Source organism: Paraburkholderia aromaticivorans (assembly GCF_002278075.1).
Taxonomy (GTDB): domain Bacteria; phylum Pseudomonadota; class Gammaproteobacteria; order Burkholderiales; family Burkholderiaceae; genus Paraburkholderia; species Paraburkholderia aromaticivorans.
Genome location: NZ_CP022990.1, coordinates 1,260,511 through 1,491,196 on the forward strand (window position 1 = coordinate 1,260,511; position 230,686 = coordinate 1,491,196).

At 64.1% G+C, this 230,686-nt stretch carries 192 protein-coding genes and 5 pseudogenes (2 of these 197 running past the window's edge); 81 read left to right on the forward strand and 116 right to left on the reverse strand.

Annotated features, from left to right (window positions below):
* A protein-coding gene (gene pdeM, locus CJU94_RS25385; protein ID WP_095421402.1) for a ligase-associated DNA damage response endonuclease PdeM crosses the window boundary here: on the forward strand, positions 1-523 show its 3' portion. The gene continues 140 nt to the left of window position 1, outside the view; the window shows 523 of its 663 coding nt (coding positions 141-663); the start codon falls outside the window, past its left edge; the stop codon is at positions 521-523.
* Positions 524-892: 369 nt separating this feature from the next.
* On the opposite strand, the gene CJU94_RS25390 is transcribed toward pdeM, so the two are convergent.
* From CJU94_RS25390 to CJU94_RS40980, 3 genes are all read right to left on the reverse strand, one after another.
* A complete protein-coding gene (locus tag CJU94_RS25390; protein WP_425272189.1) occupies positions 893-2,161 on the reverse strand; it encodes an IS256 family transposase in 1,269 nt (422 codons plus the stop codon).
* Positions 2,100-2,408 (reverse strand): hypothetical protein, encoded by a 309-nt coding sequence (locus CJU94_RS42300; protein WP_157763807.1) that lies wholly within the window; start codon positions 2,406-2,408, stop codon positions 2,100-2,102. Before CJU94_RS42300 ends, CJU94_RS25390 begins: the two co-directional genes overlap by 62 nt.
* Positions 2,409-3,465: 1,057 nt before the next feature.
* Positions 3,466-3,795, reverse strand: coding sequence for a hypothetical protein (locus CJU94_RS40980; RefSeq protein WP_157763808.1), 330 nt, complete (start codon positions 3,793-3,795; stop codon positions 3,466-3,468).
* A 229-nt stretch (positions 3,796-4,024) separates the two neighbouring features.
* On the opposite strand from CJU94_RS40980, the gene CJU94_RS25405 reads away from it, so the two are divergent.
* From CJU94_RS25405 to CJU94_RS25415, 3 genes are all read left to right on the forward strand, one after another.
* Positions 4,025-5,413, forward strand: a complete 1,389-nt coding sequence (locus tag CJU94_RS25405) for an FAD-binding oxidoreductase (RefSeq protein WP_095421405.1) — start codon at positions 4,025-4,027, stop codon at positions 5,411-5,413.
* A 207-nt stretch (positions 5,414-5,620) separates the two neighbouring features.
* On the forward strand, positions 5,621-6,211 hold the full coding sequence (locus CJU94_RS25410) for a BPSL1445 family SYLF domain-containing lipoprotein (protein WP_095421406.1): 591 nt from the start codon (positions 5,621-5,623) through the stop codon (positions 6,209-6,211).
* Between the two features lie 250 nt (positions 6,212-6,461).
* Complete coding sequence (locus tag CJU94_RS25415) at positions 6,462-7,949, forward strand: SulP family inorganic anion transporter (RefSeq protein WP_095421407.1); 1,488 nt, start codon at positions 6,462-6,464, stop codon at positions 7,947-7,949.
* Positions 7,950-7,983: 34 nt separating this feature from the next.
* Here CJU94_RS25415 and CJU94_RS25420 read toward each other — a convergent pair whose 3' ends face one another.
* Together CJU94_RS25420 and CJU94_RS25425 are read right to left on the reverse strand one after the other, a co-directional pair.
* The gene (locus CJU94_RS25420) at positions 7,984-9,543 is read right to left on the reverse strand and encodes a methyl-accepting chemotaxis protein (protein ID WP_095421408.1); all 1,560 of its coding nucleotides are present in this window, start codon (positions 9,541-9,543) and stop codon (positions 7,984-7,986) included.
* Between the two features lie 248 nt (positions 9,544-9,791).
* Entirely contained in the window at positions 9,792-10,331 is a 540-nt protein-coding gene (locus CJU94_RS25425) for a YbaK/EbsC family protein (RefSeq protein WP_095421409.1), read from the reverse strand.
* 227 nt (positions 10,332-10,558) lie between these two features.
* On the opposite strand from CJU94_RS25425, the gene CJU94_RS25430 reads away from it, so the two are divergent.
* Both CJU94_RS25430 and CJU94_RS25435 read left to right on the forward strand, forming a co-directional pair.
* Complete coding sequence (locus tag CJU94_RS25430; protein ID WP_095421410.1) at positions 10,559-11,887, forward strand: YihY/virulence factor BrkB family protein; 1,329 nt, start codon at positions 10,559-10,561, stop codon at positions 11,885-11,887.
* Between the two features lie 416 nt (positions 11,888-12,303).
* Positions 12,304-13,485, forward strand: a complete 1,182-nt coding sequence (locus CJU94_RS25435) for a porin (RefSeq protein WP_095421411.1) — start codon at positions 12,304-12,306, stop codon at positions 13,483-13,485.
* Positions 13,486-13,752: 267 nt separating this feature from the next.
* Here the strand turns inward: CJU94_RS25435 and CJU94_RS25440 are convergent, their stop codons facing one another.
* The 7 genes from CJU94_RS25440 to pdxR (CJU94_RS25470) form a co-directional block, all read right to left on the reverse strand.
* Positions 13,753-14,625, reverse strand: a complete 873-nt coding sequence (locus CJU94_RS25440) for a proteasome-type protease (protein WP_095421412.1) — start codon at positions 14,623-14,625, stop codon at positions 13,753-13,755.
* A 167-nt stretch (positions 14,626-14,792) separates the two neighbouring features.
* Positions 14,793-15,593, reverse strand: a complete 801-nt coding sequence (locus tag CJU94_RS25445; protein WP_095421413.1) for a transglutaminase family protein — start codon at positions 15,591-15,593, stop codon at positions 14,793-14,795.
* An 11-nt stretch (positions 15,594-15,604) separates the two neighbouring features.
* Positions 15,605-16,555 (reverse strand): alpha-E domain-containing protein, encoded by a 951-nt coding sequence (locus CJU94_RS25450; RefSeq protein WP_095421414.1) that lies wholly within the window; start codon positions 16,553-16,555, stop codon positions 15,605-15,607.
* A gap of 166 nt (positions 16,556-16,721) precedes the next feature.
* Positions 16,722-18,131: a circularly permuted type 2 ATP-grasp protein gene (locus CJU94_RS25455; protein WP_095422788.1), complete on the reverse strand. Its 1,410-nt coding sequence runs from the start codon at positions 18,129-18,131 to the stop codon at positions 16,722-16,724.
* A gap of 402 nt (positions 18,132-18,533) precedes the next feature.
* Complete coding sequence (locus CJU94_RS25460) at positions 18,534-18,986, reverse strand: HU family DNA-binding protein (RefSeq protein ID WP_007177969.1); 453 nt, start codon at positions 18,984-18,986, stop codon at positions 18,534-18,536.
* Between the two features lie 429 nt (positions 18,987-19,415).
* Positions 19,416-19,598 carry a hypothetical protein gene (locus CJU94_RS25465; RefSeq protein WP_095421415.1) on the reverse strand — a complete coding sequence of 61 codons (183 nt, stop codon included), beginning with the start codon at positions 19,596-19,598 and terminating at the stop codon, positions 19,416-19,418.
* A 50-nt stretch (positions 19,599-19,648) separates the two neighbouring features.
* Positions 19,649-21,121, reverse strand: a complete 1,473-nt coding sequence (gene pdxR / locus CJU94_RS25470; RefSeq protein ID WP_095421416.1) for a MocR-like pyridoxine biosynthesis transcription factor PdxR — start codon at positions 21,119-21,121, stop codon at positions 19,649-19,651.
* Between the two features lie 113 nt (positions 21,122-21,234).
* On the opposite strand from pdxR (CJU94_RS25470), the gene CJU94_RS25475 reads away from it, so the two are divergent.
* Positions 21,235-21,672, forward strand: a complete 438-nt coding sequence (locus CJU94_RS25475; RefSeq protein WP_095421417.1) for a carboxymuconolactone decarboxylase family protein — start codon at positions 21,235-21,237, stop codon at positions 21,670-21,672.
* Between the two features lie 112 nt (positions 21,673-21,784).
* Here the strand turns inward: CJU94_RS25475 and CJU94_RS25480 are convergent, their stop codons facing one another.
* Positions 21,785-23,326 carry a peptide MFS transporter gene (locus CJU94_RS25480; RefSeq protein ID WP_095422789.1) on the reverse strand — a complete coding sequence of 514 codons (1,542 nt, stop codon included), beginning with the start codon at positions 23,324-23,326 and terminating at the stop codon, positions 21,785-21,787.
* Positions 23,327-23,730: 404 nt separating this feature from the next.
* Between CJU94_RS25480 and CJU94_RS25485 the strand changes: the two genes are divergently transcribed.
* The 7 genes from CJU94_RS25485 to CJU94_RS25515 all read left to right on the forward strand — a co-directional run bounded on the left by CJU94_RS25485 (position 23,731) and on the right by CJU94_RS25515 (position 31,754).
* Positions 23,731-24,303: a cupin domain-containing protein gene (locus CJU94_RS25485; RefSeq protein WP_095421418.1), complete on the forward strand. Its 573-nt coding sequence runs from the start codon at positions 23,731-23,733 to the stop codon at positions 24,301-24,303.
* A gap of 182 nt (positions 24,304-24,485) precedes the next feature.
* The gene (locus CJU94_RS25490; RefSeq protein WP_095421419.1) at positions 24,486-26,102 is read left to right on the forward strand and encodes a peptide ABC transporter substrate-binding protein; all 1,617 of its coding nucleotides are present in this window, start codon (positions 24,486-24,488) and stop codon (positions 26,100-26,102) included.
* A gap of 17 nt (positions 26,103-26,119) precedes the next feature.
* On the forward strand, positions 26,120-27,058 hold the full coding sequence (locus tag CJU94_RS25495) for an ABC transporter permease subunit (RefSeq protein ID WP_095421420.1): 939 nt from the start codon (positions 26,120-26,122) through the stop codon (positions 27,056-27,058).
* A gap of 3 nt (positions 27,059-27,061) precedes the next feature.
* The gene (locus tag CJU94_RS25500; RefSeq protein ID WP_244221076.1) at positions 27,062-27,976 is read left to right on the forward strand and encodes an ABC transporter permease; all 915 of its coding nucleotides are present in this window, start codon (positions 27,062-27,064) and stop codon (positions 27,974-27,976) included.
* A 1-nt stretch (position 27,977) separates the two neighbouring features.
* Positions 27,978-28,976, forward strand: a complete 999-nt coding sequence (locus CJU94_RS25505; protein WP_095421421.1) for an ABC transporter ATP-binding protein — start codon at positions 27,978-27,980, stop codon at positions 28,974-28,976.
* Positions 28,973-30,019, forward strand: a complete 1,047-nt coding sequence (locus tag CJU94_RS25510; protein ID WP_095421422.1) for an ABC transporter ATP-binding protein — start codon at positions 28,973-28,975, stop codon at positions 30,017-30,019. The genes CJU94_RS25505 and CJU94_RS25510 overlap by 4 nt, the downstream gene beginning before the upstream one ends.
* Positions 30,020-30,173: 154 nt before the next feature.
* The gene (locus CJU94_RS25515; RefSeq protein ID WP_095421423.1) at positions 30,174-31,754 is read left to right on the forward strand and encodes an OprD family outer membrane porin; all 1,581 of its coding nucleotides are present in this window, start codon (positions 30,174-30,176) and stop codon (positions 31,752-31,754) included.
* Between the two features lie 102 nt (positions 31,755-31,856).
* Here the strand turns inward: CJU94_RS25515 and CJU94_RS25520 are convergent, their stop codons facing one another.
* Positions 31,857-32,735: an IclR family transcriptional regulator gene (locus tag CJU94_RS25520; RefSeq protein ID WP_095422791.1), complete on the reverse strand. Its 879-nt coding sequence runs from the start codon at positions 32,733-32,735 to the stop codon at positions 31,857-31,859.
* A 299-nt stretch (positions 32,736-33,034) separates the two neighbouring features.
* Here CJU94_RS25520 and CJU94_RS25525 point away from each other — a divergent pair, with 299 nt between their 5' ends.
* Genes CJU94_RS25525 through CJU94_RS25555 form a run of 7 tightly spaced genes read left to right on the forward strand, consistent with a single transcriptional unit; the run spans position 33,035 to position 39,907 of the window.
* Positions 33,035-34,126 carry an ABC transporter ATP-binding protein gene (locus tag CJU94_RS25525; RefSeq protein WP_095421424.1) on the forward strand — a complete coding sequence of 364 codons (1,092 nt, stop codon included), beginning with the start codon at positions 33,035-33,037 and terminating at the stop codon, positions 34,124-34,126.
* Positions 34,119-35,033: an ABC transporter permease gene (locus CJU94_RS25530; protein WP_095421425.1), complete on the forward strand. Its 915-nt coding sequence runs from the start codon at positions 34,119-34,121 to the stop codon at positions 35,031-35,033. Before CJU94_RS25525 ends, CJU94_RS25530 begins: the two co-directional genes overlap by 8 nt.
* 52 nt (positions 35,034-35,085) lie before the next feature.
* The gene (locus CJU94_RS25535; protein WP_091807057.1) at positions 35,086-35,880 is read left to right on the forward strand and encodes an ABC transporter permease; all 795 of its coding nucleotides are present in this window, start codon (positions 35,086-35,088) and stop codon (positions 35,878-35,880) included.
* Positions 35,880-36,278 carry a (2Fe-2S)-binding protein gene (locus CJU94_RS25540; RefSeq protein WP_425272227.1) on the forward strand — a complete coding sequence of 133 codons (399 nt, stop codon included), beginning with the start codon at positions 35,880-35,882 and terminating at the stop codon, positions 36,276-36,278. Before CJU94_RS25535 ends, CJU94_RS25540 begins: the two co-directional genes overlap by 1 nt.
* Complete coding sequence (locus tag CJU94_RS25545) at positions 36,275-37,708, forward strand: FAD/NAD(P)-dependent oxidoreductase (RefSeq protein ID WP_095421427.1); 1,434 nt, start codon at positions 36,275-36,277, stop codon at positions 37,706-37,708. The genes CJU94_RS25540 and CJU94_RS25545 overlap by 4 nt, the downstream gene beginning before the upstream one ends.
* Entirely contained in the window at positions 37,701-38,828 is a 1,128-nt protein-coding gene (locus CJU94_RS25550) for an NAD(P)/FAD-dependent oxidoreductase (protein WP_095421428.1), read from the forward strand. The genes CJU94_RS25545 and CJU94_RS25550 overlap by 8 nt, the downstream gene beginning before the upstream one ends.
* Before the next feature lie 32 nt (positions 38,829-38,860).
* Entirely contained in the window at positions 38,861-39,907 is a 1,047-nt protein-coding gene (locus CJU94_RS25555) for an ABC transporter substrate-binding protein (RefSeq protein WP_095421429.1), read from the forward strand.
* A gap of 95 nt (positions 39,908-40,002) precedes the next feature.
* Here CJU94_RS25555 and CJU94_RS25560 read toward each other — a convergent pair whose 3' ends face one another.
* From CJU94_RS25560 to CJU94_RS25650, 19 genes and pseudogenes are all read right to left on the reverse strand, one after another.
* The gene (locus tag CJU94_RS25560) at positions 40,003-40,302 is read right to left on the reverse strand and encodes a hypothetical protein (RefSeq protein ID WP_095421430.1); all 300 of its coding nucleotides are present in this window, start codon (positions 40,300-40,302) and stop codon (positions 40,003-40,005) included.
* A gap of 63 nt (positions 40,303-40,365) precedes the next feature.
* Positions 40,366-41,301 (reverse strand): 2-dehydropantoate 2-reductase, encoded by a 936-nt coding sequence (gene panE / locus CJU94_RS25565; RefSeq protein ID WP_095421431.1) that lies wholly within the window; start codon positions 41,299-41,301, stop codon positions 40,366-40,368.
* Positions 41,302-41,524: 223 nt separating this feature from the next.
* A complete protein-coding gene (locus CJU94_RS25570) occupies positions 41,525-42,490 on the reverse strand; it encodes a nucleoside hydrolase (RefSeq protein WP_095421432.1) in 966 nt (321 codons plus the stop codon).
* Positions 42,487-42,876 carry a cytidine deaminase gene (locus CJU94_RS25575; RefSeq protein ID WP_095421433.1) on the reverse strand — a complete coding sequence of 130 codons (390 nt, stop codon included), beginning with the start codon at positions 42,874-42,876 and terminating at the stop codon, positions 42,487-42,489. The genes CJU94_RS25570 and CJU94_RS25575 overlap by 4 nt, the downstream gene beginning before the upstream one ends.
* A 15-nt stretch (positions 42,877-42,891) precedes the next feature.
* A complete protein-coding gene (locus CJU94_RS25580; RefSeq protein ID WP_095421434.1) occupies positions 42,892-44,169 on the reverse strand; it encodes a NupC/NupG family nucleoside CNT transporter in 1,278 nt (425 codons plus the stop codon).
* Between the two features lie 193 nt (positions 44,170-44,362).
* Positions 44,363-45,550 (reverse strand): thiolase family protein, encoded by a 1,188-nt coding sequence (locus CJU94_RS25585; protein ID WP_095421435.1) that lies wholly within the window; start codon positions 45,548-45,550, stop codon positions 44,363-44,365.
* A gap of 46 nt (positions 45,551-45,596) precedes the next feature.
* Complete coding sequence (locus tag CJU94_RS25590) at positions 45,597-47,030, reverse strand: efflux transporter outer membrane subunit (protein WP_095421436.1); 1,434 nt, start codon at positions 47,028-47,030, stop codon at positions 45,597-45,599.
* 10 nt (positions 47,031-47,040) lie between these two features.
* Positions 47,041-48,612 (reverse strand): DHA2 family efflux MFS transporter permease subunit, encoded by a 1,572-nt coding sequence (locus CJU94_RS25595; RefSeq protein WP_095421437.1) that lies wholly within the window; start codon positions 48,610-48,612, stop codon positions 47,041-47,043.
* Positions 48,613-48,619: 7 nt separating this feature from the next.
* Positions 48,620-49,747, reverse strand: coding sequence for an HlyD family secretion protein (locus CJU94_RS25600; protein WP_208645408.1), 1,128 nt, complete (start codon positions 49,745-49,747; stop codon positions 48,620-48,622).
* Between the two features lie 92 nt (positions 49,748-49,839).
* A complete protein-coding gene (locus CJU94_RS25605; RefSeq protein ID WP_095421439.1) occupies positions 49,840-50,256 on the reverse strand; it encodes a MarR family winged helix-turn-helix transcriptional regulator in 417 nt (138 codons plus the stop codon).
* A gap of 81 nt (positions 50,257-50,337) precedes the next feature.
* Positions 50,338-50,760 (reverse strand): MarR family winged helix-turn-helix transcriptional regulator, encoded by a 423-nt coding sequence (locus CJU94_RS25610; RefSeq protein WP_095421440.1) that lies wholly within the window; start codon positions 50,758-50,760, stop codon positions 50,338-50,340.
* A gap of 186 nt (positions 50,761-50,946) precedes the next feature.
* Entirely contained in the window at positions 50,947-52,251 is a 1,305-nt protein-coding gene (locus tag CJU94_RS25615) for a TolC family outer membrane protein (RefSeq protein WP_095421441.1), read from the reverse strand.
* Positions 52,244-54,360 (reverse strand): annotated as a pseudogene (locus CJU94_RS25620) (peptidase domain-containing ABC transporter). Before CJU94_RS25620 ends, CJU94_RS25615 begins: the two are co-directional and overlap by 8 nt.
* Before the next feature lie 12 nt (positions 54,361-54,372).
* The gene (locus CJU94_RS25625; protein ID WP_095421442.1) at positions 54,373-55,578 is read right to left on the reverse strand and encodes a putative HlyD family type I secretion protein; all 1,206 of its coding nucleotides are present in this window, start codon (positions 55,576-55,578) and stop codon (positions 54,373-54,375) included.
* A 61-nt stretch (positions 55,579-55,639) separates the two neighbouring features.
* Complete coding sequence (locus tag CJU94_RS25630) at positions 55,640-56,593, reverse strand: lysophospholipid acyltransferase family protein (RefSeq protein ID WP_167397573.1); 954 nt, start codon at positions 56,591-56,593, stop codon at positions 55,640-55,642.
* 490 nt (positions 56,594-57,083) lie between these two features.
* Entirely contained in the window at positions 57,084-59,156 is a 2,073-nt protein-coding gene (locus tag CJU94_RS25635) for a fimbria/pilus outer membrane usher protein (protein ID WP_157763809.1), read from the reverse strand.
* Positions 59,157-59,747: 591 nt separating this feature from the next.
* Positions 59,748-60,638, reverse strand: a complete 891-nt coding sequence (locus CJU94_RS25640) for a transglutaminase family protein (RefSeq protein ID WP_095421444.1) — start codon at positions 60,636-60,638, stop codon at positions 59,748-59,750.
* Positions 60,635-63,295, reverse strand: coding sequence for a circularly permuted type 2 ATP-grasp protein (locus CJU94_RS25645; RefSeq protein ID WP_095421445.1), 2,661 nt, complete (start codon positions 63,293-63,295; stop codon positions 60,635-60,637). The genes CJU94_RS25640 and CJU94_RS25645 overlap by 4 nt, the downstream gene beginning before the upstream one ends.
* 29 nt (positions 63,296-63,324) lie before the next feature.
* Positions 63,325-66,813 carry a transglutaminase family protein gene (locus CJU94_RS25650; RefSeq protein ID WP_095421446.1) on the reverse strand — a complete coding sequence of 1,163 codons (3,489 nt, stop codon included), beginning with the start codon at positions 66,811-66,813 and terminating at the stop codon, positions 63,325-63,327.
* Positions 66,814-67,135: 322 nt separating this feature from the next.
* Here CJU94_RS25650 and CJU94_RS25655 point away from each other — a divergent pair.
* Positions 67,136-68,224, forward strand: a pseudogene (locus CJU94_RS25655) (zinc-binding metallopeptidase family protein); the annotation flags it as partial.
* A gap of 530 nt (positions 68,225-68,754) precedes the next feature.
* Positions 68,755-70,614 carry an adhesin gene (locus CJU94_RS25660; protein WP_095421448.1) on the forward strand — a complete coding sequence of 620 codons (1,860 nt, stop codon included), beginning with the start codon at positions 68,755-68,757 and terminating at the stop codon, positions 70,612-70,614.
* Between the two features lie 135 nt (positions 70,615-70,749).
* On the opposite strand, the gene CJU94_RS25665 is transcribed toward CJU94_RS25660, so the two are convergent.
* The 3 genes from CJU94_RS25665 to CJU94_RS25675 form a co-directional block, all read right to left on the reverse strand.
* Entirely contained in the window at positions 70,750-72,021 is a 1,272-nt protein-coding gene (locus CJU94_RS25665; protein ID WP_095421449.1) for a DUF3443 domain-containing protein, read from the reverse strand.
* 11 nt (positions 72,022-72,032) lie between these two features.
* Positions 72,033-72,482, reverse strand: a complete 450-nt coding sequence (locus CJU94_RS25670) for a DUF2844 domain-containing protein (protein WP_095421450.1) — start codon at positions 72,480-72,482, stop codon at positions 72,033-72,035.
* A gap of 569 nt (positions 72,483-73,051) precedes the next feature.
* A complete protein-coding gene (locus CJU94_RS25675; protein WP_095421451.1) occupies positions 73,052-73,474 on the reverse strand; it encodes a phasin family protein in 423 nt (140 codons plus the stop codon).
* Positions 73,475-74,395: 921 nt separating this feature from the next.
* Between CJU94_RS25675 and CJU94_RS25680 the strand changes: the two genes are divergently transcribed.
* Positions 74,396-75,163: a DUF4410 domain-containing protein gene (locus CJU94_RS25680; protein ID WP_095421452.1), complete on the forward strand. Its 768-nt coding sequence runs from the start codon at positions 74,396-74,398 to the stop codon at positions 75,161-75,163.
* 90 nt (positions 75,164-75,253) lie between these two features.
* Here CJU94_RS25680 and CJU94_RS25685 read toward each other — a convergent pair whose 3' ends face one another.
* The 4 genes from CJU94_RS25685 to CJU94_RS25700 form a co-directional block, all read right to left on the reverse strand.
* A complete protein-coding gene (locus CJU94_RS25685; protein WP_095421453.1) occupies positions 75,254-75,931 on the reverse strand; it encodes a dihydrofolate reductase family protein in 678 nt (225 codons plus the stop codon).
* Positions 75,932-76,156: 225 nt separating this feature from the next.
* A complete protein-coding gene (locus CJU94_RS25690; protein ID WP_095421454.1) occupies positions 76,157-76,780 on the reverse strand; it encodes an RNA polymerase sigma factor in 624 nt (207 codons plus the stop codon).
* A 29-nt stretch (positions 76,781-76,809) separates the two neighbouring features.
* Positions 76,810-77,823 carry a MerR family transcriptional regulator gene (locus CJU94_RS25695; protein ID WP_095421455.1) on the reverse strand — a complete coding sequence of 338 codons (1,014 nt, stop codon included), beginning with the start codon at positions 77,821-77,823 and terminating at the stop codon, positions 76,810-76,812.
* Between the two features lie 516 nt (positions 77,824-78,339).
* Entirely contained in the window at positions 78,340-79,437 is a 1,098-nt protein-coding gene (locus CJU94_RS25700; protein WP_095421456.1) for an NADH:flavin oxidoreductase/NADH oxidase, read from the reverse strand.
* A gap of 87 nt (positions 79,438-79,524) precedes the next feature.
* Between CJU94_RS25700 and CJU94_RS25705 the strand changes: the two genes are divergently transcribed.
* On the forward strand, positions 79,525-79,854 hold the full coding sequence (locus CJU94_RS25705; protein ID WP_095421457.1) for an ArsR/SmtB family transcription factor: 330 nt from the start codon (positions 79,525-79,527) through the stop codon (positions 79,852-79,854).
* Positions 79,855-79,974: 120 nt separating this feature from the next.
* On the opposite strand, the gene CJU94_RS25710 is transcribed toward CJU94_RS25705, so the two are convergent.
* Together CJU94_RS25710 and CJU94_RS25715 are read right to left on the reverse strand one after the other, a co-directional pair.
* The gene (locus CJU94_RS25710; protein ID WP_208645409.1) at positions 79,975-80,406 is read right to left on the reverse strand and encodes a response regulator; all 432 of its coding nucleotides are present in this window, start codon (positions 80,404-80,406) and stop codon (positions 79,975-79,977) included.
* 80 nt (positions 80,407-80,486) lie between these two features.
* Positions 80,487-81,743 (reverse strand): MFS transporter, encoded by a 1,257-nt coding sequence (locus CJU94_RS25715; protein ID WP_095421458.1) that lies wholly within the window; start codon positions 81,741-81,743, stop codon positions 80,487-80,489.
* 373 nt (positions 81,744-82,116) lie between these two features.
* On the opposite strand from CJU94_RS25715, the gene CJU94_RS25720 reads away from it, so the two are divergent.
* The 4 genes from CJU94_RS25720 to CJU94_RS25735 all read left to right on the forward strand — a co-directional run bounded on the left by CJU94_RS25720 (position 82,117) and on the right by CJU94_RS25735 (position 86,527).
* On the forward strand, positions 82,117-83,664 hold the full coding sequence (locus CJU94_RS25720; protein WP_095421459.1) for a sensor histidine kinase: 1,548 nt from the start codon (positions 82,117-82,119) through the stop codon (positions 83,662-83,664).
* Positions 83,649-85,016: a sigma-54-dependent transcriptional regulator gene (locus tag CJU94_RS25725; RefSeq protein WP_095421460.1), complete on the forward strand. Its 1,368-nt coding sequence runs from the start codon at positions 83,649-83,651 to the stop codon at positions 85,014-85,016. Before CJU94_RS25720 ends, CJU94_RS25725 begins: the two co-directional genes overlap by 16 nt.
* 158 nt (positions 85,017-85,174) lie before the next feature.
* Complete coding sequence (locus CJU94_RS25730) at positions 85,175-85,903, forward strand: hypothetical protein (RefSeq protein WP_095421461.1); 729 nt, start codon at positions 85,175-85,177, stop codon at positions 85,901-85,903.
* Positions 85,904-85,936: 33 nt separating this feature from the next.
* Positions 85,937-86,527 carry a hypothetical protein gene (locus tag CJU94_RS25735; protein ID WP_095421462.1) on the forward strand — a complete coding sequence of 197 codons (591 nt, stop codon included), beginning with the start codon at positions 85,937-85,939 and terminating at the stop codon, positions 86,525-86,527.
* Positions 86,528-86,635: 108 nt separating this feature from the next.
* Here CJU94_RS25735 and CJU94_RS25740 read toward each other — a convergent pair whose 3' ends face one another.
* Positions 86,636-86,944, reverse strand: a complete 309-nt coding sequence (locus tag CJU94_RS25740) for a DUF4148 domain-containing protein (RefSeq protein WP_095421463.1) — start codon at positions 86,942-86,944, stop codon at positions 86,636-86,638.
* A 286-nt stretch (positions 86,945-87,230) separates the two neighbouring features.
* On the reverse strand, positions 87,231-87,440 hold the full coding sequence (locus CJU94_RS25745; protein ID WP_244221077.1) for a hypothetical protein: 210 nt from the start codon (positions 87,438-87,440) through the stop codon (positions 87,231-87,233).
* A gap of 246 nt (positions 87,441-87,686) precedes the next feature.
* On the opposite strand from CJU94_RS25745, the gene CJU94_RS25750 reads away from it, so the two are divergent.
* Positions 87,687-87,959 (forward strand): DUF4148 domain-containing protein, encoded by a 273-nt coding sequence (locus CJU94_RS25750; RefSeq protein ID WP_095421465.1) that lies wholly within the window; start codon positions 87,687-87,689, stop codon positions 87,957-87,959.
* A 68-nt stretch (positions 87,960-88,027) separates the two neighbouring features.
* Here the strand turns inward: CJU94_RS25750 and CJU94_RS25755 are convergent, their stop codons facing one another.
* From CJU94_RS25755 to CJU94_RS25775, 5 genes are all read right to left on the reverse strand, one after another.
* Positions 88,028-89,473 (reverse strand): heavy metal sensor histidine kinase, encoded by a 1,446-nt coding sequence (locus CJU94_RS25755; RefSeq protein ID WP_095421466.1) that lies wholly within the window; start codon positions 89,471-89,473, stop codon positions 88,028-88,030.
* Positions 89,470-90,150 carry a heavy metal response regulator transcription factor IrlR gene (gene irlR, locus CJU94_RS25760; protein WP_095421467.1) on the reverse strand — a complete coding sequence of 227 codons (681 nt, stop codon included), beginning with the start codon at positions 90,148-90,150 and terminating at the stop codon, positions 89,470-89,472. Before irlR ends, CJU94_RS25755 begins: the two co-directional genes overlap by 4 nt.
* A gap of 5 nt (positions 90,151-90,155) precedes the next feature.
* Positions 90,156-93,389: an efflux RND transporter permease subunit gene (locus CJU94_RS25765; protein WP_095421468.1), complete on the reverse strand. Its 3,234-nt coding sequence runs from the start codon at positions 93,387-93,389 to the stop codon at positions 90,156-90,158.
* 78 nt (positions 93,390-93,467) lie between these two features.
* Positions 93,468-94,943, reverse strand: a complete 1,476-nt coding sequence (locus CJU94_RS25770) for an efflux RND transporter periplasmic adaptor subunit (RefSeq protein ID WP_095421469.1) — start codon at positions 94,941-94,943, stop codon at positions 93,468-93,470.
* Between the two features lie 10 nt (positions 94,944-94,953).
* A complete protein-coding gene (locus CJU94_RS25775; RefSeq protein ID WP_095422794.1) occupies positions 94,954-96,321 on the reverse strand; it encodes a TolC family protein in 1,368 nt (455 codons plus the stop codon).
* A gap of 163 nt (positions 96,322-96,484) precedes the next feature.
* Here CJU94_RS25775 and CJU94_RS25780 point away from each other — a divergent pair, with 163 nt between their 5' ends.
* The gene (locus tag CJU94_RS25780) at positions 96,485-97,402 is read left to right on the forward strand and encodes an NAD(P)-dependent oxidoreductase (RefSeq protein ID WP_095421470.1); all 918 of its coding nucleotides are present in this window, start codon (positions 96,485-96,487) and stop codon (positions 97,400-97,402) included.
* A 156-nt stretch (positions 97,403-97,558) separates the two neighbouring features.
* Here CJU94_RS25780 and CJU94_RS25785 read toward each other — a convergent pair whose 3' ends face one another.
* The 3 genes from CJU94_RS25785 to sauS form a co-directional block, all read right to left on the reverse strand.
* Positions 97,559-98,941 (reverse strand): MFS transporter, encoded by a 1,383-nt coding sequence (locus CJU94_RS25785; RefSeq protein ID WP_095421471.1) that lies wholly within the window; start codon positions 98,939-98,941, stop codon positions 97,559-97,561.
* Between the two features lie 122 nt (positions 98,942-99,063).
* Complete coding sequence (locus CJU94_RS25790) at positions 99,064-100,725, reverse strand: AMP-binding protein (protein WP_095421472.1); 1,662 nt, start codon at positions 100,723-100,725, stop codon at positions 99,064-99,066.
* The gene (gene sauS / locus CJU94_RS25795; RefSeq protein ID WP_095421473.1) at positions 100,722-102,167 is read right to left on the reverse strand and encodes an acylating sulfoacetaldehyde dehydrogenase; all 1,446 of its coding nucleotides are present in this window, start codon (positions 102,165-102,167) and stop codon (positions 100,722-100,724) included. Before sauS ends, CJU94_RS25790 begins: the two co-directional genes overlap by 4 nt.
* Before the next feature lie 204 nt (positions 102,168-102,371).
* On the opposite strand from sauS, the gene CJU94_RS25800 reads away from it, so the two are divergent.
* Positions 102,372-103,136 (forward strand): IclR family transcriptional regulator, encoded by a 765-nt coding sequence (locus CJU94_RS25800; protein ID WP_095421474.1) that lies wholly within the window; start codon positions 102,372-102,374, stop codon positions 103,134-103,136.
* Between the two features lie 106 nt (positions 103,137-103,242).
* Here CJU94_RS25800 and CJU94_RS25805 read toward each other — a convergent pair whose 3' ends face one another.
* Positions 103,243-104,553, reverse strand: coding sequence for an MFS transporter (locus CJU94_RS25805; RefSeq protein WP_095421475.1), 1,311 nt, complete (start codon positions 104,551-104,553; stop codon positions 103,243-103,245).
* A gap of 171 nt (positions 104,554-104,724) precedes the next feature.
* The gene (locus CJU94_RS25810) at positions 104,725-106,380 is read right to left on the reverse strand and encodes a GMC family oxidoreductase (protein WP_095421476.1); all 1,656 of its coding nucleotides are present in this window, start codon (positions 106,378-106,380) and stop codon (positions 104,725-104,727) included.
* 205 nt (positions 106,381-106,585) lie between these two features.
* On the opposite strand from CJU94_RS25810, the gene CJU94_RS25815 reads away from it, so the two are divergent.
* Both CJU94_RS25815 and CJU94_RS25820 read left to right on the forward strand, forming a co-directional pair.
* Positions 106,586-107,422, forward strand: a complete 837-nt coding sequence (locus CJU94_RS25815; RefSeq protein ID WP_095421477.1) for an IclR family transcriptional regulator — start codon at positions 106,586-106,588, stop codon at positions 107,420-107,422.
* Positions 107,423-107,552: 130 nt separating this feature from the next.
* The gene (locus CJU94_RS25820; RefSeq protein ID WP_095422795.1) at positions 107,553-108,305 is read left to right on the forward strand and encodes an IclR family transcriptional regulator; all 753 of its coding nucleotides are present in this window, start codon (positions 107,553-107,555) and stop codon (positions 108,303-108,305) included.
* A 40-nt stretch (positions 108,306-108,345) separates the two neighbouring features.
* On the opposite strand, the gene pdxR (CJU94_RS25825) is transcribed toward CJU94_RS25820, so the two are convergent.
* Positions 108,346-109,872: a MocR-like pyridoxine biosynthesis transcription factor PdxR gene (gene pdxR / locus CJU94_RS25825; protein ID WP_095421478.1), complete on the reverse strand. Its 1,527-nt coding sequence runs from the start codon at positions 109,870-109,872 to the stop codon at positions 108,346-108,348.
* A gap of 309 nt (positions 109,873-110,181) precedes the next feature.
* Here pdxR (CJU94_RS25825) and tauA point away from each other — a divergent pair, with 309 nt between their 5' ends.
* From tauA to CJU94_RS25860, 7 genes are all read left to right on the forward strand, one after another.
* On the forward strand, positions 110,182-111,240 hold the full coding sequence (tauA, locus tag CJU94_RS25830; RefSeq protein ID WP_095421479.1) for a taurine ABC transporter substrate-binding protein: 1,059 nt from the start codon (positions 110,182-110,184) through the stop codon (positions 111,238-111,240).
* A gap of 32 nt (positions 111,241-111,272) precedes the next feature.
* Positions 111,273-112,088, forward strand: a complete 816-nt coding sequence (locus tag CJU94_RS25835; RefSeq protein WP_095421480.1) for a taurine ABC transporter ATP-binding protein — start codon at positions 111,273-111,275, stop codon at positions 112,086-112,088.
* Entirely contained in the window at positions 112,081-113,001 is a 921-nt protein-coding gene (locus tag CJU94_RS25840; RefSeq protein WP_095421481.1) for an ABC transporter permease subunit, read from the forward strand. The genes CJU94_RS25835 and CJU94_RS25840 overlap by 8 nt, the downstream gene beginning before the upstream one ends.
* Before the next feature lie 277 nt (positions 113,002-113,278).
* Positions 113,279-114,685, forward strand: coding sequence for a phosphonoacetaldehyde dehydrogenase (gene phnY, locus CJU94_RS25845; RefSeq protein ID WP_095421482.1), 1,407 nt, complete (start codon positions 113,279-113,281; stop codon positions 114,683-114,685).
* Positions 114,686-114,884: 199 nt separating this feature from the next.
* A complete protein-coding gene (gene xsc / locus CJU94_RS25850; protein WP_208645410.1) occupies positions 114,885-116,717 on the forward strand; it encodes a sulfoacetaldehyde acetyltransferase in 1,833 nt (610 codons plus the stop codon).
* A 143-nt stretch (positions 116,718-116,860) separates the two neighbouring features.
* Entirely contained in the window at positions 116,861-117,898 is a 1,038-nt protein-coding gene (pta, locus tag CJU94_RS25855) for a phosphate acetyltransferase (RefSeq protein WP_095421483.1), read from the forward strand.
* A complete protein-coding gene (locus CJU94_RS25860; protein ID WP_095421484.1) occupies positions 117,895-118,656 on the forward strand; it encodes a sulfite exporter TauE/SafE family protein in 762 nt (253 codons plus the stop codon). The genes pta and CJU94_RS25860 overlap by 4 nt, the downstream gene beginning before the upstream one ends.
* Before the next feature lie 21 nt (positions 118,657-118,677).
* Here CJU94_RS25860 and CJU94_RS25865 read toward each other — a convergent pair whose 3' ends face one another.
* From CJU94_RS25865 to CJU94_RS25885, 5 genes are all read right to left on the reverse strand, one after another.
* Entirely contained in the window at positions 118,678-120,402 is a 1,725-nt protein-coding gene (locus tag CJU94_RS25865; RefSeq protein ID WP_095421485.1) for a cobaltochelatase CobT-related protein, read from the reverse strand.
* The gene (locus CJU94_RS25870; protein WP_244221087.1) at positions 120,399-121,355 is read right to left on the reverse strand and encodes an AAA family ATPase; all 957 of its coding nucleotides are present in this window, start codon (positions 121,353-121,355) and stop codon (positions 120,399-120,401) included. The genes CJU94_RS25865 and CJU94_RS25870 overlap by 4 nt, the downstream gene beginning before the upstream one ends.
* Positions 121,356-121,499: 144 nt before the next feature.
* Entirely contained in the window at positions 121,500-122,930 is a 1,431-nt protein-coding gene (locus tag CJU94_RS25875; protein WP_095421487.1) for an amino acid permease, read from the reverse strand.
* A gap of 216 nt (positions 122,931-123,146) precedes the next feature.
* Positions 123,147-124,562: an NAD(P)/FAD-dependent oxidoreductase gene (locus CJU94_RS25880; protein WP_244221078.1), complete on the reverse strand. Its 1,416-nt coding sequence runs from the start codon at positions 124,560-124,562 to the stop codon at positions 123,147-123,149.
* A gap of 13 nt (positions 124,563-124,575) precedes the next feature.
* On the reverse strand, positions 124,576-124,986 hold the full coding sequence (locus CJU94_RS25885) for a nuclear transport factor 2 family protein (RefSeq protein ID WP_095421488.1): 411 nt from the start codon (positions 124,984-124,986) through the stop codon (positions 124,576-124,578).
* A 356-nt stretch (positions 124,987-125,342) separates the two neighbouring features.
* On the opposite strand from CJU94_RS25885, the gene CJU94_RS25890 reads away from it, so the two are divergent.
* From CJU94_RS25890 to CJU94_RS25905, 4 genes are read left to right on the forward strand one after another with little or no spacing between them, the layout of a single operon-like run.
* Positions 125,343-125,552, forward strand: a complete 210-nt coding sequence (locus tag CJU94_RS25890; protein WP_095422798.1) for a DUF3311 domain-containing protein — start codon at positions 125,343-125,345, stop codon at positions 125,550-125,552.
* A gap of 12 nt (positions 125,553-125,564) precedes the next feature.
* Entirely contained in the window at positions 125,565-126,950 is a 1,386-nt protein-coding gene (locus tag CJU94_RS25895; protein ID WP_095421489.1) for a sodium:solute symporter family protein, read from the forward strand.
* Between the two features lie 32 nt (positions 126,951-126,982).
* Complete coding sequence (locus CJU94_RS25900; protein WP_095421490.1) at positions 126,983-128,644, forward strand: amidohydrolase; 1,662 nt, start codon at positions 126,983-126,985, stop codon at positions 128,642-128,644.
* Complete coding sequence (locus CJU94_RS25905; RefSeq protein WP_095421491.1) at positions 128,641-129,570, forward strand: CobW family GTP-binding protein; 930 nt, start codon at positions 128,641-128,643, stop codon at positions 129,568-129,570. The genes CJU94_RS25900 and CJU94_RS25905 overlap by 4 nt, the downstream gene beginning before the upstream one ends.
* A gap of 30 nt (positions 129,571-129,600) precedes the next feature.
* On the opposite strand, the gene CJU94_RS25910 is transcribed toward CJU94_RS25905, so the two are convergent.
* Positions 129,601-130,422, reverse strand: coding sequence for a LysR substrate-binding domain-containing protein (locus CJU94_RS25910; protein WP_208645422.1), 822 nt, complete (start codon positions 130,420-130,422; stop codon positions 129,601-129,603).
* Between the two features lie 125 nt (positions 130,423-130,547).
* Between CJU94_RS25910 and CJU94_RS25915 the strand changes: the two genes are divergently transcribed.
* From CJU94_RS25915 to CJU94_RS25950, 8 genes are all read left to right on the forward strand, one after another.
* Positions 130,548-131,399 (forward strand): alpha/beta fold hydrolase, encoded by an 852-nt coding sequence (locus CJU94_RS25915; RefSeq protein WP_095421492.1) that lies wholly within the window; start codon positions 130,548-130,550, stop codon positions 131,397-131,399.
* A gap of 247 nt (positions 131,400-131,646) precedes the next feature.
* On the forward strand, positions 131,647-132,642 hold the full coding sequence (locus tag CJU94_RS25920) for an AraC family transcriptional regulator (RefSeq protein WP_095421493.1): 996 nt from the start codon (positions 131,647-131,649) through the stop codon (positions 132,640-132,642).
* 146 nt (positions 132,643-132,788) lie between these two features.
* Positions 132,789-133,847 carry an ABC transporter substrate-binding protein gene (locus tag CJU94_RS25925; RefSeq protein WP_095421494.1) on the forward strand — a complete coding sequence of 353 codons (1,059 nt, stop codon included), beginning with the start codon at positions 132,789-132,791 and terminating at the stop codon, positions 133,845-133,847.
* Between the two features lie 90 nt (positions 133,848-133,937).
* The gene (locus CJU94_RS25930) at positions 133,938-134,741 is read left to right on the forward strand and encodes an ATP-binding cassette domain-containing protein (RefSeq protein WP_095421495.1); all 804 of its coding nucleotides are present in this window, start codon (positions 133,938-133,940) and stop codon (positions 134,739-134,741) included.
* A 14-nt stretch (positions 134,742-134,755) separates the two neighbouring features.
* Positions 134,756-136,039: a sugar ABC transporter permease gene (locus CJU94_RS25935; protein ID WP_095421496.1), complete on the forward strand. Its 1,284-nt coding sequence runs from the start codon at positions 134,756-134,758 to the stop codon at positions 136,037-136,039.
* A gap of 25 nt (positions 136,040-136,064) precedes the next feature.
* Positions 136,065-136,793 (forward strand): SDR family oxidoreductase, encoded by a 729-nt coding sequence (locus CJU94_RS25940; RefSeq protein WP_095421497.1) that lies wholly within the window; start codon positions 136,065-136,067, stop codon positions 136,791-136,793.
* A gap of 48 nt (positions 136,794-136,841) precedes the next feature.
* A complete protein-coding gene (locus tag CJU94_RS25945) occupies positions 136,842-138,497 on the forward strand; it encodes an FGGY-family carbohydrate kinase (protein WP_095421498.1) in 1,656 nt (551 codons plus the stop codon).
* An 84-nt stretch (positions 138,498-138,581) separates the two neighbouring features.
* Complete coding sequence (locus CJU94_RS25950; RefSeq protein WP_095421499.1) at positions 138,582-138,983, forward strand: hypothetical protein; 402 nt, start codon at positions 138,582-138,584, stop codon at positions 138,981-138,983.
* A gap of 51 nt (positions 138,984-139,034) precedes the next feature.
* Here the strand turns inward: CJU94_RS25950 and CJU94_RS42425 are convergent.
* The 3 genes and pseudogenes from CJU94_RS42425 to CJU94_RS25965 all read right to left on the reverse strand — a co-directional run.
* A pseudogene (locus tag CJU94_RS42425) lies at positions 139,035-139,136 on the reverse strand (LysR family transcriptional regulator); the annotation flags it as partial.
* 5 nt (positions 139,137-139,141) lie between these two features.
* Positions 139,142-139,366: pseudogene (locus CJU94_RS41890) on the reverse strand (cupin); the annotation flags it as partial.
* A gap of 274 nt (positions 139,367-139,640) precedes the next feature.
* Positions 139,641-141,047, reverse strand: coding sequence for a sigma-54 interaction domain-containing protein (locus CJU94_RS25965; protein ID WP_095421500.1), 1,407 nt, complete (start codon positions 141,045-141,047; stop codon positions 139,641-139,643).
* Between the two features lie 271 nt (positions 141,048-141,318).
* Between CJU94_RS25965 and CJU94_RS25970 the strand changes: the two genes are divergently transcribed.
* From CJU94_RS25970 to CJU94_RS25980, 3 genes are read left to right on the forward strand one after another with little or no spacing between them, the layout of a single operon-like run.
* Positions 141,319-142,200, forward strand: coding sequence for an MBL fold metallo-hydrolase (locus CJU94_RS25970; RefSeq protein ID WP_095421501.1), 882 nt, complete (start codon positions 141,319-141,321; stop codon positions 142,198-142,200).
* A 39-nt stretch (positions 142,201-142,239) separates the two neighbouring features.
* Positions 142,240-143,895 (forward strand): bifunctional protein tyrosine phosphatase family protein/NAD(P)/FAD-dependent oxidoreductase, encoded by a 1,656-nt coding sequence (locus tag CJU94_RS25975; RefSeq protein ID WP_095421502.1) that lies wholly within the window; start codon positions 142,240-142,242, stop codon positions 143,893-143,895.
* Between the two features lie 33 nt (positions 143,896-143,928).
* Entirely contained in the window at positions 143,929-144,732 is an 804-nt protein-coding gene (locus CJU94_RS25980) for a sulfite exporter TauE/SafE family protein (protein ID WP_095421503.1), read from the forward strand.
* A gap of 57 nt (positions 144,733-144,789) precedes the next feature.
* On the opposite strand, the gene CJU94_RS25985 is transcribed toward CJU94_RS25980, so the two are convergent.
* Positions 144,790-145,671, reverse strand: coding sequence for an aldo/keto reductase family oxidoreductase (locus CJU94_RS25985; protein WP_095421504.1), 882 nt, complete (start codon positions 145,669-145,671; stop codon positions 144,790-144,792).
* An 89-nt stretch (positions 145,672-145,760) separates the two neighbouring features.
* On the opposite strand from CJU94_RS25985, the gene CJU94_RS25990 reads away from it, so the two are divergent.
* Positions 145,761-146,396, forward strand: coding sequence for a TetR/AcrR family transcriptional regulator (locus CJU94_RS25990; RefSeq protein ID WP_095421505.1), 636 nt, complete (start codon positions 145,761-145,763; stop codon positions 146,394-146,396).
* Between the two features lie 243 nt (positions 146,397-146,639).
* On the opposite strand, the gene ilvD is transcribed toward CJU94_RS25990, so the two are convergent.
* On the reverse strand, positions 146,640-148,502 hold the full coding sequence (gene ilvD, locus CJU94_RS25995) for a dihydroxy-acid dehydratase (protein ID WP_095421506.1): 1,863 nt from the start codon (positions 148,500-148,502) through the stop codon (positions 146,640-146,642).
* Positions 148,503-148,943: 441 nt separating this feature from the next.
* On the opposite strand from ilvD, the gene CJU94_RS26000 reads away from it, so the two are divergent.
* Positions 148,944-149,936, forward strand: coding sequence for an aldo/keto reductase (locus CJU94_RS26000; protein ID WP_095421507.1), 993 nt, complete (start codon positions 148,944-148,946; stop codon positions 149,934-149,936).
* Between the two features lie 69 nt (positions 149,937-150,005).
* Here the strand turns inward: CJU94_RS26000 and CJU94_RS26005 are convergent, their stop codons facing one another.
* The 3 genes from CJU94_RS26005 to CJU94_RS26015 all read right to left on the reverse strand — a co-directional run bounded on the left by CJU94_RS26005 (position 150,006) and on the right by CJU94_RS26015 (position 152,272).
* On the reverse strand, positions 150,006-150,617 hold the full coding sequence (locus CJU94_RS26005; protein ID WP_208645411.1) for an ATP phosphoribosyltransferase regulatory subunit: 612 nt from the start codon (positions 150,615-150,617) through the stop codon (positions 150,006-150,008).
* A 313-nt stretch (positions 150,618-150,930) separates the two neighbouring features.
* Positions 150,931-151,497 (reverse strand): GNAT family N-acetyltransferase, encoded by a 567-nt coding sequence (locus CJU94_RS26010; protein ID WP_095421508.1) that lies wholly within the window; start codon positions 151,495-151,497, stop codon positions 150,931-150,933.
* Positions 151,498-151,612: 115 nt separating this feature from the next.
* Complete coding sequence (locus tag CJU94_RS26015) at positions 151,613-152,272, reverse strand: NADPH-dependent F420 reductase (RefSeq protein WP_095421509.1); 660 nt, start codon at positions 152,270-152,272, stop codon at positions 151,613-151,615.
* A gap of 128 nt (positions 152,273-152,400) precedes the next feature.
* Here CJU94_RS26015 and CJU94_RS26020 point away from each other — a divergent pair, with 128 nt between their 5' ends.
* The gene (locus CJU94_RS26020) at positions 152,401-153,348 is read left to right on the forward strand and encodes a LysR family transcriptional regulator (RefSeq protein WP_095421510.1); all 948 of its coding nucleotides are present in this window, start codon (positions 152,401-152,403) and stop codon (positions 153,346-153,348) included.
* Positions 153,349-153,492: 144 nt separating this feature from the next.
* Here CJU94_RS26020 and CJU94_RS26025 read toward each other — a convergent pair whose 3' ends face one another.
* The gene (locus CJU94_RS26025) at positions 153,493-154,350 is read right to left on the reverse strand and encodes a LysR family transcriptional regulator (RefSeq protein WP_095421511.1); all 858 of its coding nucleotides are present in this window, start codon (positions 154,348-154,350) and stop codon (positions 153,493-153,495) included.
* A gap of 103 nt (positions 154,351-154,453) precedes the next feature.
* Between CJU94_RS26025 and CJU94_RS26030 the strand changes: the two genes are divergently transcribed.
* From CJU94_RS26030 to CJU94_RS26045, 4 genes and pseudogenes are all read left to right on the forward strand, one after another.
* Positions 154,454-155,755, forward strand: a complete 1,302-nt coding sequence (locus CJU94_RS26030) for an aspartate aminotransferase family protein (RefSeq protein WP_095421512.1) — start codon at positions 154,454-154,456, stop codon at positions 155,753-155,755.
* Between the two features lie 180 nt (positions 155,756-155,935).
* Entirely contained in the window at positions 155,936-156,583 is a 648-nt protein-coding gene (locus CJU94_RS26035) for a FadR/GntR family transcriptional regulator (protein WP_095421513.1), read from the forward strand.
* A gap of 119 nt (positions 156,584-156,702) precedes the next feature.
* Positions 156,703-158,414: pseudogene (locus CJU94_RS26040) on the forward strand (IlvD/Edd family dehydratase).
* A gap of 27 nt (positions 158,415-158,441) precedes the next feature.
* Positions 158,442-159,374: a dihydrodipicolinate synthase family protein gene (locus CJU94_RS26045; protein ID WP_208645412.1), complete on the forward strand. Its 933-nt coding sequence runs from the start codon at positions 158,442-158,444 to the stop codon at positions 159,372-159,374.
* A 273-nt stretch (positions 159,375-159,647) separates the two neighbouring features.
* Here the strand turns inward: CJU94_RS26045 and CJU94_RS26050 are convergent, their stop codons facing one another.
* The 4 genes from CJU94_RS26050 to CJU94_RS26065 form a co-directional block, all read right to left on the reverse strand.
* Positions 159,648-160,403 carry a transporter substrate-binding domain-containing protein gene (locus tag CJU94_RS26050; protein ID WP_244221088.1) on the reverse strand — a complete coding sequence of 252 codons (756 nt, stop codon included), beginning with the start codon at positions 160,401-160,403 and terminating at the stop codon, positions 159,648-159,650.
* A gap of 79 nt (positions 160,404-160,482) precedes the next feature.
* Entirely contained in the window at positions 160,483-161,937 is a 1,455-nt protein-coding gene (locus CJU94_RS26055; protein ID WP_095421515.1) for an FAD/NAD(P)-dependent oxidoreductase, read from the reverse strand.
* Entirely contained in the window at positions 161,934-162,227 is a 294-nt protein-coding gene (locus CJU94_RS26060; protein ID WP_095421516.1) for a (2Fe-2S)-binding protein, read from the reverse strand. Before CJU94_RS26060 ends, CJU94_RS26055 begins: the two co-directional genes overlap by 4 nt.
* Positions 162,220-163,293, reverse strand: a complete 1,074-nt coding sequence (locus CJU94_RS26065) for an NAD(P)/FAD-dependent oxidoreductase (RefSeq protein WP_244221089.1) — start codon at positions 163,291-163,293, stop codon at positions 162,220-162,222. The genes CJU94_RS26060 and CJU94_RS26065 overlap by 8 nt, the downstream gene beginning before the upstream one ends.
* A gap of 191 nt (positions 163,294-163,484) precedes the next feature.
* Between CJU94_RS26065 and CJU94_RS26070 the strand changes: the two genes are divergently transcribed.
* Entirely contained in the window at positions 163,485-164,387 is a 903-nt protein-coding gene (locus tag CJU94_RS26070; RefSeq protein WP_095421518.1) for a LysR substrate-binding domain-containing protein, read from the forward strand.
* A gap of 47 nt (positions 164,388-164,434) precedes the next feature.
* On the opposite strand, the gene CJU94_RS26075 is transcribed toward CJU94_RS26070, so the two are convergent.
* On the reverse strand, positions 164,435-166,114 hold the full coding sequence (locus CJU94_RS26075; protein ID WP_095421519.1) for an ABC-F family ATP-binding cassette domain-containing protein: 1,680 nt from the start codon (positions 166,112-166,114) through the stop codon (positions 164,435-164,437).
* Between the two features lie 268 nt (positions 166,115-166,382).
* On the opposite strand from CJU94_RS26075, the gene CJU94_RS26080 reads away from it, so the two are divergent.
* Together CJU94_RS26080 and CJU94_RS26085 are read left to right on the forward strand one after the other, a co-directional pair.
* A complete protein-coding gene (locus tag CJU94_RS26080; protein ID WP_095421520.1) occupies positions 166,383-166,811 on the forward strand; it encodes a YciI family protein in 429 nt (142 codons plus the stop codon).
* Positions 166,812-167,161: 350 nt separating this feature from the next.
* The gene (locus CJU94_RS26085) at positions 167,162-167,785 is read left to right on the forward strand and encodes a LysE family translocator (RefSeq protein WP_095421521.1); all 624 of its coding nucleotides are present in this window, start codon (positions 167,162-167,164) and stop codon (positions 167,783-167,785) included.
* Between the two features lie 29 nt (positions 167,786-167,814).
* Here CJU94_RS26085 and CJU94_RS26090 read toward each other — a convergent pair whose 3' ends face one another.
* Complete coding sequence (locus tag CJU94_RS26090; protein WP_095421522.1) at positions 167,815-169,230, reverse strand: aminotransferase-like domain-containing protein; 1,416 nt, start codon at positions 169,228-169,230, stop codon at positions 167,815-167,817.
* A 217-nt stretch (positions 169,231-169,447) separates the two neighbouring features.
* Here CJU94_RS26090 and aptA point away from each other — a divergent pair, with 217 nt between their 5' ends.
* Complete coding sequence (gene aptA / locus CJU94_RS26095; RefSeq protein ID WP_095421523.1) at positions 169,448-170,776, forward strand: omega-aminotransferase AptA; 1,329 nt, start codon at positions 169,448-169,450, stop codon at positions 170,774-170,776.
* 82 nt (positions 170,777-170,858) lie between these two features.
* Here aptA and CJU94_RS26100 read toward each other — a convergent pair whose 3' ends face one another.
* Positions 170,859-171,380 carry a DUF6496 domain-containing protein gene (locus tag CJU94_RS26100; RefSeq protein WP_095421524.1) on the reverse strand — a complete coding sequence of 174 codons (522 nt, stop codon included), beginning with the start codon at positions 171,378-171,380 and terminating at the stop codon, positions 170,859-170,861.
* 286 nt (positions 171,381-171,666) lie between these two features.
* On the opposite strand from CJU94_RS26100, the gene CJU94_RS26105 reads away from it, so the two are divergent.
* Positions 171,667-171,918 carry a hypothetical protein gene (locus CJU94_RS26105; protein ID WP_007178046.1) on the forward strand — a complete coding sequence of 84 codons (252 nt, stop codon included), beginning with the start codon at positions 171,667-171,669 and terminating at the stop codon, positions 171,916-171,918.
* A 96-nt stretch (positions 171,919-172,014) separates the two neighbouring features.
* Here CJU94_RS26105 and CJU94_RS26110 read toward each other — a convergent pair whose 3' ends face one another.
* The 11 genes from CJU94_RS26110 to CJU94_RS26160 form a co-directional block, all read right to left on the reverse strand.
* A complete protein-coding gene (locus tag CJU94_RS26110) occupies positions 172,015-173,223 on the reverse strand; it encodes an ABC transporter substrate-binding protein (protein ID WP_095421525.1) in 1,209 nt (402 codons plus the stop codon).
* A gap of 81 nt (positions 173,224-173,304) precedes the next feature.
* A complete protein-coding gene (locus CJU94_RS26115; RefSeq protein ID WP_095421526.1) occupies positions 173,305-176,922 on the reverse strand; it encodes a molybdopterin cofactor-binding domain-containing protein in 3,618 nt (1,205 codons plus the stop codon).
* A complete protein-coding gene (locus CJU94_RS26120) occupies positions 176,919-177,437 on the reverse strand; it encodes a (2Fe-2S)-binding protein (protein ID WP_095421527.1) in 519 nt (172 codons plus the stop codon). Before CJU94_RS26120 ends, CJU94_RS26115 begins: the two co-directional genes overlap by 4 nt.
* Positions 177,438-177,468: 31 nt before the next feature.
* The gene (locus tag CJU94_RS26125) at positions 177,469-178,668 is read right to left on the reverse strand and encodes an amidohydrolase family protein (protein WP_095421528.1); all 1,200 of its coding nucleotides are present in this window, start codon (positions 178,666-178,668) and stop codon (positions 177,469-177,471) included.
* A 78-nt stretch (positions 178,669-178,746) separates the two neighbouring features.
* Positions 178,747-179,460 carry an ABC transporter ATP-binding protein gene (locus tag CJU94_RS26130; protein WP_095421529.1) on the reverse strand — a complete coding sequence of 238 codons (714 nt, stop codon included), beginning with the start codon at positions 179,458-179,460 and terminating at the stop codon, positions 178,747-178,749.
* Positions 179,457-180,266: an ABC transporter ATP-binding protein gene (locus tag CJU94_RS26135; RefSeq protein WP_095421530.1), complete on the reverse strand. Its 810-nt coding sequence runs from the start codon at positions 180,264-180,266 to the stop codon at positions 179,457-179,459. Before CJU94_RS26135 ends, CJU94_RS26130 begins: the two co-directional genes overlap by 4 nt.
* Positions 180,263-182,203, reverse strand: a complete 1,941-nt coding sequence (locus tag CJU94_RS26140) for an ABC transporter permease (protein ID WP_095421531.1) — start codon at positions 182,201-182,203, stop codon at positions 180,263-180,265. Before CJU94_RS26140 ends, CJU94_RS26135 begins: the two co-directional genes overlap by 4 nt.
* A gap of 141 nt (positions 182,204-182,344) precedes the next feature.
* A complete protein-coding gene (locus CJU94_RS26145; protein WP_095421532.1) occupies positions 182,345-182,929 on the reverse strand; it encodes an amino acid synthesis family protein in 585 nt (194 codons plus the stop codon).
* 60 nt (positions 182,930-182,989) lie between these two features.
* Complete coding sequence (locus CJU94_RS26150; protein ID WP_095421533.1) at positions 182,990-183,580, reverse strand: amino acid synthesis family protein; 591 nt, start codon at positions 183,578-183,580, stop codon at positions 182,990-182,992.
* On the reverse strand, positions 183,556-184,494 hold the full coding sequence (locus tag CJU94_RS26155) for a UPF0280 family protein (RefSeq protein WP_095421534.1): 939 nt from the start codon (positions 184,492-184,494) through the stop codon (positions 183,556-183,558). Before CJU94_RS26155 ends, CJU94_RS26150 begins: the two co-directional genes overlap by 25 nt.
* Before the next feature lie 58 nt (positions 184,495-184,552).
* Positions 184,553-186,160 carry a 6-hydroxynicotinate reductase gene (locus CJU94_RS26160; protein ID WP_095421535.1) on the reverse strand — a complete coding sequence of 536 codons (1,608 nt, stop codon included), beginning with the start codon at positions 186,158-186,160 and terminating at the stop codon, positions 184,553-184,555.
* Positions 186,161-186,535: 375 nt separating this feature from the next.
* Between CJU94_RS26160 and CJU94_RS26165 the strand changes: the two genes are divergently transcribed.
* The gene (locus CJU94_RS26165; protein WP_095421536.1) at positions 186,536-187,243 is read left to right on the forward strand and encodes a TetR/AcrR family transcriptional regulator; all 708 of its coding nucleotides are present in this window, start codon (positions 186,536-186,538) and stop codon (positions 187,241-187,243) included.
* Between the two features lie 93 nt (positions 187,244-187,336).
* Here the strand turns inward: CJU94_RS26165 and wecB are convergent, their stop codons facing one another.
* The 10 genes from wecB to CJU94_RS26215 all read right to left on the reverse strand — a co-directional run bounded on the left by wecB (position 187,337) and on the right by CJU94_RS26215 (position 199,215).
* Entirely contained in the window at positions 187,337-188,440 is a 1,104-nt protein-coding gene (wecB, locus tag CJU94_RS26170; RefSeq protein WP_095421537.1) for a non-hydrolyzing UDP-N-acetylglucosamine 2-epimerase, read from the reverse strand.
* Between the two features lie 43 nt (positions 188,441-188,483).
* The gene (locus tag CJU94_RS26175) at positions 188,484-189,674 is read right to left on the reverse strand and encodes a class I SAM-dependent methyltransferase (RefSeq protein ID WP_244221079.1); all 1,191 of its coding nucleotides are present in this window, start codon (positions 189,672-189,674) and stop codon (positions 188,484-188,486) included.
* Between the two features lie 64 nt (positions 189,675-189,738).
* Entirely contained in the window at positions 189,739-192,459 is a 2,721-nt protein-coding gene (locus CJU94_RS26180) for a glycosyltransferase (RefSeq protein WP_095421539.1), read from the reverse strand.
* 47 nt (positions 192,460-192,506) lie between these two features.
* Positions 192,507-193,859: an ABC transporter ATP-binding protein gene (locus CJU94_RS26185; RefSeq protein ID WP_244221080.1), complete on the reverse strand. Its 1,353-nt coding sequence runs from the start codon at positions 193,857-193,859 to the stop codon at positions 192,507-192,509.
* Positions 193,860-193,877: 18 nt separating this feature from the next.
* On the reverse strand, positions 193,878-194,630 hold the full coding sequence (locus CJU94_RS26190) for an ABC transporter permease (protein ID WP_244221091.1): 753 nt from the start codon (positions 194,628-194,630) through the stop codon (positions 193,878-193,880).
* A gap of 578 nt (positions 194,631-195,208) precedes the next feature.
* The gene (gene pcaC, locus CJU94_RS26195) at positions 195,209-195,604 is read right to left on the reverse strand and encodes a 4-carboxymuconolactone decarboxylase (protein ID WP_095421542.1); all 396 of its coding nucleotides are present in this window, start codon (positions 195,602-195,604) and stop codon (positions 195,209-195,211) included.
* Positions 195,601-196,392: a 3-oxoadipate enol-lactonase gene (gene pcaD / locus CJU94_RS26200; RefSeq protein WP_095421543.1), complete on the reverse strand. Its 792-nt coding sequence runs from the start codon at positions 196,390-196,392 to the stop codon at positions 195,601-195,603. The genes pcaC and pcaD overlap by 4 nt, the downstream gene beginning before the upstream one ends.
* Positions 196,393-196,397: 5 nt before the next feature.
* Positions 196,398-197,777 (reverse strand): 3-carboxy-cis,cis-muconate cycloisomerase, encoded by a 1,380-nt coding sequence (locus tag CJU94_RS26205; RefSeq protein ID WP_095421544.1) that lies wholly within the window; start codon positions 197,775-197,777, stop codon positions 196,398-196,400.
* Positions 197,778-197,834: 57 nt separating this feature from the next.
* Positions 197,835-198,494: a 3-oxoacid CoA-transferase subunit B gene (locus tag CJU94_RS26210; RefSeq protein ID WP_095421545.1), complete on the reverse strand. Its 660-nt coding sequence runs from the start codon at positions 198,492-198,494 to the stop codon at positions 197,835-197,837.
* Positions 198,495-198,507: 13 nt separating this feature from the next.
* Positions 198,508-199,215: a 3-oxoacid CoA-transferase subunit A gene (locus tag CJU94_RS26215; RefSeq protein WP_095421546.1), complete on the reverse strand. Its 708-nt coding sequence runs from the start codon at positions 199,213-199,215 to the stop codon at positions 198,508-198,510.
* A gap of 386 nt (positions 199,216-199,601) precedes the next feature.
* Between CJU94_RS26215 and CJU94_RS26220 the strand changes: the two genes are divergently transcribed.
* Positions 199,602-200,531: a LysR family transcriptional regulator gene (locus CJU94_RS26220; protein WP_095421547.1), complete on the forward strand. Its 930-nt coding sequence runs from the start codon at positions 199,602-199,604 to the stop codon at positions 200,529-200,531.
* A 154-nt stretch (positions 200,532-200,685) separates the two neighbouring features.
* Positions 200,686-201,324 (forward strand): GTP cyclohydrolase I FolE, encoded by a 639-nt coding sequence (gene folE / locus CJU94_RS26225; RefSeq protein WP_095421548.1) that lies wholly within the window; start codon positions 200,686-200,688, stop codon positions 201,322-201,324.
* 38 nt (positions 201,325-201,362) lie between these two features.
* On the opposite strand, the gene CJU94_RS26230 is transcribed toward folE, so the two are convergent.
* Entirely contained in the window at positions 201,363-202,268 is a 906-nt protein-coding gene (locus CJU94_RS26230; RefSeq protein ID WP_095421549.1) for a DMT family transporter, read from the reverse strand.
* A 290-nt stretch (positions 202,269-202,558) separates the two neighbouring features.
* On the opposite strand from CJU94_RS26230, the gene CJU94_RS26235 reads away from it, so the two are divergent.
* A complete protein-coding gene (locus CJU94_RS26235; RefSeq protein WP_095421550.1) occupies positions 202,559-203,605 on the forward strand; it encodes a VTT domain-containing protein in 1,047 nt (348 codons plus the stop codon).
* Positions 203,606-203,643: 38 nt separating this feature from the next.
* Here the strand turns inward: CJU94_RS26235 and CJU94_RS26240 are convergent, their stop codons facing one another.
* From CJU94_RS26240 to CJU94_RS26250, 3 genes are all read right to left on the reverse strand, one after another.
* Positions 203,644-204,546, reverse strand: a complete 903-nt coding sequence (locus tag CJU94_RS26240; RefSeq protein ID WP_095421551.1) for a diguanylate cyclase — start codon at positions 204,544-204,546, stop codon at positions 203,644-203,646.
* Between the two features lie 90 nt (positions 204,547-204,636).
* Positions 204,637-205,218, reverse strand: coding sequence for a PDC sensor domain-containing protein (locus tag CJU94_RS26245; RefSeq protein ID WP_157763811.1), 582 nt, complete (start codon positions 205,216-205,218; stop codon positions 204,637-204,639).
* 133 nt (positions 205,219-205,351) lie between these two features.
* Positions 205,352-206,233: a CHAD domain-containing protein gene (locus CJU94_RS26250; protein ID WP_095421553.1), complete on the reverse strand. Its 882-nt coding sequence runs from the start codon at positions 206,231-206,233 to the stop codon at positions 205,352-205,354.
* Positions 206,234-206,445: 212 nt separating this feature from the next.
* Here CJU94_RS26250 and CJU94_RS26255 point away from each other — a divergent pair, with 212 nt between their 5' ends.
* Together CJU94_RS26255 and CJU94_RS26260 are read left to right on the forward strand one after the other, a co-directional pair.
* A complete protein-coding gene (locus CJU94_RS26255; protein ID WP_095421554.1) occupies positions 206,446-207,039 on the forward strand; it encodes a short chain dehydrogenase in 594 nt (197 codons plus the stop codon).
* 183 nt (positions 207,040-207,222) lie between these two features.
* A complete protein-coding gene (locus CJU94_RS26260) occupies positions 207,223-208,809 on the forward strand; it encodes an inorganic phosphate transporter (protein ID WP_095421555.1) in 1,587 nt (528 codons plus the stop codon).
* A 95-nt stretch (positions 208,810-208,904) separates the two neighbouring features.
* Here CJU94_RS26260 and ppk2 read toward each other — a convergent pair whose 3' ends face one another.
* Positions 208,905-209,831 carry a polyphosphate kinase 2 gene (gene ppk2 / locus CJU94_RS26265; protein WP_095421556.1) on the reverse strand — a complete coding sequence of 309 codons (927 nt, stop codon included), beginning with the start codon at positions 209,829-209,831 and terminating at the stop codon, positions 208,905-208,907.
* Positions 209,832-209,993: 162 nt separating this feature from the next.
* A complete protein-coding gene (locus CJU94_RS26270) occupies positions 209,994-210,392 on the reverse strand; it encodes a VOC family protein (protein WP_095422802.1) in 399 nt (132 codons plus the stop codon).
* Between the two features lie 227 nt (positions 210,393-210,619).
* On the opposite strand from CJU94_RS26270, the gene CJU94_RS26275 reads away from it, so the two are divergent.
* A complete protein-coding gene (locus CJU94_RS26275) occupies positions 210,620-211,663 on the forward strand; it encodes a S1C family serine protease (protein ID WP_095421557.1) in 1,044 nt (347 codons plus the stop codon).
* Positions 211,664-211,785: 122 nt separating this feature from the next.
* On the opposite strand, the gene ggt is transcribed toward CJU94_RS26275, so the two are convergent.
* The 6 genes from ggt to CJU94_RS26305 all read right to left on the reverse strand — a co-directional run bounded on the left by ggt (position 211,786) and on the right by CJU94_RS26305 (position 218,711).
* On the reverse strand, positions 211,786-213,519 hold the full coding sequence (gene ggt / locus CJU94_RS26280; RefSeq protein ID WP_095421558.1) for a gamma-glutamyltransferase: 1,734 nt from the start codon (positions 213,517-213,519) through the stop codon (positions 211,786-211,788).
* Positions 213,520-213,755: 236 nt separating this feature from the next.
* On the reverse strand, positions 213,756-215,159 hold the full coding sequence (locus tag CJU94_RS26285; RefSeq protein ID WP_095421559.1) for an MFS transporter: 1,404 nt from the start codon (positions 215,157-215,159) through the stop codon (positions 213,756-213,758).
* Between the two features lie 234 nt (positions 215,160-215,393).
* Complete coding sequence (locus CJU94_RS26290; protein ID WP_095421560.1) at positions 215,394-216,158, reverse strand: phosphocholine cytidylyltransferase family protein; 765 nt, start codon at positions 216,156-216,158, stop codon at positions 215,394-215,396.
* A gap of 28 nt (positions 216,159-216,186) precedes the next feature.
* On the reverse strand, positions 216,187-217,206 hold the full coding sequence (locus tag CJU94_RS26295) for a lysylphosphatidylglycerol synthase domain-containing protein (RefSeq protein ID WP_095421561.1): 1,020 nt from the start codon (positions 217,204-217,206) through the stop codon (positions 216,187-216,189).
* Positions 217,203-218,015 (reverse strand): HalD/BesD family halogenase, encoded by an 813-nt coding sequence (locus CJU94_RS26300; RefSeq protein ID WP_095421562.1) that lies wholly within the window; start codon positions 218,013-218,015, stop codon positions 217,203-217,205. Before CJU94_RS26300 ends, CJU94_RS26295 begins: the two co-directional genes overlap by 4 nt.
* A complete protein-coding gene (locus CJU94_RS26305) occupies positions 218,016-218,711 on the reverse strand; it encodes a CDP-alcohol phosphatidyltransferase family protein (RefSeq protein WP_095421563.1) in 696 nt (231 codons plus the stop codon).
* A 236-nt stretch (positions 218,712-218,947) separates the two neighbouring features.
* On the opposite strand from CJU94_RS26305, the gene CJU94_RS26310 reads away from it, so the two are divergent.
* Positions 218,948-219,382, forward strand: a complete 435-nt coding sequence (locus tag CJU94_RS26310; protein ID WP_095422803.1) for a hypothetical protein — start codon at positions 218,948-218,950, stop codon at positions 219,380-219,382.
* Positions 219,383-219,502: 120 nt separating this feature from the next.
* Here the strand turns inward: CJU94_RS26310 and CJU94_RS26315 are convergent, their stop codons facing one another.
* Positions 219,503-221,455, reverse strand: coding sequence for a PhoX family protein (locus CJU94_RS26315; protein ID WP_095421564.1), 1,953 nt, complete (start codon positions 221,453-221,455; stop codon positions 219,503-219,505).
* A gap of 209 nt (positions 221,456-221,664) precedes the next feature.
* Entirely contained in the window at positions 221,665-222,201 is a 537-nt protein-coding gene (locus tag CJU94_RS26320; RefSeq protein ID WP_095421565.1) for a hypothetical protein, read from the reverse strand.
* 627 nt (positions 222,202-222,828) lie between these two features.
* Between CJU94_RS26320 and CJU94_RS26325 the strand changes: the two genes are divergently transcribed.
* The 3 genes from CJU94_RS26325 to CJU94_RS26335 all read left to right on the forward strand — a co-directional run bounded on the left by CJU94_RS26325 (position 222,829) and on the right by CJU94_RS26335 (position 225,307).
* Positions 222,829-223,980 (forward strand): porin, encoded by a 1,152-nt coding sequence (locus CJU94_RS26325; RefSeq protein WP_095421566.1) that lies wholly within the window; start codon positions 222,829-222,831, stop codon positions 223,978-223,980.
* 307 nt (positions 223,981-224,287) lie between these two features.
* A complete protein-coding gene (locus CJU94_RS26330; protein ID WP_095422804.1) occupies positions 224,288-224,653 on the forward strand; it encodes a sugar ABC transporter ATPase in 366 nt (121 codons plus the stop codon).
* A gap of 138 nt (positions 224,654-224,791) precedes the next feature.
* A complete protein-coding gene (locus CJU94_RS26335) occupies positions 224,792-225,307 on the forward strand; it encodes a metal-dependent hydrolase (protein WP_095421567.1) in 516 nt (171 codons plus the stop codon).
* A gap of 3 nt (positions 225,308-225,310) precedes the next feature.
* Here CJU94_RS26335 and CJU94_RS26340 read toward each other — a convergent pair whose 3' ends face one another.
* The 3 genes from CJU94_RS26340 to CJU94_RS26350 form a co-directional block, all read right to left on the reverse strand.
* Positions 225,311-226,132: an AraC family transcriptional regulator gene (locus CJU94_RS26340; protein WP_095421568.1), complete on the reverse strand. Its 822-nt coding sequence runs from the start codon at positions 226,130-226,132 to the stop codon at positions 225,311-225,313.
* 71 nt (positions 226,133-226,203) lie between these two features.
* On the reverse strand, positions 226,204-227,130 hold the full coding sequence (gene epsC, locus CJU94_RS26345) for a serine O-acetyltransferase EpsC (protein WP_095421569.1): 927 nt from the start codon (positions 227,128-227,130) through the stop codon (positions 226,204-226,206).
* 129 nt (positions 227,131-227,259) lie between these two features.
* Positions 227,260-227,493, reverse strand: a complete 234-nt coding sequence (locus tag CJU94_RS26350) for a hypothetical protein (RefSeq protein ID WP_095421570.1) — start codon at positions 227,491-227,493, stop codon at positions 227,260-227,262.
* Positions 227,494-227,805: 312 nt separating this feature from the next.
* On the opposite strand from CJU94_RS26350, the gene CJU94_RS26355 reads away from it, so the two are divergent.
* Both CJU94_RS26355 and CJU94_RS26360 read left to right on the forward strand, forming a co-directional pair.
* On the forward strand, positions 227,806-228,258 hold the full coding sequence (locus CJU94_RS26355; RefSeq protein WP_095422805.1) for a DUF3005 domain-containing protein: 453 nt from the start codon (positions 227,806-227,808) through the stop codon (positions 228,256-228,258).
* Between the two features lie 219 nt (positions 228,259-228,477).
* Positions 228,478-229,083, forward strand: coding sequence for a short chain dehydrogenase (locus tag CJU94_RS26360; protein WP_095421571.1), 606 nt, complete (start codon positions 228,478-228,480; stop codon positions 229,081-229,083).
* Positions 229,084-229,185: 102 nt separating this feature from the next.
* Here the strand turns inward: CJU94_RS26360 and araD are convergent, their stop codons facing one another.
* Positions 229,186-230,686, reverse strand: the 3' portion of a protein-coding gene (araD, locus tag CJU94_RS26365) for an L-arabinonate dehydratase (RefSeq protein ID WP_095421572.1). The gene runs 251 nt beyond the window's last position; only the last 1,501 of its 1,752 coding nucleotides appear in the window; its start codon lies beyond the right edge, outside the window; it ends in the stop codon at positions 229,186-229,188.

Consider the following 230,686-nt stretch of genomic DNA (forward strand, 5'->3'; position numbering starts at 1 on the left):
CGGCATTCCGGTGCCGATCGGTTCGACTGCGGACAATCTGATGCGCCTGGACATACTGATTGCCGAGTTCGAGCCTGCCATGCTCGTGTTTCTCGGCGATCTGCTGCACGCGCGTGAGGCGCATGTGAGGGAGACGCTCGAAGCATTGCATGTCTGGCGCGCGCGCCATGCCGGGCTGCGCGTGGTGCTGGTCGAGGGAAATCACGACCGGCATGCAGGCGCGTTGCCGGCGACGCTCGGCGTCGAGTATGTTCAGGAGCCCTGGCAAATCGGGCCGTGGGCGTTGTGTCATCACCCGCGGAAGGTAGAAGGTGCGTATGCGCTCGCGGGGCACGTGCATCCGGTGTACAGGATTGCGACGCGTAGCGATTCGGTACGGGTTCCGTGTTTCCGGTTCGGGGTGGAGTGCGGTGTGTTACCCGCATTCGGGAGCTTTACGGGGGGAGCGCGTGAGGATGGTCGCGTGGCTGGGGAGAAGGTCTTTCTGGTGGTGCAGGAGAAGGTGATCGAGATGGTGCGATGAGGCGTCGGGTTCTGGTTTATTGAGCGGTTGGCTCGTGGAGGGAACCAGTCGGAGCGAGCGGGCGGTGGTCGTTCGCTTGCTCCGCGTGGGATTGAAATGGAGGCCGGGCTCCCGGCCTCCGTGCGGTGAGGGAAACTCGCCGCGTTAGTGGCTGCCGCCGTTGCCTCCCCCGCCGTAGCCGCCGCCATGCCTGCGCCGAAGCCGCCACCGCGGCCTGGGCCGCCAGTGGCGGCGCCAGAGCCATTTCCGCCTTTGCCGGCGTCGCCGTGGCCGCCGTTGCCGGAGTTGCCCGCGCCGGGGCCGCTTCCGCCTTTGCCGCCGTGGACCTGTCCGCATTTTCGTGGGCGAGGCGGTTAAAAACCCTCGTGCTCAACGGGCCTGCGTAAATCGTTCACCGAACAGAATAGCAAACTGGTTCATCGCGGATTTCCAATCAAAGGTGCTCCGCACCGATTTCGCCAACATGTTGCGTAGCGCGAGCCAGAGCAGCTTGACGGCCGCCTCGTCGTTCGGGAAATGGCCTCGCGTCTTGATGATCTTGCGCAGTTGCATGTTCAAACTCTCAATGGCGTTGGTGGTGTACACCACCCGTCGAATGTCCGGGGGGAACACGAAGAACGGTATGACGTGCTCCCAGGCACGCTGCCAGCATTGGACGATCATCGGGTATTTGGCGCCCCATGGCCCTTCGGCGAAGTCGCGTAACGCTTGCTCTGCGGCCTCTGCGCTGGCGGCAGCATAGATCGGTCTCAACGCTTGGGCGAGCGCTTTGCGGTCCTTGTAGTTGGCAAATTCCAGGCTATTGCGGATCAAATGCACGATGCAGGTCTGCACGGTGGCACGGGGGTAGACCGCAGCGATTGCCTCGGGCAAACCCTTCAGACCATCCACCACGGCGATCAGGATGTCCTGACAGCCGCGCGTCTTGAGTTCGTTGAACACCTTGAGCCAGAACTTCGCGCCTTCGGTCTGCTCGATCCAGAGCCCCAGCACGTCGCGCTGGCCGTCGGCCTGGATGCCCAGCGCCAGGTACACGGCCTTATTGCTGACCATGCCGCCGTCGCGAATCTTGACCCGCAGCGCGTCGAAGAACACCACCGGATACATCGTCTCGAGCGGACGACTTTGCCAGGCGAAGGCTTCGGCCATGACTTCGTCGGTCACCGAACTGATGAAATCGGGCGAGACCTCGGTTCCGTAGCTCTCGGCTAGAAAAGCGCGGATCTCACGCACACTCATGCCACGCGCGTACATCGCGATGATGCGCTCGTCGAAGCCGGTAAAACGGCGCTCGTGCTTGGGAATGAGGATCGGCTCGAAGCTGCCGTCCCGGTCGCGTGGGATCTCGACCCGAACCGGGCCGCGGTCGGTCATGACGGTTTTGCCACTGGCGCCGTTGCGTTCGTTGACCTGACCGAGCGGCTTGACCTGGCCGGACGGGTAACCCAGATGCAGATTCATCTCGGCGCCCATCGCCCGTTCGATGATGGCCTTGTTGAATGCCAGCATCAGGTCTTGAACGTCGCCGGGCGACATAGGCCCTTTGACCAGTTGATCCATCAACTCATCTGGCAGTTCAGGCAGCGGCCCGCGGGCCGCTGCCTGAGACGCTGCTGTCCGTTTCTTTTTCATCGGCATATCCATGACCTTGATCCCTCATGATATGCCCCGCCCACGAAATCGCGGATAGGTCCGCCGCCGTCGCCGTGACCACCGTCACCATGGCCGCCGTCACCGTGACCACCATCTCCGTGGCCACCATCTCCATGGCCACCATCTCCATGGCCACCAGCGCCGCCACCATTTCCGCCGTCACCCCCTGCGCCTGTTCCGCCACTGCCACTTCCACCACTGCCACTTCCACCACTGCCAGTCCCACCGCCACCAGCCCCACCAGTCGACCCCGCGCCACCCTTCCCACCGCTACCGGTACTCCCAGCACCAAGTCCCGCCGAGCCGGAGTTAGCCGCACCATTCCCGCCGCTCACCCCGCTCCCGCCATTCCCGCCGTTATTGCCGGCAGCAGCCGCCCCTGCCGACGAAGTCCCGTTGCCGCCTCCGCTTTGCGAGCACGCAGCCGACAGCGATCCCAACCCATCCGCGGCCACGGCGATTCCAACTCCACCCGGCGTCAATACGCCCGCGCTATCCTGCTTGCAGCCAAGTGTGTCGAACGACGAACAATCAATCGGCACCGCTTGCGCAAGCATGATCCTCGCCGGACCGGCAGACGGCGCCGCAGGCACCGCCTGATTTGTCTGCGCACCCGCCATCGACGCATACAAACTCACAGCAACTGCGAATACTGCCCGACGCGTCCCCAGCGCCAGCACGTCCCCGCTTTGCTTTTTCATTTCATTATCCTAACTACTTGCCTTTGAAGACCGGCCTGGATAACGAGTGACTCTCTGTTCACTGTTAAAAATGAAACTTCAACGCCCAATCGTCATTACCTCGCATCACGCTGAAACAGCATGACGTCCGGCATTTCTCGCGCGGATAACCCCGGTCCGATTCAACGTGATTCGAGAAAAACGATTGGCTGTGCACGAACTGATTCTGGAAATGGCACAGCTTGGCCTGATGGACGTTGAAGATGCGGAGCGTCATTCAGTCACCGTGCGCTAACCCACGCAGTGCCACATCGATCGTGTGTTTGTGCTCAATTGCGCTCCTGGACTGTCAAAGATCGTCAATTACTGCTTTTATCAACACACCCGGAAATTCATTCATTTAGATATGCAATCCAAACTATTATCTTTACTGACGCGGGCGTATCTGACCGAATGAATCAAACCGCCATGATCGTTACCATCAGATCACCGGGAAGGAACGCTCTGTGTTTCTCCGAACATAAAGAGCGGCTTGAGGCGGGAGTGAGTGCAATCCCTCAGAAAGCACAACTCAGACTTTTTTACGCCGCGTTACGGTTCCTTGCTTAGTTAGCGAGGCTCCAAAAACGTCAAATCAAACGCAAGCACGCAGTAGCAAACCATCAAGAAAGCGAAATGCCGGCTCTCGCTCTGAGAGACGAACCGGCAAACGCTGCGCCATCCCAAACAGGCGGCCGTCGCGGGCATGGCTGCGGTCGGCCGCCTGTTCGAAACGCCGCTGGGGCGACCCGGACCATCCATCGTGCCGGCAGGAAACGCCTTGGCCACGTCGCTCACATGCGCATCACTGCTCGCGAAAGCATTCAAAGAAGTGTCGCTGCGCAACCACCACGCGACGGCATAACCAACACTTCCCGGCAGTATCTTTTTCCGAAGCATTTCCACCATCCGCACCGTTTGAACCGGCCATTCTCACCGGCGCCTGCCGCGGATGCCTGCCGCGCGAGCCCTCGCGGACAATCGGTAAGAAACGCGGGTTTACCTCTCTTTGACTTCAGAAGGCAGGCTCGTTTACTGGACGCAAGTCAACCTTTCAGAACACTTCCGATTTGCTCTGATCAGCTGAATGGTGTTCTGCAAGCGTCTTCACTATCTCAGGAGATGAGCCATGGTTAATGTGTCCAGCAGCGCCGTCGACGAATTGAAAAGCGCCATCCGGGGCCAGGTTCTGCTGCCCGGCGACCCCACCTTCGAGCAGGCACGCAGCATCTGGAACGCGATGATCGACCGGCATCCGGCAATCATCGTGCGTTGCGCCGGCGTAGCCGACGTTCGCCAGGGCGTGGCCTTCGCACGCGAGAACGGCCTGCCGCTCGCGATTCGCGGCGGCGGCCACAATATTGGCGGCAGCGCTTTGTGCGACGACGGCGTGGTGCTCGACCTGTCGCAGATGAAATCCGTTCGCATCGACCCCACGGCACGGCGCGCCTATGTCGAACCGGGCGCGACGCTGCACGATTTCGACCATGAAGCGCAGGCGTTCGGGCTCGCGACTCCGCTCGGCATCAACTCGACCACAGGCGTGGCGGGCCTAACACTCGGCGGCGGTTTCGGCTGGTTGAGCCGCCGATACGGCATGACGGTGGACAATCTCATTTCCGCCGACGTCGTGACTTCAGAGGGCGAACTCCTCAATGCAAGCGCCGGTTCGCACGAAGACCTGTTCTGGGCCATTCGCGGCGGCGGCGGCAATTTCGGCGTCGTCACGCGATTCGAATTTGCGCTGCATCCGGTCGGACCGCTGGTGTACGGCGGCCTCGTGGTCCTGCCGCTCACCCAGGCGCGCGACGCCCTGCTCAAGTACCGCGCGGCGAACGCCGGCATGCCGGAAGAGCTGAGCGTATGGGCCGTGCTTCGGCTCGCACCGCCGCTGCCATTTCTGCCGCCCGAAGTGCACGGCAAGCCGGTGATCGTGTTCGCGATGTGCTACACCGGCCCCGTCGAAAACGGTCCGTCCGCGGTGGAATTCGTGCGCGCCTTCGGCACGCCGGTCGGCGAACATCTCGGCCCGATGCCGTATATCGCGTGGCAACAGGCGTTTGACCCGTTGCTCACGCCCGGCGCACGCAATTACTGGAAATCGCACAACCTGAGCGAGATCAAGGACGGCCTCATCGATGCGCTGCTCGACGCGATCGACAACCTGCCGTCGCCGCAATGCGAGATTTTCTTCGGACAGATCGGCGCGCAGACCCAGCGCGTGCCCGTCGAAGCCACCGCCTATTCGAGCCGCAACACGCTGTATGCGATGAACGTGCACGGCCGCTGGGACAATGCCAGCGACGACGAGCGCTGCATCACCTGGGCCCGCGCATTCTTCGACGCGGCGGCGCCGTTCGCGCTGGGCAGCGTCTACGTTAATTTCATGACGGAGGAAGAAGGCGGCCGCGTCGCCGAGGCCTATGGGCCGAACTATGAACGGCTGGTAACCGTGAAAAACCGCTACGATCCGCGCAACCTGTTCCGCTGCAACCAGAACATCCGACCATCCGCGTAGTCATAGGAGCTCGGGGGAATGGCGCGCGAATCTCGCGCCATTCCCGGTGCTCGCGGGTCGGGTCCGCCGTGCCCACGCCAACGCGGGGAGCAGGCACGCGAAATGCTGGTTAACAATTGACGTACGGCATGCCCTGCGTCATCAGGATTCGCCTGAACACGAACAACGCAGCCTCCATAACGTACATAACGCATAAGGAAAACAATCATGCGCAGACGACAATTCATCATGACCAGCAGCGCCGCCCTTGCCTCGGTGGGTCTTGGCCTCGCCGGCTGTACGACCACGTCGCCGTCCTCGAGCGCATCGCCTGCCGCCAACGCCGGCAAGCGTGACACCATTAATGCGGGGATCGATTCGACGCTCTCGCGCCTCTACGCGAACGTCACCGGTTCGCGCGAACTGGTGGCGAAGGCGCGTGGCGTGCTGGTGTTCCCGTCCGTGATCTCGGCGGGCTTCTGGGTCGGCGGCCAATACGGCGAAGGGGCGCTACGCGTGGCTGGCCGCACGGCGGGCTATTACAGCACCGTGGCAGGCTCGTTCGGTTTGCAGATCGGCGCGCAATCCAAGGCCCTCGTGTTCCTGTTCATGACGCAAGAGGCGCTCGATAAATTCCTCGGCAGCCAGGGGTGGGCCGCCGGCGCGGACGCCACCGTCGCCGTGCTGAAGGTGGGCGCGAACGGTGCGGTCGACACGTCGACCGCCACCAGCCCGATCGAAGCCTTCGTTCTGACGAATGGCGGCCTGATGGCCGGCGTATCGCTCGAGGGCACCAAAGTCTCGCGCCTGATGATCTAAGCGCGCGCTTTGCCACGCGGCCGCTGGCCGGCTGCGTGGCGTCTTTGCCTCGGCGCGATGCGAAGCCTTTCGCGACGCCGCCCGTTGCTGAACGCATCACCGGCAATCTTGACAACACTGCTGTAAAATCCACGCCTTTCGCCATCCTGCCCGGCCAGTACCACACCTCGGGCTGCGGCGCTCGCCTGTCCAGTGCCGCGCGCCTCGCGTCCATGCGCGCTGCTTGCCCGGACTTCCCTCCTCGCTTAAGATGAACACCGCTCGTCCCACTCACGGCTGGCTTGCCACGTTTGCCGGCATCAAAAGCAATGTCCTCGCCGGACTGACCTCGTCTTTCGCGCTGGTGCCGGAATGCATCGCCTTCGCACTGGTCGCCCACCTCAATCCGTTGATGGGTCTGTACGGCGCCTTCTTCATCTGCACCATCACGGCCGTGTTCGGCGGACGGCCCGGCATGATTTCGGGCGCCGCCGGTTCGATGGCGGTGGTCATCGTGGCGCTCGTCGCGCAACACGGTGCGCAATATCTGCTCGCCACCGTGATCCTCGGCGGCATCCTGATGGTGCTGTTCGGCGCGCTGCGCCTCGGCAAACTGATCCGCATGGTGCCGCATCCGGTGATGCTCGGTTTCGTCAACGGCCTCGCGATCGTCATCGCGACGGCGCAGCTCGCGCACTTCAGGCAGAGCACGCCGCAAGGCGAACAATGGCTGCAGGGCAACGCGTTGCTGATGATGAGCGGACTCGTCGCGCTGACCATGGCGATCGTCTATCTGCTGCCGCGGCTTACGCGCGCGGCGCCGCCCGCTCTGGTGGCGATCGTCGGCGTGGGCCTCTTCACGCAGATGCTGCATCTGCCCACGCGCACGCTCGGCGACATGGCGCACATTGCGGGCGGCCTGCCGGATCTGCGCATGCCGAATGTCCCGCTGAATCTGGAAACGCTGCACGTGGTGCTGCCCTACGCGGTGCTGATGGCGATCGTCGGTTTGCTGGAAACGCTGCTCACGTTCAACCTGAGCGACGAGATCACCGAAACCCGCGGCCAGCCGAACCGCGAATGCCTCGCGCTCGGTGCGGCGAATATCGCCTCGGGTCTGTTCGGCGGCATGGGCGGCTGCGCCATGATCGGCCAGACGATGATCAATCTGAATTCGGGAGGCCGTTCGCGCCTGTCAGGGATCGTGAGCGGCGTGATGATCCTGATGTACATCCTGTTTCTGTCGCCGCTGATCGAGCGCATTCCGCTGGCTGCGCTGGTCGGCGTGATGTTCGTCGTGGCGCAGCAGACTTTCGCTTGGGGCTCGCTACGGGTGCTGGGCAAAGTACCGCGCAACGACGCGCTAGTGATCGTTGCGGTCACCATCATCACCGTGTTTTCCGATCTGGCGATCGCCGTGCTGTGCGGCATCGTCATCGCCGCGCTGAATTTCGCGTGGCAGCATGCCCGCGAAATTCATGCGCATGTCGAAGATCGTGCCGGCGACAAGGTCTACGCGCCGCGCGGCACGCTGTTTTTCGCGTCGACCGCGCGTTTTCACGAGCTGTTCGACCCGCTGCAGGATCCCGAACACGTCACGATCGACTGCCGCGATCTGCTGCTGGCGGACCATTGCGCGCTCGCGGCGCTGCAAGGCCTCGTCGAGCGCTATCGGAAAGCCGGCAAGGCGTTGCGCATGAAGAATCTGTCCGAGCGCAACCAGCGTCTGCTGAGCCGTGCCGGCATCGCATTGACGTAACGAACGGCCCACTTCGCCAATCTGGGGCCGCGGGTCAGCGGCCTTCCGGCAGGGTGAACACGGCAATCGCCGCGCTGAGCTGGCCGGTCTGCGCTTTCAGCACGTCCGCTGACGCGCTCGCCTCTTCCACCAGCGCCGCGTTCTGCTGGGTCGTCTGATCCATGCTCGCCACCGCGATGTTGACCTGCTCGATGCCCGAGCTTTGCTCCACGGAAGCCGCGCTGATCTCGCCCATGATGTCCGTCACGCGGCGCACCGCCTGCACGACTTCCTGCATGGTCTCGCCGGCGCGGCTCACGTACTGCGAGCCGCCTTCGATCTGCGCGGCCGACTCCTCGATCAGCGCCTTAATTTCCTTCGCCGCCGCCGCGCTGCGCTGCGCGAGGCTGCGCACTTCGCCCGCCACGACCGCGAAGCCGCGTCCTTCCTCGCCGGCGCGCGCCGCTTCGACTGCGGCGTTCAACGCCAGAATGTTGGTCTGAAACGCAATGCCTTCGATCACGCCGATAATGTCGCCGATCCGATGCGACGACTGCGAAATGCCGCGCATCGTCTCGACCACCTGACCGACCACTTCGCCGCCGCGCGCCGCCGTCTCCGATGCGTTATGCGCGAGCTGGCTGGCCTGCTTCGCGTTGTCGGCATTCTGCTTCACGGTCGCGGTGATCTGCTCCATGCTCGACGCGGTTTCGCCGAGCGCCGTGGCCTGCTGCTCGGTCCGGCGCGACAGGTCCGCGTTGCCGGCGGCAATTTCGTTGGACACCGTCGAAATCAGCGTCGCGCCGCCGCGAATCTGCGCGATCGCCTGCGCGAGGCGCTGCTGCATACGCCGCATCGCGGCGAGCAGGCTGGTTTCGTCACCCGCCCTCGTCTCCACCACCAGGTCGAGTTCGCCGTCGGCAATGCGGGCAGCAATCTGCGCCGCGTACGCCGGTTCGCCGCCGAGCTGCCGCAAAATGCTGCGCAGGATCACGCCGATCACGAGCGCCACCACCAGACACAGCACCAGCGCGGCGCCCACATACTGGATGAGCGTCGTGTAGAACGCGGCGTCGATGTCGTCGGTGAATACGCCGGTGACGATCGTCCAGTCCCATGGCTTGTACAGCCGCACGTAATTGATCTTCGGCGCCATCTCGTTGGAGCCGGGCTTCAGGAACTGCAAATGGATGAAACCTTCGCCTTCGCGCTGGGCGAGGTCGGAGCCGTCCTTGAACACGTGGCGCCCTTGCGGGTCGGTGAAGCCGCTCATGTCCTTGCCTTCGAGGTCGGCCCGCACGCCGTGCATGAGAACGCGGGCATGCGCGTCCTCGATCACAAGGTAGCCGCCGGCACCGCCGTAGCGCATCGCGCGCAGATCGGCCATCGCCGAGCGTTGCGCGTCGGCGAGCGGCATGCTGCCCGCGGCGGCCAGACCGTTATAGCGATCCAGCACGCTGTACGCGACGCTGACCACGCTCTTCAGTTCGGCCTGGCGGTCGGCGACCATCGTGTCGCGTGTCTTGAACGCGCCCCACAGGCCGATCGCCAGAATACCCATGCACATTACCGCTAGCGCGAGCCAAAGCCGCACCTTCAGACGAAACCGTTCCATCTCCGTATCCTTTGTCCTTGTAGTTGTCGTCGACACGCCGCCGGTCGCGCGTGCACCGGCGATTCATGCCCATCTTCAGGATTAACGGCGGGACGAGGGAAAACTTCAGGCCTGGCCGATCGGTCGCAGCCCTCGAGCCAGGGCGTGCACCGTCTACCGGCTGGCGCGGCTCACGATGTGACTGACCACGTGGCTGACGCGGCGCCGCCTGCCGGTCTGATTTCGCGCACGGCAGGCCGAATGCGGCCTTACTCCGTCGGCAGCGTCAGCGAGGCGACTTCGCAGCGCGGCCACTGACGCAATACTTCGGGCGCCAGCAACAACTTGGCGGCGCGCACGCCCGCGCCCATGACGATTTGCGTCCGCTGCATGACGGCGGCGTCGACGAGGATGCGCCAGCCGGCCGGCAGGCCGAAGGCCGTGATGCCGCCGAACTCCATGCCGCTATGCTCCACGGCCGCTTCCCGCCTGGCGAACGAAAGCCGCTGCGCGCCGAGCGCCGCCTTCACCGCGCCGTTGATGTCGAGCCGCAGCGACCCCAGCGAGACCAGCGCCGCGTAATGCTCGGCGCCCTCTTTCTTGTAGCGGATCACGATGGTGTTCGCGCAGTCTTCCAGACCGAAACCGTAACGCGCGCTGAATTCGGCGGTATCCGAAGCGTCGTCGGCGACGGTGAAAACGGTTATGCCTTGAGCCGGCAACTGTTCGACGACATGCGTGGGCAAATGCGCAGCCAGGTGTTCGGCCGCAACGATGTCCAACTGCTGTACGAGTTCGTGCGAGTGCATAGCGAGCGAAAATAGATGAGGATCCCCCGGCATTCTAACGGCACCCTTGAACGAGGTTGCGCCGGAACTGCGCACCCCGCTCCCGGTTGTTATAGTCACAGGCACAAGCTTTGCGGAAGGCTTTCACGCGAAGACCGCGTCAAGGCTGTCTCAACGGTTCGCCACCGGTTCGCCCCCGCACAGCCGCAAGACCGGCGCAGCGCCCGTACCTCTTGAGAAACACGACCATGGACATCGACACGCTTTCCGCCGAGAACCTGCAACTGGCGGCCCGCAAGCAGGCCAACTGGGCCATCGGCGCATTCAAACAGTTTGCCGAGGACCGCTGCGCGGCCATGGCGGCCAGCATCGCCTTCTACGCCGCGTTTTCGCTCGCGCCCACACTGGTCATGGTGATCGCCGTGGCCGGCTGGTTTTTCGGCGCCGAAGCCGCGCGCGGCGAGTTGTTCGACCACATTCACGGATTGCTCGGCGACCAGGCCGCCGCGGGCGTGCAAACCATCGTCGAGAACGCCCATCACAGCGGCAGCGCCGGCGGCGTCGCGGCGATCATCTCGTTCTCCATGCTGGCGATCGGCGCCTCGGCCACCTTTTCTTCGCTCAATAGCGCACTCAACGTAGTGTGGCCGTATTCGGGACCTCGCTCCTCGAGCGTGATCGCTCTCGTGCGCGTGCGCCTGATCTCGTTCGGGCTGGTGCTCGGGGTCGCGTTCCTGCTGATCGTTTCACTGGTGCTGGATACGATCATCACTTTCATCGGCAAGTGGCTGTGGGGGACTTCTCCGTATGTGGTGATCGGTGACCTGCTCCAGCTCGGTGTCGGCGTGCTGGTGCTGGCATTTGCGTTCGCCGGCCTGCTCAAGTTCCTGCCGGACGCTCGCGTGCGCTGGCGCGACGCGTTGGTGGGCGGAATCGTCGCCGCCCTGCTGTTCTCGGCGGGCAAGAAGCTGTTCGCGCTGTATATCGCGCACGCCGGAATGGCGAGTTCGTTCGGTGCGGCCGGCTCGCTCGCCGTGCTGCTGATGTGGCTGTACTTCTCGGCCGCGGTGCTGCTGCTCGGCGCGGAATTTTCGGCGGCGCGCGGGCGCATGCACGATCCGCGTGGAGGCTGGGGCATGCAGCACGACATGCCGCCCGGCAGCCGCGCCAAGCTCGCGTCGGTGCTGGCGGCTTCGACGGTCGGCGCACAAGCCGCACCGAACGGGGCGCTCGATCACGCCATTCCGGGCGACACAGCCCTCCCCCCCGTCGCGCGCGACGCGACAGCGCGCCCACTCGTGGGCGCGGCGCCCGCGTCGGCCTTCCGCGCCCGCACCGGCAAGAAAACCTCGCCGCGAGCGACGGCTGTCAAACTCGGCCGCACTATCGTCTCGGCCGAAGCGCAAGCGACTCGCATCGCCGCCGTGACGCTGATCGAGGCCGGCCACAAAGCCGTCGCGGCCGATCGCTACGTGAGGCGGCATCCGTGGACGTCGGTGTTGTTCGCCGCGGCTGCCGGGCTGACCGCGGCAACGGTTGCACGGCGCAATGCCGGCAGCCATGAGTCGAAACGCTAAGACTTCGCGTGCGGGCGGGACCCGTCGCGCTAGCCGCACTTATGCGCCGAAGTGGTGCGCTTGATCACAGTGCGGGCGACCTGTCCAGCGTCTGGATCAAGCGGAATGGGTCTCGATTTTTATGCACCTGCTATAAAACAGCCGGAAAAAGCTAGACGACTTTATTACGATCCGCCTTCAAACGAGTGCTAGAACTGACGGTGTCGGTGGGCTCACTGTCAACAAAACAACAATAATGCCCAGTCAACGAATAAATGTTGCTGAAACCGCAATAATCGTTAACGCGCTTTAAATACAAGGCTTTGCGCGGGTTGTCAGTTTTTGGAGACAGTCTTTTTTTTCCAGTTCTAGCCCAAAGACCTCTGCGCTATTCTCCCTCCCGCAACAACAAACTAATCATCTGCGTGGAGAAATGGATGAAACGAATCGCGCTGTCTACCCTCTCGCTGGCGCTCCTCGGCGTCACTGGCGTCGCTCATGCTCAAAGCAGCGTCACCTTGTACGGTTTGATCGATGAATCGATCCAGTACGCACACAACACGGTTGACGCTTCGGGCAAGAACTCGAATCAGGTCGGCCTGGTTGGCGGCAATCTGCAAGGCAATCGTTGGGGCTTGAAAGGCACGGAAGATCTCGGCGGCGGTCTGAAGGCGATTTTCCAGTTGGAAAACGGCTTTGACATCAACAACGGCAAGCTGGGTCAAGGCGGCAAGATGTTCGGTCGTCAAGCCTACGTCGGCCTGACGGGCGACCAGTGGGGTACGTTCACGCTGGGTCGTCAATACGACCCGCTGGTCGACCTGGTTCAGCCGCTGACGGCTGACAACTTCTTCGGCTCCACCTTCACCACGCCGGGCGACGTCGACAACAACGACAACTCCTCGCGCACGAACAGCGCTGTCAAGTACACCTCGCCGGTGTGGGGCGGCTTCCAGTTCGAAGGTATGTACGCATTCGGCGGCGTGGCTGGCCAGACGGGTTCGGGTCAATCGTGGTCGGGCGCTGCAACGTACGCAACGGGTCCGTTCAGCGTTGCTGCTGGCTACTTCCGCATGGACAACGGCAACACGCTGGCTAGCCGCACGTCGGCAGGCTCGGTGGGCTGGAACGGCAGCACGTCGGACGGCACGTTCGACAACCAGATCAACGGCGCTTACGCTGCTGCCAAGTCGATCGGCATCGCTTCGGTCGCTGCACAATACGTGGCGGGCCCGTTCACGGCTAACGTGCGTTACAGCAATGCACAGTACAAGCCGGATGCAAACTCGGGCTTCGGTTCGACCGAGAAGTACAACGTCGCTGGCGCGTACCTGGGTTACCAGGCAACGCCGGCCATGCTGGTTGGCGTGGGCTACACCTACACGAAGGCTAGCGGCGATTCGAGCGCAACGTACCATCAGGTTTCCCTGGGCGGCGACTACAACCTGTCGAAGCGCACGGACATCTACCTGGTCGGCGCATATCAGCACGCAAGCGGCCAGCAACGCGCTTCGAACGGCACGCTGGTCAACGCAGGCGCTGCAATCGGTTCGTACAGCTACAACTCGGCTTCCAGCTCGCAAGAACTGGTCAGCCTGGGCATCCGCCACAAGTTCTAATCGAACTTGACGGACTGCTGAAGCAACACGCAGTTGAAGACCAGCCACAGGCGCAAGCCTGTGGCTGGTTTTTTTTCGTCCTCGCGCCGGTGCCGCCGGCACGCGCGTCGAAGTCGCACGATCGCCTGCTCGCGGATGCTTCGCTCGCCGGATACGCGGCCGATCACGGCGGCAGACGCAAAAAAAGGCCGCCGGCAGCCCTGTCCGGGCTCCTGACGGCCTTGCCATGAGGCGCCCCGCGAAGTTCAGCGGTCACGCGCCGGCAGCCTACCTGCGCTGCGACTTGCCCTTCTCCGCCTGCGCCAGCGTCTGCGCGGGCCGCGCGTCGATTTCATGCTCGATGCCATCCGCGCCGACCGGCGCACGATACAGCACCAATGCCCGCTCGCGCTGCAGCAACGGCACGTTGGGCGAATCCTGCCAGTCCGGATCGGGAATCTCGCCGAACACCTGGCGCAGCCGTTCGCCCCACGTGCGGTGAATCATCTCGAAGTAGGCGTTGTCGTGGTCGATCGAGACGAAGCGCGTGACGCGCAGCGTATCCTTCTGATAGACCAGCAGATCGAGCGGCATCCCGACCGACAGGTTCGAGCGCAACGTCGAGTCCATGGAGACCAGCGCGCACTTCGCGGCTTCGTCGAGCGGCGTGGAGGGCGTCAGCACGCGGTCGATGATCGGCTTGCCATACTTGGCCTCGCCGATCTGGAAATACGGGTTCACCGCCGAGGCCTCGATGAAATTGCCCGCCGCGTAGATCATGAACAGGCGCGGCCGGTTGCCCGCGATCTGCCCGCCGAGAATGAAGCTGCAATTGAAGTCGACGCCGAATTCCTGCAACGCCTCAGCCTCGCGCTGATGCACGCACCGCACCGCGCGGCCGATCACCCGGGCCGCGTCGGCCATGGTGGGCGCGTTCCAGAGCGTGGGCAGCGACGGATCAGCGGGCTCGGACAGTTCGTGCAACACCGCCTGGGTGAGCGACAGATTGCCGGCGCCAAGCAGCACGAGCATGCGCTCGCCGGGCTGCTCGAACACCGACATCTTGCGCGCGGTGCTGATGTGATCGACACCCGCATTGGTGCGCGTGTCCGAGAGGAACACGAGACCGTCGTCGACGGACATCGCGACACAATAAGTCATAAGGAAAGGTACCCGCAAAAAACCACTGAATGGCGCTATTGTAAAGCGGCGCGCGTGCGTCTCTATACCGTATTACGGCCGGTGCGGGCCGAATCTGAACGGGTTATGAGGGCTGACGCTCACTCACGCCGCCAGTGGCCCTCACCGGGCGCCGCCCCTTCGCCCTCTTACTGCGGCTGTTGCGCGCTGACCATCACGGACACCTTCAGTTGCTCTTCCAGGCCGCCGATACGCCGGCCGCGCACCGGCGCGGCCGATTCATAGTCTCGCGCGACGGCGAGACGGCAGTAGATTTCGCTGGCGAACGCGGCGTGCGTGACGTCGATCGAGATCCAGCCCTTGCCTTCGAGCCACACGTCGACCCAGGCGTGGCTGGCGGCGTGCGACACGTCGCCCGGCTCGATATAGCCGCTCACGTAGCGCGCCGGAATGCCCCGCGCTCGGCAGCACGCCAGCATCAGATGCGCGTGGTCCTGACACACGCCATTGCCGAGCGCGAGCGCCTGGGCGGCCGTGCTGGTGACTTCGGTGACGCCCGGGTTGTACTGCACGCGCTGCACGATCTGTTCGGACAGCGCGATCAGGTTCCCCGAGCTCGCCAGATTCGGTACCGATTCGGCCAGTTCGCGCACCGCGCCATCGGCTTCGGTCAAGCGCGTCGAGCAGGTGAAATGCTCGAGCGGAATCGGGCCGACGGGGTCCGGCAGATAGCCGTCGAGCAGCGGGATCGTGTCCACTTCGCCGGCCACATGCAGACGAATCTCGCTATGCGGCTTGTTGATGACCAGCGTGTGCAGCACGTTGCCGTAAGCGTCGAAGGTCGCGTCGAGCTTGCCCGGCGCATCGATGCTCCAGCGCCGCACGACCTGCGAAGCGCCGCTCGACGGCGTCAGACGCAGTTGCTGGATCGAATAATGGACAGTCGCTTCGTAGCGATAGGAAGTGTCGTGGCGGATCGTCAGGTACATAAAAAACTCCGTCAGGCGACTGGCAGCATGAGGTAGGTACGCGCAACCAGATTGCCCAGCTCGAACACGCGAGCGAGGAACTGCGTCAGATAGGCGTGCAGGCCGGCTTCGAAAATCTGCCGGATGTCGGAGTACACGAGTTCGGCGCGCAGCTTGCCGGCGAACCGTTCGCACTGGTTCGAACCCGAGGTGCGCAGCATCGCCAGATTCGCGCAGACGCCTTCGAGCGACGCCAGCAGCGAACGCGGCATCTGCGGATTCAGGATCATCAGTTCGACCACGCGTGCCGGCGTGACGACGTCGCGATACACCTTCCGATAGATTTCCAGCGCCGACACCGAACTGAGAATCGACGTCCAGTAGTAGAAATCTTCGAGCTGGCGCGCGGCGTCGCGTGAATTCGGTTCGACGTCGGCAAAGCGCACGTCGAGAATCCGCGCGGTGTTGTCGGCGCGCTCCAGATAGGTGCCGAGCTGCGTGAAGAAGAATGCGTCATCCTGTAGCGCGGTGCCGATCGTCACGCCACGCGACAGGTGCGAGCGGAATTTCACCCACTCGAATAATGCGCCGGGATTGCTCGCCGCCTGCCCGGACGAAATGCGCTCGTTGAATTCGAGCCACGTGTCGTTGATGGTTTCCCACCACTCGGTCGTCAAGGTGCCGCGCACCGCGCGGGCATTTTCACGTGCGGCCTGCAAACACGAGTGAATGCTCGACGGGTTGGTCGCGTCCGCCACCATGAAATCGAGCACGTGCTCGCGGGTCGGTTCGTCGTAACGCTGCGCGAACGCGGTTTCGAGTTCGGAAATGCGCAGCACCGAGCGTTGTGCGCGCGCCTCCTGTTCGGGCGTCTGCGGCAACAGCAGCGCCTTCAGATTGATATCGAGCATGCGGGCGGTGTTTTCCGCGCGCTCCATGTAGCGGGCCATCCAGAAAAGGTGATCGGCGGTTCGGCTTAGCATGACGGCGTTCCGTATCTGATGACGCGAGACCTTGTCGAAGTAAAAGGCTCGCGCTGGTTATCCGTAGGCGCCGGCGGCGGGCGTGTTGCGTATCGCGTGCCGCCCCGGCGCGTTGGGTTGCGGGCGCGGTTGCGTGAAAACATCCGCAACCGCATCGGCAACCGCGTCAGTCGACCATCCACGTATCTTTGGTCCCGCCTCCCTGCGACGAATTGACGACGAGCGAACCCTCCTGCAACGCCACGCGCGTAAGTCCGCCGGCGACCATCGTGACGGTCTTGCCGGACAGCACGAACGGACGCAAGTCGATATGGCGCGGCGCGATGCCGCTTTCGACAAATGTCGGACACGCGGAGAGCGCCAGCGTGGGCTGCGCGATATACCCCGCCGGACGCGCGATCAGACGCTCACGGAACGCCTCGATTTCGGCTTTCGTCGAAGCCGGTCCGACGAGCATGCCGTAGCCGCCCGCGCCATGCACTTCCTTGACCACCAGCTCCGGCAGATGCGCGAGCGTGTACGCCAGATCGTCGGGCTTGCGGCACTGGAACGTGGGCACGTTATTGAGGATCGGCTTCTCGCCGAGATAGAACTCGATCATTTCCGGCACGTACGGGTAGATCGATTTATCGTCGGCAATGCCGGTGCCCATCGCGTTCGCCAGCGCCACGCGGCCGGCGCGATACGAAGTCAGCAGACCCGGCACCCCGAGCGCCGAGTCGTTGCGGAAAGCGAGCGGGTCGAGAAAATCGTCGTCGACGCGGCGGTAGATCACGTCGACGCGCTTCGGCCCCTGCGTGGTGCGCATGAACACGTAGTTGTCGTCGACGAAGAGATCCTTGCCTTCCACCAGTTCCACGCCCATCTGCTGCGCGAGGAAGGTGTGCTCGAAATACGCGGAGTTGTACATGCCCGGCGTGAGCACCACCACGACCGGATCGTCGACGCCTTCGGGCGCGACCGAGCGCAGCGTATCGAGCAGCAGATCGGGATAATGCGCGACCGGCGCAATGCGGTTCTGCACGAAAAGCTCGGGGAAAAGCCGCATCATCATCTTGCGGTTTTCGAGCATATAGGAGACGCCCGACGGTACTCGCAGGTTGTCTTCGAGCACGTAGAACTCGCCTTCGTCGCCCGCGCGCACCACGTCGACACCGGCGATGTGCGCGTAAACACCGAGCGGCACATTCACGCCCTGCATTTCAGGCCGGTATTGCGCGTTGGTAAAGACCTGCTCGGCCGGCACGATACCGGCGCGCACGATATTGCGATCGTGATAGACGTCGTGGATAAACAGATTGAGCGCCTGCACCCGCTGGCGCAACCCGGCCTCCAGGGTCTGCCATTCGTTGCGCGGAATGATGCGCGGAATCAGGTCGAATGGAATCAGCCGCTCGGTGCCGGACAGGTCGCCGTTCACCGCGAAGGTAATGCCGACCCGGCGAAACAGCAGGTCGGCTTCCGCACGCTTGCGTGCGATCGCCTCGTTGCCCTGCTTCACCAGCCACCGCTCAAAGCGCGCGTAGTGTGGCCGCACGGCATCGTCATGATGACGCATCTCGTCATAGCATCGCATGTCACGCCCCGCTCTTGTTGTCGGATAGAAGGCGAATGCGCTGCGCATTCGGTGTTCGACAATCGATCAAGCAAGCGCTATGCCATTGAGCTTTTCGCGTAGTAAACACGGTGCATGCACGCGAACAGCGCATCCCGACCGGCAAGGCTCCGCTGCCATCGTACTGCGGCGGCCCATGATGCGCTAGTACGGTGCATGCGCAGCACCGCGGTGCGCGCCCGAGGCACGTTCCTCGGCCCGCGCACCGGTTCGCGCGCGCAACGAGCGCGCATGAAAAATCCCCGTGAATTTGCATCCACGGGGATTCAGACAACATGTACTGCGGATCGTCCCGAAGGAAAAGTCCCTCGGGTGTCTCAAGCGTCAACCATTGTTAAAACAACGCCGACGCATGAAACGCGATCAGCCTGCAGCAGCGTCTTTCAGCTTCTTCAGCGGACGTGCCTTGATGCGCACGCTAGCCGGCTTGGCCGGGAACCAACGCTCTTCACCCGAGAACGGGTCTTTGCCAAAGCGCTTCTTCTTCGCCGGCACAGCTTGCACGACGATCTTCAGAAGACCCGACAGCGTGAATTCGCCAGCGCCCTTCTTGTGCACGGCGCCGAGGATCGTGTCTTCGAGCGCGGCCAGAACGGCCTTGGCGGTCTTCGGTTCCACAGCAGCGCGTTCAGCGACGTGTGCAGCCAGCGAGGCCTTCGTGAAGGTGTCCTTGATCGGCGACGGAGCGCTGGACGCCTTCACGGCGACCTTCTTAGCTGCGACGGCCTTCTTCGCAGGAACTTTCTTTGCAGCAACCTTCTTGGTCGGTACCGGGGCAGCAGCCTTCTTGGCCACCTTTTTTGCGGAAGTCGGCATGTTTCTCCTACCTGTTGTGGTCAGTGAATTGCACGAAGCGCACACGGCATGTGCACGCTTCAAGGCCGGATTCTACAAGCGCTAATGCGATTTGCGCGACTCTTTTATGTATAACAGCGAAGGTTTGTTGCGCGCCGCAGACTGCGCAACACATTTTGATGCTTGTTTTAGCGGGTAAACGTGCGGAGTCGAGCCCGACAACACGAACACGTAACGCACGTTACAAGTCATTTCGATGCGTGAATCACGGCACTTTCTGAGTCGAAGGAGAGCCGGTGGATCGCCCGATCATCGAAAAGAAGACGTCGCGGCTCGCTCACGTTGATCGTTCCCGCCGTGGAAAAGACACGCCCCTTCCGGCGAAAAACACTGCGGAGGCAGCCCATTTCGCCCTGCGACAGAAAATCGCGGGCTGTTTATAACGCGCCGTTACTGCCGGCTGACGTGCTTCGGATCGTGCTCGCGTTCCTTCACGTGAGCACGGTACTCACTTTCGTCGCGCGCCATGGCGAGCTTGCGGTTGCGATAGGCGGTCGCCATCCACTTGTCGAGCCGCCAGGCGACATCGCCACGATGATCCGCGCGCGCGGCGCCTTCATTTCCGGCACGCACTCCGGCGCGCTTTCCACGCGCTCCTGCGAGTAGACGTTCAACTCGCGTGCTCATTGCACGAGCCGCGGCAGGATGCCGGCGAGCCTGGTGAGGGCGGCGTCGATATGCTCGACGGCGATATTGCCGTAGCCGAAAATCAGGCCCGGCCGCGCTTTCACACGCAGATGAAACGGCGCGAGTCCATACAGCCCGATCGATGCTTCACGCGCCGCGCTCACCACGGCTTGCTCCGTCAGCGGCGCTTTAAGATGCGCCGCCATGTGAATGCCGGCCGTCGGCACGATCGGTTCGAACCAGGGCGCGAGGCCGCCGTGCAGGTGATCGAGCAGCATCGCTCGGCGCGCCGCATAGATCTTGTGCATGCGCCGCAAGTGCTTGGCGAAATCGCCGTTCAGCATGAAGGCCGCGAGCGCGGTTTGCGTGAGCGTGCAGCCGTGCCAGTCGGCGATCTGGCGCGCCTTGAGGAGCGCGCCGTAGAGCGAGGCCGGCGGCACCACGTAGCCGACCCGCAGTTCGGGAAAGATCGTCTTCGAAAACGTGCCGACGTACGCCACCAGTCCGGCGCGATCGAGGCTTTTGAGCGGCTCCATCGGCCGTCCTTCGAAGCGGTATTCGCAGTCGTAGTCGTCCTCGATGATCACCGCGCCGCGTTTCTGCGCCCACTCGAGCAGTTCGACGCGACGCTCGAGGCTCATCGGCATGCCGAGCGGAAACTGGTGCGAGGGCGTCACGTAGACGAGCCGCGCCTTGTCCGGCAGCTTACTCACGATCAGGCCTTCCGCATCCACCGGCACGGGCACCACGCGTGCGCCGGTGGCCGTCAGGCAGGCATGGGCCGGCGAATAGCCGGGGTCCTCGATCGCCGCGACGTCGCCGGCGCGCAAGGTGATGCGCGCCAGCAGATCGAGCGCATGCTGCGCGCCTTGCGTCACGATCACGTCTTCCCAATTGCTTGCCACCGCGCGGTTGAAGGCCAGATAGCGCGAGACCGCGAGACGCAGTTCCTGCTCGCCGGCCGCGTCGCGATACGTGCCCGGGCCGCGCGCCTGCGCACGCAACGCTCGATTCACGCAGCGGCGCCAGACGTCGAAGGGAAACAGCGCCTTGTCGGTCGCGCCGCCGATGAAATCCTGCGGCGAGCGCACCGAAGGCCGCGGCAACGCGAGGCGCTCGGGCATCTCTTCCCACAGCGGCTGGGCGCGCGCCGCGGCCTTCGCCCTGGCACGCTCGCGTGACGATTCCGCCGCCCGCGCATGCGCGGAGCGCTCCGCCGGCAGCCGCTCCAGACCGTCGGCGACGAAGGTGCCCGAGCCGGCACGGGCGCTGAGATAGCCTTCGGAGAGCAGCCGCTCGAACACGTCGAGCGTGGTCTTGCGCGACACGCCCAGTTGGGTGGCGAGTTCGCGTGTGGACGGCAGGCGCATGCCGCCGGCGAGGCGCCCTTCGACGATGCCGGCGCGCAGCTGGCGATAGATCTGTCCAGACAGATCGTGATGCCCTTCGACCGCAATATGGATTTCCATCCGGGTGGTCACCTCAAATATGCGGAAAATGGTTATTTCTGAAGACCACTGCCGATCGTAAGCTTACCTCTGTCGCCGCCATCCGGGCGGAGATTGACGAGAAGGAATGCCTCATGCAAGCACGTCTCGATTTCTATAAGGCCTGCCCGAGCGGCACGCGCGCAATGGTCGCGCTGGAAGAACCCATCGGCAAAAGCTCGATCGACAAGACGCTCGCGGAACTGGTGCGGATCCGCGCGTCGCAACTGAACGGCTGCGCGTTCTGCCTGGACATGCACGCGACCGACTCGCTCAAGCACGGCGAAAGCCAGCGGCGGCTCGCCACGGTGGCGGCGTGGCGCGAAGCGCCGTTCTTCACCGCACGCGAGCGCGCGGCGCTCGAATGGACGGAGGCGGTCACGCTGATTGCGCAAACGCATGTGCCGGACGCGGTGTGGGAAGCGGTGAAACCGCATTTCAGCGAGCAGGAGATCGCCGATCTGACCTTGTTGATCGTGGCGATCAACGGCTGGAACCGGATCGCGGTGTCGTTCCGGAAAATGCCCGATTGAATGTCGGAGAATGTCGGACTCGAGGCGGGAATCCAGACGGCAATCAAGGCTGAATCACGATGAATACGGTGGGCGAGCGGCGCATTCGCGCCGCTCGCCACATCGCAACGGGTTACTCCGCCACCGCGCCGTTCGGCGCCGCGATTTGGCGGGCGCTCTCACGTGCTTCGTCGCTGCAACGCTGATGTTCGCGCGACAGCTTGCGCATCAGCGGCAACAGCAGAACCGCCACCAGCGCGCCCACCGCGGCGAGCCAGCCGAGGCCGGTGAACAGCTTGGTGTAGAGCGGCAGCGATTCGAGCGGATCCATGTCGCCGGCCGGCATCTGCGCGAAATTCGCGACCACGCTGCCCAGATATTGCGACACGCCGGTCGCGACGAAGTAGGCGCCCATCATGAAACCGCTCATCCGCGCCGGTACATAGCGCGCGATCATGGCGAGGCCAAGACCGCTCACCAGCAGTTCGCCGAGCGAATACAGCCCATAGCCGCCCACCATGAACCACGACGACACGCGCCCGTTCACCGCGTAATTGCCGCTTGCCGCGTAGACGAAGAAGCCCGCCGCCACCACCGCGAAACCGAACGCGTACTTCACGGCGACCGGCACGTCCTTGCCGCTTTTCGCGAGCTTCGTATAAAGCAGCGCGAGCACCGGGCTCAGCAGCATGATCCAGATCGGGTTGAGCGCCTGGAACTGCGCGGCGCTCCACGTGAACCAGGTCTCGCCGAACAGCATGAAACGCGGATCGACGTTGCGCAGCGCGAACAGCGTGAGCGACGTCGACATCTGCACGTAGAACACGAAGAACAGGATCACCTGCGCGGTCAGGATCAGCGCGGCGACGAGACCCGAGCGCTCCGAGCGTTCGCACTTCACCAGCATGTAGCCGAAGATCGCCAGAATCGCGACGCCCGCCGTGTACACGCAGGCCACCGCGATCGCCTTGTGCCGCAGCACGAACATGGTCGCCGCGCCGAGCGCGAGGCCGCCCAGCGCGACCGCGCCGACGCGTTTCCAGCGCACCGGCTCGGCATCCGGCGCGGAGCCGATATGCGCAAGCGTGCGGAACATGACGAAATAGTTCAGCACCGACAACAGCATCCCCGCGCAGCAGACGGCGAACGCCGTGTGCCAGCCCCAATGGTCCTTGATCCACGGCGTGGCCAGCATCGACACCGTCGAGCCGATGTTGACCGCCATGTAGTAAATCGTGAACGCGCTGTCGATGCGCGCGTCGTCGCCTTCATAGATACGGCGCACGAGATTCGCGGCATTGGCCTTGAACAGACCGTTGCCCACCACGATCACGCCGAGCGATGCATACATATAGGCGAGCTGGTCATTGGGTAGCGCCAGCATGAAATAACCGATCGACAGCACGCCGGCGCCGAAGATCATCGTGCGGCGCGCGCCGAGAATCTTGTCGCCGATCCAGCCGCCGATCGACGGCGACGCATAGACCAGCGCCGTGAACGCGCCCCACGTGAGAGTGGCGTGGCTGTCGGTGAACTGCAGCTTGTCGATCATGAACAGGACCAGTAGCGCGGCCATGCCGTAGTAGCCGAAGCGCTCCCACATCTCGATCAGAAAGACCGTCGAAAACGAACGGGTCTGCGACACGCGCGCGCCCGGCGGATTGGATGAATTCATTGTGTACCTTGTGTTCAAACAGTTGCAGCGTCGCGCGAACTGGCCGCGCGGCGCGCGAAACGGAATCTGGCCCAAAGTTGAGCGCGCCTTACATGTTTGCCGCACTCGCACTTGCGGCCAGAAATAGTCTGTAGTGTCATGCCTTTAATTCATGGATGCCCAAATTGCATAGCGCGTTTACCGGCGTGCATACTGCAACCATGACCGCCTTTGCATGCCGTTTTCCGAAATAAACGGTCATTTTGGCCGGGATTAGTTCCGATTCTGGCAACATAGAGCGTTATCTCGAATTGTGGTCGCTTGCCCCGCACGGCATCGGCAAGGCCCGATGCCGCCGCCCAGACCGCAATCAAACCATATTTACATATATCAAACAAATTTTGACGGGCTAATTTCCTCCTGCTATGGTCACGACAATTCAAAAGAGCAATCCCGCGCTAGAAATCGGCAGCAAGATCCGCGCGCTGCGCCAGCGGCTCAAGCGCACGCTGGATGACACGGCAACCGCGGCGGGTATTTCCAAGCCGTTTCTGTCGCAGGTAGAGCGTGGTCTCGCGTCACCGTCCATCACGTCGCTGGCCGGTATCGCTCACGCACTCGGGGTCACGGTGCAATATTTCGTCGACACTCCCAGCGAAGAACGCTGTGTAAGCCGCGGCGATCAGTTGAAGTTTTTCGGTTTTGCGGATTCGGCCAATCTGTTCGCGCGGCTGACCAACGTGACGGGCGGTCGTCAGCTCGAAGCGATCCTCGTGCGGATGCCGCCCGGGCAGAAACGCTCCGAGGTGACCACGCACGCCGGAGAAGAGTTTATTTATGTGATCGACGGCGAGGTGTCGTTGACGCTGGAAGGCAAGACGTTCGTGTTGCACGCGGGAGACAGCGCGCATTACGAATCGACGGTACCGCACAGCTGGGTGAACACCGCGCGCGTCGAGTCGGTGGTCGTCTGGGTGGGCACACCAAGACTGTTCTAAAGAGCAGGCACCTTATCCGGTCGAGCCGGCCAGGGATTGCCTGCATTACGCAATGTAAGGAATCCTGCATGTCGCGCTGCCAACACGAGCAACAAGGGCCGCCCCGGCCCGAGCAACGCAGCTAAAACGGGCGCCCTGGCGCCAGCGCGTTTCTCTCTCGACCTTTCCTGCGATCTCAATCGATGAAAACCCCGTTCGTCTACGCGACGGCGCTGACCGCGCTCGTCCTCACGTTTGCCCCTTCCGCTTTCGCCGTCAACGTACCTGCCGGCGTCACGCTCGCCGCGAGCCAGGAAATCACCCGCCAGGTGCCGGCTGAAACCGAATCGCTCGACCCCGCGCATATCGAATCGTGGACCGGCAACACGATCGCGCTGGACCTGTTCGAAGGCCTGACGCGCATCGACGCGGCCGGCGCGGTGGTGCCGGGTGTCGCGCAATCATGGACGCGCACCGGGCCGGACACGTGGGTCTTCAAGCTGCGCCACGATGCGCGCTGGAGCAACGGTCAGCCGGTCACGGCAGCGGACTTCATCTACGCGTGGCAGCGCGTGCTCGATCCGAAGACCGGTTCGAAGTACACCGTGCTGGTCGAGTTCGTCAAGAACGCCAAGGCGATTCTCGCCGGCAAGGCGCCGCTCACGAGCCTCGCCGCGCGCGCCGTCGATCCCTATACGCTCGAAGTGACCACCGAAGTGCCCGCCGCCTTCTTCCCGCAACTGGCCGCCATGCCGACCATGGCGCCGGTCAACCGTGATGTCGTGACGAAGTTCGGCGGCGACTGGACCCGGCCGGGCAACTTCGTCGGCAACGGACCTTATGCGCTGACCGACTGGCAGCCGAGCAACCGCCTGGTGGGCACGAAGAGCAAGACGTACTGGAACGCCGGCAAAGTCGTGATCACGAAAGTGACCTATCTGCCGATCGAAAACGACGAAACGGCCATGCGCATGTATCAGGCCGGCCAGTTCGATTACACGTATTCGGTTCCCTCGGGCATCTATGCGCAGGTGAGCAAACAATTCGGTTCCGAACTGAAAACCGGCCTGCAGATCGCCACCTACTACTACAGCCTGAACAACGACGACCCGCTGTTCAAGGACAAGCGCGTGCGTCAGGCCCTGTCGATGGTGCTCGACCGCGACCTGCTGACCCAGCGCCTCACCGCGGACGGCGAGTTGCCCATGTACGGCCTGATCTCGAAGGGCACGCAAGGCGCCGCCGTGTTCAAGCCTGAGTGGTCCACCTGGCCGATGCCAAAGCGCGTGGACTATGCCCGCAATCTGCTGAAGCAGGCCGGCTATTCGGACACCAAGCCGCTCGCGTTCACGCTCACCTACAACACCAACGACCTGCACAAGAAGGTCGCGCTGTTCGCCACGTCCGAGTGGCGCACCAAGCTCGGCGTGAACGCGAAACTGGAGAACGTCGAATACAAGGTGCTGCTCAAGCAGCGCCACGACGGCAAGGTGCAGGCCTCGCGCGACGGCTGGTTCGTCGACTATAACGACGCCATGTCGTATTTCGATCTGATCCGCTGCAACAGCGTGCAGAACGATCAGCGCTACTGCAATCCGCAAGTGGACAAACTGGTCGATCAGGCCAACCAGCAGCTCGACGACGCGAAGCGCACCGCTCTGCTCACGCAGGCGCACGATCTGGCAATGAGCGACTACCCACTCGTGCCGCTCTTCCAGTATTCGGCGGACCGGCTGGTGAAACCGTATGTGGGCGGCTACACGTCGACCAACTACGTCGACCAGCGCGCCACGCAAGACATGTATCTGATCAAGCACTGAACGCGGGGAGCACCGTCATGCTGGCCTATACGCTGCGCCGCACGCTCTGGGCGGTCCCGACGATTCTCGCCGTGATCACCGCGTGCTATCTGCTGCTGCATCTCACCCCGGGCGGCCCGTTCGACACCGAGAAGCAACTCTCGGCGGCCGTGCTGGCGAACCTGAACGCCAAGTATCACCTCGACGAACCGTTGTGGCTGCAGTACCTCCACTACCTCGGCTCGCTGCTGCACGGCGACCTCGGGCCGTCGTTCCGCTACGCCGACTGGTCGGTCAACGACCTGGTATGGAAAGCACTGCCGGTCAGCCTCGGCGTGGGCGGCGTGTCGGTGCCGATCGCGCTCGTGATCGGCGTCGCGCTCGGCACCGTGGCCGCGGTGCGGCGCGACCGCTTCGTGGATCACTTCGTCATGGTGCTCGGCAATATCGGCAACGTGGTGCCGCCTTTCGTACTGGGGCCGGTGCTGGTGTGGATCTTCGCGATCCTGCTGAAGACCTCAGAAGGCCACGGCTGGCTCCCGGCCGGCGGCTGGGGCGAAGGCGAGTGGCGCTACCGGGTGCTGCCGATCGTGCTGCTCACCATCATCAACGTCGCCGCGATTGCCCGCGTGATGCGCGGCAGCATGATCGAAGTGCTGTCGGGCAACTTCATCCGCACGGCGCGCGCCAAGGGGCTGCCAGGCCGCACGATCGTCCTGCGCCACGCGATGAAGCCCGCGCTGATGCCGGTCGTCTCGCTGCTCGGCTCGATCTGCATCTCGTCGATCACCGCGGCGGTGGTCACCGAATCGGTGTTCGCGCTGCCGGGTCTCGGCCAGCTGGTGGTCAACGGTGCGATCAATCGCGACTACACCCTCGTGCTCGGCCTCGTCGTGCTGACGACCGCTATCGCCGTGCTGTTCAATCTGCTGGTCGACCTCGCGTATGCGTGGCTCGATCCGCGCATCCGGTACTGAACCATGCCCCGCTCTCTTGAATCGACTGCCGCGGCGCTCGATCCGCTCGCGGCCATCGCCGGGGCGCCGCGCTCGCGCGGCCCGCTCGCCACCGCCGCGTGGCGCTTCGTGCGCAACCGCGCCGCCTTCGCCGGCTTCGTGGTGCTGATGCTGATCGTGATCGCCTGCGTGGCCGGTCCGTGGTTCCTGCCGAACAATCCGATCGACAGCGACTGGAGCGCGATCAGCCTGCCGCCCACCTTGCAGAACATGCACTGGTTCGGCACCGACGAACTCGGCCGCGATCTGCTCGCGCGCGCGCTGCAAGGCGGGCGCGTCTCACTCGAAGTCGGCCTGCTCGGCACGTTGGTGTCCGGGCTGATCGGCGTCGCGTACGGCGCGACCGCGGGCTATCTGGGCGGACGCGTCGACGCCGTGATGATGCGCATCGTCGACATGATGTACGCGATTCCCTACATGCTGATCGCCATCCTGATGATGACCATGTTCGGCCGCGCGTTCTATCTGGTCGTGCTCACCATCAGCGCGTTCTCGTGGCTCGACATGGCGCGCGTGGTGCGCGGCCAGACGCTGTCGCTGCGCTCGCGCGAATTCATCGACGCCGCGAGAGCGATCGGCGTGAGTTCGCGTTCGATCATCGCGCGCCACATCGTGCCGAATCTGTTCGGCGTGGTGGTGGTGTACGCGAGCGTGACGGTGCCGAACATCGTGCTGACGGAATCGGTGCTGTCGTTCCTCGGCCTCGGCGTGCAGGAGCCGATGACGAGCTGGGGCGTGCTGATTCAGGACGGCGCGCAGAAGCTCGAATCGATGCCCTGGCTGCTGCTGTGCCCGGCCGTGATGCTGTGCGTGACGCTGTATTGCGTGAATTTCGTCGGCGATGGCTTGCGCGACGCATTCGATCCGAAGGACCGTTGAGATGCCGCTACTCGAAGTCAAAGACCTCAGCGTGCGCTTTACGCGCCGCGAAGGCGCACCCGTCGACGCGGTGCAAGGCGTGTCTTTTTCGCTGGAGGCGGGCCGCACGCTCGGCATTGTCGGCGAATCGGGCTCCGGCAAGAGCCAGACCGTGATGGCGCTGCTGGGCCTTCTCGCCGGCAACGGCAAGGTGTCCGGCGCCGCGACGTATCGCGGCGAAAACCTGCTGACCATGAACGAAGCGGCGTTGAACCGGATTCGCGGCGACCGCATCGGCATGATCTTTCAGGACCCGATGACCTCGCTCAACCCGTTCCTGACGATCGAGCGGCAGATGACCGAGACGCTGCAATTGCATCGCAAGATGTCGCGCCGCGAAACGCGCCGCCGCGCCATTGAAACGTTGGAATCGGTGCGCATTCCCGATGCGGCCCGGCGCATCGACATGTATCCGCACGAGTTTTCCGGCGGCATGCGCCAGCGCGTGATGATCGCGATGGCGCTGCTCTCCGAGCCCGAAATCCTGATCGCCGACGAACCGACCACCGCGCTCGACGTGACCGTGCAGGCGCAGATCATCGAACTCTTGCGCGAACTGAATCAGGAACGCGGCACGGCGATCATTCTGATCACGCACGACATGGGCGTGGTGGCCGGTCTGTGCGACGACGTGATGGTGATGTACGCCGGCCAGACGGTCGAACAGGCGAGCGCCGCCGCGCTGTTCGCCGCGCCGACGCATCCGTACACGCTCGGCCTGCTGAACGCGCTGCCGCGCCTGACCGACGATGACGACGAGCGTGCGCTGCAAACCATTCCGGGCAATCCGCCGCTGCCGGGCGAAGTCGGCGCCGGCTGCGCATTCGCGCCACGCTGCGGCTACTGCACCGAGCGCTGCCGCGAATCGCGGCCGCGCCTTGCCTCCGCGGAAGGTCACGCCGACGCGCTGCGCGCGTGCCATCGGCCGGTAGGGGAAATTCTCGAGGCACAACACGTATGAACACCACTCCTCCCGCAAATCAGGACGCGGCAACGTTGCTCCGCGTCGACAATCTCAAGGTGCAATTCGGCGTGCCGCGCGGCGGCTTTCCGTGGTCCGGCAAAGCGACGCTGCGCGCGGTGGACGGCGTGTCGTTCAACGTGCGGCGCGGCGAAACCGTGGGCCTTGTCGGCGAATCGGGTTGTGGCAAGTCGACGCTCGCGCGCGCGATCATCGGACTCGCACCGGTGGCGAGCGGCAGCGTGCGCTGGCTCGGCGACGAAACCGTGCTGCCGGGCGCGCACCGCGATACCTCGCGTTTGCGCCGCGACGTGCAGATGATTTTCCAGGACCCGCTCGCCTCGCTCGATCCGCGCATGACGATCGAACAGATCGTCGCCGAACCGTTGATGACGCACGGTCAGAACATTGCGCGCGCCGACGTGCAGCGGCGCGTGCTGACCATGCTCGAACGCGTCGGCCTCAACGCGCAGCATCTGCGCCGTTATCCGCACGAGTTTTCCGGCGGCCAGTGCCAGCGCGTGGGCATTGCGCGCGCGCTGATCGGCGAACCGCAACTGGTGATCTGCGACGAGCCGGTATCCGCGCTCGACGTGTCGATTCAGGCGCAGATCGTCAACCTGCTGCGTGATCTGCAACGCGAACTGTCGCTCTCCCTGCTGTTCGTGGCTCACGATCTGGCGGTGGTCAAGGCGATCAGCCACCGCGTGCTGGTGATGTATCTGGGACGTGTGATGGAGTTCGGCGACAAGCGCGAGGTCTACGGCACGCCGCGCCATCCGTACACGCGTGCATTGCTCTCGGCCGTGCCGGTGCCCGATCCGGTGGTGGAGCGCGCACGCCGTCATCTGCTGTTGCGCGGCGAGATCGCCTCGCCGCTCAGTCCGCCCTCCGGTTGCGCGTTTCGCACCCGCTGCCCGGATGCGATCGACGCCTGCGCCCGGGAGATTCCGCAGCCTGTCACGCACGGGGCCAAGGCGACGCGCGTCGCATGCATTCGCGTGGGGGACGTTGCGAAGGAAGCCCCGTTGGGGAACCGCTAAAGCCGAGAACCTGAGAACTTAAAACCGTATTCCCCGGCGCGGCGGGCCGTCGCGCCGTTGGATTCGCTCGTCCCGCCGTCAGCAGGACGAACGATAAACGTGGACTGGCTAACCGCCAGCCAAAGATTCACCACAATAATCAGAGACGTATTCCATGAAAGATACCCGATCAAAATACCGGTCGAAAAAAACCGGAGCCGCGACGTTCTTTTACTGCGCATTCACGCTTCCCGCGTTGACGCTAGCCGCGAATGCCTATGCCGATGACAGCGTCACGGAGCCCACCTCCCGATCGTCTAAAACTCAAACGCTCGCGCAAACGTTGTTGTCCCCCACGCAACATGTGCCGGATTCACCGGCGGCGCAAAGCGATCTATCCGGCAAGCGGCGTGCGGACCAGGGTGGCCAGGTGCGTAACGACCAGCCGGACACCACCAACGCCATCGTCAACGCCGAAGCCAATCAAGCGGTCACGCCGCCCGCTGCATTGTCGAGCCAGGCGGCGAGCAAGGGTTTCATTGCCGACAGTCATCTGAATCTGCTGTTTCGCAACTACGCCGACTACTTCCAGGCGCCCGACACGATCTATCGTCACGCGTGGGTTCAGGGCGTGCAGGCCAACTATGAATCCGGTTACACGCAAGGGCCGGTCGGCTTCGGGGTGGACGCTTCGCTGTTCGGCGCGCTCAAGCTCGACGGCGGCAACGGCGCGGGCAACATGGTGCACGTGGGCAAGGACGGCGGCGGGTCGGAGCAACTCGCGTGGGCGTACCCCGGCATGTACGACATCAAGGGGCGCATTTCGGAAACGGTGGTGAAGTATGGTCTGCAGATGGTCACCAATCCGTTCCTCGAACCGCACGACAACCGCGCGCTGCCGCCGACCTTCCTCGGCGTCTCCATGGTCAGCAACGATCTCGTGCACACCACGCTCGAGGCCGGCAGCTTCACCAAAGTCGATGCACGCGGCCACACGAACCTGACCAATCTCACCACCTCGTATGGCGGCACGCGGATCGATCGCCTGACGTATGTGGGCGGCACGTGGCACTACGCGAAGAACGGCGAGATGGCTCTGTACGTCGATCAGGCCGACAATGTGTGGCGTCAGTACTACGGCTCGGTCGCGCAATCGTTCGGCGATCCGACCACCATCAAATGGAGCGGGCTCGCGAACATCTATTCGACGCACGACACCGGCGCGTCGCGCCAGGGGCACATCGACAGCAATGCCTACAGCGTGTCGGTTTCCGCGCAGCACGGCCCGCATGCGCTCCTGCTCGGCTACCAGCAGGTGCTCGGCGACCAGTTCTTCGACTACGTCAACGAGACCAACGGTATCTACCTGACCAATTCGATGGACGTGGACTACAACGCGCCGCACGAGCAGTCGTTGCAGTTGCGCTATACGTTCGACGGCAAATACGCCGGCGTGCCGGGACTGAAGGCGATGTTCTGGGGGCAATACGGCTGGGGCGCGGATGCGTCGGCGGGCGCGGCGGAGAACGCTGCGCCTTCGGCGCCGCTGCATGATCTCTACTGGAAGAACGGCGAACCGGTACATGGACATCATCACGAGTTCGGCTTCATCCCGAGCTATACGCTGCAAAGCGGGCGCTTCAAGGATACGAAGATCACGTTCATCGCGATGTGGCACAACAGTCAGTACCACTACTCGGATGGCAACAACATGGAATACCGGCTGGTGGTGAATGTGCCGATGAAAGTGTTCTAAGGGGTTTCGAGCAGCGCCAGGCGGCGCGGCCTACGCGCTGCCGCGCAGGGCGTCACGCTCGTGGCTCCGGCGTGACGCCTGCTTCGCCGGCCGCGCCCGCGCTTATCCCGTGATCCGTTCGGTGGTCATGGCGCGCGACAGGCCATGCATGGGCCTGCGCAAGGCGACATCGAACGGATTGGTTTGCGGGCCGATCGCATCGGCCTGCCGCCGCAGCAATTCGACCACCATCGGAAGACGGTCGTCGCCCAGGCGCGCGGCCAGCGTGCCGACGCTCAACGCCGCCACCGCCACGCCGGTGCGATCCAGAATGGGCACCGCCACCCCCGCCATGCCGTCGAGCACACCGCTATTGCGCCCCGCATAGCCCAACCGGCGCACGCGTTCGATCTCGGTGCGCAAATACACTTCGTCGAGCACGCCGTAGCCGCGAATTCGCGGCACGTTGAAGCGGATGATTTCCTCACGCTCGGCCTCGGGCAAAAACGCGAGAATCGCCAGACTGCCCTGCCCGACACCTAAAGCCACGCGGCCGCCGATATCGCCTGTGAACGAACGGATCGGAAACGGCCCTTCGCAGATGTCGAGACACACCGCGTCGAAGCTGCTCTTGACGAGCAGAAAGATCGTGTCGCCGAGACTGGCGCACAACCGCAGCAACGCGGGACGGCACAGCGTACGCATGCCGCTCGGGTTGCCGGCCTGCGCCGCGAGCGCGAAGAAGTCCACACTCAGCCGGTACAGCTTCGAGCTTTCGTCCTGTTCGACGATGCCCTCCGCGATCAACGCATGCAGGATGCGGTGCACCGTGCCCTGCGTCAGTCCGACCGCTTTCGCCAGACGCGTGACGCGTCCGCCGTCGGCCTGCGCTTCGGACAGCGCGCGAATCACCGCGAACGCGCGTTCCAGCATGCCGGGGCCGGGCGCACCGCCCTTTCCGGACGCTGCGGCGTCGGTATCTCGTTTGGCGGCAGCATTCATCTTCATCGCTCTCAATTATTTCACTGATCGGAACACTATAAAGCGTTTTGCCCGCCGATGGAATCCCGGCCAGCTCTGTGGCGGGCGCTGTCTTATCAATGATTCATAGGGATTTTCCGGACGTCATACACCGGAACACTGGGCGCCGTATTGAGTGGATATCTTCCATGTAACGGAATTTTTGTGAATCTTATATCGGCAAACGGAATTTGAAATTGACTGGCGGTAATTTGGCTGGCTAGAGTCGGCGTCATCGAGGCAGTAGTTGAACCGGTGTCGAACCATCCAAAGGCCAGATCATGTCGTTCCTTACACTTACCGACGTCACGAAATCGTTCGGCGATCTGCATGCAGTCGCCGACGTGAACCTGTCGGTGGAAAAAGGCGAGTTCGTTTCGTTGCTCGGGCCGTCCGGCTGCGGCAAGACCACCACCCTGCAGATGATCGCGGGCTTCGTCGAAACGACGCGCGGGCGCATCACGCTCGACGGGCGCGACATCACGCACATGAAACCGAACAAGCGCGGCCTCGGCATCGTGTTCCAGAGCTACGCGCTGTTTCCGCACATGAGCGTTGCCGAGAACGTCGGCTTCGGGCTGGAAATGCGCAACATCGACAAGGCCGAGCGCAAGGAGCGCATCCGCGAAGCCCTGGCGCTGGTGCGGCTCGACGCGCTCGCGCATCGCTTTCCGCGCGAACTGTCCGGCGGACAACGGCAGCGTGTGGCGATTGCCCGCGCCATCGTGATCGCGCCGCCCGTGCTGCTGCTCGACGAGCCGATGTCGAATCTCGACGCCAAGCTGCGCGAAGACATGCAGTTCGAACTGCGCGGCATTCAACGCAAGATCGGCACGACCACCATCATGGTGACGCACGACCAATCCGAAGCGCTGTCGATCAGCGATCGCGTGGTGGTGATGGAAGCCGGCCGCATTACGCAGATCGACACGCCGTATGAAGCGTACGAGCGCCCGGAAAATCGCTTCGTCTCGCAGTTCATCGGCAAGGCCAACATGCTGCCGGGCACCGTGGTGGCGCGCGAGGGCGACGCGATCCGCATCGATCTCGGCCACGACCTCGCGGAAACGGGGCACACGGCGCAGTTGCCGGCGCGCGAGCGCGTAGTCGGCGTGGGCGACGCGGTGACCTTGTGCATCCGTCCGGAAAAGCTGCGCCTGTGCGCACCGAACGCGGGACGTGTGCCCGCCACGGTGACGAGCCGCTTTTTCCTCGGCAGCCAGTGGCTGTACCGGCTGGACAGCCGGCTCGGCGAAGTGCTGGTGTGCTGCCAGAACGAAGGTACCGAACCGTTGCCGGAAGGCGCGACGGTCGGCGTGGACTGGAACAGCGAGGCGATCCGCTTCATTCAACGGGACACGCATCATGGCTAGTACGCTGCCCGCAACCGACAACCACGGCATGAAATCCGGCACCACCCGCCGCGCGCCGTGGCATGCATTCCTGCCGTTGTGGCTGATGTGCGCGCCGGCCTTTCTGCTGTTCGTGGCGCTCGTGCTCGTGCCGCTCGTCATGACGCTGGTGCTGACCTTCTACCGCTTCGATCCGGCCAGCGGGCCGATCGCCGCGTTCCAGTTCGGCAATTACGCGGAAGTGCTGAGTTCGTCGTATTACCACACCATCTTCCTGCGCACCTTCGGCATCGCGTTTCTGGTCACGCTGCTGTGCGTGGCGATCGGCACGCCCGAAGCCTACGTCCTGTCGCGCATGCGCGACCCGTATTGCTCGATGTTCCTGCTGGTGATCCTCGCACCGCTGCTGGTCTCGGTGGTGGTGCGGGCGTTCGGCTGGAGCATGCTGCTCAACACCAACGGTCTTGTGAATCAGGCGTTCGGTCTCGTTGGACTCGGGCCCTACAAGCTCGAGTACACCACCTTCGCGATCGTCATTGCACTCGTGCACGTGATGCTGCCGTTCATGGTGATTCCGGTCTGGACCGCCTTGCAGAAGCTCGACCCGCAAACGGAAAACGCCGCGCTTTCACTGATGGCCTCGCCCGCCACCACGCTGCGCCGCATCGTGTTGCCGCAACTGATGCCGGGCATTCTGTCGGGCAGCCTGATGGTGTTCGGTTTGTCGGCGAGCGCGTTCGCGATACCCGGCCTGCTCGGCGGACGACGCCTGAAAGTGGCCGCCACCGCCGTCTACGACGAGTTCCTCGGCTCGCTGAACTGGCCGCTCGGCGCGACCATCGCGCTCCTGCTGCTGGTTGCGAACCTGATCGTAATGCTCGCGTACTACCGGGTTCTGGAACGCAGGTACAACCGAAGCCTCGGTTAATTCATCGGCGCACTTATCAGCTCATTTATTGAGCCCACTCAGTGAAATCATCATGAGAAAAAACGGCCCCATCGCGCTGATTTTCCACACGCTCGTGATTGCGTTCGTGCTCGCGCCGCTCGTGATCGTCGTGCTGGTCGCCTTCACGCCCGACGAAACGCTCACGTTACCCACGCACGGCGTCTCGCTGCGCTGGTTCCGCGCGATCCTCAATTACCCGGACTTCATCGGCGCGTTTTTCAACAGCCTGAAGCTGGCGTTCGCTTCGGCAACGCTGTCGCTGATCGTGGCGCTGCCCGCGGCGCTCGCCATTGGCCGCGCGCGCTTTCCGGGCCGCGGCTTTCTCAACGGCCTGTTGCTGTCCCCGCTCGTGATTCCCGGTCTGGTGCTCGGCATCGCCCTGCTGCGCTTTTTCGCGTTGATCGGCGCGACCGGCTCGTTCGCCTGGCTCGTGCTCGCGCACATGATCATCATTACGCCGTTCGTCATGCGGCTCGTGCTGGCTTCGGTGAGCGGCCTCGACCGCAGCGTCGAACACGCCGCGCACTCGCTCGGCGCGGACGCCTGGACCACGTTTCGCCGCATCACCTTCCCGATGATTCTGCCGGGCATTACCGGCGGCTGGCTGCTGGCCTTCATCAACAGCTTCGACGAATTGACGATGTCCATCTTCGTCACCTCGCCCCAAACCGTCACGCTGCCGGTGCGCATGTACATGTACGCCACCGAATCGATCGACCCGATGATGGCTTCCGTCTCCGCGCTGGTGATCTTCATCACCGGCGGCGCGATGCTGCTGCTCGACCGCGTGTATGGCCTGAACCGCATTCTGATCGGCCAGCACTGATGTCTTCTTCCGCCCACGCTCTCATGCCGCCCATCTTGCCGTCTAACCAGGCCACCGCGCCGCGCCGCGAGCCGCAATTCATCCGCGTAGCGGAAACGCGGCGTGAACCGCTGCACTTCTTTATCGACGGCCGTGAAGTCGCCGCGCTGCAAGGCGATACGCTGCTCACCGCCGTGCTGATGCAGCAACGCCGGGTCCGCGAAAGCGAATTCAGCGGCGCGCCGCGCGCGGGCTTCTGCCTGATCGGCGCGTGTCAGGACTGCTGGATGCGCACCGAAGACGGCAGGCGCGTGCGCGCGTGCTCGACGCTCGTGACCGAAGGCATGCGGGTGCTCACGCGCGTTGCCGCTGTGGAGTCCGACGCCGGCGCCGCGGATGCGAGCGGAGACGCCCGATGAGCGAAGAACGCCGCATCGTGATAGTCGGCGCCGGACCCGCCGGCGTGCGCGCCGCCCAGACGCTGGTGGCGGCCGGGGTGAAACCCATCGTGATCGATGAAAACGCGCGCTGGGGCGGCCAGATTTATCGGCAACCGCCCGCGAACGGCGGATTCGAGCGCTCGAAAAAAACGCTTTACGGTTTCGAAGCGCACAAGGCCGAGGCCTTGCATTCGACCATGGCCGCGCTTCTGCCGCATCTCGACTATCGCCCCGACACGCTCGCCTGGGCCTGCGAGGCAGGCCGCCTCGACACCCTGCATGCGGGACGCGAGCTGCGCGTGCCGTTCTCGCATCTGATCGTCGCCAGCGGCGCGACGGACCGCGTGCTGCCGGTGCCGGGCTGGACGCTGCCGGGCGTCTACACGCTCGGCGCGGCGCAGGTCGCATTGAAGGCGCAGGGCTGCGCGATCGGCCGGCGCGTCGTGCTGGCCGGCACCGGCCCGCTGCTGTACCTCGTGGCGTATCAGTACGTGAAAGCGGGCGCGCAAGTCGTGGCGGTACTCGACACGAGTCCGTTCTCGCAGCAAATCGCCGCGGCGCCGAAACTCGCGCGCCAGCCGTCCACGTTCGCCAAAGGCCTGTACTACGTCGGCTGGCTGAAAACGCACGGCGTGCGCATCGAGCGCGATGTGAGGCTGACCGGCATTCGCGGCGCGGACGGGGTGGAGGCGCTCGAATGGCGTGCGGCGCAGGACGGTTCGGCAACCGAAACGATCGCATGCGACGCGGTCGGCGTCAGCTTCGGCCTGAAACCCGAAACGCAACTCGCCGATCTCGCGGGCTGCCGCTTCCGTTTCGACGCGACCAACCGTTGCTGGCTGCCTGAGGTGGACCCGGCGGGACGCAGTTCCGTGCGCGGCCTGTATCTCGCCGGCGACGGCGCGGGCATTGCCGGTGCGGACGCCGCCGAAATGGCCGGCCGACGCGCCGCGCTGGCCTTGCTCGACGATCTCGGCATCGCCCATCCACGGGGTCCGGGCATGCCCGACGCCGCATCGATCGAGCGCAGCCTGAAACGTATCGCGATATTTCGCGAGGGCATCGAGGCGGCCTTCGCGCCGCCCGCGAAATGCGCGTCGCACTGGCCCGACGACATGACGGTGTGCCGCTGCGAAGAAATCGATGCGGGCACGCTACGGCGCTGCATCCGCGCCGGCGAAGCGCATGAGATCAACCGCCTGAAGGCGCTCACGCGCGTAGGCATGGGCCGCTGCCAGGGGCGCATGTGCGGCGAAGCCGCGCTGACCCTGCTCGCCGAAGAAACCGGCCAACCCCTCGAAGCGGTGGGCCGCTTGCGCAGCCAGCCGCCCGTCAAACCCATTCCGCTTTCGCCGGCCATGTACGCCGACGATGTCGCTGACATCCCCGTGGAGGCGCGCGATGAGTGACACCCTGCACTACGACGTCGCGATTGCGGGCGGCGGTCTGGTCGGTTCATCGGCGGCGTTGGCGCTGGCGCGGCGCGGCCTGCGCGTGGGTCTGTTCGAGCGGCGCTATTGCGGCGCGCAGGCGAGCGGCGTGAACTACGGTGGCGTGCGCTGCCAGGGACGCCCGGTCGAACAGATGCCGCTCGCGATCCGCGCGCGGCGTATCTGGGACCGCTTGCCGGAGTTGATCGGCATCGACGGCGAATTTACGGTGTCCGGACATTTGCGGCTCGCCCGCAGCGAAAGCGCGCTGGCCGCGCTGCAATCGTGGGCGGAGATGGCGCGCGACTATGGACTGCACGCGCAACTGATGAGCGGCGCGGCGTTCCGCCAGCGTTACCCGTGGCTCGGCGCGTCGGCCCTCGGCGGCTCGCTGTGCGCGACCGACGGCCATGCGAATCCGCGGCTGGTGTCGCCCGCGTTCGCGCGGGCCGCGCGTGCCGCGGGCGCGGACGTGCGCGAGCAAACCGAACTCACCGACATTCATCACGACGGTACGCGTTTTCAATTGCGCGCGGGCGACCTGCGCATCAGCGCCGACTGGCTCATCAATTCGGCAGGCGCGTGGGCGAATACGGTGGCGGGCTACTTCGGCGAGACCGTGCCGATGAAACCGATCTACCCGAACATGTGGGTCACCGAGCCGCTGCCGCTCTTCATCACGCACAACCTGGGCGTGTATGGCGGCGGCATCTACGCGCGGCAAGTCGCGCGCGGCAATTGCGTGATCGGCGGCGGACGCGGACATGGCGACGGCGAATACGGCCAGCCGTCGACGGAAACCACGCGCGCCGTGATGCGCGATGCGTGCGCGCTGCTGCCCGCGTTGCGCGAGGCGTTGCTGATCCGCACGTGGAGCGGCGTGGAAGGCGAAACGCCCGACAGCAATCCGATCATCGGCGCGAGCCGTACCGTGCCGCGTCTGTTGCATGCATTCGGTTTTTCAGGCGGCGGCTTTCTGCTCGCGCCGGGTGTCGGCGAAGTGCTCGCCGACCTCGTCGTCGACGGCGCCACCGCCACGCCACTCGACGCTTTTTCGATTGGCCGTTTTGCCGCTGTTGCGACCTCGCCGGTCGCCTAAGTCATCGTTTAGTGAACCTCTGGAGCCCCTCAATGAAACTGTTCAAGACGCTCGCGGCGCTGGCCGCATTGTGTGCATTCGGTGCGGCCGCGCCGGCGTGGTCGCAAACCAGGACGATTTACATCGGCATGAACGGCGGTCCGATGGAAAAAGCCTATACGAGCCAGGTGCTGCCTGACTTCGAGAAAGCCAACAACGTGAAGGTGGTCGTGGTGCCGGGCACGTCGTCGGACATTCTCGCCAAGCTGCTCGCCAACAAGGCGAGCCCGCAGATCCACGTGGTGTTTCTCGACGACGGCGTGATGGCGCGCGCGGTCAGCATGGGGGTGTGCAAGAAGCTCGACGACTCGCCGGTGCTCAAGGAACTCTATCCGTTCGCGCGCATGAAGGACGACATGGGCGCGGGCGTGCAGCTCGGCATGACCGGCATCGCTTACAACAAGAAGCTGTTTGCTGAAAAAGGCTGGGCGCCGCCGACTTCGTGGATGGATTTCGCCGATCCGAAATACAAGGGCAAGGTGGTGTTCCAGTCCGCGTCGAGCAGCACGTTCGGCCTGCACGGCTTTCTCGCCATCAACCGCCTGATGGGCGGCAGCGAGCAGAACGTGGAACCGGGCTTCACCAAATGGGCGAGCACGGTCGGACCGAACGTGGTTGAGTACGTGCCTAACTCGGCGAAGATTTCCGAAATGGTCCAGACCGGCGAAGCGGGTCTGTTCCCGTTGACGCCGACCGCCGTGGGCGATCTGGCCGACAAGGGCATTCCGGTCGGCTATGTGAATCCGAAGGAAGGTCCGGTGCTGCTGCTGGTCGACCTGTGCGTGGTCAACAACAACCCGGATCCGCAACTCGCGCAGAAGCTCGCGCAGTTCCTGCTGTCCGCGCCGGCGCAAACCAAAGCCGCCGAGGCCGGCCGCCAGATTCCCACCAACCGTCTCGCGAAGATGACGCCGCCCATGCAGCAGAGCCTCGGCAACGTCGAAGATCTGGTGCGCAAGGTGACGGTGGTGGATTGGGATACGATCAACGCGCACCGCGCGCAGTGGGACACGCGCTGGAACCGGCAGATCGAACGCTAAGCCGGTCTGCTGAAACCGCAACGCGAGCCCATAAAAAGCGCGCGCCTTGCAACGCTGCAAGGCGCGCGTTTTTTTGGGCTGGCACGATAGCGGCGTTAGAAAACCACCGACATCGCCACCGCCAGCCAGATCCCCACCACGCCGGCGAGAAACAGATGCCGCGCAATGCGAATCCGGCTGTCGCTGGACTCGGGCTCGACCGGACTCGTCGCGACCCACGGCACGAGCCCAAGGCAACCGAAGCCGATCAGCGCGGACGCGAACACGAAGATGTCGGCGACTCGCCACGCGGTCGGCTCATACATGCCCCAGTAACCGAGAAAGACGATCCCGATCGAGAAGATCGTGGCCGACGCGGCACTCAGCGCGGGCACGGATCCCGTTGGACTCGGCATGCTTCACCTCCGATCGTTAGGCTGTTACGACCGTGCCCGCGCGGCCCCGCGCCGCGGCTTCATTCAGGACGTGCGGGTCTGCCGCGCTTCGTACGTCTTCAGATGACTATAGGCGATACGCAGCAACGACAAGCCGTGCTCGCCCTTTTGCGCGTCGCCGCCGCGCGAAATCAGATCGCCGAGAATGTGATCCGCCTCGGTATGCGAGTGGTTTTCCACATCCCGCAGCATCGACGCGGTCAGCGGCGAAGGCGTAAAGAGCGTCTGGGTGGCGCGCGCGTCGAAGTCCGGACCCATCGTGAACCCGTTGTGCTCGGCCACGGCCCGGGCCTCGCCCAGCAGATTTTCGATGACATGCTTGCCGTCCGGCGCGGCCAGAATATCGCCGACCGATCCGCGCATCAAGCAGGTGCTGGCCGCGAGCGTGGCGAGGAACACCCACTTCTCCCACATGCGCAGCAAAATGTTGTCGCTGACCACCGCGTCGAAATTCGCCCCGCTCATGGCCTCGGCGATCGCCTGAACCCGTTCAGAAGCGCCGCCGCCCTGTTCGCCGAAGGTGACCGCATGGGTGTCGTTCAAATGCACGATGTGCTGCTCGGCGTTGAGCGTTGCGGCGATCACGCATTGACCGCCCAGCACGCGCGTGGCGCCGAACTTTTCGTTGAGCACCTCGATATGGCGCATGCCGTTGAGCATCGGCAGAATCAGCGTCGATTCGCCGACGAGCGGCGCGAACGAGTCGATCGCGTCGTCGAGACTGTAGGCCTTGCAGCTCAGCAGCACCAGATCGAACGGCTCGGCGCTCACGCCGGCGAGTATGGTCTGCGGGTCGCGCAGCGTGAGATCGCCGCGCACGCTCCTGATGACGAGTCCGTCGTGCTTGAGCTTTTCCGCCCGGCCGGGGCGCACGAGGAAGGTCACGTCCTGGCCCGCCGCGGCGAGACGACCGCCGAAGTAGCCGCCCACGGCGCCCGCCCCTACTACTAGAATTCGCATCTTTGGCCTCTTGATAGATTTCGGTCACGCGCGCCGCGTCCATGAGCGAGGGCTTCAGGAACGCTTCTGCAGCGCGTTTGCAGAAATGTAGCAAAGATTGAAGTTCGACATCGGCCACGATTGCCGGCGCCCGGCATGTTGCATTGCACAGCGCCTTATGTCGGATCAATCTGCGCAATGGCGCGTTTGCGCCGGACCCGTCAGGCGTACGACAGGCGCCGTTTCAAAGCGTGCCGCAAATGGTGCGCTCGTAAAGCGCCAGCATGCCCGGCACATCCACCTCCATACATACCTTGCAGTCGGGGCGGCTATCCCAGGCCGGCGCGGGCACGGGCATGGTCGACGGCTTCTGAATGGATTGACCCTGCGCGATGCCGTCCGTCAGCACGCGCACCGGACCGCTACGCGTGGTATAGAGATGCGGCGCCAATACATAGGCCACCGCCGACGAATCATGCACATAGATGCCCGGAAGCTGTGCGCTCTGTCCGTGAAACGCCTCGTAGTGCCGCGACACGTCCCACACGAACTGACCGGCCGCGCCGCCGCGATCGCGCAGCGACGCCAGATAATCGTGGCTCATGATGGTGCGCTGCGTAACGTCGAGTCCGACGATCGCGACCGGCCACGCCGCGCCGAACACGATGTCGGCGGCATCCGGGTCGCCCAGAATATTGGCTTCCGCCGCGGGCGTGACGTTGCCGAGCACGCCATCCGTGCCGAACGCGCCGCCCATGATCACCACCTGTTTGACGAGCGAGGCGATCTGCGGATCGTCGGCGAGCGCGAGCGCGAGGTTCGTGAGCGGCCCCACGGCGAGCAGCGTCACTTCACCGGGAAGCGCGCGCACCGTATCGACGATGAAGCGGTGCGCGGGGCGCGCGTCGAGCGCGGCCTGCTCCGTCGTATCCAGCGCGATATTGCCAAGGCCGTTGTCGCCGTGAATCCATGCGAGCGGGTCGGGCGCGGCGCGCTTGAGCGGCACGACGGCGCCCTGCGCGACCGGCACCCCTCTCGCGAATCGTCCGGCAAGAAAGCGTGCGTTGCGCGTGGTCGTTTCGATCGTCGCGTTGCCGAATACGCTCGTCAGACCCAGCAGTTCGATGTCCGGATGCAACGCCTGAAAGACGAGCGCCATGGCATCGTCCACACCTGGGTCGGTGTCGTAGATGACCTTATGCTTGCTCATAGATAGAACGCGTCCGGCAATTGTTCACGCGCGGTGGTGTCGCGCGTCGCGCCGTGCAGGTTACCGAGGCGAATCGGCAATTCAGGGCCGCCCAGTTCGATGATCACCTGGCGGCACGCGCCGCACGGCGCGATCGGCCCCTCCGTGTCGCCGATCACGGCGAGCGCGGCGAACTGGTCGCGCTGGTAGCCCGCCGCAATGGCGCTGAAAAAAGCGGTACGTTCAGCGCAATTGCACAACCCGTACGAGGCGTTCTCGACGTTGCAGCCGTCGAATACCTGGCCGTCTTTGGTCAGCAGCGCCGCACCGACCTTGAATTTCGAATAAGGCGCATAGGCCTTTTCTCGCGCGGCACCGGCGCGTTCCAGCAGTTGTTCCATATTCATACAGCCATCCTCGATTCAATTCAGCGTAATGAACATGCCCGCGATCGTGGCGCTCATCAGGTTCGAGAGCGTCGCGGCGAGCACGACACGCAGGCCGTAACGCGCGACTTCGGCACGGCGTTCCGGCGCGACGGCGCTAAAGCCGCCCGTCAACACCGCGATCGACGAGAAGTTCGCGAAGCCGCACAACGCAAACGACAGGATAGCAATGGTACGCGGATCGAGCGCCTGCAAACCGGCCGCCGTCACGCTCGCTGCGTCTTTCAGATACGGCGACAGCGACGCATAGGCGACGAACTCGTTGAGAATGACTTTCTGGCCGAGGAAATTGCCGGCAATCGCGGCCTCGTTCCACGGCACGCCGATCAGATACGCGAGCGGCGCGAACACGACGCCGAGCACCGCTTGCATGGACAGGTGCGGATGGCCGAACCAGCCGCCAACGCCGCCCACGATCCCGTTAAGCAGCGCGATCAGCCCGACGAATGCGATCAGCATCGCCCCGACCATGACCGCGATTTTCAGGCCCACGGTCGCGCCGGAACTCGCCGCTTCGATGACATTGGCGGGACGCTTCTCGTCGAAGTCGAGGTTGTCGAGATGAACCCGGCTCGGCTCGGTGGACGGGTGAATAATCTTCGCGAACAGCAAGCCCCCCGGCACCGCCATGAACGAGGCCGCCAGCAGATAATCGATTCGCACGCCGAGGCCCGCGTATCCCGCCAGCACCGAACCGGCCACCGCCGCCATGCCGCTCGACATCACGGCGAACAGCTCGGCGCCGGTCATGTCGCGCGTGAACGGTTTGACCACGGCGGGCATTTCGCTTTGACCGAGAAAGATCGTGGTGACCGCGGAAAACGATTCGAGCCTCGACACGCCGAGCAGCTTCTGAAACAGCGTGCCGAGCACGATCACGATCCAGCGCATCACGCCGATGTAATACAGCACGGAGATCAGCGCGGTCACGAAAATGATGGCGGGCAGCACCCGCACGGCGAACACGAAACCACCGTCGCCGAACACCTGGAACATCTTCGACTGCACGAGGCCGCCGAACAGGAACTCGATACCCGCATTGCCGTAGCCGAGTACATGATTGACACCGGAGGCCGCGCTCGAGAGGATCGACTTGCCGAGCGGGACGAAAAGAATGAACGCGCCGATGCCGATCTGCGCCAGCAATGCGCTGATTACAGTCCGTAAGCGGATGGCGCGCCGATTGGTCGAAAAGAGTAAAGCGATAAGCAGCAGTACAGCAATACCGAGTAGGTTTCGAGCGATCAGTGCCATGTCTCGTGATGTTCTTGTGAACGTGGCAACGATGCTAAACGAAACTCATGCTGGAGAAAAAACTTTAGATAGAGTTCGACATGCCGTTGCCACGGAATTAGTCACGATCGATGCGCCGCGCATCTGCGCAATGGCGGCAACGCGCATCGACGTATTTCGCACGCCGATGCACCCTGCGGTTATCGACGCAGCATCACAGCATTTCCAACGCCAGCGCAATGCCCTGGCCACCGCCGATGCACAACGTCACGATGCCGCGTTTGAGGCCGTCGCGCCGCATCGAATGGAGCAGGCGCGTGGTGAGCACGGCGCCGGTTGCGCCGATGGGATGGCCATGCGCAACCGCTCCACCTTGCACGTTGATGAGTTCGTCGGCAATGCCGAGTCTGCGCGCGACCGCGATCGGCACGGCGGCAAACGCTTCATTGATCTCGAAGCGCTCGACATCGTGCAGTTGCCACCCGGCTCGCGCCAACGCCATCTCCACGGCCGGCACGGGTCCGAGACCGAACATGCCGGGTTCGACCGCGGCGACGCCAAAGGCCGCGAGCCGCGCGAACGGCTCGATGCCGTGTGCCTCCGCGAAGCCACGTTCGGCCACCAGCATCGCGGCCGCGCCGCTGTTCAGCCCGGGCGCGTTGCCCGCCGTAATCGTGCCATCCGGGCGAAATGCCGGACGCAGTTTCGCCAGCGTTTCCACGGTGGTGTCGGGGCGCGGCTGTTCATCGCGTGTGAAATACTGCGGGCCTTTGCGTCCCGCTGTTTCCACGGCCACCAGTTCGGCGTCGAAATCGCCGCGCGCCTGTGCCTGCGCGAATCGCTGTTGCGAACGCGCGGCCCAACGATCCTGGGTGTCGCGCGTGATGTCGAATTGCGCGACGAGGTCTTCGGTGTGCCAGCCGGAATGCTCGCCCGAAAACGCATCGTTCAGGCCGTCGCGCAGCAGGCTGTCGTGAATCTGCGCGTTACCCATGCGGTAGCCCCAGCGCCCGCCGTCGAGCAGGTACGGCGCGCGGTCCATGTTCTCCATGCCGCCGGCCACCGCGGCATCGCCGAGACCGAGCAGGATCTCCTTTGCCGCCGACGCGATCGCCTGAGCACCCGAGCCGCACACGCGATTGACGGTCAACGCCGGCACGCTCACCGGCACGCCGCCGCCGATCGACGCCTGGCGTGCCGGGTTCATTCTGTTGCCGGCCTGAATCACGTTGCCCATCACGACCGATGCCAGTGCGGCCGCGTCGAGCCCGCTGCGACGCAGCGTCTCGCGCACGGCGATCGCGCCGAGTTCGGTGGCGGGCACCTCTTTCAACGATCCGCCGAATGCGCCGATCGGCGTTCTCACCGGATTGCAGATCACTACGTCTCGCTGCTTCGTCATGGTTTCTCTCCAGTTGGTTCAACAGCTCATTGGCCACCTGCATGGATCAGTTGTTCGCCGATACCGCCGTGACCGCGTCAGGCACATCCCAGCCGCCGCCGAGCGACCGGTACAACGCCACCGCCGACAGCGCATGCTCGCGTTTGGCCTGGTTCAACGATTCGGCATCGCGCAGATACGCCTCCTGCGCCGCGAGCACATCGAGGAAACTCGACGCGCCGCCCTTGTACAACTCGCTCGACAAACGCAGCGCGTGATCCGATGCATCGAGCGCGCCGCCCAGCCGTTGGACCTGCACCGCGCCGCTCACCAGATCGCTGCGGTTGTCCTCGATTTCCTTGAGGGCCTGCAACATGGTTTGCTGCAAGCCGAGTTGCGATTCGCGCATGCGGCTTTCGCTCGCGTCGATATTCGCGCTGATGCGGCCCGCGTTGAAGATCGGACTCGTCGCGCTCAAGGCGGCGCTGAAGAGGTTGTCGGTGAGCGTCGGCAGGCCGAGGTAGGACGAGGCCAGCAGGCCGTCGGCGAGATTGAGCTTGAATTGCGGATAGCGCTGCGCCTTCGATACGCCCACTTCCGCCGCGCGCTGTTCGACTGTCGCATAGGCGGTGCGCACGTCGGGGCGCTGCAACAGCGCTTGCGAGGGCAGCACCTGCGGCACGCTTTGCGCGGGCACCGGAATATCGCGTGCGTTGGCAAGCAGCAACCCGTCCACGCTTTCCGGCGTGCGCCCCGAGTACACCGCGATCAAACTCAATTCATGCTGGACCGCCGATTGCACGCGTGGAATCTGCGCCTGCAAATCCTGCAGCTGGTTCTGCGCACGCGCGACGTCCAGTTGCGTCGACAGCCCGTAATGCAGACGCTCCTGCGTGAGCTTCAGCGCGCGGGCGCGGATCTGCTCGTTGTCGCTCAGAATCTGCAACTGCGATTGCGCCCAGCGCAGGTCGATATACGCTGCGGCCGTATTCGCCGCGAGCGCGAGGCGCACCTCGTTCAATGCCGCCTCGCGCCCCGACACCTGCGCCTGCGCCGCCAGCACGGCAAGGCGCTGGCCGCCGAACACATCGGGCGTCCAGCTGGCCGTCAGGCCGACGCCGGCCTGACGCACATAGCCGAGCGGCGGTGGCGTGTTCTGCCGCGAGTCGGAAGCGGTCGCGCTCGCGTTCAACTCGGGCAGCAAGGCCGCGCGGTTTTGTGTCGCCAGATCCTGCGCCTGTCTGACGCGCTCCACGGCCGCCTGCACGTCGAGATTGCCGGTCAGCACGGATTCGACCAGCTGATGCATGACAGGGTCGCCGAATTGCGCCCACCACGCGTGCGCGCTCACGCTGTCTTGCGGTGCATCGACATTCCACGCGGCGGGCGCGACGGTCGTCACGGTCTGCGGCAGATTCGCGTGCGTTTCCGGTTGCACCGCGCACGCCGCGAGCGTCAGCAGTGCGGCGCTCGCCAGTACTTTGACAAGGATCGGTTTCATGTTGAATTCCTCAATGAGCGTCGGGCGGCGGCGCGGTGTTGCCGAACGGACGTGAGAACAGCACGCTCAGCAGGCCGACCAGGAAACACAGCGACAGGGCGAAGAAGGTGTCGGAGAACGTGAGCACAAGGGCTTCGCGCAACAGCAGTGCGTGCAGTTCGCCGAGCCCGGCGTTTGCCGCATTCAACACGTTGCCGCCCACTGCCGCGAAATGCGCGCTTTGTTGCTGCAAGATCGATTCGACCACCGGACGGCCCACGTTCAGATGCTCATCGAGCCGCTCGTAGTGCAGGTTCAGCCGGTCGTTGAGCATCGTGCTGCTCACCGCAATGCCGATCGCGCCGCCGAGGTTACGCATCAGATTGAACAGGCCGCTCGCGGAACGCAGCCGCGAGATCGGCAATGAACCCAGCGCCATCGTGACGATGGGCGGAATGCAGAACTGCTGGCCGATGCCGCGCAACGCCTGCGGGATCAGCAGCTCCTGCCAGCCCCATTGATTGGTGAGCGGCACATACAGATAACAGCCCACGCCGAACAGGACCAGCCCGAAGACCAGCAGCAAACGCATATCGACAAAGCGCGCGACGAGCGAATACGCGACCATCGCGACCAGTTGAAAACAGCCGACCGACAGCAGCGCCACACCGATCTGCAACGAATCGAAGCCACGCACGCGCGACAGGAACACCGGCGTCAGGAACACCGCGCAGAAAATCCCGATCCCGGTGATGAACGACAGCAGACTGCCAATGCCGAAGTTGCGGATCGCCAACGCGCGCAAGTCGACGATCGGCTCTTTCGCGGTGAATGCATGCACGATGAACAGGAATCCGCAGATCGCCGCCACCCACGTGCACGTCAGGATCACGTCGTCGCCGAACCAGTTCTTGCGGGGCCCCTCTTCCAGCACGTATTCAAGGCAACCGAGAAACCCGGACATCAAAAGGATGCCGAGGTAGTCGCCCTTTTTCAGCAGCGACAGATCGACCTCGTCGAAGTGCACGTACTTCGGCACCATCAGCGTGACGACGACGCCTGGCACCAGGTTCAGATAGAACAGCCAGTGCCACGACCATTGCGACGTGATCCAGCCGCCGATCACCGGCCCGACGGTCGGCGCGAGCGTGGCGAGCGCGCTGATGGTGGTGGACGCAATCAGGCGCTGTTTGCCGGGAAACAGCACGAACGCCGTGGTGAACACGGTCGGGATCATCGCGGCGCCGAGCGCACCCTGCAAGCCGCGGAACAGGATCATCGAATTGATATCCCACGCGAGCCCGCACAACATGCTGGTGACCGTGAAGCCGAGCGCGGAAAACGCAAACACCCAACGCGTCGAGAACACGCGGGTGAGCCAGCCGGACATCGGAATCACGAGAATTTCAGCGATCAGATACGAGGTCTGCACCCACGAGAGTTCGTCCTGACTCGCGGACAAGCCGCCGCCGATATCCTTGAGCGACGACGCAACGATCTGGATATCGAGCGTCGCCATGAAAAAGCCGAGGCACATCAACGTGAACGCCAGAACTTTGGTTCGCGTCGGCAGGTCGGCGGGGTTGGCGAGAACTTGAGTCATGATCGGCTCATCCGCGCACCGGCGTGTTGCCGGCGCTCCGCAGCGAATCGCCCTGGGGGGCATCGACATGCACTTTTACCGTGGCCGAGAGCCCCGGGCGCAGCACGCCTTGCATGTCCTTCGGCACGTCGAGGCGCACCCGCACCGGCACGCGCTGCACGATCTTCGTAAAGTTGCCCGTGGCGTTTTCGGCGGGCAGCACGCTGAAGGTCGCGCCGGTCGCCGGCGCCAGACTGTCCACCACGCCATGAATGCGCCTGCTCGATGCGTCGAGATCGACGTCGACGCTATCGCCGACGCGCATCTTCTTCAACTGGTCTTCCTTGAAATTGGCGTCGATCCACAACCCGCTCGACGGCACCACGGTCAGCAGCGACACGCCGGTGTTCGCCAGCAACCCGACTCGCGCGGTGCGATTGCCGACATAACCGTCGATCGGCGAGCGGATCGTCGTGTACTCCACGTTCAATGCCGTCACGCGTTGGGCGGCTTGCGCGGTGGCGATGCGCGCCTGCGCATCGCCGATCTGCGCGTCGAGCACGGCAATCTGGCGTTGCGCCGCGATCAGCGCGGCGCCGCTGCGATCGACCGCGGCGCGCGCTTTGGTCAGATCGGCGTCCGCACGTTCGACAACCTGATTCGAAACCGCGTCGTCCTTCACCAGTTCGCGGTAACGCGTCTGGTCCGCGGCGCTGCGCGTCAATTCGGCGCCGGACGCGCGGACTTCCGCCGCCTGCTCGTTGATCGTGGCGAGCTGCAAGGATTTCTTCGCCTGCAATTCGGTCACCGCGGCTTGCGCGCTCTGCACTTCCGCCGTGGCCTGGGCGAGCCGCGCGTCGTAGTCGCGCGCGTCGAGCCGGATCAGTACGTCGTTCGCGTGGACGAACTGGTTGTCGTGCACCAGCACATCCGTGACGAAGCCGTTCACCTTCGGCGCCATCACGGTGACATCGCCGCCCACGTACGCATCGTCCGTCGTTTCGACAAAGCGGCCGACGAAGAACCAGTACGAGGCCGCCAGCGCCAGCACGGCGAGAACCGTGATGATCGCAAGCAGCATCCACGGAATACGCCGCGCCGGTTTGGCAGTCTGCGCCGCGCTCGGCGGGGCGATAGTCGATGGAGTAGTGGCCATGGTGTCGATATGTGCGTATGCACTCGTTAAGTTGAAAAAAACGGCGCTATGGATCGCGCCGACTATCCGTTGCCGCACGCGCGGCCTCAGACTCAATCTCGTGTCATTGCAAACAGTTCGTTACGCAATGCGGCCGCGCGCCGCTCGCCAAAACGATGTTCGAATTCGGCTTGCGCGGCATACCAATGCTGGCGGCCTGCCAGCAACCGCTGTTCACCTGCGGCGGTGAGCGCGATCGTCAATGCCCGCGCGTCGGCGCCGAGCGCCTCGCTCGATACCAGGCCGTTGCGGCGCAGCGGCTGGATCGTGCGGACCAGGCTGGTGCGTTCCATGCGCATGGCCTCGGCCATTTGCTTCATTGTCATGGCGCCGGTGCGTTTGAGCCGTCCCAGCAGCGAAAACTGCGTAATGGTCAACCCGACATTCGCCAGATGCCGGTCGTAGATCTGCGAGACATAACGCGCGGCCTGGCGGATGGCGAAGCAGTCGTCGTCGATTAGCCTTTCCATTGCTGCATTCCCTCAATATAGAGTGCGTATGCACACACGCGGGCGAACCCGTGTTGGTATCCGTGAGTGAGCGCGCCTCGACTAGCCTGTGATGCTGAACAATTCGGCGCGCAGCGATTTGGCGCGCGCATGGCCGAACTTCGTTTCAAACTCGTCCTGCGCGGCACGCCAGGCCACGGCGGCCTGATCGAACGTCGCTTCGCCCTTCTCCGTCAGGCTGAACAGGAACGTGCGGCCGTCATGCTCCGCCGATTCGGCGACGACCAGACCGTCGCGCTGCAAAGGTTTCATTGCGCGGACCAACGTGGTGCGCTCCATCACCATGGCGTCCGCCAGATCCACCATGGGCAGATTCGGCGTGCGCGCGAGCTTGGCGAGAATCGTGAACTGCGCTGCCGTCAGCCCCACGGCGCCGAGATGGCGCTCATAAATTTGCGTGACGTGCCGGGCCGCCTGGCGCAGCGCGAAACAATTGCATTCGTCGTAAGAGAGAGGACGGTTCATGAGTGGGAGTCTATATGTGCATACGCACAGCGTCAAGTTCGGCTGGATTGAACAGTGTGTTGCACAAAACGCGCCTCAGCGAATTCTGGACCGGGCTCCGAGCATCCGCGTGTTTGAATTGCCGACGCCCGGCCTACCGCGTACGGGCCTGACAATCGCGGTATCACGATCGACGCCCTTCGCGGTTCAGCGCACCAGCATGTCGTTGATCTGAACCACGTCCGTGATGCTCAGCGCGGCCGTGTCGCCTTTGAGTTGCATCAACGCGACGATGGCGTCATAGCGGGCGGCCAGCAGATCGCGTTGCGAAGAATAGAGCGCATCGATCGCTCTAAGCACGTCGCTGGCGGTTCGACTCCCCACCCGAAAGCCAACCCGGGTTGCCGCCAGCACCTCCTGCGACGACGCGACGAGGTGCGTGAGCAGGTCGATGCGCGTGCGTCCATACTGATAGCGGCTGTAATCGTTGCGCGCCGCGGCCTCGGCGTCGCGCAACGCGCCGGCAAGGCCCTCGTGCGCCTTCTCTTCCAGAGCGGACGACGCCTTCGCCCGGGCCTGTGTCTCGCCGCCGGAAAAAACCGGTATCGAGATGGCGAGCATGCCCGTCGTCGTCGTGGTGGGGCGTGCGTAGCCGGACGCCGCGCCGGCCGGGGTATAGCTTCCGGTCACGTAAACAGAGGGCAGATGCGCCGATGTGGCCTTGCTCACCTCTATTCTGGCAATCTGCCAGTCCAGCTGTTTCAGTTGGACATCGAACGCGTGATTTTTAGCCTGGTCGGCCCACGCATCGATGTCCTCGGGTTGCAGGCGCGGCATCGGCAACGAGTCAGGCAAGCGCACGAGCGTCTCGAAAGGCACGCCGGTGGCTTGCTCGAACGCCCGGCGCCTGGCAAGTAACGCATTCCCGGCATCCATCTGTTCGAGCGTAACCTTCTCGCGCGCCGTCTGGGCGTCGCGCAGATCGATCAGCGTCGCTTCACCCGCGGCTTTGCCCCGGCTGATCAATTGCAGTTGCTGATCGACCGCGCTCGCGTATTCGCTGACGCGCTTCAGTTCATCCTCGGCCACGAGCGCTTCGAAATACACGCGCACGGCCCGCAGGATCGCTGCCTGTTGCGCGGCATTCAACTCGACGGCGCCGCGGGCTTCGACAAAATCCGCCTGCTTGTAGTTGCTCCACTTCGTCCAGTCGAACAAGGGCTGCGCGATATTGATGGTCCATCCCGATTGCCAGTAAGTGGTCTTCGGGAAACCATCGGTCGCTATGCTGTTATAGGTGCGCCCCCACCCCGCGGAAATCTGCGGCAAGAGGCCGGCGCGAGCCTGCGGGACGGCCTGCTGGGCCGCCGCGTAGCCGGCGCGTGCCTGCGCGAGGCTGGAGTCGCGGCCCAGCGTCTGTTGCGTGACCGTGAGCAGGTCGGTCGCAAACGCAGGGTCTGCAATGGCGCACAACAGGCTGACAGCCACGCCCGCGAGGCGAAACTCAAACATGGATCGGCTCCTGTAGACGCTGCGCGTGATCGGGCATCTCGGGTACCAGGGCGCCGTCCATCAGGCGATATCGAATATCGAAGGCGGCTGCCAGCGAGCGGTCGTGCGTAATCACGACAACCGTGCAGTTCAGCCGCCGCAGCAAGGCGGCCACGTGCTGCACCGAAGCCGGATCGAGATTGGAGGTCGGCTCGTCGAGCAGCAGCAGGCTGCGGCCCTGATAGAGCGCGCGCGCCAACAGCAAGCGTTGCCGCTGCCCCGCCGAAATATTCGCGATCGTGTCGCTAATGACGGTGCGCGTGCGCATTGGCAGACGCATGACGTCCTGCAGTAGCCCAACGTCTTCGAGCAGCGCATGCACGCGGTCTTCGTCGATACTGGCTGCAAACAACGTAATGTTTTCGGCAATCGAGCCGTGCAGAATCAGGTCGCCCTGACGCATGTGCGCGGCATGCCGCCGGATCTCGTCGACTGTCAGATTGGGCCATGCAATGCCGTTGAGGGCGATCTGCCCTTCCTGAAGCGGCTCGGAGGCCGACAGCAGTTTGAACAACGTCGACTTCCCCGCGCCCGACGGCCCCGTAATGGCGATCTTGTCACCCTGCCGGATATCGATGTTCACCTCTCGTAGAACCGGCTGGTCGGAAACGCCGTAGCGAAACGTGACATTGCGCACTTCAATGCGCTCGAACATGCGTATCTCGGTTGCGCGGTTGCAATCGGCAAGCGGCGTATAGCGCTCCTCTTCGCATTCGACGATGTCCGCCACGCGCGCGGTCGGTACACTCAACATGAAGTACGCGAACGCACCGTTGACGGCATGCGCAAGACGCTCGGACATCAGCGACTTGTAAATCAGGAACGAATAGAACACGCCCACGGACACGGTGCCGGCCAGCATCAGCCGCGCGGCGAACCAGGTGATCGCAAGCGTGTCCGCGTACTGGACCAACTTGAGGATGGCATCGCGAGCGCTCGTCAGCCGGTTACTCGCCAGCAGCGCGGCCACATATTCCTTGTACTTGATCATGAAGAGCGCCGTGCGGCGCGTCTCGCCCTGGGCGAGCTTGATCAGGCTCGCCGCGCGGATCGTTTCGATTAGGGCATCGTCGCAACGCGCCGACGTCTCGAGCACGAGCGCATGGTTGTCCCGCATGCGCGCGAACATGCCCAATGCAACCGCAAGATAGACGACGAACATGCCTGCCGCGACAGCCGTCAGCATGCGGCTTTGCACCAGCATCAGCACGAGGGCGAGCGTCCCGACGGCGATGTCGATGCACATTGCCGTCACGGTTCGGGTCGCATGCACGCTGATCTCATCCTGCGCCTTGATGCGCGCGAAAACGTCGCCGACATGGCGCTTCTCGAACCACGACATGGAGTTGCGCAGGAGGTGGCCGAGCAACCCCTCGGTCATGTTGATCTGCGTAAGCTGATGCAGCAATTCGACGAGGCGGGTCTCCACGTACTGGCTGAGCGCACCGACCGCGAAATGCCGGCGAATGTCAGCACGAGCACGCTCAGCAAATTGATGTTGTCCGCCGAGACCACATAGTCGAGCACGAGGTTGCCCAGATAAGGCATGGCGAGGATCGCGAACTGGCTACCCAGCGCGACGAACATGACTTTCGCCAGTTGTCGACGCAGCGCGGGATTCAGCGCCCGGACGCGCGCCAGTGCGCCAGGCACCTGCGATTTCGCGCGAATACGCGGCATGGAAGGCGTAGCGGAGCATTCGAGCAGATAGCCGGACACGCTCGCCACGAACGTGTCCATGGAGACCCGCCGCCGGCCGCTGGCCGGATCGACAACCTGCACGTAGCCATGACCGCATTTCTCGAACACCACGAAATGCGCGCCGCCAAAGTGAAGAATCGAGCCTCGCTTGACCGACGGCAGATCCGCCACGTCGAACCGGTAAGCCTGCACGGCGAGGCCGAATTCGGTGGCGACGTCGTACAGGTCCATCAAAGACAGACCGTTCGCCGAGATCGGCCTGAATGCGGACAGTTCTCGCACTTCGGTGGCACGGCCAAGATGCGAGAGCACCATGGCGAGGCACGCATAGCCGCATTCCGCGACTTCGTTCTGGTAAATCGTTCGCACTGGGCCCCCTGATTAGCCTCTGATCATGCGGAAAAGCGGCGCCAGCACCCATTCGGCGATCGTTCGACGCTCGACGACGATGCTCGCCGTGGCCCGCATGCCGGGCAAGATGCCGAAATGCCGTTTGCCGTAGTCGAACGTGTTGCCCCGCAGCGTCGCCCAGGCCAGGTAGTCGCCGTCTCCGCCGCTTTGAGCGCCGAGCGAGGCGGGCATGCCCGGCAAAGAGGGGGATGACTGCATCGTCGTGTCCGAGATGGCGTCGATACGTGCTTCGTAGCTGCCGAATTTCGCGTACGGAAACGCGTCGAATTTGAGCCGCACGATCTGGCCTTTTTCCACGAAGCCCCGGCGGCGCGACGGAATGCGCAGCGCCGCCCGCAATGCCCCCTTGTCATCTGTCGCGATGACGAGCGCGACCTCGGACGCCTCCAGCGTGTGGCCCGTTACGAGTTTCGAAAACGTGACGACCCCCGCCCGCGGCGCCGAGATCGTCGCGTCCTGGCGCGACTGCTCGAAGCGCATCTGGATGTCCTGAATGCTTTGTTCGTGCCGCGCGTCGTTCTCTTTCAATTGCGCATCGAGGTCGAGCAGCGCGCCGCTGAGCGTCGACATCTCGCCGCGCAGTTGTTCGCGGCGCGCCAGGCCTTGCGCAATGGAAACCTTGACCTGATGTTCGTCGGCACGCGCTTGCTCGATACGATCCATGGTGACGTAGTCCGCCACCGACTTGAGGCGCGCGAGCTTCTGCTGCGATTCGTCGGAAAGCTGGCGGTTCTGGGTGATCTGTTCATCCAGCGCGATGAGCTCGGCCTTGCGGCTCGAGCCGGTCAGCAACGAAGCATCCCGCTGCGCGGTCAATTGCGCTTTGCGTTGGGCGTATTGCTCGTCTGCGACACGAATCTGTTCGTCCCGCATTTGCGCGTCGAATACATTGCGCTGGCGGCCGTCGCTCGACAACGACAGGTCGCGCTGCAGGGTGAACAAGGGCGCACCGGATGCTACGCGTTCCGACGGGCGCACGTACACCGACGTCACGAGGCCACTCAAACCCCGCACCTTCACTTCGGCCGGCGACACGATTTCGCACTGCACGTCCTGCTTGAGTTCGATTTCATGCAGGAAGCCGAAGCCGACGGCAACAACCACGATAGCCGAAGCGGCATAGGCGATCCATCGCCAGGAGATGTCCTTGTACTGCGGAATGCTGGTTGGGTCCATGACTGTCCTGCCGTCTCGCCACTGAAGACGGGATGTGTATTTCTAGCGCTCACCGCGCGAGTTATCTGAGCGGCGCAAATGCGTACATTGAAGGATGTCCGGCGGCCAGGGCACGCGCATAGTTGTCTCGCAGGGCCTTCTCTATGCAGTCGGCCACGCGCTGAGGCGCGTCGCTGTGCGCCAGTTCGAGCGGCTCGAATACGACGGCGCCGAAACGCCCATGCTCGAAGCGCAGATAGAACGGCAGCAGCAGCGCGTCGAGCGGCGCGCCCATGCGAAATACGCCGTTATGGATCCGCGATGGACGCCCGAACAGGCAGACGCCGACCGTCTCCATGGGATAACCGCTCAGCGTAAACGGCGGCGCATCGGAGAACAGCACGACGACACCGTTGCGTTTGAGCGAGCGCGCCGCGCGCAAACCCAATCCGCTGCGGTTGGTTTCGCTATACGTGTGGAGGATGTCGATGTGTGGAATCATCGCGTCATCGCTTCCGTAGATATTCTGTGGCACACCCGAGACGACACCGATCGACACGAGACCGAGTTGCTTGCGCAGTTCGTCGATCAAGTAAATGTTTGCGTATTGAGAGACGTAATGAAATGGCGAAACGATGACCGGCCGCCCGGGCGTCGCCGTTTTGATCTTTCTGATGATCTGCGCCAGCACGCTCGCCGCACGTTGCAGATCCGGCCATGCCTCCGCGCGATTGCGCTGGCGACCGAAGTGAAGCCGTTGATCGATCAGTTTCTCCAGCACCCTGCCGGGCAGCACGCGGCGATCGTCGACAGGGGCGAGCTTCAGCACGTCGTGCCCGATTTCCCGCCGCTCGAGACCGCTCCAACGGAGCCTCGCGTTAAAACAGCTCCTCACATACCACGCGGAAATGGCAAGCGGCTCGATCGCGCGCAACGGGATGCGCGCAAGGCACGCGCCCTTGAGCCGGTCGCGGCTGCGTTTCGCAGCGCGCGTGAAAGCGGCGGGCAACGCACGCAACGCTTTGAATAACCGCATGCTTGTTCCTTCGTTTCGGTGACATAGCCGCTCCACGGGAACGCCATGATTCGTCGTCCGCACGCGAAGCCCGATCGCGGGCGACCGGGCTTCGCGAGGCTGCGGGCGGGCAATCAGCCCGCCCTTGCACCGCTATGGCAACGCTGCTTAGCTGCGTGCGCCCGGCTGAGCCGCCGGAGCTGCGGCCGGTGCAGCGGTCGGCGCCGAGGCCTTGGACGCGCTCGCCGGCGCACAGCAGCACTTGCAGCAGCCGCCAGCGATTTTCGATTGAGCCAGTGCGTTACGATCGATCTTTTGCATTTTCTTGCCTTTTAATGAGGATATTTAAATGAGTAAAACTAACTACAACCGCTACTTCTAACTACGACCTGCAAAACATGGCTATACCTCTTGCGAGGCTCGGCCAATCCTTGAATCCTTTAGCTACCCGGTCGACGCACGGTCTTTGAAGAGCGCGATTGCAGATCCTGCTGACCTGCCCGACGCAGCATTAGTGATGTCCGCCCCCACGCTGGAGGTCCGACCAGGAGACGACCGAATTGCGGACGTATACCTTCATGGGCATCACATTCATGAACAGCATCAGCCGCTCGGCCCCTTCCGTCTGGTCCGCGGTTGCGACATTCGAAGCGATGCTCTCGCCCGCGGGCTGACGCGTCACGACGCCCGTATTCAACGGTGGCGCTGTCTGCGTACTCGCCGGTTCGGCCCTGTTGTCGGGTAAAGCGCGTTGGGGACCGACTTCAATCAGGTCCGCGCTGCCGGGCAGCAGATGCGGCACGGCCACATAGCCGGGACTGCCCGCGCTCGCGTCCGGATACTCCGGCACGCCGGCGCCGGCAGCACGCTTCGGCTGCGCGGCATCCGTTCTGTCGACTGGCCCTTCGGCGAGCGTGATGCCTTCCCTGCGGGCAAACACCGAGCCCCGAATGTTCGCCGACACCTGCGAATAGCCCGACCCGCCGCTCGCGCCTGCGCCGAAAGTCGCGTAGGGACTGTGGTACTGGACATTGCCGCCACCCATGGTCGACTGGTCCGAGTGCGTGCCGTACAGGCCGTAATCCAGTTCGTTCGCGGTGCCTGTCGATCCCACGAGCGTTGCCTGTTCGGACCAGCCGGCACGACTGTCATGCATCAAGCCGGACGATAGCGCTGGAGCACGCTCCGCCTTGCCAAGCGGCACCGAGACGGTGGCGAACAGCTGGTTGCTCATCGGCCCGCTCAGTCCGGTGCGCTGCCGGGAAACCGACACCGTGTAGTTCAGATTCGCATTGGCCACGCGTAACGCGCCGGTGTAGCCGATCTGAAACTGCGTGTCGGAGCCCGAACGGTTCCAATAGTCCGAGGTCGAGCCGACGACATACAGCGTGCCGGCGGCGGCGCCGAGGCGCTGGTTCAGCGCAATCTGCAACTGGTTGCGCCGGCGGCCGACGCCACGTGGGTTGGAACCCGTTAGCACCGCGTCGCGTTCCAGCATCGCGTCGCGCAATGACAGAAAGCCGCCGGATGAGTAGCCATACGCGGCGATCGAGACGTTCGTATCCATCGGCTCGATGAACTTGCTATAGCCGATGCGCAAGCTCGCACCTCGCGTACTTCGCGACTGCGCAATGTCGGCCTGAGCCGCCGACACGTCGGCCGACAGCGCGCCGATCGGCGTACGGAGCGCCGCACCGATCAAGCCGGAGACATAGCCTTGCGCGGCAATCGCGCCGCTGTATCCTGTCACCATGCCGCTGAAACCGTGCTGGACCGTGCCTTGCACCAGCGCGTCGTGGCGCCTGATCTGCGGGTCACGGGTCACGCCACCGGCGAAGCTGAATCGCGTGGAGGACTGACGCAACAGCGGCACGGCGCGGGGATACGGAACCGCGAAACTGTGCCGGCTGCCATCAGCCTCCGTCACCGTCACAAGCAGATTGCCGCCATAACCGGTTGCCGCAATGTCGTCGATCTCGAACGGTCCCGGCGCAACCGCCGCTTCGTACAAGCGGTTGCCGTTCTGTGTCACGGTGACAAGCGCATTCGACATGGCCACACCGCGCACGATGGGCGCGTAACCTGGCACCGCCTCGGATACCGCGCTATCGACGCTATCGGCGCTTTCCAACTTGACACCACGCAAGCCGACGCTGTCGAAAACAGCGCCGTCCGTGAACTGGTCGCCGAGAACGGCGCGGCTTTTCAGCGACGGAATGTCACGCTGCAGGTAAGCCTCGATGTTCTGATATGACGTGCCTCGGCCCGTCACGGACTGAAGCGCGCCCCGCTCGCGCACTTGCCAGCTGCCGATCCTCGCGCCGGCGGTAAAGCCAAGATAATTCCGTGTATCCGCTGTTCCCTGCGCTGCCGTATGGAACGTATTGAAAGCGTAACCGAGCGACGCCGACGGACCTTCCGCATGCGGAGCCACGATAGGCTCGCTCCCGGGCGCTGCCTGTCCCGGGTCCGTCGCGGAAGCGCTCGCACCGTCGTCATGCTGATCGTTGAACTGCGCGCTTGCGCCCGAATCGGTCTGGGCATGGCCCGACGCCGACACACAGGCGCCAAGCGCACCGAGCATCAGCGCATGGGTGCGCCTCCGCGCTCCCCTGCTCAACCCCCGTTTAAATTCGGACTGTCCTTTTGCCGCCATTTCAACTATCAATGTTCGTCGTTCCAAGCGTGCTGTGAGGCAGCCGGTTTCGCGTGACTGCATCCCGGTCGATCGAAAACGGCGCCACGCGACGAGCAAGCGTTGCAACGATGCTTGCAACGATTCCCGCAAAGAACGTGCAGCAGGTTTATTCCAGGTCAGGACACTTTCTTCAGGTTGCCCGAGAGCAACGGGTGAAAGTATCCGCGTTGGCGATCTCGCCAGCTATACGATTTCACTGAGAGAACGTCGGAACTTTCCCAAAGATGTCATGGGATTACGCGGGAGATGCTGGCGCCGAGTGGCATAAACATGGCATAAACACGGCATGAACATGCTGTCGAGTAAAGCGGCTGCCGAGGGAGAGGTCCGCACCGCTCAGACCGAGCGGTGGAGTCGTGATCGAGCGAGCCGCGACGCAAGTTCGCGGTCCTGAACGTGATCGATCGCTGGAAATGCGGGACGACAATGCGCGACGGAACGGGCGCTGGAAAATGGGCCGCCGGGCGCGGCGCGCGCCTAGAGCGCGAGAACCGTCACCCCTACTTCCACCCGATGGGCGCCGCCGCCGAGAATCATCCCGCGCAGCAGGGACACGTCGCTGTAATCGCGGCCAATGGCCAGCGTGACGTGATCGAGATCGGCAAGCACGTCGTTGGTCGGATCGAGATCGATCCAGCCGCTGCCGGGGCAATGCACCGACACCCACGCGTGGGACGCGTCCGCGCCGATCAAACGCGGCTGCCCAGGCGGCGGATCGTTGCGCAGATAGCCGCTCACATAGCGCGCCGGCAAACCCAGCGAGCGCAGGCAGCCGATCATCACCTGAGCGAAGTCCTGACACACCCCGCTTTTCAGTTCGAAGGCGCGTTCGGCCGGGGTATCGAACATCGTCGCGGAAGGCTTGTAGGCGAAGTCTTCGTGAATGCGGTGCATCAGATCGATCGCGCCCGCGGCGATAGGCGAGCCGGGCGGAAAGCTCGGCAACGCATAGGCGCGCAACGACGGCCGCGGCACGATGTTCGGCGACGCGAAACAGAACTCCACCTCGGGCCGGAACTGGCCGCCGACGCGAAAGCGCAGCGCCTCGGCCACGTCGTCCCATTCGGGTGTCGACTCGGGGTCGAGGTCGGTCCAGCGCGGCGTGAGCGCCACCGTGGTTTCGCTGACGAGTTGCAAGCGCTCGTGCGGCGCGTCCAGCGCGAAGTACAGGACGTCGTTGCCGAATGCGTCGATCCGGCTATTCAGATACGACGGTTCGGGTTCGATCTTCTCGCTGTGCGAGACCACGCGTTGCCACGAGCAGGCAATCGGCCGGATCGTCGCGAGATGCTGCGCGGTCTCCACATAAGTGGAGTAGCGATAGGTGGTGCGATGCGAAACGGACAGCACGGTCGGCGCGTTCTTCATGACCACACCTGTGAGGCGACGGTGCTGGCGTGGCTGAAATAACGCGCGCTGATTTCATGCGCGGCCGCGCCGGCAAATGCGCCGATCTGATCGCACACCGCAATCAGATTGCCGTAGGCGCCGTCTTCGTCGACCGCGCACAGCGCTTCGAGCGTCGGCAGCGAAGCGGCGGGCGCCATCAATTCGGCAAACGGACGATGCCGCGTGCTGCCCGCCGCCACGGCGATCTCGTCGAGCTTCTTGCGCAGGCGCTCGTACACGCCGTAGATGCCGCGCGGATTGGTGGGTTCGATGACCAGCAGGTCCAGCAACGCCGGCACTTCGAAGCGGCCCGGATACAGCGAACGATACGTGAGCGTGCTGTCGAACAACTGCAGCAGCAGATCGAAGCCGGCGGGCGTCGAGAGCTGTCCCTTGTCGGCAACGACTCGCAGTACCGACGTCATGGCCGACACACGCTCGATGTGGCGGCCCACGAACAGCAGGCGCCACGCCTCGTCGCGTGTCATACGGTCGCCCTGCGCGCCGCTGATCGCCGACAACTGCACCGACAGGTGTTCGAGCGCGTTCATCAGCGTGACGCGGTCGTAACGCTCGTAGCGTTCGCCGTTGCCGTTGCGACTGCCGTTGCCGTTGCGACTGCCGTTGCCGTTGCCTTGCGACCCGCCGCCGTTGTATCCCGGAGCCGGCATCAGCGTCTGCAACGCGTCGCGGAAATCGTTGCGCGCAGCAAGAATCGTGCGCCAGTGATCGTTCGACAGACGCCCGCGCACTTCCCCGTTCGAGCGCGCCTGGCAATTCAGGTTCTGGCCAATGCTCGCGGCGCCGGTGCTCTCGCTCAGATTGGCGACCAGCGCGCGCTCGAAGGCTTGCGGCGAATGCGGCGAGAACATGTCGCCGGACTGCACGAGCCCGCAATGCATGGCGAGTTCGACCAGGGTCGGAAACATTGCGTCGGCGTCGTTGCCCTCCAGCGAGCCGAGAATCAGACGCAGCAGACGCACGTTGTTTTCGGCGCGCTCGCCGTAACGTCCGGCCCAATACAGGTTTTCCGCCGCGCGGCTCGACACGGTGCGGTGCTTGCGCGCGAGGTCGGCGGGTTGCATCGGCGAAGGCAGCAGCGTGAAGGTCGACGTCGGCTGGCTCGACAGCACCCACGTATCCACGCTGCTGCCGCCGTACTGCATGGACACCGTGGTCTGGCGTTCGGCGGCGAGGCGGGTGAAGCCGCCCGGCATCACGTGCCAGCCGCCGTTGACGTCGGCAATCGCATAGACGCGCAGCACCGACGGACGGCCACCGACGGTGCCGTCCTCATAACGCGGCGCGCAGGAAAAGCGCTGCGCCTGCTGGATCGTGTAGGTGTCGGGCATGGCCTCGATGCGCTCGCGCCATGTCGCGAGGCGCTGCCTGCCCTGCTCCAGGCCAGGCGGCGCATCGCGCCCGGTGACCGGCCAGGTCGGCACGATGAACGCTTCATCGAGGCGCGCGAAGACATGATTGCGCGCCGCCTTTTCGCCGCACCACCATGTCGGCACGCTCGGCAAGACGAGGTCTTCGCCGAGCAGCACTTCGGCGATGCCCGGCAGAAAGCCGTGCAAGGCCGGCGATTCGACAAAGCCCGAGCCCGGCACGTTCGAGACGATCACATTGCCCGCGCGCATCACCTGCAGCAGGCCGGGCACGCCGATGCTCGAATCGGCGCGCAGTTCGACCGGGTCGCAGAACGCGTCGTCCAGACGCCGCAGCACCACATGCACGCGTTCGAGGCCGGCGAGGGTCTTCAGATAGAGCTTGTCGTCGCGCACGGTCAGGTCCTTGCCTTCGACCAGCGTCACGCCGAGATAGCGCGCGAGGAACACGTGCTCGAAGTAGGTTTCGCTAAACGGCCCCGGCGTGAGAAAGGCGATATGCGGCGAACGGTCGACATCGTCGCCGTCGTGGCGCATCGTGGCCTGCGCCGCCTGCACGAGGGTCGCGATCAGTTGCGAATAGGTCGGCGCGAGCCGGCTCACGCGCAGGGCGCGGAACGGGTCGGCGAACAGCGTCGAGACGATCAGGCGGTTTTCCAGCGCGTACCCGAGCCCCGACGGCGCCTCGGTTCGATGCGCCATCACGGTCCAGTCGCCACTGGGCGTGCGCGCCAGATCCACCGCGACCACTTGCAGATACTGGCCGCCCGGCGGCGTGAAGCCCTTCACCGAGCGCAGATAGCCGGGATGGCCGAACACCAGCGCGGGCGGCAGTTGCCCGCGCTCGAGCAGCGTTTGCGGCCCATAAATATCGGCGACGATCGCGTTGAGCAGATGCGCGCGCTGCGTCACGCCGAGCTCGATATGCGCCCACTCGTCCTCGCTGATCAGGAACGGCAGCAGGTCGAGCGCCCACGGCCGCGGCTCGCCGTTGTCCGCATAGACGTTGTAGCTGATGTCGTTGTCGCGGATCTGCTGCGCGACCGAGGCGAGATGATCGTCGAGCCGCGCAATGCCGACCTCGCCGAGCCGCTCGAAGAATTGCCGCCACGGTTCGCGCAACGCGCCCGCGGCGTCGCGTAGCTCGTCCCAATGTCCCTCGTGAGCCGGCAGCAGGCGCAGCAGGGACGAAGCGTCCGCGTGCGCCGCGGACGTTTCGAAGGGAAAAGTCGATTGAAAGGCCAAGGTCGTGTCGTTTTAAGAGTGTGCGGGTTTTACCAGTAGCGCAGATCCAGTGTGAAAGGAAATTCCAGACTGCGCTGCGGCGCATCGACCGTGAGCGGCCCCGGCGTATGTCCCGACGCGAAGAAGCGCGCGCGCCGCCGGCTTTCCGCCTCATAGGCGTTGATCGGGAAGGTCTGGTAATTGCGCCCGCCCGGATGAGCGACATGATACTGGCATCCGCCCACCGAGCGGCCACTCCATGTATCGACCAGATCGAACGTGAGCGGCGCGTCCACGCCGATGGTCGGATGCAGCGCCGACGGCTGCGACCACGCGCGAAAGCGCACGCCGGCCACATATTCGCTGACCCGGCCGGTCGGCTGCAACGGCACCGGCACGCCGTTGACGGTCAGCACATGACGGTTCTCGTTCAGCCCCAGCGCGCGCACTTCGAGCCGCTCCACCGAAGAATCCACGTAACGCACCGTGCCGCCGGCCGAGCCCTCCTCGCCCATGACGTGCCACGGTTCGAGCGCGTTGCGGATCGTCAGCGAGACGCCGTTTACCGTCGTTTCGCCGACCAGCGGGAAGCGGAATTCGAAGTGCGGCGCGAACCAGCTGCTGTCGAAGGCGAAGCCCGCGCGGTTCAGTTCGCCGAGCACGTCGTCGAAATCCATCTTCACGAAGGTGCCGAGCAGGAAGCGGTCGTGCAATTCCGTGCCCCAACGCGTGAGCCGCTGCGTGTACGGCGTGTGCCAGAAACGCGCCACCAGTGCTCGCAACAGCAGTTGCTGCACCAGACTCATGCGCGCGTGCGGCGGCATTTCAAAGCCGCGCAGTTCGAGCAGGCCGAGACGGCCGGTCGGGCCATCCGGCGAATAGAGTTTGTCGATGCAGAACTCGGCGCGGTGCGTGTTGCCCGTGACGTCGATCAGGATGTTGCGCAGCGACCGGTCGATCATCCACGGCGGCAGGCTGGCGCTTTCGCGGCCGCCGAGCATGTCGATCTGCCGCTGCAATTCGCGCATCGCCACTTCGAGCTCGTAGACCTGATCGTTGCGCGCTTCGTCGACACGCGGCGCCTGGCTGGTCGGCCCGATGAACAGCCCGGAAAACAGGTACGACAGCGACGGATGGTTGTGCCAGTAAGCGATCAGGCTCGCCAGCAGATCGGGACGGCGCAGGAACGGACTGTCGGCGGGCGTCGCGCCGCCCAGCACGAAGTGATTGCCGCCGCCGGTTCCGGTGTGGCGCCCATCGGTCATGAACTTCTCGCTGCTGAGGTAGCTTTCAGCCGCGGACTGGTACAGATACTCCGTATGGTCGACCAGTTGATCCCAGTTCGCCGCCGGATGAATGTTCACCTCGATCACACCGGGGTCTGGCGTGACCTGCAGCATTTTTAGGCGCGCGTCGCGCGGCGGCGGATACCCTTCGAGCACCACCTGCATGCGCAACTCGGCCGCTGTTGCCTCGACGGCGGCGAGCAGGTCGAGATAATCGTCGAGTTCGGTGAGCGGCGGCATGAACACGTGCAGCAGCGTGCGGCCGCTGCCGAACGCCTCCGTTTCCGCCTTCGGACCGGCCGCGCGTTTCGGATCGCGCGCTTCGACGCAAATCGCCGTGCGAATGGTTTCCTTCGACGACTGCCCGCGCGCCGGCATCGGCTCGTCGCCGGGCTGACGCGCATAGGCCAGCACGCCGCCGCCTGGCATGCCGCTCAGCAATTCCGCCGCCGAAGACGACAGCGCCGCGGCGCGACGCACATCGGCGGCGCTCATGCCGCTCTGGTCGCCGTCGCGCGGTCCGGCGTCGTACTGCATGCGCAACTGCGCGGCCGGGCGCAACGGCACGGGCGGCGCAAACGGATCGTGCGCGTGCTGATACGGATAGTCGGTCTTCGACACCCACGGCAGCGAATCGAGCGGCAGGCGGTAGCCCATCGGCGAATCGCCCGGAATCAGGAACATGCGCTCGTCGCGGAAAAACCAGCGGCCGCTGACCCATTTCGGCGCCTCGTGCGGCACCTCGCGCTCGCGCGCCAGCGGCAGCACATAACCGGTCGCGCCGCCCAGCCCCGCGTCGAAGACGCGGCGCAGACGCACGCGCTCCAGTTCGTCGTCGAGGCGCGCGTCGAGCGGATCGACATTGACCGGCAGACGGCGCTCGCGCCACAGGTAGTACCAGACGTCTTCAAAACCGGGCTGGATGCAGTCCGCGTCGAGCGCGAGTTTGGCCGCGAGATGCTCGAGGAAGCGTTGCGCGTCGGCGGCGCTGTAGGTACCGGGCTCGCGCTCGTCCGCGAACAACGCGGGGTCGTGCCAGCAGGGCTCGCCGTCGGCGCGCCAGTATAGCGACATCGCCCAGCGCGGCAATTGCTCGCCCGGATACCACTTGCCCTGGCCGATATGCAGGAAGCCGTTCGCCCCGTAACGCGCACGCAGCTTTTCCATCAGCGCGACCGCGTAACCACGTTTGGTCGGGCCGAGCGCGTCCGTGTTCCATTCGGCGGCGTCGCGATCGCGCACCGAGACGAAGGTCGGCTCGCCGCCCATTGTCAGACGCACGTCCATTCCGGCGAGTTGCTGGTCGACGTGGGCGCCCATTTTCAGCACGTCGGCCCACACCGCTTCGCTGAACGGCTTGGTGACGCGCGGCGTCTCCAGCACCCGTTCGATCGACATGGTGTGTTCGAACTCGACCTCGGACTCGTCGACGGCGCCGGAGATCGGCGCCGCGCTGCCCGGCTCGGGCGTGCAGGCGACGGGGATATGCCCTTCGCCCGCCAGCAGCCCGGACGTCGGATCGAAGCCGATCCAGCCCGCGCCCGGCAGATAGACCTCGCACCACGCATGCAGGTCGGTGAAATCGACCTCGGTGCCGCTCGGCCCGTCGATGGATTTGACGTCGGGCGCGAGTTGCAGCAGATAGCCGGACACGAAACGCGCCGCCAGCCCCAGTTGCCGCAAGGTCTCGACCAGCAGCCAGCCCGAATCGCGGCACGAGCCCGCGGCGCTCACGAGCGTTTCCTCCGGCGTCTGCACGCCCGGCTCCATTCGGATCAGGTAGCGAATCTCGCGCTGCAGCCGCTGATTCAGCGCGACGAGGAAGTCAGCGGTGCCGGTCGGCGTGCGGTCGATACTCGCGACGAACTCGGCAAAGCGCGGCGTCATTGGCCGCTTGACGAGGTACGGCGCGAGTTCCAGCGCGAGGCCGGGCGAATAGTCGAAGGGAAATTGCTCGGCCGAGGGCTCGAGGAAGAAGTCGAACGGGTTGTAGACCGCCATCTCGGCGATCAGGTCCACCGTCACCTTGAATTCGCGCGTCTTCTCGGGGAAAACGAGCCGCGCCTGATAGTTGGCGAATGCGTCCTGCTGCCAGTTGATGAAATGTTCGGCCGGCTCGACCCGCATCGAATACGACAGGATCGGGGTGCGGCAATGCGGCGCAGGCCTGAGACGCACGACCTGGGGCGACAGTGAAACCAGCCTGTCGTAACGGTAATGTGTGACATGATGCAACGCGACGCGTATGGACACACCGGACTCCTGGACGAAGGATGGCAGCCCGCCAAAAAGCAAGCTTCATGCCGTTTGTTGAACAACCGCGAAAAACCGCGTGAGCTTCCCGTACCGCCCGGATCACCGCCTGCTCTGAAGTTTGCCGCGCCTGGCCGACCGTCCGGTCGATCGAACCGAGCGCCCTTCTATTGCCATTTCCCAAGCCGCGCACCAAAGCGGCGCAGCGCGGATGCACGATCATGCACGTAATGTGCGTTAAACCAGTGACGTCTGGCAAATGCGGCATGAAGATTGCGGCACTGTTCGCCCATGACTGCCATCCCACCTCCAGGCTCGACCGATGAAAACCTTCCACTGCAATCATTGCTCGCACCTCGTGTTCTACGAAAACGTTCGTTGCGAACGTTGCGAGTCGTTGCTCGGCTATGTGCCTGAACTCGCGGAAATCAGCGCGTTCGAAGTCGCCGGCGAAGAACGCTGGCGCAGCCTGCATCCGGGCGCCGAAGGCGCGCTGTTCCGTCAATGCCACAACTATGCCGTCGAAAACGTCTGCAACTGGATGATCCCCGCCGACTCGCCGGACGTGCTGTGCCGGGCCTGTCAGCTGACCCTGACGATTCCGAATCTCGGCGCGCCGGACAACCGGCTTTACTGGTACCGGCTGGAGATGGCCAAGCGCCGCCTGCTCTACACTCTCGCCGAACTCGGCCTCGACGTGAAGTCGCGGCAGGCCGACCCGGAGCATGGCCTCGCCTTCGAGTTCCTCGAGGACGGCGGCGACGGGTCGCGCGTCATGACCGGCCACGATAACGGTCTCATCACGCTGAATATCGCCGAAGCCGACGACGCCTACCGCGAGAAAGTCCGCACCGCGATGGGCGAGCCCTACCGCACCTTGCTCGGCCACTTCCGGCACGAGACCGGGCACTACTACTTCAGCCAACTGGTGGAGAACAACCCACGCTGGCTCGAGCCCTTCCGAAAGCTGTTCGGCGACGAAAGCGCGGACTACGGCGAGGCGCTGAACGCCTACTATCGGGACGGCGCGCCGGCCGACTGGCAGGCGTCGTACATCAGCGCGTATGCCACGATGCATCCCTGGGAAGATTGGGCCGAGACGTGGGCGCACTACATGCTGATCGTCGACGTGCTGGATACCTCGACCTCTTACGGTGTCGCGCTGCTGCCCGACGACCCCAGCGAGCCGACGCTGACCGATCGCACGCCGGTGGAAGACGCCAGCTTCGACAATCTGATGAAGCGCTGGTTTCCGCTCACCTATGCGCTGAACAGCCTGAACCGGAGTCTCGGCATGCCGGACGGGTATCCGTTCACGCTCGCCGCGCCGGTGGTGGAGAAACTGCGCTTCGTGCATCGCGTGATCGAGGCGGCTTGCGACAAGTCTTTGCCGCGCGAAGCGGCGACGCCGCCAGGCGAGGCACCTGTGGCGCAGCCAGTGGTGCAAGCCGGGGGGCAGCCAGCAGCGCAAGCCGGTGCCGCGCCGGCCGAACCCATCGCGGCGCAGCCAGCCGCGCCAGTCGAGGCTTCCCCGGCTCCGCAGGCTCCGGCTCAGCCGGTGGACGCCCCGGCGCCGCCGCTGGAGCCAGTGGCGTCCGAACCACCGTTGCAGCCTGAGCCCGCCACCGTCCAGCCGGCTACGTCGAAGCGGCCCATGCGGCGGCGCTAAGAACAGTCTCGAAGCGCGCTCGCACTCGAAGGCCTCTGCCACAGTCCTTCTCAAAATAAGACTCCTCCTAGATGCAGCCCGGTCGAATTCTTTGACAATCGGATTCCGTTGGCGACACGCAGTTAGTGGAAATCGCCCTCAGCCGGCGCGACGTGCTTCCGGGCATACGTCGCAAGCGGCTGTGGGTGTCACGCGCCCCGTCGCCCGCCTTCCTGTCATTGACCGCAACGCGCGTGCGGAACAACGCACGCCGTTCACCCTCGACCCCAGCCATGAGCACCGAATTTTCCCTCGATCGATTCGAATCCCAGATCCAGTCCCGTGACTACGACGCCGCGCACGAGGAGTTCTGCGCACTGCTCAGAACGCTGAGCGAAAAGCGCGGCACGCTCGGCAGCGAGCGCTTTGCCCGCAGCAGTCCGAACTCGCCCGGCGACGAGGCGTCGCTGCGCACCCTCCAGCGCATCGCCGACGGATTCACCGCGCTGTTTTCCGCGCCCGAGTACACGCTCGCAGCGGAAAAAATGAACACCATGTTCTGGGGGCGGCCGTGGATCAACATGATCTTCGCCGTGACGTCGTATGGTTCGACCGACCACATCGTGCACGCGCTGCTCGACGCCGCCGCGGACAGCAACGACGCCGCCACGCGCGATGCCTTGACGCGCAAGCAACTCGTGCTCTACACCTCGGGCTCGCAATACGATATCGATTTCGCCGACCTCCACCGGTGCGATCCGGTGCTCGCCACCAGCCTCGGCATTTCGATCGTCAGCGCGGCGGTGCATATTTCCCCCGCCGCGCACGAAAAACGCGAACGGCTGCTCGCCTGGCTGCCGGACGCGCTGGATACCATCGAAGACCTCGACGACTTGCCGACCGCCGCCGTGTGCGGCGCCTACATGCATTGCAGCTACTCGACCTCGCCCGAGCGGCATGCGATCAAGCGCAGCATCAACAAACTGGTTCGCAGAAAGCTGGAGACGCTCGGCCTGCTCGATCATGAAGCGAGCGTCGCACGCTCGCCGTTGAAACGGCGCGAGCCGAACCGCAAGCCGGTGATGCTGGTGGTGCTCGAATGGTTCACGGGCGGCCATTCGATCTACCGCACCCATTCACGCACGATGCTCGCCGCGCGCCAATACTTCGAAGTCGTCGCGTTCGGCGAGGCGCAGCATGTCGACGAAACGGGGCGCGCGATTTTCGACCGTTTCGTCGAATTCGAGCATCCGGAATATATCGGCGACTGCATCCGCCAGATCCAGGCATTCGCCACGCGCGAGCAGCCCGACGTGCTCTATATGCCGAGCGTCGGCATGTTCTCGCATACGATCTTTCTGTCGAACCTGCGCGTCGCGCCGCTACAGATCGCGGGGCTCGGCCACCCGGCGACGATGCATGCGGCGCATATGGATTACGTGAGCGTCGAAGAGGATTTCGTCGGCGATCCGGCGTGCTTCAGCGAAACAATGATGCGTTTGCCAAAGGATGGCCAACCATACGTGCCGTCGCAACTGCTCACCGAGATCGTGCCGTGCGTTCCGGTGCGCGGCGACGTCGTCAACATCGGGGTGACCGCCAGTGCGATGAAGATCAATCCGCTCTTTCTCGAGACCTGCAAGGCGATCGTTCGCACCGCTCGCGTGCCGGTCAAATTCCATTTCTTGACCTGCTGGAGCGAAAGCATCGATCTGGCGTACGTCAGAAAGTCGATTCACGCGACACTGCCGGAATCGAGCGTGGACGTGTACGGTTCGCTCGACTATCCGACGTATCTAAAGGTCCTCAACACGATGGACATGTTCGTGAGCCCGTTCCCGTTCGGCAACACGAACGGCATCGTCGATTCGTTCACGATGGGCCTGCCCGGCGTCAATCTGTGCGGACGCGAAGTATTCGAACACATCGACAGCGGCCTCTTCGAGCGCGCCGGCCTGCCGTCGTGGCTGACAACTCACTCGACCGGCGAATACGTGCGCGCCGCCGCCCGGCTGGCCGAGCAGCACGATGAGCGCGAAGCGTTGCGGCGGCATCTGATCGATGGAAAAGCCGTCGAACGGATTTTCGCGGGACGTCCGCAGGCGTTCGGCGAAGCCGTCATGGCGTTGCTGGAGGGTCTGCGCAAAACATAAGCGGCGATTCCTCGTCAACTGACGGGCCGCGGCGGAACAGGTTCCGTCGCGGCCCGTTTTCACATCTGGGCGATTCCAACAAGGCGCCGGACCAACGCCGGCCGGCGCGTCGTAGAGGGCGGCCGGTGCCCGAACTCAATAGGCGACGTAAGGGCCCATGCCGCCCGGCGTCGGCTGCTGCTCGACGGCGGCGTACACATTGCGGCCGTAGAAGAACGGCAATCCCCAATCGAAAATGGTCGACTGCACGAAAGCCGGTCCCGCCAGCAGCGGCAGCGCCGAATCGCCGCTATACGTGTGCGCAATCGTCGTGGCGTTGCCGACGCTGAAATTCACCGCGCTCGTGGTGCCGTTCACGCCCTGGATCATCGCGCTCAATTGCTCGGTCGAAACCGGGCAGTAGTACGCATTGTTCGGGCTCGCGCACACCGGCAACGCGCTGGTCTGGAAGAACAGTCCGGTCGAGCCGCTGTCCAGAATACTGTGCGAATACGTGGTGCCGTTCTGCACGGTCGTGAAGGTGCCGTTCGACGGACTCACGCCGATCACCTGTGCGCCGCCGAGCATATTGTTGGTCTGCGTGCCGATGCCGAACACCAGTTGCCCGCTGACCGACTGCGCGGCGCCCGACACCGTCGGCAGGCTCAGCATCGAACCGTTGTTGTCGGTGGCGAAGTACGGAATCGGATTGGCGACCTGAAGTTCTTCCGCAAGCGGAATCGACGTGCACGTCGTGCCGGTGCAGCCGTAATACGTGCCGGCCAGCGCCTGCTGCACGCAGTTCGCGCCGCAGTCGTGCTTGAACACGCCGATCCCGAGAATGCCGTTGGCCTGCAACGCGGCCGGCGTGTTGCGCGATGCGCCGACGCTCGCGCAATCGACAGGCAGCGATGCGTAGTTCGGGTCGATCACCTGGATCGGCAGCGAGGCGGCTTTTTCGCCGGCAATCCGCAAATCCGCGAGCTTCACCGCGCCCCACGTGTAGCCGTCGAAAAACTGCATGCATTCGGCGACCGGATGGCCCGAGGCGTCTTTCTGTTGCGGCAACGTCATCGATGCGGCCAGTTGGGAAGCAAATAGGCGCACGCCCCACGACCCGGTATCGACCAGCACGTGGTCGATGGTTTGGCACTGCGCCGTACCTGGCGCGCAAATCGTGATGCTGACGAACGGCATGTTCGGCACGGCGCTCACGCCGGCGTCGACCGTCACGCGCACGGCGTTCGCGGCCAGCACTTGCGACGACGGCGCGGTGTTGATCACGCTGGGTCCGGCCGTGTTCGAACTGCCGGAGTTGGCCGCGCTGCTGGAACCGCCGGAGCCGCCGCCCCCGCCGCCGCAAGCACTGACGAGCAACGCGAGCAGCGCCGCGCACAGCAGGGTCTTGAGAGAAAACGTGAGACGCATGATCCGCACCGTTATTGAATGACGCCGGCATCGACGCCCACGGGCACCGCTTGCGGCAGATACGCATGGCCGGCGAACGCGCGCAGATGCCCGCCGGAGTACACCACCAGATCGCTGCTGGAAACCGCGAGCGGCGTACCACGGCGCGTCGTGGTGGCGGCGACGTAGGTGTCGAACGATGCCCCCAGCATGGATTTCAGATCCGGCAGCGTCGGGCCTTCCCACGCGACGCCGAATACGATGCCGTTGGGTGCGACGTACTCGCGCACCTGCGTGCCGGACGGCAGCGTCATCAGATGAACCGAATACGCGCTTTGCGTAGTAGCCGTGTGAGCGACCGCGCGCAGGCGGGACTGATCGCTGTCTGCGCTGCTGACGTTCTGGCCGAGCGTCGCGTGCGCGGCAAACGACAGCGCGCAGCTTGCCCCGAGCATTGCGCGAGCAATGCGGGAATAGAGCATCGGTTTCAAGAGAATTCCTTCGAGGTGAAACGTTCGTGACCGCGCATCGAGCCGGTCACGAACCGGAAGCCAGGGGCGCACGCCTCGCCGGTGGTGCCGGTACGGCATTCACGCGGGTTAGCTGCGTGAATGCGTCTACGGAGTGGTGGCGCGAAACTTTAGGCAACGCGGCGAGGCGCAGCAATCGTTTGCGCAACGATTTGAACTTTTCGCCCGCACGACGACGTTCGAGCCTGTTTGATTTTTCAGGACCGGATCGCCGACGGGCACTGCTTGAGCACAGGTTTTCCGTTTAGCGTCCGTTTAAAGCGAACAACGGTGTCAGTGCCCACGGCCTATGCAGAAAAAGATTCATGCGCACAGCATTGCGCGATCGATGTAAGAAAACGCCGAAAAGATCGCGTCGAGCGATTGTTTTCCTCTGACGATACAAGGCGCCGTAATGCTGTTACACGGCACAAAAAAATGCCGTGGATGACTGGACGGTCAACCACGGCACGGGTCATCCGAGGAGCACGCCTGCGGCGCGATTCCGAAGAGCCGAGCGTTTCGACGTGTCGGCGGATGCGTTACTTCTTCTGCTGCAGGAGCGACTTCAGCTCCTGTACGTTTTCCTCTACGCGTTTTGCGATCACCGCATACGATTCGGCTTGCGTCTGATAGGCCGCTTGCGCCAGTTGTTGCATATCGGCAAGCGACTTGTGCAGGCTCTGCTGGATCAACTCGGCGGCCTTGCCCGAAGGCGCGGCGCCGCCGGCCGATAGCTGGCCGGTCAGCGACTGCAATTCGCTCAGCGTCGAGCGCAACATATCGGCCTGCTTCTGCGCGAGCGACTGCATGCCCTGGAAAGCCGTCTGATTCGCCTGAACCAGTGCTTCGACATCCTTGCGTCGCGCTTCCATGATGGCGGGTACGTCGAAGCCGGGGAGCTTGAACTGCTCCAGCATTTTGGTGAAATCGCCAAACGGATTGGCGGCGTCAGGTCGGTCCATGCGAAATCCTCCTTAACGGTTGAGTACCCACCGGCGGTGCGTTGCCACGCTGTGTTGCCGTGACGCATGCACTGGCGGCTTCGCGTGCGCCGGGCGCCCCGCAGAGGTTTGCGGCTTCTGGGGTCGGACGGCACATCGCTCCAATCATGCGCCATCCGGAAACAATGCGCCAGCGGGCACACCCTGGCCGCATAGCGTCGAGTGCATTCGCGGGGCGCGGACCGCCGCCATGCGGTACGAAAGGCCCGGTCGCCGACTCGTTGACGCTTCGCGCGCGGGCGTTTTTTTCCGCCCTTGACTGGCGAGCGGCAACGCCTGCTTTCGAGCCGCCGCCTGGAAGCGCTCCCGCCAACCAGCCGCGCAGTCCATTCGGCACGCTGCGTTGGCTTGCCCACATTGCCGCTTCTTTCGCCGCTGTTTTTCTTCCGTCAGGTGATTAGGATATGAGCACTGCAAACGCTGGTTTCTTGGTGAAGAATGCCCTATCCGCTGAACCTGGCCGTCGCCGCCTTCCTGCTGGTTTTCGTCCTTGGCTGCATCATCAAACTCGCCTTGAGCTGACGTTCGATCCACCAGCCGCCGCACGCGCGGTCGCACGACTTTAGGCCGCTTGCCGGCGCGCCCGATTCTCACCCGCACCTCCCCTCTTTCCCGCCAGGTCCGATGACTTTCGCCACGCGCGAAAGCCGTGCGCAGCGCCGCTTGCCGCTGTGACATAGGGCGAAATAATTGTTGAATGGAGTTCGGGAAGTGACTCGCCCATACTTCGTTTCGCTGCCGGTGCGTATGAAACAGAACGCATGAGATCAAGGGTGCTTCACGTGCGAGACGGCTCGCCGATGATCAACGATCCTACGGTTGCCCGATCATCGGAAGACCCGTTCGACCATACCGGCACCGCGTGCCGACGACAGGATCAACATGTTGACTTCAGTGAAATTCCTCAAAAGAAATGCCGCCCGTTTTGCCTGCGCCGCGATGGTCTGCTGCGGCGCGTTGCTGACCGGCTGCGCGAGCGGCAGCATCGACAATGCCAGCACGGCGAGCACGCCGGCCCACGTGCGGCCGGACAACATTTATGTCTACACGTTCGACGCCAGCCCGGACCAGGTCAAACTGGACGGCGGCATGATGCAAAAGATGAAGACGCAACTGGAAGGTTCGTCCGCCGCGCAAAAGCAGGCCGCTGATGCCGCCGCGGTCCGCGAGCAGGTCGCCAACGAAATCGTGCATCAATTGCAATCAATGGGTCTGCGTGCCATCCGCTCGGATATTCCCGCGCCCGCCGATCAGAACGTGCTGCTCGTGCAAGGCAGCTTCGGCACGATCGACTCGGGCAATCGCCGCCGCCGCATGCTGATCGGCCTCGGTGCGGGCAAGAGCGAGGTCAGCAGTTCGGTGCAGATTCTGTATAAGCCCGCGGGCGGCACGCCGCGACTGGTGCAGACCTTCAACGCCAGCGCGGATAGCGGCAAGGCGCCGGGCATGGGCGAGACGGCGGGCGTCGGCGCGGCGGCCGGCAGTGTCGCGACTGCGGCGGTAGCGGGCGGCGGCTTGCATGCCGTATCCGAAACCCAGCGCGCCGGGGTGTCGGCAGATGCGAAGCGCCTCGCTGACGCGGTGGCGAAGCAGATCGGAGAGATCGGCGTGAGCGGCGGCTGGCTCTCGACGGCCCACATCCAAGGCTGATAACGGATCACCGCGGCAAACGCCGCGAACCGCAAATAGCGCGAATGGCGGACGGCAACGTGGACTTCGACGTCACGCTGCCGCCCGCCTTCAGACTTTCGTATAGCGCAGCCATACAGCATCGTGGTCCGTTTTTTCAACGGATGTGAGCTTCAGGTACGCAGGCGCTTGCCACTTCTCCATCGCCACTTCGAACGAAGAAGGATGTTCGCTGCGGCCATCCACCAGCGGCAGAATCAACACGCTCACTTCGTCGACGAGACCGGCGTTCACGAACGCGCCGCTCACATGCGAGCCGCCCTCCACGATCAGCTTCTTCACGCCGAGTTCGCGCGCCAGCGTGTGCACCACCTTGTCGAGATCGATCTCGGTCGCGCCGCCGAACACGTATGAGATGCCGATCGATTGCAGGTAAGCGAGATAGTCGTCGGCAACCCGCTCGGTCAGCACTTCGACCACGTGCGATTTGAGCGCCGTGTTGCTCTTCCACGCCACGCGCCCTTGCGGGTCGATTGAAATGGCGTATTGATCCGCGTTGTGCTCGACGAAATGATCGGTGCGAGCGACCGTGCCTTTGGCGAGCCCTTTCGGATAGTCCTCGCCGTGCGCGACCTCCTGCATGGTCACCCGGCCGCAGATCCAGCCATCGGCTTCGAAGGTGGCGGCGGTGTTTTCGTACAGGTCCGACGCATAGTCGAGATGCCAGCCGTCGGTCAGACTACGGCCGTCCAGCGAGGACATCATGTGCGCGACGATATAGGGTTTCATGCGACAAGCCTCCGTGTCAGATCAATGAGAAGACCTGGCAGCAAGCGGCGTTCCGCAAACGCTGCTCGATGTAGATGAGCCGCAAGCGCCGAGGCAGCGGCATGGCCGCTGCAGTGCGCGACAATACGATTCATGCGATAACGGGCTGATCGAAGCGAACGATGCGGGCCGCCACGGCCAGCATGACCCATGCGAGCCGTGCGGCAAGCGCGGCACGAGTAACGCTCAGTAGAGGCCGCCGCGAGGCGGCGCGTGGCGAGCCTCGGCCATTCTGCGCAGCGACTCCAGCCCGCGGCTGATCCACGTCTTGACCGTGCCGATCGGCGCATCGAGCGTGTTCGCGATTTCCGATTGGGACTGGCCCCGGAAGTAAGCGAGCGCGATCGCCTGGCGCTGAACCGGCGCCAAACGGCCCAGGTAGAACGACAGACGCTCGGCGTCCAGCGAAAATTCGTGCGAGAGGTCCGGCTCGGCATCGCTCGCGGTAAGGCGCTCGTCCAGTTCTTCGACGTACACGCCCGCGTACGGATTGCGCCGCAGGTAATCGAGCGCCTGGTTCTTCACGATGCTCGACATCCACGTGGACGGCGACGCCTTGGCGGGGTCGTAAGAGCCGGCGAAGCGCCAGATCTTGATGAAGCCGTCCTGCAGCACTTCTTCCGCGGACTCGGTGGTGCGGGTCACGCGCACCGCGAGGCCGAACAGCGACGGCGCCGACGCCCGGTACAACGCTTCGAATGCCCTGGCGTCGCGCCTTGAAACGCGCTCGATGAGCGCCGCGAGACGCGCGCTCTTTTCATCCGGACCGGGTGCGCAAAGGGCCGCGTCCGTCGAAACATCTGGTGACATGGCACATCCTCCGAGACGGTGTGCGCCTGCTAGTCCTGCGCGGCCTGCGGCGCCTGCGCGCCGGCAAACCAACCTTCTTCCCGCGCGACGCGCTCGAGCGCCGCCTCGACCATCGCGCAAGCCCGGTTGCTGACGTCGCCCAGATAGCGATGCAGCGCGGCGTCCTGTGCCGAGCGCGACGTGCACGCGTCGCTGTAGCGTTCGAACGCCGACAGCTTCATGACCAGCTCGGCCAGATGGCGCGGACATTCGCACGAGATCGTCGACGACCGGCTGGCAATGGTTTCCAGTTCGCGATCGTCGTAGCGACGGCGCACGCGCGACCACACGGCGTCGTTGCCCGTGCGGTCCTGAATGCGCGCGCGTTCGCAGAGATCGCCCAGCATTTGACGGAATTCGGTCCGGCCGTCGGGCTCGCGATACAGACGCACGCCCGCCACGCGCAAAATCTCCGCCGCCGGGCCGGTGCCGAAGCCGTAGACCACGGCGATCGCTTTTGCGCGGACCGCGTCGCCGAGCGAGATGATTTGCGAGGCGACCTCCTCCTGCAACGAGTCGACGCTGACCAGCAGCGCGTCGATCGGCTCGCGGCGCTCACTGCTCGCGTCGGCAAGATCGGCAAAGGTGACGAGTTCATTCACGCCGTAGGGCCGCAAATCGACACCCGATGCCCGCAAACGCTGCTCCAGATTGCCGCCCACGAGGGCCAGCCGGAGATCGGCGGACTCGGTGAACGGCATGTCGGTCGCGCCGCCGCTCTCACGCCCGCTGCGTGTGGCAAGGAACTGCAGTTGTTCGCGATCGAGCCGCGCGATCGCGCCGATCGCGTGGCCGCGGCTCACCAGCAGCTTGATCAGGGTGAGTCGCCTGACGTCGTCTTCCGTATACAGGCGCTGGCCTGACGCGGTTTTGGCTGGGCCAACCACGCCGTAACGGCGCTCCCAGATCCGCAACGTGGTGACCGGCATCTTTGCCAGGCGCGCCGCCTCGCCGCTTCTGTAGCCCTGTTGGGCTGAGGGTTGATCGTCGGATGAAGTCATCATGAAACTCTTTATCGCGTAGCCTGATTCAAGAATACGCCTATTTGCGTAATCGTGAAACGCTTTATCGACTCATTTTGGATGCATGAAACGGATTTTTGATGCACTTACTGCCATGACCGCGTCGTTTGAATGCCCGCGAAACTACGCGCGACCACCGACGCCGCGCGATCTCCACCGTGCATGGCCACTTCGGCGGCTGACCGAACGGCGGACGCACGGACGCACCGGCGGAAGGAAGGAACGAAGGAAGGAGAGGCGGTCGAACGAACGCCCACCAGAGCGCAGGGAAACAGGCGAGCGGACGAACGGCCAGGCAGGGAAAGGAGAATGGCCGAGCGTCGGAACGCTCGGCCACGAAATCTGCGGGCGCCGTGCCCGCTCCAGCGTGCAGCAACACGCCGCGCTGGGCGCTCGCGCGGAGAAGCCAAAAGCAAACGTGCCGTCTGCCCCGGCGCATGAATCTCAGGGCAAACGGCACATCAGTGCATCGCTACAAAAGGCAAACGACGCGCAAACTCACGCGACCGCGTAGCGTTCGAGCCAATGCGCGTAAGGCGCCGGCAACGTCCACGACGGCCGCTCGATACCCAGCTTCTTCGCCGCATGGTACGGCCAGTGCGGATCGGCCAGATGCGCGCGACCGACCATCACCAGATCCAGCTGCCCGTTCTTCACCGAACGGTCCGCCAGTTCCGGCGTATCGATGCCCCATGCCGATGAAACCGGCATGCCGGCCTCGCGGCGCACGCGTTCGGCGATCGGCGCGAGAAACGCGGGTGCCCACGGAATCGCCGCGCTCGGCGTGGAAAAGCCCACGCTGACGCTCAGCATGTCCAGTCCCTCGCGCCGGAAATTCTTCGCGAGTTCGATCGACTCGGCGAGCGTTTCCTCGTCGCGGCCGTCGTACTCGATCACGCCGAAGCGCGCCGTCAACGGCAGGTGCTCCGGCCACACCTTGCGCACCGCCGCCAGCGTTTCCAGCAGGAAGCGGCTGCGGTTCTCGAGACTCCCGCCGTACCTATCGTCGCGCTGATTCGAGTGGGTGGAGAAGAAGCTCTGACCGAGATAACCGTGCGCGAAGTGCAGTTCGAGCCATTCGAAGCCCGCGTCGCGTGCTCGCTTGGCGGCGGCGACAAAATCTTCGCGAACGCGCGCGATGTCGTCGAGCGTCATGGCTTTCGGCACCTTCGGCAGATTGCCGCCGAACGCGATCGCCGACGGCGCGATGGTTTGCCAGCCGCGGCTGTCGCCGTCGGCGATGTGGTCGTCGCCTTCCCACGGGCGGTTGGCGCTCGCTTTGCGGCCCGCGTGGCCGATCTGGATGCCCGGCACCGAGCCGGCCGCCTTGATCGACGCCACGACCGGCGCGAAAGCCTGCGCCTGCTCGTCGGTCCAGATACCGGCGCAGCCCGGCGTGATACGGCCTTCGGGCGACACGGCCGTCGCCTCGACGATCACCAGCCCGGCGCCGCCGCGTGCGAGGCCGGCCAAATGCACACGGTGCCAGTCGTTGATCAGGCCGTCTTCGGCGGTGTACTGGCACATCGGCGGAATGGCGATCCGGTTGCGCAAGGAAACGTCTTTGAGCTTATAGGGCTGGAACAATGCGGACATCGGGCGAAACTCCTTTGGACTTGCTTGTACGGTAGTTCGATAAACATCGAATAACCAAGTATCGCAGAAACCTTTATCATTTGCAGGATGCGTACTTATAACCATCCCGCTGCTGAGGACTTCACGCTCGGACGGCTCTTCCATGCCCTGAGCGATCCGGTCCGCCTCGAGATCGTGCGGCGCCTCGCGTCGGTCGACGAGGCCACCTGCGGCGAGCTCGACGGCGGCCGCCCGAAATCGAGCGTGTCGCATCACTTCCGGATCCTGCGTGAGGCCGGCCTGGTGCGCACGCGTGTGGCCGGCACCGTGCATCAGAATTCCTTGCGGCGCGCGGAACTGGACAGCCGGTTTCCGGGGTTGATGGAGGCGATACTCAAGCAGATCGTCTCGGAACCGGCGTTGAACGAACCGGCTTAGGGCTCTGGCTCGGCGGCTTCGGCTTGGCGGCTTCGGCTTGGCGGCTTCGGCTTGTCGTCTCTGGCCTGGCGGCTGCGGACCTCCCCGCACCCAACGCGCATCGGCGTCGAATTAGCGCCGCTATTCGCGCCAGAACTTGCGCATCAGCGCGAGCAGCGCGGTCGGCGGCGTGCCTTTTTGACAATAGCCGTCGAAATTGTGACGTGCTTTGCCGGTTTCCTTGACGTGATCCTCATCGAGGGACGTGAACGCGACAATACCCAGACTGTGCGTCGGCAGATAGCTGCGCAGGGCGCTCGCGGTTTCATAGCCGTCGCGCTCGGGCATCATGATGTCGAGCACCACGATATCCGGCACCCAGTCGCGCACACAGCGCAGGGCCTGCTCGCAACCATTGGCGGCGCGGGCTTCCACGCCTTCGTAGGACAGGTAGGTGGCGAGCGCTTCGGCCGCGCCGACGTTGTCGTCCACGACCAGGACGCGCGGCACTTCGTGCAGTATCCGGATCTCGCGGGCGCTCCACCTTTGGCAAGTAGCGGGAGTTCGAGGCATGGGCAACACTGGCGAAAAGAACACCAGCGCTCAGCAAGCTCCGTACCATCAGCCGAGGCGTCGGCTCACGCCAGCGAGCGTCACGACACCGGCGACGCTGCCTCGGCCGCGTGACGCGCCGCTGCGCCGTCGGCCGCGCATGCGTGCCTGAGCGACGCGCCGAAACTCAGCCACAACACCAGCGAGCCCGTCGACACCGCGCCGAGCGCGATAAAGGCCGCGGGATAGCCGAAGCGGTGCGCAAGAATGCCGCCCAATGCCGGGCTCAGCGCCGCGCCGGCCGCCTGCACGGTCATCACGACGCCCTGCCCCACGTTCACGCGCCCGCTGCCTTCCAGCAACCGGACCACCAGCGCCGGCACCGCAACGCTCTGCAATCCCGCGCCGATGCCGTCGAGCGCCTGCACCGGCCACACGCCCCACGCGTGAATCACCGACGCGGCGATCAGCCCGCGCATCGGCAGTGCGAGGAAGCTCAGCAGGATCACCCACCAGTAGCCGCGCCAGCGGATCAGCCGGGTCGCGAACATCGCGGCGGCAACCATCACGAGTTGCGCGATCACGATGGTCTGAGCGGTGAACGCGCTCGGCTCGCCCTGATGCGCCGCGACGATCGCGAGGCCATAGAGCGGCAACATGGCGGCATTGCCCAGGTGGAACAGCCCGAGCGCGGCGGCGAGCAGCAGCAACGGGCGCGATTGCAGCAACACCCGCAAGCCGCTCGCGGGCACGCGCTCGGCGGCCGCGCCGGCGCTCTCCTGCGCATCGGCGCCTCGCGCGGCATCGTGGTCGATGGCGTCCCGCGGAATCGACGAAACGGCCACGATCGACAGCAGGCCGAACAGCGCGCTCAGCAGGAACACCGCGCCGAACCCGTAACGCCAGCCCAGCCAGCCGGACAGTGCGGCCGCGACGACATTGCCGCCGTGATTGGCCACCTGGTTGCGGCCGAATTGCCGGTCGAAACCGTGCTGCCTGACCATCCCCAGCGTCATGCCGGCCAGCGCCGGGCCGATCGCCGCGCCGGTGATCGCGGTCGCCACCTGCGACGCGGCCACCATCCAGTAGCCGTGCGCGATCCACAGCAAGCCCGACGCGAGCATGGTCATCAGTCCCGCGACCACGACGAGGCTGCGCTTGTGCCGCGTCGCGTCCACCAACGCGCCGGCCGGCGAGGTCGCGAGCATGCCGGCGATGCCGCCGATCGTCATGACCGTGCCGATCTGATCGGCGCCCCAGCCGCGCGCCTGCAGGAATACGCCGAGAAACGGTCCGATACCGGCTTGCACGTCGGCCACGAAGAAATTGAGCGCTTCGAGCGCGCGTCCGCCTTTCACGATGGACTCCGGGCGATGAGCGGATCGTGTGCGTCGCGTGGCGAACCGGCGTGTGGCGAATGGCTCGAGCGTTTCGACTTGATCATGTGGATGTCCCCACTGGCGAGAAGTGCCGGGATGGCGGCGAGCCTTACGCAACTCATATGCCATTGGCGATGGCGGCGGTGCGCGCGTGGCGGGGAGCGGGCCTTGCCGCGCGACCGCGGCGGGCGCCGTCCATTTCGTGGACAGAGCCTGTCCAGTGGCGCAACAGCGGCGCCGCGCCCTTTCTCTCTCCCGGCCGCTCCTGGCGCTCGCCGATCGCCCACAGCAAAAGGCTCACTGCGGGCTGAATTCTTGCTAATGTCTAGCCCAAATCCTTTCCGGCGCGCTCATGACCGCAGTTCCCCGACGTTTATCGTTCGCCAGTCAGTTGGTCGTTTTCTGGTTGCTGGTCGCGATAATGTGCGCGGTCCTGATCGGGCTCGTCTGGTTCATGGCGCAAGCCAATCTCGGCCGCCAGATCGGCCTCGCGCGGCAGCAGGGGCTGGCCGGCTGCGAGACGATCGGATCGCGTTACGACCTGTCGATCGACCGGACGCCGCAGGCGGCCGCCGAACCGCGCGCCGGTCAAGCCGCACCCCAGCCTGCCGTCACGCCGGCCGTGCCGCCCGCCATGTCGAACACGGACCTGATGCACGCGATCCTCGACATCGTGCTCGCGCAGATGGACGGCATGGAAGGCGGTTTCTGGCGGCCGGACGGCACGCCGCGCGGCAGCTTCGAGGCTTACGCGTTTCCGACCTATCAGGGCAGCGGCCTCAAGCGCGACATCCCCGATGCCGAGACGCCCCTGATCCTGCGCACCTTGCGCGCGGCGTCCACGAGCCGGGCGGCGGCGTCCGATTTCGTCGAAGGCCAGCAGGACGCCGTGATCGTCACCGCGTGCCCGGTGCCGCACCGCGACGGCCTGTTGGCCTGGACGCTGTCGCGCGTGCATCCGCCGCTCGGGCCGTCGGGCAAGATCCTCGTCACGACGCTCGCGGTGCTGCTGGCGGTGATCGTCGGAATTGCCATCGCGCTGGGTGTTCTGCTGCGGCGCTGGCGCGCCAATCTCGCGCGCATCGAGGCGGGCCTCAGCCGGCCCGCCGACCTGTTCACGCCGATCGCGCCGACCGGCGAGCCCGACCTCGACAAGATCGTCCATGCCTTCAACGCTTATGGCGCGCGCGCCACGTCGTTGCAGCAGCAGGCGGGCGAACTGCATGCGCAACTCGCCGCCGCGGAGCGCTTCTCGGCGATCGGCCGCTTTTCCGCGCAGATGGCACACGAGATCCGCAATCCGATCGGCGCGATGCGGCTCAAGGCGGAGAATGCGCTGAACGGCGACGTCGAACGCAAGCAACGCGCGCTCGGCGCAATCCTCGAACAGATCCAGCGCGTGGAGCGCCAGTTGTCCGGACTGCTGGCGTTGACCCAGCCCGTGCGTGTCGAAGCGCATCGCGTCGAATTGCGCGGGTGGCTGACGGACCGGGTGGAATGGCATCATGACGCGGCCGCCCGGGCCGGCATCGCACTGACGCTCGATTGCGCGGACGGCCTTCCCGCGCAGGCTTGTTTCGATGCCGATCAACTGGCGCGCGCCACCGATAATCTGCTCCTCAACGCGCTGCGTCACGCGCCGCCCGGCGGCCAGGTGACGCTGCGTGCGACGCGCGCCGCCGAAGCGCTGCGCATCGAAGTCGCCGACGATGGACCCGGCGTGCCGCCGGCCGAACGCGAGCGCATCTTCGAGCCGTTCGTGACCGGCCACGCCGCCGGCTCGGGGCTCGGGCTCGCGGTGGTACGCGAGATCGCTGCCGCGCATGGCGGCAGCGCCTTTTACGAAGCGCGCGAGCGCGGTGCCTGTTTTGTGATCGAGATCCCATGGCGCACATCCTGATCGTCGACGACGACGATGCCTTCCGCGAAAGCCTGGCCGAAACGCTGGGCGACCTGGGCCATGTCGTCGCGCAGGCCGGCAGCGGCCACGACGCGCTTGCCAGGCTGGCCGGCGACGAACGCGTGGACTGCATGTTTCTCGACATCAGGATGCCGGACCTGAGCGGCATCGAAGTGCTCGAACGTCTGCGCGCGATGCCGACGCGCGAGGCACTGCCGGTGGTGGTGCTGACCGCCTTCGCCACCAGCGACAACACCATACACGCGATGCGGCTCGGCGCCTTCGAGCACCTGACCAAGCCGGTGGGGCGCGACGCGATCGCGTCCCTGCTCGGCAAGATAGAAGCCTCGAATCGCGGCGCAACAGGTGCCGCTTTGCAAGCCTCGAACGAAGAAGCCGGCGACACCGGTACGCCTCGCCTGCTCGGCAACAGTGAAGCGCTGCGTGACGCGCAGAAGCAGATCGGCCGTGCGGCCGCCACGGATTCGACCGTGCTGATCACGGGCGAGACCGGCACCGGCAAGGAGGTCGCGGCACGCGTTCTGCACGATGCGTCGCGACGCCGGCATGGGCCGTTTGTCGCGATCAACTGCGCGGCGATTCCCGCCGAACTTCTGGAGAGCGAACTATTCGGCCACGCCAAAGGCGCCTTCACCGGCGCGGTGACGCAGCGCTCCGGCCGTATCGCCGATGCCAACGGCGGCACGCTCTTTCTCGACGAAATCGGCGACCTGCCGTTGCCGATGCAGGCCAAGCTGTTGCGCGTGATTCAGGAGCGCGCGCTCACGCCGGTCGGCAGCAATGCGAGCGTCGCTATCGACGTGCGGATCGTGGCGGCGACGCACCGCGACCTGAGCGCGGAAGTGGCGGCGCGCACCTTCCGCGAGGACCTGTTCTACCGGCTCAACGTGATTCCGATTCACCTGCCGCCGCTGCGTGATCGTCCTGACGACATTCTCCCGCTCGCCGCGCACTTTCTCGCCGCCGCCACCCATCTTGCCGGTCCCGCGCGGACCTTGAGCGGCGACGCCGAGCGGCGGCTTCTCGCCTATGCATGGCCTGGCAACGTGCGCGAGCTGAAGAACGCGATGGAGCGGGTCGCCGCGCTCGCACGCGGCCCGCTTGTCACCGCCGACGATCTGGCTTTTCTCAACGCGCCGCGCGCCGGCACGAGTGAGATTCCCACCGCGCTGCTCGATCTGCCGCTACCGCAGGCGATCGAATGGCTGGAGCGCGCCGCGATCGAACGCGCGTTGCAGCAGACCGTGGGCAATCGCGCAGAAGCGGCGCGGCGCCTCGGCATCAGCCGACAGTCGCTCTATACGAAAATGGCGGCCTATAAGCTCGGTTGAAGCGCTTGCCGGTGTCCGCCCGGCCGACACCCGCTGTCCAGCGAGGTGACATCCACGCCGGGATGTCGGCGCTCGAAGCCCGATGCGGCGGGGCATAGCGGCATGGCATGGTGGTTGCAAAGACTCTTGCACGACATTGCAGTCGAAGGAGTCTGACGATGAACCATTTCAATCCAATCGCGCGTGCCGCGGCCGCGCTAGCCCTCATAACCGCGACGGCCGCTTGCGCCGCTCAGCCCGTGCCGCGAACTCAGGACGGCGCGCCCCTGCCGCCGCCGAGCGCCGACGCGCCAGTGCCGCCACCGCCTGCCCCCGTCGCCGCTCCGCGCGAGGGCGTTCCCACCACGGTGAGCGGCGTCGTGCGGCGTTTCGTGATCAATCCGGAGGGCGATGTCGACGGCATGCTGCTCGCTGACAACACGCTCGTCCGGTTCCCGCCGCATCTCGGCGCTCAGGTCGCCGCCACCATCGCGCCGGGCGCCACCGTCAACGTGAACGGCGTTGCTCAAGCGAACGGCACGCTGCGCGCCAGCCAGATCGCCGACACGACAAGCGGCCGCAGCATTGTCGATCAACCGCCGCCCGGCGCACAGCGTCTGCCGAAATCGCTCGCCGGTGTCGGACTCGTCAAGCTCGATGCCGCGGGCCGCGTGCTGCGTGTCACCAGCGCGCCGCGCGGCGAACCCGACGGCGTGCTCCTCATGGACGGCACCGTCATCAAGCTGACGCCGCCAGCGGCCGCGCGCTTCACGAACCTGTTGCAACCGGGCGCGATGGTCGCGGCACAGGGCTATGGCACGCGTAATCGCTATGGCCAATCGCTGCAGGCGACCGCGTTCGGCACACCCGGCAATCTCACGGTTTTATACGGCGACCTGGCCAGGTAACTTCAATCAGTCACTCGAACAAGGAGCTTCACCATGCATTGGATCGACCCCGCCTGCCTGCCGGAAACACGCGGCAAAGTCGTGCTGTTCCTGCTCAATCCGCACGGCGATGCCGACGGCTTCGTGCTTCAGCACCCCGACGGTACGCAACAGCAGGTGCATGTCCCGCCGCATCTGGGCAAACAGGTCGCACGTCATGTCATGCCGGGCGACACGGTGCGCGTGCGCGGTGTGAAACCGCGCGGCGCGGATCTGATCGCGGCGGTCTCGCTGACGACCCGGCAAGGCGTCGAGATCGTCGACGAAGGTCCGCATTCTCACGGTCATGACCCGAAGCATGAGCATGGCGGCGGCCATGATCGCGACGGCAAACCGATGGACGTGCAAGGCGAAGTCGTCATGCCGCTCTACGGGCCGAAGGGCGAACTGCGCGGCGCGCTGCTGGAAGACGGCACCTCGCTGCGCATGTCGCCGCATGCCGCAGCCGAACTCGTCGAATATCTGACGCCTGGCGTGCATGTGCAGGCGTGGGGACGCGGCGTGAAGAACAAGGCCGGTTGCACGGTGGACGTCCACGACATCGCCGAACTGGTCGACGAAGCGGCTGCTCACGCACACCATTGAAACCGGTGTGCGGTTCCGGATGAGTGCGGGCCCGCTTTCAAAGGCGCGGGCTCGCGCGGTCACGCTTCACGCTTCTCGCTTCTCGCTTCTCGCTTCTCGCTTCTCGCTTCACGGATGGTTGTACATCGCATTCCAGTCCGCTTTTGAAACGGCCGGACGCCCCGCGTCCGACGAACCGTTCGGCGTGCCGCCAAAACCTGTCGCGGCGTGACGCGCCGCCACCTTTGCTTCGGCGGCCTGAATATCGGCCGGATAGGTCGGATCTTCACCGCGTGCCGGGTTATAGCCCGCCTGCTCCAGTTCGATCAGTTCGGCGCGTACTTGCGCGCGCGTGAGGGGCTGGTTCGACTGAGCGAACACGGCAACCGGCGCGGCAAGGGCAGCGGCAACCACAACGGCTTGAATGAGCGACTTCATGATGACTACCTCCAGACTTTGCTTTGTCCTGCTACGAACAACCCTGTTCGCAACTCGGTGATGACAGTCTAGAAAGGTGAGCCCTTCAGAATAAGGGCCGCCAGTGGGGAGGATTGTTGTCGAATCTGGATAAACCGTGGCCGGGCCACCTGTCTCGCAACGAGACGGCTGGATCGGGCGAAAACGGGTATCGGCACGCCGCGCAACAGACCTTCACCGCATCCGCAACAACGGCCGCGTTCGCGGGCCTGCCGGCCTGCTTGCGAGACACGGATCGCGTGCCGCGCTAACGGCGCGGGAAGACACACAGATGCGTCTTCACATACAGATTCGGATTGCCGCAACGATGGCCTGCGTAGTCGATCTGCTCGCCCGGCGCGAGATTCGCCGGCGCCGCCGCTCGTGTCGAGTCCGACGTACCGGCCGGCTTGCGACTGTTGCCTGCACATCCGGCAAGACCCGCAGCAATGACGGCCGCGACGAGAAATCTGAACATGAATGCACGCATGTTTCGCCGCCCGGCCGCTCGTGAAAGAAGAGTGTCATCGTGCTCCACGAAGGTCGCCGTCAACCTCACGCCGGAATGACAAAAATCTCATGCACGCCGCGCCAGATGACGCTGTTGGCCACGCCACCCGCATCTGTCATTTTTTTCATTTTGCGGTCACGGTGGCAAACCGCCCGCGACACATACTGGGCTCATGAATCCGCCAACCGGCGGTCATCACGAAGGAGATTCGATATGAACGTTACCAAGCTCGCCACCCTGTCTGTCGCCGCAATGGCGTTGATCGGCGCAGTCTCACAAGCGGCGCAGGCACAAGGCAAGACTCGCGCGCAGGTGCATCAGGAGCTCGTTCAAGCCCAGCATGACGGCGTGATTCCAAACAGCAAGACACAATATCCGCCCAGTGCGGACAGGGTTGCCCGCAACAAGGAGTTACACGCGCTGTCGTGGCATGCCGGCGAAAAGTCACCGCCAGTGGATCATCACGACACCTTCGCGGCGCGATAGCGTCACGTAGCGCCGGGGGCCGACCTCCCCGGCGCAATTGTGCGTCTGTTGCCGATCAAGGTGGCCCCTCAATCCTTGCGCACCGGCTCGCGGTTCACGAGGGAGCTCAGGCCGCCCCCCACGCACTCGCGTCGCGGAAAGCGCAGCCAGAAACGCGTGCGAATATCAGGCTGGCTTTCGCAGCCGCAGTGTCCCGCGTGGCTGTTCATGATCGACTTCACGATGGCGAGGCCAAGCCCCGTACCCGATGCCGAGCCTTGCCGCGAAGGGTCGACACAATAAAACCGCTCGAATATGCGCTTGAGATGATGAGCCTCGATGCCCCGCCCCGAATCCGACACGGTCAGCGTGGTTGAATGGGCGTCTTCCTTGCAGTCGATCGTGATGATGCTGCCCTTCGGCGCCTGCACGAGCGCATTCGACAGCAGATTGCTGAGCGCGCGCTGGAAGAGCAGCAGATCGGCATGCACCGTACCCTGTCCCGTCACCTCGATCCTCACCTGCGCGTCTTCGGCCATCGGCTCGTAATAGCCCGCCACGCGCCCGGCTTCCGCGGCCGCGTCGAGCGGGCGAAAGGACAAGGCCGCGTCGGCCTGCTCCGAGCGCGCGAGGAACAGCATGTCCTCGATCATGCGCGACAGCCGTTGATATTCGTCCACGCTCGATTCGATCACGTCACGGTAGTCTTCCGCGGTCCGGGGCTGTGACAGCGCCACCTGCGCGGCGGCAAGCAGATTGGTGAGCGGTGTGCGCATATCGTGCGCAAGATTGGATGAGAACTGACTGAGCCGCGTAAACGACTCGTCGAGTCGCGCCAGCATGCCGTTAAAGGCATGCTCCAGCTCCTTCAATTCGCCCGACGCGTCGAGTTCGGGCAAAGGCTGCGCGAGCCGGCTCGTCGACATCGCCTCGGCCTGGGCCGCGAGCCTTCGCAGCGGGAGCAAGCCCAGCGTGGCGATGCCGTATGCGAAGGCGGCGGAGAGAATCACGCCGAACACTTCGATGACGACCGCGGTATAGACCTGCGCCCGCAACAGGGCCCGGTCGCTGGTTCCATCGTACTGAACGGCGACACGCACCGACGACCCGGCCGCGTCATTGAGCGGCGCCATGGCGACGAGGTAGCGAAGATTCGAGTCGGCCGGTGTGAGACCGGCCGGCACCCGGTCCACGCGGGCGGTGAGAAGCGGCGCATAAGACTGGAACCCGGGCGTGCTCAACAGGCGCTGACCCGCTGCGTCGAAGATGGCAAGCGCCATGTTCTGGTGTCCATGCAGCAGGTCGATCCACGTTTGCGCATCGTGGGTAATCTCGTCGGTGGTCTGACTCGTGACCAGATGCGATTGCAGCCCCGCCAGCGTGCCGGACATGAGTTCGGCTGCGGTGGACTCGAGTCGGCTTCGCAGTGCCTCGCACAGCGCGAGGCCGCTCAGCGCGAGAATGATCGAGGTCGACAGAATGATCAGGACCGTCAGCCTCGTGCGAAGCGTTCGTGGAACGACGCTTCTGATCAATTGCCACCCCCCCTGACTTCGAGCACGTAGCCCATGCCTCGTACCGTGTGAATGAGCTTGGGTTCGTAGGCGTCGTCGACCTTGAAGCGCAGCCTCCTGATTGCCGAATCCACGACATTCGTGTCGCTATTGAAGTTCATGTCCCACACCTGCGAGGCGATCGTCGCACGGGGCAGGATTTCGCCTTCCTTGCGCATGAGCAGCCACAGCAGCGTGAACTCCTTCGCCGTGAGCAGGATCACATCGCCCTGACGGGTCGCTTTGCGCCGCGTCAGGTCCAGTTCGAGATCGGCAACTTTCAGCGACATGGAATCGCGCGGCTTGCCGCGCCTGAGGATCGACCTGACGCGCGCGACCAGTTCGACGAAGTCGAACGGCTTCGCGAGATAGTCGTCGGCGCCGAGTTCCAGCCCCTTGACGCGGTCCCCCACGTCGTCGCGCGCGGTAAGAAACAGCACGGGCGTGGACCGTGTGCGGCGCAGATTCTGCAGCAGCGTCCAGCCGTCCTGTCCCGGCAGCATCACATCGAGAATCAGCAGGTCGTAGTCTTCCGTCTCCGCCTGGTGCTGACCCGTGACACCGTCTTCAGCCCAATCGACGACGTACCCCGCCTCCGACAGCCCTTTGCGAAGATAGGCGCCGGTCTTCGGCTCGTCTTCCACCAACAGGATCCGCATGCAAGCTACCTCTCAAAGATGCCGTGCCGGCGCCGTATCCGGCCCGGCAAGACGTTCGCCAGCCGGCTCATGGCAAAGGCGCGCCACGACGACGTGTGCGCAGCCCGGTAAAGCACGGGTAACACCAGCAGCGTCAGCGCCGTGGACGACAGAATGCCGCCAATCACCACCGTTGCCAGCGGGCGCTGCACTTCCGAGCCAGTGCCGGTTGCGAATGCCATCGGCAAAAACCCGAGCGAAGCAACGAGGGCCGTCATCAGGACGGGCCGCAGCCGCGTCACGGCCCCCTCACGAACGGCCGCATCCAGCTGCGCGCCCTCTTCCCGCAGATTTCTGATGAAGGAAATCATGACGAGCCCGTTCAGCACCGCGACGCCCGAGAGCGCTATGAAACCGACCGCCGCGGTAATGGAAAGCGGAATGTCTCTCAACCAGAGCGACAGCACGCCGCCGCTCAAAGCGAACGGAATGCCGGTGAATACCAGCAAGCCATCTTTAGCATTATTGAACATGATGAACAGCAGGACAAACACCATGAAGAGCGACAGCGGCACGACCAGCTTCAGGCGCTCGCTCGCGCTTTGCAACTGCTCGAACTGTCCACCCCACGACAACCAGTAACCGGACGGCACCTGCACGTCCTCGCGTATCTGCTCGCGTGCGTCCGCCACGAACGAACCGACGTCGCGCCCGCGGACATTCGCGCTCACCACCACGCGCCGCTTGCCGTCTTCCCGGCTGATCTGGTTCGGACCCGGCGTGACCTCGACCGTGGCCAGTTCGGCGAGCGGCACATACGGCGCCTGGACGACAGGCACGCTGCCCCTTCCGGCCGCCGCGGACGGTAACGCAAACGGCAACGCGATCGGCAGCCGCTTGATCGCCTCGATGTCCGTGCGAAGTTCGTCCGCCAACCGCACCACGATATCGAAACGCCGATCGCCCTGGAACAGCGTGCCGGCTTTCTGCCCGCCCACCGCGGCCGCGACCGTGTCCTGCAGGTCGCCTACCGTGACGCCGTAGCGCGCCAATTTGTCCCGGTCCACGTTGATGGTGAGAACCGGCAAGCCGGTGGTTTGCTCCACCTTCACTTCGACGGCGCCGGGCACTTTCTGCAACGCCGCGGCGATCTTCTCGCCGGTGCGATCCAGCACCGCCATATCGTCGCCAAAGAGCTTCACGGCCACGTCGCTGCGCACACCGGAGATCAGTTCGTTGAAGCGCAATTGAATAGGCTGGGAGAATTCGTACGCATTCCCTGGCACTTCATCGAGCACCGCCTCGATCTCCTGCACCAGTGTCTCGCGCGACTTGTTCGGCTGCGGCCACTGGTCCGTGGGTTTGAGCATGATATAGCCGTCGGACAGGTTAGGCGGCATCGGATCCGCCGCGATTTCCGCCGTACCCGTGCGCGCAAAAACGCGGTCGATTTCAGGAAACCGTTGCTTCAAGGTTTTTTCGATCGCCTTTTGCATGCTGACCGACTGGGAGAGACTCGTGCCCGGAATACGCAATGCGGCGACGGCCAGATCTCCCTCGTTCAGACTTGGAACGAACTCGCTGCCAAGGCGCGCCGCCAGCCCCGTGCTCAACGTGACGATCACCGCGGCGCCGAGAAACACGCGTTTCGGACGCGTCATGAAGGCGGTGAGCAGCGGTTCATATAGCCGTCTTGCCCAGCCCATCAAGCGGTTTTCCTTTTCTTCGACGCGTTTGCCGATAAAGAGTGCTATAGCAGCAGGAATGAAGGTGACTGTCAACACCATCGCCGCGCCAAGCGCCATCACGACGGTGATCGCCATAGGGTGAAACATCTTCGCCTCGACGCCCGTGAGCGCGAAGATCGGCAAGTAGACCACCATGATGATCAGTTGCCCGAATATCAACGCACGGCGCGCTTCCTGCGAGGCGCCGAACACTTCGGCGAAACGCTCTTCGCGAGTCAACGGCCGGCCGGCGAGCGTCTGCGCGTGAGCGAGGCGCCTGACGCAGTTTTCCACGATCACCACCGCGCCGTCGACGATGATGCCGAAGTCGAGCGCGCCCAGACTCATGAGGTTCGCACTCACCTTCGCGTTGACCATGCCGGTGAACGTCATCAGCATGGATAGCGGAATGACGAGCGCCGTAATCAGCGCCGCGCGCAGGTTGCCGAGAAACAGGAACAGCACCACGATCACGAGCACCGCGCCTTCGAGCAGGTTCTTCTTCACCGTCTGCACCGCTTTGTCGACCAGAACGGTGCGGTCGTACACGGGAATCGCGCGCACGCCCGGCGGCAGTGTGCGATTGACGTCGTCCATCCTGGCGGCGACTGCCTTCGAGACCGCGCGGCTGTTCTCCCCCATCAGCATGAACACGGTGCCGAGCACGACCTCCTCGCCGTTCGACGTCGCGGCGCCCGTGCGCAATTCCCGGCCGATATCCACCTGTCCGACATCCTTGATGCGAACCGGCACGCCGCCCACGTTGGTCAGCACGACATTGGCAATGTCTTCGGCCGAGCGGGCCTGGCCGGGCACCCGCACGAGATACTGCTCGCCGCGTTTTTCGATGTAGCCGGCGCCCACATTTTCATTGTTGCGCTCGAGCGCCCGCACCACGTCCGCCAGCGTCAGCCCGTGGGACATGAGCTTGGCGGGATTCGGCGCGACCCGGAACTCCTTCACGAAGCCGCCGATGGAATTGACCTCGGTGACACCCGGCACATTACGAAGCTGGGGCTTGATGACCCAGTCCTGAAGCTCGCGCAGATCCGCGGGCGTGTAGCGGGTCCCGTCCGGCTTGAGGGCCGACGCGTCGGCCTCCACCGTCCACAGGTAGATCTCGCCGAGTCCCGTGGAAGTCGGGCCCATGGCCGGCGTGGCGCCGGGTGGCAGCTTGTCTTTGGCTTCCTGAATCCTTTCGTTGACGAGCTGGCGTGCGAAGTAGATGTCGGTGCCGTCCTCGAAGATCACGGTCACCTGCGACAGGCCATAGCGGGAGATGGAGCGCGTCTGGGCCAGATTGGGAAGACCGGCCATCGCGGTCTCCACCGCGTACGTGATGCGCTGCTCGGCTTCGAGCGGCGAATAGCCGGGCGCGGACGTATTGATCTGAACCTGAACGTTGGTGATGTCAGGCACGGCGTCGATGGGCAGTTTCTGATAGCTGTACACGCCGACGGCCGCGACAGCGGCTATGGCCAGCATGACTAACCAACGGTGCGCGATGGCGAAGCGAATCAGTCGCTCGAACATGGAGAGGGTCCTCTGGAACCGGGTAACGGGAGCGCGGCCTGCCCGCGGCAAGTGCGAGGCGCTTCATGCGCCGGGGCGCTACTCTTCCTCGACGCTGCCCTTCCCGAGTTCGGCCTTGAGGACGAAACTGTTCGAAGCGGCATACTTTTGACCGGGCCGCAGTCCGTTCACGATTTCGACGACCTTGTCGTCGCGGCGTCCCGTCTGAACAGACTGAGCGACAAACCCTCCGCGCGACTGCACGAAGATGGCGGGCGCGCCGTCGATGTCCTGCAACGCGTCGGCCGCCACGGCGAGCGGCACGCTTTGCCGGCCGGCATCCACCGACACATTGACGAACATGCCCGGCCGCCACGCGCCGTCGGGATTCGGCAAGACCACGCGCGCCGGCGCGGTGCGGGTTTGCTCGCCGAGCAGCGCGCCGACGTAGGCGATCGGACCGCTCGACTTCGATTCGAAAGCGGTGGCGCTGACTGTAGCGGCGCGGCCGACCCGCACTTCGTTCAGGTGCTGGGCCGGCACCGCCATCTCGGCCCACACGGACGAGAGGTCGGAGAGAACGAAGAGCCTGGCATCCGCCGCGATTGCCTCGCCTGGCGTCGCGTGCTTTTCGACCACGGTGCCGGCAAACGGCGCGCGCAGCTCGTAACGGTTCAATGCGGCCGCCGACGCCGGCGCATCTAGCGCGGAGAGTTTCGCGCGGGCGTTCTGCGTGGCGATTTCGGCTTCGCGCAATTGCACCTGCGCCTCAAGATAGTCCTGCTCGGCCGAAATGCGTTCCTGCCACAAGGTCCTTTCGCGCGCGTACGAGGTTCTCGCCGCGGCGAGCCGGCGCTCCGCGCTCAGCAGTTCACTTCTGCGATCCGCGAGATCGGTGCTGACAATGACCGCCAGCACCTGGCCTTTGCCCACCTTCTCGCCGGCCGACACGCCGACCCGCTCCACGATGCCCGCCACGCGCGGGACCACGTGGGCCGTGCGATCCTCGTTAAAGCGGATTTCGCCGGGAAGCTGGACAGTCGTGAGCACCTGGGCGGGAGCGGCCTCGCCAAGGCGGATCTGGGCCGCGTCGATTTGCGCCGCATTGAGGGCGATCGCGCCGTCTGCCCGCGAAAAGACGAACGACGCGGATTGCTCGCCCCACTTGAGGTGAATGGCCGCGTCGAACACGTGAGGCTTGCCGATCGGTTCGGCGGATGTCCACTTCTGGCCCGCCGGCACGAATTGGAGCGGCATTTTCGAACCGTCGTAGCGGGTGATGGTGCCCGACAGGGCCACGCCGCGGTCCGCCGGCTCGCCGTCGACGAGCGGATAGACGATGAGCCGCGCGTCCCCCGGCTTTTCGGACAGCACGATTTCGACCGACAGCGCGCCATCGCCAAGAACGGTGCCGCCGTGGCGGCCGGACGGCTCCTGCGCTGCCGCTGAAGCGTCGCCGCTACCCGGAGCGCCTCCGGCATCCGGCGACTCGCGCGTCAACGCGAAGGCGGCGAGCGCGATGCTCACGCTGACGAGGGCCGCCATGGCGGCGATGAGGCGTTTTCTGCGCGGCATGACAAATCCTTCAGGGTAAGCGTGGCGTTGGGGCCGCTGAGTTGCGCGAGGAGACGTCGACGAGCGGGACGCCGACAAGCCGCCCGATATCGGCGTAGGCAAGGTGCGCGTCCGTCAACGCCTGCACGTATTGCGACTGGCCCTGGAACAACGTGCGCTGGGCATCCAGCACATCCAGAAAACCGAACTTGCCGAGTTCGTAGCCGCGCGACATTGCGTCGAGCGCTTCGCGCGCGGCCGGCAGAACGTCGGTTTTCAGGCGTCGCGCCTCCAGATTCGATCTCTCGTAGTTCGCGTATGCCTGCGTCAATTCCAGTTGCAAGCGGGCTGTTTCGTTGTCGAAGTCGGCGCTCGCCTTCTCGGCTTTGTGAACCGATTCGAACAGCGCGCCCTTGTTGGTATCGAAAAGGGGAAGCGGAATGGACACGCCGACCACCGCCTGGTTGCCGGGAACTCCGCCCGTGACGACCCGCTTCATCCCCACGCTGAACGTGAGGTCGGGGATGCGCTTCGCGCGCTCCACGGAAATGGCGGCGTTGGCCCGACGCGTCTCCGCTTTTGCGGCGCGCGCAAGCGGCGCGTCGGATAAGCGCGGCAGGAGTTGGGTGAGTGACCCGATCGCCGGCACGCTTTCGATGTCGCCGCTCACGGGCCGTCCTCGCACGAGCGGACTGCCCGTCACGTTCGCAAGCTTCTCCGCTGCAATCGTCAGCCGCGCGGCGGCGTTAGCCTGTTCGATCTGGACGCCGGTCGCGGCGACCCGCGCCTTGGTCGCCTCCACCGGCGACACCTTGCCCGCGCGCGCGCGTTTTTCCGCCAGTTCCGCCGACCGCGTCGCGATACCGGCGGACTCCTGCGCGACCCGCAACTGGCGTTGAGCCGCAAGCAACCCGTAAAACGCGGCGATGACGTCCGAGCGCAGGGCCGCGCCGCGCGCGTCGAGCGATGCGAGCGCCACTTCGCGTCCGTAGGAGGCGACGTCGAGCCGCGCCTGACGCTTGCCGCCGAGTTCGACGGTCTGGTTGAGCAACGCCGTCGAGGTGCGCTCCGTGCCGCCGAATCCTTCCTGCAGCAGCGAGATCTGCGGATTGGGGCGCGCGCCCGCCTGCATGAATGTCCCGCTCGATGCATCCGCGTCGGCGCGCGCGCCGCGCAGCAACGGGTTGTTCTCGGCCGCGATGCCGAGCGCCTCGTCAAGGGGCAAGGCGGGACCGTCGCTCGACGGGGTCGGGGGCGGGGCCTGCGTCTGTGACTGCGTTTGTGAGTACTCTGCCGGCGGCGCGGATGGATCGCTCGGCGCAAGCAGCGCCGCCGGCTGTCCGTAAGCCGTGCTCACCGTGGCAAGCGCAAGGAAGGCAACAAGGTGGCGGGTGAACATGGGCGTTTGAAACGTTGACCAGGTGCGACCGATGCTACGGCGCTGCCGCAGTGCCAACATGGTGGAAAAATGAGATTTTTGTCATCTTCGGGGCGGCCCGGACGGCCGCGCCCTGATAATTACCTCACCCCACCCCCAACCCAGCCCAGACTATGGAGCCCCAATGAATCATCCAACCGCACAGCCCGCCCCATCCTTCGTTCGCCGCGTCGCGTTTCTCGGCCTCGGCGTGATGGGCTACCCCATGGCCGGCCATCTCGCGAAAGCCGGCCTCGACGTGACCGTGTACAACCGGACCGCGTCGAAAGCGCAGCAATGGGTCTCCGAGTACGGCGGCCGCGCCGCCGGCACGCCGCGGGAAGCCGCGGACGGCGCCGAACTGGTGCTCGCCTGCGTCGGCAACGACGACGACCTGCGCAGCGTCACGCTCGGTGACGACGGCGCGTTTGCCGGCATGGCGCCGAACGCGGCGTTCGTCGATCACACGACAGCGTCGGCGAACGTCGCGCGCGAACTGGCGGAAATCGCGGGCCGCCAGGGTCTGCACTTCGTCGACGCGCCCGTGTCGGGCGGCCAGTCCGGCGCGCAGAACGGCAAGCTGACGATCATGTGCGGCGGCGAGCCGGCCGTCTTCGAACAGGCGTCCCCCGTGCTCGCGCACTACGCGGCGGCCGTCACGCTGATCGGCGCCGTCGGCGCCGGGCAACTGGCGAAGATGGTCAATCAGATCTGCATCGCGGGCATGGTGCAGGGACTCTCGGAGGCGATCAACTTCGGCCAGCTCGCGGGCCTCGACATGCCGCTCGTGCTGCAGGTGATCGGCAAGGGCGCGGCCGCCAGCTGGCAGATGGACAATCGCGGGCAGACCATGATCGACGGCAAGTTCGACTACGGCTTTGCGGTCGACTGGATGCGCAAGGACCTCGGCTTCTGTCTCGACGAAGCGAAACGCAACGGCGCGTCGTTGCCCGTGACGGCGCTCGTCGATCAGTTCTATGCTGACGTGCAGTCGCTCGGCGGCAGCCGCTTCGACACCTCGAGCCTGATCTGGCGCTTGCGCGCGCTCAAGCCGGCCAGGTGAGCCAGATGAGCCAGGGCGGGCGCGCCCTTAGCCGGCCGCCCGCCGCGTTGCTTCAGTTGCTTACCTCAGTTGCTTACCTCAGTTGCTTACCTCAGTTGCTTACCTCAGTTGCTTACCTCAGTTGCTTACCTCAGTTGCTTACCTCAGTTGCCTGCCTCACTTGCGCCACCGCAATGGCCGGCGCAAGTGATGGCGCTCCAGCCGTACCGCCGCCCCCGCGTGAAGGAACGACGGCATGCCGCCGAGCTCCGCGCCGGCGGTGCGCTCGCGCTCCTCGTCGGCCTCGACGGTCTTGCCGGTGTCGATGAACAGCGCCGCCACGATACCGACCGCGAGCAGGCCCGCGGAGATATTGAACGGCACGTTGTAGCTGCCGGTCTTCTCGATCAGATAGCCGAACACCACCGGCGAGACCATTCCCGCGACACCGAAGCCCGTGTTCATCATGCCGCCGGCCGTGCCCGCATACTTGCCGGCAATGTCGAGCGGCAACGTCCACAGCACGGGGTTGGTGATTTCAAGGAAGAAGAACGAAGCCGACAGGAACCAGACGGCGGTGAGCGGATCGGTGGCGGACACCATCGGCAGCAGAAACACCAGCGAGCCGCCCATGCCCACCACCAGCACCGCACAGCGCGCGAAGCGCAAGCGCCCGGTGATCTTGTAGAGCTTGTCCGACACCACGCCGCCGAGCGTGTCGCCAACCACCCCCGCCAGCAGCGGCAGCGCGGTGAAGAGCGCCAGTTGTTTGAGATCGAATCCTCGCGATTCGCGCAGGTAGGACGGCAGCCAGGTCAGATAGACCCACAGCAGCCAGCCATAGCAGAAGTCCACAAAGGTGACGAGCCACATCCGGCGCACCAGTTTGCGCCACGGCGTGGCCGCGTGTTTGGCGCGGTCGCAGTCGCCGGCGCGGTAGCCGATTTCCGCGGTTTCCTCGGGCGTGATGCGCCGGTTCTGTTCCGGCGAGTTGGTGAACACGAACAGGTAGAGCACGGTCCAGGCGAGGCTCGCGATGCCGAGCAGAATGAATGCATCGCGCCAGCCGCCCGTGGCCACCACGGCCAGCACCAGCGGCGGCGTGACCGCGCCGCCCAGACGCGCGAAGCTGTGGGTAATGCCTTGCGCAAAACCGCGCTCGGCGACCGGCATCCAGTAAGTGAAGGCGCGCGTCGCGGTGGGAAACGCTCCGCCTTCGCCGACGCCGAGCGCGAAGCGCATCAGGACCAGCATCGTGACACTGCCGGCAAAGCCCGTGGCCAACGTGGCCACGCCCCAGATCAGCGAGAGCACCGTGAGCACCAGTTTCGGCCCGAACTTGTCGGCGAGCCAGCCGCCGATAATCTGCATTGCCGCATACGGATAAGCGAAGGCGGAAAACACCAGCCCCAGCTGAACGGTCGTGAGACCCATCTCGTGACGAATCAATGGACCGGCCACGGCAATGTTCACCCGATCGATGTATGAGATGAAATACATCAGGCACATGACCGCCAGGATGATATGACGTGTCTTGACACGCCGGATACGCGTTTCCATGCTGTCTCCTGTTTCTCTCTTATGTGTATCGACCACGGCCATGACCGGCCGTCCGATTTACCGCGATGCGACTCATGAGGTGTGCTGCGCGCTGGCCGCCGTCGACCGCCGGCCGCGCGCCATCAGGTGGGCACCAGCTTCAGGCGCTGCACCTTGCCGGAAGGCCCGCGCGGCAGTTCGTCGACGAACCGGAATTCCTTCGGCGTCTTGTAGCGGCCGAGCTCGCGCAGGCAGTGTTCGCGCAAGTCCGCCGGGTCGGGCGCGCCCCGTCCGTCGCGCAGGCGCGGCACCACGAACGCGACGATCTCCTGACCGTAAGCCGGGTCGGGCACGCCGACCGCCGCGGCATCCAGCACATCGGGATGCCGCAACAGCGCTTCGTCGATTTCGCGCGGCGCAATGTTTTCGCCGCCCTTGATGATCAATTCCTTGGCGCGGCCATTGATGTAGAAGTAGCCGTCCGCGTCGCGATAACCAAGGTCGCCGGTGCGCAGCCAGCCATCCGCCGTAAATGCCGCCGCCGTCTCTTCGGGCCGCTTGTAATAGCCGCCCATCACCTGTTCGCCGCGCAGCACCAGCTCGCCGCACTCGTTGGCCGCGCACTCGCGCCCTTCGCGGTCGATCACCCTCGCCTCGCCGCCCGAGGGCAGGCCGATACTGCCCACGCGACGCCGGCTCGTTTCATATGGATTGCTAAAAACCGGCGCGGCAGTTTCGGTCATGCCCATGGTTTCGATCACGCCGATCCCGAAGCGCGCCTCGAACGCGCGATGATGATCGGCGGGCAATGCCGCCGACGCGCTGCGGCAAAACTTCAGCGCCGACAGATCGTAGGCGCACGTTTCGTCGGCATTGAGCAGATAAGCGACGATGGTCGGCACCACGTTGATCCACGTACAGGCATGAAGCGCGACGTCGCGCCAGAACGTGCGCGCCGAAAAGCGCGATGGCATGACCGCCGAGCCGCCGTGAAAGAGCGGTGCCAGCAGCGTGACGACCAGGCCGTTGATGTGATAAAGCGGCAACGACGCCAGCACACGATCGTCGGCCGTCAGCCGGTGTTCGGCGCTGATATTGCGAGCGTTTGCGACCAGGTTGCGATGCGTCAGCAGAACGCCTTTGGGGGTGCCGGTGGTGCCCGAGGTGTACATGAGCAGCGCGACGTCGTCCGCGGCCGGTTCATGCACCGGCGCGGTAGCCACCTCGTGCCGTGCGCCGCGCATCGCGGACGCGGGTGCCTGCGCAGCGCCAGCGGACCCGCCCGCGGTATGCGCGCCTGCTTCAGCCAGGGCGGGCTCGCGCTTCGCAAGCGTAGGCGGCTCCGCTTGCGCCGGTTCGGTCCCGATCAACGCGATCTCGCGCGTGAGCCCGGCGGCGCGCAGCTCGGCGACGGCCGTGTCGATCACAGCATGCGTATCGCGTCCGGCGAAGATCATCCGCGTGTCGGAATGGTCGACGATATAGCGCACCTGCGAGGGCTGGCAAAGCAGGTTGAGCGGATTCGCCACGAGCCCGCTATACATGGCCGCGAGCAACAGGCGGGCGGTCTGGATGCCATTGCCCATGAACACCGAAACGACGTCGCCGGGTTGCAGCCCGGCTTGCCGGAAACGTGTCTCCAGCACACGGCAGTCGTCGCGCAACTCGCGAAACGTCAGCACGGTCGCGCGCCGGTCAGCGGCCGCTGGTTCATCGTCGTCGAATGCGGCCAGCAGAAAGGGCTTTTCCGGATACTGCAAGGCTCGCTCGTCGATCAGCGCGCGCAGGGTGGCGGGCGAGTTCATCGGCCATACCTCGCGAAGAAATCGCCGAGCAATTCGTCCGTCTCCGGCACGCGCTCCTCGATCGGATAGGCGACCCGTGTAGTGTTCAGATAGTGGCGAAAGCCCAGGTTGCCCGAGAAGTTGTTGCGGCCCCACGTGCCGCAGCCCATCGACAGCGAAAACGGCAAGCCGTTATCGAAGTTGCCGCCGGTGGCGAGGCAGTGCGCCTGATTCACGATCACGCGCGCAACGGGCAACGTTACGCCGAGCCGGACCGCTTGCGTGGTATCGCTCGAATGCAGTCCGACCGAATGGCCGGCGCCCATGTACGCGTAAATGTCGCGCACCACGTCGGCCGCGGCAGCGAAGTCGGCGGCGCGATACACGGCAAGAACCGGTGCGAGTTTCTCGCCGGAAAACGGATAGTCACTGCCCGCGCCGCTTTCTTCCACCATCAGAAAGGCGGGATGACGGGCGGCCACCTCATCCAGACCCGCCACGCCGGCGATCACCTCGGCGGACTTCGCCGTGCAATGTTCAGAGAGCTTGCCGTTGACCCACATTGCCGCCTGCAAGCGGGCCTTCTGCGCGGCATCGAGGAGCACGCCGCCGCACGCGGCCAGCTCGGCGAGCATCGGCGCATAGACCGTGTCTTCGATCACCACGCTGTTTTCGGACGAGCAGCTCGTCGCATTGTCGAAGGTTTTCGAGCGCAGAATCTTGCGCGCCGCGTCATGCAGATCCGCGGACGCGGTGACGATCGAAGCGACGTTGCCCGCGCCCACGCCGAATGCGGGCGTCCCGCTCGCATACGCCATGCGTACGTTCGCCTGCGAGCCCGTCGCCACGACCAGATCGCATTGCCGCATCAGCGCGGCCGTGGCCGCCTTGCTGATCGGCGCGGGCAGCATCTGCACGAGGTCGGCATCGATACCGGCTTTGGCGAATTGCGCGTGAATGAACTCGATCAGCAACGCGCAGGAGGAGTGACCTTTGGGCGACGGCGCGACGATTACCGCATTGCCGCATTTGAGCGCGTTGATGATCTTGTTGGCCGGCGTGGCGGCCGGATTGGTGGACGGCGTAATCGCCGCCACCACGCCGACGGCGCGCGCGATCTCGACGATGCCGCTCGCCTTGTCCTGCGCAATCACGCCGGTGGTCTTCTGTCCATGCAGATCGCGCAGCAGGCCGAGCGTTTTGCGATAGTTCTTGCGGAACTTGTCGTCGGCGTTGCCAAGACCCGTATCGTGTACGGCGCGCTCCGCCAGTTGCCGGTTGCGCTGCGGTTCCATGATGGCCCACGCTGCTGCGGCGGCGGCCGTGTCGAGCGCCTGTTGTCCCGCGTTTTCGAAAGCGCGCTGCGCCGTACGCGCCCTCGCTACGAGCGGCGCAACCATGCGTTCGGCTTCGCCGTCCGCACGGTGTGCCGCGATTTCGGCGCCTGAGGCTCTGACGTTCATATGAGTTCGCTCCGCGTGAATAGATTGATTGCAGTGCTATCAATCTAGCCAGCCGCGCTTTGAGCGAAGTCCCGTTTTTCGAGCTATCCATTGCACGACGCCCGTCAGCATCGGAAAACGCGAAATTCGGTACTTTCCATAGTCCCGAAAAACAATGAAGTCGATGCAAAATCAACCCTGTGAATACGCTGCCGAGGAAGTGGGATGTCGACATCAAACCAGTCGAATGCAGCTGCAGTTCGCGCGTTTCGCGTTCTCGAAACACTGGCGGAAGCGGGCGGCCCGCTCTCGATGACGGAACTCGTCAATGTGCTCGGCCTGCCCAAGCAGACCGTCCACCGGATCCTCGTCCAATTGATGGATGCGTGGCTCGTCACGCGCGGCGCGGGCGACCGTCTTTACGAATGCTCGCCACGCGTGCGCATGCTCGCCGTCAACGTGTTGATGCATGCCGGACCGGCGGCCGCCCGCCACGTGCTGCTCGAACAACTGGTGGCGAAAATCGGCGAGACGTGCAATCTGACCATGCTCTCCGGCAACGACGTGGTCTATGTGGACCGCGTCGAAACCGAGTGGCCGCTGCGCATGCATTTGCAGCCGGGCTCACATGTGCCGCTGCACTGCTCGGCGAGCGGCAAGCTGCTGCTGAGCTTTCTGCCGAAAGACAGGCGCGAGCGCGTGATTGAAACGCTGCCGCTGCGCGGCTATTCCGAGCGAACGATTACCGATCGCGACCTGTTGCGTAAAGAACTCAGCACGACGCGGCGCCGGCTGCTCGCGATCAACAATCAGGAACACCTGCAAGGGCTGATCGCGATTGCCGTGCCCGTCATGCTCGATCGCAATCGGGCCTGCGCGGCGATTGCCGTGCAGGCGCCGGTGGGACGAGTCACGCTCGACGATCTGCTCGCTTTCGTTCCCGATCTGCGCTATGCAGCGGAAGAGACCGCGAAGACGTTTCGGGAATGACGCCGCGCGAAGCCGCGATAACATCGCCACGCAAGCGGCACGGCTTCATCGAGCGGCGCGCCGCACTCCACGCGCCGGGTTCACCTGTCCCTAACACACCGCGGAGTCACGAACGCGCATGGACGACCGTATCGAACGCGCCCGCCCGCTTGCGTTCAATCGCCCGCACCGATAGCGCGGAGATCAAAGCGGAGAACAACACATACGCGCACACGGTCCACGGTTTGCCGCCGTTCAGCCGCATCAGGATCGTCGCAATGATCGGCGTGAGCCCGCTCGCGAAGATGCCCGAGAACTGATAGACGAACGAGATACCCGTGTAGCGTACTTCGGCGTCGAACAGTTCGGCAAACAATGCCGCCTCCGGGCCGTACACCATCGCGTAGAAAATGCCGAAGGGCACCACGATCGCAGCCCAGATCAACAATGTATTGGCCGGCTGCATTTCGATCAGCCAGAAAGCCGGAAACACCGACACGCCGCAAATCAGCGAGCCCCAGAAGTAGACGCGCGCGCGGCCGAGCTTGTCGGACATGCCGCCGAACAGCGGGATGAAGAAGCACATCACGCCGGCCGCGATCATCACGCCGAGCAATGCGTCGGTGCGGCTCATCGAGACATGCTGCGTGAGGTAGCCGATCGAGAATACGGCGAAGATATTGAAGAACACACCGTCGATATAGCGCGCGCCCATGCCGAGCACCACGGCACCGCGATAGCGCGTCATCATGTCGACGAACGGAATCTTGGCCTCGCGCCGATTGCGTTTGAGCGCGATGAATTCGGGCGTCTCCATCACCTTGGCGCGAATATACAGCCCGATCAGCACCAGCCCGAGCGACGCGCCGAACGCGATCCGCCAGCCCCACGACAGGAACGCGGCTTCGGGCAGCAGACGCGAGAGGCTCGCGACCATCCCCGATGCGAGGCATAGCCCGATCGACAAACCGATCTGCGGCAGGCTGGCATAGAGACCGCGTTGCGCCGGGGGCGCATATTCATAGGCCATCAAGACCGCGCCGCCCCATTCGCCGCCGAGCCCGATGCCTTGCAGCACGCGCAGCGACAACAGCAGGACAGGCGCCCAGATGCCGATCTGCGCGTAGGTCGGCACGAACGCGACGCCTGCCGTCGAGATCCCCATGATGATCAGCGTGAGGATCAGCGCCGACTTGCGGCCGATACGATCGCCGAAATGGCCGAATATCACGCCGCCGAGAGGCCGCGTGACGAAACCTACCGCAAAGGTCGAATACGCGAGCAGCGTCGACACCAGCGGATCGTTGGCCGGAAAATAGAGCTTGTTGAAGACGATGCCGGCGACAACGCCGTAAAGAAAAAAGTCATACCATTCGACGGTTGCGCCGATCACGCTGGCGAACGCAACGCGGCGGATAGCGCGGGGATCGATTGCCATAGCAGCAGCTCCTCAATGGACAGCCATGCCGCCTGCGTCGGCACGCGGCCAGCCGGTAACCCCAGTTGTCTCCTCCGGGGCGGTTTATGTGCACCCCGCGAACCGTCCATGCATCGGACGACTCGCGGCTGCGTATTGCGGCGGACTGTGCCCGCCGTTGTTTTGCACCTGCTACGCGGCCACTTTCGCCGCCGGCGTCGTCGCCACACCGCGATCGACACCGTTGGCGTCGTGCAGAATCATGTCCGACGCCTTTTCAGCCACCATCACGATCGGAACGTTGGTATTGCCTGACACGAGCGTGGGCATGATCGAGCAGTCGACCACACGCAGCCCCTGCGTGCCGTACACGCGCAGGCGCTCGTCGACCACCGCGAGCGGATCGCCGGCCGTGCCCATCTTTGCTGTACCAGATGGGTGGAAAATTGTCTGTCCGTACTCCCGGCAGAAATCCAGCAGTTCGTCGTCGGTCTGCGCATGCGCGCCTGGCCGCACCTCACGTTTCATCAGCGCGGCCATCGGCTCGGCGGCCGCGACGCGGCGCGCGAAACGCACGCCGGCGATCGTCGTGCGCCGATCCAGATCGGTGTCCAGATAGTTCGGCTGAATGGACGGCGCTTCACGCGGGTCCGCGCTGCGAATGCGCACCGCGCCGCGCGATTCGGGACGCAACTGGCAGATCGAATAGGTGCAGCCCGGAAAGTCGTGGACGTTGCCGCCCGCGGAGTCCGCCGACAACGTGGAGAAATGAAACTGGATGTCAGGTGTCGCCGATTCCTGCGGCAAGGCCCGGCAGAACATGCCGCCCTGGTTGATGCCGACCGCGAGCGGACCGCCGCGCATCAGCGCCCATTGCAGCCCCATTCTGGCGCGCCCCGTCCATGAACGCAGCAGATCGTTGGTCGTGATCGGTTTGGTGACTTCATAGATCAGCCGGATTTGCAGATGGTCCTGCAGGTTCTCGCCGACGCCCGCGCGATTGGCCACCACGGGAATGCCGAATTCGCGCAGCAATGCGGCCGGCCCCACGCCGGACAGTTGCAGCAATTGAGGCGACTGCAGCGCACCGGCGGTCAGGATCACTTCGCGATTGGCGCGCACTTCCCGCAACTCACCGTGTTGCCGATACTGCACCCCACAGGCGCGGGTTCCCTCGAACAGAATCTTCGAGGCCATCGCATCGGTTTCCACCCGCAGGTTCCTGCGTTGCCGCGCGGGCTTCAGATAGGCGACGGCGGTCGAACACCGAAAGCCGCGGCGGGTAGTCAACTGATAGTAGCCGACGCCCTCCTGATCGCCCGTATTGAAGTCCTCGATGGTTGCCACGCCTAACGAATTCGACGCCGCAATGAACGCGTCGACCAGTTCATGCCGCTGTTTGATGGTCGAGGCCCACAGCGGGCCGTCGACGCCGCGCGTGGGCCCCTCGCCCAGTTCGTTGTGTTCCAGCCGCCTGAAATACGGCAGGCAGTCATCCCAGCTCCAGCCGCGATTGCCGAGCCGCGCCCAATGGTCGTAATCGTCCTTCTGCCCGCGCACGTAGATCAGGCCATTGATCGAACTGCTGCCGCCCAGCGTGCGGCCGCGCGGCCAGTAGAGCCGGCGATTGTGCATGTTCGGATCGGGATCGGTATAGAAGCCCCAGTTGTAGACCGGGTGAAACATCGTCTTGCCATAACCGATGGGGATATGAATCCACATGAAGCGATCGGCCGGGCCGGCTTCGAGCAGACATACCGAGTAGCGGCCGCCTTCGGAAAGCCGGTTCGCCAGCACGCAACCCGCCGACCCCGCGCCGACGACCACAAAGTCGAATCGGTCTGCCATGTGCAATGTCTCCTGCATGTTTTATAAAAACCGGTATGTTTCGTTGAAATTTATGTTCAGCCCGTTTCCTGTTCAAGAAATTCCCGCTACTATCGGCTCATGTGAAACAGAAACAGCGTTTTTTGTTTCACTTTTAGCAATTACCAACCGGCCTGCGCAACGTACGCGGACGCTGGCGAGTCACTGATCGAGAGCAAGGAGGTGTATGCAAGCACTCTGCCCGTCGCCGCGCAGCGAACCCGTGGCCGAAGACTCGCGGGCTTTGCGTGCATTGGCCGTGCTCGAACAGCTGGCGGCCGCCGGGCAGCCGTTTTCGCTCTCGCAACTCTCGCTGCGCCTGCACATTCCCAAAGCGACGCTGATGCGGCTGATCGAGTCGCTCGAAGCGCAGGGCTACGTGACTCATCTGCCCGATTCGCGTGGCACGGACCGCGGCATCACGCTGGGTCCGAAAGCGGCGCAGCTCGCGCTCACCACGCTGTCCAACAATACGTTCGGGCGCGCCTGCCGTTCGCTGCTGCGCTCGCTCGTCGACGCGCTCGGCGAAACCTGCAACCTCACCGCGCTGGATCGCGACACCGTGCTCTATCTGGAGCGCGTGGAGACCGCCGAACCGCTGCGGCTGCATTTGCAGCCCGGCACGCGCGTGCCGTTGCACTGCACCGCCAGCGGCAAACTGTTCCTGTCGCAGATGCCGCCGGCCGAGCGCCGCCTGGTGCTCGCGCGGCTGACGCTGGAGCGAAAAACGCAAGGCACGCTGACGGAATTGAATCTGCTCGAGGCGGAACTCGACCGCCTCGCGGTGCGCGGAATCGGCATCGACAACGAGGAACTGGTTCGCGGCATGGTGGCGGTCGCGGTGCCTGTGCGCGATGCGGCGGATGGGCACGTGCTTGCCTCGCTGGCGATTCACGCGCCGACCGCGCGCGCGAGTCTGAACGACCTGCTGAAGGCCGTGCCGAGACTGAAGGACGCGGCGCTGAAGCTCGCCCCGCTGTTATCCGCGGGCCCTTCTGTGGAGCATGCGCACCATGAGCGTTGAGGCCGTCCCCATGAGCGATCCATTCGATCCGGCGGAGTCATCCGCCGGCGTGCGGCCCGGCGGCGCGAAGGCCGGACGGCCCAAAGCGGAGTTGTACAATGGCGCCGATCCATTTTCCGGAACGGCAGGCATGACCAAAGCGGATACTCCGACGCTGCGCGCGTTTGCGTTGCTCGAACACCTCGTCAATTCGGACGGCCCGGTGTCGCTCGCCGATATCGCGCAAGACGTCGCGCTGCCCAAGGCGTCGCTGCATCGCATGCTTGCTTCGCTGGAGGCGGGCGGGCTCGTGATCCGTGAGCCCGGCCAGAAGAACGCGTATGTGATCGGGCCGCGCCTCGCGCAACTCGCGTTAGGGGTGGTGATGCATTCCGGCGCGCGGCGCCTGCGTCATGCGATTCTCGCGCGTCTGGTGGCCGATCTCGGCGAGACCTGCAATCTCACCATGCTGCATGAAACCGAGGTGCTCTATCTCGACCGGATGGAAGCGCCATGGCCGTTGCGCCTCGATCTCAAACCCGGCTCGCACGTCCCCGCGCATTGCAGCGCGAGCGGCAAACTGCTGCTGGCCATGCTGCCGCGCGAACAGCGCTCGGCACTCGTGCGCGCGCTGAAACTCGAACGCTTCACGCCGAACACCATCACGGACCCGGAGCTGCTCGAAGCGGAACTGGACCGGACCGCGCACAAGCGCATTGCGATCGATAACGAAGAGTTTCTCGCCGGCATCGTATGCGTGGCGGCGCCGGTGGTAGACGAGAACGGCACCTGCATCGCGGCGGTCGCCGTGCATGCGCCGGTCTCGCGCGCGCCGCTGTCTCGCGCGCTCGAATTCGTGCCGCGTCTTCAGGAAGCCGCGCGGGAACTCGCAGCCACCTTCTGACGCGAGCGCCCCTGCCTGTCTTACCCGGCGCGGCGCGGGCTCACGGCCCGGGCTTCTGCTTGCGCACGAGTTCGGCCAGCAGGCGCACGCCCGCGTCGATCTTGTCGAGCTTGATCGCCGAGAAGCCCATCCGGAAACAGTGGTTCTGCTCCAGTCCGTTCATGAAGAACACGCTGCCCAGTTCGATCAGGATGCCGTGCTGTTCGGCGTCGGCGCCCAGACGCACGGCATCGAGCCAGGGCGGCCCTTCCACCCAGCAGGAAGCGCCGCCCGTAACCGGGATGTAGCGCGCTTGCGGCATGTACTTGTCCAGCGCCGCCATCAGCGCCAGCGCGCGTTCGCGGTAGGCGTGGGCCAGCCTGCGCAGTAACGCGTCGTGATGACCGAGCGCGAGAAACGTCGCGAACGCACGCTGGATGTACGCCGCCGGATGCCGCACCATCAGACGGCGCAGCGCGCGCAACTCTTGCACCAGTTCGCGCGGACCCACGATATACCCGAGCCGCAAACCGGGCGCGAAGGTCTTCGACAGACTGCCGATGTAGATCACGCGGTCAGCCTTGTCCAGACTCTTGAGCGCCGGGTGCGGCAGGCCCGAGAAGTTGTTTTCGCTTTCGTAGTCGTCCTCGATCAGCACGAAATCGTGCTCCTGCGCGAGTTCGAGCAACGCATGCCGGCGATCGATCGGCATGGTGGCCGTGGTCGGGCACTGGTGGCTCGGCGTCACGTAGACGTAATCGCATTGGGCGAACAGATGCGCGTCCTCGACGGGCCGCACGCCGCCCTCGTCAACCGGCAACGGCACCAGTTGCGCGTTGCGGTTCTCGAAGATATTGCGGGCGTCCGGATAGCCGGGGTTCTCGAAGCCTACCGTAGTGCGCTCGCGCGCCAGCAGATCGGCAACCAGATACAACGCCTGCTGACAGCCGATCGTGATGACGATCTCGTCCGGCATCGCAAACACGCCGCGCCGCGGCAGCACGCGCGTGCGGATTTGCTGGATCAGCGTGTCGTCGTCGCGGCCGATCAGATCCGGCGCCCAGTTGCGGATCTCCATCACCGAGAGCGCCTTCATGCAGCATTCGCGCCAGTCGTTGGTCGGGAACAGCGACTGGTCGAACTGCCCGTAGATAAATGGATATTCGTAGTCCTGCCAGTTGCCCGGCTTGACGATATTGCGCTGCTCGGACGGCCGCCGTTGCACACGCTGCGCCCAATCGGGCCGCGCGGGCGCCGCATCGTGCTCGCGGGCGGGGACCGTCTGCGTCGGCCTGAAGCCGTGCCGTCCCTCCAGCATGGCCGGATTGACGAAGTGCCCGCTGCGCTCGCGCGAAATCAGATAGCCCTCCTCCACGAGTTGCTGGTACGCCAGCACGACCGTATTTCTCGCGACGCTCAGCTGATCGGCCAGTTCCCGGCTGGACGGCAGCGCGGTTTGCGGCGGCAGTTGGCCGTCCAGAATCGCGGCCACCAGCATCTGGCGAATCTGGCCTTGCAGGCTCATGTTCGAGTCGCTCGGACGCTGAAAACGCTGCGTCCAAAGGGCCGTCGCTGTACGGCTAGACATGCATCCTCCTCAAAGTGAAAAGACCGCGCCGGCCAGCGCGGCGCGGGGCGAGACAGCCGCCTGCCGCGATAGCGGCTCGTGGCGCGGGCCGGCCAGTGCGGCTCCGGGCGGTCCCTGAGCGATCCCTGAGCGGACCTCGAGCGGACCTCGAGCGCCGATGTGGACTCAACGATCGGCGCCGTCTGGCACTAACTTGCTCTATTTTTTACTGACGATACTCGACTCACCCCGTCCAAGGCGATCGGGACAAGCACCGGTCGTGGCCCCACGACTTCCATGCTCCACAGACAGCCACTTGTGAGACCTATTATGAAACGCCATAAAAACCCGACATCACGGCCGTGGTTCCAATGGACGGCGCACTGCGTCCTGGCGCTGGCTTTCGCGGCTACGGCGGCCCTCGTGGCCACGCCCGGTCACGCAGAAGACAAGGAAATCACGATCGCCTATCAGCAGATCGTCGATCCGTGGGTGGTCGGCATCGCGAACGGGTCCATCGAGAAGGCCACCGGCTACAAGATCAACTGGCGGCAATTCGAATCGGGGGCGAAAGTCGCGACCGCGTTGGCGTCGGGCGACGTCAAGGTCGGCGTGATCGGTTCCAGTCCGCTTGCCGCCGCCGTGAGTCAAGGCCTCGATCTGCAGCTCTTCTGGATACTCGACAACATCAACCAGGCCGAAGCGATGGTGGTGCGCAACGGCTCCGGCGTGACGAAGCCCGCGGACCTGAAAGGCAAGACCATCGGCGTGCCGTTCGTGTCTACCACCCACTATCACACCATGTTCGCGCTGCAGCACTGGGGCATCAATCCGTCTGACCTGAAGATTCTCAACATGCAGCCCAATCAGATCGTCGCGGCCTGGTCGCGCGGCGACATCGACGCCGCCTACGTGTGGGATCCGGCGCTCGCCGAACTGAAAAAGAGCGGCAAGGTGCTGATCACGTCCGGCGATCTCTCGAAACTCGGCAAGCCGACCTTCGACGGCATTGCGGTCGATCGCAAATGGGGCGAGGATCACAAGGACTTCATGGCCAGACTCGTCAAGGCCATCGCCGAAGCCGACCAGCAATACCGCAGCAATCCATCGCAATGGAATGCGGCCTCGCCGCAGGCCGCGGCCATCGCGAAGATGATCGGCGGCTCGCCGGCGGACGTGCCGGCGTCGCTGTCGCTCTATGCATTCCCCACGCTCGGCGAGCAGGCGTCCGCCCAATGGCTGGGCGGCGGTACGGCGAGCCGCGCCGCGCTCGCGCTGAAGGACACTTCGGAGTTCCTGAAGAGCCAGAAGCAGATCGGCGCTGTCTTGCCCGACTACTCGAAATTCGTCACGCCGGCCTATGCCGAAGCCGCCGCGAAACTCAAATGACGTAACCGTGATCCAGTGGATCGGGAGGCAAGATGGAAAACATGACTGTCAGGAACGTGAGCGTGGTGTTTCCGGGGCGCCGTCCCGGCCAGACCGTGCAGGCGCTCGACGATATCAACCTGACGATCCGCTCAGGTGACTTCGTGGTCGCGCTCGGCGCGTCCGGATGCGGCAAGACCACGCTGTTGTCGCTCATGGCCGGCTTCATCGCGCCGAGCCGGGGCGAGTTGCTGCTCGGCGGCGAACCCATTGCAGGGCCGGGCGCGGACCGAGGCGTGGTGTTCCAGAAACACGCGCTTTTGCCGTGGCTCAACGTGATCGACAACGCGGAATTCGGTCTCAAACTGCAAGGCGTGCCGCGCGCGCAGCGGCGTGACATTGCCGTGCGCAACCTGGCGCTCGTCGGCTTGCAGGATTTCCACAAGCACATGATCTATCAACTCTCGGGCGGGATGCAGCAGCGTGTCGGCATTGCCCGCGCGCTCACCTGCGATCCGGCGATGCTGCTGATGGACGAGCCGATGGCCGCACTCGACGCGCTCACCCGCGAAACGATTCAGGAACTGCTGCTCGATGTCTGGAAGAAGACCAACAAGATGTTTTTCTTTATCACGCACAGCGTGGAGGAAGCGCTGTTTTTGGCAAGCCGCCTGATCGTGATGTCACCGCGTCCCGGCCGTATCACCCATACCTACGATCTGGACTTCAATCGCCGTTTTCTCGAAACGCGCGACGCACGGGCGATCAAATCGAGTCCCGATTTCATCGCGATGCGCGAGCGCGTCCTCAACATCATCTACGGCGACGAGAAGATGCACGCCGCCGAGGCCGGAGTCGCTCATGTTTAGTTCAAAATCCGCGCATGCCATTTTGCACGGCGAGGCCGCCCCCATGGAGACGAACACCCCGGTCCGGCCACCCCGCAGCCCCCGACGCGGGCCACGTATCCTCGCGAAGAAACCCGCCCGGCCCGGCGACACGTTCGGCGTGCCGGGGCAAGGCAGCAGCGTCGTCACGAGCCTCATCACCGTGGCCGCGTTCATCGGACTGTGGTTCGCGGCCACCAACCTGCACTGGATCAAGCCGCTGTTTCTGCCGTCGCCGCAGGCCGTCTACGCGAAGTTCATCTTTGTCGCCACGGAAGGCTTTGCCAACTCCACGCTAGCGCAGCACACGGGGATCAGCCTGTTGCGGGTCTTCGGCGCATTCCTGCTCGCCTGCCTGACCGCGATACCCGTCGGGGTGATGATGGGCGTGTCGCGCTTCGCACGCGGCGCATTCGATCCGCCGATCGAGTTCTACCGGCCGCTGCCGCCACTCGCCTATTTGCCGCTCATCATCATCTGGTTCGGCATCGGCGAATTTTCGAAGGTGTTGCTGATATACCTCGCCATTTTCGCGCCGCTCGCCATTGCGGCCCGTGCCGGCGTGCGTTCGGTTTCGATCGAGCAGATTCACGCCGCGTATTCGATGGGCGCCTCACGCACGCAGGTCGTGCTGTACGTGATCCTGAAATCGGCGATGCCGGAGATCTTTACCGGCATGAGAATCGGCATCGGCGTCGGCTGGACCACGCTGGTGGCCGCCGAAATGGTCGCATCGACCAGCGGCCTCGGCTTCATGGTGCTCAACGCGGCGGAATTTCTGGCCAGCGATGTCGTGATCATGGGGATCATCGTGATCGGCTTCTTCGCGCTCTGCTTCGATTTGCTGATGCGTTATATCGAGCGGGTGCTGGTGCCCTGGAAAGGGAAGGTCTGACGCCGCGTCGCCGTGCTGCACGGACAAGGGCCTTCGGGCCCTTTGTTTTTTTGCCCTTTCTTTTTCGGGCCTTTCTTTTTTTGGCCTTTTCGTCGCATCGCGACACGGCGCTGGACTCAGCGACTCCTCCAGGCTGGCTCTACCCCGCTGCCGCGCCCAACGGCAATATCGGTCGCAACGGTAAGACTTTTACCTTCCACGAGCGTCGATTCAATCAGGGGGACATGTGAACGCCATCGTCAAACCAGCAACGCCTGTTGGGGTTCGGCACGAGGCCATGCGTATCGGCGGTGAAAAAATCACGCGCACGGAAGTCATTGAAGTGTTCAACCCCTATACGCGCGAACTGGTCGGCACCGTTCCCAAAGCCACGGTGGACGACGTGCGCCACGCTTTCGACTATGCCCGCGCCTATCGCGCCAGCCTCACGCGCTATGAGCGCGCGCAGATCCTGCGGCGCGCGGCGGAGATCGTGCGCGAGCGGACCGGTGAAATCGCCGATCTGATCACCGCCGAATCCGGGCTCTGCAAGAAAGATTCGCTATACGAAGCAGGCCGTGTCAGCGACGTATTGCTGTTCGGCGCCAATGAGGCGCTGAAGGACGACGGCCAGATCTTCTCCTGCGATCTCACGCCGCATGGCAAACCGCGCCGCGTCTATACGCAGCGTGACCCGCTGCTCGGCGTGATCTGCGCGATCACACCGTTCAATCATCCGATGAACCAGGTCGCGCACAAGATCGTGCCTTCTATTGCCACCAATAACCGGATCGTCGTCAAGCCGTCCGAGAAGGTGCCGCTGTCCACCTGTCTGCTCGCCGACATTCTCTATAGCGCCGGCCTGCCGCCACAGATGCTTCAAGTGGTGACGGGCGAGCCGAAAGACATTGCCGACGAACTCATCACGAACCGCCACGTCGACCTCATCACGTTCACGGGCGGGGTGGCCATCGGCAAAACCATCGCGAACAAGATGGGCTACCGGCGCGCGGTGCTCGAACTGGGCGGCAACGACCCGATCATCGTGATGGAAGACGCGGACCTCGACGAGGCCAGCACGCTGGCCGTTTCCGGCTCGTACAAGAACTCGGGGCAGCGCTGCACCGCCATCAAGCGGATGCTCGTGCATGAAGCGGTGGCGGAGCGCTTCGTCGAATTGCTGGTGGAGAAGAGCCGCGCAATCCGCTACGGCGATCCGACCGATCCCGATACCGACATGGGCACCGTGATCGACGAGGAGGCCGCGAAGTTCTTCGAAGCCCAGGTCAACGACGCCGTCGGTCGAGGCGCGAAACTGCTGCTCGGCAACGTGCGCCGCGGCGCGCTCTATTCGCCGACCGTGGTCGATCGCGTCACGCCGGACATGCCGCTCGTGCGATATGAAACGTTTGGCCCGGTTTCGCCGGTGATCCGCTTCCGCGATATCGACGAAGCGATCCGTATTTCCAACTCGTCGGACTACGGACTGTCCTCTTCCGTCTGCACGAACCGGCTCGACTACATCACGCGGTTTATCGCCGAGTTGCAGGTGGGCAGCGTGAACGTGCGCGAAGTGCCGGGCTACCGGCTCGAACTGACGCCGTTCGGCGGCATCAAGGATTCGGGGCTCGGCTACAAGGAAGGCGTTCAGGAAGCGATCAAGAGCTTCACCAACGTGAAAACGTACTCGTTGCCGTGGCTGTGACGGCGCCGTGGGAGGCCGTCTGACGCCGCAGTCGGAGCCGAAACGGCCTGCGCACTGCATGCATCACTCTTTTTTTGATACAAAACGTTCCATTTATTTGAATTTAGGTTGACTCACTGAATCGCCTGCCCTACATTTTAGACACCAAGCATTTTTCGGTATTTTTTGTTCCACTTATTTCGAGAATCGGAGACACCCCATGAGCGAGCAGAATCCTTCCCCGCGCGACGTCACCGCCGAGAATCGTGTCGACGGCCCGCAGGCCATGACGCCGTCGGAAGCGTTTGTCGAAACCCTGGCGGCCAACGGCGTGACCGATATGTTCGGCATCATGGGCTCCGCGTTCATGGACGCCATGGACATTTTTGCGCCCGCGGGCATCCGCCTGATTCCGGTGGTGCACGAGCAAGGCGCCGGCCACATGGCCGACGGCTACTCGCGCGTATCGGGACGCCACGGCGTGGTGATCGGCCAGAACGGCCCGGGCATCAGCAACTGCGTCACCGCCATCGCGGCCGCCTACTGGGCGCATAGCCCGGTGGTGATCGTCACGCCGGAAGCCGGCACCATGGGTATCGGTTTGGGCGGCTTCCAGGAAGCCAAGCAACTGCCCATGTTCCAGGAGTTCACCAAATACCAGGGCCACGTCACGCATCCGGCCCGCATGGCGGAATTCACGGGGCGCTGCTTCGACCGCGCGATGGCGGAAATGGGGCCGACCCAGCTCAATATCCCGCGCGATTACTTTTACGGTCAGGTCAAAGTGGAAATCCCGCAGCCGCAGCGTCTCGATCGCGGCGCGGGCGGTGAGCAACGTCTGAACGAAGCGGCCGAGCTGCTCGCGCAAGCCAAGTTCCCGGTGATCATTTCCGGCGGCGGCGTGGTGATGGCCGATGCGATCGAAGAATGCAAGGCGCTCGCCGAGCGTCTGAACGCACCGGTGGTCAACAGCTACCTGCACAACGATTCGTTCCCGGCCAACCATCCGCTGTGGTGCGGCCCGCTCGGCTATCAAGGCTCGAAGGCCGCGATGAAGCTGCTCTCGCGTGCCGATGTCGTAATCGCGCTCGGCTCGCGTCTCGGACCGTTCGGCACGCTGCCGCAGCACGGCCTGGACTACTGGCCGACCAACGCGAAGATCATTCAGATCGATGCCGACCACAAGATGCTTGGCCTTGTGAAGAAAATCTCGGTGGGCATCTGCGGCGATGCGAAGGCCGCCGCCGTCGCGCTGACCGAGCGCCTCGCCGGACGCAAGATTGCCTGCGACGCTACGCGCGAAGAGCGCGGCGCTCAGATCGCGGCTGAAAAAGCGGCCTGGGAGAAGGAGCTCGACGAGTGGACGCACGAACGCGACGCCTACAGCCTCGACATGATCGAGGAACAGAAGCATGAACGCACGCCCGGCGGCGGCGCCTATCTTCATCCGCGCCAGGTGCTGCGCGAACTGGAAAAAGCCATGCCGGAAGACGTGATGGTGTCGACCGACATCGGCAACATCAACTCGGTGGCCAACAGCTATCTGCGCTTTAACAAGCCGCGCAGCTTCTTCGCGGCGATGAGCTGGGGCAATTGCGGCTACGCGTTTCCGACCATCATCGGCGCCAAGGTCGCGGCGCCGCACCGCCCGGCCGTTTCGTATGCGGGTGACGGCGCATGGGGCATGAGCCTGATGGAAACCATGACCTGCGTACGCCACAACATTCCGGTGACGGCGGTGGTGTTCCATAACCGCCAGTGGGGCGCTGAGAAGAAGAACCAGGTGGACTTCTACAATCGCCGCTTCGTGGCGGGCGAGCTCGATAACCAGAGCTTCGCGGAGATTGCCCGCGCGATGGGCGCCGAGGGCATCGTGGTGGATCGCCTGGAAGATGTCGGCCCCGCGCTCAAGCGCGCGATCGACGCGCAGATGAACCGCGGCAAGACCACCATCATCGAGATCATGTGCACTCGTGAACTGGGCGATCCGTTCCGCCGGGACGCGCTCTCCAAGCCCGTGCGCATGCTCGACAAGTACAAGGACTACGTCTGAGCGTGTCAGGCGACGGCGGCCTCCGTGCTCAGGTGAACGGAGCCCGCCGCGCTCACAGGCCGGAAACAGAGTGCGCCGGCGCGGGCGCTCTGTCTCCGGCTGCTTCGTTGCGAGTCTTGCTATCTCCTCAATCGGCCACTGCCATGAAAGCCATCAATCGCATCATTGAACAAGCGCGCCGTTCGCCGATGCGCATCGTGCTGAGCGAGGCCGAAGATCCACGCGTGTTGCAGGCGGCCCAGCGCGCGAGCCGCGAAGGCATTGCCCGGATTCTGCTCGCGGGCGACGCTGCGCGCATCCGCGAGGCCGCGGCCCGTTTCGACGTCGATCTGTCCGGTATGGAACTGGTGGACCCCGCCGCGTCGGCGCTCGCACCGTCCTATGCCGACGAACTATTCGCACTGCGCGGCAAGAAAGGCATGACGCTAGAACAGGCGCAGCGCGAAATCCTCAACCCGCTCTGCTTCGCGAACCTGATGGTGCGTCTCGGCCACGCTGACGGTTCCGTGTCCGGCGCCGTCAACACCACCGCCGACGTCGTGCGCACCGCGATCCAGATCATCGGCATCGCGCCTTCGTTCAAGCTCGTGTCGAGCTTCTTTCTGATGATGCTGTGCGAGCCGTTCCACACGCTCAAGGGCGGCCTGATTTTTTCCGACTGCGCACTCGTGGTGGAACCGGATGCAGGCCAACTCGCGGAGATTGCAATCGCTGCCGCGGACAGCGCAAAAAGCCTGCTGATGGACGAACCGCGCGTGGCGATGCTGTCGTTTTCGACCAGCGGCAGCGCCCACCATGCGGCCGTCGACAAAGTGGTCAACGCGACACACATCGTGCAGGAACGCCGCCCGCATCTCGCGATCGACGGCGACGTGCAACTCGACGCGGCGATCGTCTCCGAAATCGCGCTGCGCAAGGTCAAGCACTCGCAGGTGGAAGGCCACGCCAACGTGCTGGTGTTTCCGAGTCTCGAGGCCGGCAACATCGGCTACAAGCTGGCCGAGCGGATCGGCGGCGCGAAGGCGATCGGCCCCTTGCTGCAGGGCTTGCGCAAGCCCGCCAACGACCTGTCGCGCGGCTGCAGCGCCGACGACATCTACTACGTGACGGCCGTCACCGCGGTTCAGGCGCAAGCCGCGCTCACTGTTCCCACCGCGCTCCTCACACCGTCTCATTCATGATCGTTCAGAAGTTGCTGCCTCTCCTCGCATTGATGGGTGTGGCGAGCTATTTTCAAACCATTACGGGCTTCGGCCTGAGCATGATCGTCATCGGCGCGGCCAGCGGCCTCGAACTGGCGCCGGTGACCAGTCTCGCCGCCTTGCTCAGCCTCGTGACACTCGCCAATAGCGCGACCGCCTTGCCCGGCAAATTCCATCACATCGACTGGCGCGCGGTAGGGGCCGCCACGCTCGGCGTGCTGCCCTCCGTGGTGGTGGGCGTGCTGGTCCTGAATCTGCTAAGCCATGCGGCGTCCAGCGTGTTGCAACTGCTGCTCGGCGCCGTGGTGCTGTACGGCGGCCTGAGCGCGGCGCTGCGTCCGGCCCCGCTCGCGTGCCGCTCGGGCGATCGCAGTTTTTTCGTCAGCGGCCTGTTCGGCGGCCTGCTGAGCGGCATGTTCGGCGTATCCGGGCCGCCGTTGATTTTTCAGTTCTATCGTCAGCCGCTCTCGCTCATGCAGATCCGCTACGCGCTGATTCTGATTTTCACGGTGACCTCGATCACCCGCACGCTGTTCAGCGCATACCAGGGCCAACTGGACGCCGATCTCTGGATGCAGGCCGCGTTCGCGGTCCCGGTCGTCGCGCTCATGACGATGGTGGCCCGCCAGTATCCGCCGCCGCTGTCGGGGGTGATGACGCGCCGCATCGCGTACGCGATTCTGGTGGTGATCGGCGCTTCGTTGATCCTGCATGCGTTGCGGCAGTTGGTCCGCTGACGCGCGAGCTTGACAGCCACGCTACCGGCGCGCGCCGATCCATCCGACGAGTTCGCCGAACAGCGCCATGTCAGGCGGCGTGGACAGATCGACCGCAAGACAACGGCGGTAATACGGACTCAGATCGAGTCCGACGCCGAGCCCGAGCAATTCGACGTCGCGCGCGGCTTCGTTGCGCGCCACCACTTGCTTCAGGTGATTGTCGAGATAGTAGGGGTCGTTGACCTGGGCGGTCGCGCTGTCCATCGGACTGCCATCCGAGATCACGACGAGAATGCGCCGCGCCTCGGCGCGCGCACGCAGCCGCGCGCAGGCCCAGTCGACCGCTTCGCCGTCCACCCCCTCGCGGAACAGATCGGCCTTGAACAACGCGGCAATGTCGGCGCGAGCGCGCCGCCAGCTTGTCGCGGCATCCTTGAAGACGAGGTGAGCGATTTCGTTGAGCCTGCCCGGATGATGCGGCCGGCCGCCGGCCAGCCAGTCGAGCCGGGCGCGGCCGCCGTTCCATGCGCCGGTCGAGAAACCCAGCACCTCGCTTGCGACACCGGCCTGATCGAGCGCGCGCGTGAGCACGTCGACCAGCATCGCCACCGGCTCGATATACGTTCGCATGGACCCCGAACAATCGATGAGAAAGCTCACCACGCAATCCGCCAGCGGCTTGTGCCGTTCGAGCACGAACAGACGCCGCTCGGCCGGCGAACTGACCAGTTGCGCGAGACGCCGGCCGTCGATACGGCCCTGCTCTTCACCGAACGACCAGCCATCGCGCTGCGGCACCGCGAGCGCCGCCTTCAGCGCATACGCGAGCCGCGGCACGTTGATGCGCTGCGCGGCGATCCGCTTGTCGAGCTGGTCGCGATACTCGGCGAGCAGTTCGCTCCGGATCCGCGAACCCGGCACCAGCTCGCGGTCGTAGCGCGTGGTGTATGCCAGGTAGCGATGCCCGGCGTCGCGCAGAACACGGCTGTCGCCGGTGGCCGCGAGACCCATGTCGACCTGCTCGCCTTCGTCGGTATCGAACCAGAGGGCGAACATGGCGCGCACGGCTTCGTCGTCTTCCGGCGCCGGCTCGTCTTCTTCGACAGACTGCGCACGGGCGTCACGCATCATCTGGCTGACGAGACGAAGCAGTTCGAGCGCATGAACCGCGAACCTCTCCTGGTCCAACCGATGCCGCCGCAGCGCCGCGAGCGGCACGCCCAGCGTCGGAGCGATTGCGGCGCGGGTGGCTTCAATCAAACCTTCCGTCTCTTCCAGCACGGGCCAGCCCGACAGGCGTGACCAGACGATCTGGGCCACCGTGAAAAACAGAATGCCCAGGTGCCCGTCGGTCAAGCCGGCACGATGGAAAGCGCGCGACCAGGTTTCGAAGCGATGACGCAGATTCTGCGCGAGCCCCGGCATGCTGGCGGGCGCGAGCGCTTCGCAACGCAGTTGCTCGAACAGCTCGAACAGGAGCCGCTCGACCGGCCCGGCGGGACACAAGCTCGCGTGGAGAATCGCATCGGAATGGGTGAGGCGCAACGCGGCGCCGTCCGCCGCGCCGCGCAACGAAACCAGATCGTCCACCTGCGGGTCCGTACGCAGATGCGGCGCATGAAGCGGTAATGGACGCAGGCCACGGCATAGACGGCCGGCGCGGTAATGCAACGCGGCATCCCCGGTCAACGCCCGCACCGTCGCCGCGCACAGGTTCTGACGCTGCTCCGCGCGGCGGGTGGCTTGCCGCCGCGCGGCGGTCATTGCGCCACCGTCGAGCGCGCCTCGCGCTCGGCCGCGCTTTCCAGTTCGGTATCGAAGCAGCGCTGGAAATACTCGGCCACGATGGGCCGTTCGGCCTCGTCGCATTTGTTGACGAAGGTCAGGCGAAACGCCATGGCCGGATCGCGGAAAATCTGGCAATTCTCCGCCCAGTCGATCACCGTGCGCGGCGACATCAGCGTGGACAGATCGCCGGTGGCGAAGCCTTTGCGCGTCAGTTCCGCGACGCTGATCATCGACTCGATGAGCGCGCGGCCGGCCTCGTCGGCGAGCTCCGGCACGCGTGCCAGCACGATGCCGGCCTCCTCGGCGCGCGGCAGGTAGTTGAGCGTGGCCACGACGTTCCAACGGTCCATCTGCGCGTGATTCAGCAACTGCGTGCCGTGGTACATCCCATTCAGATTACCGAGGCCGACCGTATTGGTCGTAGCGAACAGCCGGAAATAAGGATGCGGATGAATCACGCGATTCTGATCGAGCAGCGTGAATTTGCCGTCGCGCTCGAGAATGCGCTGGATCACGAACATCACGTCGGGACGGCCCGCGTCGTATTCGTCGAAGATCAGCGCCATGGGCCGTTGCAACGCCCAGGGCACGATGCCTTCCTGAAACTCCGTGACCTGCAGGTCGTCGCGCACGATGATGGCGTCTTTCCCCACCAGGTCGAGACGGCTGATATGCCCGTCCAGATTCACGCGCACGCACGGCCAGTTGAGCCGGGCCGCAACCTGTTCGATGTGAGTCGATTTGCCCGTGCCGTGCAGGCCCTGCACCATCACGCGGCGCTCGCGCATGAAGCCGGCGAGAATCGCCAGCGTCACTTCAGGATTGAAGCGGTATGCCTCGTCGACTTCCGGAACGTGGTCATCGCGTTCGCTGAAGGCCGGCACCATCAAGCCTGAATCGATGCCAAACAGCGTGCGCACCGGGACCATCCGGTCCGGTTTGCCTGTCACGATATCGGTCACTATGGTCTCCTCCGCACTTCGCCACGACGGTGGCCGACGCCCGGTCAGGCAGCGCGGCCTCGCCGGTCCATCATACGCACTTTCTTTTTTCGATACAAATCATCTCGTTTTTTATCGATGATGGTGCCGGTACTCGACCGTTTCCGGCTCGCCGAAAATGGCGTCGCTCCTGCGGCCTCGCAGCGGATAAGCGAGCAGCAGCACGCCCAGGCTCGCGACCCCGAACCATAGCGGCTGACGTTGCTCCGGAATGAAGGCCATCGCAACCAGAATGCCGACCATGCCGATGATCGCGACCCACGTGAGGTACGGGTAGCACCACATCCTCACCCGCAGCGTCTGCGGCGCATCCCGCTCGATGCGGGCGCGCAGCTTTAGTTGCGAGATCGCAATCAGCACATAGACGAAAATCGCCACCGTGCCGTACGAATTCACCAGAAACGCGAACACCGTATCCGGCGAGACATACGACATCACGACCGACGCATAGCCGAATACGGTGCCGATCAGAATTGCACGCACCGGCACGCCACGGCGGTTGACCCTGGCGAGCGCGGCGGGCGCGTCGCCGTGGCGCGTCAACGCGAAAATCATTCGCGACGCCGCGTAGAGTCCCGAATTGAGCGCCGACAGCACCGCCGTGAGCACGATGGCGTTCATGACGCTGGCCGCGGCCGGAATACCCATTGCGTCGAGCGCGCTCACATAGGGCGTCGCCATCTTCGGCGAGTTCCACGGCACGAGTGCAACGACGAGCAGGATCGAGCCGACATAAAAAACCAGCACGCGCGTGATCACCGAATTGGTTGCTTTGGCGACCGCCTTCGCAGGCTCCTGCGCCTCGGCCGCCGCGATGGTGACGATTTCCGCTCCGAAGTAAAAGCCCGTGGCGGCGACCGCGCCGCTCAGTACCGGTCCGATTCCTTTGGGCATCAGGCCGCCGTGCGAGAGCAGCGTCGGCAGCACCTCCGTGACATGCTTCGACGCGGGCCACAGTCCCAGCACATACATGCCGCCGAGAAACAGAAACACCATGATCGCCGCGACCTTGATCGATGCGAACCAGAACTCGAATTCACCGTAACTGCCGACCGAGACCAGGTTGGTTGCGGTGAGCGTCACGAGCAAGACGAGACTGATCGCCCACGCGGGGACATCGGGCAACCAGAACTGCACGAGTTTCGCCCCCGCGACCGCCTCCACCGCGACGACGATGACCCAGAAGTACCAGTACATCCAGCCGGTCAAAAAGCCGGCCAGATTGCCGGAGGCGCGCTTGCCGCCGAACGCCAGCCGCGCGTATTCATAGAAGGAGCCGACGGCCGGCATCGCGCAGGCCATTTCACCGAGCATCCGCATGACCAGCACGACCAGCGCGCCGGTGATCAGAAACGACAATACCGCCGCGGGGCCGGCCTGCTGCACGACCACCCCGCTGCCCACGAAGAGCCCCGCGCCGATCACGCCGCCGAGGGCGATCATCGTCATGTGGCGCTGCTTGAGGCCCGCCTTCAATTCCGTTGTTTCTGTAGATCGCTGCATGTCACCTCCACGTTCCGTCATCCGATCGCGAGCCGGGCCGGTCTGCCTGCGCAGCCGCCCGGGCCCGACGTCTTCAATACTGGATGGGGCGAGGACGCTTCGGCGTCTCGCCGGATGATTTGTGATGAAGCACCGCGCGCCGCTGGCGCACGGTGCAAGTGTGCACCGTTTGCCCCATGCGGGCGGCAAGATTCGAACCGCGCGCGACACGGCGGGTCAGGGTTTCTCGTCGCGGCGGAAATAGAGTTGATACAGCATCCGCTGGCCGATCCGCCGGAACGGCGCGAACGGATGTCCGGGCAAAGGCGACGTGAAGATCGGCAAGGTCTGCTTCGCGCCCTTTCCCGCAATGCGTTCGGCGAGCCGCCGGCCGGCCTGCTGCGAATACGACACACCGTTGCCGCCATAGCCGAGCGCGTAGTACACCGTCTGCATGGGATCCGGCTGATACACGCGCGGCATCATGTCGTGGCTGACGTCCACCCAGCCCCACCATGAATAATCGATCGTGACGCCGCGCAAGGCCGGAAACTTGCGGACCATGCCTTCCACCAGCAGATCGTAGTGGCGCGAATTCGGCGCATCGGCGCCGGTGATCGCGGAACGGCTGCCGATCTGCAAACGGTTGTCCGGCAGGAAACGATAGTAGAAGCGCAACGTGCGCGTATCCGTGAGCACCTGGGTCGTGCGAAAGTTGCACGCGGCGATTTCCTGCTTCGTGAGCGGGCGCGTGACCATCGAATTCGACAGGATCGGCATGACGCGGCTGCGCAGCGAAGGGTGCAGCGTTTGCGCCGTGTACGCGCCGGTCGCAATGCCGACCGCCCGCGCGCGCACGGTGCCGCCGGGCGTACGCAAATGATGCACGCCGTTGATGGTTTCCCAGCCGAGCACGGGGCTCGCCGGATGCACCCTGGCGCCTGCTTCACGGGCAAGTCGCAGATAGCCGAAGGCGAGCTTCAACGCATGAATGCCGATGCCCTCCGGCTCGTGAAGCGCGCCGGCCGCTTCCGCGTCGTTGACGTACTCGCGCTGGAGGGTGCGCTTGTCGATCAGTTCGGACGGGTAGCCGAACACGTCCTTCCAGACTTTGGCCTCGGCTGCGAGCTTCTGCATGATGCGCGGGCGGTGCGCAATCAGAAAATGGCCGCCCGGTTGCGGATCGCAATCGATCTCCGCGATCAGCGACTTGAAGTTATCGAACCCTTCCTGAATCTCGTCGTGCATTTTCAATGCGACGTCTTTACCCCAGCGCTCGATCCATTGGGAACGCGACAGCCGGCCCGAGGCGTTCTGACCTTGCCCGCCGTTGCGGCTGCTGCAACCCCAGCTCGTCTTGTTGGCTTCCAGCACGACCGCCTTGATGCCGTGCTCCCGCGCGAGACAAAGCGCGGTAGCGAGCCCGGTATAGCCGCCGCCGATAATCGCCACATCCACGTCGACGTCCGCGGTGATCGGGCCGTCGTCTTCGGGCGGCGTGCCCGCGGTCGCGACCCAGTAGGTCGGCGCGTATTGCTTGCCCCAGCCAGGGCCTGGCGACACCAGCGGGTCGTACGCCGGATCGTAGCGCGTATCGTCATCGCGGCGGGACGGCATGCCTTGCGCGACGCGTTCGATTTCACTGTGCTCCATGTGAAGCTCCCGGTCAGCGTGCGAGGTTCTGCTTCGGACGTTCCTTGCGGAAAGCCCGCTTCACCGCGATGAGGCCGTCGCGAAACTCGAACAGGTCGCAACCTTCCGCCTCGATACGCCAGCCCTCCGCGTGCGTTCCCGTGAATACCCACTCGGACACGCCCCGTTCGCCGCTCACGTAGTGGCGGCCCTTGCCCCAATGTGCATCGGGAAAGGTCTTGAACACCGCTTCGAATGCCGCGCGCGTGGCCTCGCGGCCAACAAAGCGCGTACCGAAGACTTCCGGACCGCCTGCCGCATCGAATACGCAATCTTCCGTCATGAAGGTCATCAACGCGTTAGCGTCATGACGATTGAACGCGTCGGAAAACGCGGCCAGCGTGTCGGCCGTGACGTGCTGCAGTGGGGTCTGTGTTTGTGCCATTGCTCTCTCCTCCTGGATGACTTTCGATAAGGCATGAGACGCCGCCATCGGCTGGCGATCCGTGAGGAAATTGTAGGCAGGGGGTGTGTCCGGCCGGTAGGTCCAGTGCCGTGCTTTCGCCTGGTGCAGCACGTGGAAATACGGATCATGAACCGGGCCGCGGCGCGGGTGGCGCGCGCTTTGCGGCGTCTGCTGAATTGGACTCATCGACTCCTGAGAACTGGCTCTATGGTTCAGTTTTTTTGTTCGGCAACACTGCGAGTACCGGCCGTTACTTACACCGATTGCCTGTCCTTGCGCGACTGCCAGAGTTGATGGCCGCGCGCGCCCATGACTTCACGCTGCGAGGAATCGAGGTGCTCAAACTGTTTATCGGACTCGGCATTCCCTATCTGGGCGTGATCGGCCTGCTGCCTTGGGTGGCTTCCGTCGACCGCTTCGTGCTGGGCGTGCCGTTCATCTACGCGTGGATCTTCGCGTGGTTCATCCTCACCTCCGGCTGCCTGATGATCTGCTGGCGCGTGTTCGACAGCCAGCACGACGAGTCCCACCCGCAAAACCGCTAAAGGAGTGTCCGGATGGCCACCGCAGTCTTTCTCGGCTTCCTCGCTTTCTCGCTTTACCTCGCGATCCGTTCGAAGAAGGGTCGCGGTCCGCAAAGCGTGCATGATTTCTTCGTGGCGTCGCGGCAGTTCGGCGCCTACCTCGTCTTCTTTCTCGCCGCCGGGGAGATCTACAGCATCGGCACGATGGTCGGCTTTCCGGGCGGCATCTATGCAAAAGGGCCGACCTACGGCGTCTGGTTTCTCGGTTACATTCTGCTCGCCTATCCCGTGGGCTATTTCATCGGCCCGAAGATCTGGCAAGCCGGCAAGCGCTATAACGCGATCACGCTGCCCGATCTGTTCAAGGGCCACTTTCAGAGCCGCTCGCTCGAACTGATCGTCGCGGGCTCCGCGATCGTCTTTCTGTTGCCGTGGGGCCAGTTGCAGTTCACCGGACTCGTCGCCGCGTTGAACGGTCTCGGCTGGAACTTCAAACCGCTCTATCTGATCCTGATCTCGGCGCTGCTCGCGTTCACCTATATCGCCATCGCGGGCGTGCGCGCATCGGCTTATATCGCCGTGCTGAAGGATATCCTGATGGTCGTCGCGATCGTCGTGACCGGCGTGGCCGTGTCGATGGAAGTGGGTGTCACCGATGTGTTTCATGCAGCCAGCCTGCATGTGAGCAACCAGATGAATCCGCACCAGCTGACCTTTTCGATGAGCACCATGCTGTTCCAGTCGCTCGGCTTCTACGTCATGCCGTTCGCGGTGCAAAACTTCTTCACCGCCAAAAGCGCCAACACGATCCGCCGTACTCAGGTCGCGATGCCGCTTTACATGCTGATGTATCCGTTTCTCGTGGTCGCGTCGTACTATGCGATCAGTCAGAACCTGCATCTCGCCTCGCCCAACGAGGCGTTCTTCGCGGCCGCGATCCGGCTGTTGCCGGGCTGGCTGCTCGGCCTGGTCGCCGCCGGCGCGTCGCTGTCGGGCTTGCTCGTGCTGGCCGGCATCTGCCTCGCGATCGGCCCCATCGTCACACGCAATCTCTTGCCTGGCATGCCGGAGGCCCGTCAGAAGACCAGCGCGAAAGTGGTGATCGTGCTGTACCTGCTGGTGTCGATCGTGATGACGCTGCTCACCCCGAACCTGATGCTCACTCTGATCAACACCACGTATTACGGCGTGACGCAATTCTTCCCCGGCGTGATGGTCGTTCTGTTCGGACTGCGCGTGCGGCCGGCCGCCATCGCGTCCGGCATGTTGACCGGACAGGTGCTGGCGATCATTCTCTACGTGCTGCAGATCGATCTCGGCGGCTTCAATCTGGGACTGCTCTGCCTCGGCGTGAACCTGCTGGTACTCACCGCCGTGAATCTCACCGCAAAACCGAGCCGTGCGCACGCGCTGAGCTGAAACCGAGTTGAACGAACTTCAATCACCACCTTATGACCCGACGAGAAGAGCGGCACCCGGCGACACAAGTGTTCGTTGCGAAGAAAATCGTGACGATGAATCCCATGCAGCCGTATGCCACGCATGTGGCGATTCGTGACGGCAAGATCCTGTCGGTGGGCGGCGCCGACGACGTAAAGCAATGGGGCGACGCTGACATCGTCGATACCTTCGCGGATAAGGTATTGATGCCCGGCTTCGTCGAAGGCCATTGCCATCTGATGGAAGGCGCGATGTGGGACGCCGTCTATGTCGGCTACTACGACCGCCGCGGTCCCGACGGCCGGCGCTGGCCCGGTCTGACGACGCTGGACGCCGTGATCGAGCGCCTGCGGGCCGCTCAGGCCGAAATGACATCGCCCGACGCCCCGTTGCTCGCCTGGGGCTTCGATCCCATCTTCTTCGGCACCACCCGTCTGAGCGTGCGGGAACTGGACACGGTGTCGGCCGAACGGCCCATCGTGATCCTGCATGCGAGCGTCCATCTGATGAACGTCAATTCGGCGATGTTGTCGCTCGCGGGCATCGACGCGGAAACGGATATAGACGGGATCGACAAGGACGAAAGCGGGCAGCCGACCGGCGAGCTGCAGGAGTTCGCGGCGATGTTCCCGGTCTACCGCGTGATCGGCGCCGGCCTTTCGATCGCCGCGAGCGAAAGCGCGAAGGCCATCTGGAATTTCGGCCGGGTTGCGCAACTCGCCGGCGTCACGACCGCTACCGATCTGGTCAACGACTTCTCCGAACTGGGCAATCGCAACCTGCGCGACGTCACCGGGCATGAAGCGTTTCCGGTGCGGATCGTGCCCGCGTTCGCACCCCAACGCAGTCCTGAAGGCGGCGCTCAACAGGTGCTCGCCGCGATGCAAACCGCGACGCCGAAGCTGCATTTCGGCCCCGTCAAGTTCATCGTCGACGGGTCGATCCAGGGGTTCACGGCGCGCCTGAAATGGCCCGGCTATCTGAACGGCAAGCCCAATGGGCTATGGCTGATTCCGCCGAGCCAGTTCGTCGAGGTGTTCACGCCGTTTCACGAGGCAGGCCTGCAACTTCACGTGCACACCAACGGCAACGAGGCGACCGAACTCGTGCTCGATGCGTTCGAGCGGCTTCTCGCGCGCCATCCGCGCCGCGATCATCGCCATACGCTGCAGCACTGCCAGATGGCCGACGCGAGCCAACTCGCGCGAGCAAAGAGCCTCGGCCTGTGCATCAATTTCTTCTCGAACCATATCTACTACTGGGGCGATGCGCACTATACGCAAACCATGGGTGCGGACCGCGCGAATCGCATGAACGCAGTGGAATCCGCGCGCCGCCTGGGCATTCCGTTCGCTTTTCATTCCGACGCCCCCATCACGCCGCTCAATCCGCTCTTCACCGCGTGGTGCGCGTCGCAGCGCGAAACCGCGTCGGGCCGCGTGCTCGGTGAGAACGAACGCGTGCCGGTTGCCGACGCATTGCGCGCCATCACGCTCGGCGCTGCGTACACGCTGAAAATGGACCATCTGGTGGGCAGTATCGAAGTCGGCAAATTCGCGGACTTCGCGGTGCTCGCGCAAGATCCGGCCGAAGTCGCGCCGCAGTGTTTGAAGGACCTGGAAGTGTGGGGCACGGTGCTCGGCGGCCGGGTCTTCCAGGCGCCGGCCGGATGAGTGCGATTCCGCTCGTCGTCATCGGCGGCTATCTCGGCGCCGGCAAGACGACCCTGCTCAACCATGTCCTGAGCCACGCCGGATCGCGGCGCATCACCGTGCTCGTCAACGACTTCGGCTCGATCAATATCGATGCATCGCTGATTCGCCAGCGCACCGACGACGTGATCAACCTGGAGAACGGCTGCGTCTGCTGTTCGATCGGCGGCCGGCTGGTCGAGGCGCTGCTCGCCGTGAGTGCGCGCCCCGATGCGCCGGATCTGCTGATCATCGAGGCGAGCGGCGTGTCCGACCCGGTGCGCATCGCGCAGATCGGCTTGCTGGATCGCGCGTTTCGGCTCGACGGCATCGTGGTGCTCGTGGACGCGGAGCGTGTCGAGTCAACGCTGGCCGATCCCTATGTCGGCGACATTGCGCGGCGGCAGATCGAAGGCGCTAGCGCCATCGTGCTGAACAAGATGGACCTGTTCAGCGAACCGTCGCGCGAAGCGCTCGTCGCGCGCGTCGAAGCGCTGGCGCGCAGCCGGATCATCGTGCAGGCGACGCATGCGGCCGCGCCGCTCGATCTGATCTTCGACAGGCATGTGATGCCCGCGCGCGATACCGGCGCACTAACGCCGTCCGTCTCTCACACGCCGCGCGAGCTCGGCAGCTTTTCGATCGCCACCGACGCACGGCTGAGCCGCAAGAAACTCAAGGAAGCGCTGCAAAGCGTCTCGGCAAAACTGTTGCGCGCAAAGGGTTTTGTCCGGCTGGAGAGCGACGGCGCGTCGCATGAATTGCACGTGGTCGGCAACCGCGTGATGATCAGCGCGTCCTCTGCCCGGAGCGGCGCGCAGTCGCAGATCGTTTTCATCGGCATGTTCGATCGGAACGACGAAGCCCAGGCGAGAGCCGCGCTCAAAGCCGCTGAAATCAGCACGTGACCCGGACCGCGCGGTAAGCCGCCAGAAAACCTAGCGCCTTAACTCCGAGACGATCTTCTCCGCCAGAAAGTCGCACGGCGGGCGCTTCGACGCGGTGCTGCGCGCCAACACCATTTCGAGCGCCTGGATCTCGGGCAATCCATGCGTGCGCCCGAGGAGCGTGAAGTGCGCCGGGACCGCGCATCGCGCGAGCGGGACAATGGCCAGCCCCGCTTCGGCCATCGACAGCAGCCCCAGCAGACTCGGACTCTCGTACGAGGTCCGATAGGGAATCTTCGCCCGCTCGAGGCTCCGAATGGCATTCTCCCGCGCGACGCTGCCCGGCAGAAACACGGCGATCGGCAGCGGCCTTTCGCGCCAGATTTCATCGGCGCTCGGCGCCGCCGCCCATTCCATCGGTTCGAGCCGGATGAACTCGCCGGACAAGCCCTTGACTCGTGTCGCGCACACGAGATCGACCGAACCGTCTTTCACCATCGGCGCCAAGGCGACGCTCGGCAGACCGACCACCTGAATCTCCACCTTCGGATAGGTCGCGGAAAACTTCTTCAGGATCGGCGGCAACAGCGACGACGCGTAGTCGTCCGGCACACCGATACTCACGCGCCCGGTCACGTCCGGCCGCACCACCGCCGCCCAGGCCTCGTCGCGCAATGCGAGCATGCGCCGGGCGTAGGTCAGCAGCACTTCGCCGTCCTGCGTCGGGACCACATTCCTCGGCTTGCGCACGAACAGCGGCTTGCCGAGCGCGGTCTCGAGCGTCTTGATCTGCATGCTCACCGCCGATTGCGAGCGATGCACGACTTCCGCCGCCCGGCTGATGTTGCCGGTGTCGGCGACGGCCACGATCATGGTCATCACGTCCAGGTCGAGCGCTTTCAAAGGTCTGGTATCAGAAAAGTAGATAGATTCGATCAATATTACGCGATTTTCTAAGGTAGCGACATCGGGCATAGTGGCCGCAAAGGAGCCAGTCAATGAACGCCCGTACCGATTTCTCAGTGCTTGCCGTGCCGGAATTGTCGTTTGCGACCATCGCATCCGGCATCTGCGTGCCGTATGTCGAGTGCGGAGAGGGTGAACCGCTCGTGTTCGTGCATGGCTCGCTTTGCGACTATCGCTACTGGAGCGCGCAGACCGCGGCGCTGTCGCAGCATTTCCGTTGCATCTCGGTGAGCCTGAGCCACTACTGGCCGGCAAACGAGGCGTGCATTCAGGGCGAGTTCGGCTGGCAGACGCATGTCGCCGAACTGGCCGAGTTCATCGAGGCAATCGGCCTTGCGCCCGTCCATCTGGTCGGCCATTCGCGCGGCGGCTGCGTGGCGTTCCATGTCGCGCGGGAATATCCGCGGCTCGTGAAGACGCTGACGCTCGCGGACCCGGGCGGCCCGCTGCAGATGGAGGGCATGGCGGACGCGTCGCTGCCGCCCGCGACCAATGTGCTGCGCGCGCGCGTCGCCGAGCTGATCGAGAACCGGGAAATCGACGCCGGGCTGGAGCTTTTCGTCGACTCGGTGAGCGCGCCCGGCTCGTGGCGCAAGAGTCCGGCCGCCTTCCGCACCATGGCGATCGACAATGCGGACACGCTGCCCAAGCAGTTCCGCGATCCCCTGCCCGCCTATTCCCACGAGGTGGCACGCGACGTGAAATGCCGGACCTTGCTGATCGACGGCCAGCGCAGCCCGCGCATGTTTCGCAATAACGTCGAAAAGCTCGCCGAGTGGATCGGCTATGCGGAGCGGCAAACCATCGCCGGCGCGTCGCACGGCATGAATGTCTCGAATGCCGGGGCCTTCAACCGGCTCGTGCACGCGTTCGTAAGCTTCTGATTCCATTGCGGATGTTCGCCGGCGCGAGCCCTCGCGCCGGCCAGCGGCACGTCGCGCGCCTGTGCGTCGTTCTCCCCTGCGGCGTCCCCGTACGGACTTACCCGAATGCAATTAAGTATCAGTTTGCGGCTCGATTTTCAGTGGCGGTATCGCTCCAGCAGGACTAACTTTCTCCCATAGCCCGGTGCAATACGTTGTGCGCGAACGACGCGCGACAAGAACAAGACCGGCTCAGGAGGAAGACAAGATGCACACCGCCCAGGGTGCCGCCGCGCATGCGGACGCCCGCTGCGCCAAAATCGTCCCGCCGGATCTGGAACTGGTCGCCGTGCCGCGCGACGAGTCGTTCAAGGTCTGGTCGCACGGTTATCCCTATCGCACGGTGCGCTGGCACTTCCATCCCGAGTATGAAATTCAGCTGGTCACGTCGACCACGGGCAAATACTTCGTCGGCGACTACATCGGCAACTTCGCGCCCGGCAACCTCGTGATGGTGGGCTCGAATCTGCCGCACAACTGGGTCAGTCATGTGCCGCGCGGCGATCGCGTGGATGAACGCTGTCTGATCCTGCAGTTCGATGTCGCATTCATCGCGCGCGCCATCCAGGCGCTACCTGAACTCAGGCGAGCGGAGCCGCTGCTCGATGCTTCGCGTTGGGGCGTGCTGTTCTCACCGGAAACGGGCGCCGCCGCCGAACCCATCATGCGCGAACTGTTGCGTGCGCAAGGCATGCGGCGTATCACGCTGTTTCTCGCGTTGTTCGACCTGCTCGTGCAAAGCGCAGCGCCCATCAAGCTGGCGAGCGCCGCTTATCGTGCCGACCCGGCACGCTACGCCGAGACGCCCGTCAATCACGTGCTTTCGTATATCGGCAAAAACCTGTCGCAAGCATTACGGGAAGCGGATGTGGCCGAACTCGCCGGACAGAGCGTCAGCGCCTTCTCGCGATTTTTCCGCCGCCACACCGGCGTGTCCTTCGTGCAGTACGTGAACCGGCTGCGCATCAATCTCGCGTGTCAACTATTGATGTCAGGCGAGCTGAATATCACCGATATCTGCTACCAGGTCGGCTTCAACAACCTCTCGAACTTCAACCGTCAGTTCCTGTTGCTCAAAAACATGTCGCCCTCCCGATGGCGGGCTTTTCAGCGACTCAATGCGGCGAGCGCGACTGAATCGTCCGCTGCCGCGGCCGCCTCGCAGGCGTTCGGCGAGCGTATGGTCGGCGCCGGCATCGCGTGATCGATCGCCGCGCCGTCACAGCGCCGCAGCATGACTGGCGCTGATCCGCGCAGCAGCGGAAAACTAACGAACTTCACAAGAAGGCTCACCCAGGCCCAAACACGGCAGCAGTTGCGCCGGAATTTTTCAAAAAACGGAGACATGCGATGACCAGATTTTCGAACCAACTCCTCGGCGCCAGCGCCCTGAGCCTGAGCTTGCTGAGCGGCACGGCCGCATGGGCCGCGCCCAGCGGCACGGTCGCCTTCCTGATGCCCGACCAGGCCTCGACGCGCTACGAACAGCACGACTTCCCCGGCTTCAAGACCGAAATGAGCAAGCTCTGCCCCGACTGCAAGGTGCTCTACCAGAACGCCAATGCCGACGTCGCGACACAGCAGCAGCAGTTCAACTCGGTGATCGCGCAGGGCGCCAAGGTGATCGTGCTCGACCCGGTGGACTCGACGGCCGCGGCATCGCTGGTTCATATGGCGCAAAGCCAGGGCATCAAGGTCATCGCGTACGACCGGCCGGTCCCTTCGACGCCCGCCAACTACTACGTGTCGTTCGACAACGAAGGCATCGGCAAGGCGATCGCGCAGTCGCTCGTCCAGCATCTGAAGGACTCGGGCGTGCCGACCACCAAGGGCGGCGTGCTCGAAGTCAACGGCTCGCCGACCGACGCGGCGGCGGGACTGATCAAGAAGGGCATCCACGCCGGCTTGCAGGGCAGCGGCTACAAGACGCTGGCCGAGTACGACACGCCGGACTGGGCCCCGCCGAAGGCCCAGCAGTGGGTCAGCGGACAGATCACCCGCTTCGGGTCGCAGATCGTCGGTGTGGTGGCCGCCAACGACGGCACGGGCGGCGGAGCCGTCGCCGCGTTCAAGGCAGCCGGCGTCAATCCGGTGCCGCCGGTCACCGGCAACGACGCGACGATCGCGGGGTTGCAGCTGATCATCGCGGGCGACGAATACAACACGATCCTGAAGCCGAGCGAGGTCGTCGCAGCGGCGGCGGCCAAGGTCGCGGTCGGCTTCCTGTCCGGCCAGACGCCGAAGGGTGAAACGACGCTCTTCAACACGCCGACGCAGCTCTTCAAGCCGGCGGTCATCACGGCGAAGAACCTCAAGGCGGAAGTCGTCGACAAGGGGTTCGCGAGCGGCAAGGATCTGTGCACCGACCGCTACGCCGAAGGATGCAAGAAGCTCGGCATCACGTACTGATCCGGCGCACTTCCGGCCCAATTCCGGCGCAGGCCCTGGACGGACCCGGCGCGTGCCGGGTCCCGCAACGCTTTATGAGGTATCCGTCCCATGACTGATCTCGCCACAACACAGTCCAGGCGCGGCGAACTGGTGCTGAGCCTGCGCGGCGTCTCGAAGCACTTCGGCGCGGTCTCGGCCCTGACGGACATCGAGCTCGACGTGCATGCCGGTGAAGTGGTCGCCCTGGTGGGCGACAACGGCGCCGGAAAATCCACCCTGGTGAAGGTGCTTGCCGGGGTCCACCAGCCCAGCAGCGGCACCATCACCTTCGGCGGCAAGGAAGTCACGCTGGCCGATCCGGGCGCGGCGCTCGATCTGGGCATCGCCACGGTGTTCCAGGATCTCGCGCTGTGCGAAAACCTCGATGTCGTCGCGAACATCTATCTCGGCCGCGAACTGAATCCGCTGCGCCTCGACGAAGTGGCCATGGAGGTGAAGGCCTGGACGCTGCTGAACGAGCTGTCGGCGCGCATTCCCAGCGTACGCGACGTGGTCGCCTCGCTGTCGGGCGGGCAGCGGCAGACCGTGGCGATCGCGCGTTCGTTGCTGCTGGACCCGAAGCTGATCATGCTCGACGAACCGACGGCCGCGCTCGGCGTGGCCCAGACCGCCGAGGTGCTGAACCTGATCGAGCGCGTACGCGACCGCGGCCACGCCGTCATCATGATCAGCCACAACATGGAGGACGTCCGCGCGGTGGCGGACCGCATCGTGGTGCTGCGGCTCGGCCGCAACAACGGCGTCTTCTATCCCGACTCGTCGAATCAGGAACTGGTGGCGGCGATCACCGGCGCGACCGAAAACGCCGTGTCGCGCCGCGCCGGCCGGCGCCAGACCGAGCTGGGCGCCTGAACCAAGGAACCATCATGAGCAATCAAATGCAAGGCGCCCCGCAGCCTGAGCCGCAAGGCGAGCCGCAACCGTCCACGCTGCTCGATCGCAGCGATATCCGCGTGAAGCACGCCACCGGCATCGGCGGCACCGTTAGCGAATTCGTCGAACGGGTGCGCTCGGGCGATCTCGGATCGCTGCCGGTCGTGGCGGGCCTGATCATCATCTGGACCGTGTTCACCAGCCTGAACCCGGTGTTCCTCTCCGCCGACAATCTGGTGAATCTGCTGTTCGACTGCTCGACGGTCGGCGTGATCTCGCTCGGCATCGTCTGCGTGCTGATGGTGGGACAGATCGACCTCTCGGTGGGCTCGATGAGCGGCTTCGCTTCGGCGCTCGTCGGCATGCTGTGGGTCAATCACGGCTGGCCGGTGCTGCTGGCCATCGCCGCCGCCATCGCCGTCGGCGCGGTGGTCGGCGCGTTGTATGCGCTGCTGCTCAACCGGCTCGGCATGCCGAGCTTCGTCGCGACCCTGGCCGGGCTGCTCGCGATCCTCGGCATGCAGCTCTACGTGCTCGGCGCCACCGGATCGATCAATCTGCCCTACGGCTCGGCGATCGTGAACCTCGGGCAACTCATCATCATTCCCGCCGTGATTTCGTATCTCCTTGCGCTGGCGCCGGGTGCGGTGATGCTGGCGCTCGGGCTGCGCACGCGTGAGCGCCGCCGTGCGTCGCAGCTCTCCGCGCCCTCGGTGGGCAGCCTGCTCGTGCGCGCCCTCGCCATAACGGTCCTGCTGGAGGCCGTGGTGGCCTACCTCAACCGGGGGCGCGGCGTCCCGCTGATGTTCGGGGTGTTCCTCGGCCTCTCGGTCGCGATGGACTATGCGCTCAAGCGAACCCGCTGGGGCCGCTCGATGCACGCGGTCGGCGGCAATCACGAGGCCGCGCGACGCGCCGGCATCAAGGTCGGCGCCATCTACACCAGCGCCTTCGTGCTGTGCGCGAGTCTTGCCGCGCTCGGCGGCGTGCTGACCGCGGCGCGGCTCGCCTCGGCCAGTCAGCAGGCCGGCAGTGGCGACGTGAACCTGAACGCCATCGCGGCGGCGGTGATCGGCGGCACGAGCCTGTTCGGCGGCCGTGGCAGCGCGTATTCGGCGGTGCTGGGCATCATCGTCATCCAGTCGATTGCCAGCGGTCTGACGCTGTTGAACCTGTCGTCCTCGCTGCGCTTCATGATCACCGGCGCGGTGCTGGCGATCGCGGTGATCGTCGACTCGCTCGCCCGGCAGTCCCGCGTCTCGCATGGCCGCGCGTAATTCCAGCAATCCAGGAGAACAGCGAATGACTGAATCCATCAAGGGAAAGGTTGCCGCCATCACGGGTGCGGCGTCGGGCATTGGGCTCGAGTGCGCGCGCACACTGATCGCGGAAGGCGCGAAGGTGGTGCTGATCGACCGTGCAAAAGACAGGCTCGACCAACTTTGCAAGGAACTGGGGCCGAACGCGCTGCCGCTGGTCGTGGATCTGCTGCAGCCGCCGCAGGTTGCCGCGCTGCTGCCCGAGATCCTCCAGCTCGCCGGCGGGCTCGACATCTTCCATGCCAACGCCGGCGCCTACGTGGGCGGCGACGTGCTGGACGGCAATCCGGACGAGTGGGATCGCGTGCTGAACCTGAACGTCAATGCCGCGTTCCGCTCGGTGCACGCCGTGCTGCCGCACATGGTCGCGCAGAAATCAGGCGACATTATCTTTACGAGTTCCATCGCCGGGATCGTGCCGGTGGTGTGGGAGCCGATCTACACGGCGTCCAAATTCGCGGTGCAGGCCTTCGTCCACACAACGCGCCGCCAGCTCGCCAAACATGGCGTGCGGGTCGGCGCGGTGGCTCCCGGTCCGGTCGTGACGGCCCTGCTCGACGACTGGCCGAAAGCGAAGATGGATGAAGCGCTCGCCTCGGGCAGCCTGATGCAACCCAGGGAAGTTGCCGATGCCGTACTCTTCATGCTGACGCGGCCACGCAATGTGACCATTCGCGATCTCGTGATCCTTCCCAACAACGTCGATCTGTGAAACGCTCGACACGCCATCCCTAACCCGATAGTCAGCAGACCGCCAGCCATGACCTCAGAGAACCCGACCTCCGCCGCAACCGACAGCACGACCAGCAGCGCGCGCGAGGCGCGCTATGTCATCGGCGTGGACGTCGGCACGGGCAGCGCCCGGGCTGGAATATTCGACCTTGCCGGCCGCATGGTCGGGTCGGCCAAACGTGACATCACGCTGTTCCATGCGAGCGGTTCCATCGTCGAACAGTCGAGCGGCGAAATCTGGACGGCCGTGTGCGATTCCGTAAAAGAAGCGCTGTTACAGGCCGCGGTGTTGCCCGAGCAGGTTGCGGGCATCGGCTTCGACGCCACCTGTTCGCTCGTCGTGCTCGGCGCGGGCGGCCAGCCGTTACCGGTGGGTCCGTCGGAGCAGGCGGAGCGCGACATCATCGTCTGGATGGATCACCGCGCCGTCGCACAGGCCGAGCGCATCAACGCGACGGGTCACGAAGTGCTGAACTACGTGGGCGGCAAGATCTCGCCGGAAATGGAGACGCCCAAGCTGCTGTGGCTCCTCGAAAACAGGCCGGGCGTCTTCGCGGCGGCCTGGCAGTTCTTCGATCTGACCGACTTCCTCACATGGCGCGCAACCGGCGACCTGTCCCGATCGACCTGCACGGTCACCTGCAAGTGGACCTATCTCGCGCACGAGCGTCGTTGGGACGAAAGCTACTTTCGCAGCGTCGGACTGGGCGTGCTGGCGGACGAGGCTTTTGCGCGCATCGGTCAGAAGGTCGTCGACGCGGGCACGCCGCTCGGCAACGGCCTGAGCGCGGACGCCGCCGCGCAGCTCGGCCTGCGAACCGGCACGCCGGTCGCGACGGGCGTGATCGATGCCCACGCCGGAGGGATCGGCACGGTCGGCGCCGACGGTGACGCCGAGTCCTGCCTCGCCTACGTGTTCGGCACCTCGTCGTGCACGATGACCACGACCCGCAGCCCGGTCTTCGTGCCCGGCGTGTGGGGACCTTATTTTTCGGCGATGGTGCCCGATGCCTGGCTCAACGAGGGCGGCCAATCCGTTGCCGGCGCGGCCATCGAACGACTGCTCGCCATGCATCCCGCGTCCGCCGATGCACGGCTTCGCGCGCAGCGCGAAGGCTTGTCATTGCCGGCGATGCTCGCCGCCCTCGCCGCGCAAGCGGCAGACAGTTTGTCGGACGCCGTGTTGCTGGCCAACGGTCTGCATGTCGTGCCGGAGTTTCTGGGCAACCGTGCCCCGCTGGCCGACCCGCACGCCAGAGCCGTGATTGCGGGTCTTGGCATGGAAGACGATCTGGACAGCCTCGTCGCGCTCTATATTGCCGGCGTTTGCAGCATCGGCTACGGGCTGCGGCAGATCATCGAAGCGCAGGCCAACGCCGGTGCGCCGATCGAGCGGGTGGTGATCAGCGGCGGCGCCGGGCGGCTCGATCTCGTGCGGCAACTGCTCGCCGATGCGACCGGCAAGCCCGTGCTCGCCACCCAGGCGGAAGAGCCCGTGCTGCTGGGTGCCGCAATGCTCGCAGGCGTGGCCGGCGGCCAGTTCGACGACGTGCGCTCGGCCATGGCGAGGATGTCGCAGATCAGCAAGACCTATGAGCCGGGTGCCGGCAAGATCGCGGCACTGCACGAGGCGCGCTACCGCGCCTTCCTGAAATTGCAAGGCGTGGCCACAGAAATCCGCTAGACCTGCCTTCGGCGAGGACGGCGGCGCATTGGACGAGATGCCTTTACAATCCAGCACTTCGATCCGACAACCGTGACACGCGCCATGAAATACCTTCTTGCATCGACACTCGCGGTCGGCATCGCGGCCGCGAGCGCGATGGCGAACGCCCAAACGCCCGCGGGCACGGACACGCCCAAACCGGACTGCGCGATCGGGTATGTCACCGGCATTGGCGGAGCGCCGCAGAGCTTTCGCGAATACCTGGCAACGCCGGACAGAGACCGATATCGCTTCCTCGCCGACAACCCGATCCAATGCAAGATCTCCGACGAGGGACGCGCGTCGGGCTGTACCGGCATTACAAGCCTTCGCAATGAAAAAGTCAGCGTGTACGACGACATCGACAGTACTACGATGGCCGTGGTCGCGCGCGTCGAACTCGACCGGGGAACGTACCCGGTGATCATCGTCGTGCAAAAGCGCGACGTGAAATGCGAGGAGTGAGTGCGCTCGCGGGCGCTATCCGGTGACGATCCCGATGGGTCGTCCGGTCTGTCAGTACGGCATTTCGCCTGGTTTCTCAGCGAGAAAGTCGATGAACGACCGAACCTTGGACGAGACCGTCTTCTTCCTCGGATAGACCGCCCAGATCGCGGCTTCTTGTTCGCGACCAACCCCGGTCCGGTTGCCGGCGCGTCACAACCCAGCTCGGCTGACAGGTCCAGCGGCACGACGCGCGTCGGCCCGTTCGCGTACAGGTCGGCGGGGAATGTCTTGAAGGGAACACGTGAAATCAGCTTCGCGCCAATCGGGTTGGCGGCCTTGGTGTATTCGAAATCAAGGGTTTGCCAGCTCCACTGCGTGTACAGCGGAGTCGTGAAGTGAATTTACGTTCTGGCAAAGCGCGCCGGTAGCGCCCTCGGCGCAATTGAGTTTTCAGGTTTGGGGGCAAGGCAAGCGGCCGCGGTTGTGGTTTCGTGACAAGGCTTGATTCGCTTGCCGGGATGCGCGCCAAGCGCTAACGCGATTCGCGTTGCCCGTGTTGGTAGCGCGCTTCGCGTCCGAAATGAGAGGCATATGCGCATCGCCGGATTGTTCGCGTGGGCAACGGCCAACCTGGGCTTCTTGTGTCGCTGCGCATAGTCATCGCCGCGATGTTTTTTAGCGCTCGCCTCGCGAATCATCTTCGCCAAGAGCCTTTAGCCGCCGGTACAGTGTGCGCTCGCTGATGCCGAGTTGCGCGGCGAGATCCCTGCGCATCCCCACAAAACCCGCCGCTATCCGCGACAGTTCGGCATCCGTAATTTTTGGGCGAAAGAATGGGTGCAAGGATGCGGCCTCGCGGCTCGCCGGCGATACGTCGGTCCTGACCATATCGGGCAAGTGTTCCGGCCGGATCACGCCATCGTCCGCCAGCAGGCTCGCGCGTTCGAGCACGTTGCGCAGCTCGCGAATGTTGCCCGGCCAGCTATAGGCGCACAGTCGTGCGAGCGCGTCCGCTGCGACCGAGGTCTTGCGCGGCGCGCTGCTCCGTCCCGAGGCGATGCGCTGCAACGTCGAATCCACCAGCAGCGGAATATCGTCGGCGCGCTCGCGCAGCGCGGGCAGGCGGATCGGGAACGCGCTGATCCGGAAATACAGGTCCGAGCGGAACTGCCCCGCCGCCAGCATCTGCTCGAGAGGCTTGTGCGTGGCAGCCACGAGCCGGAAGTCCGCGCGCTGCGTCTCAACGCTGCCGACGCGCCGAAACGATCCCGTCTCGATGAGACGCAGCAGCTTGACCTGCATCGATAACGGCACGTCGCCTATTTCGTCGAGAAAGAGAGTCCCGCCTTGCGCCGTCTCGACGAGTCCCGGCTTGCGGCTCGAAGCACCTGTGAACGAGCCTTTCTCGTAGCCGAACAATTCGCTCTCGAACAACGTCTCCGTGATGCCGGAGCAGTCGACCACGACGAACGGCCGTTGTGCCCGATCGCTTGCCTCGTGCAGCGCCTGGGCGAACAGTTCCTTGCCGGTGCCCGACTCGCCGAGCAGCAGCACCGGCAACATCGACGGCGCAACCCGCTGCAATGCCGAAATCGCCTCGTTGAATGCGGGTGAGCGGCCGACCAGCCCGTCCACGCTTGGCCGCGCGGACGCACCACGCACCGTCGAGAGCCGCTCGACATATGCGACGATCTCGCGCCGGGCGTCGAAGATGGGGCGCAGTTCCACATCCACATGCTCGGGTCCGCGCGGCGTGTGATGGATATGCAGCACACGGTCCGCGCTGCGGATTTCGGAGGCCCGCTTCATCGGGCAATGCTCGCCGGCCTGGTCGCACGGTACGTCGTAGTGGTGCGACACCTGGTAGCAGCGGCGGCCCACGTGCGGCTGCCCCGCGACACCGAACTGCCTCCGGTATGCGGTGTTCGCCGCAAGGATCCGATAGTGCGGGTCGAGCACGATGGACGGCTGCGGGTCGTATTCCAGATAGGAGACGAGCGCGGTGATCTCGGGCGCGTCTGGCAGCGCGGCCGTCGCATCAGGCGAGGCGGCTGGCGAGGATGCGGGCTCGGGCAGGATCATGGTGGCGGACCGGAAATACGTCGAAGAACGAGCACTATACGCGGCAACTGCCAACTCCGCCACCGACTGCCATATGGCAGTCGGTGGCAGTCAGCCGCCGGCGGTTCCCGTCCGCGCAGGTTCGTGCACAACGCCGTGCAGAGCCTGAAAGCCGATATAGATCATGGATTTAACAACGCGGCGCGAGACGCCGCCCCGACTGGCACGATACTTGATTCAAGTCGCTCCCGAATGCTGCTGGACGCCCCGTCCGACAAGAGGAACGACCGCCATGACCGCCAACCAGTTTGTCGTCGAAGGATTCTTCGATCCCGCCACGTGGACCATCAGCTATCTGCTGCTGGATCCGCACACCCGGCAATGCGCGCTGATCGACAGCGTGCTCGATTACGACCCGAAATCAGGACGCACCCGAACCGGGTCCGCCGACCGCCTCGCCGCGCGCGTCGAAGCGCTGGGCGCAAGCGTGCAATGGTTGCTGGAAACGCATGTGCACGCGGACCACCTGTCCGCCGCGCCGTATCTCAGGGAACGGCTCGGCGGGCGAATCGCGATCGGCGCGCAGGTGACGTGCGTCCAGCAGGTGTTCGGCCAGCTCTTCCACGCCGGTCGTGAATTTGCCGCCAACGGCTCGCAGTTCGATCACCTCTTTGCCGACGGCGAAACCTTCGGCGTGGGACGGCTGCTAGTGCGCGTGATGCACACGCCGGGCCACACGCCGGCGTGCGTGACCTACGTGGTGAGCGATGGCGACGACCACGCGGCGTTCGTCGGCGACACGCTCTTCATGCCCGACTACGGCACTGCCCGCTGCGACTTTCCGGGCGGCGACGCAGCCACGCTGTACCGCTCGATCCGCCGTGTGCTCAGCCTGCCTGCGCACACCCGCCTCTACATGTGCCACGACTATCAGCCGGGCGGCCGCCCGGTGCAGTTCGAGAGTTCCGTAGCGGACCAACGCGAGCGCAACATTCACGTCCGCGAAGGGACGCCCGAGCAGGCCTTCGTCGCAATGCGCACGGCCCGCGATGCGACGCTCGAGATGCCCGTCCTGATCCTGCCGTCCGTTCAGGTGAACATGCGCGCCGGCCATCTGCCCGAGCCCGAGAGCAACGGCGTGTCGTATCTCAAGATTCCGGTGAATGCGCTGTAGAAGACGCGACGATCGCCGGCAGAACAGTTAGGAGAGGCAATGAATATCAAAAGATTGACGGATGCGCTGAGCGTATCCCCGCAGATTCAGGTCGCAGACCTGCCGGCGTTGCGCGCCGCGGGCTTTCGCACGTTGATATGCAACCGTCCGGACGGCGAAGGCCCCGATCAGCCGACTTTTGCTGAAATCGCGGCGGCCGCGCGCGATGAGGGAATCGAGGCGCGCTATCTGCCGGTCGAATCGGGGAGGGTGAGCGACGCTGACGCACGGCTGTTCGGCGAATACCTGCATGGCCTGCCGGGACCGGTGCTCGCGTATTGCCGCAGCGGTATGCGCTCGGCCACGCTGTGGGCGTTGTCCCGCGCCTCGGCCGAGCCGTTCGCCGGAATCGTCGCTGCCGGGAAAGCGGCCGGCTACGATCTGACCGGGCTCGCCGGCCGGATGGCGTCGCCCCTCGTGGTCTCGCAGGAGCGGCACGACATCGTGATCGTGGGGGCCGGCGCAGCCGGCATCGCAACGGCGTCGAGCCTGCTCGCGCGCTCGCCCGGCCTGGATATCGCCGTGATCGATCCGGCCGATACGCACTACTACCAGCCGGGCTGGACGATGGTCGGCGCAGGCGTGTTCCGGCCCGAGACGACGGCACGCACGATGGACGACGTGCTGCCCGGCGAGGTGCGCTGGATCAAGGCCGCGGTGGCCGCGTTCGAGCCGGAGAACCATGCCGTGGTGCTGGAAGGCTGCCGCGTCGTCCGGTATAGCCAACTGATCGTCTGCGCGGGGCTCAAGCTCGACTGGAACGCCATTGAAGGGTTGCCGCAGACACTCGGCCGCAACGGCGTGACCTCGAACTACCGCTACGACCTCGCCCCGTACACGTGGCGTCTGGTGCAGGAGCTCAAGGGCGGGCGCGCGCTGTTTACGCAGCCGCCGATGCCGATCAAATGCGCCGGCGCGCCGCAAAAGGCGATGTATCTGTCCTCCGATCACTGGCGGCGCGCCGGTCGGCTCAATGGGATCGATGTCGAGTTCTATAACGCGGGAGCGGTGCTGTTCGGCGTGGCGGACTACGTACCCGCGCTGATGAAATACGTCGAGAGCTACGGCATCAAGCTGAATTTCGGCCTCAACCTGAGCGCGATCGATGGCGAGGCGAAGCGCGCGACCTTCACGCGCACGATGGCGGATGGCGCGACCGAACGCTTCGAAACGGAATTCGACATGATTCACGTGGTGCCGCCTCAAAAGGCGCCCGACTTTATCGCCGCCAGTCCGCTCGCCGACGCGGCGGGCTGGCTCGACGTCGACCCGACGACCTTGCGACACAAGCGTTTTGACAACGTCTACGGGCTTGGCGACGTGACCAACACGCCGAACGCAAAGACCGCCGCCGCCGCCCGCAAGCAGGCGCCGGTCGTCGCGCACAACGTGCTCGCGGCGCTCGGCGCAATGCCGGGGATCGCAAAGTACGACGGCTATGGCTCGTGTCCGCTGACGGTCGAGCGCGGCAAGATCGTCCTCGCCGAGTTTCTCTACGGCGGCAAGGTCGCGCCGACCTTCCCCGGCTGGCTGATCGACGGCAAGCATCCGTCGCGGCTCGCCTGGCTGCTGAAGGAGCGCATCCTGCCGCCGCTCTATTGGCGCGGCATGCTCAGGGGCAAGGAGTGGCTCGCCCGTCCCCGGCTCGCCGAATGAGCGGCGGTCTGTCATCAACCCTCGAGTCTATCCATGCTGATCTCACTTCTACTCGGCGCAATCGTGGGCGCGTTGCTCGGTCTCACGGGCGCGGGCGGCGGCATTCTCGCGGTGCCCGCGCTGGTGTTCGGGATGGGCTGGCCGATGCAGCAGGCCACGCCGGTCGCGCTCGTCGCGGTATCGAGCAGCGCGGCGGTCGGCGCGCTCGAGGCGTTCCGCAAGGGGCTTGTCCGCTATCGCGCCGCGCTGTTCATGGCGATAGCCGGGATTCCGGCGACAGCGCTGGGCGCCCGTCTCGCACACGCGTTACCGCAGCGTTTGCTGCTTACGCTCTTTGCCGGCGTGATGCTGGTCGTCGCGGTTCGGCTGCTGCGCCACACGCTCCGCAGCGGCGCGGCGCCCCAGCCTGAATCGGCGCTGTGCGTGGCGCGCCTCGATCCCGCGACCGGCCGGCTTGTCTGGTCGTGGGCGACGGGCGCGGCGCTCGCGGCGACAGGCGCGCTCACCGGACTGATGACCGGTCTGCTCGGTGTCGGCGGAGGCTTCATCATCGTGCCGATGATGCGCAAGCTGACCAACGTGCCCATGCACGGCGTGGTGGCCACTTCGTTGCTGGTGATCACGCTGGTCGGCGGCGGCGGTGTCATCGCCACGGTGCGCCACGGCACAGCGCTGCCGCTCGAAGTCGTGCTGTGGTTCAGCCTCGCCACAGGCGCGGGGATGCTGGCGGGACGCGTGGCGTCTCATCGTCTGCCGGGGCACCAGGTGCAGCTCGGTTTTGCAGCGATTCTGATCTGCGTGGCGCTAGGACTGATGGCGAAGGCCGCGATCGCCTGACGCCGCTCAGTTGCTAGTGCGCGGCCTGGGTCGCGCGCAGCATCGAGCGGCACCGGTTCAGTCTTGCGGCTTCCCGGAACCGATGGTGTCCAACGACGACAACACGTCCTGCGGCAAATCAAGGTTCACGCTTTCGATGTTCTGCCTCAGATGCTCGACCGACGAGGTGCCGGGAATCAGCAGTATGTTCGGCGAGCGATGCAGCAACCATGCAAGCGCCACCTGCATCGGCGTCGCGCCGCACTGGTTAGCCGCGTCGTTCAGCGCTTCGGCCTGCAGCGGAGAGAAGCCGCCGAGCGGAAAGAACGGCACATAGGCGATCCCATCTTCCGCGAGACTGTCGATCAGCACGTCATCGTTGCGATGCGCGAGGTTGTACAGGTTCTGCACGCATACGATCTCCGTCATCGCGCGTCCCTGCGCGATCTGCTTCGCCGTCACGTTGCTCAACCCAATGTGCCGAATCAAGCCTTTTGCCTGAAGCTGCGCGAGTGCGGCTAGCGGCGCTTCGATATCGCCCTCGGCCGGCGCGGTGACGTCGAACATCACGCGAAAGTTCACGACGTCCAGCACATCGAGACCGAGATGGCGAAGGTTGTCATGCACCGCCGACTCCAGTTCCGCCGCCGAGGCGGCGAGGTTCCACGAGCCATCGCTACCTCGGCTCGCGCCCACTTTCGTAACGATAGTGAGCGCATCGGGATACGGATGAAGCGCCTCGCGGATGATCTGATTGGTCACGTGGGGGCCGTAGAAATCGCTCGTATCGATATGGGTGATTCCGCTTTCAACGGCCGTACGGAGCACGGCTATCGCCGCGTTGCGGTCTTTCGGCGGACCGAAAACGTGTGGACCCGCCAGCTGCATCGCACCGTAGCCCATGCGCGTAACAGGGAAATCGCCAAGTTCAAACGTGCCTGCCCGCGTCACTTCAGTCATCGATGCACTCCTTTTTTCGGGTTGATGTTTCTGTCGCTGAAACCTGCTCGAATAGAATACGAATAATCATTCAGATTGTGAATTCGCATATGCGCACCGATAACGGACAGGGGCTGAACGCCCGCAAACAGCCGCAGCAGGCGCGTTCGCAAGCCACCGTGGACGCCATTTTCGATGCGACTATTCAGGTTTTGCTGGCCGAAGGGTTGCAGCGGCTCACCACCATCCGGGTAGCCGAGCGAGCCGGTGTATCGGTCGGCACGCTCTATCAGTACTTTCCGCAAAAGCAGGCGCTTCTCTTTGCCGTGCTGCAACGACATCTGGAAAGGGTGGTGAGCGCGACGGAAGCCGCCGCCGGGTCGGCGCACAACGCCACTTTGTCGGCAATGGTGAAGGCGGTCGTTGCCGCATTCGTGAAAGCAAAGACGGAGAACCTGGACGAATCGCGTGCGCTATACGCAGTTGCCCTCGAACTCGACTCGCGCGACTACGTACGCGAAGTGCAGACTCGCAGCCGCGTGGCGCTGGAGGCGATGCTGAAAACGGCTTCCGACGCGCAGTTTGACGACATTCCCACGACCACTTTCATGTTCATGGGCGCATTGGCCGGCCCTGTCCGTTCGCTGCTCGAGAACAAGCCGCCACCATCCATGATCCGCAAGCTACGCGGTCAACTTGAGTCGCTTTGTCTAGGGTATCTGGAACGCGAGGCGCGTCCGAAGTGATCGGTGAGCACGGGTCTCGAACGCGACAGGTGCCACACACGCTGAAATCCGCGCCACCCATGTGAAAACCGGCTGACATGCTGCCGGAAAAAGTCTAGCCGGCCTGCCCTCGTTGCGAGGGCGCGACCGTGCGCGACTGTCGCTGCCCGACGCCTTCGGGCCGGGCAGCGACGCGATCGCCGGGCGTCCCCGGCGATCGACTCCTGGGTCCTGCGCGCCTGACTGCGACAGAACCGTTGCGCCTTACTTGCGCTTCAGTTGCGAGATATCCCGCACCGCGCCGCGGTCAGCGGAGGTGGCCAGCGCCGCATAGGCCTGCAACGCCTGCGACACCACGCGCTCACGCGCCGCCGGCATCCACGCCTTGTCGCCGCGCGCCACCATGGCTGCGCGGCGGCGCGCCAATTCCTCGTCCGTGACCACCAGGTGCATCTTGCGATTAGGAATGTCGATTTCGATCACATCGCCCTCTTCCACCAGACCGATCGTGCCGCCTTCGGCCGCTTCCGGCGACGCGTGCCCGATCACCAGCCCGGACGAACCGCCGGAGAAGCGGCCGTCGGTGAAGAGCGCGCAGGTCTTGCCCAAGCCCTTCGATTTCAGATACGACGTGGGGTAAAGCATTTCCTGCATGCCGGGGCCGCCCTTGGGGCCTTCGTAACGGATCACGACCACGTCGCCAGCCACCACTTTGTCGCCCAGAATGGCTTCGACGGCGTCGTCCTGACTTTCGTACACGCGCGCACGCCCGGAGAAAATCCACTGCGATTCGTCGACACCCGCGGTCTTGACGATACAACCCTTGTCCGCGAGGTTGCCGTACAGCACGGCGAGGCCGCCGTCTTTCGAATACGCGTTCTCCTTGCTGCGAATGCAGCCGGTCTTGCGGTCCGTATCCAGCGAGGCGAACGTGGCCTCCTGACTGAACGCGACGGTGGTCGGAATGCCGCCCGGCGCCGCGCGGAAGAACTTCTGCGCGGCTTCGCCGGCGCCGCCGGCGATGTCCCATTGGGCGATCGCATTGCCCAGCGTGCCGCTATGCACGTTGCCGCACGACAGGTCGAGCAGATCCGCGCGAGCCAGTTCACCCAGAATACCGAGGATGCCGCCGGCACGGTGAACGTCTTCGATATGGTATTTGTCGGTGGCGGGCGCGGCTTTGCACAGGCAAGGCACTTTGCGCGAGATGCGATCGATGTCGGACATGGTGAAATCGACGCCGGCTTCCTGCGCCGCCGCCAGCAGGTGAAGCACGGTGTTGGTCGAACCGCCCATGGCGACGTCGAGCGCCATGGCGTTCTCGAATGCCGCCTTGCTCGCGATGCTGCGCGGCAGGACCGACGCGTCTTCTTCCTGATAGTAGCGGCGGCACAGGTCCACCACCAGACGGCCGGCCTGCTCGAACAGACCCTTGCGCCATGCGTGCGTGGCGACGATCGTGCCGTTGCCGGGCAACGCCAGACCGATGGCTTCGGTCAGGCAATTCATCGAGTTCGCGGTGAACATGCCCGAGCAGGAGCCGCACGTCGGGCAGGCGCTGCGCTCGATCTCCGCGACTTCCGCGTCGCTGACCTTCGAGTCGGCCGCCTTGATCATCGCGTCGATCAGATCGATTTTGGCGATCACCTGCCCGTCTTTCGGCGACGTGACCTTGCCCGCTTCCATCGGACCGCCGGAGACGAACACGACGGGAATGTTCAGGCGCATGGCGGCCATCAGCATGCCTGGCGTGATCTTGTCGCAATTGGAGATGCAGACCATGGCGTCGGCGCAATGCGCGTTGACCATGTACTCGACCGAGTCGGCGATCAGTTCGCGCGAGGGCAGCGAATACAGCATGCCGCCGTGGCCCATGGCGATGCCGTCGTCCACTGCGATGGTATTGAATTCCTTGGCGACGCCGCCAGCCGCTTCGATCTGCTTCGCGACCAGCGCGCCGAGGTCGCGCAAATGCACATGCCCCGGCACGAACTGGGTGAACGAGTTCACCACCGCAATAATGGGCTTGCCGAAATCACCGTCCTTCATGCCGGTGGCACGCCACAGCGCGCGTGCGCCGGCCATGTTGCGACCATGAGTCGAAGTTCGTGAACGATATTCAGGCATCTGTATCCTCAGGTATTGGGGTCTTTTAACTTGGAATGGCACTCCGCGCGGACCGGCCACATGACCTTTTCAGGGCGTGACGGCATACGCCTGCCCCGCCGGCAGCGGCTCGCGATACCGCGAATGGTGTGCGTTGGGAATGGACGAATAGTGCGAGAGCGCGAGTAAGACGTCCAATATATTTTTTCAGCGCAATTAGGTCGAAAAAGATATTGATAGCGTTCGATCAGCGGACGGAAGATGTGGAGATAGCGCGGCGATCGTCAGGCGCACGCCCCAATTACTGAATTTCACTCACAAGCCCATGCAATTCTGACCATATTGTTGAGCGAAGTGTATGCACTTAACCTTGACTTCATCACGCAACGTCGGCGAAGGACTGAGCGCTGCCCTGCATGGGGCGCGAGCCGCGTTGCCTCGCTCAATCATCGGAATGGAATCATGGAAAATCGCAAGCTCGGAAACAACCTCGAAGTCTCGGCGCTCGGCTTGGGCTGCATGAGCATGAGTTCGGCATATGGGCCGCCCGCGGACAGGCAGGAAATGATCAAGCTCATCCGCGCGGCACACGAGCGGGGCGTTACGCTGTTCGACACAGCGGAAGCCTACGGGCCTTTCGTCAATGAAGAGCTGGTTGGCGAAGCGTTGCAGCCGGTCCGTGACAAGGTCGTTATCGCCACCAAGTTCGGCTTCGACATCGACCTCGCAACCGGTGAACGCCGCGGCGGCACCAATAGCCGCCCCGAGCACATCAGAGCCGTCGCAGAAGCCGCGCTCAAGCGTTTGCGAACCGATCGCATCGATCTGTTCTATCAGCATCGCGTGGATCCGGCGGTGCCGATCGAAGACGTGGCCGGCGCCGTAAAGGCGTTGATTGCCGAAGGCAAGGTCAAGCATTTTGGGCTGTCCGAGGCAGGCGTGCAAACCATCCGTCGAGCCCATGCGGTCCAGGCAGTGACCGCCGTGCAAAGCGAGTTTTCGCTGTTCTGGCGAGCGCCGGAACAGGAGCTTCTTCCAACCCTCGAAGAGCTTGGTATCGGATTCGTACCTTTTAGCCCCTTGGGCGCGGGTTTTCTCACCGGCAAAATTGACGAGACCACCCAGTTCGATTCAACGGATTTTCGCAATCTCGTTCCTCGTTTTTCGGTCGAGGCACGCAAGGCGAATATGGCGCTCGTCAACGTCGTCAAATCCGTCGGCGCGCGCAAGGGCGCCAGCCCGGCTCAGGTCGCACTCGCATGGCTGCTGGCGCAGAAGCGCTGGATCGTGCCGATCCCGGGTACGACCAAACTTCAGCGCCTGGAGGAAAATCTTGGTGGCGCCGATCTGGTGCTATCGCGAGAAGACCTCGTTGAAATCGACCGGGAGACCTCCAGGATCAAGGTGCAGGGCGAGCGGCTGCCCGAGGCCGTGCTGAAGATGACAGGCCTTTAGACGAAAGAGACGAACGGCCGCTCAAGGATTGCCATGGACATCTGAACGTCCCTTCAATCTGGCTCGTCGCTAGATGAGCCCTTGAGCCGTCATGGCTAAGAGCAGCCGCTCGGCCCCGATGCCGAAACCGGCTCCCTCCCGATATGCCCCTCCGCCCACAACTTGTTGCTGCGCTCCGAGTTCGGTGCAACGCATCTCGAAGCCCTGCCCGTTCAGGTAGTAGCTGAGGCCTCTGCGGGCCGCGCCGTCGACTTCATAGTTCAGTCCGAGTGAATCGAAAAAGCCAATCGCTATAGCCTGGCTCCGCCTCGCAGCCCGTTCCGGGCTTGAGGACAGGTATTCGAATCCCAGTTGCGTAAACTCCCGATAGCGGCCGGCCTGCGGCCGCTCATATCGATAGCACCGTGCAACGTAAAACAGCATGCGTTCCTCTCGCCGACCGAGCAGTTCGTCGCACTTCTCCTGGAACAAAGCCGTGGCTTCCGGGATCAGGCAGCAGGGACGTCCCTTCTTATCCGGAAAGGCCCACATCTGATCGACGATCTCGCTGCCACCCGCCTTCTGGATAAACGTGTCCTGCGACCACAAAGCGGGAACGATCGCCTCTTGCGCTCCCGCGTCAATGAAGATAGCTCCGGAACCTGTCCTCCAGAGCGCGTATTTGCGCAGCTTCCTTTCCAACGATAAAACGGGTTCCGCGAATCATGGTCATGAGATCCTCTCGAGTCTGAAAATAAAAAAAGGCGCCTGAGGCGCCTTGATCGTTTGTGCATGGAGCAGGAAGAACCGAACTCTCCAGTTCCTTGCTATGGACGTAACGAACCACGGCGCATTGAATTGCAGCCGTGATGATGGTGAGACCTGGTCGGGACGTTACGGAGTTCCATGTCGCCGATATTGACACACAAAGCTGATGTTGTGTGCAAGTCGATTTGTCTCCGGGTGGTCCGATTGAACGACCGCACCGTTAAAACACGACGACGCAATTTCCGCGCTAACGAACAGTCGCATACACTCTGGTGTTCGACAGTCGCCCGCCCGGCTCGACCCGCGAGTGGCGCAGCGTCCCTTCGAAATCCATACCCACGCGCTCGCAGATCCGCCAACTTTTTGCGTTGAGTTCATCGACCATGGCTTGGACCCGCCGCGCGCGCAGATCCGCAAACGCGAATTTCAAAAGTGCGTCTACGCCTTCGCTTATCAAACCTCGCCCGAGATACTGCGTGCGGCCCCACCATCCAATGTCGAAGGCGGGAATGGACCAAACGGGCCGATGTATGCCTGCGCAGCCGACCACTGTTTCGGTGTTGCGGAGGAACATCAGGAAAGGAAAGTCGCGCCGCGCGGCGAAATCAGCGAATCCGTTTCGGCAAAATGCTTCGGATGCTTCGAGCGAGGGGGCGTCGAGGGCCCATGGAAGGGATGCGGGAAATTCTCTTAGCGCGTCCAGAGAATCAACGGTAGCGTCGAAAACCATTTGCCCGTCGCCCGGGCGAGGGCATCGGACGGTCAGCCGTTCGGTCTGAAGCGCATCGCACACATCCAGCAGAATCGGTTGCATGTCTCTCCGGGTCGCCTTGTCGATCGGCCATTCGCCGCAGCGTTTGAATATACCGAGTAACAAAAGCCCGAGCAACGTCGCTTTGGATCACGCAAAAACGAGCGACCACCTCTCCTTAGTGCCGCCACGAACCATGCGGCAGTTCCACCTCTCGCTTCGCTTCAGCCAACCTCTCCAGAAGACCCGCCCGATCCAGCCGAACGCAATACGCGGGCTTCGCCCGTTCAAAGCGCCAGCTCGCGGACAACGAGCCCGCATCGACAGCGTCGAAACCGAATTGATCCAGAATACCGGCTACCACCTGCTTGGCCGCGAGGTCGTCGCCCGCCATTGGCAGCGCACGCCTTGCTGATTCTCCAGCCGGAGTGCCGTCCGTTTCGAGATCCTTTGCGAGAATCGCGTTGAAGGCCTTCACCAGCCTCGCTCCGCGCAAATGGCGCGCCATCAATTCACTGGTGGTTATGGCGTGCTGGTCCAGTACGTCGATATGACCATCGCGCTCGGGATAATAGTTGCACGTGTCGATCACGATCTTCCCTTCCAGCTCCGCAACGGGCAGCGCGAGGTAATGGCGAAACGGCACCGCCACCACGGCCAGCTCGCCGAATACCGCGGCCTCACGCGCGGTGCCGACCCGGCAGCCAATTGCCGCGGCTGTGCTCATCAGCGTTTCCGTGCCCCGCGAGTTGCTTATCATCACCTCGTGCCCGTGCTGTTTTGCCAGCGTCGCCATCGCCCTGCCAAGAAATCCCGCACCCAAAATACCCATCTTCATTTTCAATCTCCTGTTGAACTTGCCGGCGGCATCATCAACCGCCCGCACCGTGCAACTACTATGATTGAAAACCTGAACGAGATAAACGATGATTCCGGTTCGCCTGTAGAAACTATGAGTGGGGAATCATGGACCGCCTGACCAGCATGGCCATCTTCGTCAAAGCCGCCGAAAGCGGCTCGTTTGCGGCAGCCGCTCTCGCCTTCGGCATTTCGTCGCAAATGGCCGGGCGGCATGTGATCGCGCTCGAAGAGCGGGTCGGCGCGCCGCTTCTTGCCCGTACCACCCGTCGCCAGAGCTTGACCGAAATCGGACAGATATTTTATGAACGCTGCAAAGCCCTGCTCGCGGATGCCGAGGCGGCGGAATCGGTAGCCATGGACTTCTCAGCGTCGCCGCGTGGACGGCTGCGTGTCACTGCCCCGGTTACATTTGGATCCTGTTGCCTGGCGCCGTTAATCACGCGCTATCTTCGCGCGCATCCCGACGTGCAGGTCGATCTCACGCTAACCGATCGTTTTGTGGATCTCGTGGATGAAGGTTATGAAGTGGCGATCCGGCTCGGCACCCTGTCGGATTCGTCGATGATCGCAAAACCGCTGATGCCGTATCGACTGCTCGCCTGCGCGTCGCCCGCTTATCTGCAGGAACGGGGTGAGCCCAAAACACCGGAAGCACTGGTCAAGCATGAGTGCCTTGGTTTTTCCTTCACGTCGCTACCGCCGTACAACGAGTGGGTCTTCGGCAGTTCGCGCGGCAAGCATGCCGTGACCGTCACCGGGCGCTTTCAGGCGAACGATACGAAGGCACTGATTGCGGCTGCGGTTGACGGCTTTGGCATCGCACTCGCCCCGGAGATTGCCGTCAAAGAGGATATTGCCGCAGGCCGACTCGTGCGTCTTCTGCGCAAATACGAGGCGCCTGAACGGCCCATGCACGCGGTCTTTACCGCTAGACGGGTCACGCCGAAATTGCGCGCGTTCATCGACCTGGTGGTGGAAGAATTCGGACCTCGGGTTAGCACCGTCAATCGACGAGGGCGATCGCAAAGCTCCGCTGTGACTGAAGTACGATGAAGTCGACAAACAAGTCCGCCACGCTTTTCATGCGTCATGCAGGGTATCTGCCGCGCGATCCGGGCAATCGGTCGATGCATCACGCGAGGCAGCAGCAGGGAAAGCGCCAGTGAGAGATAGCCGCCCTCCATTGCGTCCGCTCGATCACAGCAACGGCAGCGTCAGTCTGATGTGTTCCGCGAATGCCGTGATCAGATGGGAGGGACGCTCCCGCTCGAACTTCAAGGTAATGCCAATGGTGGGCAACGGCGGAAGCGCCGGATCGCCATTGAGTATGTGGAGATCCGGGGCGACCGCCGTCTGCGTGATGACGGCGAACGCCTGCCCCGAGCGGACCAGCGCCGTGAGACCGGCGAGACTGCTGCTTGCATAGGCGATGCGGTAAGCCCTGCCCGCGATTCGCAGCGCGTCGCAGGCGGCCGCATGGTCGAGCGTGTCCGGATCGGAAACCGCCAGCGGCAAAGGGTCGAAGTGCACCGGATCCAGCCCCGGACTGCCGACCCAGACCAGCGGTTCGCGCCGAATGATGTCGTCATCCGGCGCGTCATCCGGCACCGAGATCATCGCAAGGTCCAGCGCATGCATCTCCAGTTGTTCGAGCAAGCGCGGAGTGGGCGCGCAAACCACCTCCACCAGCGCCTGAGGGTGCTGGCTCGAGAACTGACGCAGCAAATGCGGCAGGAAAACCGCCGCGTAGTCGTCCGGGCAGCCGAACCGGATCGTGCCCGACAGCCCTTTACCCGACAGGTCTGCCATCGCCTCGTCGTGCAGTCGCAGAATGCGTTGTGCGTGGATCAACAGCCGTTCGCCGGGGTCCGTCAGCACCACGCCGCGACCCGTGCGCTGAAACAGCGGCTGCTCGACGATTTCTTCGAGCCGCTTCATCTGCTGACTCAGCGCCGACTGGGTCCGGCCGATCCGGTTGGCCGCACGAGTGAGCGCCCGAACTTCGGCGACGACGATGAACGACCGCAGCAGATCGATTTCGAGTGAAAGACTCAAGGTATTAGGCTCGCTTCTATCTTCTATAAGAACTATTAGGTTCTATGAAATCAGAGAGCCACCTAGACTGCAAGCATTCCCGCCACAGCCAAGGAGAACCTCCGTGTCCCGCAACGACGACGCAACTTTCTGGCGCAACGCCAGGCAGCACCTCATTCGATATGGCGGCACCTTCGAGCCGATGATCATCGAGCGCGCGCAGGGCAGCTTCGTCTATGACGCGGACGGCCGCGCGATCCTGGATTTCACTTCGGGGCAGATGAGCGCGGTGCTCGGGCACAGCCATCCGGAAATCGTCTCGGTCATCAACGAATACGCAGGCAAGCTCGACCATCTGTTCAGCGGGATGCTGTCGCGTCCGGTGGTCGACCTCGCGACCCGGCTGGCCGACATCACGCCTGACGGACTCGACCGGGCGCTGTTGCTCAGCACAGGCGCGGAGTCGAACGAGGCCGCCATCCGGATGGCGAAGCTGGTCACGGGCAAATATGAAATCGTCGGCTTCGCGCAGTCGTGGCACGGCATGACGGGCGGAGCAGCGTCCGCCACCTACAGTGCCGGCCGCAAGGGCGTCGGTCCGGCCGCCGTCGGCTCCTTTGCGATCCCCGCGCCGTTCCCGTACCGGCCGCGGTTCGAGCGCAACGGTGAATACGACTACCTGGCGGAGCTGGACTACGCCTTCGATCTCATCGACCGCCAGTCCAGCGGCAACCTCGCCGCTTTCATCGCGGAGCCGATTCTCAGTTCCGGCGGAATCATCGAACTGCCGCCAGGCTACATGGTCGCGTTGAAGCGCAAATGCGAGGAGCGCGGCATGCTGCTGATCCTCGATGAAGCGCAAACCGGGGTCGGGCGCACGGGCACGATGTTCGCCTGCCAGCGCGACGGCGTCACGCCCGACATTCTCACGCTGTCGAAGACGCTGGGCGCCGGCCTGCCGCTCGCGGCCGTCGTGACCTCCGCGCAGATCGAAGAACGGGCCCACGAATTGGGTTACCTGTTCTACACGACCCATGTGTCCGATCCGCTTCCGGCGGCCGTCGGTCTACGAGTGCTGGACGTGGTCGAGCGCGACGGGCTGGTTGCGCGGGCGAACCTGATGGGCGAGCGGCTCAAACGCGGCCTGCTGGATCTGATGGAGCGCTTCGAGTGCATCGGCGACATTCGCGGACGCGGGCTGCTGCTGGGTATGGAAATCGTCAAGGACCGCCGCACGAAGGAACCGGCGGATGGGCTTGGCGCAAAGATCACCCGCGAGTGCATGAAGCTGGGGCTCAGCATGAACATCGTGCAGTTGCCCGGTATGGGCGGGGTGTTCCGGATCGCGCCGCCGCTGACCGTTCACGAGGATGAGGTGGATCTCGGGCTGGCGTTGCTCGGACAGGCTATCGAGCGCTCGCTTTGATCGACTCGCAAGACGGCGGACAAAACGGAATTGTCGCGCGGAGAATCACGTTCATGTGATCGACCAGTGGGTCGAATATGTATCTCATATTCGACCACATATTGAGCTTAAAGCAAAACAATCGACTCGATCATCACAAATATGTCAGACTAAATCAGTGATCGAAATTGGAAAAGCAAGATGCTTAAGCTGCATGAGTCGATCGTCACCGATCTGATCGAGTCGATCGTGTCCGGGCAATTTGCGCCGGGCACCTCGCTGCCGAACGAGATCGAACTCGCCGAGGCGAGAGGGGTCAGCCGTACCGCGGCGCGGGAAGCCATGCAGAAGCTGCAGTCCCTTGGCCTGATCGAAGTGCGTCGACGCAAAGGAGCCAGCGTGCTGCCCCGCGGCGCCTGGAATCTCCTCGACCCGAGCGTGCTCGAGGTGGCCGTCAAGTATGTGGCGGACGTCGACTTCTTTCATGATCTGATCGAAGCGCGTCTTCTGATCGAGCCTCGCGCCGCGGAACTCGCCGCACAACGCGCGAACGACCGGGATCTCGAACGCATCGGAGCGGCGCTCACGTCAATGGGAGCCGAGGCCGACGGAACACGCGGCCCCGGTTGGCACGACGCGGATCTGTCGTTCCATGCCTCGATCATCGACGCAACCGGGAACTGGGTTCTACGACAACTGATCGTGACGATCCGGGCAGCGCTTGCCGCCGAGATCCGCGTGACGGGCCAGCATGCGGCCGACCCGAGAGACTCCTTGCAAATGCACCAAAACGTCTTTGACGCGATTCGCCGGCGACAGCCCACGCAGGCGCATGCCGCCATGACCTAGCTACTCCTCTCGACGCGGCGCGATCTCGACGCAATCGGTCGCGGCGAGGTACGCCGCTCGCAGGGATAGTCGATTAGCTGCTTGTCAGAAGTACTCAACCGGCACACAAAGGTGACGATATGCGCAAACTCCGCTCGCAGAGTTGGTTCGGCAGGAACGACAAGGACAGTTTCATCCACCGCTGTGGATGAAGAATCAGGGCATTCCACACGACGAATTCGACGGACGCCCGGTGATCGGCATCTGCAATACGTGGTCCGAACTGACGCCGTGCAACGCGCATTTTCGCGAGCTCGCCGAGTATGTGAAAAAAGGCGTGCACGAAGCGGGCGGCCTGCCGCTCGAGTTCCCGGTGATGTCGCTCGGCGAGTCGAATCTGCGCCCTACCGCGATGCTGTTCCGCAACCTCGCCTCGATGGACGTCGAGGAATCGATTCGCGGCAATCCCATGGACGGCGTGATCCTGCTGGTCGGCTGCGACAAGACCACGCCCGCGCTGCTGATGGGCGCGGCGTCGTGCAATCTGCCCGCGCTCGCGGTATCGGGCGGTCCGATGCTCAATGGCCGCTTTCGCGGCAAGAACATCGGCTCCGGCACAGGCGTCTGGCAGATGTCCGAAGAAGTACGCGCCGGTGCGATGACGCAGGAGGAATTCACCGAAGCCGAGTCGTGCATGAACCGCTCGCGCGGCCACTGCATGACGATGGGCACGGCCTCGACGATGGCCTCGATGGTCGAATCGCTCGGCATGGGCTTGCCGCACAACGCGGCGATTCCCGCGGTCGACGCGCGCCGTCAGGTGCTCGCGCATCTCGCGGGGCGCCGCATCGTCGACATGGTCCGCGAGGATCTGACGATGGACAAGATCCTCACGCGTCAGGCCTTCGAAAACGCCATCCGCACGAACGCGGCGATCGGTGGCTCGACCAATGCGGTCGTCCATCTGATCGCGCTCGCCAAGCGTATTGGCGTGGAGTTGTCGCTGGAGGACTGGGAGCTGGGTTCGGACGTGCCGTGTCTCGTGAATCTGCAACCGTCGGGCGAATACCTGATGGAGGACTTTTACTACGCGGGCGGTTTGCCGGCCGTGTTGAAGCAACTCGGCGAACAGGGACTGCTGCATAAGGAAGCGCTGACGGTAAACGGCAAGACACTCTGGGACAACGTGCGCAACGCCCCGAACTATGACGAAAAGGTCATCACGACGTTCGCCGAGCCGTTCAAGCCGAAGGCCGGCATCGCGGTGCTCAAGGGCAACCTGGCGCCGAATGGCGCGGTGATCAAACCGTCGGCGGCGACCGCGAAGCTGCTGAAACACCGCGGCCGCGCCGTGGTGTTCGAGAACATCGAGGAACTGCACGCGAAGATCGACGACGAGTCGCTCGACATCGACGAGCATTGCATCATGGTGCTCAAGGGCGCCGGGCCGAAGGGTTATCCGGGTTTCGCCGAAGTCGGCAACATGCCGCTGCCGAAAAAGGTGCTGCAAAAAGGCATTACGGACATGGTGCGCATTTCCGACGGTCGCATGAGCGGCACGGCGTACGGTGCCGTTGTGCTGCACGTGTCGCCGGAAGCGGCCGCAGGCGGCCCGCTCGCGTTCGTGCGAACCGGCGACATGATCGAACTCGATGTCGAAGCACGGCGCCTGCATCTGGACGTCAGCGACGACGAACTCGCGCGCCGGCGCGCCGCATGGCAGGCGCCGGAAGCGCCCAAACGCGGCTACTACAAGCTCTACGTCGAACACGTGCTGCAAGCGGACCAGGGCGCCGATCTCGACTTCCTGGTGGGGTCGAGCGGCGCGCCGGTGCCGCGCGATTCGCATTGAACCCCGTCTCCCCAGCGGGTGATATCGATGACACCCGACTCTCATTCTTCGCCGAGCGGCATCTGGCCTGTTCTGTACGCCTACTTCGACGCCCACAACCAGTTGGATCGCGAAGCCATGCGGACGCAGATCGACGCGACGATCACGGCGGGCGCCCGGAGCATCGTCATACTCGGTCTCGCGACCGAAGTGAACCGGCTATCGCTTGATGAGAAACATCGACTGATCGACTGGGCAAGCGAAGACATCGCCGCACGTGTCCCGCTCGTCGTCACCATCACGGGCGATACCGTGAACGCGCAAGTCGCAATGGCCGACTACGCCGTCGAGCGCGGCGCTTCGTGGCTGATCCTTCAGCCGCCGTCGATGCGGGACCAGCCGGAATCGTTCTACTTCGACTTCTTTGCAGCGGTGATGCAGCGCACGCGCGTCCCGGTCGGCATACAGAACGCGCCGGAATATCTCGGCGTCGGCTTGTCGGCTGAATCGATCGTGGCGCTGGCGAGTCGGTGTCCAGATTTTCGCCTGCTCAAAGGCGAAGGACCCGCGACCACGATTCAGCGCACGGTCGAGCGGCTGCGCGCGCTTGGCCATACGTTGCCGGTTTTCAATGGCAGGGGCGGACAGGAACTCGTCGACAATCTGCGCGCCGGCTGTGCCGGACTGATCGTCGCGCCGGACACATTCGACTGGCAGGTCGCAATGCAACAAGCGTTCGCTGACGGACTCGAACAGGATGCCGAAGCACTTTATGCCCAGGCCCTGCCGGCTATCGTCTTTGTGATGCAGTCGCTCGACGCGCTTACCTGCTATGGCAAGCGGATCGCCGCGTGGCGCATGGGCTTCGACGTGCAGCACGATCGCGGCGTCGCACCGACCGCGTTCGGGCTGGAATGCGCACGACGCTTTGCAACGCGGTTGGGTGCTTTCCGGTCCCACGCCGGCTCCAACGACGCCTGACGAACCGCTGATTGCTCCACTGCCGTGACTCACTGCGACGTGTACGAACCCAACCTGTCCGGCTGACGTCCGCTTTACAGGAAGCGGGCGCTGTTCCCGTTGACCACGATCCGTCTAAACGAACCATTATCGATCGACCGCGTGGGCTCAATCGTCCGATGCTCTGTCGTGGCTTCGCCGATACCGGCTGGACAGGTTGGCAGGTTGCTCGCCACGAGCGAAACCCTTACGGCGGCCGATCTTCTCAACTGGCAGGTTGGTACGCTCCGCCGTTCATTTCCCGTACATATCGAAGCTGAAATACTTCGCTTCCACCTTCTTGTACGTACCGTCGCGCAGAATCTCCGCAATCGCGCCGTTCAACGCGTCGCGCAGTTCCGGATCGCTTTTTCGCACGCCAGCGGCGTCGCCGTCGCCCATGATGATCGGGTCGTACACCGTGCCGCCGGCAAACGCGAAGCCCGCGCCGCTGGGCGTGTCCAGAAAGCCCTGCTGGCCCTGCACCGCATCCATGAGCACGCCGTCCACCCGCCCCGTGCCGAGGTCCGCGTACGCCTGATCATAGTTCTGGTACGACACCACCTGCGCGCCGGCCGGCGCCCATTTTTCGCGGGCGTAGGTTTCCTGCACCGTGCCTTGCTCGACCGCGATCTTCTTGCCGGCCAGTTTCGCGGCTTCCGGCTGCAAGCCCGCTTTCTGGCTGCCGATCAGACGTGTCTGGTTGCGATAGAGACGGTGGGTGAAATCGATCTGCTCGCGGCGCTTCGCGGTCGCCGCCATCGACGACAGAATCACGTCGAACTTGCGGGCCTGCAGGCCCGGAATCAAACCGTCGAAACTGGTCTGCACCCACACGCATTTCGCTTTTAGCTTCGCGCACAATGCGTTGCCCAAATCGACGTCGAAGCCGACCACCGAGCCATCTTTCGCCAGCGATTCGAATGGCGGATAGGTCGGGTCGATGCCGATGCGAATCGTCGACCAGTCTTTCGCGGACGCCGCGCATGACATCGCCAGCGAGGTCGCCATCACTACGCAGGAAGCCAATAGTTTCACGCTACAGTTCATCACCGCACTCCAGGCAGGAACACATCAGGGAAAGGGAACATCAACTCGGAAACTCGCCGCGCACGAAATCGCGGTCGGTAGGCAGCACGGTGGCGAGTTCGTCGATCGTCACCGGCTTGATCGGCGCGCGAATGCGGTAGTAACCCACCTCGCGCGGCTGCCGGCCCTGCACTTCGGCGAGCAGTTCGCCGACCGTGGTGCCACACCAGCGCCCCTGGCACGGGCCCATGCCGCAGCGCGAAAACGCTTTCAACTGATTCGGACCGGCGCAATCGAGTCGGGCCAGCCGGCGAATCTCGCCCGCACTGACTTCCTCGCACCGGCACACGACGACATCCTCGGCGGGGCGGCGCAATGACGGCGGGGGCGTGTAAAGCGCGTCCAGAAACGGACGGATCGTCAGGTGGTGATCCAGCTCGGCACGGGCCGCGCGGCTCGCGCTCGCGCGGGTCGGCGGATCGATATGGCCGAGGTCGGCCGCGATATCGAGGGCCGCGAGTTCGCCTGCGTGCTCTGCGGCTTTTGCACCACCTATGCCCGCGCCGTCGCCGGCAATCCAGACGCGCGCCACGCTGCTGCGCCCCCAGCTATCCACTTGCGGCTGCCAGCACGCCTGCGCGTCGTCCCAGCGATGCGCGCAACCGATCGAGCGTGCCGCATTGCCGCCCGGCACGACGCCCTGATGTAGCAGAATCAGGTCCGCCGGAATTTCATACTGGTGGCCGCCCGCGCGAAACCGGATGGCCCGCGCCTTTGCGGGTAAATGCGGTTGCGCTTCGCCGAGCACCTCGACATCGCGGGCCGCGCGATAGAGTTCAATGCCGCTGCGCCGCACGGCGCGCATCATGCGCAGGCCTTTGAACAGATACTCGCCGGCTCGCCATGCCCGCGGCAAGTGGCGCAACGCGCCGCGCAGCGCGCCGCGCGGCGTCGTGTCGACAATCGCGCGCAGTGTGCGGCCTGCCTGTAATAACTGGCTCGCATAGAGCCACAGCAACGGTCCGCTGCCCGCCAGCACCGTGTTCGCGCCGGGCACGAGACCGCCGGCTTTCAGCATGGTTTGCGCGGCGCCGACACCCATTACGCCAGGCAGCGTCCACCCGCGAACCGGCCACGCACGCTCCTGGGCGCCGGTCGCCAGCAACAATGCCTGCGCGCGCACGCGCAGCGTGCCGCCCGCTTCGCCCCGACAGGTGAGCATGGCCGACAGCGGCGCACCCGGCTCGATTTGCCACACCAGCGTTTGCGCGAAATACTGCGCGCCGCTCGCCATGAAGCGCGCGATCAACGGGCGGCCCGCCGCATAGTCCGCGCCGAGTACCTGGTCTGCATGGGCGAGCGGCGAGTGAGCCGCCTGTCGATAAATCTGGCCGCCGGCCTGCTTGCCCTCATCGGCGACGATCACCGTCAAGCCGCGTGCGCGCGCTTCGATTGCGGCCGCCATGCCGGCCGGACCGGCACCGACGATCAGCAGATCGCATTGCAGTTCGCTCATGCGAGCCTCGCTTTGCCGCGCATGTTGCGCACCTGCATGCCGGGACGAACGGGCGTCATGCAGGCCTGCTGGTTCGGCACGCCGTCGATGTCGACCAGACACTCGAAGCACACGCCCATCATGCAGAACGGGCCGCGCGGCTCGCCGCTCACCTGCGAGGCGCGGCACGTGTTGCGACCGCTGGCGAGCAACGCTTCGGCCACGCTGAAGTGTGCGGGCACCCGGCTCGTATGGCCGTCGAGGTCGATCGACACCGTGGCGGCCGTGGAAAGTGGCAACAGTTCAAACATATCCGACCTCTGTCGATGCATTGAAGCGCGCGGTCACGAACGGATCGATCACAGCCGGACGCGCGCCGCCCGCGATCCATGGCGCGATCGTGTCCGCGTGCGCGGCCGCGAGGGTGACGCCGCTATGGCAAATGGCGAGGAAAGCGCCCGGCTGCGCCGCCGACTCCTCGTAGACCGGCAGACCGTCGGGCGTCATGATGCGCAGCGCGCCCCACGCCCGCACGATGCGCGCGTGAGCCAGCATCGGAAACGCGGTGCGTGCGCGACGGGCGATATCGGCCATCACGTTGCGGGTGGTGCCGTCGTCGAGGCCGACGTTTTCCGCGGAGTCGCCGAGCATGACCGAACCCTCGCGGGTTTGCCGAACCACGAGGGTCGGATAGTCGAGGAACGGCGCGAGCTTTTCCGTCACCATGATCTGGCCGCGCAGTGGCGCAATCGGCGCACGCAACCCGACCATCGGGCCGAGCCGCGCGTTGCCGAGACCCGCGGCGAGCACGACACGGCCGGCCTCGAATGTGCCGCCCGGCGTGACGACATCGAAGCGCCCCGCGAACGGACGCACTTCGGTAACCTCATGACGTGGCAGATAAGCGCCGCCGCGCAACTGGAACGCCTGATGAAGCGCGCTCAGCGTGAAAAGCGGATTGGCGTGACCGTCGTTGCGCGAATACAGCGCGCCCGCCAGTTGCGCGGACGCCGCCGGCACGCGCCGACGCAGCGCTGCGTTGTCCAGCACCTGGTAGCCGAGCCCGGCTTCGCGCTGATGCAGCGATTCGAGCAACTTGTGCCCCGCTTCGAGTTCGGCGGCCGTTTCGCACAACTCGATTCCGCCGGGCCGATCGAAACCGGGATCCGTACCGGTTTCGCGCGTCAATTGCGCGGCGAACGAGCTCCATCGTTCCGACGATCCGAGCGACCATTGCGCGTAAGGCAGGCAGCGCGCGCCCTTGCCCTGCACCCAGACGAGGCCGAAATTGCCGCGCGCCGCGCGAAACGCGTTGTCGTCGCCATCGCATACCGCGACGCGCGCGCCCGTGCGCACCAGCCCGTAGGCGATCGCCATGCCCACCAGGCCGCCGCCGGCCACGACGATGTCGAACGTTCGTGGCACGCTCACTGGCGCCGCACGGTGGGGCGCATATTATGGGTACGTCTCACGCAGGAAATCCCTTGAAAATGGAGCTATGCTCAAGGATCTCCCGCCGCAAATGACGTGTCCAATACCGTTTTTTCTATCACCCATACTCTAATGTTATGGCTTCATCGGACCTTAAAATTCGCCAGGTCGAGGCGTTCCGCGCGCTGATGCAACGGCACACCGTGACGCGCGCCGCCCAGGCGCTGCACATCTCCCAGCCCGCCGTGAGCCGTTTGCTGGCCGACTTCGAGTCGGGCGTCGGCTTCCCGCTGTTCGAGCGGCAGCAGGGTCGGCTGCTGCCCACTGCGGAGGCGCGCGTGCTGTATGAAGAGGTGGAACGCGCGTTCGTCGGCATGGATCGCATTGCGCTTGCGGCCCAACAGATCCGCGCGATGAGGCGAGGTTCGCTGACCATTGCGGGGTCGCCCGCCGTGGCGCTCGAACTGTTACCGCAAGTGGTGGCCCGTTTTATCGCCGATCGTCCCGGCGTCGACGTCACGCTGCTCACGCATAGCGCGCAAACGGTGGTCGAACTGGTGGCGTCGCAGCGCTGCGATATCGGTTTCGTCGCCGAGGCGACTCCGCATCAAGGCGTGCGGCTGGAACGCCTGAGCGAAGCGCCGATGCGTTGCATCGTGCCGTTCGGACACCGGCTCGAGAAGAAACGCCTGGTGCGTCCCGCGGACTTGCGCGACGAGGCGTTCGTTTCGTATCCCCGTTCATTCGATGCGCGCAGCGCTATCGATCGCGTGTTCGTCGAGCACGGAGTGTCGAGGCAATTGGCCGTCGAGGCGCAACTATCGCGGACGATTGTCTCGCTGGTGGCCAATGGCGCCGGCGTGGCGCTGATTGATCCTGTCACCGCCGCGTATGCCGGCGAGCATGTCGCGGTCAAGGCGTTCGAGCCCGAGCTACGTGATCAGATCTATCTGGCGAGTGCGGCAGCACAACAGACTTCGACGCTTGCGACGGAGTTCGTTGTGCTGGCTCGTGAGGCGTTGGGACAACTTGTTGCGTGAGGGCAAGGATTTTATGACGGCTTCCAACTGGAGCTGCCGGGGCTCACTCAGGCGACGACCTTCTGCTCTCCCGCAGCCAGCTCGCGCATGCGACGGGCTTCGTCGCGCAGGAACTGCTGGTAATCGTCCAGATCGCCGTCGAAGGGTTCGACGCCACCTTTGGTGACGAGCCAGAACTCGTCACATACCGCGCGCAACAGGGACCGGTCGTGACTGACCAGCATCACGGTGCCTTCGAATTCGTTCAGTGCCATGCCCAGCGCTTCGCGTGTGGCCAGGTCGAGGTGGTTGGTAGGCTCGTCGAGCAGCAGCAGGTTGGGGCGCTGCCACACGATCATGCACAACACGAGCCGCGCCTTTTCGCCGCCGCTCATCGTGCTGACCGCCTGGTGGACCATGTCGCCACTGAAGTTGAAGGTGCCGAGAAAGGTGCGAAGCGATTGTTCGGTGCCACTCTGGCCTGGGGCACGCATGTGCGCCGGCGTGTCCTTGGCAAGGCGGATCATGTGTTCCATCGGCGTGTCGAGAGGACGCAGCACGTCGAGTTCCTGCTGTGCGAAGTAGCCGATGTTCAGGCCTTTGCCTTCGCTGATTTCACCGGCGATCGGCGCCAGCTCGTGCGCCACCGTCTTCACCAGCGTGGACTTGCCTTGGCCGTTGGCACCGAGAATGCCGATGCGCTGCCCGGCCAGCACGGATCGGTTGATGCCCCGCACGATGACCGTCGGCGGCGTGCCCGGCGGCGCGCCGGCCGGCGCCGCGTAGCCGAAGCTCGCGTCAAGCATCGACAACAGCGGGTTCGGGACGTTGAGCGGCTCCTTGAACTCGAAGGTGAATTCCGCGTCGGCGAGCACCGGTGCGATCTTCTCCATGCGTTCGAGCGCCTTGACCCGGCTCTGCGCCTGCTTCGCCTTCGAGGCCTTGGCCTTGAAACGGTCGATGAATTTCTGCAAGTGGGCGATCTTGTCCGCCTGCCTCGCCATCGCGGCCTGCTGCAACACCAGTTGCTCGGCGCGCATCTCTTCGAACTTGCTGTAGTTGCCGCCATAACGCACGAGCTTGGCGTTGTCGACGTGCACCGTCACCTGCGTCACCGCGTCGAGGAATTCGCGATCGTGGCTGATCACTACCAGGGTTCCTTGATAGCGCTTGAGCCACGCTTCCAGCCAGACCAGCGCGTCGAGGTCGAGGTGATTGGTCGGCTCGTCGAGCAACAGCAAGTCGGACGGGCACATGAGCGCGCGCGCCAATTGCAGTCGCATGCGCCAGCCGCCGGAGAAGCTGTTGACCGGCTGACTAAGCTGCGCAGCACTGAAGCCAAGGCCCAGGATCAGCGCTTGGGCACGCGCGGGGGCATCGTGCGCACCGGCGTCGTGCAGGGCCATGTAGGCGTGCGCCATGCGCATGCCATCGTCGCTGGCCTCGGCGGCGGCTACTTCGGCCTGCGCGGCCAGCAGTACGGTATCGCCGTCGATTACGAAGTCGGTCGCGCTTTGCTCGGTCTCCGGCATCTCCTGCGCGACCTGGCCCATCTTCCATGCAGCGGGAATCGAGAATTCGCCGCCGTCTTCGTGCAGCGTGCCGTTCAGCAGGCCGAAGAAGGATGACTTGCCGGCGCCGTTGCGGCCGACAAGGCCAATCTTTTCGCCGGGGGTGAAGGTGACGGACGCATGGTCGAGAACGATATTGACGCCACGGCGCAGCGTGACATTACGGACGGAAATCATAAGGAGCTACTTCGAAGAGGATAGGCATGATAGCCCACCGGACGGACAGGGCTGCCTCTTTTCTGACTAAGCCGATTCCGTACACGAAGCTAAACCTGCCTGGATATCGCACCTCCATCGACCAGGGACCGGCTCGGCGGCGGCAACCCGCACCGGGAGAACTGCGAAGTCCTGTCGTGCGCATGTCGATTTCTCTTACGATCATTCGTCGTAGCCACTAGAGGCGCCTTTGCCTCCGAACACTATCGTCTTCTAAGGAGAAACCCAAATGCGTGTCATGGTCATCGTCAAGGCAACCCCCGAATCCGAAGCCGGGCAAATGCCAAGCATGGAACTCATCGCAGCGATGGGCAAATATAACGAGGAACTGGTGAAGGCCGGGATCATGCAAGGCGGCGACGGGCTGAAACCGAGTTCGGCAGGCGCGCGCGTGAGGTTCTCAGGTAAGGACCGAACCGTCGTTGACGGTCCATTCGCCGAAGTCAAGGAATTGATCGCCGGATACTGGCTCTGGCAAGTTCAATCGATGGAGGAAGCGATCGAATGGGTAAAGCGCTGCCCGAATCCGATGGTAAGTGATTCAGAGATCGAGATTCGGCCTTTCTTTGAACCTGCGGACTTTGGCGAGGCCTTTACACCTGAGCTTCAAGAGGAGGAAAAGCGTCTGCGGCAGCAGATCGACGGGCAGATACGCTGACCATTTTCACCGCATCCGTCTTCAGCGTACGCGCAGGCAGCCCAAACCCGGCTGTCCGAGACTCGAGGCCGGTTTCCTGACACCGTCCAGGGAGCCGTGCTGCGGTCGTGATTGACCATACGATTGAGCGTCCGCTATCAGCCGATCCGGCTGTCGCCTGCGGGTCGGTCGATCATGGACGGTGGCATGAGTCGCGGATCGACCATAAACACGGCTCGACCACCCTTCCGGTCGAACCGATTGAACGCCCACTGCCCGTACCGGACACCATCTTAAAAACCGTACAGGTACTGTACCGGCCACGCTCGCTAGAATGCTCCCATATCTTTCGACCGACAGCGGAGCCTTTCATGTCTTATCTCAGTCTCAGCGCGCTGCCCGCCGGCATCCTGTTCGCGCTCGTCACCACGATCACGCCCGGTCCGAACAACACGATGTTGCTGGCCTCCGGGGTCAACTTCGGATTTCGCCGCACGCTGCCGCATCTGTCCGGCATCAGCGCCGGTGTCGTGCTGTTGATGCTGTCGGTAGGCATCGGTCTGGGCGAAGCCTTCGTCCATTTCCCCGTACTGTACACCGTGCTCGAAATCGCGAGCGTCGCGTATCTGCTTTATCTCGCGTGGAAGATCGGCACGTCGGGTGAGTTGAAGGTGAAGAAAGGTGAGCGCCGGCCCATGAAGTTCTATGAAGCCATCGCCTTCCAATGGGTCAATCCGAAGGCGTGGATGATGGTGCTGACCGCCGCCACCACGATTCACCTGAGCGAGAGCTACAGCATGAACGCCATCGCCATGGCGGTGATCTTTTACGTGATCGGCTTTCCCTGCATCTGCCTGTGGGCAGGTTTCGGCACCGCCATGCGGCAGGTGTTGTCGGACCCGAAGCGGCTGCGCATTTTCAATGTGGCGATGGCGCTGCTGCTGGTGCTGTCGCTGTATCCGATCGCGCTGAAGCTGCTCGGGCAGGGTGCCTGAGCAACGAGCACCCGAGTACCTGTGCGCGGCTAGAGCGTGCCCTGCCCGACGCGCTCGATGAACCGCCACAACGCGTCGTCGGTCGAGTACGGCGCGTTGAAGCGGAACCAGGCGCTCGGGGCATCGTCGGGACGAAAGTAGGAGCCCGGCGCGAGCCAGATGCCGTGGGAAAGCGCGGCCGTCGCCACTTCGCCGGCCCGCTCGGCTTCGATCGGCAAACGCGCCCACAGGAACAGCCCGGCGCGCGGCCGGTGAAACAGTTCGAGACCGAGCGAATCGAGCCGCTCTTCAACGGTTGCGTGCGCCAGCTTGAGACGCTCGTTGACCGCTTCCACGTGACGCGCGTAGCGCCCCTCCAGCAACACCTTGTCGACGATCCGCTCGATCGCCTCCGACGACGTCAACCCCACCGCCATCTTCGTGCGCGCCAGTTCGCGCAGCACGGCGCGCTCGGCGACCACATAGCCGCAGCGCAACCCCGGCGTCACCGTCTTCGAAAAGCCGCCCACGTAAAGCACGCGCTGCAAACCTTCCATGGCCGCGAACAGCGGCGCGCCGGACGGCGCGAGCTCGCGGCTCACATCGTCTTCGATCACCCACATGCGCTGCCGCTCGGCAATCTGCAGCAGCCGGAACGCCGCCGACATGCCGAAGGTCGCGCCGGTCGGATTCTGCAGCGTGGTGTTGACGAAGATCGCCTTCGGCTTGTGCCGCGCGACCAGCGCTTCGAGCACGTCGGTATCCACGCCCGCCGGCGTGCGCGGTACGCCATGCACGACGAGTCCCGCCAGCTTGAGAATCTGCAGCAGATTGCAATAGCCGGGATCTTCGACGATCACGGCATCGCCCGCGCGCAGCAAGGTACGCACGATCAGATCCAGCGCCTGAGTCGCGCCTTGCGTGAGCAGGACATTGGAGACGTCCACGGGCAGACCGCGCCGGTCGAGTTGCTCGGCGATCCGCTCACGCAACGGCGCGAATCCGTACGGATGGCCGTAATCGCCGAGGCGCGCCGCCGGCACCCGGCTCACGGCGCGCAGCGCATGCTGCAAACCGGTCTCGTTGATCCACTCGTTCGGCAGCCAGCCGCCGCCCGCCTTGATCGGCACCGAATGGTCGGCAAACACGTCGGACAACAGCCAGGTGGCGGTGAGGCTCGGCGGCTGCCAGTCGGTGGCGGCGACTCGCGCGGACTGCGAGCGCGCCGCCACGCGATAGCCGGAACCGCGCCGCGCGACCACTAGCCCCATCGACACCAGCCGGTTGTACGCCTCCGTGACCGTGAAGGTGCTCAGGTCGTGGCTTTGCGCCAGTTGCCGCACCGACGGCAGCAGCGCGCCCGCGCGCAGCGACTGCGCCTCGATGGCGCGCGTGAAGCCTTGCACCACCTGCTCGACGAGCGTGGGAGCAGCGCGCCGGTCGCGCTCGAGTTCTAATTCGATCATGGTCAGGACGAAGAAGCGGGCCGCGCAGGCGGCTGAACGTGCAAATGACGGAGCCGGACCGCCGGTCCGGGATGCATCGACACAGTTAGTGCAATTCCACCAACACAGTTAGCGCCACACTGCGTCAACTGTTTATGCCGCCATTAAACCGCGAACGCTACAGTTTTGCTATGCCCCACAGGAGGTCTCCTTGGGGTTCCACTTCGAGGAAATACACATGACTTCGCGCCCCGTCATCGACGATCTGTCGTCTTTCTGGATGCCCTTTACCGCCAACCGCCAGTTCAAGGCCGCGCCGCGCCTGCTGGAATCGGCCAAGGGCATGTACTACCGCAGCACGGACGGGCGTGAAGTGCTCGACGGTTGCGCGGGTCTGTGGTGCGTGAACGCCGGCCACGGGCGCGAGGAAATCGTCGCCGCGATCACCCAGCAGCTCTCCACGCTCGATTTCGCGCCGACCTTCCAGATGGGCCACCCGCTCGCCTTCGAAGCCGCGACGAAAGTCGCCGAACTGATGCCGGAAGGTCTCGACCGCATCTTCTTCACGAACTCGGGGTCGGAGTCGGTCGATACCGCGCTTAAAATCGCTCTGGCGTACCACCGTTCGCGCGGCGAAGGCCAGCGTACGCGCTTGATCGGCCGCGAGCGCGGCTATCACGGGGTGGGTTTCGGTGGCATCTCGGTCGGCGGCATCGCAACCAACCGCAAGACCTTCTCGGGCGCGCTGCTGCCGGCAGTCGATCATCTGCCGCACACCCATAACCTCGAACAGAACGCGTTCTCGAAAGGCCAGCCGGCCTGGGGCGCGCATCTCGCCGAGGAACTCGAGCGCATTGTCACGCTGCACGATGCATCGACGATCGCCGCGGTGATCGTCGAACCGGTGGCCGGCTCGACGGGCGTGCTGATTCCGCCGCAAGGCTATCTGCAAAAGCTGCGCGAGATCTGCACGAAGCACGGCATCCTGCTGATCTTCGACGAAGTGATCACCGCTTTCGGCCGCGTCGGCAAGGCCACGGCGAGCGAGTACTTCGGCGTGACGCCGGATCTGATCACGATGGCGAAGGCCATCAACAACGCCGCGATCCCGATGGGCGCGGTGGCCGCAAGCCGCACGATCCACGACACGATCGTCAACAGCGGCGCGCAAGGCGCAATCGAGCTGTTCCACGGCTACACGTATTCGGCTCACCCGGCGGCAACGGCGGCCGCGGTCGCCACGCTCGACCTGTATCGCCGCGAGGGTCTGTTCGACCGCGCCGCGACGCTGGCCCCGACGTTCGAAGCCGCCGCCCACTCGCTGCGCGGCGCGAAGCATGTGAAGGACGTGCGCAATATCGGCCTGATCGCCGGCGTGGAGCTGGAATCGCGCGACGGCGCGCCGGGCGCGCGAGCCTACGAAGCGTTCGTCAAATGCTTCGAAGCGGGCGTGCTGGTGCGCTTTACAGGCGATATCCTCGCGTTCTCGCCGCCGCTCATCATCAACGAAGAGCAGATCGCGCACATCTTCAAGACCGTGGGCGACGTGCTGGCGACGGTGCAGTAAGCCGTAACGGGCGCGCGCGAATGAAGGCGGCGCATGTTGCACGCGTCGCCTTTGGCCAGATGCTTCTTTCAAACGCGCGCCGTCAATGATGCGCGCGCGAAGCCCGCGTATGGGCTGCCTTTTTTGCCGCCGCCGAACGGCCTGCGGCACCCTTCGTCGCGGCAGCCTTCTTCGCCGCTGCGGAACGGCTGGCTGCCGGACGTTTGGCCGCGGCCGCCTTCGTCTGCTTTGACAGCGCCGTGCGCGACGCGCCGGCGCTTCCCTCACGCTTTAACGCATTGGTCGCGGCGCGCGAGCGCTTCGCCGTCGATTCCGTGCTCTTCTTCGTCGTGCTCCTCTTGTGCTGACCCGCGGCGTTGTCCGTGGCCGCTTTCTTGCGCGTGGACTCGCTGGCCGCGCCCTTCTTCGGCGACTTCACGGCGACGCCGGCACGGCGCGCTTCCGAAAGACCGATCGCAATCGCCTGCCTTGCCGACCTGACGCCGTGCTTGCCAGCACGCACCTTGTCGACCTGTTCCTTGACGAATTCGCCGGCTTGCGTACTCGACGACTTGCCGGCGCGTTTGTCGGCGTGGGCACGCTTGAGGGTTTTCTGTTCGGGCATGACAGTCCTCCAGTTGGTTGTGGCCTGTGTCATGCAGCAACGGGTGTGCCGCAACGCGTTGCGCGGGCAAATCCGCGCGAACGCGCCCTCATGCCAGAAAGTGCGTACGATCGCGCCCGCCGCAAGGAATTGCGACGCGACGCGCGAACGGTGAAAAAAATTCGAGAAATAGCCGCAATCCCGGCGAAACCTCAAGAAATCGCCGAACGGAACTCGCGCCGGCCATCTGGACGGCGTATGGTATTGGCAAGGGTTGGCGCGTGGTCCGGCCCGACGGGAGACGGCCATGAAGATACCTACCGTTCGCGCAGGCGCGCATATTGAAGGGGTGCACTGGATCGCCGAATACGCCGAAGACGTCCATGAGATACGCGTCTTTCGCGAAGGTCAGGAAGTGGATGTGCACAATGCGCCCTCCACCCTGTTCGGCGACGAAGAGAACGCGGGCTCCAAGAGCACCGCGGATCATCGCGCGGTTGAGGCCGCCGTACTGGCTTATCTGAAACGATTCGTGATCGAGCACGACGCGGAGGAGTAGTTTTCCATTTGTCACCGGGCGTGGCCTTGCGTGGCCTCGCGGCGTTGTGCGTTGCTTTACCCGCCTGCGGCGCCGCGCGCCGCAGGCGTCAAAACCTCACTCAGCCGGCCGCAGCTTCTTGACCTCGGCATCCGAAGGCTGAACGCTCGCGCCGTCGATATACCGGTACGACGTCATCACTCCCTTGCCGTCCTTCAACCCCGTCACGCCGACGTATGCGCCCATGGTCGACTGATTGTCCTGGGCCCGATAGGTGATCGGCCCGAACGGTGTCTCCACGCCGAGGCCCTTGAACGCGGCGGCGAGCTTATCCGGATCGACCGACCCGGCCTTCCTGATCCCGGCGGCAATCGACATCAACGCCGAATACCCCACTACCGAGCCGAGCCGCGGATAGTCGTGATACCTGGCCTGATAGGCATCGACGAACTTCTTGTTGGCCGCCGTATCGATCGAATACCACGGGTAGCCGGTGACGATCCAGCCGGTCGGCGCTTCGGCGCCCAGCGGATCGAGATAATCCGGCTCGCCCGTCAGCAGGGACACCACGCTGCGATCCTTGAAGAGTCCACGCGTATTGCCCTCGCGCACGAACTTGCCGAGGTCGGCGCCGAACAGCACGTTGAAGATCGCATCGGGCTTCGCATCCGCAATCGCCTGGGTCACCGCGCCCGCATCGACATTGCCGAGCGGCGTGGCCTGTTCGGCGACGAATTGCACGTCGGGCTGCGCCGCCGTCAGCAGTTTCTTGAAGGTGGCTACCGCTGATTGCCCGTACTCGTAGTTCGGATACACCAGCGCCCAGCGCTTCTTCTTCAGCTTGGCCGCTTCCGGCACGAGCATCGCCACCTGCATGTACGTGGAAGGACGCAGACGGTATGTGTATTTGTTGCCGTCCGCCCACACGATCTTGTCCGTCAGCGGTTCAGCGGCGAGGAAGAAGATCTTCTTCTGCTTCGCGAAGTCGGTCAGCGCGAGGCCGGTGTTCGAGAGGAAGCCGCCGAACAGCAACTGCACCTGCTCGCGCGCGATCAGTTCCTGCGCGACGCGAATCGTGTCGCCGGGGTTGCCGTTGTCGTCGCGCGATACCACTTCGAGCTGTTTGCCGAGCACGCCGCCCGCGGCATTCACCTGGTCGAGCGCGAGATTCCAGCCGTTCTTGTAAGGCCCGAGAAAGGCGGGCTGCGCCTTGTAGCTATTGATCTCGCCGATCTTGATGGTCTGTTGTGCGCTCGCGCTCAAAGCGGCGAGCGACAGTAGCGTCGGCACCATGAGGCGAGTCATCCATCCTGCGCGCGTGGTCATGCGTTTCTCCGTTATCAGAAGGATTGCGGGAATACTGGTCGTTGTTATCAAGCCTTAGAAGGGCTCGCGACGCATCGCGATTCAATCGGCGCGCGGCGTCGCGCGGATCCGGGCGACGCTCGCCGTAACGTCCTGCCAGGCCGGCTTGCCGCCGGCGAACTGCTGTCGCAGGTAAGCGACGAGTTCGGCGACCTGGGCGTCGTTGAAACTGTCGCGGTAAGCCGGCATCGTACCGAGTTCGGGCCGCGCAGGCGAGCCGATGCCGTCGAGGATCACGCGAATCAGGTTATCAGGCGTCGCGCTGTGCAGATTCGTATTGAGCGCGAGCGATGGATGCGCGCCGAACAGTTGCGGCCCGCTGCCGGTGTGATGACAGGCGGCGCATGCGCCGTCGAAGAGCCGCGCGCCGAGGCCGGAAGGCATGCCGGAGATCGCGCTGGCCTGTTCGGCCTGTTGCGCCATCGCTGCCGGATTCGCGTTGGGTTCCAACGGATTGAGCGACGCGAGATACGCGGCCATCGCGCGAATATCGCTGTCGGGCAGCGCCGCCAGATCGCCGACGACCGGCGCCATCGGCCCCGCCGCGACGCCGTGCAACGGCGCGTGGCCGTAGCGCAAATAGCTGAACAGTTCGTCCTCGCTCCAGGGCACGGGCGCATTCGAAAGCGTCGATAAGGCGGGCGCTTCCCAGCCTTCGGCAATGCCGCCGCCCATGAACGCCGCGCCGGTTTTCTCGGCGCCGAATGCATTGCGCGGCGTGTGACACGCGCTGCAATGGCCGAGCCCATTCACCAGATACGCGCCGCGATTCCATTGCGCGCTTTGTGCCGCGTTGGCGGTGAAGGCCGTGCGTCCGAGAAAGAGGCCGTTCCATGCCGCCATCAGCGGACGCACGCTGAACGGATACGCCAGTTTCGTTTCCGGCGGACGTGAACGGACCGGCGTTTGCGCCATCAGATAGGCATAGAGCGCTTTCAGATCGTCGTCGGACACGTTCTGGAACGAGGTGTACGGGAAGGCCGGATAAAGACGATGGCCATCGCGGCTGATGCCTTGCCGCATCGCCCGCACGAACGCTTCGAGCGACCAGGTGCCGATGCCGGTCTGGCCGTCCGGCGTGATGTTGGTGCTGTACACAGTGCCGAAGGGCGTCTCGAGCGGCTTGCCGCCGGCGTTCGGCACGCCGTTGTGCGCGGTATGGCAAACCGCGCAATTGCCGAGCGACGCAAGCAGTTTGCCGCGCGCCACGAGCTCCGGCGCAAACGCGCTCGCGAGCGGCGGCGCGATCGGCGCGATCGGTGCGATAGCGTGCGGCGCGAGCGAGAATGCGCCGAGCCAACCGACTGCGCCCGCCGCGACAGTGCCGAGAAAACCCCATCGCCAGCGCCTCTTCTTACGCGCCGCCTTGTCTTCGGCTTGCGCGTCGGCGAGCGCGGCGCGGATCGTTTCCGGCGTGAAAGGCGGCCGCCGAAATCGCACGCCCGTGGCGTCGAAAAGTGCATTGGCTATCGCCGCCGCGCCGGGCAGCGACGCGGATTCGCCCGCGCCCATCGGCGGTTCGCCGTGGCGCGGCATCATCACCACGTCGATCACGGGGACTTCACGGAAGGTCAGGATCGGATAAGCGCCCCACTCCTGGCTCGTCACCGCGTTCTCGCCGAACGTCACGCGCTCTTTCAGCGCGCGACTCGTCGCCTGGATCACGTTGCCGTGTATCTGATGACGCACGCCGTCGGGATTCACCATCGTGCCGGTGTCCTGGCCGACCACCACGCGCGTCACCGCGAGCTCGCCGCTCCTGCGGTTGACTTCCACGTCGGCCACCCACGCGGACCACGCCGCGCCGAAGCCGGGAAATTTGCTGTGCACGTAGCGCGCGTAGGCGATGCCTCGTCCGCGCGCGATATCGCCCGCTTCTTCTTTTGGTTCGGTATTGCGCGGTTGCCAACCGGCCTTCTCCGCGACGGCCTTCACCAGTTCTATCGCGCGTGGATCGCGCAGGTGCTGCAATCGAAACTCGACCGGATCGACGCCCGCCTCGACCGCCAGTTCGTCGATGAACGACTCGTGCGCGAACGTGTTCGGCAATGCCGATACCCCGCGCAACCAAGACGCCCGCACGATCGGCGGCGTGTCGTCGCAGACGACGCGCATGGTGCGGTAGTCGTACGGCGGCACGGCCGTGCGGTCGCCCATTTCGAACACTTGCGGCTGCGCGGCGATCGTGCCGGTCAGGAGCAGCGCCAACGTAGGCGCATCGTTGGACGGATAGCGGGTGGCGAAGTCGTACGCGGCCAGTTCGCCCTCGGCGGTCAGTGCGCCGTGCACGTCCATCAATTGCGCGGCGCCTTTCGGCTCCCACGCGTGCTCGTCTTCGCGCGAAAGTTGCACACGCACCGGACTGCCCGTGGCGCGCGAGAGCAATGCGGCGTCGGCGGCGACATCGTCCGCGCAATTGCGGCCGTAGCAGCCCGCCGCGTCCATCCGCACGATCTCGATGTTCGCCTCGTCGATGCTCATCAGCAACGCGAGATCGGCGCGCAGCGAATGCGGATTCTGCGTGCCCGACCAGACCTTCAACGCGTCCTCGCGATAGTCGGCCACCGCGCAAGAAGGTCCAATCGATGCATGCATCTGGAACGGCCACACGTAGGTGCGCTCAAGCGTGCGGGCGGGGTCTTGCGCCAGCGCTGCATCGACATCGCCCTCGATCACCAGGTCGCGCCGTGTGGCCGGATTCGCCCGCAAGGCCGCTTCCACTGCCTCGCTGGTGTCGAGCGACGGCAAGCCGTCGACCGCTTTCCATTGCACGCGAAGCCGCTTCGCGGCCTGCTGCGCGACTTCCTCACGCTCCGCCACGATGCCGACGAAATCGCGAACCACCACGACCTTCACGATGCCAGGCAAATCGCTGACCGAATCTTCATCCACGCGCAGCAGACTGTTGCCCATGAAGTCGCCCTGCGCGACGCCGGCATAGGGCGGGCGCACCACGCGACCGTGCAGCATCCCTGGCACCCGCACGTCGTGCACGAAACTCAACTCACCGGCGGCCTTCGCCGGAATATCGATGCGCGGCGCGCTTCTGCCAACGACCCTGTACGTGTCCGGAGACTTCAGCGGCGCTTGCGTGTCGAGCTGCAATTCGACCCGTTTGCCGCTGATCAGATCGCCGTAGCTGAGGCCTTTCGCAGCGGTGTCGCCGTCGCGTTGAAAAACGACACCGTCGCGCACGTCGAGTTGCTCGGCGCCAACGTTGAACCGCGCCGCCGCTTGCGCCAGCAGAAATTGCCGCGCCTGCGCGGCGGCGTGCCTCAACGGCACCGCCGATATCTGGATCGTCGCGCTGGCGATCGTCGGCCCCTGATTCGGCGCTTCACGCGTATGGCCGAGCACGATCGACACGCGCGTGAGCGGCACATCGAGCTCTTCCGCGACGATCTGCGCGAGCGCCGTGCCGATGCCGGTGCCCAGATCGACGTGGCCGTTGAACGCCACCACGCTGCCGTCGTCGCGCACCACGAGGAACAGGTCCGCTTCGGTCGGCACGAACGACGAACGCGAGCCCGGCTGACCGAGCGCCGGCTTCACCGCCGCTTGCGGCGGCCGGGTGACGATCAACACGCTCTGCGCGTCGTAGAGTTGCTGCCGCGAGGGCGGCGCGGCGCGTCGATCGACGCTGAAATCCGGCCCGCTCATGCACGCCCTCCTTCGTGCAAGGCTGATTGCGCGGCCGCTCGCGCAGCAAGCAATTCAGCGGCGCGCTGCACCGCGCGCACGATCTCGACATGCGTGCCGCAACGGCACAGGTTGCGCGACAACTCGCGCCGGATCGTCTCGACGCCCGGATGCGGATCGCGATCGAGCAGGGCCTTGGCCGTCATGATCATGCCGTTCAGGCAATAGCCGCACTGCGCGGCCTGTTCTTCGATAAACGCCTGCTGCACCGGATGCAGCGCGGCGCGCGTGCCCAGTCCTTCGAGCGTGGTGATCTCGCGGCCCAAGGCGACCTTTGCGGTAGTGACGCAGGCACGCGTCGGCACGCCGTCGAGCAGCACCGTGCACGCGCCGCATTCGCCGAGACCGCAGCCGAACTTCGGACCGTTCAGCGCGAGGTCGTTACGCAGCAGGTAGAGCAGCGGCGTGTCGGCGGCGGCGCTGACGAGATGCGTCGCACCGTTCACCTTCAGCGTAAGCGGCGCCGGGCGGTTCATGAGCGTGCCGGCCCGTGTATGCGACGCGTCTTCACAGCACCACCGGCACTTCGGTGGCCGGAGGCGTATTGCGGCTGCGCCGGCAGCGGATCAGGCCGTCGATCATCACCATGCCCACACCCGGAATATCGCCGAGCTGCACGCTTTCGAGCAGCGTATCGGCCGCCGTATGCTGTGCGCGATCCATGAATACGAGGTCCGCGGGACGGCCCACTTCAATCAGCCCTTGCCGCAGATTGCGTTGACGCGCGGTGTTGCCGGTCGCGAAACAGAAGGCGGTCTCCGCCGGCACGTCGGCGAGGCTGGAAATCAGCGCGATCATGCGCAGAATGCCGAGCGGTTGCACGCCGGAACCGGCGGGACTGTCCGTGCCGAGAATGATCCGGTGCGGACACTTCAATTCGATCGCGTGGCGCGCGGTCAGCAGCGCAATGCGCTCATTGCCGTTGTGGACGATTTCCAGCGCGCGGCTCGACTGTTCGCACAGGTCGCACACATGCCGGTAAGACAGCGACGTATGGCCGCCGTTGATGTGGCCGATCACGTCCGCGTCGGCGGCGAGCACCACGTCGCGATCGATCAGCCCGGAGCCGGGAATCGACGGGCCGCCCGTGTGAATCGTGCTCTGAATGCCGTACTTGCGCGCCCATGCGACCATCTGCGCGGCTTCCTCGCCACCCTTCACACTGCCGAGGCCGACTTCGCCGAGCAGTTTGACGCCTGCTTCGGAGAGTTCCTTGAAATCCTCTTCGACCATCCCCTTCTCGATCACCGGCGCGCCCGCCATCACCTTGACGCCGCCGCCGACACCCGCGCCGCGCATCCCCTCGAACGAGCGTTGCGCGGTAATGGCGAGCGCCTTCACGCCGAGCACGTCTTTCGGACGGCCGGGCAAATGCACTTCGCCGGCGGAAATCATCGTGGTGACGCCGCCGTTCAGATTCGATTCGATCCAGCCCATCTGATTCTGGCGCGGCGTCCAGTCGCCGAATACCGGGTGCACATGCGAGTCGATCAGGCCGGGCGCGACCGTCGTGCCTTTGCAATCGACCGTCGTGCGCGCGCCTTCGAGATCGCAGTCCTTTTCGCGGCCAACCGCGACGATCACGCCGTCGTCGATCACGAGCGTGTTCGCGTCGAGAATCGGCTGATCGATGTCGCCGGATAACAGCAGCCCGATGTTCGTTACCGCGACCTTGCCCGACAAGCCTGTCAACGTCTCTGCTGCCATCTGCCTCTCCTTTCGCAACGACTGCCCGGCGCTCACGAAGTGCCACAGCGTGCACTTCGCACGCGCCAATGGAAGAAATCACACGCTCAGATAAGCGCGCCTCACTGTTTCGTTCTGTGCGAGTTCGCCGATCGTGCCGCTAAAACGGATCTGCCCTTTCTCGAGCACATACGCGCGGTCGCTGACCAGCTCGGCAAAGTGCAGATTCTGTTCGGACAACAGAATCGACAGCCCTTCGCGCTTGAGTTCGAGAATCATGTTCGCCATCTGCTCGACGATCACCGGCGCCACGCCTTCGGACGGTTCGTCGAGCAGCACCAGATAGGGATTGCCCATCAACGTGCGCGACACGGTGAGCATCTGCTGCTCGCCGCCGCTCATCTGGCCGCCCGGACGCTGCGGCATTTCGCCGAGATTGGGGAAGAGCCGGAACAGCTTTTCCGGCGTCCACTGCGGTGCGCCGTCGCGCGGCGGCTGACGGCCGGTGTCGAGGTTCTCCATCACGGTCAGATCCGCGAACACGCGCCGATCCTCGGGCACGAAGCCCATGCCCATGCGCGCGATCTTGTACGGCGGCAACGCCGCGATGTTCTGGCCGCGAAAACTCACTTCGCCGTGGCGGCGCGGCAGCAAACCCATTACCGCTTTCATCGTGGTCGATTTGCCGGCGCCGTTGCGGCCCATCAGCGCCACGACTTCGCCGCGGCCAACTTCGAGGCCGACGTCGAACAGAATATGCGCGCGGCCGTAGAACGCGTTAAGGCCGGAGACCTTCAGCATCGGCTCGCTCATGGCCGCGCTCCGTGTCCTTGATGGCCGCCCGCTGCCTCGTGCAGCGACGCGTGCGGCTGGAAGGTTTTGCCGGTGCCGAAATAGACTTCCTGGACGCGCGGGTCGTTGCGGATCGACTCGGCGTCGCCCTCGGCGATCAGCTTGCCACGCGCGAGGACGATCATGCGATCGGCGTAGGCGAATACGACGTCCATGCTGTGTTCGGTAAACAGCACGCCGATCTTGTGGTCGGTGACGAGACGCCTCGTCAGCGCCATCAATTCGTTGCGCTCCTTCGGCGCCATGCCGGCGGTGGGTTCATCCATCAGCAGCAGCTTCGGGCGGTTGGCGAGCGCAATCGCGAGTTCGACGCGCTTGACGTCGCCATAAGCGAGCACGCCGCACGCGCGGTTCGCCTCCGCGGCCATGCCGACCTGGTCGAGCAGCGCGAGGGCTTCGTCGGCGTAGCGCGAACGGGTGGGCTTCCATAGCCCGAAGGTCTGGCGTTCGCGCGAGACCAGCGCCATCTGCACATTCTCGATCACGGTCATGGAGTTGAAGGTCGCGGCAATCTGAAAGGTGCGGCCCACACCCAGCCGCCAGATCTCACGCGGACGCATGCCGACCAGTTCCTGACCGTCGAGACGAATCGACCCGGACGAAGGCGGCAACTGCCCGTTGACCATGTTGAAACAGGTGGACTTGCCGGCGCCGTTCGGCCCCAGCAGCGCCAGCAACTCGCCGGCTTCGAGATCGAACGAGACATTGTCGACCGCCTTGAGGCCGCCGAACGATCTGGAGAGACCGCAGACGCGCAGCAAGCTCATAGCCCCTCCTTGATCGCCGCGCGTTGCGACGGCGAGACGGCGCTGGGCGCCGCCGGGTCGACGGTGTCGTCGCCGAAACGCTCGCGAATGAAGCCGACGATCCCCTGCGGAAACGCGATCACCAGCAGCAGGATCGCGACGCCGAGCAGCGCCTGCCAGTAGTCGGTTTGCCGCGCGACGGTGTCCTGCAGCCACGTGAACACGGCCGCGCCCACAATCGGTCCGGTGAGGGTCTGCAAGCCGCCGAGCAGCACCATCACGAGGCCGTCCACGGAACGGCTTACGCTGATCACTTCCGGCGAAATCGTGCCCTTCGAGAACGCATAGAGCGAGCCGGCGAGACCGCAGAACAACGACGCGATCACGAACCCGGCCCATTGCACGCGCTTCACGTCGATGCCGATCGCCTCGGCGCGCAATACGGAATCACGCGAAGCACGCATGGCGTAACCCAGCGGCGAGAACAACAACTTGCGCAACAGCCACACGCCGACCACGGCGCAGGTGAGCGTCAGATAGTAGAAGGCCACCGGCGAAGACAGCCAGTTCGACGGCCATAAACCGAGAATGCCGTTGCTGCCGCCCGTCACGTCGTCCCACTGGAACACCACGGACCAGACGATCTGCGCGAACGCGAGCGTCAGCATGGCGAGATAGACGCCGGAGAGGCGCACGCAGAACCAGCCGAACACCAGCGCGCCGGCCACGGCCAATAGCGGGCCGAGCAGCAAGGCGGCTTCCATCGGCAGACCGAGCACTTTGAGGAACAGCGCGGCGCCGTATGCACCCAGTCCGAAGTACGCGGCGTGGCCGAACGAATGCATGCCGCCCGGTCCCATGATGAAATGCAAACTCGTCGCGAACAGCACGGCGATCAGGATTTCGACCAGCAGCACGGGCACGTAGGGAAAGGCATTCGCCGCCAGAGGTGCGAGAACGAGAACCAGCAACGTCAGGGCGGCCAGCCACTTGAGGCGTTTGCCCGCCGGACGCAACGGCGTTTCCGGCGCGCCCATGCCGCGGACCGCGGCGCTCGCGCGGCCGAGCAAACCCCAGGGACGCACCACCAGCACGACCGCCATCACGACGAATTCAGCCACGAGCGTAAAGCGGCTCAACGACAGGCCGACGCCGAAGATCGTCACATGGCCGATGCCGATGCACAGCGCCTTGATCTCCGCGATGAGCAGCGCGGCGATGAACGCACCCGGAATCGAACCCATGCCGCCGACCACTACCACCACGAACGCATTGCCGATCGTCTCCAGATCCAGCGACAGATTCGCCGACATGCGCGGCCCTTGCAGCGCGCCGCCCAACCCGGCGAGAAACGCGCCGACGAAAAACACCCCGGTAAACAGCCACGCCTGATTGATGCCGAGCGCACCGAGCATCTCGCGATCCTGCGTGGCGGCACGCACCAGCGTGCCCCAGCGCGTGCGCGTCAACGCGTACCAGAGCAGCAGCAACACCACGGGTCCTATCACGATCAACGCGATGTCGTAGGTGGGCAGCGGATGGCCGAGGAAATCGACCGCGCCCGCCAGATGCGGCGCACGCGGTCCGAACAGGTCTTCCGGGCCCCACAGCCAGAGCGCGGCGTCGCGAAAGATCAGCACTAGCGCAAACGTGGCGAGCAGATGAAACAGCTCGGGCGCCTGGTAGATGCGGCGCAGAACCACCACTTCGACCAGCGCGCCCAGCACCGCGACCACCAGCGCCGCAGCCAGCACCGAGAGCCAGAAGCCGCCCGCCGTGTGTCCGAAGCGGCTCGCGATGCTGTACGCGACATAGACGCCGAACATATAGAAGGACCCATGCGCAAAGTTGACGATACGTGTCACGCCGAAGATCAGCGACAAACCGGCGGCGACGAGAAACAGCGTCGACGCGTCGGCGAGTCCGTTGACCAGCTGTACCAGCAAATTCGAAAACATCGCGACCCTCGGCAGCTTGCTGAACCGTGCGGGCGCGGCGTTGGCGCATCCGACACGATCAGCAGACGTTGCAACGCGTGCGGCACCATGCGCGCACGCGTCAACTGCAGGACAGTAACAGCCCAATAACCGGATGCAAACTCAGCGCAGCCCGTCTTCGCCTTTGATCTCGCTCACCTGCAAGCCGCCGATGCGCGGCAGCGGCCGCCCCGACGCCGTCACCGCGACGGCCACGACGATCTCGTTCGCGCGCGGCGCGTCCGATACGCGCGCCTCGATCGCGTCGAAATGACTGCGCACGAAGGCGGCGTCCTTGTGGCCGAGCGGCACGTCGATCGCGGTGCCGAGCGTGCCCATCTTCTTCGCCGACGGCACCAGTGCCGCCCCCTTCTCCACCGCCGCCCGCAACGGCGCGCCGAGCTTCGGATGCAGGATCGCGGCGGCATGCTCCAGTTCGCCCGCCTCGCCGACGACGGCGGCCTTGCCGTAGCTTTGCGCCTCGCCCGGCGCGATACCCAGCGCTTCCACGCACTTGTTGCCGAGCAATGCACCCAATTCTTCGCCCGCTTCGATCAGCGCGTCGAGCCTCGCTTCGTAGCGGCCCGCGTAGGGATTCTCGATCACCGCGATCGCGACCGCGCGGCGAGCCGGCGGCTCGACGGCCTGGCCCATTTCAATGCGTGTTTCATCCACTTGCACGATCAGCTTGCGAAGCTTGATTGCCATTTCGCTCTCCGAGTTCCGATGTCTGCCCAGCGTGATTTCAGTGCGCCAATCAGGCGCCGCTCAACGCAATCCGTCCTTGCCCACGATCGCCTCTTTCGCGAGGCCGCCGACGCGCGCATGCACACGCTGCCCCGTGCTCATCGCGAGGATATAGACCAGTTCGTCCGCGGCGGGCGCGCCGGGCACACGCACTTCGATCGCGTCGAAATGGCTGCGCACGTAGCTCGCGTTGACGTGCGTGAGCGGCACGTCGAGCGCGGTGGACGGCGCGCCGACCTTCTTGGTGGACGGCACGATGGCGTTGGTCGGCACGCCGTTCTTCTCCAGCAACTCGCGCATCGCATAGCCGCCCGGCACATGCCACAGCGCGCCATGCTCCAGTTCGCCGCGCGAGCCGACAATCGCGCCCTTGCCGTAACTCTCGATCGACGCATGCGGCACCGCCATCGCCGCCAGCAACCGTTGCGCCATATCGAAGCCGATCGGTTTGAGCGCTTCCATCGCGTGCTCGATGTTTGCTTCGTAGCGGCCGGCGAACGGATTCGTCATCACCGCGGCAATCGCGCCGCGCCTGAGTGGCTGCGCGGGCGCGGGGCCGAACTCGTGGAAGATATCTTCGACGTGCGTCAGCACGCGGCGTATTTCGAACACGGAGCCTCCGTTCTTATCTGCGCGCGCTGCGTGAGCAACCCGCCTGTGTGAAGAATGCCGGCAACGCGCACCCGCCCTTGCAGGAATAACGCGGCGCCCTCGATCAAACCCTGGTCGAGCAGGCGCTGGGCGGCCTCGACACCGCGCGCCAGCGCGAAATCGATCAGCGGCTGCGGTAAGGACGGCACGTCCACGGTGACGAGCTTGTCGCCGAGGTCGGTATCGTCTTTCAACGACGAAGCCGGACGCCGCAAAATACCCGCGTGCTCCGCGTCGACAGCGTTGGCGATCATGGTCGCCGCGGCATCCGCGGTGGCGGCGTCGCGCGCGAGCACGGTGACGCTGTCGGCGATGCCGAGACTGAAGCTGCGCCCACGCCAACCGCTCGTCGCTATGCCGCGAACCGGCTGGCCGGCTTCGAGCGTCAGGTTGGCGTCGAGCGTTTGATCGTGCGCCGGCCGTACGGGCGAGAACGAAGCCAGATCGGCGAATACGCCGACCCGGTATTGCTGCCCTTCAGTCAGGTAAAGCGCAATGTCGCCGCCGTTGTTGATGAAGGCGCGCGAGATGCCCTCGCGCGCGAACGTCGTCATCAGTTCATCGGCGACGCCGCCCGCCACCGCGGCCATCGGCGTGATGTAGCGCGCTCGGTGAGGATGACAGGCCGACCACATGCGGCGGGCAACCGGGCCTTGCAACTGCGTGTCGTTCAATGCGGCTTCGGCGGGAATGGGTTGCCGAAGCCGCTGCAACTCGCCGACCAGTTCCGGCAACACGCCGACAAAACGCGCCCAGCACGCCTCATACGCGGCCTGCACCGCCGGGGGCGTGCCGTCCGCGCTGAGGATCAGATCGATCGGCCCGTGCTGCCAATGCCAGCGGGTCGCATCGAGTCGGGTGCGGGTGGGATTCATCGGGTCCGTTGCATGCGTTGCGTTCGTGGCGTACGTTGGATTGGCGCGCTCGGCACCGTCAACCGAGCATCGGCGGCATGGCGGGCGGCCATGGGTTGTCGGGATTGCGGGCCAGGGTGCGGCGCGCGAGCGGCGCGCCTTCGGTATGTTCCGGCCCGTTGGCGAGGACGCTCTCCAGCGAACGTACCGCGTCGAGATGACCGCCGAGATCGCGATACGCGTCGTACTTCATGGTGAATTCGATCGGCGCGACAATCGCCGGCGTCGGCACCGTGCCGAACGAACGGTCGGGCATGCGCGAGACATCGACCATCACCGTGATGCCGCCGCCCGGCCACACGTAAGCCGGCGCGCCGCCGCAGGTTACGTTGACCAGCTTCTGCTTGATGGCGCGCGTGAGCAGCACCGGGTTCTCCGTGGCGCCCGCTCGCAGACTGCCGCCCGCTCCGCCTAGAAACAGCACGGTGGCAAGCGACGGCTCGCAGTTCTCACTGATCCGATCGACCGTGCGGCGCACCGCCTCCGGCATCGCAGCGATACGCGGGACGAGATCCCGATCGAGTTCATACCACCTTGCGTGCTCGCCGGTGGTCGACACGATCAGCAAGCGCATGCCCGGTCTGGCGACGGCAGGATCGAAGCCTTCGACAATCGCGAGCGGATCCTGAATGTCTGTCCCGCCCCAACCGGTGCCCGGATTGGCCACCTGAAAATAGCGGCCCGGCGTCGATTTGCGCCCGCGAATCTTCAAGCCTGAGCGCGTCATGCCGAGGCAGCGCCCGGCCTGATGTTCGGTGAGCACGCCGGTGATGTGGTCGTCGACGACTACCACTTCGTCGGCAAGACCGAACCATTGCTTCGCGAAGATGCCGATGGTCGCCGACCCGCAGCCCACGCGCATGCGCTGCTCCTCGACACCGTCGACGATCGGCGCGGCGCCCGCGCGAATCACGAGACTCGCGCCGCCGTCGATGCTCAGCTCCACCGCCTCCTTGTTGCCGAGCGCGAGCATCATGTCGCACGTCACGCGCCCTTCTTTCTTGCTGCCGCCAGTCAGATGATGCACGCCGCCGAGGCTCAGCATCTGCGAGCCGTATTCGGCCGTCGTCACATGGCCGACGATCTCGCCCTGGCAGCGCACGTTCGACTGCTCCGGCCCGAGGAAACGGTCGGTATCGATCTTCACCTTGAAACTGCAATAGCTGAAAATGCCTTCGGTAACGACCGTGATCATGTCGACGTCGTCGAGCTTCGACGCGACGATAAACGGCGCGGGCTTGTAGTCGGGATAGGTGGACGATGCGCCGACGCCGGTCACGAACAACGCCTGGCCGGCCGTGGCGTCGTGCGCTTCAGGCGGTGCGCCAAATGCAATCGCGGGAGTTGCGCTGCCCGCCCCCGCCTCGGCTGTTGACGGCGCGCGCGACAGGAACACCACCGGATCGACGCGAATCAGCCGCCCATCCGAATTGGCATAACGATCGCATGCGCCGGTGCGCCCTTCGGAGATCTGACACAGCACTGGGCAGGCATTGCATTCGATCTTGTTCGACGCCATCCGCTCGCCGCGCGGCGGCGCCTTTTCGAGCACAGTCGGGCCCGGCGTCGAGGCGGTTTCGCCGTCGACGCCGTCCGCACCGAAATCGACCTTCGTATGTTCTGTCATGGCGGGGCTCCCCATACGACAACATTACAATCGGTCCCGCTCCGGCTGACGAATCGTCCTTTTTTAAAGGTACTTTCGCGTGATCCGCAACTTTCCATGTAGCGATCACTCACCGTTTGTGTAGTATCCGCTACACCAAATTCGTTAGAAATCTACTCGATCAATTTAGTCTGCGCAACGAGTTTACCGGCATGCGCCCGATTGGTGCAGCGCGGCATGGCCGCGTGCATCACGCTTCAATCTACGCCGAAGTGAATGATCGCGCAGCGCATGCCGCAACGGTTCGCGCGGGCTGTATGATAAAGGCGCGCCCGTGCCTGGCCGGCCGCGGCGCATGCTGTTCAACCTGACGCAAACAAGAGACCCCAGACCGCCATGAGTCCCACCGCCGCCCGCAAACCGGGCGCTCCCGGCATTCGCGCGAAACAGGCGCAGGACACGCGCGCCAAGATTCTGAAAGCGGCCATCAAGGTATTTGCCAAGCAGGGCTATGCGAGCGGCCGCGTGGAAAGCATTTCGAAGGCGGCACGCTCGCACGATCGCATGATCTATTACTACTTCGGCAGCAAGGAACAGTTGTTCGTCGAAGTACTGGAAACGATCTATACGCAATTCAACGAGGCGGAAAGCAAGCTCGATCTCGACCTGGCCAACCCCGTGCGTGGGCTCGAACAGATGGTCGAATTCGTCTGGCAGTACTACCTCGATCATCCCGAGTTCGTCACGCTGCTCTCCAGCGAGAATCTGCATCAGGGTAAGCACGCGAAGAAATCCTTGAAGCTCAAGGAGATTTCAGGCTACGCGATTTCGGTAGTGCAAAAGTTATTGGATGCGGGGCAGGCGCAGCAGGTTTTTCGTGCGGATGTCAAAGCGCGCGACGTGTATTTGATGATCGCGTCGCTTGGGTATTTTTATAACGCCAACCAGTACACGTTGGGCGCGTTTCTTGGCGAGCCGGTCATGGACAAGGCGGCGCTCGAGCATTGGCGCGAGGTGATCAAGGATACGGTGTTGCGCGCGGTGAGAGCGAGCTTGCCGGTGGACGAGGTGGCCAGAACGGCGAGGCAGAATGGCGAAGCGTAGCGCCAGCCGTGCTCGCTGAAATCCAGCCGACGAGAGTGGCTGACGCTCACGTCGGCATGTATGGCGAAACAGCGCTTTACCGGCAAGAACGCGCTACACCTGAAAATGATCCCGCAAAACGCTGACAATCCGTCCGGACGCAAGGCCGTCGCCATAAGGTGACACGCCTCGCGCCATACGCCGGTATTCGGCGGGGTCGTCGAGCAGCCGCTGTGCGTTCAGGACAATATCGGCATATTCGGTCCCCACGAGCTTGACGACCTCCTGCGCGACCGCTTCCGGCCGCTCCGTCTCGCGCCGCAGAACGAGCACGGGTTTGCCGAGCGCGGGCGCCTCTTCCTGTACTCCGCCGGAGTCGGTCAGAATCAGATAGGCACGCTTCATCGCGGCCACGAACGGCAAGTAATCGAGCGGCTCGCAAAGCGTGATTCGGGGATGGTTGTCCAGATGCGCATAGGCCGCTTCACGCACGTTCGGGTTCGGATGAACGGGATAGAGAATACGGACGTCGTGGTTGTTATCCGCGATCGTTTTGATTGCTCGCAGAATGTTTTGAAAAGCTTCGCCAAAATTCTCGCGACGGTGCGACGTCACCAGAATCAATCGGCCGCCCCCTTTGAAAGGCAGCGCTGCGTCGCACCGCCCGGCCACCTCCAGCAAGGCGTCGATAACCGTGTTCCCGGTGACGAACACACTCGCCGCATCGATACCTTCCGTGAGCAGATTGCGTTTCGCTGTCTCAGTCGGTGCGAAATGCCAGCGCGCAAGCCGACTTGCAACCACACGATTCATTTCTTCGGGAAACGGATTGGAAAGATCGCCTGTTCTGAGACCGGCTTCGACATGGCCGACCGGCACGCGCCGGTAAAAGGACGCAAGCGCCGCCGTCAGTACGGTGGTCGTGTCGCCCTGCGCGAGCAGCACGTCGGGCTGTTCGGCGGCGAGCACCTCATCGAGCCGAACCATGAGCCGCGAAGTCAACATCGGCAACGACTGATTGGGCTGCATGATGTCGAGGTCGATATCGGCTTGAATCTCGAACAGGCGCATGACCTGATCGAGCATGCCGCGATGCTGCGCGGTCGCCAGAACGCGGCAGTCGGCCCACGCTTCGCGTTGCAACTGCTTGACGAGCGGCGCCATTTTCACGGCCTCAGGACGGGTTCCGATAGTAACGATGATCTTACGTTTCTTCACAGAGTCTTCCGGTATTGAACTTGAAAGGTGATGCCTGAACAGGTCATGATCGACCAGCCAGGCGGCGCACTGCGCATCTGAACCGCCATGTCTTTGAGCGAAGCATCATGTCCCTTTGATTGGCGGCGCCGGCCGCAAGCGCTCGCGCCTCGGTCAGGAGCCTCGCACAATCCTCGCTTTCGATACGCAACCGTTCAATGCGGGCATGAAGCGGGCTGATCGCCGCGGACAGGGCGCCACATTCCTCCTTCAGTACGACGATGGTCTGCTCGCGTTCGGCGTTGGCCTGTCTCAGTTCGACGATCGTCCGGTCCTGCTCCGCACTGGTCTGAACGAGCTTGGCGACTGCCTCTTGCGACTGGACGAGCCTGTCTTGCTCTGCGTCGCGTTCTGCGCGCACCTCCTGGAGAGTCTGCAGAGCCGACTCGAGCTGCGCGGTCGTCGCAGCTTGCTCGCTACGAATCCGGGCAAGCTGCGACGCACCTTGCGCTCTGTCGGCGGCGTTCTGTTGGACGATGACCTGGCTACGTTCCTGTGCGAACGCTTCGTAGGTATCGTCTCCGACAAAGAAATTGCGCAGATCCGGCCGGGTTTCACCGAGTGACGAAAGCCTCGCATAAACAAGCAGGATCTGCTTACCGTTCCAATAGTCGATATTCACCTTCGCGGCGTTCACGACGCGGCAGGCTACGGCGGCGAAGCCCGGCACCGGGCACACGGGAATGTTGTCGAGGTCGAACGTGAAAAAATGCTCGGGGATCCGGTCATATTCCTGAAATGGCAGAAGCAGAACCAGAAAGCGCCTTGTATGCGCCGCGAGACGCGCCACGACGTCAAACGGGCGATCGAAGTGCTCCAGCGTATTCGACGAAAAAATGACGTCGTAGTCGTCGAGTTGGTCGAGCGTCTGCGCCTTGAAGCGTCTGTTGGGAAAAGACGCCTGAGCCTTGCCGATGGCAACTTCCGATATATCGACTCCGGTAATGGAGTTCACACCGAGCCATTTGCTCAGTTCGTCGACACCCTGTCCTTCCGCACAACCCCAGTCACAGATGTTGCATTGCTCCCGCAACACCAGGTCTTTGAGCCAATCCGGCATCAGCCTGGCCGCAATCATCGCGAAAAATCGCGTTTGCCCATGTCCACCGGCGGACACCCAGTCGGTCGTAAAACGGTGGTCCCAGTACTGCTTTGAGTTAATGTCTGTCATCAGGCGGCTTGTCGGTCTGTCCATACCATCGAATTCAATGCGCGAACGCTGCGCTGCTCGCCAGCGTTGCCGATACGATCAAAGACCGCTAGTCGACAGTGAGCGTGCTCTGGATGACTTCACGCCAGCGGTTCTCCCACTCCGTCTTTGCAAACGCGGACGAGGAATCCAGTCCGTGAGCCGCCAGTCTGGCGAGTTTGGCTCGATCATCGGCCAGTTCTTCAATCGCGGCGGCAAGCTCGACATAATCCGCACGGATCAGCCTGCCGTTGTAGCCATCGACGATCAGATTCGGCAGTCCACCGACGTTGGTCGCGATCACCGCGTTATGGGTTGCCAACGCCTCGATGCAGGACAGGGATGTTCCTTCTGAATACATGGTGGGCACCAGCACAATGTGGCTGTCCACATAGGCTTTGTGCATGTCCTCCATGTCGTATTCGATCCAGGTCACCTTGTGCGGATGACGCGCCACGAATGCCTTGACCGCTTGGGCGTCGCGATCGACCGCCTGCCCGCACAGAACGAGCCGGATATCCGGGCGCCGCGAGAACAGGAGGTCGAATGCGGTGATGGTCAGATAGAGACCTCGGGCTTCATAAAGCCGGCGTGGCAGAAGAACGCACAACTCCTGCGCGTCGAAATCCTTCGGGTTGCTTCTGAAGGAGTCTTGATCGACGTAGTTCGGCACGTAGCTCAGCGTATTGGCGAGACCCCAATCATAGGTTCGCACCCAGTTGATAAAGTTCGTATCGACGCAAACACATCGATCACTGTTGCGAAGCGCGCGGAAGAGCGTTTCATAACGGGCCCGATCGAAGGTCGCGAGATTATTGGCTGCTCCATCCCAATGAATGCCGTGGTTGATCGAGATGACGCGCCTGCTCTTGCCGAGCGACGAGGCGAGTTCAGTGGGCGATGCGATAATGAGGTCGGCGTCTGCACAAATTTCTGCGTATTTGCTCGACATTGCCTCTAAATCAAGGTTGTCCGAGGCGTTCACTCCGACCACCTTGACGCCGCGAAACTCGCGTTCAAACGGCTTCCACGCATTCTGCAAGAGCCGTACCTCGCACCCCATGCCGCCGAGCACGACGGCGAGGTCGTAGACGTAGCGTTCCGCTCCGCCCTTATAGACGGTTTCGCCTGCCCAGTCATAGAAGTTGACATTGACGATGTCCACTTTCATCGCGCGCCGCGTCGCGGGGCGTATCAGCCTTGGGACATTTCTTGCATTGACCTGTCTGAGCAACGGCGCGTGCAGCACCGGCCACGCGTGCATGCGCGCAACTTCCGCGGAGGCCGCCGTATACGCGTTGGACCACTGCCCGCTCGCCACCGCGTCGACGAAATCAATTCCGGATGCGACGATGACGGCGTGTTCGTATTCTCTGATGGTGCGGGTCGGGGTGGCAATCACCGGCTTTCCTGCCGCCAGATACTCGAATAGCTTCAGCGGTGAAACGGGGTCGGTTTTCTCGCTGACGATGAATGGCACGATGCCGACATCGACCCAGGCGAGATAGTGCTTCAGTTCGGAATACGGCTTCGGGCCGAGGTGGATGAAGTTGCCGAACGTTTTCAGACGCGCCATGCGCTCCTGAACCTCAGTGTTGTATTGCGGTTCGAACGCGACGACAGGACCGACGAACAGCAAGACGACATCGTGCAGCCGCACCATTTCGTCCAGCAGATCGAAGTCGAGTAGTTCAGAAATGGCGCCGTGATAGCCGACAACCCTCCGGCTTGCTGCCATCTCGTATAGCTCCGGAGGCACGTCGCATCGCTCGCGCTGCCCGTGAAGAAAGTCCTCGGGATAGACCCCGTTTTCCAGAAGCAGCGCATTCGTGACCTTCGCGCGATTCGCTTCGTACAGTCGGTTCGATGAGAACAGGCAGACGTTCGCTATGTGCAGCAAGAGTTCATGGTCGCAACGCATGACCTCGGAATAATTGGCGAAGATGGTCAGGTCGTCGAGTACATCGTAGATCGTGAACGCGGCGCGGCAGAGGTCAGCGACGTATTTGAAGCCGGGCCAGTGGAGATAGAGCGTAACCGGCTCGTCCTGGAAATAGCCGAGAAAATCCTCGACCATGTTGGACACGTAAAGGTTCTCTGAAGTGGGCTGGATAAATGGATAAGGACCGCCATATTCCAGCATCACGAACAAATAACCCGCTTTGGCGAACTCCGCCATGATGTGGTCTGGACGCTGTTTGAGCGAAAGATCGTAGGCAACCGGGCACAGTACGACACCCCGGCGATCTGAATGGGCCGTGAGCAGGCGGCTGATCTGGTGTCTTCTCTGTTTCGAAGGATCCTTGGCGCAGTTCCCGAAGTAGGCGGCCTGGGCACGCGTGTGAGCTTCGTACTCGCCGTTGCTCGCGGGCACACTGTCAGTCGCGGCGAGTTGTTGCATGGAACTATTGGCAGCAACGGGATTCTTGTAGCGCCCTACTATCGCGTAAACGGCACTCGCAATACACCGCATGGGCGCGGTCAATTTCCATGAACTGCTTTCGAAAACTTCGTTAAGGGTATCCTGCACCCGCTCGCGCTTGTGAATCTCATGCACAAGTTCGCCCGACACGGCATTGAGCGAACGCTTGAGGTCGTGAATCTCGGAAAGCGCATCTGATAACCGCTTGGCGAGCGCGTAGCGGTCTTTGCGCGCGAGACGCTGCTCCTCTGCAATCTGGTTATGTTGCTTGACGAGGGCGTCCGCACCGGACATCGGAATACTCAACTCCACGAGCGATTCGTAGGTTTGTCTGTGCGCCGTGTCTAGTGTCACTTCTTGCTCATCCATGGCCAACCTCTCAAGTCGCCGTTACCCTGTTTTCTTTTTTCGTACCGTCATTGCCTGTCGGCAGGCATGGCTTCCACGCGTAATCTTTCTGTGACGTCGGTCAGGAACAGCCCGTATCTATCGCTTTCCACATACGAAGAGAAATAGCAGGCGCCCTCGATATATTCGTAGTACTGCGGCACTGCTCCGGAGCGGTCTTCCAGCGCCGCCACGAGGAGATACCGGCCTGTGTTGAGCTGGTTTCTCAGGCGAAACTCGATCTCGAATTCGCTGCCGTCGAAATCAAAGTCGATGTCTTTTTCGTCGTGTGTGGTTCGGACGATCAGATCCGTTCCTTTGGTATCTTTGATGGAGAACGCCACGCTCAACGCACGGCGGCAGATGCCTTCCGGGAGTCGGATCGCGAAGCGCACAACCATCGGCTCGAACGCCGCGAATACGTTCTGGTGCCGGTAGGACGAGTCCAGGACTTGAGCCGACACGATCGATCCAACATGCGTGCCCCAATGATTGATCGGCTCGACGCCGAGGGTTGTGGCGACCGGCCTCGCGCTTTCCACGATCTGGTTGCTTTCCTTCGCTTGTTCATTGCGTGCGGGCGCGCTGTCCGGCGTCTGGCGGGACAGGCCGAGGGTCTCGCCTTCGCCGGGTCCCTCGGACATGAACTGCGTGTACTGCGCGGTAACGGCGAATGCGTTGCCCTCCATCCGAACCCGTCCGCCATCGAGCCAGACGGCTCGTTCGCACAAAGTGCGCACCGAGCCCACGTCATGCGAGACGAAAAGAATCGTGACGCCAGATTCCTTGAGTTCCTTGATCTTGTTGAAGCATTTGGCCTGAAAACGTGCGTCGCCCACAGCAAGGGCTTCGTCGATGATCAATACGGCAGGGTCGACGTGAATGGCCACCGCGAACGCGAGGCGCACATACATGCCGCTCGAGTAAGTTTTGACCGGCTGATCGATGAAGTCGCCGATTTCCGCGAATTTCTCGATGCCGGCGAATTTCTGTTCGATCTGCCCGGCCGTCATGCCCAGCATGGCTGCATTCAGGTAGACATTTTCCCGGCCAGAAAACTCCAGGTTGAAGCCCGCTCCCAGTTCGAGCAGAGCAGCCACGCGACCATTGATCGCGATATCGCCCGCAGTGGGGCGCAGTGTTCCGCAAATGATTTGCAAAAGAGTAGATTTACCGGAGCCGTTGCGTCCGATGATCCCCACTGTCTCGCCACGGCTGACCGACAGCGATACGTCACGCAGCGCCCAGAATTCCCTCGAGTACCTGGTGCGCCGGGGAAAGACAATATGCTTGAGACGGTCGAGCGGCGTTTCATAAATGTCGAAGCGCTTCGAAGCGTTGCTCACCTGAATCGTCGTTTCAGGCCTGTCGATTGTGTTCATTTCCGTGAGCGCGGGCATTTACAGAACGTCCGCGAAACCTTCGCGGGTCTTCTGGAACCAGGCAAGACAAAGCCACGCGAAAGCAATGCTGCACAGCAGGTAGATCACGATCCCGACGAAATCCGGCAAATCGCCATGGATCATGACCGCCCGTGCCTGCTCGATGATGAACGTCAACGGATTGACCAGCACAAGCGCCCTGAAAGTGGGCGGCAAAGTATTGAGCGCATAAAAGACGGGCGAAAGGAACATCAGCATGGACGAAAGCAGCGCCGTGACATAGGTCAGGTCACGCACATACACGCCCGTGGCGGCGAACAGCCAACCCACGCCGAGCGCGACGAAAGCGAGCGGGATAAAGAGCGCCGGCAAAAACACGATCGTCCACTGAAGCTTTCCGTATACGCACAATGCAAACACGATCCAGACGGCAAAACTCGTCAGGAAGTGAAACGCCGCCGACGCCACCGCGATCCATGGCAGGATCTCGAGCGGAAACACGACCTTCGTTACGTAGTTGGCGTTGGCCGTGATAATGGCCGGCGCCCTATTCAGACATTCGGCAAAGAAATTGAAAAGAATGAGCCCGACGAACAGAATCACGGCGAACTGAAAACTATTGTCGGTTCCCGGCCAGCGCGATTTCAGCAGCGTGCCAAAGACGACCGTATACATTGCGAGCATGAGCAACGGCTGAACGATGGACCACGTAAGTCCCATTACCGAGCCGCGATACCGGCTCAGTATTTCACGCCTGGTTAGCGCGGCGATAAGCTGGCGCTGCCGCCAGGGAAGTAAAAAGAGCGTGCTGAAACGAGCACGGGGATGGGATTCCTCGCGGCCGTCATGTTGATAGGTGAAGCTCATATGGACAGATCGCCTCGCACAGCGGTGGCTGGTTTAGATCCACGGCGACGTCAAATCGTTAGAACTTGAACGCCTTCTTGAAGCACCCTAAAACCCATGCAGCGAGCGTTTTTCAAACACCCGCCTCGCCTGAATCAGACAGATTTAAATATCGGCTATACAGAAGATGAATAACGCGAATTAACTGCGAATAATATTACAGTCAAATTCACAGACCTGATTCTGCGAAATCACTGATATTGAAGTAGGAACACGCGGAATTTTGGCGAGAAAAGCCAACTTGAATGCAGGAAAATTCGGCAAGAAATGGGAATTTGCGAGACCCACGCTGAGGTCACACAGCGCGGCAAGTTCTTAGCCAACGCCATCGGATACCCGGTATCCGCATCACAACCCGTTGCAGGCTGGATGAGTACTCAGCATGATCGATGTGCAAGGCAGCGCGCATTCGCACGCCGCCTGACACTATCGCTATCGCGAGATTACTTCTGCGCGGCCGCCGCGTCGTCTTCACGAAACAGCTTGTCGGCCAGATGAAACGCCGAGTTGGCCGCCGGCACACCGCAATAGATCGCGGTTTGCAGCAGCACCTCTTTGATCTGCTCCCGCGTCACACCGTTGTTCTTCGCAGCCCTCAGATGCAGTGCGAGCTCTTCGCTGCGGTTGAGCGCGACCATCATCGCGATGGTCAGCAGGCTGCGCGTGTGACGCGGCAACCCATCGCGCGTCCAGATTTCGCCCCATGCATAACGCGTGATGAAATTCTGAAACTCATCCGTCAGTTCGGTACGGTTCGCGAGCGACCGGTCGACGTGCGCATTGCCCAGCACCGCCCGGCGCACACCGAGCCCGGCTTCGTAACGGTCTTCGTCGTTCATTTCTGCTCCGTCAGGAAATCGATCACGGTCTTCGTGAAAGCCTCGGCTTTCTCGATGTTGGAAATGTGCGAGGCGTCCAGCTCCACGTAACGCGCGCCCGCAATCGCCTGCGCCAGTTCGCGGCCTTGCGCCGGCGTGGCGGCCAGATCGTGCGTACCGCTGATCACCAGCGCCGGCACCTTGATGCCGGGCGCCTCGGGGCGCAGGTCGGCGGCGTCGATGGCGTCGCAATTCGATGCGTAGCCTTCCTTGTCGGTGTGCGTGAACACGTCGCGAATCATGGCCAGCACCACCGGCTCGCGCTCGATATAGTCCGCCGTAAACCAGCGCGGCAAAACGGCATCGGCCAACGCGACCATGCCTTCGGTGCGCGCCTTCGCGGCGCGCGGCACCCACACTTCCGGCGAACCGATGCGCGCGGCCGTATTGCACAGCACCACGCGCTCGATACGATCCGCGTGGCGCGCGGCGAGCGCAACGCCGGTCAGGCCGCCCATCGACAGGCCGCAGAAATGCGCGCGGGCGATCTTCAGCGTATCCATCAGGCCGAGCACGTCGCCGGTCAGTTGCTCGATCGTGTAGGGGCCTTTCGGCGCTTCCGAATGGCCATGGCCGCGCGTGTCGTAGCGCAGCACGCGAAAGTGTTTCGACAGCGCCGCGACTTGCGGCGCCCACATGGACAGATCGGCGCCGAGGGAATTCGACAGGACGATCCACGGCGCGTGGCCGTGACGGTCGCCGTCGATTCGATAATGAAGCTCGGTGCCATTGACTGCGGCGTAAGGCATGCCGGTTACTCCCTGGAATGGTCGCGCTGCGAGCGCGTGGTGTGAAGTGCCAGCGCGGCGTCCACATAAGCGTGCGCCTGGCCGACGTATTGAGCCGGATCGAGCAGTTGCTTCAGTCGCTCGAGCGGAAGATGTTCGGTGACAGCCGGGTCTGCGGCAAGCACGTCGAAGAGCGTGCGGCCGTCGCGGATCGCGGCTTTCGACGCGCGTTCTACCAGATGATGCGCATCGAGCCTTCCGATGCTGTCGCCGAGCGCGAGCATGACCGCTTCACCGAGAATCAGGCCATGCGTGATGTCGAGGTTGGCGGCAAGACGCGGCACGTTCACGTTCAGGCCCGCGGCAATCTGCTCGATGTTGGCGAGCGCGCCGCCCGCGAGGCGCGCCAGGTCGGGCAGCGCATCCCACTCGGCTTGCCAGCCGCCGAGCGCGCGCTCGTGCTCCTGCACCATGCCGGCGAACACCGTGGCGACGAGACCCGGCGCACGCGTGGCCGCCGTCAGCACCGCCGCGCAGCCGACCGGATTGCGCTTGTGCGGCATGGTCGACGAACCGCCCTTGCCGGCCGCGGCCGGTTCGGCGAGTTCGTCGATTTCGGTTTGCATCTGCAGCGAGATGTCGCGCGCGATCTTGCCGAGCGTGCCGATCAACATGCCGAATAGCGACGCCGTTTCAGCAATGCGATCACGCTGCGTATGCCACGGCAGGGTCGGCACGGCGAGGCCGAGTTCTTGGGCGAGCGATTGTGTGACTAGCGGCGCGGCATCGCGCAGGCTCGCCAGCGTGCCCGCCGCGCCGCCGAACTGCAACACCAGCACGCGGGCGCGCAGCGCATCGAGCCGCTCGCGATGACGCAGCAACGCGTCGAGCCATTGCGCGAATTTCAGGCCGAGCGTAATGGGCAGCGCCTGCTGCAACCAGGTGCGGCCGATCATCGGCGTGGCGCGATGCGTGGCGGCGAGTTTCGCCACGGCGTCGCAGGTGGCTTGCAGGCTGCTGTCGAGCAGATCGAAGGTGTCGCGCAATTGCAGCACCGTCGCCGTGTCGATGATGTCCTGACTCGTGGCGCCCCAGTGCACGTATTTCGACGCTTCGGCGTCGGCCGCCTTGACGCGCGCGGTGAGCTGCTTGACGAGCGGAATCGCGAGATTGCCGCCGAGCGCGGCGTCGCACGCGAGTGCGTCGGCATCGAGGTGATCGGCCTGGCAGGCGGCCTCGATCGCGGCCACCGCCGCCCGTGGAATCACGTGATGCGTGGCTGACGCGCGCGCGAGCGCCGCTTCCACGTCGAGCATGCATTGCAGCGTGGCGCGCGGCGCCCAGATGTCGTTCATCGGCTGCGTGCCGCAAAGAAGCACGGTGAGACGGGCGCTGGAGTCGAGCATGTTGACGTGGATAGCCGAAGATAACGAAAGTTACGAAAGTGAAAGCGCCGCCGCGCTTCAGGCCGCGCGCGCCCCTTGCGTACCGTCGATCAGCGGCACGCCGGTCAGCTTGTGCAATGCGTCGAAGTCGATATCCGAGAAAATCTCGCGCACCACGAGGCCCTGATCCGTGACATCGATCATCGCAAGGTCCGTATAGATGCGGTCGACGCAACCCACGCCCGTTACCGGGTAGCTACATTCGGCGGCGATCTTGCTTTCGCCCTGCTTGGTCAGGTGCTCCATCATGACATAGACCTGCTTGGCGCCGATCGCCAGATCCATCGCGCCGCCCACGGCGGGAATCGCGTCGGGCGCGCCGGTGTGCCAGTTCGCCAGATCGCCCTTGGCCGACACCTGGAAGGCGCCGAGCACGCAAAAATCCAGATGGCCGCCGCGCATCATCGCGAACGAATCCGCGTGGTGGAAATAGGCGCCGCCCGTGAGCAGCGTGACATGCTGCTTGCCGGCGTTGATCAGTTCGTCGTCTTCCTCGCCTTTGGCGGGTGCCGGGCCCATGCCGAGCAAACCGTTTTCGCTGTGCAGGAAAATTTCCTTGTCGGCGGCAAGGTGGTTGGCCACCAGCGTCGGCACGCCGATGCCGAGGTTCACATAAGCGCCTTCAGGGATATCCAGCGCAACGCGCTTGGCCATTTCATCGCGGGTCAGTTTTTTCATGTCGGTCTCCGAGTCAGGCGGCAGCGTCGTGGGGATTGGGCGTCGGGGCGTGCGCCGCTTGCGGCACTTCGATCACGCGCTGCACGAAAATGCCGGGCGTGACGATCACTTCGGGATCGAGTCCGCCGAGCGGCACCACTTCCGACACCTGCACGATCGCGGTTTTCGCCGCGCTGGCCATGATCGGCCCGAAATTGCGAGCCGTCTTGCGATAAGTGAGATTACCCCAGCGATCGCCCTTGTATGCCTTGACCAAGGCGAAATCCGCGTGCAGCGGCGACTCCAGCACATAGTGCCGGCCGTCGATCAGACGCGTTTCCTTGCCTTCGGCGAGCTTGGTGCCGTAGCCGGTCGGCGTGAAAAAGCCGCCGATACCCGCGCCCGCCGCACGAATGCGCTCCGCGAGATTGCCCTGCGGCACCAGTTCCAGTTCGATCTCTCCGGCGCGGTACAACGCGTCGAACACATACGAATCGCTTTGGCGCGGGAACGAGCAGATGATCTTGCGCACCCGCTTGGCCTTGAGCAGCGCCGCGAGACCGATGTCGCCGTTACCGGCATTGTTGTTGACGATGGTCAGATCGCGCGCGCCCTGTTCGATGAGCGCGTCGATCAGTTCCGACGGCATGCCGGCCGTGCCGAACCCGCCGATCATGACGGTCGCGCCGTCGTGGACATCGGCGACGGCCGACTGAAGTGACTCGAAAATCTTGTTGATCATGTCGAATTTCCTTTTGGGGCGCTGCGTGCCGCCGGCTTGCTGCCTTGCGCGGCAGGGCGAGGACGGAACGGTCTCCGGGCCAATGCGGGCGGTGGCTCGCCGAGTGCGGATGCGGGCTGGCGCCGTCGGTTAGCTCGCTTCGAATTTGTTCGTTATATGAACATGGATTCGTTTAGCGAACGTTCAGGCGATTATGGTTGTCCTTCGGTCAGGTTGTCAAGGCAGGGAATTCCCCTTAATCATAGGTTTTGCCGCGCATCGTGCGGGTTTTGTTGTGCACTTTGCGGGTTCACGGAGCCCAAGCCGCACTATCCCGAGTTACGATGACTGGGCTAACCTCTATCCTCTTGTCGAATACCCCGGCCCGCCTCACAGGTCATGCAAGCATGTCTGAAACGAACCTGGATCTGAACCTGATCCCCTACCTGGTCGCCATGGAGGACGCGCGCAATGTCAGCCGCGCGGCCGAGCAGCTCGGCGTGAGCCAGCCGCGCGTGAGCACCGCGTTAGGAAAACTGCGCGAATACTTCGACGATCCGCTGTTCGTGCGCACGTCCAAAGGCATGGAGCCCACGCCGCGCGCGCTCGCCATCCTGCCTGCCGCGCGCGACGCGCTGTTGCGCATCGAGAAAGGCATGCTCGACGTGCAGGAGTTCGACCCGGCCACCAGCACCCGCACTTTCTCGATCGCGCTCTCCGACGTCGGCGAGATCGTGTTTCTGCCGCGGCTGCTGCAACTCTTCGCCGAACGCGCGCCGTTCGCGAATCTGCGCTCCGTGACGCTCTCGCCGTCGCAGGTGGAACGCGGGCTCGAATCGGGCGACATCGACCTCGCCGTCGGCTACTTCCCCGATCTGTCGGGCAACAACTTCTTTCAGCAACGGCTCTTCACCCATCGATTCATCTGCCTGATGCGCACGGGCCATCCGCTTTCGAAAGCGCCGCTCACGCTGGCGCAATACGTGGCGGCGGGTCACGCCGTCGTGCGGGCCGAAGGACGCAGCCAGGAGGTTCTCGAGCACTACCTGGAGAAGAAGCGCATCAAGCGCCGCGCGGTGCTCGAAACGCCTCACTTCATGAGCCTGCCGTTCATCCTCGCGCGCACCGATCTGCTCGCGACGGTGCCGCACGCAATCGGCTTCGCGTACGTGTCGGAGCACGCGTCGATCACGCTGGTCGAGCCGCCGCTGCCGCTGCCGCACTTCGATCTGCGGCAGCACTGGCACCGCAAGTTTCACAACGATCCGCGCGCAAGCTGGCTGCGCGGCGTGGTCGCCGAACTGTTCAACGACGCAATGGACGAATGGCCGAAATGAGCGCCGCCCGATCAGGCCGCCCTGATGGCAACCCGGTTGCATGAAACGAGAAGGGACATCGGCACCGCATGACGAAAAACATGGAACAATGGCCGCACTCATTGAACCCGCGCGCTCCGTACAGCGTCGACGCGCGATCCCGCAGGAGCAACGGATGACCAGTAGCAAGGCAAAGAAGAAACAACCCATAGCGGCCACGGAGCGCCCGAGCCGCGAAGAAGCCGAAGCAGCCGTTCGCGTGCTGCTGCGTTGGGCCGGCGACGATCCGGCGCGTGAAGGCCTGATCGATACGCCGGCGCGCGTGGTGCGGTCGTACGAGGAGTTTTACGCGGGCTACCAGGTCGACCCGCGCGAGATCCTTGCCCGCACCTTCTCCGAGGTGGACGGCTACGACGAGATGATCGTGCTGAAAGACATCCGCTTTGAAAGCTATTGCGAACATCACATGGTGCCGATCATCGGGCGCGCGCACGTGGCGTATCTGCCGCAGCATCGCGTGGTCGGCATCTCCAAGCTGGCGCGCCTCGTCGATGCATTCGCCAAACGCCTGCAGATCCAGGAAAAGATGACGGTGCAGATCGCCGACACCTTGAACGAAGTGCTGCAACCGGCAGGCGTCGGCGTGATTCTCGAAGCCGCCCACCAATGCATGTCGACGCGCGGCGTGCACAAGGCCGGCGTGACGATGGTCACCTCGCGCATGCTCGGCACGTTCCGCACGGACCCGTCGACGCGCCGCGAGTTTCTGTCGATCGTCGGCAATCCGGGCGTGGTGGCGGTCGCCAATACGTAGGCGCAAAGTAGGCGCAACGCAGGCGCGACATCGGCGCCTCATGCCACGCGGGTTCGCCTGCACATCTGTCCGAAGGTAGCCAGCAACACCGCGCCCAGCACACACGCGACACCGGCCAGTTGCGCAGCGCTGACCGGTTCGTGCAACACGGTCGCGGCCATCGCCACCGCGCTCACCGGCACGAGCGCGGTCATCAGCCCCGCTTCCGCGCCACTGATCCGCGCGGCCCCCGCATACCAGAGCACGAAGCCCGCCACGGTCGGCACCAGCGCGTAATACAGCACGCCGCCGAGTGCACCGGCATCGAGCGGCAACATCCACGGTGTTTCGAAACAGGCCGGCACGAGCGCGACCGCGAAGCCGATGCCGCACATCGACGCCGACAGCGGCAGCGGTGCAACCGCCGTGCGCAGCTTGCGGTTGAGCAGGATGAACAGCGCCTCGCAGACAATCGCGAGAAACACGAGCGCGTTGCCCGCCAGCGAGCTGTCCGTATGCGGCGCGGTGAACTCGTCGGGACGCACGGTGCACACCAGCACGCCCGCCGTGGCGAGCACGATCGCGCCGAGCAACGCGGGCGCGGGGCGCTCGCCGAGCGCGAGCACGGCGACGCCGGCCGACACGGCGGGCAAGGTGCCGGCAATCACGCCGGCATCGGCCGCCGAGGCGAGTTTCATCCCGCTGATCAGCAACACCGTATAGCCGACGCTGCCCGCTCCCGCCTGGGCGATCACGAGCAACGTATCGCGCCGGTCCAGACGCGGCCAGCGCACGCCGCGCCAGCGCATCGCCAGCACGAACAGGGGAAAGGCAATCGCGAAGCGCAGCGCGGTGGCGCTAAAAGGCGGCAGTCCGGCCGCGATCGGTTTGCTGACCACCACCGTGCTGCCGACCCCGATCATGGCCAGCGCGCAGAAAAGGTATCCGGCATATCGCGAATTCATGGTGCTGTCCTCACCTGTTGGAACGAGCACGCAGATTAGTGGGATGGCGGCCGACGGTCTTGAACGAAATTGCAGCGCAAAAGCAAGTCAGCGACTCGGCGCGGCTCGGCGAGATCGAGACGCCGCCGCCGAAGGCTCGCCCGGCACCAAATCCATCGGGTATCCTGAACGGGCGGTAACGGCGGTCGACGCCCCCCGCCAACCACCGGCGCCCTCGGGTACAGACTTTGCATCCGGATAGCAAAGCCCGCAACGCGTCGGCTCAACCGCAAGAAACAGGAGTTCCTCAATTGGTTGAATTTCCGTCTTCGGCGGTATCCACCTGGGGCGGCGCGGTCGTGTTCCTCAACGTCCTGATGACGCGGCTCGGCGTGCCGATTCCCGCGGTGCCCGTGCTGCTCTTCGCGGGCTCAGCGATCGCCGCCGGCACCCTGTCCTTCTGGCCGATCCTCGGCGCCGCCGTGCTTGCGGCGCTGATGGGTGACGGCACATGGTTCACGGCCGGCCGGCTGTATGGCCGCAAGCTGATCGCCGCACTGGGCCGCCTCTCGCCCGCCGTCTATCCGAAGGTGAACAAAGCGCGCTCGCTGTTCGAGCGCTTCGGCGTGCCGCTCGTGTCGATCTCGAAGTTCGTTCCCGGACTCGCGCTCGTCACCCCGCCGCTGATGGGCACGACCGCTGTGGATGCCCGCATCTACGCGGCCTGGGACTTCGCCGGCGTCCTCGCGTGGGCCAGCTTCTGGCTGCTCGGCGGCGCCGCCGCGGAACGGCAGCTGCATATGCTGCTCGAGTTCGTCAAAGCCCGCGGCGGCACCGTCATCGACGTTCTGCTGGCCGCCGCGCTGATTTATCTCGCCTTCCGGTTGCAGCAACGACGCCGCGAGCGCCGCCGCTTCGAAGAGGCCGCCTCGCGGGCCGACCCGCTGGCCGTCGACGGTGCCGGGCGCCGCATTGCGCCACCCAAGGTGCTCGACGCCCGACCACAAGCCTTGTCGCTCGAAGCGCCGCGTCGCATTCCGGGCGCGCTCGCGCTGGATCCCCACTCGCCGGAGCAGATCGACGGCGCCCTGCGCGCGCACGACACGGTGATCTATTGCATCTGCCCGGACAGCGCGACCGCGGTCGATATCACGCGACACATGCGGCACAAGGGTTACACGAGGATTCGCGCGCTGCGCGGCGGGCTCGACGCCTGGCAGCGGCGCGGCTTTCCGGTCGAACCGCTTCCGCCAATCGAGGAGTTGATCTCCGACACGCGCGCGCCGCAACCGCGCAGCGAGGCGCGCGGGGCAATCACGCTGCGCGGCTTCGCCCCGCGCAGCAGCCAGAGCACCTGAGCCGCGCCGTCGGCGGGTCCCATCCAGGCCGCCCGCCCCTACGATGGCGAATCCTGCGCGATGGGCCGCTCTGCCCGCGCGGGCGAACTGATGCGATTGCGGCCGGCCGCTTTGGCGGCATACAGTTGCCGGTCGGCCGCGGCCAGCAGATCGAGCGCGCTGGCGCCCCCGGCCGGCACGCAGGTCGCGCACCCCACGCTCACCGGACGCTGACCGCTTCGCCGTCGCGGTGGATGACATCCTGCTCCTGCACGTTGCGGCGAATCGTTTCCGCCACGTTGAGCGCGCCCTCGGCCGGCGTCCGCGGCAAGGATCACGGCGAACTCCTCGCCGCCGTACCGCGCCACCACGTCGACCCAGCGGCGCACCGCCGCCGATATGCATTCGGCCACGGTGATCAAGGCCTCGTCGCCGCTCGCATGGCCGTCGACGTCGTTAAATCGCTTGAAGTGATCGACGTCGATGAACAGCACCGACAGCGGCCGCCCACTGCGCCGCGCGCGCCGCCACTCTTCGTCGAGCCGGGTATCGAGCACGCAGCGATTACTCAGACCCGTGAGCGGGTCGGTCGCGGCGAGACGAACCAGCGCCGCCTGGGCGCGCAGCTTGTCACGCAACGCCAGCGACAACAGCCACGAAACCATCACGAATACCGCACCGAAGGTGAGCGTCAGCACGCCGGTAATCCGGCTGCGGCGCCGCCATGGCGCCAGCACGTCGTCCACGGCGGGAGCGACGGTCGCGATCAGCGGCGTGCCCGGCACGCGCGCGTAGGTGAAGATGCGCCGCACGCCGTCCACGGCCGAATTCGCCTCGTACGTGCCCGCGTCATGCGCGGCCATGACCTGGAACGTCGGCGACTTCGCGATGCTCGAACCGATATCGCGCGGGGAAAACGGCTTGCGCGCAACCAGAGTGCCGTCGTCCATGACGATGAACACCGATCCCCGCCGGCCGGTGTCGATCCGGCCCAGCAGTTGCTGAAAATATTCGATGCGAATGGCTAGCAGCGCAACGCCGGCAAAGGCGCCCTACGCGTCGTCGATGCGCCGCGTCAGACCGATGGAGAGTCTGCCGTCGCGCAACCGCGAATGAAACGGATGCGAGAAATACAGGCCCACGGCAGGGCTGCGCTGGTGCACGAGGAAATAGTCGCGGTCCGCGAGCCGGACCGTGGCATTCACCTCGCCGTTCTGCGAGGCGACGATCCGTCCGTCCCCACCTATCACATAGGCGCCGCCCAGATAGGCTGCGGTTGTCGTCCGGTCGAACAGCACCGCGCGCTGCACGTCGGCGGGCAACTTCCGGGAAGCCTCGTTGCGCGCCCCGTCCGCCCTGGCATTCAATGACAGATCGTGGATTTCGACGTTGCGCTCGAGATTCATGTAGATGATCGCGACGAGCTTTCTGGACGTCTCGCGCGCGTGATCGAGCGCATCGGTCCGGCCGCTGCTGAGCGTGAGCAGCGTCAAGCCCGCCATTGATGCGGCCACCAGTGTGCCGGCCAACCCCACGAAGAACGGCTGGTTACCCACGTATCGCGAAACGGCGGCGCCCAACATGCGGAATTTCTTGCGCAAGCGCCGACGCAGCGAAAGCGTTTGATGTGCCACGTGCGCATCGCCTCCTTCGCAAATGATGCGCATGCCTGCCGCTTATGCCTTATGCGGATGCGCAGCCAATGTTCTTATCCGGACGCCGACTGCGCCCCATCGTTCGCGCATGCGCTCAACCTTGCGCGCCGCGTCACAGTTTGCGCAGCAATTGAGCCGCTGCACGCATCCGCCGTTTGCGCTCCTTCTTGAGCCACTGAAGCGCCGCATCGGTATCGCCGGCGCCGGTCAGCAAGGCCAGATTGTCATGCAACAACAACTCGCTCGCCACGACGTCGTTCAGCGCACCGAATCGTTTCTGGATCTGCTTCAGGCGTTTGACGGTGCGTTTGCGGCCGCCGCTCAGCACGGGCCCGAAAAACTCCAGCAGGTAGCGCAGCTTCTTGCCGGCTTTCCTGACATCGTGGAAGGCGGCGTAGTTCGAGGGCTTCGCACGACGCGCGCGTTTCATCCGCTTTTTCAAGGAACGCTCCGAAACCGCCACCCGTTGAGCCGCGAATTTGCGCAGCGGGATGCGCTCACGCGCGGTATTCAGTTCTTTGGACGCGCCGGACAACGCTTCGCGCAGCAGATGTTTGACGTCGGCATTCGAGAGCGTTTCGCGGCTCGTCGCCAGCGCGCCGCCGCGAGCGTCCTGGAGTTTGGGCGCCATCTCGTCGACGACACGGCGCGCGCCGTGGCCGTCGCCCGCGAGCAATTCGATCAGAATGTCCCAGTCGCGTGTTTTGCCGGCCGCCGTAGCCAGATATTTGTACAGCGCGCGTTGCTGCGTGCTCAGACCCTGTTCGAGCAACGGATCGAAGGCCCACCACAGGGAGCGCAAACGCCGCAGCGCGACGCGCAGTTTGTGCAGCGCTTCCGGCGATGTGTCTTCGCGCACAGCATTGGCGTGTTCGATCGCCTCATCGACGAGAGGCGCGGCGTACGAGGTGAAGGCTGCCTGCGCAGAAGGCGCGCCGGCGGAAGGATCGTTGTCCGCCGGTCGTTTATCGGCTTTGCGGCTCTCGGGCTTCATCGAAAATCCTTGGCTACATCGTGGTGACAGGCTAGCAAAAAAAGGACCCAGCGGGTACTCGCTCCACGAACGCGTTGGGATTCATGGCCGGCACGCCGCGCAGCGACTATCTTTAACACAGGCTTTAACCCACGCGACGATGTCGCGCGGCTGCCAGGCCGCGCGCCTCACATCGACGCAATCGGCAACGAGGCGACTTGTCAGGAGGTTTTATGCGAATACTCATTGTGGGTGCAACGGGTCTGCTCGGTGGCGAAGTGGTCAAGCTGCTCGCCGCCGAGCACGAGATCGTCACCGCGAGCCGCAAGGGTTCCGATCTGCACGTGGACCTGTCGAACAAACCCAGCATCGAGTCGATGTACCAGCAGGCCGGCACGCTGGACGCGGTGATCTGCACCGCCGGCGCAGCGAAGTTCGCCCCGCTCGCCTCGCTCTCCGACGAAGATTTTTCGTTCAGTCTTGCCAACAAATTGATGGGCCAGGTCAACCTGGTGCGCTGCGGCGCGGCTCACGTGTCGCAAGGCGCATGCTTCACGCTGACGAGCGGCGTACTCGCGCAGCAGCCAATGGAAGGCAGCGCGGCCGTCAGCATCGTGAACGCCGGCGTGGAAGCGTTCGCGCGCTCGGCGGCACTCGAATTGCGCGGCAAAGCGCGCGTGAACGTGGTCAGCCCGGGCTGGGTCGCCGAAACGCTCGAATCGATGGGTCGCGATCCCGCGCAAGGCGTGCCGGCGGCCTTGGTCGCGCAAGCCTACAAGCGCAGCCTGGGCGGCAGCGCAAGCGGCGAAGTGATTTCGGCTTCGTAGCCGCGCACGTTTTAAAGCCCTATTCGGACATCCGGGCATCCGAATCGGACAATCCTTCAAACCGTGTCCCGAAACGGTGCGCCGTCAGTGGCGGCGCACCTTTGGCGTCACGTCGCCGTCATCATTACGACACACGGCCCCCGCAGGATCGGAAGTTCCGCGACAAACTTTGGGGCTCCCGTCATGCCGGAACTTTCGTATCCACAATCAGGCACTGCTAGCGGAAAAGGTCGCAATATCGGCCTCGTCATCTTTCTCGCCGTGATTCTGATCGGCGCCGTGTACTGCGCTGTGCACTTGCTGGATGATTTACAGCCCATTCGCGAAAGCTCGGCTCTGCCTTATCTCCTGCTCGGTGTCGCACTGCTGATTGCGCTCGGTTTCGAATTCGTCAACGGCTTTCACGATACGGCGAACGCGGTCGCGACTGTCATCTACACGCATTCGCTCGCGCCGAACCTCGCCGTGGTGTGGTCCGGCGGCTGGAATTTTCTCGGCGTGCTCACGTCGAGCGGCGCCGTCGCCTTCGGCATCCTGCAGTTGCTGCCCGTCGAACTGATCTTGCAGGTGGGCAGCAGCGCCGGATTCGCGATGGTCTTCGCGTTGCTGATCGCCGCGATCATCTGGAATCTCGGCACCTGGTATTTCGGACTGCCGTCGTCGAGCTCACACACGCTGATCGGCTCGATCATCGGCGTGGGCCTGATGAATCAGCTGATGCACGGCACCAACGGCACGAGCGGCGTGGACTGGAATCAGGCGCTCGGCGTCGGCAAGTCGTTGCTGTTCTCGCCGCTCGTGGGCTTTCTCGCCGCGGGCTTGCTGCTGCTGATCCTGAAAGCGGTGGTGCGCATCCCCGCGCTGTATGCCGAACCGAAGGGCAAGGAGCCGCCGCCTTTCTGGATTCGCAGCCTGCTGATCCTGACCTGCACGGGCGTCTCGTTCGCGCACGGCTCGAATGACGGCCAGAAAGGCATGGGACTCATCATGCTGATCCTGATCGGCACGGTGCCCACGGCCTACGCGCTGAACAAGGCGGTGACGCCGGCGGAAACGCAAACCTTCCTCGCCGTCGCGCATCAAACCTCGGCGACGCTCGCCCGATACACCCAGGGCGCCGCGCCCTCCGCCAATCCGCGCGCCGACGTCGAGACCTATGTCCGCACTCGCCAGCTGACGCCGGCCACGTTGCCGGCTTTGCAGCAACTCACCGATATCATTGCCGGCCAGGTGAGCGCGTCGGGATCGATGGCCGCCGTGCCGCAAGGGCTCGTGGATAACGTGCGCAACAACATGTACGTGGCTTCCGAAGCGATCCGCCTGATGGAGAAAGCCCAGCAACCGGCTTTCTCGCCCGACGACGCCAAAGCGATCGCCAACTTCAAGGCGCAAACCGATCATGCGACCAAGTTCATTCCGACGTGGGTCAAGGTCGCGGTGGCGATTGCGCTCGGTCTCGGCACCATGGTGGGATGGAAGCGCATTGTCGTGACGGTCGGCGAAAAGATCGGCAAGCAGCATTTGACGTACGGACAGGGTGCATCCGCTGAACTGGTGGCGATGCTGACGATCGGCGCGGCCGACATGTACGGTCTGCCGGTCTCCACGACGCACGTGCTGTCCTCCGGCGTGGCGGGCACGATGGCGGCCAACGGCTCCGGCCTGCAATGGGCGACCGTGCGCAGCCTGGTCCTTGCGTGGGTGCTGACCTTGCCGGCTTCCATCGCGCTCGCGGCCGGCTTGTACTGGGTGTTTCGCGCGCTGTTCTAAGTCCGCGCGGCGGCCGGTTCCTGAACCGGTCGCCGCGTAAAAAAAAGCGCGGCTCGTGGCCGCGCTTTTTTTCTACGGAACCGTGAGCCGGCCGGTCAATACACTTCCGGCACGATCATCGACGACGGCACCGGCTGGCGGCTGTATTCGTCGTGGTAAACGCGCGCGGGCAATTCGACCCGCGAGTGCTCGATCTCGTGATACGGCACCTGGCTTAACAAGTGATGAATGCAGTTCAGGCGCGCGCGCTTCTTGTCGACCGCCTGCACGACCCACCACGGCGCTTCGGGAATATGCGAGCGTTGCAGCATCACTTCCTTCGCCTGCGTGTAGGCTTCCCAGCGGCGGCGGCTTTCGAGGTCCATGGGACTCAGCTTCCACTGCTTCAGCGGATCGCGAATGCGGTTCTGAAAGCGGATTTCCTGTTCTTCGTCGGTAATCGAAAACCAGTACTTGAGAATCTGCACGCCGCTTCGCGCCAACATCTTTTCGAATTCCGGCACCGAACGGAAGAACTCTTCGTACTCTTCGTCGCTGCAAAAATTCATCACGCGTTCGACGCCCGCGCGGTTGTACCAGCTGCGATCGAATAGCACCATTTCACCGCCGGCCGGCAAATGCGAGACGTATCGCTGGAAATACCATTGCGTGCGTTCGCGGTTGTTCGGCGCGGGCAGCGCCGCCACCCGGCAGACGCGCGGATTGAGCCGTTGGGTGATGCGTTTGATCGCGCCGCCCTTGCCGGCGGCATCGCGTCCCTCGAAAATGACCACGAGGCGGTGGCCGGTCTGCACGATCCAGTCCTGCAGCTTGACAAGTTCGCCCTGCAGCCGGAACAGCTCGCGGAAGTACATCTTGCGCGCCTCGCGATGCTCCGGCGTGAAGCCCTCGGCGCCGTCGATGATGCGGTCATCGACCTCCATCTCGAGTTCTTCGTCGTACGCGTCGATCAGGTCCTCTTCGAAACGGCGCTGCCGCTCTGCCATCAATTCGGCTTCGGGTCTCGGATCCTGCTCTTTCATTGCGGCTCTCCTGGCAACGGAAACGGTTAGGCGCGGCGGGAAGCGCGGCGCGGGCGCGCTCGATTATCGAAGCAGCAGGTGTCAGCCGTGTTACCGGTTCGGTTCGCGCCTTTCGACGCCCATGATAGCGAGTTTATGCGGCCACCCGGCGGCCGCGGGGCGCTAGCGCAGCGGTTTTGCGAAGCTGATCTCGTGGCCGTCCGGATCCGTAATGTGGAAATAGCGCTCGCCCCACGGCGCATCGGCGGGCTCGAGCGACGGCTTCAGTCCCGCCGCCAGCGCTTTGCGGTAGAGCGCGTCGACATCGGATACGTAAATGATCACGCGGCCCCACCAGGCGACCGGGGCGCGCGTATCCACGATCAGGTTCAGATACGAGCCGCCGAAGGCGAACGATGTAAACGCCTGCTGCGGTCCGCCGAACTTCATGGGAAAGCCGAGCGCCTCATAAAACAGCACGGCGCGCGGCATGTCGCAGGTGGCGAGCGTGATGGCGCTGATGGATTCGATGCGCGGTTCGGCAGGCCCGTTCGAAGCGGCTGACGTGGCGGGTGAGTTCATGGCGGCTGCCTCCTTGACATGACGGGCTTCCGGCGTGTCCAGCACGGTGCATGCCACGCCGTTGAATGCGGCGCTCATGCCGGCATGGCCGGACCGGGTCAGCCGGACTGCTTGCTGGCTTACTCAGAAAGTGTCTCACAAGCCGCGCCGCCGCAACCCGCCCATGCGGCACTTGAAAACCTTCGCGGCGCCCCGCATCTGCATTTCCGTTCATCCGGAGCATCGCCATGGGAAGCCGCCCACGCTTCATCGATGACCTGTCGCGCGCCGCATCCGACGCCCCCGGGCCCGAAACACTCAATCCTTTATCCGACGACGCCCTGCTCGACGCCTATTCCCGCACCGTGATCGGCGCGCTGGAACGCGTTCAGCAGGCCGTCGCCTTCATTTCCGTCGAACGCCGGCTGCCGGGGGCGCCGTCCGCCCGCGGACGCGAGATGCGCGGCGGCACCGGTTCGGGCTTTCTCTTCACGCCCGACGGTTACCTGCTGACCAATAGCCACGTCGTGCACGGCGCCACCCAGATTGAAGTGACGCTCGCCGACGGCGCGAAATTCGCCGCCGATCTGGTCGGCGACGATCCCGGCAGCGATCTGGCCGTCCTGCGGATCGGCTCTCCCGAGCCGTTGCCGCATGTCGAACTCGGCGAGTCGTCGAAGCTGCGCGTCGGGCAGATCGCGATTGCGGTCGGCAATCCGCTCGGTCTCGCACAAACCGTGACGACAGGCGTGGTCTCGGCGCTCGGCCGCTCACTGCGTTCGAACTCCGGCCGCATGATCTATGACGTGATCCAGACCGACGCAGCGCTCAATCCGGGCAATTCGGGCGGCCCGCTGATCAATTCGGCGGGCCAGGTGATCGGCGTGAATACCGCGATCATTCCCGGCGCGCAGGCAATCTGCTTTGCCACGGCGATCGATACCGCCAAGTGGGTCATCATGCAGATCTTCGCGCACGGTCGCGTACGGCGGGCCTATATCGGCGTGGCCGGCACCACCACACCGCTGTCGCGCCGTGTGCAGCGCTATTTCGGCTTGAGTTCGGAAAGCGGCGTGCGCGTCATGGAGATCGTCAAAGGCAGCCCGGCCGCGCTCGGCGCCTTGCGCACCGACGATACGATCATCGCGATCGATACGCAGCCCGTGCAGGACGTGGATAGCCTGCAGCGCACGCTCGACGCATCGCGTATCGACAAACCGGTCAACGTGACGGTATTGCGCGGCGCACAGCGGCTCGAATTGACGCTCACGCCGGTCGAGCAGGCTGGCTGATGTAACGGCCGTGGGCCGGCTGCCGGAGCACAAAAAAGCCTCGCGACTGGCTGATCGCGAGGCTTTCTTTTAGCAGCGGCGCGTCTTTGAAGATGCGCCACCCGATTTGCTGTGACCGGCGCTTACTGGATCACGCGCGTCACACCACGGCCGCGCGGATCGGCGGCGGCTTCCGGCGTATCGCCGTTCACCTTGATCGCCTGGATATCGCCGCTGAAATCCTGTCCTTCCAGCTTATAGCCCTTCGCCTCGATCTGTTTGGCGAGTTCGCCCTCGATCGGCTTGTACGGCTCCCAGAAGATCGTGTTGGGCGGCAACAATTGATGATGGAAGCGCATCGCGGCAACAGCCTCCTGCAGCGGCATGTTGTAGTCGTACACGTTGTTGATCACCTGGAAGATCGAAGTGAAGATGCGCGAGCCGCCCGGCGTGCCGATCACGAGCGAGACCTTGCCGTCCTTCGTCAGAATGGTCGGGCTCATCGAGGAGAGCGGCCGCTTCTTAGGTTCGATCGAGTTCGCGTCGCTGCCCACCACGCCGAACATGTTCGCGACGCCCGGCTTCGCGGAAAAGTCGTCCATCTCGTCGTTCAGCACGATGCCGGTGCGGTCCGCCACCACGCCCGAACCGAAATAGCCGTTGATGGTGTACGTATTCGACACGGCGTTGCCCCACTTGTCGATCACCGAGAAGTGCGTGGTTTCCGCTTTCTCCGGCATCGACGTGCCGAGCCCGGCCTGGACGCTCTTCGTGTCCGACGGTGTAGTCGGATTCACTTCGGCGGCGCGCTTCGCGATATACGCGTCGTCGGTCAGTTGAGCAACCGGCACCTTGTAGAAGTCAGGATCGCCGAGGTACTGCGCGCGGTCGGCGAACGCGCGCTTTTCGATCTCCGCGATCAGATGCACGTATTGCGCGGAATTCAGCGTGACGTCCTTGAAGTCGGGCGCAATGTCAGCCTTCATCTTCAGCAACTGCACGAGACCGATGCCACCGGAGCTCGGAGGCGGCGCCGTGTAGACGCGATAGCCGTTCCACTCGGCCTGGATCGGCGTACGCCATACCGCTTTGTACTGTTGCAGATCGGCCTTGGTAATCAGACCGTGGCCGCGCATGGACGCCGCGATCAGATCCGCCGTCTTGCCCTGATAGAAATCTTTGGCGCCTTGATCGGAAATGCGCTGCAACACGGCGGCGAGATCCGGCTGCTTGAAATTGACGCCCTGCTTCAGATTGCCGAAGTAGGTATCGAAGTTGGTCTTGCCGGCGAAGTCTTTCGCGGCGGCGTCGCGGCGTTCCTGCAGTTGCTGGCTGACCTCGAAACCGTCGCGCGCGTAGTGGATGGCCGGTGCGAGCACCTGCTTCCACGTGAGCTTGCCGAAGCGGCGCTGCGCCTGCCACATGCCGTCGACGGTGCCCGGCACGCCCACGGCGCGGTAGCCGAACAGGCTCATGCCTTTGATGACCTCGCCCTTGTCGTCGAGATACATGTTCTTGGTCGCGGCGAGCGGCGCACGCTCGCGATAGTCGAGAAAGTACGGTTTACCGTCGACGTAGAGCGTCATGAAGCCGCCCCCGCCGATGTTGCCCGCTTCCGGATAGGTCACGGCAAGCGTGAAGGCAATCGCCACGGCTGCGTCGACGGCGTTGCCGCCCTCCTTGAAAATCTGCTCGGCAGCGTCGGCGCTGAACTTGTCGGCCACGGCGATCGCCGAAGCGGTGAGTACAGCGGGCTGAGCTTTCGCGGGCGGCTTCGCGAGCGCGGGCGTGGCCTCGAGAAAACCGGTTGAAGCGGAGACGAGTGCGACCAGCGCGAACCCGCTGACCGACGACTTTACGTTGCGGAACAACCTCATTGCCAATCCCCCAGGACGACTATCGTCTGATAATAACGCTGCGTTGGGCTTATAGCATGTGAACCGCCCGCTTGCGAAGCCGCTACTTATCGTAGGGTCGATGCTGCGGCACAAAAAACAGCCGGTTCGGTGGCAAGGAAATTCATGCTCGAAACGCCCAGGACAGGCGTATCCAGCAAAACATATGCCGCGCGCGAACGCGCAACATGCGCTCGGCTCACGCAAGCTCACGCCGCTTATGCGCGCCCGCGGCTGCCGCGCGCAATCTCATCGCCGGCGCCGTGTGGCAGGCGCGCGGTGATGGGGATCGACATGAACGAGAACAGACCGACCACGAGAAACGCCGGCCAGAAATCGGAGAATACGATGGTGGAGTGACCCTGCAGATTATGCGAAATTTGCAGCACGATACCCGCGATCGTCACACCGAGGCCCAATGAAATCTGCTGGATCACGCTTGCAACACTCGTCGCACGGCCTACGTCGCGACTCGGAATGTCCGCATACGCAAGCGTATTCAGCGACGTGAATTGCAGCGACGGAAAGAAGCCGCCGAACAGCACGACACACCAGATCAGCCAGTGCGGCGTGCCGGGGAAGAACAGACCGTACACGGCAATGGCAAGACCCGCGCAGCCCGCATTGAACATCAGCACGGTGCGAAAACCAAAACGCTCGAGAATGCGCGAGGCGGCCGCCTTCATGAAGATCGAGCCGAACGCGGACGCGCACGTGATCGACCCCGACTTGAACGCAGTCATGCCGAGGCCTTCCTGCAAGGCGAGCGGCAACAGAAACGGCACGGCTCCCAGACCGATGCGAAACAGCGAGCCGCCCACCACGCTCGCGTGAAAACTCGGAATGCGCAACAGCCGCAGATCGAGCACGGGCAATTCAACACGGCTCGCATACAGCACATAGGTCAGCAGCAGCACCACGCCGACCACGCACATGCCGACCGACACCGTGTTCGACACCAACTCGCCGCCCACCAGCGAAAGCCCCAGCATGAACAGTGAAGCGCCACTCGCGGACAAAGCGAAGCCGGTCCAGTCGAGCCGGCCCGGATGCGCCTCGCGCACGTTGGCGATATGTTTGTTCGCCAGCCAGATACCCAGCAGACCGATTGGAATGTTGATGAAGAAGATCAGACGCCAATGCAGATAGGTGGTGATGAAACCGCCCAGTGGCGGCCCGACCACGGGTCCGAGCAAAGCCGGCACGGTCAGATAGTTGACCGCGCGAATGAAGTCGGATTTCGGCACCGAACGGAAAATGATGATGCGGCCCACCGGTACCATCATCGCGCCGCCAAGACCTTGCACGAAGCGCGCAACCACGAAGGTGCCGAGCGACGTGGAGGCCGCGCACATCAGCGAGCCGGCCATGAAAATGCCAATGGCGGTGCGAAACACCGTGCGCGACCCGAAGCGGTCGGCCACCCAGCCGCAGATAGGAATGAAGACGCCGAGACCGATGACATACGCCGTCACGGCCAGCTTGAGCGTGATGGGATCCTGACCGAGATCGCGCGCCAGAACCGGCAGCGACGTCACGATGACCGTGCCGTCCACGTTTTCCATGAACATCGCACACGCGACGATCAGCGGAACAATGAAAGTGCCTAAAGCAAGAGGCATTGGCAGGACGACGGCTTGCGAGGCCGTCGGCGTAAAGCGACGATTATGGCATCGCATCGGCAACAGATGTTGTTGCACGAGGCCTTTTTGTATCCACCCGTACGCGATGGTTGAGCGCGCAACGAGACCGCGCGCGATGCGAACAGGGCGAGCGATACGCGGAAAAAAATTGGGCCGGCATCGAGCCGGCCCAACCTGTGACACGCCAGTGTCAGCGACAATGCGCTGCAAGCCCTAGCGCGATGCGCTAACCAGCGGCTGCAACTGCGGCAGGATCTCGCTGCTAGCCCGAGCCACGTCGTTCGGGAAGTCGATTTCGATCCAGGGCGCGCCGGTCACGTCGGCGGTATCGAACACCTGGCTTCTCTCCAGCAGCAGATCGCGCACCGCTTCTTCGTGCGGCATGTTGGCGCGGCCGCTATCCACATAGCCGGCCACGATCTCTGCGAAGCGTTGCGCGGTTTCCTGACGGAAGCGGAAGAACCCGACCGATTCGCCAATCGTGTCGTACTCGAGATTGACGGCGAGCTGCTTGCGCAGTTCGACCGGCACGTCGTCTTTCAGACACAGCTTGACCGGCTCGTCGCCGGCTTCGAAATCACGGTCGATCAACAGACGGTTGACCGTCTCGCCCGCCACCAGCGCGTTCAGAATGCGCTCGTCGTACAGCACGTCGGCGTCCATCAACAGCACGTCGCCGCCGCGCGTGAGCGCCTCGGCCACCGTATGCACCGTCAGCACGCTGCCCAGGTCGTAACGCGTGTTCAGCACGGTTTCCACCTTATACGGCCAATTGATGCGCTCCAGTTCCGCCTGCACCGACTCCGGCTGAAAGCCGAGCGCCAATACGACGTCGGTCACGCCCGCGTTTTCGAGCATCTGCAGATGCCGTTCGAGCAGGCTCACGCCGTCCAATTGCAGCAGACACTTCGGGAACTGAGCTTGCGGCGGTTGCTGGAGACGCAGGCCGAGGCCCGCTGCGAGGATGATGGCACGCATGCGCGGTCCTTTTAAAAAAATGCGGAGATTAATCGACAACCGGCACGCGCCCCAAGGCACGGCGCCGTTGCCAGCTTCGTTCGCTGAAGTGCAAGACCAGCAAGCCCGGCAAGCCCAGCAGGATTTCGCGCGCGCGCTTGGCGAGCGACAACGCCAACGCCGCGTCAGGCGGCAACCCGACCAATGGCGCGAGCAGCAGATAGCCGCCTTCCTGCACGCCGAGCGAGCCGGGAATCATAAACGCGGCGCCGCGAATGGCTTGCCCCAGACTTTCGAGCAACAGAGCGTCGACCCAGTCGACCGGATGACCCAGAAAGCGCAGCGCGAGCCACACCTCCACCGTGCCGACGACCCAGCCCACGAAACTCATCGCGAAGCTCGCCGCCACGCGGCCGCGTTCGCGGTACATGGCCTGCACGGCGGCGTCGACGGCTTCAGCGCGCGTCATCAACGAGGACCAGTCGCGCTTGCCGAACAGCTTCGAAACCACGCCGAGCAGCCGGCCGAACAGACCGCGCCGCTGCGCATAGTAGAACCCGGCGATCATCGCGCCCAGCACACCGGTTGCGATCAGCGTGGCGGTTTGCAGGTCGTGCAGCGCGCCGTGCGCGGCGTAAGCGCCGAACAGCAGCAGGCCGCCCAGCGCAAAGACGATTTGCGCGAGCGCCTGCGCGGTCGTGCTGACCGTGATTGCCGCGGCCGCGTCACGCATGCGCATGCCACGCTGGGACAATTGCCGCACCATGACGACCGGGCCGCCGATCTGGCCGGCCGGCAACAGGCTATTCACCGATTCGCCGATCCAGCGCGCGAACAGCGCGTCGCGCAACGACAGGCCGTGATGCACGCCGTCCTGACGGCGCTGGAACAGCACCGAGATCGCGCCGGCGTCGAGAACGAGCGGCACGAGGTGGAACGCCGCGACGAGCGCGAGCCCCCAGCCTGCCGTGAGCAGCGTCGAGGCGACCGAGCCGAAACCCTGCCATGCGAGCAGGCCGACAAATAACGCCGTCCCGATCGACAGCAGAAGCAGGGCCGCGCGGCTCATGCGGAGTCCTTTCCGCGCTGGGTCATCTGACGGAACACCTGGCGAAAGCCGAAGTACGCAATCGCGTCCTTCATGTTCGAGATGAAACGACGCCACGGCCGCATGTTGGGGTCCGTCACGTACTCGAAAGTGAGCGACACGCGCATTTCGTTTGCGCCGGCGGGCGTGATGCGATGGCGCAGCTTGTCGCCGTCGAAAAACACGAGGCCGCCCGGCGGGATCTGCACCGAACCCGGCTGGTCCGCGACATCGGGATTGCGGGTGTGCAGCTCGTAGTCGAGCCGGCACGACGATTCGTCGATCACGCCGAGCAGCAGCGTGTAGCGGCGGCCGTCGTAGTACGAAGTGTCGTAGTGCCAGCCGATGTGGTCGCCCGGCCGCGTGTAGTAGTACAGCGCGTAGGCATGCGGATCGTCGGCGGGCGAGACTTGCAGCTTGTCGCCGCTCAGTTGCTCGAGCCAGCCGATCAGTTCCTTCGAGCGGTAAAGCTCGGCGATGAATGGCGCGCGCCGGTCGATCGTATGACGGCTGACGCTGCCGCCCTGCTTATGACCCGGCAGATAGTTGCGGTTCACTTCGTCGAGCAGCGCACGGGCGCTGTGGACGAGTTGCGCCGTGACTTCGGGCGCGAGAAAGTCTTCCAGATAAAGAAACGCGTCCTGTTCGGCAAAGTCCTTGCGCAGGCGCGGGTTGTCGAACTCGCGCGTACGGCTCGCCACCGCGCGGTCGGCATTCGGTGCGGGCGATGCGGCCGGCGAGCCCGCTACCGGAACCGGGGCGATCACGTCGTCTTCGGCGTGCGTACTCATTCACTGGCCCACATTTGGCTGATTTCGGAAGGCGGTGGGCTCGGGCGCCGGACGGGCGGCACGGCGCGCCACGCGCCAGTAGTCGATCACCACCCACGCGGCGAAGAGCGGCGCGCCGATCGACGCGACCACGACGAAGGGCATGACGACGCTCGTCAGCGTGACGATCGGCAGCAGATACAACACATCTTCAGTTTCGAACCCGCCGACGGACGCCTGCTTCGTGCCCGCCTTGCCGGCCATCTCTTCGATGCGCATGCGCAGGAAAAAGATCAGCGCGACCGCCACGCCGGCCACGGCGCCGAGCACGCCCGGCGCGACGATGAGAGCGCCGCCGCGCGCCGTGCTCACGCCGACGCCCATGCCGACGAACAACATGACGGTCACGAGCGCGTCGCAGGCAAGGTCGTAAAAATGACCGATGCGGCTCGACTTTCCGCCGATGCGCGCGAGCTCGCCGTCCGTGTGATCGACGAAGTTCGACAGCACGATCAGAAGAGCGCCTGCATTGGCCCACGTGAACTCGCCATGAGCGAGGCACAGCGCGCCTGCCAGCCCGATCAGCAGGCGCAGCGTGGTCAGATGGTTAGGCGTGACCCACGTGTTCACGAGCGGAGTGACGAGCCGGCGAGCGAGCCGCGCGTCCCATGTTCTGGGCGGCGGAACGTTAATTGGAGTTGGGGGTCGCGAATTCATAACCCGGAAATATATACGGGATCGAAAAAGATTGCTTTCTTCCTGTATGTTTCCAGACGCTTCGCCGGTTGCCGATAAGTGGCGGCGGCGAAGCAAGATTTGCCGAATCGCGATAAAGTGTAAGGCAGTTGCGCCTGCCACGCGGGAACATTTCGATGCGCACGGTCTTTCCGGGTCTCGACATCACGCCCGCCCGTTGCGAACACACTACATCGAATCGGGCCGCGTCCACGCTTATGAAACGCTTTCTTTCGTCTGTACTCCTTGCTCTGGGCACGGCCGCCCTGCCGCTCACCTGCCACGCCACCGCGCTCGACGCGCCGCTCTCCTGCAACGAAAGCGGTCATCAGTTCATTGCCGATCTCACGCAGCAACAGCTGATCGATCCGAAGCCCACACGCGTGGAGAGCAACTCGATCAACGCCTTCTCGCCCATGTCCGGCGCGGATCTGACCGCATACGGCTTTCACGTGTTCGCGGTGGTCGGCTACGAAAAAGACGACCCGATGTTCCGGGTCGGCGACGGCGAACCGGTCGCCCGTTCGGCCTATGGCGTGGTGGTGGTCGGCAGCGAGGCCAAGGTGAAGAAGGCCGTTAGCGCCTCAGGCAGCACGGCGATCGTGCATCACGTAGCGCCGCTCATCACGGCGATTTTCTGCAAGCGGAGTTGAGGCGGCCATGCTTGAAGCAATGGCCGCGCGCAGATACGGGCCGGCGTTTCACCGTTCCCGGCTTCGGCCTGTCCGGCACGCCGTGCCGTACCTCGCAGGCCGACTCCATCTTCGGCCCTTTTACAACTTGATCGCCGCCGGATCCGCCGTCAGATAGCCCACCGTCGCGCCGAAGCGGTCCTTATAGTTGGCCCGCACGAGCGGATCCAGCGTCGATTTGACTTTGTCGTGCAACGGACTTTCCCAGTCGCCGACGTGCTGGAAGTTGCTCATCACGTAAGTCCAGCCGTTGATTTCGTCGACGGCGTGCAGACCGGTCGACTCGGCGCCCGCCGGGCACGAAAGCACCCGCGCGAGCGTTTTCGTATCGACGTTGTACGCCCACAGGAAGTTGTTCACGTGCAGACCGCTGTCCTCGCCGATGAACAGCGTGCGCAGCTTCTCCGAGAACTTGAGGTTGTCCGGGTTCGCAATGCGCTCCGGGTTCGCCGTGTTGCCGAGCGCGTCCGGCGCGGACAGGTCCTCGCCGACGAGCGCCGCGGGCGCGGCCATGTCCACCGGCACCCATTCGCTGTTGATCGCGCCGCCGCTGCGATCGCGCTGGCCGCCTTTCATGTTCAGCGCGTAGACCGCGCCGGCGTTGATCGTCTTGTCCACGGCGACGTCGGTGGAAGCCGCATTGCCACGCACCATCGACTTCTCGATACGCGACATCGCCGAATACAGCACCTTGTCCTTGATGTTGACCGTCGTGCCCTCGAGCTTCGTGAACCCCATGCTGCCGCCAGCCAGCGCCGCATAGCGGTGCGTCTCGAGAAAGGTCGCCGCTTGCGTCATGCCGGGCTTGATGCGCACCCAGTTGAACGTGCCGTTGTAGTTGATCTTCGTGTAGGTCGGATCGAGCGGATCCTTGGTTGCGACGTCCATGATGTCGTTCGCGCGCAGGCGGTTGGCGAGCGCCTCGATTTCGTCGCTGGTCGCGTGGCCCAGGTTGATCCACGAAAGCGTTGCCGCGCCCGCGCCGCTCGCGGACACCTGCGTCCACTTCGCGACGTACAGCGTGCCCGCCGACAGATCGGCTTCGCGATCCGCGATGAACATGAACAGGCCGCCGTTGGTCGCGTCGTCGCCCATCAGAACGGTGCGCTTGTCCGGCATCACCTGAATCAGTTCGTGCGAGATACGGCCGAGGCAGTAGTGTTTCTTAATCGTGCCGGTGCCGTCCGGATTGACCGTCACCTCCGGCAGATGGCCGTAGTGATACGGGTTCGCGGTCGTTTCGTCGCCGTACAGGTTGCGGCTAAAGCCTTTGAACTGGCTATTGCTGGCGATCGTGGTGGCGTCCGGCTCGTATTCTTCGCTCGACAGATGCGTGTTCCATGGCGACAGGCTCGCGCCGCACGTGATCCACAAACCATGCGCCTTCGACGTATCGACATTGGAGTAGCCCGCCAGCGTGAGCTTGCCGGTGGCCGGGTCCTGGTCGAGCGTCAGCACGGCGATCGGCGACGGCAATTGACCGTACATCGACGCGAGACTCTGATCGCGCGTCGTGTATTCGAATTGCACGACCGCGAATACCGCGTTGCCCTTGAGCCCTTTCACCGTCGGATTGTCGAGGCGGATCAGCGAGCTGCCGTCCGGGCAATCCGAGTAGAACTGCCGTTCCTTGCCCGCAACCGACTTGTCGACGATCGGCTGATTGTTGATGTCGAAGTAGCCGCCCGCGAGGATCGTCCCGCCCTTGGTGTTCGGCACGCTGTCGCCGGTCACGAAGAATGGCTGGTACGCCAGCTTGAACGTGCGACTGCTGCCGTCGCTCAGTTGCACCGTCAACGTCGAGGCCACCGTGGTCTTCGCCATGGCGGCCGGATCGGCCAGCGTCGGCGCGGCCATGCCGGCGAACGCCGCGGAGACGAAGTTGGCGACCGGTTTGACCGGCGTCGCCAGGTCGTCGCTGCCCCCGCAAGCGCTCAGCATTGAAGCCGTGGCAAGTCCGCCGAGCGGCAGCATCGGGACGCCCGCGAACAGTTTCAGGGCCTTGCGGCGGGAAAGGTCGAACGGCTCAGCCATGTTGTCGTGATCCAGTGTTTGGGTAGCGTGGGTGAACGCACAGCCGGCACGCGCTCAGACCCAAACCACATGGCTCACGCTCGCGCCGCTATGACGCGAGGATTCTATGAAGTGAATGTGAAAGTATATTGACAGGCTTTGGTAATTATTTAGTCGGCCTTCATTCAGCCACCCGGCTAGCCCAACCCTGTCGCAAGCGGCAGCGGCTTCTAACCCGGCCGGCGAAACTCGTTCTCGACCCACGCCGCGGCGCTCGCCTTGCTGAGCTTGAAATTGGGCGCCACCTGCACTTGCGCGAGCTGTTCGCCGAACGTGTCGAGCGCGGTCAGGAGGGCGTACGGCTCGTCTTCATCGGGAACGATGTCGAGCGTGATGTCGAGTTCGTCGTTGCCATCCGCGCTCGCCACCCGCACTTCCTTATGCAGTTGCGCGCGCAGTTGCTGCTCATGGCGGCGCAGCACTTCGGACGCCGTCTTCACCAGCGTGTTGAACGCGGACGTGTCCAGCGGCTTCGGATCTTTCTTGTTGCGGCCCATCGTCCACGGTCCGACGAGCGCGGGTTCCGCTTCGCCGTCCTTGATCATTTCGACGGCCCAGCCTTCGTCGTCTTCATTCTTGATGACGCGCGCGGTCCAGCCGTCGTCGCGCCACAGGCGTGCTTCGTGCACGGTTTCGCCCGGTTCGGACGCGCCTTCCGTCGTGAAATCTTCAGCGGGGTCGGACGATGGAAGGGGTGTATCGGTCATTGCAGGTTCACTCACGTTCGCGGGGGCGGAAACATTCTCGAGCACGCAATTCTACCCGCCCCGCGCGCGGCGAACCCGGCCCTCTAACGAACGGACAAGCCGGGGCGGCGTAATCGCCAATCGAAATCGTCGCCGCCGCGATTCGCGCGAGCTTATAAGCCGAATATAAAAGGCATAAAAAAACGCGGCCCGTGAGCCGCGTATAAAAAGATGAAAAAGACACCCTTGGTCAAGGGGTGAGCCGAATTGTATAGCCGTAATTCATCGGGATAGGTCACGTGAATTGGAAGAGTACATTGCAGAAAACAGAATGAATCGCGGCGTATCTCGAATTAGCCCCAACCCTTACTGAGCATGGGCTGCGGCGTGACGTCGCAGTTTGACAACGGCGCGGGGATTGACACGGCCAGAATGGGCTTTTCGCCGAACGGATTTTTTCTTTATTTATCCGCACTTATCCAATTAACAGTCCGCTATTACGAATTTTAAAAATAATTGTTGTGCCATTTGCAATTCAAGATAGGAATAACGGGACTACACTTCGCCCCGGATCGTCAGGCAGCCGGCGTAATCGGCGGTAAGCACTGGGATGCGATTCTCTACGCACTGTTTCGGAGCTATCTCAACATGAAAAAAACCCTCATCGCAGCAGGCCTCCTGGGCGCGGTTGCCATCACCGCCCACGCGCAGAGCAGCGTGACGTTGTACGGCACGCTGGACGCCGGCATCGTGTACTCGAACAACCAGGGCGGCCACAGCAACTGGCAACAAGGCAGCGGCGTGGCGTCGGACACGTACTTCGGTCTGCGCGGCAACGAAGATCTGGGCGGCGGTCTGCATGCCATCTTCACGTTGGAAAGCGGCTTCAACCTGAACAACGGCAAGTACTCGGAAAACAGCACGATGTTCAATCGTCAGGCTTTCGTCGGTCTGCAAAGCGATAAGTACGGCGCGCTCACGCTGGGCCGTCAATACGACTCCGTGGTCGACTACCTGGCACCGCTGTCCGCAGCAGGCGCGGGCTACGGCAACAACCTGGCGGCTCACCCGCTCGACAACGACAATCTCGACAACTCGTTCTCGATCAAGAACGCCGTGAAGTACACCAGCGCGAATTACGCGGGCCTCAAGTTCGGCGGCCTGTACGGCTTCAGCAACTCGGCAGGCGACTTCTCGAACAATCGCGCATGGAGCGTCGGTGCTTCGTACGACAACGGTCCGTTGAGCTTTGCCGCGGCTTACCTGCAACTGAACAAGTCGGGCAGCTCGAATCTGAGCGGCGCCGTGTCGCAGGGCGACGGAACCGCAGCGGTCGCAGCCGATCTGCAACGCACGTACGGCGCGGGCATCAACTATACGTACGGCCCGGCGACTGTCGGCTTCGTCTATACGCACACGCAACTGGACGGCATCAGCGGCGTGGACGTCGGCGGCACGACCCTGCCTGGCGTCGCGGGCACCAACCTGCACATGGACAACTACGAAGTGAACGGCCGCTATGCGCTGACGCCGGCACTGAGCCTCGCGGCCTCGTACACGTTCACCGACGGCAAGATGTCCGGCTCGAACGGCTCGGGTGATCCGAAGTGGCACACGGTGTCGCTGCAAGGCGACTACGCGCTGAGCAAGCGTACCGACGTGTACGTGGAAGGCGTGTACCAGCATGCATCGGGCGAGCTCGGCAACTTCGGCTCGAACGTCGCGGCGATCAACACGCTGGCGCCGTCGTCGACCGGCAATCAGGTGGCGGCGGCAGTCGGCCTGCGTCACCGTTTCTAAGTCTCTCAGGTAGTACGTGCACAGCGAATGTATCGATTCGCTGCGCAGAGAACCCGCACGCGACACGATCGCGTCGCGGGTTTTTTCATGGCCTTACGTTTGGACACAATGCCGGCCGCCCCGAGTAGTGACGGCGCGCGCATCGCGTGGGTATACTGGGCCCGGCTGCCTTCCTTGCCGTCATGCCAGCCTTTCGCGGCGGCTGAACGGCGGCCTCGTCGCGAAGCATGACGTCGCGCTGAATCGCGTTGCGCTTCGCCCGCGCCCCAAGTTCCCGCATACGACCGGGGACGCCGACGACCGGACCATGAAAAGACCTCTCCTGCTTGCCCCCGTTGCTGTCGCGCTTGCTGCCGCGCTTACCGCTCTTGCCGGCTGTGGCTCTTCCAGCGGCCCCGCCCGCGACGCGTCGCTGCCGATGATCTACGTGTCTTCGCAACGCGCGCCTGCCGATATCGCCGATTGCCTCGAAAGCCGTCTGTCACGCGTGCGTACGTCGCGCGTGAGCGGCGCGATGCAGATCGCCGTCGGCTCGGATTCGAACAACTCGTACTTCGTCACGCTGACGCCGTCGAACGCGGGCTCGGTCATCAAGGTGATGCATCCCGCGAACGCACCGGACGATCCGCCGGAACCGGAAATGCGCTTCGACATTGCACGCTGCGCGACCTGAGCTGCAGTCCCGCGCGCGCGTTTCGAACGCCAAGCCGATACGCGATTTTTTAACTCGCGTGTCGGCTATTTTTTTATCCACGCATCTGCGAACATAACCGCCCTTTGTCTTTCATGCGGCGCTGCGTCGCGAGTTTCGATGGCATCCAGCAAAGCACATCACGCTACCGGCTTCGCAGCCGGCGTCATCGCGGCGGCGATCGTCGCGCGCATCGGCGGCGGCGGCTCGTTCCATCTCGGCGTGCTATTGAGTTTCATCACCGGCGTGGCCGGCAGCACGGCGCCGGATTGGCTCGAAGTGGCGTGGTGGTCGCGTGCGCGGCGCTTGTGGATCACGCATCGCACGCTCACGCATTGGGGCGTGGCATGGCTGGCGTTGCTCGCCGTGTCTTATCACTGGCTCGGGCATTCGGTCTACGCCGCGCCGGCGTTCGGGTTCGCCTGTGGCGGCCTGATGCATCTGTTCGCCGACTGGCCGAATCCGCTAGGCGTGCCCTGGGTCGCCGGCAGGCATTCATTGAATCTCTGGAATAGCGGGCACTGCGATCTAATCGTGGTGGCGGCTTCGTGGGCGGCGGCATGGTTCGTCGGGCAGCACGTCTGGCTGCACGGCGTGCATGGCATTTCCCTGCTGCAGCATTTGAGAATCGGTTAACCCTCACCGACGCGCTGCCGCATAGGTTGCCGGCGTCACGCCGAACAGGCGCACGAATGCGCGCGTCATATGACTCTGATCGGCGAAGCCCGCCGCGGCGGCCGCCTCGGCCAGCGCGGCGCCGTGCGCGATGCAGTGCCTCGCGAGCGCCACGCGACGCTGCATTCGATACGCGTGCGGCGGCAGGCCTGTCTCACGCGCGAAGCCTCGCAACAACTGGAACCGGCTCATGCCCGCATCGGCGGCGAGATCGGCCAACGTAAGCGCAGACGAAGGATCCTCGTCGATGCGCGCTTTCGCTCGCGCGATCGGGCCCAACGCGTCGGTCGACCATGAACGTGTCGGCGGCGTTGCATGAACGTGGACCAGATGCCCGAGCAGGTCGAGCAATGCTTCCTCGCGCACCAGATCGTCCGGCACGCACGGTGCTTCCACCGCGACGGCGAACAGCCGCTCGAACAAACGCTTCAACAGAGGATCGTGCGCCACCGGCCGCGTGAGTTCGATTTCACGCGGCGCCGCGCCCGTCAGTTCGCTCGCGGCGGCGATGAGCGCGGACGGTTCGAAATACAACATGCGCCACGCGCGCCCACGCTCGTCGAGCGGACTGCCGTCGTGGACTTCGCCGGGGTTGACCATGATCGCGTCGTTGGCCCGCGCTTCGACGCGTCCGCGTCCGCTCGCCGACCGATGCCCGCCGCTGATAATCACGCCGACGCCGAAGCGGTCGTGCGAATGACGCGGAAACGCGTGCGCCGTTTCGGCCACCGTCGCTTCAACGCCGGCAAGCGCGCAGCGAGGCATGTGAACGCGGCCGCGCGCCATGGTCGTCGTTCAGCGGCTAACGAAAAGTTCGCGCAAGACGGCACGCGTAGGCTCGCAAGCCGGCACGCGCATCACTGCCGCCCCTCGTCGGTGCGCTCGCCTTCGCGGATCTTGCCTTGCGATACGCTGCTGCCCGGCGGCACGCTGTGCGTGAGCCAGACGTTGCCGCCGATCACCGAGCCACGCCCGATGGTCACGCGCCCGAGAATCGTCGCACCGGCATAGATCACGACATCGTCCTCGACGATCGGATGGCGCGCGTTGCCTTTGATCAGCGTGCCGTCGAGATCCGCGGCGAAACTCTTCGCGCCGAGCGTCACGGCCTGATACACCCGCACGCGTTCGCCGATGATCGCCGTCTCGCCGATCACGACGCCCGTGCCGTGGTCGATAAAGAAGCTCGGTCCGATCGTCGCGCCCGGGTGTATGTCGATGCCGGTGGCCGAGTGCGCGATCTCGTTGATGAAACGCGCCAGCAGCGGCACGCCCAGCCGATGCAGCGCATGCGCGAGCCGATGATGGGTCATCGCCCACACGCCCGGGTAGCAGAGCAGGATTTCGGTAATGTGCTGCGCCGCCGGATCGCCGGTGAAAGCCGCCTGTATGTCGCTGACCAGCAGCGCGCGAATGCCCGGCAATTGCGTGCCGAATTCACGCGCGACACCGAACGCGCGCGCCTGCAAATCCGCATCCGGCGTTTCGCCGAACTCGGGCAAGAACCGCAACGCGCGGCGAATCTGCTCCGCGAGCAGCCGCAAGGTGCTTTCGAGCGTGTGGCCGACGTAGTAATCGACGGTTTCGTCAGTGAGATCGGGCGCGCCGTAGTGCGTGGGAAAGAGCGCCGCGCGCAGGCCGGCGACGATATTGACAACCGCTTCGCGCGACGGCAATTCGCGAATACCGAGCGGGTGCCGTGTGCGATGCAATTCTTCACGCGACGCGCGCAGGTCCGCGACGATCTGTTCGAGACCCCAGTTCTGGGAAGGAACGTTAGGCATAAAAGGACAGCGCCGTGCAGTCAGCACGGTCAAAGTGATTATGCCGAGAGATTACCGCGTTTTGCCGCAACCCGCGCGAGCGCACATCTGGCGGGCCATGGCCTATGCGCCGTGTCAGGCGGCCGGTGCTCAGATGGTTACGCTGCTCGCGTCGATCCAGCGCACCGCCCAATCGCGCGCGTGGGCGATGGCGCCGGCTTCGTCAGGAAAGCGTAACTCGGTGGGGAAGAAACGGTTGGCGACCAGTTCGCCGTCGCTCGAACGCGAGATGACGACATAAGGTTGCCAGGTGCCATCTCCCGCGCGCGCCGGCGCGCAATTCAACAAATAGCCGCGATGTGTGAATGCAGCATCGAAGTGCATGTGTCACCCGCCCTGACGGCCCCGTGGAATGTTTTGAGTAGCGCGTGGATGGGCAGCCGACCATGGAAAAACAGTCGTGACCCGTGTCGCCAATTTAACCGCGCTTCGCTCGTCGGAGTAAGATCATACTCTGTAGAAAATACGCGTCCATTAAAAAAAACGAAAAGAATTGCGGACGCATTCGCCAGCCGAATATCCTCTCACGCCACTGCGGCATAAGGCGCGGTGCAACACAAGTGAATCAGGGTTCGTGCGGAGCGGAACGGGTTTTGCTGCATGTCACACCATGTCCTCTTCAAAGGAGAATGCATGATGAACAGCGATATCAACAAGCCAGCAGATGCGAACCAGCCGGCGGCCACGCACGGCCCGAGCTCGACGGAACTGCACAACGACCGCACGCACGACAGCACCGTCGACACCGACGGCAAGAACCTTCAGGCCGCGCGCATCGCGGGCCACAGTCCGATCTCGCCCGACGAGATCACCACCAGCAACGCGACCCTCACGAACAGCGTGCCCGAGGCGCTCGACGGCATGGCCGGCTTCGACAGCCGGGTTGGCGGCAATCATTTGCTGCTCGCGCTGGAGCCGGGCTATACGGTCATCGACAAGGGCATGATCGAGCCCCAGGGCGCGTATTCGGCAGACCATCAATTCGACGATCCGCGTCCGGTCGGCAGCCGCCAGGAACGCGGGCGGATTCATTACGCGCTCAATCATATGCGGCCTACCCGGCTGATCGAATTGCGTCGGGTGAAATAGTCGATTTACGTTGCGTCTCTATTTTTCATCCGCGTTTGAATTTCGGCGCGGGCCCTGATTAATCCGTCTATTGCGAAGCGCGCATCGTTTGATTCACGATGCGCGCTTTTTACTGCGATTAGAAACTCAGGGTTGCAGGACCTGCGCGTGGACGCGTCTTTTTCCCTCTGACCAGTGCCGGCACAATCGACTGCACGTCAATCCTCAACGGAGCAATAGATGAAAAAAATCGTCGTGATCGGCGCCACGGGCACGTTGGGCCGGGCGGTGAGCGCCGAACTGAAGGCGCGTCATGAAGTGATCGAAGTGGGTGCGACGCGCGGGCAGTATCAGGTCGACAGCACCGACCCGGCGAGCGTCGAGCGGCTCTTTCGCGAAATCGGCAGGGTGGACGGCGTCGTCACCACGACCGGCAAGGTCCATTTCGGCCCGCTCCCCGACATGAGCATCGAACAGTTCTGGGTCGGGCTGCGCGATAAGCTGATGGGCCAGATCAACGTGGTGCTGGCCGCCCAGCCCTACGTGAACGATGGCGGCTCGTTCACGCTGACGAGCGGCATCATCGGCGACGAGCCGATTCTGCAAGGTGCGAGCGCGACCACCGTCAATCTGGCGCTCGAAGGTTTCGTGCGCGGCTCGGCGATCGAACTGCCGCGCGGGATTCGCATCAACGTGGTGAGCCCGACCGTGCTCACCGAAGCGATGGACGCTTACGCGCCCTACTTCCGCGGCTTCGAGCCGGTCACGGCGCAACGTGCGGCAATGGCCTATCTGCGCAGCGTGGAAGGCGCGCAAACGGGCCGCGTATATCGCGTGGGATATTGACTGAAGGATCCGCGCGATGCGGCCCGGCCGCATCGCACGCCCCCGCGGTTTTGTCGCCGCTCTACGGCGGCCGCGTCACGCTCTCGGCGGCCCGCAACAAGCTCAGTGAATCTCCGGCTCGCCCGCGGCGTCCGCTTCCGGCGCCGCATGGGCGCCGCCACGCTGCAAAAAGTCGAAGTCGCAGCCTTGATTCGCCTGCATCACGTGCACCTGATGCAGCGCACCGTAGCCGCGCGTAAAGCGCGGCGCCGGCTTGACCCACGCGGCCCGGCGGCGCGCCAGTTCCTCGTCTGTCACGAGCAGATCGAGTTTGCGCCGGGGCACGTCGAGCGCGATCATGTCGCCGCTCTCGATCAGCGCGAACGGCCCGCCGATGAACGACTCCGGCGCCACATGCAGCACGCACGCGCCGTAACTCGTCCCGCTCATCCGAGCGTCCGAAATCCGTACCATGTCGCGCACGCCTTTTTGCAGCAACTTTCGCGGGATCGGCAATTGCCCCCACTCCGGCATGCCCGGCGCGCCGACCGGGCCGGCATGCTGAAGCACGATCACGCAGTTCTCGTCGATGTCGAGCGTCTCGTCGTCGATGCGCGCGGCCATGTCGTTATAGTCCTTGAACACCACCGCGCGGCCGGTGTGCACGAGCAGGTGCGGCTCGGCGGCGCCGGGTTTGATCACCGCGCCGTCGGGCGCGATATTGCCGCGTAGCACCGCGAGGCCGCTGTTGGGCAGAAGCGGCGTGTCGCGCCGGCGAATCACTTCGTCGTTGAAAATCTCCGCGCCTTCGAGGTTTTCCCCAAGCGTGCGTCCGTTGACGGTTTTCTGCGAACGGTCGATCAACTCACCCAGTTCGGCGAGCAAGACCCGCAAACCGCCCGCGTAGAAAAAGTCCTCCATCAGATATTCGCCAGTCGGGCGAACGTTCGCCAGCACCGGCGTGTGACGCGAGATCTCGTCGTAGCGATCCAGTGTCAACTCGATGCCGGCGCGGCGCGCGAGCGCGATCATGTGCACGATCGCGTTGGTCGAGCCGGACAGCGCAAGGCACGTGGTCACCGCGTTGTCGACGGAACCGGCGGTCAGCAGGTCGGAGGGCTTGAGGTCTTCCCACACCATCTCGACGATCCGCATGCCGGTTTTCGCCGCCATCTGCGCATGACGCGCATCCACCGCCGGGATCGACGCGAAACCGGGCAGCGTGAAGCCGAGTGCTTCGGCCGCGCTCGTCATGGTCGAGGCGGTGCCCATGGTCATGCAGTGCCCCGGCGAGCGCGCGATGCCGCCTTCAATGCCTTGCCAGTCATCCTGCGTGATCGTGCCCGCGCGCAGTTCGGCCCAATACTTCCACGAGTCGGAACCGGAGCCGAGCGTCACGCCGTTCCAGTTGCCACGCAGCATCGGGCCCGCAGGCAGAAAAATCGCCGGCAGGTCCATCGAGATCGCGCCCATCAGCAACGCCGGCGTGGTCTTGTCGCAACCGCCCATCAGCACGACGCCGTCGGCGGGATACGAGCGCAGCGTTTCTTCGGCCTCCATGGCGAGGAAGTTGCGGTACAGCATCGTGGTCGGCTTCTGGAAGGGTTCGGAGAGCGTCTGCACT

Excerpts from the sequence above, each read along its gene's own strand:
- CJU94_RS26185 (WP_244221080.1), bottom strand. The coding sequence starts at position 193,859 with ATGAACACAATCGACAGGCCTGAAACGACGATTCAGGTGAGCAACGCT.
- CJU94_RS25635 (WP_157763809.1), bottom strand. The coding sequence starts at position 59,156 with ATGCTCGGTGCGCTTGGCGCCTGTGTGTCGGCGTCGGGCCATGCCCAG.
- CJU94_RS25750 (WP_095421465.1), top strand. The coding sequence starts at position 87,687 with ATGAACGTTACCAAGCTCGCCACCCTGTCTGTCGCCGCAATGGCGTTG.
- CJU94_RS25700 (WP_095421456.1), bottom strand. The coding sequence starts at position 79,437 with ATGTCCGCATTGTTCCAGCCCTATAAGCTCAAAGACGTTTCCTTGCGC.
- CJU94_RS26010 (WP_095421508.1), bottom strand. The coding sequence starts at position 151,497 with ATGCAACCGATTCTGCTGGATGTGTGCGATGCGCTTCAGACCGAACGG.
- CJU94_RS25425 (WP_095421409.1), bottom strand. The coding sequence starts at position 10,331 with ATGCACTCGCACGAACTCGTACAGCAGTTGGACATCGTTGCGGCCGAA.
- CJU94_RS25800 (WP_095421474.1), top strand. The coding sequence starts at position 102,372 with ATGTCGACATCAAACCAGTCGAATGCAGCTGCAGTTCGCGCGTTTCGC.
- CJU94_RS26175 (WP_244221079.1), bottom strand. The coding sequence starts at position 189,674 with ATGGACAGACCGACAAGCCGCCTGATGACAGACATTAACTCAAAGCAG.
- CJU94_RS26290 (WP_095421560.1), bottom strand. The coding sequence starts at position 216,158 with ATGCGTGCCATCATCCTCGCAGCGGGCCTCGGCCTGCGTCTCCAGCAA.
- tauA (WP_095421479.1), top strand. The coding sequence starts at position 110,182 with ATGAAACGCCATAAAAACCCGACATCACGGCCGTGGTTCCAATGGACG.
- aptA (WP_095421523.1), top strand. The coding sequence starts at position 169,448 with ATGACTTCGCGCCCCGTCATCGACGATCTGTCGTCTTTCTGGATGCCC.
- CJU94_RS25820 (WP_095422795.1), top strand. The coding sequence starts at position 107,553 with ATGACCAAAGCGGATACTCCGACGCTGCGCGCGTTTGCGTTGCTCGAA.
- ppk2 (WP_095421556.1), bottom strand. The coding sequence starts at position 209,831 with ATGAAAGAGCAGGATCCGAGACCCGAAGCCGAATTGATGGCAGAGCGG.
- CJU94_RS26055 (WP_095421515.1), bottom strand. The coding sequence starts at position 161,937 with ATGAGCGAACTGCAATGCGATCTGCTGATCGTCGGTGCCGGTCCGGCC.
- CJU94_RS25710 (WP_208645409.1), bottom strand. The coding sequence starts at position 80,406 with ATGCCTCGAACTCCCGCTACTTGCCAAAGGTGGAGCGCCCGCGAGATC.
- CJU94_RS40980 (WP_157763808.1), bottom strand. The coding sequence starts at position 3,795 with ATGCTTCGGAAAAAGATACTGCCGGGAAGTGTTGGTTATGCCGTCGCG.
- CJU94_RS26120 (WP_095421527.1), bottom strand. The coding sequence starts at position 177,437 with ATGAACCGCCCGGCGCCGCTTACGCTGAAGGTGAACGGTGCGACGCAT.
- CJU94_RS25430 (WP_095421410.1), top strand. The coding sequence starts at position 10,559 with ATGGACATCGACACGCTTTCCGCCGAGAACCTGCAACTGGCGGCCCGC.
- CJU94_RS26145 (WP_095421532.1), bottom strand. The coding sequence starts at position 182,929 with ATGGCAATCAAGCTTCGCAAGCTGATCGTGCAAGTGGATGAAACACGC.
- pcaD (WP_095421543.1), bottom strand. The coding sequence starts at position 196,392 with ATGCCTTACGCCGCAGTCAATGGCACCGAGCTTCATTATCGAATCGAC.
- CJU94_RS25945 (WP_095421498.1), top strand. The coding sequence starts at position 136,842 with ATGACCTCAGAGAACCCGACCTCCGCCGCAACCGACAGCACGACCAGC.
- CJU94_RS25495 (WP_095421420.1), top strand. The coding sequence starts at position 26,120 with ATGCTGGCCTATACGCTGCGCCGCACGCTCTGGGCGGTCCCGACGATT.
- CJU94_RS25930 (WP_095421495.1), top strand. The coding sequence starts at position 133,938 with ATGACTGATCTCGCCACAACACAGTCCAGGCGCGGCGAACTGGTGCTG.
- CJU94_RS26035 (WP_095421513.1), top strand. The coding sequence starts at position 155,936 with ATGCTTAAGCTGCATGAGTCGATCGTCACCGATCTGATCGAGTCGATC.
- CJU94_RS26105 (WP_007178046.1), top strand. The coding sequence starts at position 171,667 with ATGAAGATACCTACCGTTCGCGCAGGCGCGCATATTGAAGGGGTGCAC.
- CJU94_RS25805 (WP_095421475.1), bottom strand. The coding sequence starts at position 104,553 with ATGGCAATCGATCCCCGCGCTATCCGCCGCGTTGCGTTCGCCAGCGTG.
- epsC (WP_095421569.1), bottom strand. The coding sequence starts at position 227,130 with ATGCCTAACGTTCCTTCCCAGAACTGGGGTCTCGAACAGATCGTCGCG.
- pdxR (WP_095421478.1), bottom strand. The coding sequence starts at position 109,872 with ATGTCTAGCCGTACAGCGACGGCCCTTTGGACGCAGCGTTTTCAGCGT.
- CJU94_RS26015 (WP_095421509.1), bottom strand. The coding sequence starts at position 152,272 with ATGAAGATGGGTATTTTGGGTGCGGGATTTCTTGGCAGGGCGATGGCG.
- CJU94_RS25485 (WP_095421418.1), top strand. The coding sequence starts at position 23,731 with ATGGTCACGACAATTCAAAAGAGCAATCCCGCGCTAGAAATCGGCAGC.
- CJU94_RS25740 (WP_095421463.1), bottom strand. The coding sequence starts at position 86,944 with ATGAAGTCGCTCATTCAAGCCGTTGTGGTTGCCGCTGCCCTTGCCGCG.
- CJU94_RS25535 (WP_091807057.1), top strand. The coding sequence starts at position 35,086 with ATGAGAAAAAACGGCCCCATCGCGCTGATTTTCCACACGCTCGTGATT.
- CJU94_RS26155 (WP_095421534.1), bottom strand. The coding sequence starts at position 184,494 with ATGAATCCCACCCGCACCCGACTCGATGCGACCCGCTGGCATTGGCAG.
- CJU94_RS25540 (WP_425272227.1), top strand. The coding sequence starts at position 35,880 with ATGTCTTCTTCCGCCCACGCTCTCATGCCGCCCATCTTGCCGTCTAAC.
- CJU94_RS26075 (WP_095421519.1), bottom strand. The coding sequence starts at position 166,114 with ATGATTTCCGTCCGTAATGTCACGCTGCGCCGTGGCGTCAATATCGTT.
- CJU94_RS25900 (WP_095421490.1), top strand. The coding sequence starts at position 126,983 with ATGACCCGACGAGAAGAGCGGCACCCGGCGACACAAGTGTTCGTTGCG.
- CJU94_RS25745 (WP_244221077.1), bottom strand. The coding sequence starts at position 87,440 with ATGTTCAGATTTCTCGTCGCGGCCGTCATTGCTGCGGGTCTTGCCGGA.
- CJU94_RS25545 (WP_095421427.1), top strand. The coding sequence starts at position 36,275 with ATGAGCGAAGAACGCCGCATCGTGATAGTCGGCGCCGGACCCGCCGGC.
- CJU94_RS26325 (WP_095421566.1), top strand. The coding sequence starts at position 222,829 with ATGAAAAAAACCCTCATCGCAGCAGGCCTCCTGGGCGCGGTTGCCATC.
- CJU94_RS25990 (WP_095421505.1), top strand. The coding sequence starts at position 145,761 with ATGCGCACCGATAACGGACAGGGGCTGAACGCCCGCAAACAGCCGCAG.
- CJU94_RS25765 (WP_095421468.1), bottom strand. The coding sequence starts at position 93,389 with ATGTTCGAGCGACTGATTCGCTTCGCCATCGCGCACCGTTGGTTAGTC.
- CJU94_RS25965 (WP_095421500.1), bottom strand. The coding sequence starts at position 141,047 with ATGATCCTGCCCGAGCCCGCATCCTCGCCAGCCGCCTCGCCTGATGCG.
- CJU94_RS25615 (WP_095421441.1), bottom strand. The coding sequence starts at position 52,251 with ATGTTTGAGTTTCGCCTCGCGGGCGTGGCTGTCAGCCTGTTGTGCGCC.
- CJU94_RS25880 (WP_244221078.1), bottom strand. The coding sequence starts at position 124,562 with ATGGAGCACAGTGAAATCGAACGCGTCGCGCAAGGCATGCCGTCCCGC.
- CJU94_RS25875 (WP_095421487.1), bottom strand. The coding sequence starts at position 122,930 with ATGCAGCGATCTACAGAAACAACGGAATTGAAGGCGGGCCTCAAGCAG.
- CJU94_RS25905 (WP_095421491.1), top strand. The coding sequence starts at position 128,641 with ATGAGTGCGATTCCGCTCGTCGTCATCGGCGGCTATCTCGGCGCCGGC.
- CJU94_RS26070 (WP_095421518.1), top strand. The coding sequence starts at position 163,485 with ATGGCTTCATCGGACCTTAAAATTCGCCAGGTCGAGGCGTTCCGCGCG.
- CJU94_RS25840 (WP_095421481.1), top strand. The coding sequence starts at position 112,081 with ATGTTTAGTTCAAAATCCGCGCATGCCATTTTGCACGGCGAGGCCGCC.
- CJU94_RS25950 (WP_095421499.1), top strand. The coding sequence starts at position 138,582 with ATGAAATACCTTCTTGCATCGACACTCGCGGTCGGCATCGCGGCCGCG.
- CJU94_RS26100 (WP_095421524.1), bottom strand. The coding sequence starts at position 171,380 with ATGCCCGAACAGAAAACCCTCAAGCGTGCCCACGCCGACAAACGCGCC.
- CJU94_RS25895 (WP_095421489.1), top strand. The coding sequence starts at position 125,565 with ATGGCCACCGCAGTCTTTCTCGGCTTCCTCGCTTTCTCGCTTTACCTC.
- CJU94_RS25625 (WP_095421442.1), bottom strand. The coding sequence starts at position 55,578 with ATGGACCCAACCAGCATTCCGCAGTACAAGGACATCTCCTGGCGATGG.
- CJU94_RS25390 (WP_425272189.1), bottom strand. The coding sequence starts at position 2,161 with ATGCCGATGAAAAAGAAACGGACAGCAGCGTCTCAGGCAGCGGCCCGC.
- CJU94_RS25515 (WP_095421423.1), top strand. The coding sequence starts at position 30,174 with ATGAAAGATACCCGATCAAAATACCGGTCGAAAAAAACCGGAGCCGCG.
- CJU94_RS26115 (WP_095421526.1), bottom strand. The coding sequence starts at position 176,922 with ATGAGCGGGCCGGATTTCAGCGTCGATCGACGCGCCGCGCCGCCCTCG.
- CJU94_RS25690 (WP_095421454.1), bottom strand. The coding sequence starts at position 76,780 with ATGTCACCAGATGTTTCGACGGACGCGGCCCTTTGCGCACCCGGTCCG.
- CJU94_RS26350 (WP_095421570.1), bottom strand. The coding sequence starts at position 227,493 with ATGCACTTCGATGCTGCATTCACACATCGCGGCTATTTGTTGAATTGC.
- CJU94_RS25460 (WP_007177969.1), bottom strand. The coding sequence starts at position 18,986 with ATGCCGACTTCCGCAAAAAAGGTGGCCAAGAAGGCTGCTGCCCCGGTA.
- CJU94_RS26135 (WP_095421530.1), bottom strand. The coding sequence starts at position 180,266 with ATGAGCTTGCTGCGCGTCTGCGGTCTCTCCAGATCGTTCGGCGGCCTC.
- CJU94_RS25770 (WP_095421469.1), bottom strand. The coding sequence starts at position 94,943 with ATGCCGCGCAGAAAACGCCTCATCGCCGCCATGGCGGCCCTCGTCAGC.
- CJU94_RS26125 (WP_095421528.1), bottom strand. The coding sequence starts at position 178,668 with ATGGCAGCAGAGACGTTGACAGGCTTGTCGGGCAAGGTCGCGGTAACG.
- CJU94_RS25815 (WP_095421477.1), top strand. The coding sequence starts at position 106,586 with ATGCAAGCACTCTGCCCGTCGCCGCGCAGCGAACCCGTGGCCGAAGAC.
- CJU94_RS26110 (WP_095421525.1), bottom strand. The coding sequence starts at position 173,223 with ATGACCACGCGCGCAGGATGGATGACTCGCCTCATGGTGCCGACGCTA.
- CJU94_RS25455 (WP_095422788.1), bottom strand. The coding sequence starts at position 18,131 with ATGCGATGCTATGACGAGATGCGTCATCATGACGATGCCGTGCGGCCA.
- CJU94_RS26270 (WP_095422802.1), bottom strand. The coding sequence starts at position 210,392 with ATGAACTCACCCGCCACGTCAGCCGCTTCGAACGGGCCTGCCGAACCG.
- CJU94_RS25595 (WP_095421437.1), bottom strand. The coding sequence starts at position 48,612 with ATGACTCAAGTTCTCGCCAACCCCGCCGACCTGCCGACGCGAACCAAA.
- CJU94_RS26000 (WP_095421507.1), top strand. The coding sequence starts at position 148,944 with ATGGAAAATCGCAAGCTCGGAAACAACCTCGAAGTCTCGGCGCTCGGC.
- CJU94_RS26260 (WP_095421555.1), top strand. The coding sequence starts at position 207,223 with ATGCCGGAACTTTCGTATCCACAATCAGGCACTGCTAGCGGAAAAGGT.
- CJU94_RS25505 (WP_095421421.1), top strand. The coding sequence starts at position 27,978 with ATGCCGCTACTCGAAGTCAAAGACCTCAGCGTGCGCTTTACGCGCCGC.
- CJU94_RS25835 (WP_095421480.1), top strand. The coding sequence starts at position 111,273 with ATGGAAAACATGACTGTCAGGAACGTGAGCGTGGTGTTTCCGGGGCGC.
- irlR (WP_095421467.1), bottom strand. The coding sequence starts at position 90,150 with ATGCGGATCCTGTTGGTGGAAGACGAGCCGAAGACCGGCGCCTATCTT.
- CJU94_RS25580 (WP_095421434.1), bottom strand. The coding sequence starts at position 44,169 with ATGGCACTGATCGCTCGAAACCTACTCGGTATTGCTGTACTGCTGCTT.
- CJU94_RS25935 (WP_095421496.1), top strand. The coding sequence starts at position 134,756 with ATGAGCAATCAAATGCAAGGCGCCCCGCAGCCTGAGCCGCAAGGCGAG.
- CJU94_RS25590 (WP_095421436.1), bottom strand. The coding sequence starts at position 47,030 with ATGAAACCGATCCTTGTCAAAGTACTGGCGAGCGCCGCACTGCTGACG.
- CJU94_RS25865 (WP_095421485.1), bottom strand. The coding sequence starts at position 120,402 with ATGACCGCCGCGCGGCGGCAAGCCACCCGCCGCGCGGAGCAGCGTCAG.
- CJU94_RS26340 (WP_095421568.1), bottom strand. The coding sequence starts at position 226,132 with ATGGCGCGCGGCCGCGTTCACATGCCTCGCTGCGCGCTTGCCGGCGTT.
- panE (WP_095421431.1), bottom strand. The coding sequence starts at position 41,301 with ATGCGAATTCTAGTAGTAGGGGCGGGCGCCGTGGGCGGCTACTTCGGC.
- CJU94_RS25600 (WP_208645408.1), bottom strand. The coding sequence starts at position 49,747 with ATGGCCACTACTCCATCGACTATCGCCCCGCCGAGCGCGGCGCAGACT.
- CJU94_RS25920 (WP_095421493.1), top strand. The coding sequence starts at position 131,647 with ATGCACACCGCCCAGGGTGCCGCCGCGCATGCGGACGCCCGCTGCGCC.
- CJU94_RS25685 (WP_095421453.1), bottom strand. The coding sequence starts at position 75,931 with ATGAAACCCTATATCGTCGCGCACATGATGTCCTCGCTGGACGGCCGT.
- CJU94_RS25610 (WP_095421440.1), bottom strand. The coding sequence starts at position 50,760 with ATGAACCGTCCTCTCTCTTACGACGAATGCAATTGTTTCGCGCTGCGC.
- CJU94_RS25660 (WP_095421448.1), top strand. The coding sequence starts at position 68,755 with ATGAGCACCGAATTTTCCCTCGATCGATTCGAATCCCAGATCCAGTCC.
- pdxR (WP_095421416.1), bottom strand. The coding sequence starts at position 21,121 with ATGGAAATCCATATTGCGGTCGAAGGGCATCACGATCTGTCTGGACAG.
- CJU94_RS25490 (WP_095421419.1), top strand. The coding sequence starts at position 24,486 with ATGAAAACCCCGTTCGTCTACGCGACGGCGCTGACCGCGCTCGTCCTC.
- CJU94_RS25445 (WP_095421413.1), bottom strand. The coding sequence starts at position 15,593 with ATGTACCTGACGATCCGCCACGACACTTCCTATCGCTACGAAGCGACT.
- CJU94_RS25790 (WP_095421472.1), bottom strand. The coding sequence starts at position 100,725 with ATGAACTCGCCCGCCACCCTGCGCGCGCTGATCGACGAGCGAGCCTTG.
- CJU94_RS25405 (WP_095421405.1), top strand. The coding sequence starts at position 4,025 with ATGGTTAATGTGTCCAGCAGCGCCGTCGACGAATTGAAAAGCGCCATC.
- sauS (WP_095421473.1), bottom strand. The coding sequence starts at position 102,167 with ATGAACGTCAGAGCCTCAGGCGCCGAAATCGCGGCACACCGTGCGGAC.
- CJU94_RS25450 (WP_095421414.1), bottom strand. The coding sequence starts at position 16,555 with ATGCTAAGCCGAACCGCCGATCACCTTTTCTGGATGGCCCGCTACATG.
- CJU94_RS25415 (WP_095421407.1), top strand. The coding sequence starts at position 6,462 with ATGAACACCGCTCGTCCCACTCACGGCTGGCTTGCCACGTTTGCCGGC.
- CJU94_RS25680 (WP_095421452.1), top strand. The coding sequence starts at position 74,396 with ATGTTGACTTCAGTGAAATTCCTCAAAAGAAATGCCGCCCGTTTTGCC.
- CJU94_RS25480 (WP_095422789.1), bottom strand. The coding sequence starts at position 23,326 with ATGAATTCATCCAATCCGCCGGGCGCGCGCGTGTCGCAGACCCGTTCG.
- CJU94_RS26360 (WP_095421571.1), top strand. The coding sequence starts at position 228,478 with ATGAAAAAAATCGTCGTGATCGGCGCCACGGGCACGTTGGGCCGGGCG.
- CJU94_RS26310 (WP_095422803.1), top strand. The coding sequence starts at position 218,948 with ATGAAACGCTTTCTTTCGTCTGTACTCCTTGCTCTGGGCACGGCCGCC.
- CJU94_RS26355 (WP_095422805.1), top strand. The coding sequence starts at position 227,806 with ATGAACAGCGATATCAACAAGCCAGCAGATGCGAACCAGCCGGCGGCC.
- CJU94_RS26315 (WP_095421564.1), bottom strand. The coding sequence starts at position 221,455 with ATGGCTGAGCCGTTCGACCTTTCCCGCCGCAAGGCCCTGAAACTGTTC.
- CJU94_RS25475 (WP_095421417.1), top strand. The coding sequence starts at position 21,235 with ATGCAAGCACGTCTCGATTTCTATAAGGCCTGCCCGAGCGGCACGCGC.
- CJU94_RS26090 (WP_095421522.1), bottom strand. The coding sequence starts at position 169,230 with ATGATCGAATTAGAACTCGAGCGCGACCGGCGCGCTGCTCCCACGCTC.
- CJU94_RS26215 (WP_095421546.1), bottom strand. The coding sequence starts at position 199,215 with ATGATCAACAAGATTTTCGAGTCACTTCAGTCGGCCGTCGCCGATGTC.
- CJU94_RS26295 (WP_095421561.1), bottom strand. The coding sequence starts at position 217,206 with ATGAGCCGCGCGGCCCTGCTTCTGCTGTCGATCGGGACGGCGTTATTT.
- CJU94_RS25575 (WP_095421433.1), bottom strand. The coding sequence starts at position 42,876 with ATGAATATGGAACAACTGCTGGAACGCGCCGGTGCCGCGCGAGAAAAG.
- CJU94_RS25605 (WP_095421439.1), bottom strand. The coding sequence starts at position 50,256 with ATGGAAAGGCTAATCGACGACGACTGCTTCGCCATCCGCCAGGCCGCG.
- CJU94_RS25780 (WP_095421470.1), top strand. The coding sequence starts at position 96,485 with ATGAATCATCCAACCGCACAGCCCGCCCCATCCTTCGTTCGCCGCGTC.
- CJU94_RS25785 (WP_095421471.1), bottom strand. The coding sequence starts at position 98,941 with ATGGAAACGCGTATCCGGCGTGTCAAGACACGTCATATCATCCTGGCG.
- CJU94_RS25670 (WP_095421450.1), bottom strand. The coding sequence starts at position 72,482 with ATGCTCTATTCCCGCATTGCTCGCGCAATGCTCGGGGCAAGCTGCGCG.
- ilvD (WP_095421506.1), bottom strand. The coding sequence starts at position 148,502 with ATGCCTGAATATCGTTCACGAACTTCGACTCATGGTCGCAACATGGCC.
- CJU94_RS25985 (WP_095421504.1), bottom strand. The coding sequence starts at position 145,671 with ATGACTGAAGTGACGCGGGCAGGCACGTTTGAACTTGGCGATTTCCCT.
- CJU94_RS25860 (WP_095421484.1), top strand. The coding sequence starts at position 117,895 with ATGATCGTTCAGAAGTTGCTGCCTCTCCTCGCATTGATGGGTGTGGCG.
- CJU94_RS26220 (WP_095421547.1), top strand. The coding sequence starts at position 199,602 with ATGTCTGAAACGAACCTGGATCTGAACCTGATCCCCTACCTGGTCGCC.
- CJU94_RS25550 (WP_095421428.1), top strand. The coding sequence starts at position 37,701 with ATGAGTGACACCCTGCACTACGACGTCGCGATTGCGGGCGGCGGTCTG.
- CJU94_RS25440 (WP_095421412.1), bottom strand. The coding sequence starts at position 14,625 with ATGACTTATTGTGTCGCGATGTCCGTCGACGACGGTCTCGTGTTCCTC.
- CJU94_RS26330 (WP_095422804.1), top strand. The coding sequence starts at position 224,288 with ATGAAAAGACCTCTCCTGCTTGCCCCCGTTGCTGTCGCGCTTGCTGCC.
- CJU94_RS26275 (WP_095421557.1), top strand. The coding sequence starts at position 210,620 with ATGGGAAGCCGCCCACGCTTCATCGATGACCTGTCGCGCGCCGCATCC.
- CJU94_RS25520 (WP_095422791.1), bottom strand. The coding sequence starts at position 32,735 with ATGAATGCTGCCGCCAAACGAGATACCGACGCCGCAGCGTCCGGAAAG.
- CJU94_RS26065 (WP_244221089.1), bottom strand. The coding sequence starts at position 163,293 with ATGGCGATCGCCTACGGGCTGGTGCGCACGGGCGCGCGCGTCGCGGTA.
- CJU94_RS26205 (WP_095421544.1), bottom strand. The coding sequence starts at position 197,777 with ATGCTCGACTCCAGCGCCCGTCTCACCGTGCTTCTTTGCGGCACGCAG.
- CJU94_RS26060 (WP_095421516.1), bottom strand. The coding sequence starts at position 162,227 with ATGTTTGAACTGTTGCCACTTTCCACGGCCGCCACGGTGTCGATCGAC.
- CJU94_RS25420 (WP_095421408.1), bottom strand. The coding sequence starts at position 9,543 with ATGGAACGGTTTCGTCTGAAGGTGCGGCTTTGGCTCGCGCTAGCGGTA.
- CJU94_RS25730 (WP_095421461.1), top strand. The coding sequence starts at position 85,175 with ATGAACCATTTCAATCCAATCGCGCGTGCCGCGGCCGCGCTAGCCCTC.
- CJU94_RS26285 (WP_095421559.1), bottom strand. The coding sequence starts at position 215,159 with ATGCCTCTTGCTTTAGGCACTTTCATTGTTCCGCTGATCGTCGCGTGT.
- CJU94_RS25725 (WP_095421460.1), top strand. The coding sequence starts at position 83,649 with ATGGCGCACATCCTGATCGTCGACGACGACGATGCCTTCCGCGAAAGC.
- CJU94_RS26250 (WP_095421553.1), bottom strand. The coding sequence starts at position 206,233 with ATGAAGCCCGAGAGCCGCAAAGCCGATAAACGACCGGCGGACAACGAT.
- CJU94_RS25435 (WP_095421411.1), top strand. The coding sequence starts at position 12,304 with ATGAAACGAATCGCGCTGTCTACCCTCTCGCTGGCGCTCCTCGGCGTC.
- CJU94_RS25695 (WP_095421455.1), bottom strand. The coding sequence starts at position 77,823 with ATGATGACTTCATCCGACGATCAACCCTCAGCCCAACAGGGCTACAGA.
- folE (WP_095421548.1), top strand. The coding sequence starts at position 200,686 with ATGACCAGTAGCAAGGCAAAGAAGAAACAACCCATAGCGGCCACGGAG.
- xsc (WP_208645410.1), top strand. The coding sequence starts at position 114,885 with ATGAGCGAGCAGAATCCTTCCCCGCGCGACGTCACCGCCGAGAATCGT.
- pta (WP_095421483.1), top strand. The coding sequence starts at position 116,861 with ATGAAAGCCATCAATCGCATCATTGAACAAGCGCGCCGTTCGCCGATG.
- ggt (WP_095421558.1), bottom strand. The coding sequence starts at position 213,519 with ATGAGGTTGTTCCGCAACGTAAAGTCGTCGGTCAGCGGGTTCGCGCTG.
- CJU94_RS25510 (WP_095421422.1), top strand. The coding sequence starts at position 28,973 with ATGAACACCACTCCTCCCGCAAATCAGGACGCGGCAACGTTGCTCCGC.
- CJU94_RS25665 (WP_095421449.1), bottom strand. The coding sequence starts at position 72,021 with ATGCGTCTCACGTTTTCTCTCAAGACCCTGCTGTGCGCGGCGCTGCTC.
- CJU94_RS25555 (WP_095421429.1), top strand. The coding sequence starts at position 38,861 with ATGAAACTGTTCAAGACGCTCGCGGCGCTGGCCGCATTGTGTGCATTC.
- CJU94_RS25870 (WP_244221087.1), bottom strand. The coding sequence starts at position 121,355 with ATGGTCCCGGTGCGCACGCTGTTTGGCATCGATTCAGGCTTGATGGTG.
- CJU94_RS26300 (WP_095421562.1), bottom strand. The coding sequence starts at position 218,015 with ATGAGTACGCACGCCGAAGACGACGTGATCGCCCCGGTTCCGGTAGCG.
- CJU94_RS25885 (WP_095421488.1), bottom strand. The coding sequence starts at position 124,986 with ATGGCACAAACACAGACCCCACTGCAGCACGTCACGGCCGACACGCTG.
- CJU94_RS26320 (WP_095421565.1), bottom strand. The coding sequence starts at position 222,201 with ATGACCGATACACCCCTTCCATCGTCCGACCCCGCTGAAGATTTCACG.
- phnY (WP_095421482.1), top strand. The coding sequence starts at position 113,279 with ATGCGTATCGGCGGTGAAAAAATCACGCGCACGGAAGTCATTGAAGTG.
- CJU94_RS26080 (WP_095421520.1), top strand. The coding sequence starts at position 166,383 with ATGCGTGTCATGGTCATCGTCAAGGCAACCCCCGAATCCGAAGCCGGG.
- CJU94_RS25915 (WP_095421492.1), top strand. The coding sequence starts at position 130,548 with ATGAACGCCCGTACCGATTTCTCAGTGCTTGCCGTGCCGGAATTGTCG.
- CJU94_RS25810 (WP_095421476.1), bottom strand. The coding sequence starts at position 106,380 with ATGGCAGACCGATTCGACTTTGTGGTCGTCGGCGCGGGGTCGGCGGGT.
- CJU94_RS25720 (WP_095421459.1), top strand. The coding sequence starts at position 82,117 with ATGACCGCAGTTCCCCGACGTTTATCGTTCGCCAGTCAGTTGGTCGTT.
- CJU94_RS25630 (WP_167397573.1), bottom strand. The coding sequence starts at position 56,593 with ATGCGGTTATTCAAAGCGTTGCGTGCGTTGCCCGCCGCTTTCACGCGC.
- CJU94_RS25560 (WP_095421430.1), bottom strand. The coding sequence starts at position 40,302 with ATGCCGAGTCCAACGGGATCCGTGCCCGCGCTGAGTGCCGCGTCGGCC.
- CJU94_RS25675 (WP_095421451.1), bottom strand. The coding sequence starts at position 73,474 with ATGGACCGACCTGACGCCGCCAATCCGTTTGGCGATTTCACCAAAATG.
- CJU94_RS25910 (WP_208645422.1), bottom strand. The coding sequence starts at position 130,422 with ATGATCGTGGCCGTCGCCGACACCGGCAACATCAGCCGGGCGGCGGAA.
- CJU94_RS25410 (WP_095421406.1), top strand. The coding sequence starts at position 5,621 with ATGCGCAGACGACAATTCATCATGACCAGCAGCGCCGCCCTTGCCTCG.
- pcaC (WP_095421542.1), bottom strand. The coding sequence starts at position 195,604 with ATGAACGACGAAGACCGTTACGAAGCCGGGCTCGGTGTGCGCCGGGCG.
- CJU94_RS25775 (WP_095422794.1), bottom strand. The coding sequence starts at position 96,321 with ATGTTCACCCGCCACCTTGTTGCCTTCCTTGCGCTTGCCACGGTGAGC.
- CJU94_RS25500 (WP_244221076.1), top strand. The coding sequence starts at position 27,062 with ATGCCCCGCTCTCTTGAATCGACTGCCGCGGCGCTCGATCCGCTCGCG.
- CJU94_RS26305 (WP_095421563.1), bottom strand. The coding sequence starts at position 218,711 with ATGAATTCGCGACCCCCAACTCCAATTAACGTTCCGCCGCCCAGAACA.
- CJU94_RS26050 (WP_244221088.1), bottom strand. The coding sequence starts at position 160,403 with ATGGCGACCTCGCTGGCGATGTCATGCGCGGCGTCCGCGAAAGACTGG.
- CJU94_RS25585 (WP_095421435.1), bottom strand. The coding sequence starts at position 45,550 with ATGACGAAGCAGCGAGACGTAGTGATCTGCAATCCGGTGAGAACGCCG.
- CJU94_RS26255 (WP_095421554.1), top strand. The coding sequence starts at position 206,446 with ATGCGAATACTCATTGTGGGTGCAACGGGTCTGCTCGGTGGCGAAGTG.
- CJU94_RS26210 (WP_095421545.1), bottom strand. The coding sequence starts at position 198,494 with ATGAAAAAACTGACCCGCGATGAAATGGCCAAGCGCGTTGCGCTGGAT.
- CJU94_RS26180 (WP_095421539.1), bottom strand. The coding sequence starts at position 192,459 with ATGGATGAGCAAGAAGTGACACTAGACACGGCGCACAGACAAACCTAC.
- CJU94_RS25970 (WP_095421501.1), top strand. The coding sequence starts at position 141,319 with ATGACCGCCAACCAGTTTGTCGTCGAAGGATTCTTCGATCCCGCCACG.
- CJU94_RS26020 (WP_095421510.1), top strand. The coding sequence starts at position 152,401 with ATGGACCGCCTGACCAGCATGGCCATCTTCGTCAAAGCCGCCGAAAGC.
- CJU94_RS25530 (WP_095421425.1), top strand. The coding sequence starts at position 34,119 with ATGGCTAGTACGCTGCCCGCAACCGACAACCACGGCATGAAATCCGGC.
- CJU94_RS26335 (WP_095421567.1), top strand. The coding sequence starts at position 224,792 with ATGGCATCCAGCAAAGCACATCACGCTACCGGCTTCGCAGCCGGCGTC.
- CJU94_RS26165 (WP_095421536.1), top strand. The coding sequence starts at position 186,536 with ATGAGTCCCACCGCCGCCCGCAAACCGGGCGCTCCCGGCATTCGCGCG.
- CJU94_RS25570 (WP_095421432.1), bottom strand. The coding sequence starts at position 42,490 with ATGAGCAAGCATAAGGTCATCTACGACACCGACCCAGGTGTGGACGAT.
- CJU94_RS25925 (WP_095421494.1), top strand. The coding sequence starts at position 132,789 with ATGACCAGATTTTCGAACCAACTCCTCGGCGCCAGCGCCCTGAGCCTG.
- CJU94_RS26130 (WP_095421529.1), bottom strand. The coding sequence starts at position 179,460 with ATGAGCGAGCCGATGCTGAAGGTCTCCGGCCTTAACGCGTTCTACGGC.
- CJU94_RS26140 (WP_095421531.1), bottom strand. The coding sequence starts at position 182,203 with ATGTTTTCGAATTTGCTGGTACAGCTGGTCAACGGACTCGCCGACGCG.
- CJU94_RS26160 (WP_095421535.1), bottom strand. The coding sequence starts at position 186,160 with ATGACAGAACATACGAAGGTCGATTTCGGTGCGGACGGCGTCGACGGC.
- CJU94_RS25705 (WP_095421457.1), top strand. The coding sequence starts at position 79,525 with ATGCGTACTTATAACCATCCCGCTGCTGAGGACTTCACGCTCGGACGG.
- CJU94_RS25980 (WP_095421503.1), top strand. The coding sequence starts at position 143,929 with ATGCTGATCTCACTTCTACTCGGCGCAATCGTGGGCGCGTTGCTCGGT.
- CJU94_RS25975 (WP_095421502.1), top strand. The coding sequence starts at position 142,240 with ATGAATATCAAAAGATTGACGGATGCGCTGAGCGTATCCCCGCAGATT.
- CJU94_RS26085 (WP_095421521.1), top strand. The coding sequence starts at position 167,162 with ATGTCTTATCTCAGTCTCAGCGCGCTGCCCGCCGGCATCCTGTTCGCG.
- CJU94_RS25735 (WP_095421462.1), top strand. The coding sequence starts at position 85,937 with ATGCATTGGATCGACCCCGCCTGCCTGCCGGAAACACGCGGCAAAGTC.
- CJU94_RS25940 (WP_095421497.1), top strand. The coding sequence starts at position 136,065 with ATGACTGAATCCATCAAGGGAAAGGTTGCCGCCATCACGGGTGCGGCG.
- CJU94_RS25525 (WP_095421424.1), top strand. The coding sequence starts at position 33,035 with ATGTCGTTCCTTACACTTACCGACGTCACGAAATCGTTCGGCGATCTG.
- CJU94_RS25640 (WP_095421444.1), bottom strand. The coding sequence starts at position 60,638 with ATGAAGAACGCGCCGACCGTGCTGTCCGTTTCGCATCGCACCACCTAT.
- CJU94_RS26230 (WP_095421549.1), bottom strand. The coding sequence starts at position 202,268 with ATGAATTCGCGATATGCCGGATACCTTTTCTGCGCGCTGGCCATGATC.
- CJU94_RS26045 (WP_208645412.1), top strand. The coding sequence starts at position 158,442 with ATGACACCCGACTCTCATTCTTCGCCGAGCGGCATCTGGCCTGTTCTG.